At 62.2% G+C, this 227,171-nt stretch carries 212 protein-coding genes, 2 tRNA genes and 9 pseudogenes (2 of these 223 running past the window's edge); 118 read left to right on the forward strand and 105 right to left on the reverse strand.

The window, feature by feature from the left end:
* Both XH85_RS08535 and XH85_RS08540 read left to right on the forward strand, forming a co-directional pair.
* On the forward strand, positions 1–1,448 hold the 3' end of the coding sequence (locus tag XH85_RS08535; RefSeq protein ID WP_128931538.1) for an efflux RND transporter permease subunit. The gene continues 1,702 nt to the left of window position 1, outside the view; the window shows 1,448 of its 3,150 coding nt (coding positions 1,703–3,150); its start codon lies off the left edge, out of view; the stop codon is at positions 1,446–1,448.
* A 13-nt stretch (positions 1,449–1,461) separates the two neighbouring features.
* Positions 1,462–1,944, forward strand: coding sequence for a hypothetical protein (locus XH85_RS08540; RefSeq protein ID WP_128931539.1), 483 nt, complete (start codon positions 1,462–1,464; stop codon positions 1,942–1,944).
* A gap of 319 nt (positions 1,945–2,263) precedes the next feature.
* Here the strand turns inward: XH85_RS08540 and XH85_RS08545 are convergent, their stop codons facing one another.
* From XH85_RS08545 to XH85_RS08595, 11 genes are all read right to left on the reverse strand, one after another.
* Positions 2,264–3,373 (reverse strand): Vgb family protein, encoded by a 1,110-nt coding sequence (locus XH85_RS08545; protein WP_208758090.1) that lies wholly within the window; start codon positions 3,371–3,373, stop codon positions 2,264–2,266.
* Positions 3,374–3,375: 2 nt separating this feature from the next.
* On the reverse strand, positions 3,376–3,924 hold the full coding sequence (locus tag XH85_RS08550) for a peroxiredoxin-like family protein (RefSeq protein ID WP_128931540.1): 549 nt from the start codon (positions 3,922–3,924) through the stop codon (positions 3,376–3,378).
* A 121-nt stretch (positions 3,925–4,045) separates the two neighbouring features.
* The gene (locus tag XH85_RS08555) at positions 4,046–4,717 is read right to left on the reverse strand and encodes an NrsF family protein (protein ID WP_128931541.1); all 672 of its coding nucleotides are present in this window, start codon (positions 4,715–4,717) and stop codon (positions 4,046–4,048) included.
* Positions 4,714–5,343: a sigma-70 family RNA polymerase sigma factor gene (locus tag XH85_RS08560; RefSeq protein WP_128931542.1), complete on the reverse strand. Its 630-nt coding sequence runs from the start codon at positions 5,341–5,343 to the stop codon at positions 4,714–4,716. Before XH85_RS08560 ends, XH85_RS08555 begins: the two co-directional genes overlap by 4 nt.
* 55 nt (positions 5,344–5,398) lie before the next feature.
* Positions 5,399–5,902, reverse strand: coding sequence for a DoxX family protein (locus tag XH85_RS08565; RefSeq protein ID WP_128931543.1), 504 nt, complete (start codon positions 5,900–5,902; stop codon positions 5,399–5,401).
* On the reverse strand, positions 5,899–6,684 hold the full coding sequence (locus XH85_RS08570; protein ID WP_128931544.1) for an HvfC/BufC N-terminal domain-containing protein: 786 nt from the start codon (positions 6,682–6,684) through the stop codon (positions 5,899–5,901). Before XH85_RS08570 ends, XH85_RS08565 begins: the two co-directional genes overlap by 4 nt.
* Entirely contained in the window at positions 6,668–7,555 is an 888-nt protein-coding gene (gene bufB, locus XH85_RS08575) for an MNIO family bufferin maturase (protein WP_128931545.1), read from the reverse strand. The genes XH85_RS08570 and bufB overlap by 17 nt, the downstream gene beginning before the upstream one ends.
* 54 nt (positions 7,556–7,609) lie before the next feature.
* A complete protein-coding gene (locus XH85_RS08580; RefSeq protein ID WP_128931546.1) occupies positions 7,610–7,954 on the reverse strand; it encodes a BufA1 family periplasmic bufferin-type metallophore in 345 nt (114 codons plus the stop codon).
* Positions 7,955–8,812: 858 nt separating this feature from the next.
* Entirely contained in the window at positions 8,813–10,303 is a 1,491-nt protein-coding gene (merA, locus tag XH85_RS08585) for a mercury(II) reductase (RefSeq protein WP_476727232.1), read from the reverse strand.
* Positions 10,281–10,574 (reverse strand): heavy-metal-associated domain-containing protein, encoded by a 294-nt coding sequence (locus tag XH85_RS08590; protein WP_128931547.1) that lies wholly within the window; start codon positions 10,572–10,574, stop codon positions 10,281–10,283. The genes merA and XH85_RS08590 overlap by 23 nt, the downstream gene beginning before the upstream one ends.
* Positions 10,575–10,592: 18 nt before the next feature.
* Positions 10,593–11,009, reverse strand: a complete 417-nt coding sequence (locus XH85_RS08595) for a mercuric transporter MerT family protein (protein WP_128931548.1) — start codon at positions 11,007–11,009, stop codon at positions 10,593–10,595.
* Positions 11,010–11,086: 77 nt separating this feature from the next.
* On the opposite strand from XH85_RS08595, the gene XH85_RS08600 reads away from it, so the two are divergent.
* The 7 genes and pseudogenes from XH85_RS08600 to XH85_RS08625 all read left to right on the forward strand — a co-directional run bounded on the left by XH85_RS08600 (position 11,087) and on the right by XH85_RS08625 (position 17,415).
* Positions 11,087–11,515 (forward strand): MerR family transcriptional regulator, encoded by a 429-nt coding sequence (locus XH85_RS08600; RefSeq protein WP_128931549.1) that lies wholly within the window; start codon positions 11,087–11,089, stop codon positions 11,513–11,515.
* A gap of 232 nt (positions 11,516–11,747) precedes the next feature.
* Complete coding sequence (locus XH85_RS08605; protein WP_208758091.1) at positions 11,748–12,779, forward strand: DUF3179 domain-containing protein; 1,032 nt, start codon at positions 11,748–11,750, stop codon at positions 12,777–12,779.
* A gap of 942 nt (positions 12,780–13,721) precedes the next feature.
* The gene (locus XH85_RS08610) at positions 13,722–14,117 is read left to right on the forward strand and encodes a vitamin K epoxide reductase family protein (protein ID WP_128931550.1); all 396 of its coding nucleotides are present in this window, start codon (positions 13,722–13,724) and stop codon (positions 14,115–14,117) included.
* Between the two features lie 30 nt (positions 14,118–14,147).
* Positions 14,148–14,339 (forward strand): annotated as a pseudogene (locus tag XH85_RS47805) (hypothetical protein); the annotation flags it as partial.
* A 6-nt stretch (positions 14,340–14,345) separates the two neighbouring features.
* Entirely contained in the window at positions 14,346–15,674 is a 1,329-nt protein-coding gene (locus XH85_RS08615) for a radical SAM protein (RefSeq protein ID WP_245473902.1), read from the forward strand.
* A complete protein-coding gene (locus tag XH85_RS08620; protein ID WP_128931552.1) occupies positions 15,671–16,510 on the forward strand; it encodes a class I SAM-dependent methyltransferase in 840 nt (279 codons plus the stop codon). The genes XH85_RS08615 and XH85_RS08620 overlap by 4 nt, the downstream gene beginning before the upstream one ends.
* Before the next feature lie 152 nt (positions 16,511–16,662).
* Complete coding sequence (locus XH85_RS08625; protein WP_128931553.1) at positions 16,663–17,415, forward strand: C40 family peptidase; 753 nt, start codon at positions 16,663–16,665, stop codon at positions 17,413–17,415.
* 65 nt (positions 17,416–17,480) lie between these two features.
* On the opposite strand, the gene XH85_RS45780 is transcribed toward XH85_RS08625, so the two are convergent.
* From XH85_RS45780 to XH85_RS08655, 6 genes are all read right to left on the reverse strand, one after another.
* Positions 17,481–17,693, reverse strand: coding sequence for a DUF302 domain-containing protein (locus tag XH85_RS45780; RefSeq protein ID WP_245473903.1), 213 nt, complete (start codon positions 17,691–17,693; stop codon positions 17,481–17,483).
* A 299-nt stretch (positions 17,694–17,992) separates the two neighbouring features.
* On the reverse strand, positions 17,993–18,526 hold the full coding sequence (locus XH85_RS08635; protein ID WP_208758093.1) for a hypothetical protein: 534 nt from the start codon (positions 18,524–18,526) through the stop codon (positions 17,993–17,995).
* Complete coding sequence (locus XH85_RS08640; protein ID WP_128931554.1) at positions 18,523–19,248, reverse strand: cytochrome c biogenesis CcdA family protein; 726 nt, start codon at positions 19,246–19,248, stop codon at positions 18,523–18,525. The genes XH85_RS08635 and XH85_RS08640 overlap by 4 nt, the downstream gene beginning before the upstream one ends.
* Positions 19,249–19,250: 2 nt before the next feature.
* On the reverse strand, positions 19,251–19,631 hold the full coding sequence (locus XH85_RS08645; protein ID WP_128931555.1) for a thioredoxin family protein: 381 nt from the start codon (positions 19,629–19,631) through the stop codon (positions 19,251–19,253).
* A 161-nt stretch (positions 19,632–19,792) separates the two neighbouring features.
* Complete coding sequence (locus XH85_RS08650) at positions 19,793–20,404, reverse strand: TlpA disulfide reductase family protein (protein ID WP_164940716.1); 612 nt, start codon at positions 20,402–20,404, stop codon at positions 19,793–19,795.
* 58 nt (positions 20,405–20,462) lie between these two features.
* Positions 20,463–20,795, reverse strand: coding sequence for a hypothetical protein (locus tag XH85_RS08655; protein ID WP_128931557.1), 333 nt, complete (start codon positions 20,793–20,795; stop codon positions 20,463–20,465).
* Between the two features lie 385 nt (positions 20,796–21,180).
* On the opposite strand from XH85_RS08655, the gene XH85_RS08660 reads away from it, so the two are divergent.
* The 7 genes from XH85_RS08660 to XH85_RS08690 all read left to right on the forward strand — a co-directional run bounded on the left by XH85_RS08660 (position 21,181) and on the right by XH85_RS08690 (position 28,981).
* Positions 21,181–21,870 carry a haloacid dehalogenase type II gene (locus XH85_RS08660; RefSeq protein ID WP_208758094.1) on the forward strand — a complete coding sequence of 230 codons (690 nt, stop codon included), beginning with the start codon at positions 21,181–21,183 and terminating at the stop codon, positions 21,868–21,870.
* Between the two features lie 22 nt (positions 21,871–21,892).
* On the forward strand, positions 21,893–22,123 hold the full coding sequence (gene nrtS, locus XH85_RS08665) for a nitrate/nitrite transporter NrtS (protein WP_128931558.1): 231 nt from the start codon (positions 21,893–21,895) through the stop codon (positions 22,121–22,123).
* Positions 22,124–22,270: 147 nt separating this feature from the next.
* Positions 22,271–23,518 carry a DNA polymerase IV gene (dinB, locus tag XH85_RS08670; protein WP_128931559.1) on the forward strand — a complete coding sequence of 416 codons (1,248 nt, stop codon included), beginning with the start codon at positions 22,271–22,273 and terminating at the stop codon, positions 23,516–23,518.
* 324 nt (positions 23,519–23,842) lie between these two features.
* The gene (gene istA, locus XH85_RS08675; protein WP_128931560.1) at positions 23,843–25,147 is read left to right on the forward strand and encodes an IS21 family transposase; all 1,305 of its coding nucleotides are present in this window, start codon (positions 23,843–23,845) and stop codon (positions 25,145–25,147) included.
* Complete coding sequence (gene istB, locus XH85_RS08680; protein ID WP_276339393.1) at positions 25,147–26,007, forward strand: IS21-like element helper ATPase IstB; 861 nt, start codon at positions 25,147–25,149, stop codon at positions 26,005–26,007. The genes istA and istB overlap by 1 nt, the downstream gene beginning before the upstream one ends.
* Positions 26,008–26,386: 379 nt before the next feature.
* Positions 26,387–27,577, forward strand: coding sequence for a CaiB/BaiF CoA transferase family protein (locus XH85_RS08685; RefSeq protein WP_128931561.1), 1,191 nt, complete (start codon positions 26,387–26,389; stop codon positions 27,575–27,577).
* Between the two features lie 15 nt (positions 27,578–27,592).
* The gene (locus XH85_RS08690; protein WP_128931562.1) at positions 27,593–28,981 is read left to right on the forward strand and encodes an MmgE/PrpD family protein; all 1,389 of its coding nucleotides are present in this window, start codon (positions 27,593–27,595) and stop codon (positions 28,979–28,981) included.
* Here the strand turns inward: XH85_RS08690 and XH85_RS08695 are convergent.
* The 3 genes from XH85_RS08695 to XH85_RS08705 all read right to left on the reverse strand — a co-directional run bounded on the left by XH85_RS08695 (position 28,968) and on the right by XH85_RS08705 (position 31,998).
* The gene (locus tag XH85_RS08695; RefSeq protein ID WP_164940717.1) at positions 28,968–29,912 is read right to left on the reverse strand and encodes a Bug family tripartite tricarboxylate transporter substrate binding protein; all 945 of its coding nucleotides are present in this window, start codon (positions 29,910–29,912) and stop codon (positions 28,968–28,970) included. The genes XH85_RS08690 and XH85_RS08695 overlap by 14 nt on opposite strands.
* Before the next feature lie 80 nt (positions 29,913–29,992).
* Complete coding sequence (locus tag XH85_RS08700) at positions 29,993–31,495, reverse strand: tripartite tricarboxylate transporter permease (protein WP_128931564.1); 1,503 nt, start codon at positions 31,493–31,495, stop codon at positions 29,993–29,995.
* 17 nt (positions 31,496–31,512) lie between these two features.
* On the reverse strand, positions 31,513–31,998 hold the full coding sequence (locus XH85_RS08705) for a tripartite tricarboxylate transporter TctB family protein (RefSeq protein WP_164940718.1): 486 nt from the start codon (positions 31,996–31,998) through the stop codon (positions 31,513–31,515).
* Between the two features lie 204 nt (positions 31,999–32,202).
* Here XH85_RS08705 and XH85_RS08710 point away from each other — a divergent pair, with 204 nt between their 5' ends.
* From XH85_RS08710 to XH85_RS08750, 9 genes are all read left to right on the forward strand, one after another.
* Positions 32,203–32,961, forward strand: a complete 759-nt coding sequence (locus XH85_RS08710) for an IclR family transcriptional regulator (RefSeq protein WP_245473904.1) — start codon at positions 32,203–32,205, stop codon at positions 32,959–32,961.
* Positions 32,962–33,216: 255 nt separating this feature from the next.
* Positions 33,217–34,092 carry a tripartite tricarboxylate transporter substrate binding protein gene (locus tag XH85_RS08715; RefSeq protein WP_128931567.1) on the forward strand — a complete coding sequence of 292 codons (876 nt, stop codon included), beginning with the start codon at positions 33,217–33,219 and terminating at the stop codon, positions 34,090–34,092.
* Positions 34,093–34,096: 4 nt separating this feature from the next.
* Positions 34,097–34,879, forward strand: a complete 783-nt coding sequence (locus XH85_RS08720; protein ID WP_128931568.1) for an enoyl-CoA hydratase/isomerase family protein — start codon at positions 34,097–34,099, stop codon at positions 34,877–34,879.
* Between the two features lie 11 nt (positions 34,880–34,890).
* A complete protein-coding gene (locus XH85_RS08725; RefSeq protein WP_128931569.1) occupies positions 34,891–36,984 on the forward strand; it encodes an acetate--CoA ligase family protein in 2,094 nt (697 codons plus the stop codon).
* A gap of 1 nt (position 36,985) precedes the next feature.
* Entirely contained in the window at positions 36,986–37,825 is an 840-nt protein-coding gene (locus tag XH85_RS08730) for an amidohydrolase family protein (protein WP_128931570.1), read from the forward strand.
* Positions 37,822–38,622, forward strand: coding sequence for an SDR family NAD(P)-dependent oxidoreductase (locus XH85_RS08735; protein ID WP_128931571.1), 801 nt, complete (start codon positions 37,822–37,824; stop codon positions 38,620–38,622). The genes XH85_RS08730 and XH85_RS08735 overlap by 4 nt, the downstream gene beginning before the upstream one ends.
* Positions 38,623–38,721: 99 nt before the next feature.
* Positions 38,722–39,600 (forward strand): Bug family tripartite tricarboxylate transporter substrate binding protein, encoded by an 879-nt coding sequence (locus XH85_RS08740; RefSeq protein WP_208758095.1) that lies wholly within the window; start codon positions 38,722–38,724, stop codon positions 39,598–39,600.
* A 1-nt stretch (position 39,601) separates the two neighbouring features.
* Entirely contained in the window at positions 39,602–40,126 is a 525-nt protein-coding gene (locus XH85_RS08745; RefSeq protein WP_208758096.1) for a carboxymuconolactone decarboxylase family protein, read from the forward strand.
* Positions 40,127–40,194: 68 nt separating this feature from the next.
* Complete coding sequence (locus XH85_RS08750; protein WP_128931573.1) at positions 40,195–41,025, forward strand: YjbE family putative metal transport protein; 831 nt, start codon at positions 40,195–40,197, stop codon at positions 41,023–41,025.
* Positions 41,026–41,142: 117 nt separating this feature from the next.
* On the opposite strand, the gene XH85_RS08755 is transcribed toward XH85_RS08750, so the two are convergent.
* Positions 41,143–42,300, reverse strand: coding sequence for a Gfo/Idh/MocA family protein (locus tag XH85_RS08755; RefSeq protein WP_128931574.1), 1,158 nt, complete (start codon positions 42,298–42,300; stop codon positions 41,143–41,145).
* On the opposite strand from XH85_RS08755, the pseudogene XH85_RS08760 reads away from it, so the two are divergent.
* Positions 42,197–43,081 (forward strand): annotated as a pseudogene (locus tag XH85_RS08760) (LysR family transcriptional regulator). The gene XH85_RS08755 and the pseudogene XH85_RS08760 overlap by 104 nt on opposite strands.
* A 319-nt stretch (positions 43,082–43,400) precedes the next feature.
* Here XH85_RS08760 and XH85_RS08765 read toward each other — a convergent pair.
* A complete protein-coding gene (locus tag XH85_RS08765) occupies positions 43,401–44,009 on the reverse strand; it encodes a MarR family winged helix-turn-helix transcriptional regulator (protein WP_128931575.1) in 609 nt (202 codons plus the stop codon).
* A 154-nt stretch (positions 44,010–44,163) separates the two neighbouring features.
* Here XH85_RS08765 and XH85_RS08770 point away from each other — a divergent pair, with 154 nt between their 5' ends.
* The 12 genes from XH85_RS08770 (at position 44,164) to XH85_RS47810 (ending at position 54,704) form a co-directional block, all read left to right on the forward strand.
* Positions 44,164–44,682 (forward strand): flavin reductase family protein, encoded by a 519-nt coding sequence (locus tag XH85_RS08770; RefSeq protein WP_128931576.1) that lies wholly within the window; start codon positions 44,164–44,166, stop codon positions 44,680–44,682.
* Positions 44,683–44,702: 20 nt separating this feature from the next.
* Positions 44,703–46,172 carry a 4-hydroxyphenylacetate 3-hydroxylase family protein gene (locus XH85_RS08775; RefSeq protein ID WP_128931577.1) on the forward strand — a complete coding sequence of 490 codons (1,470 nt, stop codon included), beginning with the start codon at positions 44,703–44,705 and terminating at the stop codon, positions 46,170–46,172.
* A 17-nt stretch (positions 46,173–46,189) separates the two neighbouring features.
* Positions 46,190–46,570, forward strand: coding sequence for a cupin (locus tag XH85_RS08780; protein ID WP_128931578.1), 381 nt, complete (start codon positions 46,190–46,192; stop codon positions 46,568–46,570).
* 53 nt (positions 46,571–46,623) lie between these two features.
* Positions 46,624–48,012 carry an ABC transporter substrate-binding protein gene (locus tag XH85_RS08785; protein WP_245473906.1) on the forward strand — a complete coding sequence of 463 codons (1,389 nt, stop codon included), beginning with the start codon at positions 46,624–46,626 and terminating at the stop codon, positions 48,010–48,012.
* 46 nt (positions 48,013–48,058) lie between these two features.
* Positions 48,059–48,958 (forward strand): branched-chain amino acid ABC transporter permease, encoded by a 900-nt coding sequence (locus tag XH85_RS08790; protein ID WP_128931579.1) that lies wholly within the window; start codon positions 48,059–48,061, stop codon positions 48,956–48,958.
* On the forward strand, positions 48,955–49,881 hold the full coding sequence (locus tag XH85_RS08795; RefSeq protein ID WP_245473907.1) for a branched-chain amino acid ABC transporter permease: 927 nt from the start codon (positions 48,955–48,957) through the stop codon (positions 49,879–49,881). The genes XH85_RS08790 and XH85_RS08795 overlap by 4 nt, the downstream gene beginning before the upstream one ends.
* Positions 49,878–50,624 (forward strand): ABC transporter ATP-binding protein, encoded by a 747-nt coding sequence (locus tag XH85_RS08800; RefSeq protein WP_128931580.1) that lies wholly within the window; start codon positions 49,878–49,880, stop codon positions 50,622–50,624. The genes XH85_RS08795 and XH85_RS08800 overlap by 4 nt, the downstream gene beginning before the upstream one ends.
* Entirely contained in the window at positions 50,624–51,316 is a 693-nt protein-coding gene (locus tag XH85_RS08805) for an ABC transporter ATP-binding protein (protein ID WP_128931581.1), read from the forward strand. Before XH85_RS08800 ends, XH85_RS08805 begins: the two co-directional genes overlap by 1 nt.
* A complete protein-coding gene (locus XH85_RS08810; protein ID WP_128931582.1) occupies positions 51,300–51,983 on the forward strand; it encodes a DUF2848 domain-containing protein in 684 nt (227 codons plus the stop codon). The genes XH85_RS08805 and XH85_RS08810 overlap by 17 nt, the downstream gene beginning before the upstream one ends.
* A gap of 23 nt (positions 51,984–52,006) precedes the next feature.
* Positions 52,007–53,323 carry an amidase family protein gene (locus XH85_RS08815; protein WP_128931583.1) on the forward strand — a complete coding sequence of 439 codons (1,317 nt, stop codon included), beginning with the start codon at positions 52,007–52,009 and terminating at the stop codon, positions 53,321–53,323.
* A 540-nt stretch (positions 53,324–53,863) separates the two neighbouring features.
* Positions 53,864–54,037 (forward strand): hypothetical protein, encoded by a 174-nt coding sequence (locus tag XH85_RS44815; protein WP_164940667.1) that lies wholly within the window; start codon positions 53,864–53,866, stop codon positions 54,035–54,037.
* Between the two features lie 427 nt (positions 54,038–54,464).
* Positions 54,465–54,704: an excisionase family DNA-binding protein gene (locus XH85_RS47810; protein ID WP_128937165.1), complete on the forward strand. Its 240-nt coding sequence runs from the start codon at positions 54,465–54,467 to the stop codon at positions 54,702–54,704.
* A gap of 184 nt (positions 54,705–54,888) precedes the next feature.
* Here the strand turns inward: XH85_RS47810 and XH85_RS08825 are convergent.
* A pseudogene (locus tag XH85_RS08825) lies at positions 54,889–56,263 on the reverse strand (tyrosine-type recombinase/integrase).
* 125 nt (positions 56,264–56,388) lie between these two features.
* On the opposite strand from XH85_RS08825, the gene XH85_RS44820 reads away from it, so the two are divergent.
* Positions 56,389–56,460, forward strand: a tRNA-Glu gene (locus XH85_RS44820).
* 132 nt (positions 56,461–56,592) lie between these two features.
* Here XH85_RS44820 and XH85_RS08830 read toward each other — a convergent pair.
* Together XH85_RS08830 and acs are read right to left on the reverse strand one after the other, a co-directional pair.
* Positions 56,593–56,862 (reverse strand): hypothetical protein, encoded by a 270-nt coding sequence (locus tag XH85_RS08830; RefSeq protein WP_128931584.1) that lies wholly within the window; start codon positions 56,860–56,862, stop codon positions 56,593–56,595.
* Positions 56,863–56,918: 56 nt separating this feature from the next.
* Positions 56,919–58,946 (reverse strand): acetate--CoA ligase, encoded by a 2,028-nt coding sequence (gene acs / locus XH85_RS08835; protein WP_128931585.1) that lies wholly within the window; start codon positions 58,944–58,946, stop codon positions 56,919–56,921.
* A gap of 878 nt (positions 58,947–59,824) precedes the next feature.
* Here acs and XH85_RS08840 point away from each other — a divergent pair.
* A complete protein-coding gene (locus XH85_RS08840) occupies positions 59,825–60,121 on the forward strand; it encodes a hypothetical protein (RefSeq protein WP_027575249.1) in 297 nt (98 codons plus the stop codon).
* A 41-nt stretch (positions 60,122–60,162) separates the two neighbouring features.
* Here the strand turns inward: XH85_RS08840 and groL are convergent, their stop codons facing one another.
* From groL to XH85_RS08855, 3 genes are all read right to left on the reverse strand, one after another.
* A complete protein-coding gene (gene groL / locus XH85_RS08845; protein ID WP_128931586.1) occupies positions 60,163–61,788 on the reverse strand; it encodes a chaperonin GroEL in 1,626 nt (541 codons plus the stop codon).
* Between the two features lie 267 nt (positions 61,789–62,055).
* A complete protein-coding gene (locus XH85_RS08850; RefSeq protein ID WP_128931587.1) occupies positions 62,056–63,081 on the reverse strand; it encodes an alpha/beta hydrolase in 1,026 nt (341 codons plus the stop codon).
* Between the two features lie 186 nt (positions 63,082–63,267).
* On the reverse strand, positions 63,268–63,765 hold the full coding sequence (locus XH85_RS08855) for a GNAT family N-acetyltransferase (RefSeq protein ID WP_128931588.1): 498 nt from the start codon (positions 63,763–63,765) through the stop codon (positions 63,268–63,270).
* 98 nt (positions 63,766–63,863) lie between these two features.
* On the opposite strand from XH85_RS08855, the gene XH85_RS08860 reads away from it, so the two are divergent.
* From XH85_RS08860 to XH85_RS08875, 4 genes are all read left to right on the forward strand, one after another.
* Positions 63,864–64,709 carry a hypothetical protein gene (locus XH85_RS08860; RefSeq protein ID WP_128931589.1) on the forward strand — a complete coding sequence of 282 codons (846 nt, stop codon included), beginning with the start codon at positions 63,864–63,866 and terminating at the stop codon, positions 64,707–64,709.
* Between the two features lie 381 nt (positions 64,710–65,090).
* Complete coding sequence (locus XH85_RS08865) at positions 65,091–65,291, forward strand: DUF6494 family protein (protein ID WP_128931590.1); 201 nt, start codon at positions 65,091–65,093, stop codon at positions 65,289–65,291.
* A 515-nt stretch (positions 65,292–65,806) separates the two neighbouring features.
* Complete coding sequence (locus XH85_RS08870) at positions 65,807–66,028, forward strand: hypothetical protein (protein WP_128931591.1); 222 nt, start codon at positions 65,807–65,809, stop codon at positions 66,026–66,028.
* A 294-nt stretch (positions 66,029–66,322) separates the two neighbouring features.
* Entirely contained in the window at positions 66,323–66,622 is a 300-nt protein-coding gene (locus XH85_RS08875; RefSeq protein WP_128931592.1) for a DUF1330 domain-containing protein, read from the forward strand.
* 50 nt (positions 66,623–66,672) lie between these two features.
* On the opposite strand, the gene XH85_RS08880 is transcribed toward XH85_RS08875, so the two are convergent.
* Positions 66,673–66,918 carry a DUF6894 family protein gene (locus tag XH85_RS08880; RefSeq protein ID WP_128931593.1) on the reverse strand — a complete coding sequence of 82 codons (246 nt, stop codon included), beginning with the start codon at positions 66,916–66,918 and terminating at the stop codon, positions 66,673–66,675.
* Between the two features lie 85 nt (positions 66,919–67,003).
* Positions 67,004–67,204 (reverse strand): hypothetical protein, encoded by a 201-nt coding sequence (locus XH85_RS08885; RefSeq protein WP_128931594.1) that lies wholly within the window; start codon positions 67,202–67,204, stop codon positions 67,004–67,006.
* A gap of 817 nt (positions 67,205–68,021) precedes the next feature.
* Here XH85_RS08885 and XH85_RS08890 point away from each other — a divergent pair.
* Complete coding sequence (locus tag XH85_RS08890; protein ID WP_164934995.1) at positions 68,022–68,207, forward strand: hypothetical protein; 186 nt, start codon at positions 68,022–68,024, stop codon at positions 68,205–68,207.
* A 524-nt stretch (positions 68,208–68,731) separates the two neighbouring features.
* Here the strand turns inward: XH85_RS08890 and XH85_RS46155 are convergent.
* Positions 68,732–69,026 (reverse strand): annotated as a pseudogene (locus XH85_RS46155) (SOS response-associated peptidase); the annotation flags it as partial.
* A 69-nt stretch (positions 69,027–69,095) separates the two neighbouring features.
* Entirely contained in the window at positions 69,096–69,830 is a 735-nt protein-coding gene (locus tag XH85_RS08895) for an outer membrane protein (RefSeq protein WP_128931596.1), read from the reverse strand.
* A 238-nt stretch (positions 69,831–70,068) separates the two neighbouring features.
* On the opposite strand from XH85_RS08895, the gene XH85_RS08900 reads away from it, so the two are divergent.
* Together XH85_RS08900 and XH85_RS08905 are read left to right on the forward strand one after the other, a co-directional pair.
* Positions 70,069–71,559 (forward strand): amidohydrolase family protein, encoded by a 1,491-nt coding sequence (locus XH85_RS08900; protein ID WP_245473542.1) that lies wholly within the window; start codon positions 70,069–70,071, stop codon positions 71,557–71,559.
* A 2-nt stretch (positions 71,560–71,561) separates the two neighbouring features.
* Positions 71,562–72,488 (forward strand): CobW family GTP-binding protein, encoded by a 927-nt coding sequence (locus XH85_RS08905; protein ID WP_128931598.1) that lies wholly within the window; start codon positions 71,562–71,564, stop codon positions 72,486–72,488.
* A gap of 13 nt (positions 72,489–72,501) precedes the next feature.
* Here the strand turns inward: XH85_RS08905 and XH85_RS08910 are convergent, their stop codons facing one another.
* Positions 72,502–72,879 carry a tautomerase family protein gene (locus XH85_RS08910; RefSeq protein ID WP_128931599.1) on the reverse strand — a complete coding sequence of 126 codons (378 nt, stop codon included), beginning with the start codon at positions 72,877–72,879 and terminating at the stop codon, positions 72,502–72,504.
* A 172-nt stretch (positions 72,880–73,051) separates the two neighbouring features.
* Here XH85_RS08910 and XH85_RS08915 point away from each other — a divergent pair, with 172 nt between their 5' ends.
* On the forward strand, positions 73,052–73,651 hold the full coding sequence (locus XH85_RS08915; protein WP_128931600.1) for a TetR/AcrR family transcriptional regulator: 600 nt from the start codon (positions 73,052–73,054) through the stop codon (positions 73,649–73,651).
* Between the two features lie 244 nt (positions 73,652–73,895).
* On the opposite strand, the gene XH85_RS08925 is transcribed toward XH85_RS08915, so the two are convergent.
* Positions 73,896–74,369 carry a hypothetical protein gene (locus XH85_RS08925; RefSeq protein ID WP_164940719.1) on the reverse strand — a complete coding sequence of 158 codons (474 nt, stop codon included), beginning with the start codon at positions 74,367–74,369 and terminating at the stop codon, positions 73,896–73,898.
* An 11-nt stretch (positions 74,370–74,380) separates the two neighbouring features.
* Positions 74,381–74,881, reverse strand: coding sequence for a hypothetical protein (locus tag XH85_RS08930; RefSeq protein WP_128931603.1), 501 nt, complete (start codon positions 74,879–74,881; stop codon positions 74,381–74,383).
* A gap of 361 nt (positions 74,882–75,242) precedes the next feature.
* Here XH85_RS08930 and XH85_RS08935 point away from each other — a divergent pair, with 361 nt between their 5' ends.
* From XH85_RS08935 to XH85_RS08945, 3 genes and pseudogenes are all read left to right on the forward strand, one after another.
* Complete coding sequence (locus XH85_RS08935; RefSeq protein ID WP_128931604.1) at positions 75,243–76,925, forward strand: methyl-accepting chemotaxis protein; 1,683 nt, start codon at positions 75,243–75,245, stop codon at positions 76,923–76,925.
* Between the two features lie 193 nt (positions 76,926–77,118).
* Complete coding sequence (locus XH85_RS08940; RefSeq protein ID WP_128931605.1) at positions 77,119–80,424, forward strand: acetyl-CoA carboxylase family protein; 3,306 nt, start codon at positions 77,119–77,121, stop codon at positions 80,422–80,424.
* 108 nt (positions 80,425–80,532) lie between these two features.
* Positions 80,533–82,395, forward strand: a pseudogene (locus XH85_RS08945) (sigma-54-dependent Fis family transcriptional regulator).
* A 200-nt stretch (positions 82,396–82,595) separates the two neighbouring features.
* On the opposite strand, the gene XH85_RS08950 reads toward XH85_RS08945, so the two are convergent.
* Together XH85_RS08950 and XH85_RS08955 are read right to left on the reverse strand one after the other, a co-directional pair.
* A complete protein-coding gene (locus XH85_RS08950) occupies positions 82,596–83,150 on the reverse strand; it encodes a flavin reductase family protein (protein WP_128937166.1) in 555 nt (184 codons plus the stop codon).
* A 56-nt stretch (positions 83,151–83,206) separates the two neighbouring features.
* Positions 83,207–84,304, reverse strand: a complete 1,098-nt coding sequence (locus XH85_RS08955) for an LLM class flavin-dependent oxidoreductase (protein ID WP_128931606.1) — start codon at positions 84,302–84,304, stop codon at positions 83,207–83,209.
* 217 nt (positions 84,305–84,521) lie between these two features.
* Between XH85_RS08955 and XH85_RS08960 the strand changes: the two genes are divergently transcribed.
* The 3 genes from XH85_RS08960 (at position 84,522) to poxB (ending at position 87,929) form a co-directional block, all read left to right on the forward strand.
* Positions 84,522–85,436, forward strand: coding sequence for a 2-dehydro-3-deoxygalactonokinase (locus tag XH85_RS08960; protein ID WP_128931607.1), 915 nt, complete (start codon positions 84,522–84,524; stop codon positions 85,434–85,436).
* Positions 85,437–85,452: 16 nt separating this feature from the next.
* Positions 85,453–86,085 carry a 2-dehydro-3-deoxy-6-phosphogalactonate aldolase gene (locus tag XH85_RS08965; RefSeq protein WP_128931608.1) on the forward strand — a complete coding sequence of 211 codons (633 nt, stop codon included), beginning with the start codon at positions 85,453–85,455 and terminating at the stop codon, positions 86,083–86,085.
* 107 nt (positions 86,086–86,192) lie between these two features.
* Positions 86,193–87,929: a ubiquinone-dependent pyruvate dehydrogenase gene (gene poxB / locus XH85_RS08970; RefSeq protein ID WP_128931609.1), complete on the forward strand. Its 1,737-nt coding sequence runs from the start codon at positions 86,193–86,195 to the stop codon at positions 87,927–87,929.
* A gap of 50 nt (positions 87,930–87,979) precedes the next feature.
* Here poxB and XH85_RS08975 read toward each other — a convergent pair whose 3' ends face one another.
* Both XH85_RS08975 and XH85_RS08980 read right to left on the reverse strand, forming a co-directional pair.
* A complete protein-coding gene (locus XH85_RS08975; protein WP_164934992.1) occupies positions 87,980–88,345 on the reverse strand; it encodes a hypothetical protein in 366 nt (121 codons plus the stop codon).
* A 67-nt stretch (positions 88,346–88,412) separates the two neighbouring features.
* Positions 88,413–89,321, reverse strand: a complete 909-nt coding sequence (locus XH85_RS08980; protein ID WP_128931610.1) for a PaaI family thioesterase — start codon at positions 89,319–89,321, stop codon at positions 88,413–88,415.
* Between the two features lie 145 nt (positions 89,322–89,466).
* Here XH85_RS08980 and XH85_RS44830 point away from each other — a divergent pair, with 145 nt between their 5' ends.
* Complete coding sequence (locus XH85_RS44830; RefSeq protein ID WP_164940374.1) at positions 89,467–89,784, forward strand: hypothetical protein; 318 nt, start codon at positions 89,467–89,469, stop codon at positions 89,782–89,784.
* Between the two features lie 183 nt (positions 89,785–89,967).
* A complete protein-coding gene (locus tag XH85_RS08990; protein ID WP_128931611.1) occupies positions 89,968–91,194 on the forward strand; it encodes an LON peptidase substrate-binding domain-containing protein in 1,227 nt (408 codons plus the stop codon).
* 19 nt (positions 91,195–91,213) lie between these two features.
* Here XH85_RS08990 and XH85_RS08995 read toward each other — a convergent pair whose 3' ends face one another.
* The gene (locus XH85_RS08995; protein ID WP_164940373.1) at positions 91,214–92,689 is read right to left on the reverse strand and encodes an amidase; all 1,476 of its coding nucleotides are present in this window, start codon (positions 92,687–92,689) and stop codon (positions 91,214–91,216) included.
* A 635-nt stretch (positions 92,690–93,324) separates the two neighbouring features.
* Here XH85_RS08995 and XH85_RS09000 point away from each other — a divergent pair.
* The 4 genes from XH85_RS09000 to XH85_RS09015 all read left to right on the forward strand — a co-directional run bounded on the left by XH85_RS09000 (position 93,325) and on the right by XH85_RS09015 (position 98,364).
* Positions 93,325–95,661: a Tex family protein gene (locus XH85_RS09000; RefSeq protein ID WP_128931612.1), complete on the forward strand. Its 2,337-nt coding sequence runs from the start codon at positions 93,325–93,327 to the stop codon at positions 95,659–95,661.
* 322 nt (positions 95,662–95,983) lie between these two features.
* On the forward strand, positions 95,984–96,511 hold the full coding sequence (locus XH85_RS09005; RefSeq protein ID WP_128931613.1) for a hypothetical protein: 528 nt from the start codon (positions 95,984–95,986) through the stop codon (positions 96,509–96,511).
* A 97-nt stretch (positions 96,512–96,608) separates the two neighbouring features.
* Positions 96,609–97,301 (forward strand): response regulator transcription factor, encoded by a 693-nt coding sequence (locus tag XH85_RS09010; protein ID WP_128931614.1) that lies wholly within the window; start codon positions 96,609–96,611, stop codon positions 97,299–97,301.
* Positions 97,288–98,364, forward strand: coding sequence for a sensor histidine kinase (locus tag XH85_RS09015; RefSeq protein WP_128931615.1), 1,077 nt, complete (start codon positions 97,288–97,290; stop codon positions 98,362–98,364). The genes XH85_RS09010 and XH85_RS09015 overlap by 14 nt, the downstream gene beginning before the upstream one ends.
* A gap of 11 nt (positions 98,365–98,375) precedes the next feature.
* On the opposite strand, the gene XH85_RS09020 is transcribed toward XH85_RS09015, so the two are convergent.
* A complete protein-coding gene (locus XH85_RS09020; protein WP_091881117.1) occupies positions 98,376–98,747 on the reverse strand; it encodes a response regulator transcription factor in 372 nt (123 codons plus the stop codon).
* On the reverse strand, positions 98,744–99,610 hold the full coding sequence (locus tag XH85_RS09025) for a S1C family serine protease (RefSeq protein WP_128931616.1): 867 nt from the start codon (positions 99,608–99,610) through the stop codon (positions 98,744–98,746). The genes XH85_RS09020 and XH85_RS09025 overlap by 4 nt, the downstream gene beginning before the upstream one ends.
* Before the next feature lie 198 nt (positions 99,611–99,808).
* Between XH85_RS09025 and XH85_RS09030 the strand changes: the two genes are divergently transcribed.
* The 4 genes from XH85_RS09030 to XH85_RS09045 all read left to right on the forward strand — a co-directional run bounded on the left by XH85_RS09030 (position 99,809) and on the right by XH85_RS09045 (position 105,422).
* A complete protein-coding gene (locus XH85_RS09030; RefSeq protein ID WP_128931617.1) occupies positions 99,809–100,774 on the forward strand; it encodes a VOC family protein in 966 nt (321 codons plus the stop codon).
* A 63-nt stretch (positions 100,775–100,837) separates the two neighbouring features.
* A complete protein-coding gene (locus tag XH85_RS09035) occupies positions 100,838–101,713 on the forward strand; it encodes a dihydrodipicolinate synthase family protein (protein ID WP_128931618.1) in 876 nt (291 codons plus the stop codon).
* 174 nt (positions 101,714–101,887) lie between these two features.
* Positions 101,888–102,973 carry a S1C family serine protease gene (locus XH85_RS09040; protein WP_128931619.1) on the forward strand — a complete coding sequence of 362 codons (1,086 nt, stop codon included), beginning with the start codon at positions 101,888–101,890 and terminating at the stop codon, positions 102,971–102,973.
* A 127-nt stretch (positions 102,974–103,100) separates the two neighbouring features.
* Positions 103,101–105,422: a xanthine dehydrogenase family protein molybdopterin-binding subunit gene (locus XH85_RS09045; RefSeq protein ID WP_128931620.1), complete on the forward strand. Its 2,322-nt coding sequence runs from the start codon at positions 103,101–103,103 to the stop codon at positions 105,420–105,422.
* A gap of 180 nt (positions 105,423–105,602) precedes the next feature.
* Here XH85_RS09045 and XH85_RS09050 read toward each other — a convergent pair whose 3' ends face one another.
* The 3 genes from XH85_RS09050 to XH85_RS09060 are packed head-to-tail and all read right to left on the reverse strand — an operon-like array spanning position 105,603 to position 108,819.
* On the reverse strand, positions 105,603–106,799 hold the full coding sequence (locus XH85_RS09050; protein WP_128931621.1) for an acyl-CoA dehydrogenase family protein: 1,197 nt from the start codon (positions 106,797–106,799) through the stop codon (positions 105,603–105,605).
* Positions 106,800–106,814: 15 nt separating this feature from the next.
* Positions 106,815–107,963 (reverse strand): acyl-CoA dehydrogenase family protein, encoded by a 1,149-nt coding sequence (locus XH85_RS09055; RefSeq protein ID WP_128931622.1) that lies wholly within the window; start codon positions 107,961–107,963, stop codon positions 106,815–106,817.
* A gap of 4 nt (positions 107,964–107,967) precedes the next feature.
* Positions 107,968–108,819: an enoyl-CoA hydratase gene (locus XH85_RS09060; RefSeq protein WP_128931623.1), complete on the reverse strand. Its 852-nt coding sequence runs from the start codon at positions 108,817–108,819 to the stop codon at positions 107,968–107,970.
* Between the two features lie 142 nt (positions 108,820–108,961).
* Here XH85_RS09060 and XH85_RS09065 point away from each other — a divergent pair, with 142 nt between their 5' ends.
* The 6 genes from XH85_RS09065 (at position 108,962) to XH85_RS44835 (ending at position 114,433) form a co-directional block, all read left to right on the forward strand.
* Positions 108,962–109,570 (forward strand): LemA family protein, encoded by a 609-nt coding sequence (locus XH85_RS09065; protein WP_128931624.1) that lies wholly within the window; start codon positions 108,962–108,964, stop codon positions 109,568–109,570.
* 138 nt (positions 109,571–109,708) lie between these two features.
* Complete coding sequence (locus tag XH85_RS09070) at positions 109,709–110,626, forward strand: TPM domain-containing protein (RefSeq protein WP_420837870.1); 918 nt, start codon at positions 109,709–109,711, stop codon at positions 110,624–110,626.
* Positions 110,627–110,629: 3 nt separating this feature from the next.
* Positions 110,630–111,127 carry a TPM domain-containing protein gene (locus XH85_RS09075; RefSeq protein ID WP_128931626.1) on the forward strand — a complete coding sequence of 166 codons (498 nt, stop codon included), beginning with the start codon at positions 110,630–110,632 and terminating at the stop codon, positions 111,125–111,127.
* 406 nt (positions 111,128–111,533) lie between these two features.
* Positions 111,534–112,544, forward strand: coding sequence for a hypothetical protein (locus tag XH85_RS09080; RefSeq protein WP_164940381.1), 1,011 nt, complete (start codon positions 111,534–111,536; stop codon positions 112,542–112,544).
* Between the two features lie 93 nt (positions 112,545–112,637).
* The gene (locus XH85_RS09085) at positions 112,638–114,188 is read left to right on the forward strand and encodes a hypothetical protein (RefSeq protein ID WP_128931628.1); all 1,551 of its coding nucleotides are present in this window, start codon (positions 112,638–112,640) and stop codon (positions 114,186–114,188) included.
* 80 nt (positions 114,189–114,268) lie between these two features.
* Positions 114,269–114,433 carry a hypothetical protein gene (locus XH85_RS44835; RefSeq protein WP_164940372.1) on the forward strand — a complete coding sequence of 55 codons (165 nt, stop codon included), beginning with the start codon at positions 114,269–114,271 and terminating at the stop codon, positions 114,431–114,433.
* 9 nt (positions 114,434–114,442) lie between these two features.
* Here the strand turns inward: XH85_RS44835 and XH85_RS09090 are convergent, their stop codons facing one another.
* The 3 genes from XH85_RS09090 to putA all read right to left on the reverse strand — a co-directional run bounded on the left by XH85_RS09090 (position 114,443) and on the right by putA (position 119,577).
* Positions 114,443–115,090: a glutathione S-transferase family protein gene (locus XH85_RS09090; protein WP_128931629.1), complete on the reverse strand. Its 648-nt coding sequence runs from the start codon at positions 115,088–115,090 to the stop codon at positions 114,443–114,445.
* A 166-nt stretch (positions 115,091–115,256) separates the two neighbouring features.
* A complete protein-coding gene (locus XH85_RS09095; protein WP_128931630.1) occupies positions 115,257–116,462 on the reverse strand; it encodes a CaiB/BaiF CoA transferase family protein in 1,206 nt (401 codons plus the stop codon).
* Between the two features lie 115 nt (positions 116,463–116,577).
* Positions 116,578–119,577, reverse strand: a complete 3,000-nt coding sequence (gene putA / locus XH85_RS09100; RefSeq protein ID WP_128931631.1) for a bifunctional proline dehydrogenase/L-glutamate gamma-semialdehyde dehydrogenase PutA — start codon at positions 119,575–119,577, stop codon at positions 116,578–116,580.
* A 114-nt stretch (positions 119,578–119,691) separates the two neighbouring features.
* Between putA and XH85_RS09105 the strand changes: the two genes are divergently transcribed.
* Positions 119,692–120,153, forward strand: a complete 462-nt coding sequence (locus tag XH85_RS09105; RefSeq protein WP_025032087.1) for an Lrp/AsnC ligand binding domain-containing protein — start codon at positions 119,692–119,694, stop codon at positions 120,151–120,153.
* Between the two features lie 173 nt (positions 120,154–120,326).
* Here XH85_RS09105 and XH85_RS09110 read toward each other — a convergent pair whose 3' ends face one another.
* The 4 genes from XH85_RS09110 to XH85_RS09125 form a co-directional block, all read right to left on the reverse strand.
* Positions 120,327–120,527 (reverse strand): cold-shock protein, encoded by a 201-nt coding sequence (locus XH85_RS09110; protein WP_008563500.1) that lies wholly within the window; start codon positions 120,525–120,527, stop codon positions 120,327–120,329.
* A 208-nt stretch (positions 120,528–120,735) separates the two neighbouring features.
* Positions 120,736–121,044, reverse strand: a complete 309-nt coding sequence (sorB, locus tag XH85_RS09115) for a SorB family sulfite dehydrogenase c-type cytochrome subunit (protein ID WP_164940371.1) — start codon at positions 121,042–121,044, stop codon at positions 120,736–120,738.
* A gap of 12 nt (positions 121,045–121,056) precedes the next feature.
* Entirely contained in the window at positions 121,057–122,256 is a 1,200-nt protein-coding gene (sorA, locus tag XH85_RS09120) for a SorA family sulfite dehydrogenase catalytic subunit (protein ID WP_128931633.1), read from the reverse strand.
* 333 nt (positions 122,257–122,589) lie between these two features.
* On the reverse strand, positions 122,590–124,320 hold the full coding sequence (locus tag XH85_RS09125) for an adenylate/guanylate cyclase domain-containing protein (protein ID WP_128931634.1): 1,731 nt from the start codon (positions 124,318–124,320) through the stop codon (positions 122,590–122,592).
* A 424-nt stretch (positions 124,321–124,744) separates the two neighbouring features.
* Between XH85_RS09125 and XH85_RS09130 the strand changes: the two genes are divergently transcribed.
* Entirely contained in the window at positions 124,745–126,454 is a 1,710-nt protein-coding gene (locus tag XH85_RS09130) for a glycosyltransferase family 39 protein (protein WP_245473544.1), read from the forward strand.
* A gap of 275 nt (positions 126,455–126,729) precedes the next feature.
* Here XH85_RS09130 and XH85_RS09135 read toward each other — a convergent pair whose 3' ends face one another.
* Together XH85_RS09135 and XH85_RS09140 are read right to left on the reverse strand one after the other, a co-directional pair.
* Positions 126,730–127,758 carry a YcjF family protein gene (locus XH85_RS09135; protein ID WP_128931635.1) on the reverse strand — a complete coding sequence of 343 codons (1,029 nt, stop codon included), beginning with the start codon at positions 127,756–127,758 and terminating at the stop codon, positions 126,730–126,732.
* Positions 127,755–129,224, reverse strand: a complete 1,470-nt coding sequence (locus XH85_RS09140) for a YcjX family GTP-binding protein (protein WP_128931636.1) — start codon at positions 129,222–129,224, stop codon at positions 127,755–127,757. Before XH85_RS09140 ends, XH85_RS09135 begins: the two co-directional genes overlap by 4 nt.
* A 178-nt stretch (positions 129,225–129,402) precedes the next feature.
* Between XH85_RS09140 and trhA the strand changes: the two genes are divergently transcribed.
* Complete coding sequence (trhA, locus tag XH85_RS09145; RefSeq protein WP_128931637.1) at positions 129,403–130,098, forward strand: PAQR family membrane homeostasis protein TrhA; 696 nt, start codon at positions 129,403–129,405, stop codon at positions 130,096–130,098.
* Between the two features lie 53 nt (positions 130,099–130,151).
* The gene (locus XH85_RS09150; protein ID WP_128931638.1) at positions 130,152–130,946 is read left to right on the forward strand and encodes an SDR family oxidoreductase; all 795 of its coding nucleotides are present in this window, start codon (positions 130,152–130,154) and stop codon (positions 130,944–130,946) included.
* 171 nt (positions 130,947–131,117) lie between these two features.
* Here the strand turns inward: XH85_RS09150 and XH85_RS09155 are convergent, their stop codons facing one another.
* Entirely contained in the window at positions 131,118–131,573 is a 456-nt protein-coding gene (locus tag XH85_RS09155; RefSeq protein ID WP_164940365.1) for a MarR family winged helix-turn-helix transcriptional regulator, read from the reverse strand.
* A 75-nt stretch (positions 131,574–131,648) separates the two neighbouring features.
* Between XH85_RS09155 and XH85_RS09160 the strand changes: the two genes are divergently transcribed.
* A complete protein-coding gene (locus tag XH85_RS09160) occupies positions 131,649–132,425 on the forward strand; it encodes an SDR family NAD(P)-dependent oxidoreductase (protein ID WP_128931640.1) in 777 nt (258 codons plus the stop codon).
* Between the two features lie 45 nt (positions 132,426–132,470).
* Here the strand turns inward: XH85_RS09160 and mdlC are convergent, their stop codons facing one another.
* The 4 genes from mdlC to XH85_RS09180 form a co-directional block, all read right to left on the reverse strand.
* Complete coding sequence (mdlC, locus tag XH85_RS09165) at positions 132,471–134,093, reverse strand: benzoylformate decarboxylase (RefSeq protein WP_128931641.1); 1,623 nt, start codon at positions 134,091–134,093, stop codon at positions 132,471–132,473.
* A 142-nt stretch (positions 134,094–134,235) separates the two neighbouring features.
* Positions 134,236–135,087, reverse strand: a complete 852-nt coding sequence (locus XH85_RS09170; RefSeq protein WP_128931642.1) for an HTD2 family dehydratase — start codon at positions 135,085–135,087, stop codon at positions 134,236–134,238.
* A gap of 15 nt (positions 135,088–135,102) precedes the next feature.
* Positions 135,103–136,206 (reverse strand): CaiB/BaiF CoA transferase family protein, encoded by a 1,104-nt coding sequence (locus tag XH85_RS09175; RefSeq protein WP_128931643.1) that lies wholly within the window; start codon positions 136,204–136,206, stop codon positions 135,103–135,105.
* 9 nt (positions 136,207–136,215) lie between these two features.
* Entirely contained in the window at positions 136,216–137,385 is a 1,170-nt protein-coding gene (locus XH85_RS09180; protein WP_128931644.1) for an acyl-CoA dehydrogenase family protein, read from the reverse strand.
* A gap of 125 nt (positions 137,386–137,510) precedes the next feature.
* Between XH85_RS09180 and XH85_RS09185 the strand changes: the two genes are divergently transcribed.
* The gene (locus XH85_RS09185; protein WP_128931645.1) at positions 137,511–138,431 is read left to right on the forward strand and encodes a LysR substrate-binding domain-containing protein; all 921 of its coding nucleotides are present in this window, start codon (positions 137,511–137,513) and stop codon (positions 138,429–138,431) included.
* A gap of 256 nt (positions 138,432–138,687) precedes the next feature.
* On the opposite strand, the gene XH85_RS09190 is transcribed toward XH85_RS09185, so the two are convergent.
* Both XH85_RS09190 and XH85_RS09200 read right to left on the reverse strand, forming a co-directional pair.
* Entirely contained in the window at positions 138,688–139,962 is a 1,275-nt protein-coding gene (locus XH85_RS09190; protein WP_128931646.1) for a cytochrome P450, read from the reverse strand.
* A gap of 152 nt (positions 139,963–140,114) precedes the next feature.
* The gene (locus XH85_RS09200) at positions 140,115–141,380 is read right to left on the reverse strand and encodes a cytochrome P450 (RefSeq protein ID WP_128931647.1); all 1,266 of its coding nucleotides are present in this window, start codon (positions 141,378–141,380) and stop codon (positions 140,115–140,117) included.
* A gap of 388 nt (positions 141,381–141,768) precedes the next feature.
* Here XH85_RS09200 and XH85_RS09205 point away from each other — a divergent pair, with 388 nt between their 5' ends.
* The 4 genes from XH85_RS09205 (at position 141,769) to XH85_RS09220 (ending at position 145,521) form a co-directional block, all read left to right on the forward strand.
* Complete coding sequence (locus XH85_RS09205; RefSeq protein ID WP_206734852.1) at positions 141,769–142,914, forward strand: YjgN family protein; 1,146 nt, start codon at positions 141,769–141,771, stop codon at positions 142,912–142,914.
* A 3-nt stretch (positions 142,915–142,917) separates the two neighbouring features.
* A complete protein-coding gene (locus tag XH85_RS09210; RefSeq protein WP_128931649.1) occupies positions 142,918–144,030 on the forward strand; it encodes a M48 family metallopeptidase in 1,113 nt (370 codons plus the stop codon).
* A 73-nt stretch (positions 144,031–144,103) separates the two neighbouring features.
* Positions 144,104–145,210, forward strand: a complete 1,107-nt coding sequence (locus tag XH85_RS09215; protein WP_128937143.1) for an IS5 family transposase — start codon at positions 144,104–144,106, stop codon at positions 145,208–145,210.
* Positions 145,207–145,521: a hypothetical protein gene (locus XH85_RS09220; protein WP_128931407.1), complete on the forward strand. Its 315-nt coding sequence runs from the start codon at positions 145,207–145,209 to the stop codon at positions 145,519–145,521. The genes XH85_RS09215 and XH85_RS09220 overlap by 4 nt, the downstream gene beginning before the upstream one ends.
* A 6-nt stretch (positions 145,522–145,527) precedes the next feature.
* On the opposite strand, the gene upp is transcribed toward XH85_RS09220, so the two are convergent.
* The 3 genes from upp to XH85_RS09240 form a co-directional block, all read right to left on the reverse strand.
* The gene (gene upp, locus XH85_RS09225; RefSeq protein WP_091881044.1) at positions 145,528–146,157 is read right to left on the reverse strand and encodes a uracil phosphoribosyltransferase; all 630 of its coding nucleotides are present in this window, start codon (positions 146,155–146,157) and stop codon (positions 145,528–145,530) included.
* A 209-nt stretch (positions 146,158–146,366) separates the two neighbouring features.
* Entirely contained in the window at positions 146,367–147,605 is a 1,239-nt protein-coding gene (locus XH85_RS09235; protein ID WP_128931650.1) for a URC4/urg3 family protein, read from the reverse strand.
* A 7-nt stretch (positions 147,606–147,612) separates the two neighbouring features.
* On the reverse strand, positions 147,613–148,869 hold the full coding sequence (locus tag XH85_RS09240; protein ID WP_128931651.1) for a GTP cyclohydrolase II: 1,257 nt from the start codon (positions 148,867–148,869) through the stop codon (positions 147,613–147,615).
* Positions 148,870–149,251: 382 nt separating this feature from the next.
* Here XH85_RS09240 and XH85_RS09245 point away from each other — a divergent pair, with 382 nt between their 5' ends.
* On the forward strand, positions 149,252–150,379 hold the full coding sequence (locus XH85_RS09245) for a threonine synthase (RefSeq protein ID WP_128931652.1): 1,128 nt from the start codon (positions 149,252–149,254) through the stop codon (positions 150,377–150,379).
* 151 nt (positions 150,380–150,530) lie between these two features.
* On the opposite strand, the gene XH85_RS09250 is transcribed toward XH85_RS09245, so the two are convergent.
* Together XH85_RS09250 and XH85_RS09255 are read right to left on the reverse strand one after the other, a co-directional pair.
* On the reverse strand, positions 150,531–151,346 hold the full coding sequence (locus XH85_RS09250; protein WP_164934986.1) for a DUF2927 domain-containing protein: 816 nt from the start codon (positions 151,344–151,346) through the stop codon (positions 150,531–150,533).
* 294 nt (positions 151,347–151,640) lie between these two features.
* Positions 151,641–152,219 carry a L,D-transpeptidase gene (locus XH85_RS09255; RefSeq protein WP_128941481.1) on the reverse strand — a complete coding sequence of 193 codons (579 nt, stop codon included), beginning with the start codon at positions 152,217–152,219 and terminating at the stop codon, positions 151,641–151,643.
* 267 nt (positions 152,220–152,486) lie between these two features.
* Between XH85_RS09255 and XH85_RS09260 the strand changes: the two genes are divergently transcribed.
* Positions 152,487–154,034, forward strand: coding sequence for an acetolactate synthase large subunit (locus tag XH85_RS09260; RefSeq protein WP_128931655.1), 1,548 nt, complete (start codon positions 152,487–152,489; stop codon positions 154,032–154,034).
* Between the two features lie 38 nt (positions 154,035–154,072).
* Positions 154,073–154,591 (forward strand): hypothetical protein, encoded by a 519-nt coding sequence (locus XH85_RS09265; RefSeq protein ID WP_128931656.1) that lies wholly within the window; start codon positions 154,073–154,075, stop codon positions 154,589–154,591.
* Positions 154,592–154,630: 39 nt separating this feature from the next.
* Here XH85_RS09265 and XH85_RS09270 read toward each other — a convergent pair whose 3' ends face one another.
* Entirely contained in the window at positions 154,631–154,864 is a 234-nt protein-coding gene (locus XH85_RS09270) for a DUF3551 domain-containing protein (RefSeq protein WP_128931657.1), read from the reverse strand.
* A gap of 252 nt (positions 154,865–155,116) precedes the next feature.
* Here XH85_RS09270 and XH85_RS09275 point away from each other — a divergent pair, with 252 nt between their 5' ends.
* From XH85_RS09275 to greA, 3 genes are all read left to right on the forward strand, one after another.
* Positions 155,117–155,452 carry a hypothetical protein gene (locus tag XH85_RS09275; protein WP_128931658.1) on the forward strand — a complete coding sequence of 112 codons (336 nt, stop codon included), beginning with the start codon at positions 155,117–155,119 and terminating at the stop codon, positions 155,450–155,452.
* A 133-nt stretch (positions 155,453–155,585) separates the two neighbouring features.
* A complete protein-coding gene (locus tag XH85_RS09280; protein WP_128931659.1) occupies positions 155,586–156,071 on the forward strand; it encodes a hypothetical protein in 486 nt (161 codons plus the stop codon).
* Between the two features lie 66 nt (positions 156,072–156,137).
* Positions 156,138–156,620 carry a transcription elongation factor GreA gene (gene greA / locus XH85_RS09285; protein ID WP_128931660.1) on the forward strand — a complete coding sequence of 161 codons (483 nt, stop codon included), beginning with the start codon at positions 156,138–156,140 and terminating at the stop codon, positions 156,618–156,620.
* 26 nt (positions 156,621–156,646) lie between these two features.
* On the opposite strand, the gene XH85_RS09290 is transcribed toward greA, so the two are convergent.
* From XH85_RS09290 to XH85_RS09305, 4 genes are all read right to left on the reverse strand, one after another.
* A complete protein-coding gene (locus tag XH85_RS09290) occupies positions 156,647–157,420 on the reverse strand; it encodes an SDR family NAD(P)-dependent oxidoreductase (RefSeq protein WP_128931661.1) in 774 nt (257 codons plus the stop codon).
* Between the two features lie 45 nt (positions 157,421–157,465).
* On the reverse strand, positions 157,466–157,861 hold the full coding sequence (locus XH85_RS09295; protein WP_206734853.1) for a (R)-mandelonitrile lyase: 396 nt from the start codon (positions 157,859–157,861) through the stop codon (positions 157,466–157,468).
* 121 nt (positions 157,862–157,982) lie between these two features.
* Complete coding sequence (locus XH85_RS09300) at positions 157,983–158,759, reverse strand: carboxymuconolactone decarboxylase family protein (RefSeq protein WP_128931662.1); 777 nt, start codon at positions 158,757–158,759, stop codon at positions 157,983–157,985.
* Entirely contained in the window at positions 158,756–159,964 is a 1,209-nt protein-coding gene (locus XH85_RS09305; RefSeq protein ID WP_128931663.1) for an arabinose transporter, read from the reverse strand. The genes XH85_RS09300 and XH85_RS09305 overlap by 4 nt, the downstream gene beginning before the upstream one ends.
* Positions 159,965–160,163: 199 nt before the next feature.
* Between XH85_RS09305 and XH85_RS09310 the strand changes: the two genes are divergently transcribed.
* The 5 genes from XH85_RS09310 (at position 160,164) to XH85_RS09330 (ending at position 167,756) form a co-directional block, all read left to right on the forward strand.
* Complete coding sequence (locus XH85_RS09310) at positions 160,164–161,063, forward strand: LysR family transcriptional regulator (protein WP_128931664.1); 900 nt, start codon at positions 160,164–160,166, stop codon at positions 161,061–161,063.
* A 384-nt stretch (positions 161,064–161,447) separates the two neighbouring features.
* On the forward strand, positions 161,448–164,489 hold the full coding sequence (locus tag XH85_RS09315; protein WP_128937170.1) for a GAF domain-containing protein: 3,042 nt from the start codon (positions 161,448–161,450) through the stop codon (positions 164,487–164,489).
* Positions 164,486–164,875, forward strand: a complete 390-nt coding sequence (locus tag XH85_RS09320) for a response regulator (RefSeq protein ID WP_128931665.1) — start codon at positions 164,486–164,488, stop codon at positions 164,873–164,875. The genes XH85_RS09315 and XH85_RS09320 overlap by 4 nt, the downstream gene beginning before the upstream one ends.
* Positions 164,876–164,999: 124 nt before the next feature.
* A complete protein-coding gene (locus XH85_RS09325) occupies positions 165,000–165,839 on the forward strand; it encodes a universal stress protein (RefSeq protein ID WP_128931666.1) in 840 nt (279 codons plus the stop codon).
* 585 nt (positions 165,840–166,424) lie between these two features.
* Positions 166,425–167,756: a tyrosine-type recombinase/integrase gene (locus XH85_RS09330; protein WP_128931667.1), complete on the forward strand. Its 1,332-nt coding sequence runs from the start codon at positions 166,425–166,427 to the stop codon at positions 167,754–167,756.
* Positions 167,757–168,435: 679 nt separating this feature from the next.
* Here the strand turns inward: XH85_RS09330 and XH85_RS09340 are convergent.
* The 5 genes from XH85_RS09340 to XH85_RS09365 all read right to left on the reverse strand — a co-directional run bounded on the left by XH85_RS09340 (position 168,436) and on the right by XH85_RS09365 (position 174,889).
* Positions 168,436–169,365 (reverse strand): DUF6602 domain-containing protein, encoded by a 930-nt coding sequence (locus XH85_RS09340; protein ID WP_128931669.1) that lies wholly within the window; start codon positions 169,363–169,365, stop codon positions 168,436–168,438.
* A gap of 103 nt (positions 169,366–169,468) precedes the next feature.
* A complete protein-coding gene (locus XH85_RS09345; RefSeq protein ID WP_128931670.1) occupies positions 169,469–171,214 on the reverse strand; it encodes an ATP-binding protein in 1,746 nt (581 codons plus the stop codon).
* The gene (locus XH85_RS09350) at positions 171,211–172,248 is read right to left on the reverse strand and encodes an SIR2 family protein (protein ID WP_128931671.1); all 1,038 of its coding nucleotides are present in this window, start codon (positions 172,246–172,248) and stop codon (positions 171,211–171,213) included. Before XH85_RS09350 ends, XH85_RS09345 begins: the two co-directional genes overlap by 4 nt.
* Positions 172,249–173,303: 1,055 nt before the next feature.
* Positions 173,304–174,227: a nucleotidyl transferase AbiEii/AbiGii toxin family protein gene (locus XH85_RS09360; RefSeq protein WP_128931672.1), complete on the reverse strand. Its 924-nt coding sequence runs from the start codon at positions 174,225–174,227 to the stop codon at positions 173,304–173,306.
* Complete coding sequence (locus XH85_RS09365; RefSeq protein ID WP_245473909.1) at positions 174,224–174,889, reverse strand: type IV toxin-antitoxin system AbiEi family antitoxin domain-containing protein; 666 nt, start codon at positions 174,887–174,889, stop codon at positions 174,224–174,226. Before XH85_RS09365 ends, XH85_RS09360 begins: the two co-directional genes overlap by 4 nt.
* A gap of 39 nt (positions 174,890–174,928) precedes the next feature.
* Here XH85_RS09365 and XH85_RS09370 point away from each other — a divergent pair, with 39 nt between their 5' ends.
* Complete coding sequence (locus XH85_RS09370) at positions 174,929–178,987, forward strand: helix-turn-helix domain-containing protein (protein WP_208758143.1); 4,059 nt, start codon at positions 174,929–174,931, stop codon at positions 178,985–178,987.
* Between the two features lie 277 nt (positions 178,988–179,264).
* Here XH85_RS09370 and XH85_RS09375 read toward each other — a convergent pair whose 3' ends face one another.
* The 10 genes from XH85_RS09375 to XH85_RS09415 form a co-directional block, all read right to left on the reverse strand.
* A complete protein-coding gene (locus tag XH85_RS09375; RefSeq protein ID WP_128931674.1) occupies positions 179,265–180,452 on the reverse strand; it encodes a restriction endonuclease in 1,188 nt (395 codons plus the stop codon).
* 23 nt (positions 180,453–180,475) lie between these two features.
* Positions 180,476–182,044 (reverse strand): argonaute/piwi family protein, encoded by a 1,569-nt coding sequence (locus tag XH85_RS09380; protein WP_128931675.1) that lies wholly within the window; start codon positions 182,042–182,044, stop codon positions 180,476–180,478.
* Positions 182,037–183,458 carry a toll/interleukin-1 receptor domain-containing protein gene (locus tag XH85_RS09385; RefSeq protein WP_128931676.1) on the reverse strand — a complete coding sequence of 474 codons (1,422 nt, stop codon included), beginning with the start codon at positions 183,456–183,458 and terminating at the stop codon, positions 182,037–182,039. The genes XH85_RS09380 and XH85_RS09385 overlap by 8 nt, the downstream gene beginning before the upstream one ends.
* A 592-nt stretch (positions 183,459–184,050) precedes the next feature.
* Positions 184,051–184,206, reverse strand: a complete 156-nt coding sequence (locus XH85_RS44840; protein ID WP_164940720.1) for a hypothetical protein — start codon at positions 184,204–184,206, stop codon at positions 184,051–184,053.
* Between the two features lie 1,219 nt (positions 184,207–185,425).
* Positions 185,426–186,004, reverse strand: a complete 579-nt coding sequence (locus XH85_RS09390; RefSeq protein WP_128931677.1) for a TIR domain-containing protein — start codon at positions 186,002–186,004, stop codon at positions 185,426–185,428.
* Between the two features lie 340 nt (positions 186,005–186,344).
* Positions 186,345–186,785 (reverse strand): hypothetical protein, encoded by a 441-nt coding sequence (locus XH85_RS09395; RefSeq protein ID WP_128931678.1) that lies wholly within the window; start codon positions 186,783–186,785, stop codon positions 186,345–186,347.
* Between the two features lie 385 nt (positions 186,786–187,170).
* Positions 187,171–187,473 carry a hypothetical protein gene (locus tag XH85_RS09400; protein WP_128931679.1) on the reverse strand — a complete coding sequence of 101 codons (303 nt, stop codon included), beginning with the start codon at positions 187,471–187,473 and terminating at the stop codon, positions 187,171–187,173.
* A 229-nt stretch (positions 187,474–187,702) separates the two neighbouring features.
* Positions 187,703–188,353, reverse strand: a complete 651-nt coding sequence (locus tag XH85_RS09405; RefSeq protein ID WP_128931680.1) for a hypothetical protein — start codon at positions 188,351–188,353, stop codon at positions 187,703–187,705.
* 203 nt (positions 188,354–188,556) lie between these two features.
* Positions 188,557–189,246: an LrgB family protein gene (locus tag XH85_RS46160; RefSeq protein WP_245474220.1), complete on the reverse strand. Its 690-nt coding sequence runs from the start codon at positions 189,244–189,246 to the stop codon at positions 188,557–188,559.
* Positions 189,247–189,254: 8 nt separating this feature from the next.
* Positions 189,255–189,626 (reverse strand): CidA/LrgA family protein, encoded by a 372-nt coding sequence (locus tag XH85_RS09415; RefSeq protein WP_128931681.1) that lies wholly within the window; start codon positions 189,624–189,626, stop codon positions 189,255–189,257.
* A gap of 975 nt (positions 189,627–190,601) precedes the next feature.
* Here XH85_RS09415 and XH85_RS46165 point away from each other — a divergent pair.
* Positions 190,602–190,799, forward strand: a complete 198-nt coding sequence (locus XH85_RS46165; RefSeq protein WP_245473910.1) for a hypothetical protein — start codon at positions 190,602–190,604, stop codon at positions 190,797–190,799.
* 21 nt (positions 190,800–190,820) lie between these two features.
* Positions 190,821–191,270, forward strand: a complete 450-nt coding sequence (locus tag XH85_RS46170; RefSeq protein WP_338025662.1) for an ABC transporter permease — start codon at positions 190,821–190,823, stop codon at positions 191,268–191,270.
* Between the two features lie 127 nt (positions 191,271–191,397).
* Here XH85_RS46170 and XH85_RS09425 read toward each other — a convergent pair.
* Positions 191,398–191,829: pseudogene (locus XH85_RS09425) on the reverse strand (sigma-54-dependent Fis family transcriptional regulator); the annotation flags it as partial.
* A gap of 241 nt (positions 191,830–192,070) precedes the next feature.
* Here XH85_RS09425 and XH85_RS46175 point away from each other — a divergent pair.
* A pseudogene (locus tag XH85_RS46175) lies at positions 192,071–192,629 on the forward strand (IS701 family transposase); the annotation flags it as partial.
* Between the two features lie 279 nt (positions 192,630–192,908).
* On the opposite strand, the gene XH85_RS44845 reads toward XH85_RS46175, so the two are convergent.
* On the reverse strand, positions 192,909–193,085 hold the full coding sequence (locus XH85_RS44845) for a hypothetical protein (RefSeq protein WP_164940722.1): 177 nt from the start codon (positions 193,083–193,085) through the stop codon (positions 192,909–192,911).
* 1,088 nt (positions 193,086–194,173) lie between these two features.
* Here XH85_RS44845 and XH85_RS09440 point away from each other — a divergent pair.
* Together XH85_RS09440 and XH85_RS44850 are read left to right on the forward strand one after the other, a co-directional pair.
* On the forward strand, positions 194,174–194,356 hold the full coding sequence (locus tag XH85_RS09440) for a hypothetical protein (protein ID WP_128931682.1): 183 nt from the start codon (positions 194,174–194,176) through the stop codon (positions 194,354–194,356).
* 415 nt (positions 194,357–194,771) lie between these two features.
* On the forward strand, positions 194,772–194,936 hold the full coding sequence (locus tag XH85_RS44850; protein WP_164940723.1) for a hypothetical protein: 165 nt from the start codon (positions 194,772–194,774) through the stop codon (positions 194,934–194,936).
* A gap of 889 nt (positions 194,937–195,825) precedes the next feature.
* Here the strand turns inward: XH85_RS44850 and XH85_RS09445 are convergent.
* Entirely contained in the window at positions 195,826–196,695 is an 870-nt protein-coding gene (locus XH85_RS09445) for a hypothetical protein (RefSeq protein ID WP_128931683.1), read from the reverse strand.
* 186 nt (positions 196,696–196,881) lie between these two features.
* Between XH85_RS09445 and XH85_RS09450 the strand changes: the two genes are divergently transcribed.
* Positions 196,882–199,518: a bifunctional diguanylate cyclase/phosphodiesterase gene (locus XH85_RS09450; RefSeq protein WP_128931684.1), complete on the forward strand. Its 2,637-nt coding sequence runs from the start codon at positions 196,882–196,884 to the stop codon at positions 199,516–199,518.
* A 17-nt stretch (positions 199,519–199,535) separates the two neighbouring features.
* Here the strand turns inward: XH85_RS09450 and XH85_RS09455 are convergent, their stop codons facing one another.
* From XH85_RS09455 to XH85_RS09465, 3 genes are all read right to left on the reverse strand, one after another.
* Positions 199,536–200,525, reverse strand: a complete 990-nt coding sequence (locus XH85_RS09455; RefSeq protein WP_128931685.1) for a DMT family transporter — start codon at positions 200,523–200,525, stop codon at positions 199,536–199,538.
* 455 nt (positions 200,526–200,980) lie between these two features.
* A complete protein-coding gene (locus XH85_RS09460; protein ID WP_128931686.1) occupies positions 200,981–201,178 on the reverse strand; it encodes a hypothetical protein in 198 nt (65 codons plus the stop codon).
* Positions 201,179–201,964: 786 nt separating this feature from the next.
* The gene (locus tag XH85_RS09465) at positions 201,965–203,926 is read right to left on the reverse strand and encodes a putative bifunctional diguanylate cyclase/phosphodiesterase (RefSeq protein ID WP_128931687.1); all 1,962 of its coding nucleotides are present in this window, start codon (positions 203,924–203,926) and stop codon (positions 201,965–201,967) included.
* Between the two features lie 880 nt (positions 203,927–204,806).
* Here XH85_RS09465 and XH85_RS09470 point away from each other — a divergent pair.
* Positions 204,807–205,571 (forward strand): ferredoxin--NADP reductase, encoded by a 765-nt coding sequence (locus XH85_RS09470; RefSeq protein WP_128931688.1) that lies wholly within the window; start codon positions 204,807–204,809, stop codon positions 205,569–205,571.
* Between the two features lie 503 nt (positions 205,572–206,074).
* Here XH85_RS09470 and XH85_RS09475 read toward each other — a convergent pair.
* The 3 genes from XH85_RS09475 to XH85_RS09485 all read right to left on the reverse strand — a co-directional run bounded on the left by XH85_RS09475 (position 206,075) and on the right by XH85_RS09485 (position 207,992).
* A complete protein-coding gene (locus tag XH85_RS09475; RefSeq protein WP_128931689.1) occupies positions 206,075–206,299 on the reverse strand; it encodes a hypothetical protein in 225 nt (74 codons plus the stop codon).
* A gap of 285 nt (positions 206,300–206,584) precedes the next feature.
* Complete coding sequence (locus tag XH85_RS09480; protein WP_245473913.1) at positions 206,585–206,962, reverse strand: hypothetical protein; 378 nt, start codon at positions 206,960–206,962, stop codon at positions 206,585–206,587.
* A 637-nt stretch (positions 206,963–207,599) separates the two neighbouring features.
* The gene (locus XH85_RS09485; protein ID WP_128931690.1) at positions 207,600–207,992 is read right to left on the reverse strand and encodes an avidin/streptavidin family protein; all 393 of its coding nucleotides are present in this window, start codon (positions 207,990–207,992) and stop codon (positions 207,600–207,602) included.
* Between the two features lie 538 nt (positions 207,993–208,530).
* Here XH85_RS09485 and tenA point away from each other — a divergent pair.
* The 5 genes from tenA to XH85_RS09505 all read left to right on the forward strand — a co-directional run bounded on the left by tenA (position 208,531) and on the right by XH85_RS09505 (position 211,375).
* Positions 208,531–209,205 carry a thiaminase II gene (tenA, locus tag XH85_RS09490; RefSeq protein ID WP_128931691.1) on the forward strand — a complete coding sequence of 225 codons (675 nt, stop codon included), beginning with the start codon at positions 208,531–208,533 and terminating at the stop codon, positions 209,203–209,205.
* A tRNA-Leu gene (locus XH85_RS44855) sits at positions 209,184–209,269 on the forward strand. Before tenA ends, XH85_RS44855 begins: the two co-directional genes overlap by 22 nt.
* A gap of 271 nt (positions 209,270–209,540) precedes the next feature.
* The gene (locus tag XH85_RS09495) at positions 209,541–210,512 is read left to right on the forward strand and encodes a hypothetical protein (protein ID WP_128931692.1); all 972 of its coding nucleotides are present in this window, start codon (positions 209,541–209,543) and stop codon (positions 210,510–210,512) included.
* Between the two features lie 115 nt (positions 210,513–210,627).
* A complete protein-coding gene (locus XH85_RS09500) occupies positions 210,628–211,098 on the forward strand; it encodes a hypothetical protein (RefSeq protein WP_128931693.1) in 471 nt (156 codons plus the stop codon).
* 22 nt (positions 211,099–211,120) lie between these two features.
* Positions 211,121–211,375 (forward strand): hypothetical protein, encoded by a 255-nt coding sequence (locus XH85_RS09505; protein WP_128931694.1) that lies wholly within the window; start codon positions 211,121–211,123, stop codon positions 211,373–211,375.
* 163 nt (positions 211,376–211,538) lie between these two features.
* Here the strand turns inward: XH85_RS09505 and XH85_RS09510 are convergent, their stop codons facing one another.
* Positions 211,539–211,721, reverse strand: a complete 183-nt coding sequence (locus tag XH85_RS09510; RefSeq protein WP_128931695.1) for a DUF2188 domain-containing protein — start codon at positions 211,719–211,721, stop codon at positions 211,539–211,541.
* A 24-nt stretch (positions 211,722–211,745) separates the two neighbouring features.
* Positions 211,746–212,030, reverse strand: coding sequence for a DUF3892 domain-containing protein (locus tag XH85_RS09515; protein WP_128931696.1), 285 nt, complete (start codon positions 212,028–212,030; stop codon positions 211,746–211,748).
* Between the two features lie 148 nt (positions 212,031–212,178).
* Between XH85_RS09515 and XH85_RS09520 the strand changes: the two genes are divergently transcribed.
* From XH85_RS09520 to XH85_RS09535, 4 genes are read left to right on the forward strand one after another with little or no spacing between them, the layout of a single operon-like run.
* Positions 212,179–212,745, forward strand: a complete 567-nt coding sequence (locus XH85_RS09520) for a hypothetical protein (RefSeq protein ID WP_128931697.1) — start codon at positions 212,179–212,181, stop codon at positions 212,743–212,745.
* On the forward strand, positions 212,738–213,142 hold the full coding sequence (locus XH85_RS09525) for a hypothetical protein (RefSeq protein WP_128931698.1): 405 nt from the start codon (positions 212,738–212,740) through the stop codon (positions 213,140–213,142). The genes XH85_RS09520 and XH85_RS09525 overlap by 8 nt, the downstream gene beginning before the upstream one ends.
* A 10-nt stretch (positions 213,143–213,152) precedes the next feature.
* Positions 213,153–213,908, forward strand: coding sequence for an ImmA/IrrE family metallo-endopeptidase (locus XH85_RS09530; protein ID WP_245473914.1), 756 nt, complete (start codon positions 213,153–213,155; stop codon positions 213,906–213,908).
* Between the two features lie 51 nt (positions 213,909–213,959).
* The gene (locus tag XH85_RS09535) at positions 213,960–214,529 is read left to right on the forward strand and encodes a hypothetical protein (RefSeq protein ID WP_128931699.1); all 570 of its coding nucleotides are present in this window, start codon (positions 213,960–213,962) and stop codon (positions 214,527–214,529) included.
* A 13-nt stretch (positions 214,530–214,542) separates the two neighbouring features.
* Here the strand turns inward: XH85_RS09535 and XH85_RS09540 are convergent, their stop codons facing one another.
* Both XH85_RS09540 and XH85_RS09545 read right to left on the reverse strand, forming a co-directional pair.
* Positions 214,543–215,133 (reverse strand): mobile mystery protein B, encoded by a 591-nt coding sequence (locus tag XH85_RS09540; RefSeq protein WP_128931700.1) that lies wholly within the window; start codon positions 215,131–215,133, stop codon positions 214,543–214,545.
* Entirely contained in the window at positions 215,130–215,582 is a 453-nt protein-coding gene (locus XH85_RS09545; protein ID WP_128931701.1) for a mobile mystery protein A, read from the reverse strand. The genes XH85_RS09540 and XH85_RS09545 overlap by 4 nt, the downstream gene beginning before the upstream one ends.
* A gap of 214 nt (positions 215,583–215,796) precedes the next feature.
* Between XH85_RS09545 and XH85_RS09550 the strand changes: the two genes are divergently transcribed.
* The 4 genes and pseudogenes from XH85_RS09550 to XH85_RS09565 all read left to right on the forward strand — a co-directional run bounded on the left by XH85_RS09550 (position 215,797) and on the right by XH85_RS09565 (position 220,296).
* Positions 215,797–217,386, forward strand: a complete 1,590-nt coding sequence (locus XH85_RS09550; protein WP_128931702.1) for an ATP-binding protein — start codon at positions 215,797–215,799, stop codon at positions 217,384–217,386.
* A complete protein-coding gene (locus tag XH85_RS09555; protein ID WP_245473915.1) occupies positions 217,316–218,392 on the forward strand; it encodes a site-specific integrase in 1,077 nt (358 codons plus the stop codon). The genes XH85_RS09550 and XH85_RS09555 overlap by 71 nt, the downstream gene beginning before the upstream one ends.
* Positions 218,389–219,198, forward strand: a complete 810-nt coding sequence (locus tag XH85_RS09560; protein ID WP_245473916.1) for a tyrosine-type recombinase/integrase — start codon at positions 218,389–218,391, stop codon at positions 219,196–219,198. The genes XH85_RS09555 and XH85_RS09560 overlap by 4 nt, the downstream gene beginning before the upstream one ends.
* 110 nt (positions 219,199–219,308) lie before the next feature.
* Positions 219,309–220,296, forward strand: a pseudogene (locus XH85_RS09565) (tyrosine-type recombinase/integrase).
* A 99-nt stretch (positions 220,297–220,395) separates the two neighbouring features.
* Here XH85_RS09565 and XH85_RS09570 read toward each other — a convergent pair.
* Together XH85_RS09570 and XH85_RS09575 are read right to left on the reverse strand one after the other, a co-directional pair.
* A complete protein-coding gene (locus XH85_RS09570; protein ID WP_128931704.1) occupies positions 220,396–220,845 on the reverse strand; it encodes a hypothetical protein in 450 nt (149 codons plus the stop codon).
* Positions 220,846–220,891: 46 nt separating this feature from the next.
* Positions 220,892–221,260: a hypothetical protein gene (locus XH85_RS09575; protein ID WP_128931705.1), complete on the reverse strand. Its 369-nt coding sequence runs from the start codon at positions 221,258–221,260 to the stop codon at positions 220,892–220,894.
* 158 nt (positions 221,261–221,418) lie between these two features.
* Between XH85_RS09575 and XH85_RS09580 the strand changes: the two are divergent.
* The 4 genes and pseudogenes from XH85_RS09580 to XH85_RS09595 all read left to right on the forward strand — a co-directional run.
* Positions 221,419–221,664: pseudogene (locus tag XH85_RS09580) on the forward strand (Ku protein); the annotation flags it as partial.
* A 309-nt stretch (positions 221,665–221,973) separates the two neighbouring features.
* Complete coding sequence (locus tag XH85_RS09585) at positions 221,974–222,174, forward strand: hypothetical protein (protein ID WP_128931706.1); 201 nt, start codon at positions 221,974–221,976, stop codon at positions 222,172–222,174.
* 14 nt (positions 222,175–222,188) lie between these two features.
* A complete protein-coding gene (locus tag XH85_RS09590) occupies positions 222,189–222,605 on the forward strand; it encodes a hypothetical protein (RefSeq protein WP_128937173.1) in 417 nt (138 codons plus the stop codon).
* Between the two features lie 331 nt (positions 222,606–222,936).
* The gene (locus XH85_RS09595; protein ID WP_128931707.1) at positions 222,937–223,761 is read left to right on the forward strand and encodes a ribonuclease HII; all 825 of its coding nucleotides are present in this window, start codon (positions 222,937–222,939) and stop codon (positions 223,759–223,761) included.
* A gap of 27 nt (positions 223,762–223,788) precedes the next feature.
* Here XH85_RS09595 and ligD (XH85_RS09600) read toward each other — a convergent pair whose 3' ends face one another.
* Positions 223,789–224,736 carry a non-homologous end-joining DNA ligase gene (gene ligD, locus XH85_RS09600; protein ID WP_128931708.1) on the reverse strand — a complete coding sequence of 316 codons (948 nt, stop codon included), beginning with the start codon at positions 224,734–224,736 and terminating at the stop codon, positions 223,789–223,791.
* A 142-nt stretch (positions 224,737–224,878) separates the two neighbouring features.
* Between ligD (XH85_RS09600) and XH85_RS09605 the strand changes: the two genes are divergently transcribed.
* Positions 224,879–225,496, forward strand: coding sequence for a cell envelope biogenesis protein TolA (locus XH85_RS09605; protein ID WP_128931709.1), 618 nt, complete (start codon positions 224,879–224,881; stop codon positions 225,494–225,496).
* A 58-nt stretch (positions 225,497–225,554) separates the two neighbouring features.
* On the opposite strand, the gene XH85_RS44860 is transcribed toward XH85_RS09605, so the two are convergent.
* Together XH85_RS44860 and ligD (XH85_RS09610) are read right to left on the reverse strand one after the other, a co-directional pair.
* On the reverse strand, positions 225,555–225,722 hold the full coding sequence (locus tag XH85_RS44860; RefSeq protein WP_164936065.1) for a hypothetical protein: 168 nt from the start codon (positions 225,720–225,722) through the stop codon (positions 225,555–225,557).
* On the reverse strand, positions 225,722–226,624 hold the full coding sequence (gene ligD, locus XH85_RS09610; RefSeq protein ID WP_420837904.1) for a non-homologous end-joining DNA ligase: 903 nt from the start codon (positions 226,622–226,624) through the stop codon (positions 225,722–225,724). Before ligD (XH85_RS09610) ends, XH85_RS44860 begins: the two co-directional genes overlap by 1 nt.
* Before the next feature lie 123 nt (positions 226,625–226,747).
* Here ligD (XH85_RS09610) and XH85_RS09615 point away from each other — a divergent pair, with 123 nt between their 5' ends.
* A complete protein-coding gene (locus XH85_RS09615; protein WP_128931710.1) occupies positions 226,748–226,936 on the forward strand; it encodes a DUF3606 domain-containing protein in 189 nt (62 codons plus the stop codon).
* Between the two features lie 25 nt (positions 226,937–226,961).
* On the opposite strand, the gene XH85_RS09620 is transcribed toward XH85_RS09615, so the two are convergent.
* Positions 226,962–227,171, reverse strand: the 3' portion of a protein-coding gene (locus XH85_RS09620; RefSeq protein ID WP_128931711.1) for a hypothetical protein. It continues 69 nt past the right edge of the window; the window shows 210 of its 279 coding nt (coding positions 70–279); its start codon lies beyond the right edge, outside the window — the gene reads right to left on this strand; its stop codon occupies positions 226,962–226,964.

Consider the following 227,171-nt stretch of genomic DNA (forward strand, 5'->3'; position numbering starts at 1 on the left):
CCGAGACCAACAACCAGATGGCGCGCTTCGAGCGCGAGCAATTGCAGGGCAACGGCTCGGTCGAGCACTGGTCGACTTACGTCGGAACCGGCGCGCCGCGCTTCGTGCTGTCGTTCGACGTGCAGACGGCCAACACCTGGTTCGGCCAGCAGGTGATCGTGACCAAGGGCGCTATCGCCGCGCGCGACAAGCTGAAGTCGCAATTCGAGGACTATTTGCGGAAGACGTTCCCCGGCACCGACACCTACGTCAAGCTGCTCGAGGTCGGTCCTCCCGTCGGCCGTCCGGTGCAATACCGCCTGAGCGGCCCCGACGTCGCTGAAGTCCGCGCTCTCTCGCAGAAGCTTGCCGGCGTCATTCGCAGCAGTCCTGACCTCGGCAACGTGGTGTTCGACTGGATGGAGCCGGCGCGCGTCGTCAAGGTCGACGTGCTCCAGGACAAGGCACGTCAGCTCGGTATCACCTCGGAAGATATCGCCACCACCCTGACCTCGGTGCTCCAGGGCACGCCGATCACGCAGGTGCGCGACAGCATCTATCTCGTCAATGTCACGGGACGAGCGACCGCGCCGGAACGCGCTTCGATCGATACGCTGCGCGACCTGCAACTGACCGGGCTCGGCGGCCAGTCCGTGCCGCTCGGGGCCGTCGCCAATCTGCGCTACGAGCTGGAGCAGCCCACGATCTGGCGGCGCGGCAGGATTCCAACGATTACTCTCAAGGCCGCCGTCGTCAGCAACGTTCAGCCGAAGACGGTCGTCGACCAGCTCGCGCCGAAGGTGGCGGAGTTTGCCAAGCAGCTGCCCGCGGGCTACGCGATCAAGATCGGCGGCTCGGTGGAGGAGAGTGCCAAGAGCCAGGGACCGATCGTCGCGGTGGTGCCGCTGATGCTGTTCGTCATGGCCACCGTGCTGATGGTGCAGCTGCAGAGCTTTTCGCGGCTGTTCCTGGTGTTCGCGGTCGCGCCGCTCGCGCTGATCGGCGTCGTCATCGCCATGCTCCCGAGCGGTGCGCCGCTGGGCTTCGTGGCTATTCTCGGCGTGCTGGCCCTCATCGGCATCCTGATCCGAAACTCCGTGATCCTGATCGTGCAGATCGAGGATCTCAAGAAGGAGGGCCGGCCGGCCTGGGATGCCGTGGTGGAAGCAACCGAGCACCGCATGCGTCCGATCCTGCTCACGGCCGCCGCAGCAAGTCTCGCGCTCATTCCGATCGCGCGGGAAATTTTCTGGGGCCCGATGGCCTACGCCATGATGGGCGGCATCATCGTCGGTACGCTGCTGACGCTGCTGTTTCTGCCGGCGCTGTATGTGGCGTGGTTCCAGATCCGTCCGGATCATGCGGATGAAGCACCTTCACACGAGCCGGAAGCCGTTCCGAACGACGCGCCGGCTGAAGACAGGCCCGCTCACCACGCCGAGCAGCCTGTGCTCGAGCCCCAAATCTAGAATGGAGACGACGATGCTCTCGAAGACGCTATCAACCTTTGCTGTCGCTGTGACGGTCGCGGCGAGTTCGCTCGCCCCATCTGTTGCATTTGCGCAATTTCCGCCGCCGCCGCCGCCGATGGCGCCCGCCGGACCTCCGCCGATGGCGCCGGCAGGGCCCCCAGCCCTCGCAGCTCCCGGTCCCGCCGCCCCTGGTCCCAGCCCTCGCCTCGGTCCAGCGGCCGGGCCGCGCATTAATCTTGCCGCGCGAGGTGCCGGCGGTGGGCCGGCTGTGGTGGGCGCGCGGACGACGGCGGTTAACATCGGTGGCGCCGGCCATCGCTACGGCGGCGAGCATGGCTACGGATATGGGGCGCGCGCCGCGGCTTATGCCGGCGCATACGCAGCCGGGGCCTATGCCGGATACGGCTATGAGGGGACGCGCTCGAGCTACTACTCGAGTAGCGAGTGCCGTTACGTTTACAGCCGCCATCGCAGGTATCTCGTCTGCGATTAGCCCATGAACACGCCGCATCTGAATAGAGCTGTTTCGCTGACGGCCGCCATACCAAGACTGACCACAGCGGGAGACGCACACCACCGGACAGAGCATGTCGCGCCGGCTCTTCGACGCCGTCCGATAGAGCGCCGCCTCGTAACTCTTGCAGCGCCGGCCAACCTCGTTTCGAGCGAACTTTGAACGCCCATCGGCCTCGGAAATAGTGGGTTTCGCGATGTAGCGGACCCCAGCTACCAAAGCTACGATTTTGTACACCAAACTACGATTTCCTACGATTTTGTACTCCTGATGGTAGCGGCTCAGGCCCGCCAGTGCATCACAATGGAAGCAGCAGGCGTCCGACCCTGCTCCCATAGTACTCAGTGAACCACAGCGCGCCGTCCGGCCCAGTCGTGATACTGTGGGGGCCACTGCCGTCCGAGGGAACTGCGAATTCGGTGATCGAACCGGTGGTCGTGATCCGGCCGATTTTGTTGCCAATGATACAGCGCGGACCTGGCTGGCGAATGCAACTGGCTTCGGTAAACCACAAGGCACCGTCTGGTCCCGTCGTGATGCCCCACGGCTGAGCATTGGGATCGGGAAGCGCGAATTCGGTGATCGCGCCGTCGGTGGTCATTCGTGCGATCTTGCCAGTAACCGACTCGGTGAACCACAGCGCACCGTCTGGCCCAGTCGTGATACCCCCCGGGCTACTATTCTCCGGGGGGATCGTGAACTCGGTGACTGCGCCCGTGGTCGTCACCCGCCCGACTTTGCCACGAGCATATGTGAACCACAACGCGCCGTCGGGTCCAGTCGTGATCGCAACACTCTTGGCGGTGGGGATCGTGAATTCGGTGATCACACCGGTCGTCGTGATCCGCCCGATTCTGTCTCCAACCGCTTCGGTGAACCACAAGGCACCATCCGGCCCGGTCGTGATGCCAAGCGGTCCAGCCGGCCCAGGGACTGTGAACTCGGTCAGTTGCAAGTTTTCAGCCGTAGCGGTCGTCGGAATGCGCCCGATCTTCTTCGACGTGAACTCAGTGAACCACAGCGCGCCGTCAGGCCCCAGCGTGATGGAATGCAAAACGCCGCCCCCCTTGATCGTGAATTCGGTGATGTTGCCATCAGTGGTAATTCGCCCGATCCTGCCTGCGGCCTCGGTGAACCACAGCGCACCGTCGGGCCCAGTGGTGATTGCGGACGGATGGCTGCCGGGAGCCGACAGCGTGAATTCGGAGAACCTGGGGGCGGCAGCAGGGATAATTTCCGCGGCCGCGCCCCATCGGAGCGCCATTGCCAGGAGGAATGATGCGATGGCAAATCTATTAGCCGTCTCCAAGATGGCCACGCACCGAAACACGATCCGATGAACTCCAAAGGAAAGCTGGTAGCTTTCTGCAACTACGTCGGGCGTCACGGCCCGGCGCGCAATCAACATTTCTACACGTCCGTTGCTTCACCGCGCGCCGGATAGTTGTTCTTGAGCACATAGTCGATCGCAGCCAGAATGTCGGAGAAGTGCGGCCGCGCGAACGGCATGGTCTGGACGCTGCCGAAGTACAGCGTGCCGTCCGGCCGGATCAGATAGAGCGCGGGCTCGGAGAAGCGCGCGGGCTCTTCGACACCGGCCGACGTCATGCCGCGCCCTGATGAAACGAACAAGCCCCAGCGCCGCGCAACAGCGAGATCGAGTCCATAGCCGATGCGCAGCCGCGTCAATCCCCAGGCTTCCGTGGTCTGCAACGCTCGTTCTCTCGTGTCGGATGATATTGCCACCACGGCAACGCCGCGCTTGTCGAACTCGTCGAGCTTCGATTCCAATTCCTTCAGCTGGGTCTTGCAAATCGGGCAGTGAAGGCCTCGATAGAACACGAGAAGCGTGAACTGCGCCGGCTTCTCGCTTGCGGGATCGAAGGAGCCGCCCGAGGCAAGGTCGACGTGGAGCGGCGGTACGGGCTGCCGTGGAAACAGTGGTGCGGGATTGGTCATTAAACTCATCCTTCATGGTTGAGAAGCGGGGCTTTTGGGCTTGTGATCCAGCCTGATCTCTTTGCCCAATGCTCTGTTCGGCGAAGGGATGCGTCGCGGAGCTGGCGCGATGCGGACGAGCTCAGTCCTTCGCATAAAGCGTTCGCGGCGCCACCCATCGGAACATTTTCCGGCCAAACACGCCCGCGAGCCCAACAAACAGGATCGCCGTGCCGAAGTTCCACATCAGGATCATCACGGTCGCATCGATGACGTGGAATAGCGACAGCGCCGTTGCCGTGATCGCGGCGACGGCCAGGCTGCCCATGAAGGTCGCGGCGGTGGGACGGAGCGGCGCCGCGTAGCGCAGCATCACGAGCATCGCGAGCGACAATGGCAGGCTCGTGAGCACGAGCGTGGCGAAGCAACGCGCGGCCTCGCCAACGCTCATGCCGTCAGGTCCGATTGCGACCCATTGCGTGAGGCACTGATAGCCGACATTCGAAAGCCACAGGATCAGGGCGGGTATCGGCAGCAGAAGCCACAGGCGCGACCGATCGGGGAGGCTGACCAGGAAGGCCGCGATGGCCGCGAGCACGCCCGTCAGAGCTGCGGCCGCCATGCTGACGACAAAGGCTGGCTCCTGCAGCCGCTGCACCAGGTCGGGGCGAATCCCCTGGTTGACGGCCAGCAGCGTCAAGACGACCGCTGCGAGCAGGAGCCAGCACGCCGCCCGCATGACTGGCGGTCGCAACCGCCGCACCGGCGTGGCGTTTGCCGCTAGGGAAGCAATGAGATCGGGTGTTTTGATCACGGTTCGCTCCGGTCGAGCAGCATTCTCCGCAGGCTCTTCAGCGCGCGATGGGCGTTCACCTTAAGAGACGTGACGGACATGCCGCTCAATGCTGCCGCCTCCTTTAATGACAACTCCTTGAGCTTGAGCAACCGGATCGCACTCTGTTGGGCAGGAGGGAGGTTATTGACCATCCCCTCGAGCTCTCGCTGGTCCGGTCTCTCTTCTAGGTTCGCTGCAGGCTCGCAAAAGGTTTCATGCTCGGCGGTCAAAGGTATTTCACGGTCTCTGGTGCGACCCTGGCGGCGCAGCCGATCAATGAATCGCCGGTTGGCGATTGCGACCAGCCACGGCGCAAAGGGCCGGGCCGGATCGTAGGTCTGCCGGATTGAATGGACGGTCAGAAGAACGTCCTGAACCGAATCCTCGACATCGCCGGGGTCACGGTGCCGCCGCGCCGCAAGGGAACGCAAATACGGCGTGATTTCCTGAAGCAGCCGGTGATAGGCGGCTCGATCCCCCTCCTGTGCGCGGGCCATCAGGATAGACCAGTCGACATCCCTGGCGACCGAGGTTGTCGGGTGCGCGCCGCCGCTGTCGTCCTTTCCGACGAGTCTCAGTCCACGGCTGCGAGGGTCGTGCGTCATGGGCGAGCGCTCCACAGGGCCCGACGCACATATAACGCGGAGCGGGACGCCGACATCAGGCGCCTCCCTGTTTCCAGGGCCGCGGCAGCCGTTCAAACCAATGGTCGAGGGAGAGCGCCCCGGGACCAAGGGCGATGAGGGCCAGCGCCAGCCCCGCCCAGGGCAGGTGAAAATTCGCCCACCCCTCCGGCACCACGAGTTGAATGACTCCCGTCATGACCAGGAGGGCCAGCGCCGAAAAGCGGGTCGCGAGACCAAGGACAAGCAGAACGGGAAGCACGATCTCGGCAATGCTATCGAGGTACGCGACGGCGGTCGGAAGGGGGAAGTCGTAAGCCTGGCCAAAAATATGCAGCTTGAACTCGTCCTCGAACAGGAACTCGGCAGCCGGCGACAGCGAGAGAAAGCCATCCCACTTGGTCAACCCGGATTTGAAGAAGGGCACGGCGAGCGCGATCCGCAGCACCGGTGGAGCTACCATCCGAGCGACGCGGGCGAGCCAAGCCGCAAGCTCTCGAACGGCATTCTCGATCGCTGCGATGCTCACATGCGTGGTCATGACCGCGTCGCCTCTCGCCCCAAGCTGAACCCGACGACGGCACCCGCGCGCAAGAGATCGCAAAGGTTGGCCGTGAGGTCGAACCGGGAATTCGCGGTCAACGCCGCTTCAAGCGCGGCGAGCACCGGCTTTCCGTCGCTCAGCGCCTGGATAAATTCCTGGCTGCCCTTGGTGATCAAGCGAACTTCAACGTCGGCCGCGGGGCGAACGATCAGCGCGTCCTCGCCGGCGGCCAGATCGACTGGGGCCGGGACGCCGCCGGCAATATTCATCTGCCAAATCGTCAGGGCCGGAAATTGCGACCGGAGCACGCGAAGCGAAGGGTGAAGCTCCAGCTCCATCGCGGGCAGCTGGTCGGGGGCAACGGCGCTGAATGCGCTTGGATCAATCGGCGAAGCCTCGGGTGCGTGATAGGCCTCGGTCCAGGCGCGCTCGATCCGTGCAACGTCTTCCAAGTAGGGGAGCCCGGCGGCCGGCTCGAAGCTCCGGATGAAATCCGGCAATCCTGCGCCGTAATCCAGCATGATTGGCGAGCGCGGCGGCTGGACCCTGATATAGGCGCGCGCGATGGCGCGAAAGAAGTCGGCGCCGACGATGCGGTGCACCGCTGGGAACGCATCTTCCAGGGCCTCAATGAGGCTGACCACGACATTGTTTCTGTAGACCGCGAATCGCTTCGGATCCGGTTCACCGTCCGGACCGACAAGACCATCGGGCATCGGGAGCCCTGGATCCAGCAAAGCCGCCGCGAAGTCGCGTTGCCCTTCAGCGAGCTGCTGCACGACGCACGGCCTCCGATTGGGTTGCAAGCATGATCGCCTCGGCGCGTTCCGCTTCGTGCTGGAGCATGGGCCAGGCGGGCACGTCGGCGTCCCATTCGATCAACGTGGGAACGGGACCCGTAAGCCGGACCGTATGGGCGTAGAGATCCCAAACGACTTCGTCGACCGGGCGATTATGGGCGTCGATCAGGAGTGGCCGGCCCTTGCCGTCGAGGTCTGTTGTATGGCCGGCCAGATGAATTTCCTGGACGTGAGCGAGCGAGTAGGCATCGATGTAGGCGAACGGATCCCACTGCTGGTTGGTCGAGGCGACGTAGACGTTGTTGACGTCGAGCAGCAGGCCGCAACCTGTGCGGCGGACCACCTCGGCGATGAAGTCGATTTCCGAATATGTGCTTTCGGCGAAGGCGAGATAGGTCGATGGATTCTCCAGCAACATCTGCCGTCGGAGGCAGCTCTGCACCTGATCCACATGTTCAACGACGCGCGCGAGCGTCTCGCCGGTATAGGGCACCGGCAGAAGGTCATTGAGAAACCCGGTGTCGTGGGATGACCACGCCAGATGCTCCGAAAACAAGCCCGGTCGGTAGCGAAGGATCAGCCGATCAAGGCGTTTGAGATGATCCTTATCGAGCGGCCGATCGGCGCCGATCGACAGTCCAACACCGTGAAGCGAGAGCGGATATCGCTCGCGAATGGCCGACAAATAGCGGTGCGGCGGCCCGCCCGCGCCCATGTAGTTTTCCGCATGAACCTCGAAGAAGCCGACGTCCGGCTGCGAGTCGATAATGGTGCGGTAATGCTCGGCCTTCAGACCGACGCCCCCGCGCTCAGGAATGCAGTTTCGCGTGCAAGACGACGGAAGCGGCATGGCAACCTCCAGGCGAGGGTGGGCGGGCAGAGGGGGCCCGCCCACGCCATCTCATCAGGCCTTCTTTTCGGTCAGGCTTCCCGGCCCCTTCGGCGTCTGCATGGTCGTACAGGTGCCCTTGGCCTCGAGCTTGAATGCGTTGCCCTGGTAGTCGACCGTGCTGGTCCCGGCGCAGGTTGTACCCGGCCCCGCATAGCAGTCGTTTTGCCCTTTCAGGGCCACGCCGAAGCACTTCTCCATCTTGCCGGATTTCAGCGCCTTTGCTGTCTCGGCCTGCTTCTCCTTCATCATCTTTTCCATGTCCTTGCTCATCTGCGCCGTGGCCGGTGCAGCGGCGAAGGATCCCACGGCTGCGACAAAGGCGCCGGCGACCAGTGCGGATAGGGTGCGATTGGACATGTCGATTCCTCCGAATGCGGGTTTGCTGCGCGAGTACGCGACTTGCTGTGCGGCGCGCCGAACCGGCCCACCAATAAGTAAATTCGCTCCACGAGAGCGAAAGGTTACATCGGTCGAAGCCCAGAGGCTTCCCAAGTGGGCCCGACCAAACTGCCGAACAGTCTTCGGGCGTTGACTACGATTGTGCAGCGCACTGTTTCGGGAGCGCACGACCCGTTGATCGGACCCTCGACGCCTATCAGCCGTCGGAGCGATGTCGAGTGTGCCCGATCACATCAAAACTGACCTCTGTGTCAGAGACTGACTCATTAGTCATTCGCTCGCTCCTCCGTTCATCGGAACAGGCCTTCACACCTCGCGTTCGCTTCTAAGAGCTGAGGTGCAGGGCTTGGCTGAAATGGAGATGATCTATGTGGAAGAGCTTGTTTGCTGTGACTGCAGCCGTTGGATTTTGCGTTGCGATAGCCGGTCCTGCTGATGCGCAGCGATCTGGGATGGGTATGAGTGGCCCTGGCATGGCCGGTGCGCACACTGGCTTTAGCACTACCAGTCGAATGTCGCCGATGGCCACGCGCGGACCGATGATGTCGAGAGCGCAAATGCGTGGTCCCGCGTTCAGGCCGCCTGGCTGGAGTCATGGAAGAAAGGTCGGGTGGCACTGCCGCGTTGGGACCCGAGGGTGCATCCCGCCCGGTCTGCGTTAATGGAGTGACCATCCGCGGCCCTCACGTCTATCGTGGCCCTCACGTCTATCGTAGTGAGTTGAAGCGGGGAGCGCAGTGTCTTTTCGTGATCGTGCACGAGTCCTCTGCGTGCGTATTCTCTTTCGCTGTCGGCGCGTTCGGGCATCGATGACGATCACCCAGCGCAGCACGACAATTTGGCAATCTCCTTGGCAAACGACAGCGCCGCCAGCTTGAGGCCTTCGACGGTGGTCAGATAGGGAAAGATCGTCTCCGCGAGATCAGTGACGGTCAGGCCCTGCCGAATTGCCAACGTGGCGGTCTGAATGCTGTCCGCGCCTTCCGGTGCGAGGATGTGCGCGCCGAGCAGCCGGTCGCTCCGTGCATCCGACACCAGCTTGATCAGCCCACGGGTATCCCGAGCAGCCAGCGCGCGCGGCACCTGGTCGAGACCGATCGTGGAAACGCGCACGTCGTGCCCCGCGTTGCGTGCCGCGGCTTCCGTAAGGCCGACGCTTGCCACCTGCGGGTCGGTGAACACGACGACCGGCACGGCGCGGTCATCGTAGCGCTGGCTATCGCCATTCAAGGCATTGATCGCGGCGAGCCTGGCGCCATAGGCCGCCATGTAGACGAACTGGTCGCGACCAGTCACGTCACCGGCGGCGTAGATGCCGGTCCGGGTGGTCCGCATGTGCTCATCGACGACGATGCCGCCCTTTGGCGAGACGGCAATCCCGTGTTCGGTTAGCCCCAGGCCTTCGATGTTGGGTGTGCGCCCGGCAGCGATGAGCGTCTGGTCGGCTTCGATGGTCATGGTCCGTTCGCCGCGCGCGACTGTGAGCGCGATGCCTTCCGCCGTCTTCCGAATTCCGCAGTAAGCAACACCCGCGACCACGCTGATGCCCTCGTCCGCGAAATACTGCGTGAGCGCCGCGCTGATCTCGGGCTCGGCCTCGGGGAGCAGGCGGGACCGGCACACCAGCGTCACCTTTACACCGGCGCGTGCGAACATCTGGGCAAGCTCAGCCCCGACATAGCCGCCGCCGATCACGAGCAGCGACCGCGGCAGCGTTTCGAGATCAAGCGCCGTCGTGCTGGTCAGATACGGCACGGTCCCGAAACCGGGAATCGCTGGAACCGCCGGACGCGCGCCGGTCGCGATGATGATCTTCCTGGCTGGAATGTGCGCCCCGTCCACCTCGACCCCACCGTCGGCCAGGCGCACCAGCCCTTCTCGAAACGCGATACCGCCGTAAGTCGGCAGCAGCTCGATGTACTTGGCTTGACGGAGTTCGGCGACGAGCGCGTTCTTCTGGCGGACTGTTGCCCGCCAATCGGTGATCGTGGCCTCTGCCCTGATCCCAGCGAAGCGCGCGGCGACGCGCGCATTGTGAAGCTGCTCCGCGGCGCGGATCAATGTCTTCGATGGGACGCAGCCGACGTTGACGCAAGTGCCGCCCATGGTGCCGCTGCCGACGAGGGCCACGCGCGCACCTTGATCGGCGGCCGTGATTGCAGCCGAAAATCCAGCCGAGCCCGCGCCGACGACAACGAGGTCATAGGGGCCGTTGCTCGATCGGCGCCGACAATCCGATCGCATGGCGACATGCGCCGCACTTCCCGGGCCCCACTCGTCCATCTCAGCCGCCTTTCGGCTTTGCATGCGCAGGATAGCCTGCGTTCAAGCTCGCGGCCGCAATCGCGTCCGGATTCGTCTTTGCGTCATCGAAAGTCACGGTCGCGGTCTTGGCCGCGAATGAGATAGAGACCTTGGTGACGCCGCGCACTGCCGCCATCGAACTCTTCACAATGTAGGGGCAGGAGGCGCAGGTCATGTTATCGACGGCGAACGTGACCGTCCGCTCGCCGGCAACAGCTGCCGTGCCCGACATTGCGAGAACGAGCAGGGCGAAGACGCCAAAGCTCTTGTTCATGGGACGGCTCTCATCTTCTCAGGCCTCGAGCAGCAACGGAGCGACATAGTCGAAGGCAAAGGCGGCCAGCACGAGCAGCGTCGCAAGCCAGAGCGCTAGCTTAACGATACGGTTGGATATCGGACGGGCACAGACCGCGCCGTCGACGCAGGCCTGTCGTGGCTTCCAATAGACGAGGTAAAACCCATAGCCCAGTACCCCGGCCGTTCCGGCGACGAACAGCGGCTGGTAAGGCGCGAGCGCCGTGAGATTGCCGATCCACGCGCCGCCGATGCCAAGACCGAACAGGATGAGTGGCACGATGCAGCAGGAGGAAGCCACAAGCGCGCCCAGGATTCCGCCAACTGCAACCACGCGCTGCCGTTCGACCAGGTCGCGTTCCGGCGTGCCGGCGGGCGGCGCAATTCGTGCTGTTCCAGGTCGCCACTCCGTCATGTCTGGTCCTTGCTGGATTTTCAGCGGTGACGTAGCGTCCGACCTGTAGCGACTACAGGGTCAAGCGAGACTTTCCAATGAGTGATCACGCCGTCGTGAAGAGCATGCGGCGCGCCGAGCTCGCCCAGCGCACGGGCTGCAACCTGGAGACAGTGCGTTATTATGAGAAGGTCGGTCTTCTGTCCGAACCGCCGCGTACGCCGGGCGGCTATCGCAGCTACGACGCGGCGCACGAACAACGCGTTCGCTTCATCTTGCGAGCCCGCGAGCTCGGCTTCTCGCTTCGCGAAATCCGTGAGCTATTGCATCTCGTCGATGAACGCGACCAGCCTTGCGCCGATGTGCGCGCGGTCGCTGCGGCGCACCTCGATGACGTCAGGGCGAAGATCGCAGACCTGAAGCGGATGGAGCGGGTGCTCAAGGACGTGGTTGCCCGATGCGCCGACGGTACCCAGCCAGAGTGCCCGCTGATCAAGACGCTGTTCCGGGGCCGAGCGGTTACCTGATCGAAAATGCGCACGCGGCGCGATTGGCCCGCGGCCGATTCCGACACGTTCTCCGCATGAAATGAGCCTTCCTGTGGCTGCAGCGATCCTGGCTGCGGAATGGTGCGGACAAGTAACCTTGTTGGGTGATCGAGCGAACAGCTTGGAATCGACGCAGATCGCGAATTGGAGGCGCTGGGGCACGATCCTCGGCGGCGAGCCATTGAGATCTGGATCTGGAACTTGCCTCCGAGTGACTGTGCTGGCGGTGGTGGCGCTTGTCGCCCAGGCCATCATGGCTGTGGGCAGAGGCGTGGCTGAGCCCGCCAGCTGGCGCGCAGAATGGCCTCACACCGATTTTTCGCAGCACACTGTCCCGCTGCAGGAGATTAAATCGGGCGGGCCGCGCAGGGACGGTATTCCGTCGATCGACAAGCCTCGGTTCGAGCGGCTCAACGACGGCGCTGCATCCGGATGGGCCACCCGTGTCGGCAACGCGGAGCCGGTCATCTCGCTCGTCATCCGCGACGACGCGCGAGCGTATCCCCTAAGTATTTTGATCTGGCATGAGATCGTGAACGATGTTGTCGGGGGGACTCCAGTAACCGTCACCTATTGTCCGCTCTGCAATGCCTCGCTCGTTTTCGAAAGCACGGTGGAAGATCGTATTCTCGATTTCGGCACGACGGGCAAACTCCGGAACTCGGATCTTGTGATGTACGACCGTCAAACAGAGAGCTGGTGGCAGCAGTTCGGGGGCGACGCCATCGTCGGCGTCATGAGCGGGAAGCATCTTCGCCTGGTTCCGTCACGCCTGGAATCCTTTGGTCGTTTCCGTCAGCGTTTCCCACAAGGGCAGGTGCTGATCCCCAACGATCCGGCCGTGCGAAGGTACGGCACGAATCCCTACGCCGGATATGACGCCGGCGGGCGACAGCCGTTCCTGTATGATGGCTCCTTGCCCCACGGCATCGATCCGATGGAACGGGTGATCGCGGTCGAAACCCGGCCGAGCCATTACGAGGCCTGGTCGCTGCCGCTGCTGAGAGAACGCGGCACGATCGAGGCTGGCGACATCGTCATCAAATGGGAAGCAGGGCAAACCTCGGCGCTCGACAAGGGGACCATCGGAGGTGGCCGCGACATCGGCAACGTGGTGGTGCAGCGTCAGCAAGACGGACGACTGTCCGATATTCCGTATGACCTCCCATTTGCATTTGCATTCCACGCGTTCAGGCCGGGCAGCCCTATTCACAAGAGAACTCCGGCGGGTTCTGAAAATTGAAACGAACCTTCCCCAGGACAAATCCGTCTCTGAGGCTTACGCCGGGCCGATCGAAAGTGTCCTGTTGGCCGCTGCCTCACGTCAACAGCATTCTGATCGAAACGGCGCTCCAACGGCCATGACGCCGACGTATCGCGCTAGCTCGCGGCAGCAGTTGCCCGCCGGACTGGCTGCCAGCGGGACGATTATGTCTCGTACCTCGCGGGCGTGGCAGTCGGCTGCGGCTGTTACATGGTAAGAAATGTCGACGTGAAAGCGTAACCTCCGCAGCGATAGCTCCGAATTAATCACTAGAAGTGCACATCACGCGCTCCAACATCTAGTGATCTCGACTTGCGCGCAGCCAGACTTCTTGAGCGGTGAGATACGCAAAGAGGAGAGCCCTCGCATTTCTAGGATCGAATGAATCTGTGTGCGCATGCTGGTTTTCGAGGAGTTACCAAACCTCACCTTGACATGGAGGAAACCGATGACCAAACTCACAATTCTCAGCGCCGCGACTATTCTGTCGATGATGGCGGCAACGCCAGTGTTCGCGCAGGCGGCCTTTCAGGCGCAGGAGCCGGCTGCGGTCGCATCTTATTGGCGCCCTAATGCAAATATCCCGAACGTAAGCGTGCACAGCTCTGCGCGCGGCATGGGTGCGTTGGCATACTTGTCGCCTGGCAGGAGCCACGCGAAGCGGCACGTTGCGCGCTAGATCGCTTCACCGGCAGCGGTGAAGGTGGCGCGGTGCAAGATGAACCACGCCGAAGTCCGCTGCCGGGTGTCGGCCCGGCAGCGCATTTTTTGCCGCAGACGTTGCTCTGGCCCAGGTAACCTTCCGCGCGCATCAGCGAACCTCTACTTGCGGGTCGAGCGTCCGTGACTAGCAGGCTGACGCACGTCCCCGGCGTCCCGATCCGAGCAGGAGCCCGCCCGAATATCACCTGGTCCCAAGCCATGAACATTTATCGGCTCATTGCGTTTGGTGTGGCGGCTGTCAGTGCGGCAGCCATGATCTACGTTGGGCTTTATCAGAGCCGGCTCGTGGGACGATTGCTATGTCCGATCTTCGGCGACGGATGCGAAGGAGTCGCCGACGCCCCCTTTGCACGGCCGTTCGGCATTCCCGATGGCTATATCGGCGCCGTTCTTTACGCTGTCGTCCTCGGCTTGTTGCTCGCGCCGCCCGTCCGTTGGGTCTGGATCGCGCTGTTCGTGCTTTCGACTGCTGCGACGTTCGCGAATATTCTTGGCGTGCGCGACATGATGAATTTTGGGAGTTACTGCTTCTACTGCCTGACCACGACGGTCCTGTCCCCTGTGCTGCTCTGGTCGGTATGGCAGTTGAGATGACGATTCGGGTGCCCGTAGGCGGGGTTTGGCATGGACACTGATCTGACCATTGGCGCCAATCGTCCAATCGCGGACCATCTCCGCGCGGACGCGGATTACGTGTTCTACGAGTTGACGCGAAGCATCTGCCCCGATTGCCGGCGTGTCATCGACGCCAAGATCCTTCTGCGTGACAACAAGGTCTATATGAGCAAGCGTTGCCCCCAATGCGGGCCATTCGTGTCGCTCGTGTACGGCAATGCCGAGGCCTACGTTTCGTTCGCGCGATACAACAAGCCCGGGACGATTCCGCTGGCACATGGCACGAGCGTCGACCGCGGCTGTCCGCACGATTGCGGCCTTTGTCCGGACCACGAGCAGCATGCGTGTCTCGGCATCATAGAGGTCAACAGCGCCTGCGACATGGATTGTCCGCTTTGCTTTGCCGACGCGGGACCAGGGTTCAGCCTGACGCTCGAAGAAGTGGAGCAGGTGCTCGACGACTATGTGCGAACCGAAGGCCGGCCCGAGGTTGTGCAGTTTTCCGGTGGCGAGCCGACGATACATCCGCAGATCATCGACTTCATTCAGGCCGCCAAGGCTCGCGATATCCGGTTTGTCATGCTCAATACCAACGGCAAGCGCATCGCCCGTGACGATCGCTTCCTTGAAAAGCTCAGCGAGGCGCGGCCCACCCTGTATTTCCAATTCGATGGTTTTGAACGGGAAACCTATCGGATCATACGCGGCGAGCCGGATATTCTGGGGGAGAAGCTCCGGGCGCTGGACCGGCTTGCGCAGATCGGGCTGGACGTCACCATCGTCCCCGCCATTGAGCGGGGAGTCAATGAGCACGAAATCGGCAGGATTGTCGAATTCGCAATCGGGCATCCCGCAATCCGGGGGATCACGTTCCAGCCGGCATTCCACGCCGGCCGATACATGGCGCACGATCCGCTGCGCCGGATGACAATCCCCGACATTGTGCAACTGATCGAGGTGCAGACCGCGGGCAAGTTCGTCGCCAGCGACTTCGTGCCGGTGCCGTGCTGCTTTCCGACGTGCAATTCAGTCACCTATGCCTTTGTCGAAGGTGACGCAGTGACGCCGCTGCCCCGCATTCTCAATGTTAACGACTATCTCGACTATATTACCAACCGCATCGTTCCAGATTTCAGCCACGAAGTCAGGACGGCGCTCGAGGGCCTTTGGTCGTCCTCTTCCGTTGCCGGTTCGGCGAAGTCTCTTCAGCAGGTCGCAACCTCGTGTCAGGCTTGCGAGCTTCCCGACGGTCTGGCGATCCACGCTATCGCGAAAAGCATGATCATGATCATGCTCCAGGACTTCATGGATCCCTGGACCTTCAATCAGAAGAACCTCATGAAGTGCTGCAAGGAGTTTCTGCTTCCCGGCGGCAAGCAGATTCCGTTCTGCGCGTACAATACCATCGGCTATCGCGAGCAGGTGCGGCGGCAGTTGAACGCCATGGAGCCCGAGCGGCGGCGGGCGCGGCGCGAAGGGCGTCCCTATGAGCCGAGGCCGATCGTGTTTGATTTTGCGGGCGGGAGCTCCAAGTGAGCGACGAGTCGACCGGCCACGGCAATTCAAAGACCTCGGCTCGCGACCTCTCGCCTCCGGACATAAAGCAATGCTGTGCGGCTGTTTACGATAGCGATGCTGCGAAGCTGTTGCTTGGCGGCTCGTTTCATCCGGGCGGTGTCAAGCTTACGGAGCGGCTTGGTCAGCTGCTGGACTTGAAGCCTCAGACCCGCGTCCTGGACGTCGCGGCGGGCAGGGGAACAAGCGGGATTTTCCTCGCCAAGCGATTCGGCTGTGAGGTGGTCGGCGTTGACTTTAGCCAGAAGAACGTTGAGGACGCCAATTGCACCGCGCAGGAGATGGGTTTGGCCGAACGAGCGTCGTTTCGGTGGGCCGATGCGGAGCGGCTGTCGTTTGCCGACAGCTCGTTCGACGCAGTCATCTGCGAGTGCTCCTTCTGCCTCTTCCCGGACAAGCAGGTTGCCGCCAGCGAGTTCGCGCGGGTGCTCGCAGCCGGTGGTCAGGTCGGATTGAGCGATCTGACGCGAATGGAAACGTTGTCGCGAGACCTCGATGGCCTGATGTCCTGGATCGCGTGCATCGCCGATGCGCGACCGCTCACGGCTTATGTCGCACATCTCTCCGCCGCCAATCTGGCGGTACGGATCGTCGAAGAACACAACCAGTTACTCGCTGAATTCGTGAATGGGATACGCACGCGGCTTCTCGCCGCCGAGATCGCGGCAGGATTAGGGAAGCTTGTCCTGCCGGGCTTCGATCTCGATGCGGCCAAGAAGCTCGTCAGGTCTGCTCAGGAGGCGATTGCGCAAGGCAAACTTGGCTACGCAATCGTAACGGCAATCAAGCCTGCGTAGTGACAAGGGTGGCGGGAAGGGTGCAGTAGCGCGGAACACCCTTAGGCTCAATACCACCCCGCATCATAACGAAAGGTCCTGTGCAACGACGATTCTGATGAAGCTGGCTGCCAGAATCCGTTTCTGACATCTATAGAGCGACGAAGAATCCGATGCGTAACACACTGGCAAAGATCGGCAGGGGTCTCGCGAGTTTTCTGAGCAGGGAACGGCATGTCCATGGAGCAACTCCGCCCACTCCGCCGGATCGGCTACTCTCCTATCTGGAGCCCGCCGACGTGTTGCTGGTCGACGGCAATTCGCAGATCAGCACGGCAATCAAATATTTGACGCAATCGACCTGGTCGCACGCCGCCCTCTATGTCGGCGCCTTCGGCGAAGGACGCCTTGCTCGATCGACGCACCGCTTCATCGAAGCGGATCTCATGGAGGGCGTTCGCAGCGTCGGCGTCGAGGCGTTCGCGGGCATGCCATCTCGAATCTGCCGGCCGGTGGGACTGACCGAGGCAGAACGCCGCGCCGTCACCGGCTTTGCGATCGCCCACCTCGGACATCGCTATGATCTCAAGAACGTCATTGATCTCGCGCGCTATCTGTTGCCGACCCCGCCGGTCCCCGTGCAAATTCGCCGCCGCATGATCGCGTTCGGAAGCGGCGATCCAACCCGGGCCATTTGCTCCACGCTGATCGCCCAGGCCTTCCAAGCGCTACAATACCCCGTGCTTCCCTTCGTCGAGTATCGCGCCGCGGCAACGGAGGACTGTCCCGAGTGCATTGACGAGATCATGCACATCCGCCACCACTCCCTGTTCGTTCCACGCGATTTCGATGTCTCGCCTTACTTTCGTATCGTCAAACCGACGATAGAAGGCGAATTCGATTTCAGGACATTGAAATGGAGCTGAAGGAGAGTCGGACGGCGGACCGATTTTCCGGTTCACGACAGAGTCTGTGGCAGCTCGCCGTCGAACTATTTTTCTCTCGCTGCCTGCTCGGCGATCTTCGCAAATATTTCGTCAAGCTCGGCCGCAACTCCCTTGAGTGCATCCTTGCCCTCATCGGCGTACGGTGCAAACACGGTCGTTGGCTTCTTGTACGACAGAGTGGCCGTGCCGTCCGGATTTTCGGTCACATAGAAGCGAATTGGCGCCTCGATGCCGGCCGACACACTTGCATCCAGCATGCGCCTCGCGAAATCGTTTCGAAAAACACCCACAACCCGTTGCCCGGAATGTGGATGCTGGTCGCCTTGGCTCCCTCCGACGCGCTCGCCGACGTGACGAGGCCCATGTGTTGACCTTTTACGGTACTCTCAAGTCTCTCACCGAGAGTGGAGAACGGGTAACGCGTATCGATCACGACCCATCCGCTTTGTGGCCTGATCGTGCCTGCAGTCGCCGGGGATATTGCTATCGATAAAGCAGTGACGGTCACGAAGATCCGATACATGACCAGCTCCTTTCGGCATCACCATCGCGAAACCTACTGAACTAGCTCACCCTCAAGAACGAACCGGCGCTCCGTCGGGCCCGTTGCCATTATATGGAAGGTCCCGGCGCCCTTGAGCTTGTCCAGCTTTCCGGTGCCGCTCACGACCTGCCACACGCCATTGTCCAGAAGCTTCGGTTTGCCGTCCGGCCCAGGAACGAAGATCGCCTGGATCGTCCACTTGATGTAGGCCTTGTCTCCATCCGCCTTGGTGAATTCGAGATAGCCGCGGGGCTCGCCGCCCACGCCTGGTACGATGTCGTGGGCGCCGTACTCCTCAACCGTCGCGCCGGCGAGAACGCCCTGACCTTCGGATTTGCCTTCGCGATGAACGAGCAAAAAGAAATGTTTGCTGCCGTCGGCGAAGTCGAGGCGAAGCGCCTCCTTCTGGGCAACAAGTGCTTCGAATTTGACCGTCTCCGCTTTTGCGGTGGACACCGCAACCGCGATCAGTCCGACGATGAGTGCATATTTGATCGCAAGGTGTTTCATGGCTCTGTTCCTCATTGAAACAATCGACCGCTTCATAACCGCGTCGTCACGGTTACCAGCCAGTCTGGCATGGCGCGGGTCAGGGAGGCCTCGATGATCTTGTCGAGGCCTGTGAGGACAAAGGTGCCGATGCCGACCAAGGCCGCACCCATTAAAGGCTTGCCAATATGCGACACTCGCGCCAGCCAATCGCGCCGCGCAAAGACGGCTTGTCTCGAGCCGTAGGCGAGTGCGAGGATCGGCGTTGCCGCACCCAAACCGAAACTGATCATGATTGCCGCAGCCGTAGAGACGCTGTCGCCTTCGGCCGCGAGCCCGACTGCCGCCCCAAGCGTCGGACCTGAGCAAGGAGACCAGATAACCCCAAGGAGGGCGCCAAGAACGAATTGGCCAGCGATTCCCGACGGCTGGAGTCGGTCAAGCACCATCTGGCCCCTAGTCGCGACGGGCGTCGCAATCGTTGTCAATCCTTCTTGAAGCGCGGGAACGAGAAGGACAATGCCCATGCCGGTTATCAGAGCCGCGATCGCGAGGCGCAACATCGACGGATCGAGCCCGATGCTGAATCCGACCGATGCGATGGCAACTCCCATCGCCGCAAAGGAAGTCGATAGGCCCGCGGCCAGCGCCAGCGGTCCCCATGCATTTTGCTCGATCACTCCAAAAAGAACGATCGGCAATATCGGCAACACGCACGGGGACAACGTCGATAGCGCTCCGGCTGCGTAGCCGAGACCCAAACTGCCGAGACCAACCATCGTCAGAACGCCTTCGCGATCATCGCGCGGATGAGCGCGGGGTTGGTTTCGGCCGTCGAGCGCGTGACCTCCTTGTCGCCCCGAAAGATGATAAGCGTGCTCTGGTACTGGACGCGGAACCGCTTCAACACGTCTTTAGCGGTGTCAAAGTCGACCTCGTAGACAACCAGATCCGGCTTTTCCTTTTCGATCTCTTGGACAATCGGACGCTGTTGCCTGCAGGTTGGACACCAGGAGGCGGTAACGTCGACGAGAATGGCTTTGTTCGCAGCTTGGGTGGATCTAAATGCATTGGCGTCGAACGGCTGTCCCGCCTCGGCGATGAGTGACGATGCAAGGAGCGCCGCCGCGATCAGCAAGACTTTATAGGTTTTCAAGAGCATGATCTGTCAGTCTCCGTCGGATAGCGCGAACCTCAGGGTAGTTCGCTCGGAGGACAGAAAAGGTTACTAGGTCGCGTGAAAAAAAGTCGGCTCGTCCGAAAATTGACGCGGCGGACGAAGACGAAGGCCGCGGCGTCACCTCCGATGACCCTTCGCTTGCACTAAGCGTTGCGGAGGTATTCGATGAGGTCGTTCGCAGCAGCCGACGACCAATCCGCTGCGCCCGGCATGTATCCGATGATCAGTCCGGAACTTGCGATGAGATAGGTAATCGGCATCCCGTAAAGCACGAACGGAGCATTCCTCTCATTGCTGCTATCCGGAGATGCGACGTAGCCGTTGGGATCCAAATAGATCGGGAGGGTCCGCAGCTCGAGCGTCGTGACGAAGCGCTCAACCGCCGCTCGACCATCTCTATCCTCCGAAACCGCAGCGACGTACAGGCTCCCGCGCCAGGCGTTTCTGTATTGTCGCTCCAGACGCGGCAGTTCAGTACGGCAGGCGGCGCACCACGATGCCCAGAAATTCAAGAGGACCGGCTTGCCGCGAAGGGACGACAGATCGACCGTGCCGCCTTCAAGCCGAAACAGCCTGGTTGATGGCAGCTCTCGCTGCGGGCGAACGATCGTAAATTGATATCTGCCGGGTTCGAAGTTGGGAATGTTTCGAGCTTGCGGCGCCGCAATCGCAGGGGTTGCGAGGGACGTAACCGCCCCGATCAGTCCAGAGACGACGATATCCCGCCGCGACGGAACATTGACCCCGGTGCGCATCGGAGCTGGGCCGGATCGGCGCGTGACCACTGGAAGGAGCCTCCATTTCGTGCGGGCTTCAACCGGCAATCTCATCGACCTTTAGCACTGGCGACAAGCGAGGAACGGCCGGCCGAAACGCAATGAACGGCAACAGCGGGTTCGGCAGCCAATACATCCATCCGACAAACGGCTCCCTTGTTCCGTCGGGGAGGTGCAGATCGAGCCAAACGTACAGAAATTTATAGATGCAGAGTCCGGGCACCCAATTTGGCCGCAGGTAGTTCGTCTTTAGACACTTTCGGCTGATGTAGAGGTTTTCTTCAAAGGGCAAAATCCCCCAAAATCGGAGCGGGCCCTCGGCGATGACCTCGCCGCTTGATCGATGGGTGACGCGGATAGAGGGAGCCATGGTTCGCATATCGCCCGTTACGTAAAATTGCGCTCCTGTAGAGTTCGTACCCCAGGCAGGAAAGGTTACCCAATGAAGCGGCTGAATCTGGTCAACTTGAAAGGGAGATCGACACCAAAAGCGAATTATTGAGCAACCTTCGGTCGGGTGGGGACGAACGGGGCACGATGGCAGAATCGTTATCGGAAGAGCTGAGTGGGCCGCGCACGTCAAAAGATGACCGCTCGGCACGCAATTCGATGTATGCTGGACTGGCGCTCTTTGCCTTTCGTCGCGTGCAGAGGCTCAAACTTTGCTGTCGGTCGAACCGCTGTTCAGTAAGGCTCGGAGGTCAATTTGCTCTTTTTGTGCGCAGGACACGATAGTCCACTGATGGAGGTAGACCATGGCCGCCAACTTGTCGCTTGCCGCGCGGGCCTATGTCTTCGATGCGTACGGAACGCTATTCGATTTTGTGTCAGCAACGCGGCGTTGCCGCGACGTGCTTGGCGACGGCTTCGATAAGCTAACTGCCCTTTGGCGCGAAAAGCAGCTCCAATATACCTGGCTCCGCGCCGCACAAGGACGGCATGCGGATTTCTGGCAGGTGACGGGTGATGCATTGGACGTTTCTTTGGAGACCTTGATGCTCGATCAACCCGGGCTTCGCGATCGATTGATGGGGCTCTATTTGACGCTCGATACCTTCCCTGAGGTGCCCGAGGTACTCCAGCAGTTGAAGGCCGCCGGATTAAAAACCGCGATCCTGTCGAATGGAACGCCTGAAATGCTCGACTCGGCAGTAAAGCATGCTGGCATCGACGGTTTGCTTGATGCCGTATTTTCGGTCGAGGAGGTTGGGGCCTATAAGCCGGATCCACGCGTTTATCAGCTCGCGGTTGATCGGCTGGGCATTCCGGCCTCGCAAATTTCCTTTCAGTCCTCAAACGCCTGGGACGCTTACGCTGCATCCGCCTTTGGAATGAAGGTCGTCTGGTGCAATCGGTATCGTCAGCGCAAAGAGCGTCTGCCAGGTCACCCCGACCATGAAATCGAAACGCTTGCCGAACTGCCAAGGATCGTCGGAGCAGTTTGATGCATGCAGGGCTGGGAGACGGATGGTGACGTTGAGGCTCGCATGCCGTTATGCATTCTCTGATGGCGTGCCTCGCCGTTCGCTTGTTGTTGCCCTTGTTGTGGGGACGGTGCTGAACCTCATTAATCAGGGCGACGCATTATTTGGCGCAATGCCAATCAATTGGTTCAAGATTACTCTTACCTACTTCGTGCCGTATGCTGTTTGCACCTATGGTGCAGTTTCCTTCCGAATTCGCAAAATGCGTGCCTAGCTGCGACGGAGCGGCCTTGGATCGGCGGACACGCTCAAATTCCGGGTTGACTGGTTGGCAGAATGTTCCTATTTTGTTCCCATGCAGTCGATGTGCTGTCGAGGACAGCATCAAACTCCAATCAGAAGTCGCGGGTGAACGATCGGGATGGCAACGACAGCCACGATCCTTCATGCAGACCTGGACGCTTTTTATGCCTCGGTTGAGCAGATGCTCGACGCTTCGCTACGCGGCAAACCCATCGCCGTTGGTGGCGGGGTTGTGCTTGCCGCTTCTTACGAAGCCAAGGCCTTCGGGGTCCGTAGCGGAATGCCGGGACGCCAGGCACGTGAGCTATGCCCACAACTCACCTTTGTCACCGGCCATTTCAAAGACTACCAACGGCTAGGCGATGCCGCCATCAAGGTGATCGGCGATTTCACACCCCTCGTCGAGCGGATTTCCATCGACGAGGCCTTTGCCGACGTCGCGGGCTGCACCCATCTCTTCGGCACGCCTGCCGAAATTGCAATGGCAATCCGCCAGCGGGTGCGCACCGAGCTTGGCCTTCCGATCTCAGTGGGTGTCGCGCGAACCAAGCATCTGGCGAAAATTGCCTCGCAAGTGGCCAAGCCCGACGGGCTCGTGGTTGTCGATCCCGACACCGAGCTGGAATTCCTTCACCCACTCACCGTCGACCTGATGTGGGGAGTGGGTCCGGTCACGAAGGCGCGGCTGGCCGAGATCGGCGTGCTGACTATCGGACAGCTGGCAAAGACACCGGGATGGTCGCTCGAGCGGTTGCTCGGTCCCGCGGCAGGGGAGAAACTCGCAGCGCTGGCGTGGAATCGCGATCCGCGGGAAATCAAGTCTCACCGCCGGGCCAGATCGGCAGGAGCGCAGTCAGCGATTGGCAGGAAACCGGCCGTGGAGCGGGTTTTTCGACCCACCCTGGTTCACCTTGCGGATCGAGTCGCCACGCGACTCCGCGCCAAGTCCAGGCCTGGCCGAACGGTGACGGTCCGCGTTCGCTTCGCCGACCTGAGCTCGGTCACGCGCTCGATAACGCTCGATGCGCCGATCTTCGCGACCATGATCCTCGCTGAGCTGGCCGAGGATCTGGTGCGCGCGATCCTTGCAAATCACCCGGACGAGAAGATCATCTCGCTATTGGCGATCTCGGTGTCGCATATCGAGGAGCACTGGGATCCTGAGCTGGAACTCCCGTTCGGACTTGAAGAGGAAGGGCGCCGCCCCGGCAGCAGGCTAGGCATGGCGCGTTGGGCGGCAGACTGTGCCATCGACAAGATCCGCGATCGCTTCGGATGGGACGCGATCGGATATGGCTCAGCAGCCTTGGGTATTTCTCGTTTCGTGCCCGACGAGTTTCGCAAACTCGCCGAAAAGGACCTGTAACCACCGCCAGTCATGGGTTGTTGTGCCTCCGTGATTTGAGCCTAGTCCGAGACCATTTAAGGCAGCGACGGATCGCGCACGAACGGCGGTTTTTGGCGGACTATCGAGGCGCCTCTTCTCCAGTTAGGCTGCTCGCCGATAAGAAAATAGCGCTCCTGTAGCGGACCACTGACTCGAGCCCCCGACACGCCGGGGAAAGCGGCAGTGCAGCTGCCGGGCCCTCGATTGGATCACAACTTGAGCCGAATGTCGCGCGCCATGGAAAACTGCCCCCTCAGCGTCACGAGGAATTGCCCCCTCCTCGGATAGCTGAGGAGAGAGTGAATGAAGCAGGAACGAATCACTGAAGGCTCGACGTGGAGTGATCCACGGGGGCAGGTGATGAAGACGCCGGATGACGTGGCGGAGATGTTGCGCCTGAGGGCGTGCGGGTGGGGTGTGAAGCGGATTGCGCGGCAGCTGGGCTGCAGCCATCACACGGTGAAGGACTACGTGGCGGCGGGCGGGGTGAAGCCGTTCAAGTCGCCTGAGCGGCCGAAGCGTCTCGACGGCCTTGAGGGTTGGCTGCGCGAGAGGCTCATTCGGCATCGCGGCAATGCCGACGTGGTGCGCCAGGACCTGTTGGCCGAGAAAGGCGTGATCGTCAGCCGGCGGACGCTGCAACGCGCCGTGCAGCCCTATCGCCAGGCGCTGAAGGCGGAGGCGCTGGCGACGACGCGGTTTGAGACGCCGCCGGGCCGGCAGCTGCAGATCGACTTCGGGGAGCGCCTGGTCGAGATCGGAGGGGCGAAAGTCAAGGCATTCGTGTTCGTGGCAACGCTCGGGCATTCGCGACGGCTCCATGTGCGTGCGTTCCGGGCCGAGAGGCAGGAGCATTGGTTCGCCGGGCTCGAGAGTGCATTCACGACCTTCAGCGGTGTGCCGGAGGAAGTGCTGATGGACAATCCTCGGGCGCTTGTCGTGCGCCACGACGCGGTGAGCCGGTCGGTTCAGTTTAACGACAAGCTGATAGCCTTCGCAAAACATTGGGGCTTCCGTCCTCGCGCTTGCGCGCCATATCGGGCGCGCACGAAGGGCAAGACGGAGAACGGCGTCGGCTACGTGAAGAAGAACGCGATCGCCGGTCATTCCTTCCCAAGCTGGGAAGCATTCGAGGCGCATCTCGACAGGTGGGAGCGTGAGGTTGCGAACGTTCGTATCCACGGCACGACCGGCGAGGCGCCGATCATTCGCTTCGCGCGTGACGAGATACATCGGTTGAAGCCGCTCGGCGGGCAGCCATCGTTCGGATCCTTGCGTGAACTGACCCGCGTCGTCGGCAATGATTGCGCCGTCGAGATCGACACGAACAGCTACTCAGTGCCGTGGCGCCTGATTGGCGAGCGCGTGGCGGTGACGATCGCGGCCGGCGAAGTGCGGATCCGCCATGGATTGCACCAGGTTGCGCTCCACAAGCAATCGGAGGGACGCCGGCTGCGGATCGTCGACTCCGCTCATCTCGATGGTGTTGCTGGTTGCGATGGCGCGGTCCGCCGGGCGGAGATCGCGGCGGTGCTGGCGCCGTCTCCACCACCGTCGTTGTTACGCCCTCTTGCCGAATACGAAGCCGTGGTCGGAGGAAGCTTCTGATGGCGCGGGCAAAGAAGATAATGGAAGCAACGGCCGATCCGCTCGATGCCATGCTGGCGCGATTGCAGCTCTCCGGCATCCGCGATCAGCTCGACAGCCTGCTCGACGAGGCGGCGCGCGCAAACCTGTCGGCGCGTGAGACGCTGATCCTGCTGTGCGAGCGCGAGATCGCTCGCAAGGATCATCGCCGCATCGAGATGGCGCTGAAGCTCGCACACTTCCCTGCCGTGAAGGAACTGGCGGGCTTCGACTTCGAGGCGCAGCAGTCGATCGATCCGAAGCAGATCCGCGACCTGGCCGCGTCACGTTGGATCGCCAACGGCGAGAACGTGCTGCTGCTCGGACCGCCGGGCGTCGGTAAGACGCATCTGTCGATCGCGCTCGGGCGAGAGGCGATCCTGGCCGGGTACACGGTGCAGTTCACCACGGCGACGACGCTGGTCGCGGGCCTTGCCAAGGCGCATGGCGAACGGCGTCTGGACGAGAAACTGCTCGCGCTGTCGAAGCCAAAGCTACTGATCGTCGACGAGCTCGGCTACCTGCCGCTGGAACCTGACGCGGCACATCTGTTCTTCCAACTTGTCAGCCGGCGCTACGAAACTGGCGCCATGCTGATTACCTCGAACCGCAGTGTTGCCGAATGGGGCACCGTGTTCGCCGATCCCGTGGTCGCCACCGCGATCCTCGACCGGCTCTTGCACCACAGCCACGTGCTGACGATCCGCGGCGACAGTTACCGGCTCCGCGCCAAGCGCAAGAGCGGCCTCATCCAGCCGCCGCCCGCCGGTGACGGCCCTCCGGTCGGCTCCGCCTCCCTCCGGCCCGTCACCGTCGGAAACAACCTTCAACCGAGATCATAACCCAGACGGTGGGGGCAGTTCTTCATGACGCAAAGGGGGCAGTTCCGGATGGCGTTTGACACCGAATGCCGGTATCGGTGGTGGCGCCTTCCGATTTGACCTCCGAACGGGATCCTATCACCGGCAAACGAACGGCAGTTGCGGCGGCCGGGGCGAAACGCACTCTTTTTCAACTCCGCGACATACCCTGTGGCGGCGTGATCTCGGGTGAGTGGATGGCGTACTCGCGCCCCTCTACCCGAGCGGGCTAGGCAAACGTTTCACTTGATGGAATTTGGGGGCTGATGGTGCTCGTGGGCGGGATAAACTGGCCGCGATCACGTGCCTGCCGGGAATACTAGGCTGCACCGGCATTCCCAATAGGACATAGGTGGAGCAAATGACCAAAGCTTTCGGAGGCATCCGAATTGTCGATTCGACGCACGTTCTAGCTGGTCCGTTTGCGAGCTATCAGCTCGGCGTCCTCGGTGCAGAAGTCATCAAGCTCGAATCTCCGCACAGTCCCGACCAGGCCCGCCTGCAGGGCAGCGACAGGGGCATGAACGACCGGAGAATGGGAACCTCGTTCATGGCTCAAGCATCCAACAAGAAGGCGATCGCGCTCGACCTGAAATCCGAAGGCGGCCGGAAAGCGCTGCTGCGGCTGCTCGAAACCGCGGATGTCTTCGTGCAGAACTTCCGTCCCGGCGCCTTCGACCGGCTCGGACTGTCCTACGACGAGGTGCGAGCGCTTAATCCGCGCCTGATCTACTGCTCGATCTCGGCCTTTGGCGCGACCGGGCCGAGACGCGAGGAGACCGGCTACGATAACGTGATCCAGGCTTCCTCCGGAATGATGGCGATGACCGGCTATGGCGACGGCCAGCCGTTGAAGAGCGGGGCCCAGCTCGTCGACTACGGCACCGGCTTCGCCGCCGCCTTTGCGATCTCAGCCGCGCTTTTCCAGCGTGAGAGGACGGGCGTCGGACAGCATATCGATGTATCCATGTTCGACGTGGCGCTCATGCTGTGCTCCTCGCACATTGCTGGCCTGACATGGAACGGCTCTCATCCTAAGGCGAAAGCGAATCGGTTTCCTTTTGCCACGATCGGCTGTTACCGCGCATCCGACACCGATATGATGATCGCCGCATCGAACGTGGCGCAGCAGCGCCGGCTGTGGACGGCATTGGGCCGGGAAGATCTGATCAAGTCCAACAACAACCAGCGCCTCGACGCCCACGCCGAAGAGGAGGCGGCACTCAGCGCGATCATCGCCACGCGGCCCGCGGCGGAGTGGGAAGCATTGCTGCGCAAGCATCGCGTTCCGGCCTCGCGCGTTCGTACGCTCGCGGAGGCGATCGCCGATCCCCAGGCCGTTGCGCGAGGCGTCGTTCAGAATGCCGGACTGCGCGGCTCGGGGCAGCAAGAGCTTGGTGTCGCCCTAGCTGGCTTCAAGATGTCGGCAAGTCCGGCTGAACTGACGTCGCCCCCGCAGCCGGTCGGATCTCACACGGTCGAGGTCCTTGAATCCTTGGGCTATGGTGAGGCCGACATCGCCGCGCTGAAGGCGCAAGGTTCGATCGGCTAGAGGGAGGTTTTTGCTTTGCGCAATCCGTTGATCGCGCTTGCGGAGGCTGCGGCAGCTTGGCGTGAAGCGGAGCTTGCTCCGGAGATCGAATGGGCGGCTCGGCGTGCGGTGCTTGACTGGTTTGCAACGATGCTTCCGGGGCGCCGGGAGAAGCCTGCGGCACTGGTCGTCGACGCTTTAGCGGAGGAGAAAACCTCGGGGCGCGCGATCTGCTATGTCGATGGATCACTCCGGTCTCCGCGCCAAGCCGCCATGCTCAACGCAGTTGCCAGCCATATCGTCGAGTTCGACGACATCTTCCGGGACGGGGGCTATCATCCGGGTAGCTCGACTGTTTCAGCCGCTCTCGCAATCGCTCAGCATCAGGGCCTTTCTGCCAGGGCGTTTCACCGGGCCGTCATCGCCGGCTATGAAGTCGGATGCCGGGTGTCTCTCGCTGTCCAGCCCAGCCATTATGCATTCTGGCATACGACCTCGACGGTGGGCACCATCGGCTCCGCCGTCGCGGGCGCCGTTCTGCTGGACTGCGATGCCGAGGCAATCGCCCATGCCATGGCGCTGGCGAGCAGCTTCGCGGGCGGACATCAGCAGAATCTGCAGGATGAGGGGATGGCAAAGGCGATGCATCCCGGTCACGCGGCCGAGGCCGGCCTGCTGGCGGCGGTCTGTGCAAGGCAGGGCATCACCGGATCGATGGCGAGTTTCCACGGATCGAAAGGCTTTGCCGCCGCAACCAGCCATTCCGCGGGGGATTGGGACAAGGCACTGCATGGTCTCGGTGAGTGGACGCCAATCGCGCGCATGACGGTGAAAGCGCACGGCTGCTGTGGCCACATCTTCCCGGCGATCGATGGGTTGAAGGCGATGCAGCGGGCGTCAGGCTTTGCAGCCGAGGACGTTGCTGCGATCCACGTCGAAGGCTACGGGGCGACCTACCAGATGTGCAATCGGCCTGATGCGATCACGGCCCAGGACGCGCGCTTCAGTTTGCAATATTGCCTCGCGGCTCAACTGGTGCTGGCAGCGGTGCGGCTCGAAGCGTTTCGGCCGGCTGCGCTCGCCGATGCTCGCATCCGGCGCCTGATGCCGCGTATCACCGTCAGCGAGGCGGCCGATCTTGCCGCTGCCTATCCAGGCCGGCGCATGGCCCGGCTCGCGGTCACGTTGCGCGACGGCCGACGGATCGACCATTTTCAGAGGACGCGGAAGGGAGATCCAGAGGATCCCCTCAGCGATGACGAGCTCGTCGGCAAATTCACGGAGCTCGCCGGCTCCGTCGTCGAACGCGACGGCGCCGAAAGATTGATGAATTCGGTGTTGTATGGGAGTGACTTGCCCGGAACGGTTCGGCTCAGGCCGCGACCTCTGGCCAGTGGGAATGATCGGAGGCTTACTCCATTCTGATATCTGCAGCCTTGATGACCTCTCCCCATTTCTTCGTTTCCGACGCAAGAAAGCTTCCGAAAGCGGAGGGCGACATGGCAACGGGCGATATTCCCAAGGCGTCGAGTTTGGAGATGGCGTCGGTCTCGCCCAGTGCAGCGTTCAGTTCCTGGCTCAAGCGCGCGACGATGGTTTCAGCCGTACCTTTCGGTGCCACGAGCCCGTAGAAGTTCGTTGCTTCGTATCCGCCGATATGCTCGCCGATCGCTGGAATGTCCGGCAATGTCGGCAGGCGGTGGGCGGACGTCACGCCAAGCGCACGCAGGGTCCCCGATTTGATGCTTGCCGTCGATGAGACCGAAGACGCGAATCCAGCCTGGACGTGCCCGCCGATGAGGTCCTTCAGAACGGGCCCGCCGCCCTGATACTGCACGAATAGACAATCGGTCTTCGACATCTGCGAGAACAGCGCAGCAGCCAGATGCTGCGGGCTACCATTGCCTGGCAGTCCCATGCTTGTTGCACCCGGGTTCTTGCGAGCCAGCTCGATGAATTCGGGGAGAGTCTTTGCGGGAACGTCCGGGTGCACAACCAGGATGTTGGGTACGAGACCAATGCTTCCGACCGGCGTCGAGTCCGCGAGGAAATTGAACCGCAGCTTTGGATAGAGTGTCGCGTTCGCCGCATTGGCGGTGCTCGCGAGCAGCAGCGTATAGCCGTCGGCCGGCGATCTTAACGCGGCCTCCGTGCCGATATTCGCGCCGCCGCCGGCACGGTTCTCCGTGATGAAGGGCGCCTTGAGCTGCTCGGACAGCCGCTGTCCGATCAACCGGGCGATGATGTCCGTCGCCCCGCCCGGAGCATAGGGCGAGATGAGCTTGACAGGCTTGGATGGGTAATCCGACGTCGCGGCGAGGCCCGGCCTGCTGCCGGATGCGGCAGTGGCGATCAAGGATAGCGCGGCCAGCACCTCGCGCCGGTTGAACTGCATCATGACGTATTCCTTCCTTTCTGAAGGGGCAGAGCTTGCGCTTACTCTTCCTGGAAGGCTTCCTCGCGCGTGACCGAGAATGAAGGCAGCAGCACGAGCGCGAGCAAGATGAGGGCGAGCGCCAGCATGCCCGCACTGATTGGACGGGTCAGCAGCACCAGCGGATCACCCTTGGACAGCAGGAGCGCACGGCGCAGAAACTCCTCCATCATCGGGCCAAGGATGAATCCCAGCAGAAGCGGAGCCGGCTCGCAGTCCAGCTTCTTGAAGACGTAGCCGATGACCCCGAACAGTGCCATCAGGTACACGTCGAAATGCGCGTTGTTGAGGCTGAAGACGCCGATCGCGCAGAACACGATGATCATCGGGAAGAGGTATCGATAGGGGATCGTGATCATCTTCACCCACATCCCGATCAGGGGCAGGTTCAAGACCAGCAGCATCAGATTGCCGATCCACATAGATGCAATCAGGCCCCAGAACAGCGCGGGCTGCTCGGTCATCACGGATGGCCCGGGCTGAATGCCCTGGATGATCATTGCTCCGATCATGAGCGCCATCACCGGGTTCGCCGGGATACCAAGTGTCAGCATCGGGATGAACGACATTTGCGCGCCCGCATTGTTCGCGGATTCGGGCGCCGCGACGCCCTCGATAGCGCCCTTGCCGAACTCGTGCCTGTTTCTCGACACCTTCTTCTCGAGCGCGTAGGCGCCGAAAGAGGCGAGCGCGGCGCCGCCGCCGGGCAGGATACCGAGGATCGAGCCGAGCGCAGTCCCACGCAGGGTAGGCGCAACCATCCGCCGGAAATCCTGTTTGGTCGGCCACAATCCTTTCACTTCATTGATTGAGACGTCGCGGCTGGCTTCCTGCTGCAGATTGGCGACGATCTCGCCGATGCCGAACATGCCCATTGCTACGATGACGAAACCGATGCCGTCGGACAATTCAGGCAGGTCGAATGTGTAGCGCTGCAGGCCTGAGTTCACGTCCGTTCCGATCAGGCCGAGCAGCAATCCGAGCACGATCATGCCGAGCGCATGCAGGATAGAGCCGTGCGCGAGGACGATGGAGGCGATCAGGCCGAGCACCATCAGCGAGAAATATTCGGCGGGGCCGAATTTCAGGGCGACCTCGGCAAGCGGCGGAGCGAACAGCGCGATCAGCAGCGTGCAGACGGTGCCGGCAAAAAATGAGGCAAGCGCGGCGGTGGCGAGCGCGCGTCCAGCCTTGCCTTGGCGTGCCATCTGGTGGCCGTCGAGTGCCGTGACCACCGAGGACGTCTCCCCGGGCAAATTGACTAGAATGGCGGTCGTGGAGCCGCCGTATTGCGCGCCGTAGAAAATGCCGGCGAGCATGATCAATGCGGTGACCGGCGGCATGGCAAAGGTCGCCGGCAGCAGCATGGCGATGGTTGCGGCCGGCCCAAGCCCGGGCAGAACGCCGATCGCGGTTCCCAGAAAGCACCCGATCAGGGCGTACAGCAGATTGACGGGCGTCATCGAGGTCTGAAGCCCGAGCAGAAGGTTGGCGAAGATGTCCATGGTAAGGCTCTCCGGACTCAGCGTTGTGGAGCGATGACGGCGGCGTGCTCGAACCACGAACCGAGGATCGGCATCGGCACGCCGAGACCTTTTACGAAAACAAGGATGCAGAAGACGGTCAGGCCCACGAGAACCAAAAGGCTCTTGAAGTCGTAGACGGATTGTTGCGAAGCCAGCGCCGAGATGATGACGAGGGCGGGCAGGGCGAACACCAGCCCGGCGGTATCGATCAGGAAACCGAACGCCATGACGGCAGCGGTGATCAGCCCGAGTTGTTTCCATGCGATCCGGCCGACGGGGGACCCTTGGGCAACGAATGAGCGAACGATGGAAATGACGCCAAAGGCGCCCAGGATCCAGCTTAGGGTCAGCGGAAAGTAACCTGGCCCCATCCGAGAGGCGGCGCCCATCTTCAGGTCGCGCCCAAGCCAAAGGAATGCGGCAGCCAGCAGAACGTAGAGAAGGCCTGCCCAAAAGTCCTTTTCAGCCCTTACCCTGATCAAGGTGGTATCCTCCCATGTTCTCTTGATTGTGCCGGTCGCTCTCCCGCCGGTTGGGGCGGGTACAGCTCCGATTGTCGCCGCGACCAAAGCGCGCCGATTGCACTATTTCGATGAACCTATATCGACAAATCTGACGGATTAGGCTGTGCTAATTCCACTAGGTGAAACGGTGGCTCCATGACGGACCGGCACGACAGGGATGGAATGAACCGCTCGCTGGAGCGCGGCATAGCGATCATGCGCGCGTTCAAGCCAGGCCTCAGCGAGCTCGGCAACGCCGAGATCGCGGAGCGGACCCGTCTGCCGAAGGCGACCGTGAGCCGTCTGACGCGCACCCTGGTGTCCGCGGGCATGCTGGAGAGGGATGCCGCCCAACGGGTCTACCGCCTTGCGCCTGCGGTGCTGAGCTTCGCCCATGCAATGCGCTTGAGTTCGCCGATTTTGTCGGTAATCGCGCCGCTGATGCGGGCGGAAGCAACCCGAAGACACGTGAACGTCGGATTGGCGGCGGCCGACGGCGATATGATGGTCTATCTGGAATCATTCCGCTACAGCCCCCGCGCAAGCTTCCGGACGGTTGTCTCGGGGCAGCGCGTGCCGGTGGAACTAACGTCACTTGGGCGGGCCTATCTCTGGGCGATACCACGCGAGGATCGGGACCGTGAACTGGCAGCAATCGCAAAGCGCCGCCCAAAGGGATCTCGTCAGTTTCGCCACGACATCGAACGATCGTTCGCCGAACTCGACGAACTCGGCTATTGCGCAGTCCGATGGCAGCCGGGCGTGATGGCGGTCGCGACGCCACTCCGGTTCGATGAGTTGGAGCCGCACTCGCTAAACATGAGCCTTGCGAGCGATGAGCCCTTGGCTGACGCCAGGCGGCGGCTGGGACCGTGGTTGCTCGACCTGAAGCGAAGATGTCTCGAAAAGCTCGAGTCGAACGCCGTGCGTGACACCTATTGAGGTGACGGCGCCCTCGGCCGCCGACTGGCTGCGGCAGCGATCCCGATTCCAGCAGGTGGAATTGACCGAGCATCAAGCGGCGCCGGAAGTCCTATAATCTCCCTCAAATCAACAGCCCGTGCACGCACGGATTGGGAGGATGCCGTGTGCATAGAACGCCGGAAGGCCATCAGCTTCTTCCGAATAGCCCTTGTGGCGGCGGCGCTACCGATTTCCCTCTCAGTAGCAGCACACGCTGAATTTCCAGAAAAGCCGATGCGCCTGATCGTGCCTTTTGCGCCCGGCGGCGGCACCGACACAATCGCAAGAAGCCTCGGCTCTCTTCTGGCCAAATCACTGGGGCAGCCCGTCATCATTGAGAACAAGCCGGGCGGCAGCACCATGATCGGCTCGGAAACCGTGGCGAACAGCCCTCCGGATGGCTACACGCTGCTGGTCGCGACATTGGCCCATGCCGTCAATCCCAGCATGCAGCCGAAGATGCCCTACAACACCGAGAAGGCGTTTTCCGCGGTCACCCTGATCGGCAGCTCGCACAACGTGCTGGTGGTCAAACCGGACAGTCCGTTCAAGACGGTCGGCGATATCATCGAGGCGGCGAAGAAGTCGCCCGGCAAATACACGTTCGCGTCCCAGGGTAGCGGCACGTCGGCCCATCTCGCCGGCGAGCTGTTGAAGAACCTGGCGCAGATCGATTTGCTTCACATTCCCTATCGCGGCGCCGGTCCCGCCCTGACGGACCTGCTCGGTGGCCAGGTCGACATGATGTTTGCCACCAACGCCGCCGTAGCCGGCTTCATCGCGAACAAGCGATTGCGGCCAATTGCCGTGACGGCGCCTGCCGGAAAGTCGAAGCTGGCGGGGGTGCCGACGGTTGAGGAGACCGTACCCGGCTATGTGGTCGACAGCTGGTACGCGTTGTATGCGCCTGCGGGGACGCCCCAGCCGATCATCGACAAGATCGGTGCGGCCGTCAAACGAGCCGCGCAGGATCCCGACTTCATCAAGCGGGCGGAAGGGGAAGGTGTCATGCTCCATTCGAGTTCGCCAGCGGAGCTGGACGCGTTCGTACGTGCCGATACGCAGCGCTGGCACAAGATCGTCACCGAGAACAAGATCACCGCGGATTAGGAACATGGCTGAGACACTTCTGAAATCTGTCACCGATGGCGTGGCAACCATCACGCTCAATCGGCCCGACAAGCGAAATGCGATGAGCGACGAGATGCGAACCGCGTTCATCGAGGCTCTCGAGGAGATGACCGCTGACAAATCCGTGCGCGCGCTGGTTCTCACGGGCGCCGGCAGGGGCTTTTGCGCTGGCGGCGACATCGCAGGCATGAAGCGTCGCATGGAGGCTCCAGCAGGCGAGGTGGCCTTCAACGGATGGGCCCGCCAGCAGCGCGTGCACCACTCCATATCGCTGCTTCACACCATGCCAAAGCCGACGATCGCGGCCGTGAATGGCGCCGCCGCCGGTCTCGGTGCCGATATCGCCCTGGCATGCGATTTCATCGTGGCGAGCCCGGTTGCCAGCTTCACCTGGTCGTACGTGTTACGGGGGCTGATCCCCGATGGCGGCGGGATGTACTTTCTTCCGAGGCGCGTTGGTTTGGCGCGGGCGAAGGAGCTCATCTTCACCGGTCGGCGAGTCGATGCCGACGAAGCGCTGACGCTCGGCATCATCGACAGGGTCAGCAGTCCTGAAACACTGGTCCCCGACACTCAGCAATGGGCACGCTCGCTCTCGGCGGGATCTGCCACTGCGATCGCCCTGGGCAAGTCGATCCTCAATCAGTCCTTCGAGAGCAAGGCGGAGTCGGTCTTTGCCTCCGGAAGCCAGGCGCAGGGCATTTGCTACACGAGCACCGAACATCGTGAGTCGGTCCTGGCGTTCCTCGCCAAGGCCGCCAGCTGAGGGGGTGGATAATGTCGCTGGGCGTGCTGTTCAACCCCCGGAGCGTCGCCATTGTCGGCGCTTCGGCCGATCCCTCGAAGACGTCGGGACTGCCCGTCAAATTCTTGCGTCAGCAGAACTTTAACGGTGAGATCTACCCGGTGAACCCGCGCGTCGATGTGATCGACGGCTTGCGCTCCTATGCGACGATTGAGGAACTGCCGGCGGCGCCGGATGTGGCGATGATCGTTCTCGGTGCTGACCGAACCGTAGATGCTGTGCGTGCACTGGCGCGGAAGGGGACCAGGCACGCCATCGTTCTCGCCAGCGGGTTCGGCGAAAGCGGGGAGGAAGGCAAGCGCCGTCAACGTCAGCTGCGCGAAGTTGCCGGCTCGATGCGCATCCTGGGGCCGAATACGATCGGGCTGGTCAACGTCTCTGATGGCGTTCCGCTCTCCGCGAGTGGCGCGTTGGCAGCAGGGTCGTTCATCAAGGGGCCCGTCGGCGTGGTCTCCCAAAGCGGAGGCATTCTCGGTGCACTGCTCTCGCGCGCGTCGGCGCAAGGGATCGGACTGTCGAAACTGGTCGCAACCAGCAACGAGGCCGACCTCGAAATCTCCGATTTCATCGACTATCTGGCGGACGACCCGCATACATCGGTCATTGCGCTCTACATCGAGTCCATCCGTCATTCCGATCGCTTCCGCAACGCTGCACTGAAGGCCAGAGCCGCGGGCAAGTCCATCGTCGCCCTGAAGATCGGGCGCTCCGCCGCCGGCGCCCGCGCAGCGGCGTCGCACACCGGCGCCATGGCGGGAAGCGATCGCGTCTACGACGCTTATTTCCGCGATCTCGGCATCGTTCGCGCTCAGAGCTTTGGCGATTTGATCGACATCCCGGCCGCGCTTGCCACGCAGCCGGTGCTGACCGGCAGGCGGATTGCCATTTTGACGTCGACGGGCGGAGCTGGCACGCTGGTCACCGACAGTCTGGGCCTCTGCGGATTCGATTCTCCCGCCCCCGATAGATCGACCGTCGATCACCTGCTGCAGGCCATGCCGGGTGGAAACGCCGCTCTTGATACCAATCCGATCGACGTGACCTTGGCGGGACTACAGCCGGATATCCTCAAGGGATGCATCAAGGCTCTGCTCAACAGCCCGTCCTACGACGCACTGACGGTGGTCGTCGGCTCGTCGAGCGTCGGAAATCCGGAACTGGTCAGCAACGCGATCCGCGATGCTGGATCGGCAACTGCAGCAAAGCCCGTGCTGGCGTACGTCAGTCCGCACGCGCCGGAAGCGGCCGCCAGACTGACCCGGCAGGGCGTACCGGCCTTCAACACGCCGGAAGCGGTTGCCTCGGCGTTCTCGGCACTCTGGACAGCGGGACAGCCGCTCGTCCGGATGCAGCCGGCAAACCGATCAGCGGTGGATATCCCGGCAGACTGGCAAGGTTCGCTCGATGAGCACAGGGCCAAATCGCTGTTCAGCCGGTTCGGCCTGCCTGTCGTCCGCGAGCGCGTCGTTGTGAACGCTGACGAGGCCCGGCAAGCCGCGAGCGCACTCGGCGGCAAGGTCGTGCTCAAGATGCTGTCGTCCGCCGTCACACACAAGAGCGACGTCGGCGGCGTCGCGGTGGGGCTCGATGCGGACACGATCGGAGAACAGCTCGAAGAGATGCGCGCGACCGTCAAGCTCCGGGCCGGCATCGATCTGGATGGCTTCCTTGTGCAGGAAATGGTCCGCCCCGGAGGGCTCGAGCTCATTCTTGGTTACAGTCGCGATCCCCTCGGCGCGGTGTTGCTGATCGGTATCGGCGGCGTGACGGCCGAACTGATGAAGGATACGGTTCTCCGATTGCTGGCGCCCGGTTGCGCAATGAGCAGGGATGATGCGGTCTCTGCCTTGCAAGAATTGCGATCCTGGCCGCTGCTGGACGGCTATCGCGGCCGTCCGAAGCTTGACGTCGAGGCTCTCGCGGCGGCCATCGTCGATTTCTCGGTCATGGTGGCCCAGTTGGGCGACCGGCTGATCGAGGCCGAGATCAATCCGATCTTCGTTCTGCCGGAGGGATCCGGGGTCAAGGCCGCTGACGCCGTGGCCGTCCTCGCGGCGGGTTTGTGACATGAGCATCAAGCTTCCCGCGCTATCCTGCAATTCCCACTGTCATGTGTTCGGGCCCGCCGAGCTGTTCCCGTTCGATCCGCAAAGCCCGCCGCCGCTGGCGGAGGCGCCGAAGCAGGCTCTGTTCGCGCTGAACGACGCATGTGGCCTGGAGCGTTGCGTGGTCGTGCAGTCGAAGGTTCACGGCTACGACAATCGGGCAGCTGAGGACGCGATTGCGGCTCGGCCTCGAACCTATCGCGGCGTCGCGTTGGTACCTACCGATGTCTCCGACGACGAATTGAAGCGACTGGACAGGGCCGGGTTTCGCGGCGTCCGCTTCAACTACATGCACCATCTCGGGGCTGGAGAGAATGTCGAGGCTGTGCTCAAGCTCGCACGTCGCCTAGCTCCGCTCGGATGGCACGTCCAAGTCCATGGCGATCCTGCGGCGGTGCTCGGCGAAATCGTGCCGCGACTTCTCGGCGGTCCCGTTCCCGTGGTGATCGATCATATCGGCCGCATCGACGCGGCGCTCGGATTGGAGCAGCCGCACTTCACTGCGCTGCGCCGGTTGATGGAGCACTCGGCATGCTGGGTGAAGGTCTCGGGGATCGACCGCATCACGCGAAAGGGACCGCCTTATGACGATGCCGTGCCATTCGCCCGGTTGCTCGCATCCGAATTCACCGATCGTGTCGTCTGGGGCAACGACTGGCCGCATCCGAACCATCACGGACCGATTCCCAGCGATCAAGAGCTGGTGGGCCGCATCGCCGACATTGCGCCGGACTTTATGGTGCGCAGGTCACTCATGGTGACAAACCCGGCGCGACTTTACCATTTTGGAGAGACGGAATGAGCCAGCGCTTCAAGGAGAAGGTCGCGATTGTCACCGGTGCGGGATGTGTGGGTCCTGGTTGGGGCAACGGACGAGCGATCGCGGTACGCCTCGCCGAGGAGGGGGCCATGGTCTTCGCCTGCGACCGCGACCTGTCCCGTGTCGAGGAAACGGTCGAGCGGGCGGGCGCCGTCGGCGCGGCGATCGTCCCACATGCCTGCGACGTGACTTCCAGTGCCGACCTCGCGGCAACCGTAGAGGCGTGTCTCGCGCGCTTCGGCAAGATCGACGTTCTCGTGAACAATGTCGGCGGTTCGGCGGCTGGCGGTCCTGTCGAGCTCACGGAGGACGCCTGGAATACACAGGTGGATGTCAACCTGAAGAGTGTTTTCCTGGCCTGCAAGCACGTCCTGCCGCATATGGTTGCAAGAAAGTCGGGAGCTGTCGTCAATTTAGCGTCGACGTCGGGTCTGCGATGGACCGGATCGGCCCAGGTCGCCTACGCGGCCACCAAGGCCGGCGTGATCCAGATGTCGCGCGTCATAGCCGTGCAGCACGCACCTGACGGCATCCGGGTCAATACCGTGGTGCCCGGACAGCTCCATACACCCATGGTCGAGGCACGCCTCGCCGGACAGCGAACCGGGGGCAACGTCGATGCACTGTTGGCCTCGCGCGTCCGCCGGATTCCCCTTGGTTTCATGGGAGACGGCCGCGACACGGCTGCCGCGGTCGCCTATCTCGCATCGGACGAAGCGCGCTTCGTGACGGGGACCGAGATCGTGGTCGACGGCGGAATGATCGCACGCTGCGACTGAGACGAATTTTCAGGAGAGCATCAGATGTTGAGACGCACATTCCTGGCCGCCATCGGCTGCCTGGCGCTGGCAGGGCCGGCATTCGCCCAGACGAAACCGATGCGCATCATCGTCGGCTTCGCCCCCGGAGGGCCCGTCGACAGCGTCGCGCGGATCCTGGCCGACCAGCTTGGAAAAGAGCTCGGTCGGACCGTGATCGTCGAAAACAAGTCGGGAGCAAATGGGGCGATCGCTGCCCAGGAGGTCATCAGATCGGCTCCGGATGGCGGTACGATCTGGATCACGTCGGTTGGCGCTGCTGCGATCAATCAGTCACTTTACGACAAGCTCGTCTACGATATGGCCCGGGATTTTGCGCCGGTCTCGCTGGTTGTGAACAACGTCGAAGTCCTCGTGATCAATCCGAATGACAGCGCAAAGGATGCTGCCGATTTCGTCGCCAGCGCCAAGCGGGCCAAGGAGACAGCAATGGCCTCGTCGGGTGTGGGATCAATCCCCCATCTCGCGATCGAGCAGCTCGCGGGTTCGACCGGCGCGGCGTTCCTGCACGTGCCCTACAAGGGCGCTGCTCCCGCGATTTCGGATGTCATGGGAGGTCAGGTCGCGGGCTTCTTTGGAGATGTGCCTGGTCTCATCGGTCACGTCAGAGGAGGCAAACTGCGGGCCATCGGTGTGGCGGCACCGAAGCGGCACCCGGCGTTGCCCGACGTTAAGACGTTCGAAGAGCAGGGCTTCAAAGGCATCGATACCAACAACTGGTACGCGATATTCGTATCATCGAAGACTCCTCCCGCCGTGGTGGAAACACTGAACAAGGCCGTGCGGGCAAGCCTGAGCGCACCGGACGTGAACGCCAAGCTGACCGCGCTGGGCGCCGAGCCGGCTCCCTCGACCCCGGAAGAATTGGCCGCTCTGCTCAAGACGGATACTGAGAAGTGGGCGGCCTTGATCAAGGCGAAAAATATCAGAGGTGAATAAGATGGCTGACGGAATCCGGGTCACGCCGGTCGTCCCTGGTACGCGACCCGAGCTTGCCGATATCGAGGGCCGGATCCTGGCTGAACGCGGACGCATCTCGTTGCTCTACCAGGTCTTGCTGAACTCTGGGCCGATCGCCGCCGGCTGGGAACGGATGTTGACGGCGGTGCGCAACGAGACGACCCTCCCTGCGAACCTGCGTGAGCTCGTCATTTTGCGCGTCGCGGTGCTCAATGGGGCCAGTTTCGAATTCGAAGCCCACGCGCCGATCGCCAAGCGCGTCGGTCTTAGCGACGAGAAGATCGAGTCTTTGAAACAGGATGGCATCGCGGCCGCGTTCGATTCCCGCGAAGCGCTGATGCTCGAGCTTACCGACGCCATGACGCGCGACGTCATCGTGTCGGACGGGCTCTTTGGGAGGCTTCGGGAAACGTTCGACGACGGCGGGATCGTGGAAGTCGTAGCGACCATCGCTGCATACAACATGGTCTCACGCTTTCTCGTGGCGCTCAACGTTTCGCATTGATCTTCCGCGGAACAGGGCTTCCAAGCATCGGCTTGCGTCAAGCTCGGTATCGATGACAGGGGCTCGCCCTGCTTTGGCAAACTATTGATCTTGCGAACATCGGCTCATCGCTTGCCGAGTTGAAGGAAACATTGGTGACGACGACTTTTTGGCTCGCCGTCGGCAAGATCATTTGGATCAACGTGCTGCTGTCGGGCGACAATGCGTTGGTGATCGCTCTCGCCTGCCGCGGGCTCGCGCCTAAGCAAAGACTGTGGGGCATGCTCTTCGGCGCCGGTGCCGCAGTGGTGCTGCGGATCATGTTTACCGCAGTGATCGCGACCCTGATGGGACTGCCTTATCTCAAGCTGGCCGGCGGCCTTGCCCTGCTTGTTATTGCAGCCAAGCTGCTGGTTCCAGAGGAAGTGGAAGATGATGTTGAGGCGGCCGCGCATCTTTGGGCAGCGATTCAAATCGTTTTGGTCGCGGATATCGTGATGAGCCTGGACAACGTGATCGCGGTTGCCGCTGCGGCCAGCGGCAGTGTGCCGCTCCTGATCCTCGGCCTCGCCATCAGCATCCCCCTCATTGTGGCCGGTGCTGCGCTGATCATGACGCTGCTCGTCCGCCTGCCAATCCTGGTTTGGGCGGGCGCGGCTCTTCTGGGCTGGATCGCGGGCGAGGTGATCGCGACGGATCCGGCGATTGCGCCGAAGCTGGCCCTGCTCTTTGGTGGTGCATACGGTGCACAATTTGACGCGCTGGTTGCCTCATTTGGACTCCCGCCGAGATTTGCCAGCCACGGCAATGGCCCGGACTTCGTGGTAGCGATGATTGGGGTCATCATCGTGATCGTGGCTGGCACGATCTGGCGGAAGGGCGCGCTTCAAAGAATCGAACATTCTGAAGGAGTGACCTGAGGCAAAGCTGCACGTCTGTTGCGCGGCCCGAGGCACACCGCCAAGCGCGAAAAGGTGGCTGTACTCGCGCCTGATGAAGCGCGCGCGCTGATCGATGTCATGCCTATATCGACAGCATTATCCGAAAGTGCGCTTTGAGGTCTCGAACATCTGGTCGATGAGCTGATGCTGGCGAACGGCGTCGGCGAAGTTGGCCGCCTGTGAGGTGCCATCGCGGCGATCCTGCGCGTAGGCGCGATAGAGAAAGGCAACGTCCTGCTGACTGACAGCCAGCCCCACATTGGCAAGCGACTGGTATTCGGCCGGCACGGGCATCGGGGAAAAGGACTGATCCTTGCCCCTCATGCCTTCGATGGCGTTGTCTTCCTTGTTCAGGAAGGCGAGCACATTGGTGACGCGCAAGACGCCTTCGGTCCCGGTAATGTCGATCTGCAGCCCGGTGCGCTGATGCTGCGCGCCTTCGATCTGCACCGAGAAGAGCGCGCCGTTTTCTAGGGTGCCGATCATCATGGCGGCATCCGGCCTGGTCGTCGGCACTTTCTCTCCCGTTTCGATGACGTCGATCAGGGGAAACTGATTCCGGACTATCGCGGTGAGCTGGTTGGGAAAGCCTACCGCGTTGAACAGCAGGTCCTGAAAGTGGCCCCCATAAATTGAGAGCGTGTGGGCAAAATTGGCGATGTCGAAGCTCCACGAATGGGCCTGGGACATCGGATTTTCAAACGCATCGACACTGACGGTCATGCGCGCCGAGCGCATCTGGCCGACATAGTTCTGCTTGATGAGATCCTGCAGGTATTGCGAGCTGGGACCGAAGCGGCGTTGCAGCCCAACCACGTGCCGCACGCCCTTGGCTTTCGCCAGGGCCAGCAGCTCCTTGGATTCGGCCGTGGTAGTCGATAGCGGCCACTCGCTATAGACATCTTTGCCGGCGGCAATCACGAGGCGCGCAAGGCGAGCATGATCCAGGGCGGGCGTTACAACCGCCACCAGCTCGACCTCGGGGTGATTGATAAGAGCTAGATCGTCCGCAAACGCGTGCGGAATATCAAAGCGCTTGGCCACAGCATCGGCCGTTTCCTGCTTGCGGCTGCCGATCGCGATGATCTTGAACTCATCGAGCGTTTGCAGAGCGGCGATGTGGCCATATTTCGCCCATCCCCCGGTGCCGATGATGCCGACTCCGATTGCCTTTTTGGTGGTTTCTGAGGCTGGCAGTTTCGTTGCCGCCGGCAGGCAGAGCGGGCTTTTGGCATCAGCGATCGGAAAAGACATATCGCGCCTAGAGCACCGCCTTGGCGTGCGTCTATTTCATCGGAACACGCGCAGCATGACACCGACCGAAGAGGGCCCGGCTGTTCCTCGATCGATGCCGGCGAATCTTCGAAGAGATTGAAGCGGCCGAGATGGAATTGACGCAAAACGCGGCGACGCCGAGCGGCCGGCTTCGCGTCAGCCTGCCCCTGATCGGCATGCTCTTAATGCCCGTCATTGCGGACTTCATGCGGGCCCATCCAGCGATCGTACTCGATCTCGACTTTACCGATCGCCTAGTGGACGTGATCGAAGGGGGTTTGACGTTGTAGTTCGCATGGGGCCGGCAACTGACAGCGCTTTAATGCGTCGAAGCCTAGGCCGCTTTCGGGGGCTGATCGTTGCATCCCCTGCCTATCTTAAGCGGCGTGGCAGGCCGTCCACGCCGGCCGATCTAGTTCACCATGACTGCCTTCGCCAGCGGTCACCATCAAGCGGGAAGCTTCTAAACTGGCCATTGGATCGTGACGCCACCACGGAACGGCTAATCCTTCCCGAAAGCATGAGCGCCACCACGATCGAGCCTCTGGTGCACCTTGCCGAACACGGATTTGGAATTGCCGTCTTGCCCCCATTTGCAGTCGCTCGGCAGATCAAAAGCGGCACCTTGATTCCGCTTCTAGACGGCTACGTTCGTCAGACCGGAGAGATCGCCGCTTTGTGGCCGACAAGTCGGCAGCTATCGCCAAAAATCCGCGCTTTCGTGAGCTTCCTTGGAGAGCATCTAAAGATCGAAAGTTGACCTTGCGTTGTCAGATTCGAGAATCTCTGGCTGCTTGATGAGCGAGTGATGATTTACCAGAACGGCCTGTGCGCGATGGATTCCGCTGAATGACGCTTCATGCGCAGCCGCAGCTCATACCGCCGGTCATTCGTGCTCACGCCGCTGCTTCGCCCTTCCGGAGGAAACTTGCTGTTGCCTCTGCGCGCTGTGTTCAAAATCTTCGCGAGCCATCTGCCGATCGATGAGCCGGGCCAGGCGCAGGGCAGATTCATCGATGAGGTTCTTTCCGGCCTACGAATTGAGCCGGGCCGCGCAAAACGGCAAGCTCCGGTTGGCGTCATCGACCGTTCCGGCGCGTGGCGCGCCGCTTCTTGCGGGAATCCGGCGGACTCGCTGCGGAGGCCCGCCGATCCTCCTCCTGAAGCTTGAGCGTAGCCTGCACATGTACGGCCAACTTCAACGCGCTATCAGCGTTTGACGCGAGCCTGGACAGCAGCTGGGCCAGCATTTTGAACTCCTCGCTCGTCAGCATTCCAAACAACGCGTCGTTGACCGGTCGCTGCAAGGCGGCAAGGCGGATCAACAGGCTCATTCCGCGCTGGGTGAGGGCAAGTTGCACCCGCCGTCCGTCTTCGGGATGGGGGCTTTTCTCGAGCAGGCCGTCCGACACCAGTTTGTTGACCTCGTTGGTGACGAAGGCGCCGCTCAGGTACAGCCGTTCGGCGACCTGATTGACGCCCATCGGTTCTTCCGCAGTCGAATTCTTGATGGCGATCAGGATCAGATATTGGGTCGCCGACAGGTCGACGAAGCCCGCGAATATTTCCCGGCAGGCTTCCAGGCTGCGTCCAAACGCGAAATAGTCGTAGAGCAGGCCGCGAAGCGTGCGGTCTCCTTCCTTGTCGAGCAGCTCGGGTTTCGAGGCCGTCAAGAGCGCATCGGTCACGCGGTCAATCTCCTCACCAAATCATAGCATTGCGGCTTGCCTAAGAAGCACGCATGCGCCCGCCCAGCAAGTGGGCTTGACATTCCCAAATAGCTTTGTAAGAAAGCTAGTTGAGAATTATAAATCAGGTGCCAGGCAACAAGGCGGGTGTTCCATGGAGGACCGTGCATTCAGGCGTGCCCTCGGCGAATTCGCCACCGGCGTTGCGGTGGTGACCGCACGCGGGAGGGGGGAAGAGCTCATCGGCATGACCATGAGCTCGTTCAATTCGGTCTCGCTCGATCCGCCACTGGTTCTGTTCAGCGTCGACCGCAAGGCTCGCAGCTTGCCCGCGATGCTCGAGGCCAAGGGATTTGCCGTGAACATTCTGGCGCGCGACCAGCAAGACATTTCCAACCAGTTCGCGCGCGCCCTCTCCAACAAATGGGACCAGGTGAGGACGTCGGTTGGTCATGCCGAGGCGCCGCTGATCTCGGGCGCGATGGCGCATTTCGAATGCGCGCCTTACGCGGTCTACGAGGGCGGCGACCACGTGATCTTCGTCGTCCGTGTCATCAGGCACGCGAGCCGCTCCGAGGCGGCCGCTCCCCTGATCTTCTTTCGCGGTCAATACCGCGATCTGATCGATGAAACCCAGCGCGAGCCGACCTGGCCGCTTCCCATTCACTACTAGTTTCGAACCGGAGACCTGCGATGCGTAGCGCAAAAGAATATCTGTCGGGCCTCAAGGATGGCCGGACCATCTACATCAACGGCGCCTCGGTTGGCGATGTCACGACGCACCATGCCTTCCGCAATCTCGCCACCTCCATGGCCGGCTTGTTCGATTTCGCGAGCGCGCCCGCGAACGCGGAGCTGATGACATTCGACACGGGTGCAGGTCGCGCCAACCGCATCTGGCAGCTTCCGACCTCCTATGCCGAGCTCGTGACGCGGCGAAAGGCGCTGGAGGCGTGGACCTCGCTGCATGCCGGCTTCATGGGCCGGGCGCCGGACCACGTGGCGTCCTGCATTTCCGGGCTCTACATGGGGCTCGACGTCTTCAAGTCGTATGATCCCGCCCGGGCCGGCGTGCTCGAGAGTTACTACCGCTACGCCCGCGATAAGGATCTTTATCTCACCTACGTCATCATCAATCCGCAGGCCGACCGCTCCAAGGGCGCTGCCGAACAGGCCGATCCGTTCCTCACCGCCGGCGTCGTCGACCGTGACGCGGAGGGGATCACGATCCGCGGCGCCAAGATGCTCGCCACCGGCGGCGTGGTGGCCGACGAGGTTTTCGTCACGACCATCCAGCCGATGCGTCCCGGCGAAGAGCGTTATGCGATGTCCTTCGCGATTCCGATGAACACGAAGGGCCTCAAGATGCTGTCGCGGAAGTCCTACGAGGATGCCGCCGGTGCAGTGTTCGACAATCCCTTGTCGAGCCGTTTCGACGAGAACGACTCGGTTCTCTATTTCGACGACGTGAAGGTGCCGTGGGACCGCGTCTTCATCGAAGGCAATGTCGAGATGTGCCAGAAGCAGTTTCACGCAACGCCCTGCCACGTCTACCAGAACTACCAGGCGATGGTCCGCCTGAGTGTGAAGCTCAAGTTTCTGACCGGCCTTGCGCATCGGACCGCCGACATGAACGGCGTTACCCAGTTCCCGCAGGTGCGCGAAATGCTTGGCCAGCTCGCGGCCGAGACCGGCATGGTCGACGCGCTGGTGGCCGCGATGGAAGCCAAAGGCACGCAGGTCGGTCCCTATTTTATCCCGGACCGGCACACGCTCTATTCCGCGCAGGTGCTGACCCAGCAGCTCTATGGGCACGTCATCAACACGCTTCGCGAGCTCGCTGGCGGCGGCATGATCATGCTGCCTTCGTCGGTTGCGGACTTCGACAATCCGGAGATCGCGGCCCTCATCGGCAAGACTCAGCAGTCGCCGAAAGCCAACTCGCATGATCGGGTGAAATTCTACAAGCTCGCCTGGGATGCTGTCGGCTCAGAGTTCGGCTCGCGCCACCAGCAATATGAGATGTTCTACGCCGGCGCGACCTTCGTTACCAAGGGTCACTCCTATCGCACCTACGATTGGGCCGGCGCCGACCGGCTGGTGCAGACCATGCTCGATTCCTACGACCTCAACGGCATCTCGACCGCCAGCAAAGCCGCCTGATCCGAAGGAGACAATCCATGCCCGTCAACAAGAAGCACGACGAATTCTACACGCTCGACATGACCACCGGCTGGGAAGTGCCGGCGGGATATCCAGCCGGCATCCAGCAGAAGATCATCGCGGGTGGACTGGACGAGGAGAACCGGCGCGGGACGCGGACGCGGCTGCTCCGCTTCGCGCCCGGCGTCTACACCACCGCGCCGTTCTCCCACGAATATTGGGAAGAGGTTTATCTGGTCTCGGGCGATTTGATCGTCGGCAACGATGCGAACGGCGAGGGCGGCAAGAGCTTCCCGCCGAACACGTACGCGTGCCGTCCCCCGCATGCGCCACATGGGCCGTTCAAGTCGGTGAACGGCTGCCTCCTTCTGGAGATGCATTATTTCGATCCGGTGTGATCCGGATGGCTGCCGCACAACATCATTCGACCAGCCCAGGGGGAAGAGACATCATGGCGTCCAGAGGTATTTCCATCGTAGTTGCGCGTTGCCTGTCGTCACTTGAATGGCTCTTCAGGCTGGACCGCGGCGTGCCGCAGGGCAAAGCCCGATGGATGGTGGATGGACTTGCCGGCGCGCTCGCGCTCGGTGTCGTAGCCGCGACGCCGGCCGCTGCGCAGGAGAAGCCAGCCGCGTTAGGGCTGGGCATCTTCACGTTCACATCCGGTCCTGCCGCAGCCTACGGCATGCCGGGCAAGAACGCAGCTGACCTCATGATCGACGAGATCAATGCAAAGGGCGGCATCGGAGGCGTGCCGCTCAGCGCGACCTATGTCGACGAGGCGCAGGGCGCACAAGGCGTGATCGCGGAATACCGCCGGCTCGCCGGGAACGCGAAGAACCAGGTGATGGTCGCCGCCTTGTCGAGCGCCAATTGTCTGGCGCTGGCGCCGCTCGCGGAGCAGCTTGAGGTCCCCACCGTGGGCTGGAACTGCGATACCCATCAGCTGCTGATCGACGGCAAGAGCAAATATGTGTTCCGGCCCAACGGAAACACCGTACCCGAATTCGTCGCTTACGCGATCTACCTGCTGGACCGCAAACCCGATGTGAAGACGGTAGCGATCATCAACCCGGACTATGCGTTTGGTCATGACGCGGCGAAGATCTTCATCGCGGCGCTGAAAGTCCTGAAGCCTGATGTCGAGATCGTCGCTGAGCTCTATCCGAAGCTCGGCTCACCAAATTACCAGACCGAGATTTCTCGCCTCGCTACCGCCCGCCCGGACGTCGTCTTCTCAAATCTGTGGGGGGCCGATCTCGAGAACTTCGTTCGCCAGGCTGCGCCGCGTGGAATCTTCACGAGCAGCCAGGTGATCCTCGCGCTGGGCGAGACAGTGCTGCAGCGCGTGCCTTTGCCCGACGGGGTGATCGTCGGAGTTCTCGGCGACGGCTGGTGGATGTCACCGGACGCCAAGGCCAAGCCGGAGACCGTGAAGTTTGCTGAGGCCTATAAGGCGCGCTTCGGCGAGTATCCGGTGTTCCCGTCGATCAAGATGGCCAACGCGCTCATCTATGTGAAAGCAGCCTACGATGCCGCGATGCAGAAGAACGGCAGCAAATGGCCGACTCGTGCCGAGCTCGCCGACGCCATGAAGGGCAGCAAGGTCGAGACCCTGACCGGCACCGCGCAGACGCGGGCCGACAATGACGGCCTAGTCGACCAGATCGTCGGTGTGACCGTAAAGACGTCGGCGCAGCAGTTTCCCGTCATTGGCGACATGGTCCGCTACAAGGGCGAGAGCCTGATGCCGCAGGCAGGTCAAGATCCGCTCGCGTGGATTGCGACGCTGAAGCCCGAGTTCGCCAAAGGCCTGCCGAAGCCTGGAAGCTACAAATAGGCCGGGATGAGGTTCACCTGATTTCAATGACGGAAGGTATAGGCCGATGTTGAATGCAGTCATCCCCTTGCTGCTGGACAGTCTGGCGAGCGCCGCGTTGATCTTCTTCGCGGCGGTCGGCCTGACGCTCGTCTTCAGCGTGCTGCGAGTCCTCAATGTTGCCCATGGCAGCCTCTATTCGATCGGCGGCTATGTCGCGGCCTCGATCTGCCTGTTCATCGCGAGCCGGCAGCTCAACCCGTATTGGTCGTTCCTGGCGCTCCTGTTTAGTGCCGTGTGCGTCGCGGCGATATTCGGTCCGTTGATCGAACGGGGTCTCGTCCGCTGGACCTATGGCAAGTCGGAGGCCGTGCAGATCCTGATCACGTTCGGGCTGTTCCTCATTCTGGAGGATCTCCAGCGCGTGATCTTTGGCGTGCAGTCCTTCTACGAAGACGCGCCGATGCGACTGCTCGGCACCACCGCGATCGGTGGCGTCGTCTATCTCAACTACCAGATCCTCCTGATCGGCATGGCGCTCCTCGTCGTCATTGGCCTGCGGCTCTTGATCAACCACACCCGGCTAGGGCGCCTGATCACGGCCGTCGTCACTGACCGCGAGATGGCGCAGTCGATCGGCATCGACACCAACCGTATCTTCATTCTGGCGTTCTCGCTCGGCGTGTTCCTGGCAGCACTGGGCGGCGCGCTGGCGACGCCGACGTCTGGCATCGCTCCGGGGCTCGGCGCCGACACCATGGTGCTCGCCTTTGCCGTTGCGGCGATCGGCGGTCTCGGACAGATCGAGGGAGCGGCCCTGGCCTCGCTGATCGTCGGCCTGGCGCGCGTGCTCGCGATATATCTGGCGCCGTCGCTGGATGCCGTCGCACCCTATGCAGCGATGCTTGTCGTTCTCCTGATCCGTCCCTACGGGCTGTTCGGGTCGGTGGCGGCGCGGAGGATATGATGCGAACGATCACTGCCGCCGCGGCGGTCCTCGTCCTCGCGCTGTTGCCTGTGGCCGCGCCCTGGCTTCAGTTCGTCCTGACTCTAGCGATCGCCAAGGGGTTTGCGGCCCTCGGCGTCGCCGTGCTGCTCCGCGCCGGGCTGATCTCGATCGGTCATGCGATGTTCTTTGCCGCGAGCGCCTATGCGGTGGCGTTCCTGGCGCGCGCCGGCGTGAACGATCTTGGGCTGCTGCTGATTCTGTCGGTGCTGGGCGGTGCGCTCGTGGGCGCCATCGCCGGATCGTTTCTCGTCCGCTATCGCGCGATCTTCTTCGCGATGTTGAATCTTGCGGTCTCCATGGTGTTTTACGCGCTGTGCGCAAAACTGTATGGCGTCACCGGCGGGACCGACGGTATCCCTGTGCCGGTCCCGGCTGTGTTTGGCGTCGTGCTCGGCGAACCGGCCTTCAAGAGCGTGCTGTTCTATTTCAGCCTCGGGCTGATGATGCTCGTTGGCCTTGCCGTGGAGCGCTACCTGAACAGCCCGCTAGGTCATGCGCTCTCGGCGGTCCATACCAACGAGATCAGGCTCGAATATCTGGGCATTCCGGTCTGGGCGGTTCTGCTGATCGCCTATGTCGTCTCGGCGGCGCTCGCCGGACTTGGCGGCGCCATAGCCGGCCTTGCGATCGGTCGCGTGGTCCCGGATTTCGCGTTCTGGACTGCCTCCGGCCACCTCGTGCTGATCGCCGTGCTCGGCGGGATCGGCGGCGTTCTGGGCGCCTTCATAGGTGCCTTGTTTCTGGAATTGCTGCACAGCGCGGCGGTGACCGTCACCGATTCCTGGAATTTGATCGTGGGCACGACGCTGATCATCGTGATCATCTTCATGCCGCAGGGGATCTATGGATTGTTCGCGCGCAAGGAGGCGACGAGCCTATGACGCGTCCCATCCTGGAAGCAAAAGGCCTCCATGTCTCGTTCAACGGCGTCAAGGCCGCGGACGACGTCAGCATCGCGATTCACGACGGCGAGTTCCTCGCGATCATCGGTCCGAACGGATCTGGCAAGACGACGCTGCTGAATATCTGCACGGGCTATATCCGACCGAAATCGGGCAGCGTGCTGCTCGACGGCCACGACATCACCCGTCTGTCGCCGCGTGCCATCGCGCGCCGTGGCGTCGCCCGCGCATTCCAGATTCCGCAGCTCTTCTCCGCACAGCGCGTCATCGAGAACATGATGTTGGCGCTCGCGGCAACGGATGGTCTCTGGAGCGCGGTCCGCCCGCTCGAAACGGTGAGACGGCGTGAAGAGGCATGCGAATTGCTCGACCTTGTCGGGCTCGCCGGGGATGCCGACCGGATCAGCAGCACGCTGCCCGAAGGGCATCGCAAGCTGCTGGACATTGCGGTTGCCCTGGCGCTGAAGCCGAGGCTGCTGCTGCTCGATGAGCCGACCAGTGGCGTGAGCGCCCTCGAACGCTTCCCGCTCATGGAGGCGCTCATGGGCGCGCTGCGCCAGCGCCGCATCACGGCGCTGTTCGTGGAGCACGACATGGACGTGGTCGCGCGTTATGCGAGCCGCGTCCTGGTGTGGAACGCCGGCAACATCATGGCCGAGGGGCGGCCCGACGAGGTGTTCAGCAACGCGCGAGTTCGCCAACGTGTCGTAGGGGTGGCCTAATGCTCAGCCTCGACAAGGTCAGCGTCTCGATCGAGGGCGTCCGCGTCCTGCGCGGCGTCAGTTGCGAGATCATCGCGCGCAAGACGACGGTGTTGATCGGGCGCAACGGCGCCGGCAAGACCACGACGTTACGCGCGATCATGGGTCTCATCGCGCTCGACGAGGGCTCCGTCCGCCTGGACGCCGACGATCTCGGCAGCAGGCCTGCGCACACCCGCGCTCGCGCCGGGATCGGCTACGCGCCGGAGGACCGGCGTCTCATTCCGGAGTTGAGCGTGGAGGAGAACATCCGTCTTCCGGCGCTGGCGCTGAAGCTCGACCGTGCCGAGATCGCGCGCAGGCTGGACGAGATCTATCAGCTGTTGCCCGAATTGCACGTGATGCGTTCCCGGCCCGCGGGCGGTGTCTCCGGAGGACAGGGGAAGATGGTCGCGCTCGGGCGCGCACTGACGGTGGCACGTAAGGTCCTGCTGCTCGACGAGCCCTTCCAAGGGCTGGCACCGGCCCTCGCGCTCGACTATGCGCGAACGCTCGGCGAACTACGCAAGCATCGGCCGGAGCTGGCCATGCTGATCACCGAATCGTCGCCCGCGCTGCTCGACCGGATCGCCGACAGGACGCTGCAGATCGAGCGCGGCGAAGTCCTGACCACATCGAGCAAGGATAGGGAAATCCATGTTGCTGCAATTTGAACGCCTCGCCAATGACAGGACCGACCGCATTGCCGTCGAGATTGGGTCCCTTGTCATCGCAGGCTGGGCGGGGAGGGATGCCGCGGCGATCGAGCACCATATCGAGGAGCTCGCTGCGCTCGGCATTCCGCGTCCCTCGACGACGCCGCTCTATTACCGCGTCGCGGCCCAAACCTTGACCCAGGACAGCCGCCTCTTCGTGCTCGGGCCGGACAGTTCCGGCGAGATTGAACCGGTCATTGTCGCAATGGCTGACGGGCTGTGGGTCGGGATCGGATCCGACCATACTGACCGCAAGGCGGAAGCCTCGGGCATCGCCCTTTCCAAGCAGCTCTGCGGCAAGCCGGTCGGCCCGCGGCTCTGGTCATACGCTGATGTCGAGGGACATTGGGATGAGCTGGTCCTTCGCTCGTGGGCGACGATCGACGGGAAACGGGTTCTCTACCAGGAGAGCCCGGTGTCCGCGCTCAGGACACCGCGCGACCTCATTCATCGCCACACCGGTACGGACATGCTGCGCGCCGGCACGCTGATGTTTTGCGGCACGCCAGGCGCGATCGGCGGCATTCGGCCGGGCACGCGTTTCGAGATGGAGCTGAAGGATCCGGTCCTCAACCGGTCCCTGACCCATAGCTACGACATCGACGTTCTGCCAGTCGTCTCCTGATCCTTCTCTCCCGGACGCGTGTCATGACAGCGACAGAGGATCCATCGCCCCCTTCAGCCGTGGCACGGCTGGAGGCGGCCCTTGCGCGGATCCATTTGCCGGACGCAAGGAACGTCTTCACGGCGGTCTTTGGAGACAGCGCCCGGTGGGAGGCCGAGGCCGCGGATCGACGCGCCGCCGCCGGAGCGCCCCGCGGTCCGCTCGATGGCCGCATCGTTTCGGTGAAAGCGCTGTTCGACGTTGCCGGCACAGTCACGAGCTCGGGCTCGGCTGTCCTGCGCCGCCTGCCGCCGGCCGTCGAGGACGCCGAGGTCGTGAAGCGGTTGCGGGCCGCGGGTGCCATCGTCATCGGCAAGACGCAGATGACCGAGTTCGCCTTCTCCGCGCTGGGTACGAACCCACACGACGGGATGCCGGCCAATCCTCGAGACCGCGCCCGCGTTCCCGGTGGCTCTTCATCGGGCGCTGTGGTGTCCGTAATTGGCGGCATGGCCGACATCGCGATCGGCAGCGATACCGGCGGTTCTCTCAGAATCCCGGCTGCGTTGTCGGGCGCGGTCGGTTTCAAGCCGACCAGCGGCTTTGTGCCGACCGCCGGCGCGTTCTCGCTGTCATCGAGTCTCGACACGATCGGTCCGATCGCCGCGAACGTCGAGGATTGCTTCGTAGCCGATCAGGTGCTTTCCGGTGAAGTCGCGCCATCGCGGCTGCGGCCAGCATGTCCCGGCACGTTCCGCCTCGTCGTTGCCCGCGGGCGCTTGTTCGATCGTTGCGAACCCGCGGTGCTCGCTGCGTTTGAGAACGCCATGGAGCGGCTGCGATCACGGGGCTTGCAGATCAAGGATGGATCCATCGAGGGTGCGCTCGATGATGTCGCACAGATCGACAAGATCGGCACTTTCCCATCGATCGAGGTCGGCGCAACCTTGCGCAGTTTGGGAATCTCGGAGCTGGACGGGGTCGATCCCCGAACGCGCGCACGCATCGAGGCGGGGGCTGGCATCCTCGGCACGGATTATGTGCGCATGGTGCGGCTCCGGCAGGCGGCGATCCGGTCCTTCGAAAAGTCCTTCGGCAACAACGAGGTGTTCGCCCTGCCGACGACACCAATCCGTGCGCCCTTGACCTCTTCCGTTGCGGAGGATGCGGCATTCCATGAGCTCAATGGCCTCGTGCTGCGCAATCCGCGCGTTGCCAACGTGCTCGATTGTCCAGCCGTCTCCTTGCCGCAGCCCGTCGACGATCTTCCAGTAGGGCTGATGCTTATCGGTCGCAGGAATTCGGACAGGCGCTTGCTGGAGATCGCATCGTGCGTCGAAGCAACACTGCGTCCGGCCTAATCGCTTCCACGCTTCTTAACATGACCGACGTTGACTAGCTGGCAGTCCGCGCCGGGGTACATTTTTCGTCTTGTGCTTACTCGCGCAAACGACGTTGACGCCATTGGCAAGCGTTGGAGCGCGTATGGCCCTTCAAAACCTAGAGAATCTGGCGCACCCGACACGATTCGAACGTGTGACCTTTGCCTTCGGAGGGCAAAAACTGAGGTTGCTGGAAAATAGCTAGCGCGCGCCGTCAAACAGCGGCGGCCAACGAATGTCGGTATCGGTGGTTGCGCCTCCCCGATTTGAACCTAATAGTCAGACTGAGTTGTTCAGTAAGAGCGCATGGGCGGCGTGGCACCAAGAAGCTTCCGACTGACGTCGGTTGGTACGACGTTCACGGCAGAACCCCAGCTCAACACCCTGCCCGCGCCTTCGTTATTTCGAGCCCACAAGGCAATGTTTCTGTGCTACAATCTGGCTCGGGCACAGGGGATTGAGCGATGCCGATCAGACGCTTGCTCCAAGACAGGAAGCTGCGGGCTGACGAAATAGATTTTGACCCTCGCGTTCCATGACGCGCTGCGATCGCTAAGCTTGATTGATCGCCGGGATGATCCCCTTGCTGACTTGGTCGCAAGAAAGGTGATTGAAATCGGGGCCATTGGTGTCCGCGATCCGGCAGAGATATCCAAAATGGCCATCAAACAGCTTGGATTATTTCCAGAATAAGCTCCGCATTCCACACCGCGGATTTCGCTTTCGTCCAGCAGTCTTCGCCACCTTGACATCCCTTCAATGCGGCCGGTGACGTCGTCGAACTCGTAACCTTCGGCTTCGCAGGGCTGCGGAGCTGAGCCGCTAAGCGCTAAATGGGTTGCTCAACCAATGGCAAGAACTGGGCAATGCGAGCCGTCGCAGCCACTGATTCCTGCAATATTAATTACGAAAAAAGTCTGCATTGTCTTTCGTAGCCGAGTCTTTTCTGACACTTCCTGACGTTCGCTAAGGCCCTCCGTTCTGCTCCTTTGCTTCCGTTGACGTGGAATGCGGCGCGCCTCAGGTTAGCTCGTTCTATTATGGAGGAGACGCAATCTTGATACACCGTGGTCAGGACCTCGAAAGCAGTGCCCAAGTTGAACGTAGTGCAGCCGCAGATATGCCGGTGCCCAGCAATCTGCGTCCCCTCCCGTTTGCGCAGCGGTTGACCTGCACCGTCGCGGAGGCCTGTGAAGCGACAGGTCTCGGGCGGACCAAGATCTATGAACTAATCGGGGATGGTCGAGTCACCACGACGACGATCGGTCGCCGTCGTCTAGTCATTGTGCAATCCCTGTTGGCTCTGGTGGGTGTCAATGCGATACCAGCCGACCCTGGACAGGTTCGCGCCTCCTCATGACGGTCACGCGAGCAGGTGCGGATGCTGATCCTATGGCACGGCTACCGTATCGATCGCGAATAGGCTCCTACCTTGGTTATCGTCTCAGTCCGGAAAAGCCTCGAGTCTTGAAGCCTGATAATATCAGTCGCGTGGTGGAAGCGACTAAGGAGTGTGCATTCGCCTGGCGAGCGCGTCCCATTGATCATCCGCGGCCAACCCTATTTTCGGCGTGCCGCGGGACCAGGGGGACAACGGCCGCCCGAGCGAGATCTTCCAATGCCGTTGAGATATATTTCGCGTAATGCCGCTCGATCATTTTCACGGAAGTGTTGTGCAGCTTAGCAACGTGTTGAATAGGGAGTCGGTTTCGTAAGCCGCGAACGATGCTGGAATGTCGCAACGCATAAGGAATGGCTTCTGGTAGTGCTGCGCGATCGCGGATGGCGTGCCACGGACGAGTAAGTTCTGCCGTCTTCCAAGGACCGCGTTCTGACTTTCTCCAAACGATGCTGCCGGCCTCCTGCTCGTAGCTCCATCTCTCGAACAACGGCGCCTGGTTTAGGCGATCTAAAATGGCTGGCAAGAGGACTTCGATGACATCTTCGCCACCGGAACTGGAACGGAGCCACCGTTGCCACACGTCCCTTGTAGGAACCTGGTACCATCAAGCGCTGCTCTTCCCGTTGTGCATCACTGACGCGCATCCGTCTTGCCTGCGCAAATCGGGCGCCCGTGGCTGCAAGGCACACGACAATGCGATGTAGGTCGCCTTCAAATCCCTGCTCATCGTCGATCTCGCGCGCGGCTTGAAGTAGGGTGCTTATTTGCGCATCCGAAAGGACTTGGTTGTCTCGGGCGACTGATGTCTCATCATCATCATCGATGCGCTCAGCATTAAACCCGTCTTTCACAATCGAAGGGAATGCTGGGTTCAGCTTCTTTTGCTCTGCCGACAGGCGAGGCCATGCTGCATTCAGCCCAGCCTTCAGGTCATTTATTAGCCGCTGTTTTGTCGTGGCCTTCAATTCTACAGGAAGGTCCTCGCGCCACGTCAAAAGATCATCTTCCCGTAGCGCGTGCAGATGCACTGCGGCGAGCGGGGCGGCCTCAATGGCTTCCTGGCTACCACGTTCCTCTTGACCAAGAACGTAACGCCGCAAGCGGTGACCAGCATCGGATCGAACCTCGCGACCGGCCCTTCGGCTGTCACGGGCATTACGTTCCCTGATATATGTCTCTACAGCCATCCGCACGGTGGGGGCCGGTCCGGCGGCTTGTGCCGCCGCTTCTATTCTGGACCGGGTGACGTGTTCCCGCGCTTGTGTCACCGCCTGCTCGAAAGTCAGCGTGCCTTCGGCAAGTTTGTCGTTAACGTCGTTGGCAATGCCGACCGGCGCCTGCTTGTAGTTGGCCCCATCATGGTGATTGCGCCAGCGCACGAACCAAACGCCGCTCCGCTTGCCCTTGCGATAGCCAAGGTGCGCCTCGGCATCGAGGCGACGCCAATGTACGCCAAGCTCGAGTTTCGAGCGTGCCTTGGCAGTCGTGATCTGAGCCTCAGCGAGCGTCTTTGTCATGGCATGCGAACCCGGAGTCGTCGAATATCCGTCGAATAAGCATCGGCGTACAAAGCCGAACGACGAAGAACGACTTCTACCTAAGTTATTGACAAGGCTATATTATGAATTATGACGAACGACTGCGAACCATGGCGGAAAGTGTTTCCAGCCCTCTCAAGGCTGAAACAGGGGTTCGATTCCCCTAGGGAGCGCCAAAGCCAACCGCAATCAGGTCCTGTCGCGCCGCAATTGGCTTGTGCTGAAGCGCGCCAGCGGCCCGGTCGTCCGCCGGACACTCAGCTCTCGGTCCGCAACTGCTACGCCCCCCACGCCTCGCAGGATCGGCGCTACTGCGGCTGATATCCCTCAATGCGCGTCAGCAGTTCTTCTTCCAGACCAGCCCGGCGCCTCTTGAGCCACTCAATTTCCGCCTCTTGATCAGCTTTCGCCTCGTAAGCTTTAAGGAGATCAATGACGCGGCGATATTGGTGGCAAAGCGCGTCGAAGGTTCCGTTCGTCGCCACCAGCCGACGCACGACCTTTTCATCCTCGGAGAACCTCGCCAGCAATGGCCGGATGCATTCCACTATTTCGTCCTCTACTTCGTTGGTTCCCATGGCTCCTCCGTGTTTTGTAAGACGCGTTTCGCGGGACAAGCCGCGAAAACCGCGGACTAGGATTCCATCTTTCGAATTTCATCGACGATCTCGGGATTAGCCAGCGTCGAGATGTCGCCGGCATCCTCGTTGTTCGAAATCGCCGCAAGCACACGGCGCATGATCTTTCCGGAACGGGTCTTTGGCATATCGGGCACCATCACGACGCGGCGCGGACGAGCGATTGCCCCTATCTCACGAACCACGGAGTCTTCCACTCGCTTGCGGATGTCTTCGCTGGGGGCAAGCCCAGGCTTCAGTGACACGTAGAGATCAGGGACTTTGCCTTTGATTTCGTCCCTGGCAGGAACCACGGCCGCCTCGGCGATCTCGTCAACAAGCAGGCTGGCGGACTCGATCTCCTTGGTCCCAAGCCTATGCCCGGCTACGTTGATGACATCGTCGATTCGACCCAGGATGCGATAGTAGCCATCGGCCGCCTGCAGAGCGCCATCGCCGGCCATGTACGGCCAATCGCGCCAGTCGCGGCTCGATCGGTCCTTGCAGTAGCGCGCGTAGTATTGTTGGACGAAGCGATCGGGGTCTTTCCAGATCGTCTGAAATGAGCCCGGCCAGGGGTTCTGGATGCAGATGTTTCCGGCACGGCCAGAGCGCGGTGGAATCTCGGCGCCTCCCTCGTCATAGATGATCGGGTGAATGCCGGGCACGCCCGGCCCCGCGCTTCCCGGCTTCATCGGGTAGAGAGCCGGTACCGTACTGCACAGGAAGCCGCCGTTCTCCGTTTGCCACCAGGTGTCAACAATAGCCGCCTCGCCCTTGCCGACCACCTCATAGTACCATTTCCATACTGCAGGTTCGATGGGCTCGCCCACAGTGGTCATATGTTTGAAGTGGTGATTGTACTTCAGCGGCTCGTCTGGCCCGGCGCGCCGAAGCGCGCGTATCGCTGTCGGCGAGGTGTGGAAGATATTGACGTCGAGCTCTTCGGCGATGCGCCACGGGCGCCCCGCGTCGGGATAGGTAGGAAGCCCCTCGTACACCACCGACGATGCGGCAAGCGCCAGCGGCCCATAGACGATGTAGGAATGACCCGTGATCCAGCCAATGTCGGCCATGCACCAATAGACATCCTCCGGATGAATGTCTTGAATGTATCTCGATGTTCCTGCGACGTAGGATAGGTATCCACCGGTGGAGTGCTGACATCCCTTCGGCCTCCCGGTGGTGCCGCTCGTGTACATCAGGAACAGAGGATCTTCCGCAGGTATTTCCACAGGGTCGACCCGACGCCGCCGATAGGCCGACAACATCTCGTTCATGACGAAATCGCGGCCCTTGACCAATGGCGTCGCGCTTGAATATCGGCCCGGGTATCTCTGCCACACGAGCACCTTCTCGACCTTGACGCCTTCCTTTTCCGCCTCGCTGACAGCGACGTCGGCTTTCTCCTTGTGATCGAGGAGCTGGCCGCCACGGCAATAGGCGTCCATTGTGATCAGCACACGGCTTTCGGAATCGACGATGCGATCTGCCGTGGCTTTCCCGCTGAAGCCACTAAAGACCTGAGAGTGAATGACCCCGAGCCTCGCGCATGCGAGCATCGTAATCGGAAGCTCCGGCACCATGGGCATGTGCAGCGTGACTCGGTCACCCTTCTTGAGACCGCAGCCATCTCGCAACAATGCGGCGACCTCGTTCACGCGCACATAGAGCTCCTGATAGGTCACGTGCTGGATGGCTTCGTGCTCCGGCTCGGGAACGAAGTGGATCGCGGTCTTGTTCTTGTGTTTGGGGAGATGGCGATCGATGCAGTTGTAACTGGCGTTGATCGTGCCCCCGACGAACCATCGCCAGAACGGCGGATTGCTCGTGTCAAGCGTGATGTCCCAGGGGCGGTACCAGTGAAGGAGATCGGCGTACTCCTTGAAGCAGTCCGGGACGTTGTCGAGACTGAACCGATCAAAGACCGTTTTGTCTGTCAGGTTGGCCTGCGCGACGAATCTCTCTGGCGGGTTGACATAGTTTTCTTCCTGCCAGTGGACCGCTATCTCGGCTTCCGACACTTCCGCTGTACTTTGTGACATACGCTGCCTCCGAAGTTATCACGTAGCCTCCAAATTACAGGGGCGCGTGGTTCTCTCGCGCCGACGAGCGCTGGCGGCGCTCGTAGCGCGAGGCCGTCTCAACAATGCATGTTGAAGAAATTCAATCATCCCGCACTCCCCCATACCGTGGCGGAAGCGCAATTCAGGCTAAACGCCACGCCGGGGCGTTATGAACTGATTGCAAGTTTAAATCCTTTCAGTCGACTTGGCGAGGCTTGCTTCTTCTCTCCTCGCACAGTGAGGTGACGCTTATTGCAATGCAGCGGTCCTCAAAGCCGCAGTTGGCGCGGCGCAGAAGGCAGGAGTGAAACGTATTACCGCGCGGCAAATCCTGGCACGGATATTAACTGCGCCATCGACGGCCCTTCCCCGAGGAGAATTCGCGCGGCAGGATTACGTCGGTATTTCAATCACATAGGAGTTCGCAGTTTTATTCTGAGTGGCGCGCCATTGCCTTTGTTCTGCTGGCAAGACCAGGTTGCGGTACCGCAGCCAGCCTGATGCCCCCCGCAATAACTTCGACTGGCTGATAGCGCGAAAGGCCCGGTAAAGGCCTGGTGGTCATCGCCGACGTGCCTTCGAAAACAAGGCGCCCTCTTGGGATGAGGACACGCGGCGTACAGCTCTCGACGACACTGTCGATAGGCTGCTGCCGTCCGGTTCGCCGAAGCGCAGGTGCGGTCGGGTCGCAGATTGAGTGTGCCGAAGACGATGCCGCCCCCTTCTCTGAACAATCGCAACCGTGCAGTCGAGCCAGCTCGCTCTTATGTATCCATCGATACGCACCAGCACGACGGTTGCCGCGGCCTTGTTCGCGGCATAGGTGCTGATGAAACCAACGACCAAGGAGTTGATCGATGAGGTCCTTTCTGCTGCTGACGGCCAGTGGTCCGTTGCTGGTCCTCACGTCCCACGGAACGCTGCACGATCCGAAGTTCCTGGGCAGGCTCAAAGCCAAGGGAATCGGCAAGTTTGTCGCCTTCGATGTGCCGCTTGATCTCGCGAAGGAGCGCTATGGCGGACATTTCCACGCGGTCGAGAGCGATTTGCACGAAACAGACGACTTGAGGGTCCTCGATTTCAATGGCCAGCGGATCTTTCAGTTGTTTCGTTTCGACGAACTCGGTGCCGCAGTATTGCAAGAGCAAGCCTGATGCACGCTTGATCGCGCCCGGAAGGGAGCGGCTGGTTGCCGTCAGAAATCCATTGGCGGCATGCCCGGCGCATGCGTCTCGGCCTTCTTCGGCTTTTCGGCGACCAGCGCTTCCGTCGTGATCAGGAGCGCGGCGATGGAGGAGGCATCCTGCAACGCGGTACGCACGACCTTGGCGGGGTCGATCACGCCGGCCTTCACCATGTCCTGATATTCGCCGGTCGCAGCATTGAACCCCCAATTGTAGTTGTCGTTCTCAAGCACCTTGTTGACGACCAGCGAGCCCTCTTCACCCGCGTTCTCCGCGATCTGGCATGCTGGCATCCGCAGCGCGCGACGCACGATCTCGACGCCTGCCTTCTGATCCGCATTGGCCGTCCTCATGCCCTTGAGCGCCTTCTGCGCTCGCAGCAGGGCGACGCCGCCGCCGGGAAGGATGCCTTCCTCGACCGCTGCGCGCGTTGCATGATGCGCGTCGTCGACGCGGTCCTTGCGCTCCTTGACCTCGACCTCAGTTGCGCCGCCGACGCGGATCACCGCGACCCCGCCGGCAAGCTTCGCCAAACGCTCCTGGAGTTTCTCGCGGTCGTAGTCAGAGGTGGTCTCCTCGATCTGCACCTTGATTTGCGTCGTGCGCGCTTCAATGTCCTTTTTCGCACCGGCGCCGTCGACGATGGTCGTGCTCTCCTTATCGACCACGACCTTCTTGGCGCGTCCGAGCATGTCGAGCGTGACATTCTCGAGCTTGATGCCGATATCTTCGGAGATCGCGGTGCCGCCGGTCAGGATCGCAATGTCTTCCAGCATCGCCTTGCGGCGATCGCCAAAACCCGGCGCCTTCACCGCGGCGACCTTCAAGCCGCCACGCAGCTTGTTGACCAGGAGCGTTGCGAGTGCTTCGCCTTCGACATCCTCCGCGACGATCAGAAGCGGCTTGCCCGATTGCGCCACCGCCTCCAGGAGCGGAAGCAGGGTCTGCAGTACAGACAGCTTCTTCTCGTGGATCAGCAGATAGACGTCCTCAAGCTCGACGCGCATCTTTTCGGCATTGGTGGCGAAATAGGGCGAGATGTAGCCGCGGTCGAACTGCATGCCTTCGACGATTTCGAGCTCGGTGCTGAGGCTCTTTGCCTCTTCCACCGTAATGACGCCCTCATTGCCGACCTTCTTCATGGCGTCGGCGAGGAACTTGCCTATCTCGGCGTCGCCATTCGCCGAGATGGTGGCGACCTGAGCGATCTCCTCGTTAGCCGTCACCTTCCTCGCATGAGACTTCAGGTCATGCACGATCGCGTCCACCGCAAGATCGATGCCGCGCTTGAGGTCCATCGGATTCATGCCTGCGGCGACCGACTTGGCGCCTTCCTTGACAATGGCTTCTGCGAGCACGGTTGCGGTCGTGGTGCCGTCGCCCGCGACATCGCTGGTCCTGGACGCCACCTCGCGCACCATCTGGGCGCCCATGTTCTCGAACCTGTCCTCAAGCTCGATCTCCTTGGCGACGGTGATACCGTCCTTGGTGATACGCGGCGCGCCGAACGATCTTTCGATCACCACATTGCGCCCCTTGGGACCGAGCGTGACCTTGACGGCATTCGCCAGCGTATCAATGCCCCGCAGCATCCGTTCACGCGCTTCGGTCGCGAATTTCAAATCCTTGGCAACCATGATGCGAACCTCCCTTCACTCCTCCCCTTAAGCTGAGCAAGCGGTCTCAGGTCGTCTTCGATCAGGAGCCGGCGCCCTTGACCGTCCGTCGGTTACGTCTGGATTATACAGCAATTTCAATTATGTAGGAGTTCGCATTTTGTTCTGAGTGGCGCGCCATTTCTCGAAGCCAACCTTCCGCTGATTCCCGATTGATTGTTCCGCCCGCCGAGCCGCAACGGGCATGCGCAGGAGCAAGCTTTCGCTTCGCTCGGCGCAGGCGCTCTCTTACGCGGTCGTGCCGTCGATCGAGCGGCGGATCACCCGCTGCACTTCCGCATTCGACAGAAACAGATCGTGATTGATGATGCCCCAGCCTTCCTGGGAAGCATCGACCACGCGCACGCCCAGTTGCGCGATGGCAGCCTTCTCGGCGGCGCCGACCCTGGTCATTCCGCCTGCGATCTGTCCCGACAGCGCCAGCGCGCGATCGTTGGTCGAGGCAATCACGGTGATCTTGCCGGTCAGCGGACCGATGCGCTGGATCGACGACGAGAACACGTCCATGTCGATATCAGGCGAGGCAAACACTACCGCGCCGATCTTGCTCGTGACGGTGTCGCCATAACGGGCATAGAGCTGACGCAGGCTTTCGAGCGTCAGCATGGTTCCCATGCTGTGCGCAACGATGTGCACGCGGCCGCCGGTTGGATTCGATACGAGCGCGGAAAGCACGCGTTCGAAAGCGTCGCGGGACCACATCGCGCTGTCGCGGTCATAGGCATAGTCGAACAGTCCGGCCTTGGAGGGCCAGGAGAACACCATGGTCCGGCCGCGGAACTTGATCCCATCGGAGAGATGGGCGGCATCCAGCACCGCCGTCTCGAATGTCTGCTTGAAGCCGTGCACATAGATCAACACGTCCCCTGCGCCGGCCTGCGCAGCGAGATCGCCGGCGTCGGCCGACACCGGCTCGATCCGATCAAGACGCCAATCGTCAAGTCCAACCGAGGCGAGAGAAAGTCGGCTCTCGTCCGGGGCCACCAGCTTCGCCCGCGCGACCGTCATGCTCGTCGCACGCTCCGGCCCGAACCAAGGTTTCGCGCGACCGCCGTTCACGGGCTTGCGCGTGGTGGTGACAAGCAATGTGGGGTCAACGGAAAGAGACGACGCGTCGAAGCGCGCGCCGGTCGCACCCAAGCCGGCGCATCCGCCGAGCGCGAGGGCACCCCCTGCCGATACAAGTCCGCCGAGGAGAGCGCGGCGCGAAACAGAACGACCGGAGTCGCGTTGCAGAAGACGTCGGACGATCACACGGAACCTTTGGGAACTTTGCCCACCGTAACGCCGCCCCGCCTAGCTCCCTGAATGACAATGGGGGCAAGAAGACGGCGGAGTAGCGTCGCGGTTGCGTAGACATGGTGTCCGAACGAGTTCTGCCTCTGCGCTGCTGACTGACCCGCACTTCCCCGTTCTCGGCGCGATGGCCTCTTGGCTCTTCTAGCGAAGCGATGCCGCAATGTCGGCGATGGATCTGAAGAGAACGAGCGCATCGTCCTTTGAGGCAACGAATCCTCGCCGTGTCCAGAACGCGGCAGCGTCGGCATCGACCGCGTTGACGATCAGCGCGCGTCCTCCAATCAGGCCTGCGGCCGTGATGCATCGCTGGAGCGCATGCTTGACCAGGCCGGTGCCAATTCCCTTGCCGATCCAATTCTCATCGGTCGCAAGCTGTCCCAGCAGCAGGCAGGGCACGGGGTCGGGCGGCTGCCCCGTCCGTATCGACCGCGGCAGAGACGAGGGGATGATTGCCGTCGGCGCTAGGCCGTAGTAGCCGACCACCCGATTCATCTCGTGGACCACCATGACGGCGGTAAAGCCTTTCTCCTGGTTCGATAGCGCCCGCGTTTTGAGCCATCGGTCAAGGGACGGCTTGCCGCAGGAGAACTGGTCGAGATGATGAGCCGGCGTCAGCGGTTGGGGGGCGGAGATCGCCAAGCCTCAGCGCCTCTTGCCCGAGTTTTTTTCATAGGCTGCGGCAAGAACAGGACGAGGCGGCTATCCTCGCGCGCACCGCTTTCGAGCGGTGGCAAGAAATGCATACGGAGGTCCAGCACCGCCGCAATCGCATCTCCCAACTGCGCGCGGCGCGCGGCGTGGGCAAGGGCCTCACCGAGCCCGGCCACAACTTGGGTGACGACGATCCGCTCGTCATCGTCGAACGGGCGGCGCTGACGAAGCAGGACGCCGAGCTTGCGCGGCTCAAGCGGTTGGAGGAGCAGCACGGCGCGCGGCCGCGTGTCCTCGCGGCTCTAGTCAACGCGGCGGAGACTTGGATCAAGACCGCGTCCGCCAGCATGAAGATCGCGATGTATCCGGTCGAGCCGTCGCAACTGAAAAAGGGCGAGAGCATCGCCGATGCCGTCGAGCGCCTTCGGCGTCGTGGGCGGGAACTGCAAGCCGATCTCGATCGGGTCCGTGCCGCGCCGTGGCCGAGCGCGCTCGCGCGAGAGCGCATGCGGGCACAGATTGCGTCGATGGCGGAAGCCGGTCGGCCGCTCGCGCATCACCTTGTCGATCACGGCGAGCCGGTCGCGTTCGCGACGCGAAGCATCCCGGCTCGGGTTCTCAACGTTGCGCCTGAGGCGATCGCGTTTTCCGAAATTCCGGACACGCTCGCGTTGCTCGCGTGGCTGCATCAGGACGAGTTGATCCGCAGGCTGGACGCCGAGATCGACACGACGGCCGACGACGCCAATGCCTTGGACGCCGATCAGCGCCGCCATGCGGAGGCGGAAATCCTCGCCGATCGTCTGAGCATCGAGCGCGAGGAAGCCGAGCTATGTTGGCAGCAAGCCACCGACGGCGGGCCGATCTCACTCCGCCTGGATCTCGCTCCCGAGGCGCTGCTCGGGGTGACACTGATCCCCGAGCAAGGATGAGGGCTAGGTTTCCGCGATGCGCCGCCGGTCGCGTCGAGCACGGCAGGCGGCGCGTTCGGCGCGGTGGATAGGCTCCTGTCCGCCGCGCATCTGTCGAGTGCAGCGCCTCGCAAGAGCGTGCTGTGTCCGCTTAAGGTCCAACAGCGGCGCAAGAGCAAACATTCCGCAACTTCCGCTTCGGGCAACAGGCGACATTCTGACGAGCGACGCCGCGAAGCGAGGCGGCTTACTCGTGTCGTCAAACCTTGAACTCGGCACGATGCCCAGAAGCAAGCCGCCGATGAACGTCGCGATCATTGATCCCTAGTCCGGGACTTGGGGGCTGTAAACACGGGATCGCCAATGTGTTAGACTTTGTCCAGCCGATCAGGGAGAAAAGCCATGACCGCCGAGTTAGATGAAGACCGCTTCAATATGGCTATCCGTAAGTTTCTGAAGCATGTCGGAGTTACATCGCAGCGTGAAATCGAGAACCTAGTGCGTAGCGGGGCGGTGAAAGGTGGCGAGCTCAAACTTCGAATGACCCTGTCCGCTGAGGGGACGCCGCTGAAACATGTTGTCGAGGAAACAGTCGCACTCTGACGAGGGCACACGCTGCGACCCAACGTCCGTTCAGGGTCAAAATACGAAGAACTCAGGCTGAGCACATCAAGTCCGCTACGGTCCACTGACCCGACCTCATGAGTGTGCAGTCACCTCGCGAGCTGATCGGCGAGGTCGTCGAGATTTCTCGTACCGAAGCGACCGCCAATTGTTGTTTGCCCCGGTAAATGGAGGTAGGAGCCGTTTACCGGGCTTTACGCAAGCCTGCGCGTCCCTCGATAGGCCCCCGCCGACAGCGCACAGGCGGCGCTCCCACGTAATCAAACTGCAAAATCGCCCGGGCGAAATATCCGCGAGGGGGCGGTCGCGCGTCCCCGCGCCTCTTTTTTGACGCTCACAGGACCCGCGCAAGTAGGGTGCTGGATTTGTTCTATTATCAGTAGAATTACTGAGAACGTGCTTTGATCGCGCCGCTCGGCTCGACGTCCGGCGGGCGTCGATAAGCTCCGGTTCCATGGTATTATGCGACGTCGGAGGCGTGCTGGAGGGCAGACATGGCTATCTACCTACATTTGCAAACCCACGGTATGGCACCGAAAGAGATTGCCTGTATTACAAAGGCTTACGAACAAACGTTACGTGCCCTCTGCGTTAAGGATCGCGACGATCCGCTCACGGAATTGGTGGCGAAGACAATCATCAAGTTCGCCCAAACCGGGATCAAAGATCCTGCACTGATTTCAGCGCAGGCGATCAGCGAACTCGAAATGCGCTAGGCGCATCTCGGCCTAAGACCGCTTGGAACCGAAACATTCCCGACATCGGGGGGTTGGCTATTGGGCTTCGGGGCTTCGCAACGTGCGAGGCGCGCCATGACCCCTCTCCCGGTAGGTGATGTGTTTCTCACGGTCGCAATCATGGCCGTTACCTTCATGGTCGAGATCGGCCTTTTTATTTTGATCGGGATGTTCTGAATGGTCCGCATCCGCCGGAGCTCGCGGCTCTCCACTTTGGGATAGAACCCCGATCCGTGATACGCTTCTGGCCGGAGACGATGCCGGAGAGCGGCCATGCCGAAGGCTTACGTGATCGCTGAGCACCTCATCACCGAGCCCGCCGTATTCGAGGAGTACCGGGTCAAGGTCGGGCCGATGATCGAAAAATATGGCGGGCATTATCTGACCAAGGGCGGCGCGCATCAATTCCCCGAAGGCGGTCACTGGGAGCCAGACCGCGTGGTGATCATCGAGTTCCCCGACAAGCAATCGCTCGACGCGTGGTACAACTCGCCAGAGTATCAGCCACTCATAAAATTACGCAAAGAGAGCACGAGTGATCTCGATATGCTGATCACGCTTGAGGGCGCGTAGCCTACACATCCTTGAATTCTCCGATAAAGCCCGTTTGCGCGGCCTCACTGCTATAGCGGCTCGACCTCAAGGGTGAACTTCACCTGCAACACCGGACTGGAGCCATCCCGAACCTCGATCGCCATGTGGCGCTTGCCGGGGGCCGGAAGGCGGGAGGTGGGCACCGCATCTCTCGCCATATCGGCAAGTGACTTCGCCGCCTCCGCTTGTACGGCGGGGAAGCCAGAAAGTTCCAATCCCTCCTCATCGCGGATCAGTTCGTTTTCGTCGCGCAAATCGAAAAAGTAACGTGGCATGGCTCGGCATTCCGTATTTCTTCCAAGCCCAAAGCAGTGCACCGGAGGTGTTCCTTATCGAATTGTTTGGAACCTCGCAGACGGTTCAACGGCGAGATTTGTTCCCATGCTCGGTACCGGGGACGATCGACGGTGAGCGCTCCTCCAATTTCCGCAGCCGTTCGATCTGCGTTTTTAGGCTCTCCGGTTGGTCCGGCTCAGGCTTTAGCGTCGCGCGCAATTTCTCGCCGATTTCTTTAGCAATTGCTCGGCTGTGTTTATGGTCTATGTCGATGCGGCGGGGCACAACGGACCTCCGTGCCTACCCCTTTTTCGCAGCTTCTCCGCCTGCGAGCACGGCTGCCCTCTACTGGTGGAACCGGAGACCGCCGCTTTTGGCTATCTACGCGAGCGCCTGCATTGAGCATAGCGGGTCGGTGGCCGCGACCTTTGGCTATCCCGCGATCTGCGCCGTGTTAGGACCGGCGAGCGACGGCCTCGTGTTCTGCCAAAGCCTTGACAGGCGCTTTCGTTCCCTTGGGATCGCGGCGCAGGGTTCATCGAACCAGGAAACGAACAGCACCCGGAACCATTTCTAAGAGCGCCCGGTTAATTCCTGGCTATGAAGGGAGGGGACAAGATGAGAACCGAATATCTCGCTGCGGTAGCAATAGCCGTTCTTGTCGCTTGTACCGGGCTGGCCGCCAGTTCTCTCCGCTCGCTGCCTACCGAAAAGCAGTCGACGCCGAACATGCAAGTGGCAGACCGACTAGCTGCGTCGGTCGATCCATTCTTGCTTCGGTCCGGTGGCTAAAGGGCGGCGTTGCAGCCAACGGTGCTTGCATCCAGTGGTAAATCATTTCGCGCTGTAGTTGGATTTTTATTCGCGCAGCAGCGATCTTGAGTTGTTTGACGAAGTTTTGCTGAAACAGAAGCCTGCTATACTCGATTTTAGGTAACTAGCCCTGTTCCGTTTTGCACCGACAAGCACGTCAGCCGATCATTTTCTTTGAGATTGGCGCAGCCTGTGGATGGGCTCACATCGGACAGCATCGCTGGGGCTTAGATTATCCGAAAATCCGTGTGGAATATCTCATAGCGATACTCAAACGGTGGGGGCCTCCATGCCCGCCATATTCGACTTGCTCTACCGCGAATACTGCCGCGCCCGCCTCGCTGAAATGCGGAAACAGCTTCTGATTGCGGGACAAAATCCTGAAAGCCTAGAAGCCGATTATGATCGTGCTGATCAGGGCAGTCTCGGCAGGACAGACACGCAGCACGAAATCAGTTTCTCGATGCCGCAATAAGTATCGAGCGGCGATGGCTCGGGAGGCAACAATGAACACGCCCGAATGTTATACTGTCATAGTCGCTTGCGGCTCGTCCCTCACCATTATCTTTTTGATGGCTCTCGGGGCTTGGTAGGCGGCGCAAGGGCGCGGCGCTTGCGTGCGGCAATCATGACCCCCGGCTACGCTGGCTGCTCTCTAGCGCGTCGATGCCCCAAAGGCGGATGCGGGTGCCGTAGAGTTCTATCGCGTCGCCATCGATGATGCTGGCTTGGCCGATCAGGTCAGCAGAGGCGGCCACCTCGATCAGCCCGCAAGGAGCAGCGACACGATTTTGACCATTCGCCGTAACATCGGGAGGCCAGTGCTCGGCTTCCTCCACTCCATGGCGGAGGAGTGAGTGGTATAGGTCCTCGACGTAGCGGCGGGCCTCTATGCTGCCAACGCAGCGCAAGCTCGGGATTGGTCATCCATCGATAATGCAATCGGCGAAAGCTTCCGAGCTATCTTTGCCAGTTCTTCCAGTGTCAGGGCTAACCCATCTACGCCGTCGTGCGATCTTCCTTGTCCGGCCCCCGCAATACGATCCCGAGCGCATCGTCCGGCAATGGGCGCTGCAATGCCTTCGCCTCGTCCCATGGCGCGCGCATCCAAACATCGCGCTCCTCGTCGGTGGTCAGTATGACCGGCATGGCTTTGCGCGACCACGGCGTTGGCATTTGTGGTCAAGAACCCGTAGACCAAGTGTGGTCCGGGGATTGGCTTGGACTTGGTACCCCGATCGCCCTTGAACTCGGTCCGCATGCCGGGCAACAGCGGCCGGTCATCGTTCTCAGCGAGAACCGGGCCGCATGTCTCCGGCTAGCGTCGGCATGGGCGACCGATGGCTTGTGTTTGTAACGCAAGTCAGTATTTCGCGACGACCGGGCCGCCCCAGCGGTAGTTCACACGGACCAAACCGATGTCGACGTCCTGACCAATACGGGCGGTTGCAGCAACAGCGCCCGCAGCGTCCACGAAGTTCACGTCTCTATCGCCCATAAACAGGTGGTCGTATTCAACGCCGACGGACCAGTTCGGGGCGAAGCTAAATTCGAGGCCGGCCCCCACCGCACCACCCCAGCGGGTTTCGCTTCCGCTGACGATAGTCAGCCCGGTCGGAATATCGAAAGCTCTGTATTTGTCGCTGACGACCGCTGCACCGCCTTTCACATAGAGCAGCACGTTATTCCAGGCATAGCCAACTTGACCTGTGAACAGGCCGAACGCATCGATCTTGGTTTCACTCTGGATGTCCGGGGCGGCGAGGTTGGCGTTGGACCCCTTGAAATCAGCCCAGTTGCCCTGCGCCTCCACCCCGAACACCCAGCCCGCCGTCTGCCAGCGGTAGCCGATCTGACCGCCGACCGTGCCCCCGGTTGCATCGTGGCACCCCAAGGAAACGGGCGGAGCAATGGGCACGCCACCGACATTGATCAGATCCCAGCACTTATGGGCGGAGCCGCCACCACCATTGATGCAGGTGAGGGAGGCCAGAAGGAACTCGGCTCCCGGGAGAGCGCGGCATAGGCCGTCAAACCATCGCGCAGGGAAGGCCTGGTTTCGGCTGCCCTGTGTCTCCCCTGTGCATTGCGTGTGCATTCGTTCAGCGCAGGGGTCTTATGGGTGCCAGCCGGCGCCCGGCCTTCCCTGCGCCCTTTCTTAGGGTGCGAAGAGAAGAGCACAGCTCGGGCAAAACATGCCGCGAGGCTGCGAACGCGCGTCTGCGGTCTGCCTGCCAAATGATCTTCCGTGTGAGCATGATGCATCGGCCGCAGTGGAGGTGGTCGTTGCCCCCGGAATCTGCCTTGATGCGATATCAGCGCGGAGGAGTTTTGATATGAGCGGCTTGGTGATCTCTGGCGGCCGGGTGGTGGATCCCGCCAGCGGAATGGACGCCATCGGCGATGTGGCGGTGGTGGACGGCAAGATCGCCGCAGTCGGCTCCTCGCTCGGCGGCGCCGAGCGGGCGATCGACGCCACCGGCCTTGTGGTCGCGCCCGGCTTCATCGATCTGCACGCGCATGGCCAGTCGCTCCCGGCCGACCGCATGCAGGCGTTCGACGGCGTGACGACGACGCTCGATCTCGAGGCCGGGGTGCTGCCGGTCGCATCCTGGTATGAGCGCCAGGCCAGGAAGGGACGCGTGCTGAACTATGGCGCCGCCGCCAACTGGGCGTTTGCGCGCATCGGCGCGATGACGGGCTCCAATGCGGAGAGTTCGCTGGAAGCGTTCGGCAATGCCATGCGCGACCGCCGCTGGATCGAGAACGTCGCGACCGATGCGGAGGTCGCCGGCATCCTCGAGCGCCTTTCGCGTGGCCTCAACGAAGGCGGCATCGGCATCGGCATTTTGAACGCCTACGCTCCGGGCGCCGGCGTGCAGGAGCTGACCGCGGTCTGCCAGCTCGCCGCCGCAAAGGACGTGCCGACCTTCACCCACGTCGCCTTCATGTCGCGCATCGACCCTGAGAGCGCGGCGGAAGCCTATATCCGCCTGATCGGCTATGCCGGCGCCACCGGCGCGCATATGCACATCTGCCATTTCAATTCGTCGAGCAAGACCGACATCGAGCGCTGCCGCGTGCTGGTCGAGAAGGCGCAGGCGCAGGGCCTGCCGATCACGGTCGAGGCTTATCCTTACGGCACCGGCTCGACCGTGCTGGCCGCCGCCTTCTTCAGCGATCCCGAATTCATCGAGCGCAACGGCACCGGCTACGATTCGGTGCAGCGGGTGACCGACGGCCATCGCTTCCGCGACCGCGAGGAGCTGCTCAAGGCGCAGGCCGAAGAGCCGTCCTCGCTGGTGCTCTGGCACATCCTCGACACCGAGAACAATGCGCATCACCGCGACCTGCTCGACATGTCGGTGCTCTATCCCGGCGGTGCGATCGCGTCCGACGCGATGCCGTGGACGCTGCCCGACGGCTCGACCTACACCGGCGATGCCTGGCCGTTGCCGAATGACGCCACCTCGCACCCGCGCTCGGCGGGCTGCTTCACAAAGTTCATCCGCGAATGGGTGCGCGAGCGCAAGGCCGTGTCACTGCTCGAAGGCGTGCGCAAATGCGCGCTGATTCCCGCGGAGATCTTGTCGCAGAGCACGCCCGCGATGCGCGCCAAAGGCAGGCTCGCGAAGGACGCGGACGCCGACATCGTCGTGTTCGACTACGAGAAGCTGTCGGATCGCGCGACCTTCACAGCGATGAACCGTCCCTCCGAGGGCGTGCGGCATCTAATCGTCAGCGGCCAGGTGCTGATCAGTGACGGCGTGCTTGATGTGGCGGCGCGGCCGGGCCGCCCCGTGCGCCGGCCCGTCGTCGGGAGCTGATCATGCCGGTCCCCATCCTCCTGGTGACGGGCTTTCTGGGGGCGGGCAAGACCACGGTCGTGAATCATCTGCTGGCGCACGCAGACGGGCGACGCATCGCCGCCGTGGTCAACGATTTCGGCGCGATCAATATCGATGCGGAGCTGATCGCCGGTGCTAGCGACGGCGTGGTCAGCCTCGCCAATGGCTGCATCTGCTGCTCGCTCGAAGGCGATCTCTTGCGCACGCTCTCGACGCTGCTGCGGCGTGATCCGAAGCCGGACTACATCGTCATCGAAACCAGCGGCGTCGCCGATCCCGCCGACATCGTGCGCAATCTCATGGACCCGGTGATCCTGCGCGAAGCGCCGCTCGAAACCGTGCTCTGCGTGCTGGATGCGACGGCGCCGCCGGCGGCCCTGGAGGATGCGCTCCAGCGGTCGCAGCTGCGGGTCGCCGATATCGTGGCGCTGAGCAAGCTGGATCTGGCGAATGAGGGCGCGGGGCTACGGATGCGCGAGGCGATCCGCGCCCAGCGCGTCCCTGCCGTGGTGGTCGATGCATACCACGGCGAGATTCCTGCCGCGTTGCTGTTTCCCGCGAATGTCGACCGCGCGCCCGCCCCGCGCGAGGTGGCGCCGCGACGGCCGGCGGAAGAGCGCTTCGAGACGCTGAGCTGGACATCGGACCAGCCCATCTCGTTGCCGCGTTTGCAGCAGGCCATCGGCCAGCTCGCACCAAAACTGGCGCGCGCCAAAGGCCTGTTCGAGAGCGTCGAGCAGCCCGGCCGCCAGGTGGTGTTTCAGTTTGCCGCCGGCCGCGCCACTCTGGCGCCGGCCGATGCGCCGGCGCCGGGCTCGGCGCGGACGCGGATCGTCTTCATCGCCGAGCTCGGCGTGCTCTCCAAGGCGGAGCTCGATGAAATCATGGAGGCGTGCGTTGGGAGCTGAAGCTGTAGCCGCCTCACGCAAACTGCGCGATTCCGTTTCCGACGGACCAGTTCTCCTTGGGCGCATCGAGCACGTTCACGAAGACGTCCTCGGGGCGGATGCCGGGATTTTCGCCGAGCACGTCCGCGATCCGGCGATACAGTGCCGCCTTCTGCTCGGCGGTGCGCGAGGCGAACACCGTGATCTGGATCAGCACGGCATCGTCGCTGCGCTCGACGCCGTAGGCGTTGCCGCAGCGGAAGTTCGCGGGCTCGAGCTCACTGATGGTCATGAATTGGTCGCCCTCGGGCACGTTCAGCGCCTCGCGCATGGCGCGGTAGAGGCCGTCGAGGATCGCCTGCCGGTAGGCTTCCGGCTTGCCGGCGCGCATCGAGATGTGGAGCAGAGGCATCGGGATTCCCTTTTTGCTTTCCGGCGCGACCACCTGCTTGCGGGCCGGTCCAGGGACGAAGCTGGCAATCGACCTCGATCTGTTTTTGACGTAGTGTCAAAAAACACATTGTTGACGACGTGTCAAATATTGCCGGTTCATTCAGGACCGGGCAGTCCAGGAGGATCGCCATTTGAGACCGCGCGAGTTCAACCACGACGATGTCCTGCGCATCGCGTTCGACCAGTTCTGGCGCAAGGGTGTGCGCGGCACGTCGCTGTCGGACATCGCGCGTGACGCCGGCGTCCAGCGCGGCAGCCTCTACAATGCGTTCGGCAGCAAGGAGGCGCTGTTCCTCCAGGCCTATGAGCACTATTCGGGCGATTATCTCGTCGCCCTGCAAAAGGCGCTCGGCGCGGGCTCATTGCGCAAAAGCCTCACCGCGTTCTTCGACCTGACCATCAGCAATTTCCGCTCGGGCTCTCCGCCGCGGGGATGTCCGACCACGCGTGGCTTGATGGAGCTCGGCGCGGCCGAAGGCGAAGGGCTGGATGAAGAGGCGCGTCAGGCTTTTGCAAGCCTTGTCTCGCGCATCACTGCTCTGGTCCAGGACACGTTGTTGGCCGGCGCCGAACGTGGCGAGTTCAGTGGCAACCCCGCCGCCGCAGCCCTACACATCGTCACGATGACGCGTGGACTCGCCGTGCTCGAACGCGCGTTCGGCGACGAGCCGCAATTGCGCAAGATCGCCGCCCACACGATCGACCTCGTGCTGGGCAAGAAGGGCGGCTAAAGCATGATCCGGAAAAGTGCGCAGCGGTTTTCCGAAAAGATCATGCTCAAACAACAACCTAAAGCGCGATGACGATTCATCCTAATCTCATCGCGCTTTGGGTGGACATGCGAGAAACGACGATCCCAGCGGTGATGGTGCTGGGATCGTCTGGAGGTTTCATGGAAGGCGTCGAGCTTCGCCCCTCCACGGCGATGTTGATACCGCAAGGCTACTGCGGATGCGACTAGAACCCGTCAAAGTGTCAGCACAGCGCAAGCGCGTTGACCGCGCGTGTTGCGGCATCCTCCTTGCCGGAGCCGACGAACTGGCAAACGATGGACTCGAGCTCGCCCGGCTGCTTGCGGCGGGCGACGGCGAGCAACCGCATCAGCTCCGTCTCGTCCTTCGACAGCCGCCGGCAGGACGGCGGCATGAAGCACAGCTCGCATGGCCGGCCGCTGCGCAGGATCCTGACCAGCGCGGCGGCCCGCGCCACCAGCAACGCGCTGTCGGCAATATCAGGAGTCTCGTCGGCGAAGCGGTAGGCCGCTTCCCAGCAATCGGATGCGCCGGTCGCATACGCCGCCCCGATGAAGCGGAACAACGACAGCGTGACGCGGGAAAACTGATCGTAGCTCTCGACGCTTGGTGGCGTCGAAAGTACGGCCTGGAGCGGACAGAGCCGCGATTGGCCCGCCTCCGGGACTGGCACGGAACCGCTCGCGTCCTGCATCATCGACGATCCCATCAGTGCAGCGTGGGACTGCCCACAAACCAGCTTTTCATGGCCATCGTCCGATCACGCTCGAATGAGCGGACGTGCCGGTCGGGCAGAATGAGACCCGCCATGCGGAAGATCGTTGCAAGCCCGCACACCGGCGCCAGCGCCCAATCGGCCCCGACCGGCGGCAGCCAGCACTCGAACTGTTCGCGTGCGACGTCGATGCGTTCCTGCTGGGCCGCGGCAATCGCCCGCAGGATTCCGTGCTCGCTGTCGGACATGCGCGGACAGGTGGGGCAGTGCACTTCGATCGCCGTATGTGCCGTGCACGCGAAGATCTCGATGATGGATTCCAGCGAGGGTACGGCATCGCCCACGCGAAAATGGTCGTACACCTGCTTGATATCGGTCGCGGTCGGGACGGCGCCTCCGCTACGTGCCTTGGCCCGAAATCCCCAGATGAAGAGCCGCTCCGCCGCGCTCAGCGCGGGAAGGTCGAGGGACCCGGTGTATGTCGATTGATGCATTGAGGCTCCGGCTTTCGGCTGCGCTCACGCCACGGTTGGCGTTGATGATCTGCGCCGATCGTTCTGCCAGAGCCCTCTGCAAGTCAACGCTCGGAGGGGCGATATCGAGGTCTTCTAGATCTAAAGAGCCTGTCTCCGGCCTTGTCTCGAACTATTCCAATGCAGGGAAGCGTCGACGAATTCCAACCCTCTCCAGCGACGTCCACGACGGCGGGGGATCGATGCCGCAGGTGGCCGCCGGATGAATGGCGCCCCATCCTCACGCAGTTCTAGGGGGCTCTGGGGAATCCAATGCTTAAAGCTTTGCTAAGGGGAACGGGATAAACAGACATATCAGCCCTTCCAATTCTTGCGAGCACCGATGATTTTCTCCCGCATCAGTTTCAAGCTGGTCCTGATTGTCGGCATCAGCCTCCTCGGCATGGTCGTGCTGGCGCCGATCGCGCTGTCGACCCTGCGCGCGCAGATGATCGCCGACCGCCAGGCCAAGACGCAGCACATGGTCGACGTCGGCTACGGCATCCTGGCGCACTACCAGAAGCTCGAGAGCGAAGGAAAACTCTCGCGCGCGCAGGCTCAGGCCGGTGCAATGGCTGAAATCAAGAGCCTGCGCTACGACAAGGTCGAGTATTTCTGGATCAACGACATGGCCCCCAAAATGGTCATGCACCCGATCAAGCCCGAACTCGACGGCAAGGACCTCTCCGGGATGAAGGACCCCGCCGGCAATGCGCTGTTCATGGGCTTCGTTGACGTCGTCAACAAGCAGGGCGCGGGCTTCTACGGCTACCTCTGGCCGAAGCCCGGTTTCGATCAGCCGGTCGGGAAAATCTCGTATGTGAAGGGCTTTGCGCCCTGGGGCTGGATCATCGGCACCGGCATCTATCTCGACGACGTCGACGCTGCCTTCCGCCAGAATGCGATGACGTTCGGCTATATAAGCCTTGCTGTGCTGATCCTGGTTCTCGGCGCCTCCTTCCTGATCGGGCGAAGCGTCACCCGGCCGCTGGCCAGGATCACCGCGCTGACCGAGCGCCTCGCCGCCGGCGATAGCGCGTTCGACGTGCCCCACACCGATCGCCGCGACGAGGTTGGCGGGCTCGCCAAGGCGCTCGCGGTGTTCAAGGACAATGCGTCGGCGGTCAGCCGGATGCATGCCGAGCAGCAGGAGCTGAAGCAGAAGGCCGACGACGAGAAGCGCAGGGCGATGGCCGATCTCGCCGGCAAGTTCGAGGCAAGCGTTCAGGCCGTCGTCCGCGACGTCTTCAACGAGGCGCGCGCGATGCAGCAGGCCGCGCAGGGCATGTCGGAGACCGCGAACAAGGCGACCAACCGCGCGAGCTTCGTCGCCACCGCCTGCCAGCAGGCATCGAGCAACGTGCAGACGGTCGCCTCAGCCGCCGGCGAGCTGTCGTCCTCGATCACCGAAATCAGCCAGCGCGTGGCGCAGGCGGCCAGCGTGGCGGACAAGGCCGCCGCCGACGGTCAGCGCACCAACGACACCGTGCAGGGGCTGGCCGCGGCCGCGCACAAGATCGGCGAGGTCATCGATCTCATCAACCAGATCGCCTCGCAGACCAATTTGCTCGCGCTCAACGCCACCATCGAGGCGGCGCGGGCCGGCGAAGCCGGCAAGGGCTTTGCGGTGGTCGCGAGCGAAGTGAAATCGCTGGCGAGCCAGACCGCGAAGGCGACCGACGAGATCGGTGCGCAGATCACCGCGATCCAGGCCGAGACCAACGAGGTCGTCGGCAACATCGAGAGCATCCGTGCCACCATCATGGAGGTCAACGAGATCTCCTCGTCGATCGCCGCCGCGGTCGAGGAGCAGGGCGCCGCGACCCAGGCGATCGCGCGCAACGTGCAGGAGGCGGCCTCCGGCACGGATCAGGTCTCGCAGAACATCTCCGGCGTCACCGATGCCACGGCCGAAACCGGCCAGGCCGCCGGCCTCGTGCTGCAATCGAGCGGCCGGCTGACGCAGAAGCTGCAATCGCTCGAATACGAGGTCGGCGCCTTCGTTGCGGGCGTGCGGGCGGCCTGATCGTCGCCGATCTGTCTGCCGTGATGTGGATTATTCGCCTCGTCACGGCGCGCGTTGCGGATCGAAATTCCGGCCTGCGGGAGCGGTCATCGCGACCGGTCTTCTCGCTCTTGACGGCTGCGGTTAAAGTGAAGAAGCAGGATCATCGAACCTGCCGACCCGCGCCTGGCCTCGCGGGCATGGAGACCGTTGCATGTCGTTCAAGAAGCTCCTGATCGCCAATCGCGGCGAGATCGCCATCCGCATCGCGCGCGCGGCGGCCGACGCCGGCATCGCGACGGTTGCGATCCATCCCGCCGACGATGCGCTGGCGCTGCATGTGCGTGTTGCCGACGAGGCGGTCGAAATTCCCGGCCGCGGTGCGCGGGCCTATCTCGACATCGACGCGGTGGTGAAGGCGGCGGAATCCGCCGGTTGCGATGCCGTGCATCCCGGCTACGGCTTCCTCAGCGAGAACGCCGCGTTCGCCAAGGCTTGCAGTGATGCCGGTATCGTTTTCGTCGGGCCGAAACCTGCGGCGCTGGAATTGTTCGGCGACAAGGTCGCTGCGCGGCAACTGGCAAAGCGCTGCGGCGTCCCCATCATCGCCGGCACCAGCGGGCCGTCCTCGCTGGAGGAGATCGCCGCGTTCTTCACCTCGCTCGGCGGCAAGGCGGCGATCGTGATCAAGGCGATGGCTGGCGGTGGCGGCCGCGGCATGCGCGTGGTGGAGAACGCGTCCGATCTTGCGGAAGCCTATGCGCGCTGCCAGTCCGAGGCCAAGGCGGCGTTCGGCTTCGACGGCGTCTATGCCGAGCGGCTGATCCGGCAGGCGCGCCATATCGAGGTGCAGATCATCGGCGACCGCCACGGCGCGATCTCCCATCTCTGGGAACGCGAATGTACCATCCAGCGTCGGCACCAGAAGCTGGTCGAGGTGGCGCCGAGCCCGTCGCTGAGCGATGGCTTGCGCGGCCGCATCATCGAGGCGGCGAAGCAGCTCGCCGCGGCCGCCTCTTACGACAATCTCGGCACGTTCGAGTTCCTGGTCGATGGCAGCGCCGACGACAGTTTTGCCTTCATCGAGGCCAATCCGCGGCTTCAGGTCGAGCACACCGTCACCGAAGCGGTGCTCGGCCTCGACCTTGTTCGCGCCCAGCTCGCGGTCGCCGCAGGTGCGACACTCGCCTCGATCGGCTTTGCGCAGGGCGATATTCCGAAGCCGCGCGGCCATGCTATGCAGCTTCGTGTCAACATGGAGACGCTGGACGAAACGGGGGCGACGCATCCGACCGGTGGTGTGCTCGCCGTGTTCGAGCCGCCGTCAGGACCCGGCGTTCGCGTCGATAGCTTTGGCTATGCCGGCTATAAGACCAGCGCGGCGTTCGACTCGCTGCTGGCCAAGGTCATTGTGCACACGCCGAGCGCGGCCTGGCACGACGTGGTCGCAAAAGCTTCGCGCGTCCTGCGCGAGTTCCGGATCGACGGAGTCGTCACCAACATCGCCTTCCTCCAGGCCGTGCTGGCGCATCCCGATTTCAGGACCAACCACATCGCGACCGATTTCATCGATCGCAACATCGAAAAGCTCGTCGAAGCCGCCGATGGCGCCGCCAAGCCGCTCTATTTTGCTGCAACCGAGCGAAGCAGTGCTCACGGCAGCGAGGCGCATGTCGCGCAAGTCGTGCCTGAAGGTGCGGTGATGATCGCGGCGCCCTTGCAGGGAACCATCGTCACCATCCAGGTGAAGGAGGGCGAGATCGTCCGCCCCGGCCAGCAGCTTGCCGTGATCGAGTCCATGAAGATGGAGCATCTGGTCATGGCCGAACAGGGCGGCCGCGTCATGAAGCTCGTTGCCGGCGACGGCGTCACGCTGCTGCATGGCGAGCCGATCCTGTACCTGGAGCCGCTCGACGTCGCAGCTGACAGCGCGGCGGCGGAAGCCGATATCGATCTCGATCACATTCGCCCCGATCTCGCCGAGCTGATCGCGCGCCAGGCCAATACGCTCGACGAGAACCGCCCGGCCTCGGTCGAGCGCCGCCGCAACACCAACCAGCGCACCGCGCGAGAGAACGTCGCGCAGCTCGTCGACGAAGGCTCGTTCATGGAGTACGGCAGCCTTGCGATCGCGGCGCAGCGCCGCCGGCGCAAGCTGGACGACCTCATCAAGAACACGCCGGCCGACGGCCTCGTCATGGGCGTTGCGACCGTCAACGCCGAAAAGTTCGGCGCCGAAGGCGGGCGCTGCATCGTCGTGGCCTACGACTACACCGTGCTCGCGGGCACGCAAGGCCACATGAACCACAAGAAGATCGACCGCATGCTGACGCTGGCGGAAGACTGGCGTGTGCCCTTGGTGTTTTACGCCGAGGGCGGCGGGGGCCGGCCCGGCGATACGGACCGGCTCGGCATGACCGGCCTCGACGGCCCGTCCTTCGTGCAGTTCGCAAGGCTGTCCGGCCTCGTGCCTGTCGTCGGCGTCGTTTCCGGCTATTGCTTCGCCGGCAATGCCGCGATGCTCGGCTGCTGCGACGTCATCATCGCCACCAAGAACGCCTCGATCGGCATGGGCGGCCCCGCCATGATCGAGGGCGGCGGGCTCGGCGTCTATCATCCGGCCGAGGTCGGTCCGGTCTCGTTCCAGTCGCCGAACGGCGTCATCGACATCCTGGTCGAGGACGAGGAAGAGGCGACGCGCGTCGCGCAAAAATATCTGTCTTATTTCCAGGGCGCGGTGTCGGAGTGGAAGGCTGCCGACCAGCGCCTGCTCCGCCGCGCGATCCCTGAGAACCGTCTTCGCGTCTACGACATCCGCAGCGTGATCGATCTCGTCGCCGACAAGGACTCCGTGCTGGAGCTGCGCCGCGACTACGGCGTCGGCATGATCACCGCGCTGATCCGCATCGAGGGCAAGCCGTTCGGCCTGATCGCCAACAATCCGCGCCATCTCGGTGGCGCGATCGATGCCGACGCCGGCGACAAGGCCGCGCGCTTTCTCCAGCTCTGCGACGCCTTCGACTTACCCGTCGTCTCGCTCTGCGACACGCCTGGCTTCATGGTCGGGCCGGAAGCGGAGAAGACCGCGATCGTGCGTCACATCTCACGCATGTTCGTGACGGGCGCGAGCCTCACCGTGCCGCTGTTCGGCATCGTGCTGCGCAAAGGCTACGGGCTCGGGGCGCAGTCGATGATCGGCGGCGGCTTCCACGCCTCGTTCTTCACCGCGGCCTGGCCGACCGGCGAGTTCGGTGGCATGGGGCTGGAGGGCTATGTCCGCCTCGGCTTCCGCAAGGAGATGGAGGCGATCGCCGATCCGGAGGAGCGTGAGACCTACTACCGCAACAAGGTCGCCGAGCTCTATGCCAACGGCAAGGCGGTCTCGATCGCCTCGGTGTTCGAGATCGACAACGTCATCGACCCCGCCGAGACGCGGCGCTGGATCATGGCGGGCCTGCGCTCGGTGCCGCAGCCGCCGGCGCGAACGGGCAAGAAGCGGCCGTGCATCGATACGTGGTGAGGGCGGTGCAGCAATTTTGACTGCGCTGCGTGCGTTCCCGGTTCCCGATTGACTTCCCCGCCTGCGGTGCCAGACTTTGCACAATAATACAGGGTGGAGACGTCCGCGATGGCCAGCCTTTCGGCCTCGAACCATGTCGCCCGTGTCTTGTCCGTCGCCAATCACGTGGCCGACGTCGATGCCTCTTCGCGGATTGCCAATTCCTGGCGGCGCTGCCTGGTCAATCACAAGCTCGATCCCGCCCGCCGCGGACCGCCCCAGACGCTGACCGAAGCCGAAATCCGGCATGCCGCCGAACCGATGGAGCAGCTGATCCGGCTCGCGACGCCGGAGCTCGAAGACCTCGCGCGGGTCCTGCGCGAGGCCGGCTATTGCGTCAATCTGGCGGACCCCAGCGCAACAGCCCTGCTCAGCTGGCTGCCCGGCGCCGCCGATGCCGACATCTTCCTGCACTGGGGGGTCTATACCGGCTCGAATTTCTCGGAAAGCTTCGAGGGGACCAATGGGCTCGGCACCGCGCTCGCGGAAGAGAAACCGATCCTGGTGCATCGCGACGAACATTTTCGCGAGCAATAGGGCATCTTCTCCTGTGCGGTGGCGCCGCTGTTCGATTCCACCGGCCGCATCGCGGGTGCAGTGAACATCACCTCGTGCCGCAGCGATCTCAGCCGCACCGCGCATCAGCTTGCACTCGCCGTCACGATGGAGGCGACGCGCCGCATCGAGGATGCGATCTTCCGCGATCATTTCCGCCAGGCCTGGGTCGCGCGCGTGCCGGGCGATGGCGGTCGCGGGCTGATCGCCTATGACGACGATCGGCGCATCGTCGGCGCCTGCCGTACGGCGCGCGCACTGCTCGGTCTGACCGACGGTCTGATCGCATCCGGCATCGATCTGTCGCGCTACATCGAGGTCGACCGTCAGGGCGCGCGTGGCGCGGATGATGTAGTCGAGCTGCGCCGTGCCGACGGCCGTGCCTTGGGTCGGGCCCGTGTCGCGCCGCCGCTGCGCGCAAGGTCTTCCACGCGCCCGCTTGCGCCGCCCCGCGATGGGCCCGTCGATCGCTTCGACGCGTTGCATCGGCTCGCCGGCCGCGATCCCGGCCTGATCAGAAGCGTGAAACGGCTGAGGCGCATCGGCGACCACAATCTGCCGGTGCTGCTGCATGGCGAGACCGGCGTCGGCAAGGACGTGTTCGCGCGCGCCATTCACGCCGCGAGCAACCGCGCGCGCAACAACTATGTCGCGCTGAACTGCGCGGCGATGCCGGAGAGCCTGATCGACGCCGAGCTGTTCGGTTACGAGGCCGGCGCCTTCACCGGCGCGCGACGCGAGGGCTCGAAGGGCCTGATCGTGCAGGCCGATGGCGGCACGCTGTTCCTGGACGAGATCGGCGACATGCCGGTCGCGCTCCAGACCCGCCTGCTGCGCGTGCTGGAAAACCGCGAGGTCTGGCCGCTCGGCGCGCTCAAGCCTGTCGCCGTCGACATCCGCCTGATCAGCGCCACGCATCGCGATCTCGCTCGCATGGCCGAGGAGGGAGGCTTCCGTGCCGATCTCTATTTCCGCTTGCGCGGCATGGAGGTGCGATTGCCCGCCTTGCGCGAGCGCGCCGACCGCGACGACGTCATCCGCCAGATCGCGCGCGAGGAGGCGCCGAACTGCCGCCTCGCGGAGGAAGCCTGGTCACATCTCGTGGCCTATCCGTTCCCCGGCAACATGCGCCAGCTCCGCCACGTGCTGCGGCTCGCCGGCTGCACGGCGGAAGACGGTGTCATCACCGATGCCGATCTCGATTTGCCGCCGTTCGGAAGGACGGAGCCGAATCTCGAAGCTGCCGAGCGCGCCACGATCGTCGAGGCGTTACGCAAGCACGGCGGCCGCGTGACCGAGACAGCACGCGCGCTGAAGCTCAGCCGCGCCACGCTGTATCGCAAGATCAAGCAGCTGAAGATCGAGACTGCGCAGTAGGCAGCTAACAGTTTGCGAAGCGGCGCTCTTTCTTCCCCTCTCCCCTTGTGGGAGAGGGTGGCTCGCCGCGCCAGCGGCGAGACGTGTGAGGGGTCTCTCGCCGCGAGTCCAATTCTCGTTTCAATACGCGGATAGATACCCCTCATCCGGCGCTTCGCGCCACCTTCTCCCACAAGGGGAAAAGGGAAGAGGGCAGCGCCTTACGAAAAATCCGTCCAGCTCAGATGCCGCGAATCGAGGTCGCCGACTGTAACTGTCTCGCGGATTTCGTGGAGTGTATGAAAGCTGCTTCGCAAATAGACCAGCGGCGTAGCCGTCGCTGCGTGCGACACGCCGCGCACCTCGCCGACGAAGATCGAATGCGTCTTGGTTTCGAACTCGTGGGCCAGCACGCAATCGAATGCCGCGACCGCGTCTGTCAGCACCGGCGCGCCGGTCTCGCCGCGCGTCCATTGTCCGAAAGCGAAGCGGTCGTCGCCGTTGACGCCTTTCTGGCCGCTGAAGATCAGCGCCAGCAGGGAGTGATCCTCGTGCAGGAAGTTGATCGCAAAAGCGCCTTCCTCGCGGATGCGCCCATGCGCGCTGGCGTTGTGGTTGACGCAGACAATCAGCGAGGGCGGATTGTCGGAGAGCGAGCAGGCCGAGGTCACGGTCAGTCCGGTGCGCTTGCCGTGCTCGGCGCCGACAGTCACCAGCGCGACCGCGCCGGCGCATTGGCGCATCGCCTGCTTGAAATCCTTGGCGTCGACCGTCACGCGGAAATCTCCGAAATGATGCGGGTGCGGCACGATCGCGCCGCACCCGCTGCAGGTCAAGCTGCCTTCTTCGCGGAGCCGAGATGCGCCAGGCGCGGCATCACCTCGTTCTTCAGCAGTGACAGCGAGTGGTGCCAGGCTTCCGCCTTGTGCTTGTAGTCGAAGCCGAACACCAGCAGCACGCCGAAGCCGCCGACCTCGTCGTAGATCTTCTCGATTTTTTCGGCGACAGTCGCGGGCGAGCCGACGATCCAGTTCCGCTTGGCGCAATATTCGACCGTGACGTCGCTATCGGGCACGTCGGGCGCGTGCTTGAGATAGTCCTTGAAGCCGAAATGGCCGAGCAGCGGCAGGAAGTACTCGTGCATCATCCGGCCCATCATGTCGCCGGTCGAGAGCTTCCAGGCCTCCTCATCGGTGTCGGCGACGAACACCTCGCGCACCAGCCGCCAGTCCTGCCGGTTCGGTTTGCGTCCGGTCTTGGCGGCGCCGATCTCGACCGAATCCCAATGGCTCGAGACATAGGCCGGGTTGAGGTTGAGGCTCATCGGGATGAAGCCGCGCTCGCCGGCGAGCTTCAAGGTGTCCGAATTCTTGGAGAGCCCGGCGACGCCGATCGGCGGATGCGGCGCCTGCAGCGGCTTGATGTGGGGCTTGAGGAAGTCGAACATCGTGTCCGGCTTGGTCACCGTCCAGAACTTGCCCTTATGGGTGAAGGGCGCAGGTTCAGTCCACAGCTTCAGGATGATCTCCAGCGCTTCGCGAGTCATGTCGCGGTTCTGCCCGCTCATGCCGTCGACGTTGAACATCGCCCAGTCGCTCGGCAGGCCGCTCGCCGCGACGCCGAAATTGAGCCGGCCCTCGGAGAGATGGTCCAGCATCGCCACGCGGTTGGCGAGCTCGGCCGGGTGGTGATAGGGCAAGAGGAAACCGCCGGGTCCAATGCGAAGCTTCTTGGTCTGCATCAGCGCCTGCGCGATCAGGAGGTCCGGCGTGGGGTTGGGTTCCCAGGGCGCGGTGTGGTGCTCGCCGACCCAGGCTTCCTGATAGCCGAGCTCGTCGAGCCAGCGCACGACCTGCAAGTCCCAGTCGTTCCCTTCCTTCAGGCCGCACTCCGGCGGATGCGAAGGCATCGTGAAATAACCGATCTCCATGGTTTCCTCATCTGATGTTGACGCGTCTTGTCGCGCGGTTCACGGACGTGAGTGGGGACGCTTCAGCAAGCGGTGTGCCAGCGCGGGCGGCGCCGCAGACCTGCGAGAAAAGGCTGGTTTACGGCGGCAATAGCCGATATCCCGGGACGAATTTACAAGGCGCTGTCTCATTGTCGCAAGACGGCGTCTTGGCCGTGAGACGAGGATACGCGTTGAGATGACCGAACCCGCCTATGTCGCAGTGGACTGGGGCACCAGCAGCTTCCGGCTCTGGCTGATCGACCGTGCCGGCCAGGTGCTGGCGGAGCGCCGCAGCGGCGAGGGCATGCTGGCTGCGGCCAAGACCGGTTTTCCCGCCGTGCTGCATTCGCATCTTGCGGCGGTCGAAGCTCCGGATCATCTGCCGGTTCTCGTCTGCGGCATGGCCGGCGCCAAAACGGGTTGGGTCGAGGCCGGCTATGTCGACACGCCGGCGCCACTTGCTGCCATCCTGAAACAAGCCGCGCTTGTGCCGGGCGAGGCGCGCGATATCCGCATCCTGCCGGGCATCGCGCAGCGCGATGCAAACGCGCCGGACGTCATGCGCGGCGAGGAGACGCAATTGCTCGGTGCGCTCGGCCTCGATGCCGCCGGCGAGGCCCTGGTCTGCATGCCCGGCACGCATTCGAAATGGGTCCGCGTGAAGGATGGCATTGTCGAGCACTTTTCGACGTTCATGACCGGCGAGCTCTTCAGCGCGGTGTCGCGCGAGACCATCCTGTCGCTCGCGGTCGCCGGCGCCGATGACGCCGAGGATGTCGCAAGCTTCAGGGCGGCAGTAATTGCAGCGTTCAAGACGCCGGCCTTCGCCGCCAATCTTCTGTTCACCGCGCGGTCGCGGCAGCTCTTGTTCGGCGGCACGCCGGCCGCAGCGCGCGAAGCGCTGTCGGGCACGTTGATTGGCGTCGAGCTGGCGGCAGGGCTCTCCGGTACCGTGCCGAAAGCAGGCGTCATGTTGCTCGCATCGGGTCGCCTTGCAACGCTATACCGGCTGGCTTTCGACGCACTGTCGGTCACCGTGCAGCCGATCGATGCCGATGAAGCCGTCCGCAGCGGCCTGTCGATGGCGGCTGCGGCGATCTGGACGAAATAGAAGAAGGACTCTTGAGATGAGCGTTCCCTTTCCGCCGATGAAGCGTCCGCTGGTCGCGATCCTGCGCGGCGTCAAGCCTGAGGAAGCCGAGGCGATCGTCGGCGTGCTGATCGAGGCCGGCATGACCGCGATCGAGATCCCGCTGAACTCGCCCGATCCGTTCCGCTCGATCGGCACCGCCGTGAAGCTCGCGCCGGCCGGCGTGCTGATCGGCGCCGGCACGGTGCTGACGGCTCAGGATGTCGATCGTCTCAACGACGTTGGCGGCAAGCTCATGGTTTCGCCGAATGTCGACACCGAGGTGCTGGCGCGCGCGCACCAGCACGGCATGGTGACGATGCCGGGCGTGTTCTCGCCGACCGAGGCACTGCTGGCGGCGCGCTCCGGCGCCTCGAGCCTGAAGTTCTTTCCGGCGAGCGTGCTCGGCGCGTCCGGCATTGCGGCGATCCGCGCCGTGCTGCCGGCCGGCGTGATGATCGCCGCCGTCGGCGGTGTCTCCGATCAGAATTTTGCCGAGTATATCAAGGGCGGCGTGACGGCGTTCGGGCTCGGCTCCAGCCTGTACAAGCCCGGCATGTCAGCCGCCGATGTCGCCGCGCGCGCGAACGCGACGATCACAGCCTACGATCGGGCGATTGTGAAAGATTGAGCCGGAACAGATACGCCGCAATCGTGTCATAGCTTATTGTGCCTCACGGCATCGCAATCGATGCCTGCACATCGTGTGCATGTGATTGGCTGAAGCAGGAGACCGACATGGCGATCAACAATGTGGCCGATCTGTTCGTGGCAACGCTCGAACAGGCCGGCGTCAAGCGCATCTACGGCATCGTCGGCGACAGCCTGAACGCATTTACCGAGGCGCTGCGCCGTCGCGGCACGATCGAATGGATCCATGTCCGGCACGAAGAGGTTGCGGCTTTCGCCGCCGCCGGCGAAGCCGAGATGACGGGCAGCCTTGCGGTGTGTGCCGGCTCCTGCGGCCCCGGCAATCTGCATCTGATCAACGGCCTGTTTGACGCGCATCGCAGCCGCGTTCCTGTGCTGGCAATCGCGGCGCAGATCCCCTCAGCCGAGATCGGCGGCGGCTATTTCCAGGAAACGCATCCGCAAAACCTGTTCCGCGAGTGCAGCCATTATTGCGAGTTGGTCTCCGACCCGAGCCAGCTTCCTTACGTGCTGGAGAATGCGATCCGTGCGGCGGTAGGCCTTCGCGGTGTCGCCGTCGTCGCCATGCCCGGCGATGTCGCTTTCCGCAGCCCGCCGAAGCGCGCGCTGTCGACGACGCGCGGGCTTGCGCTGGCAGCGCCGAAGGTCGTGCCGCAGGCCGATGAGCTGAAGGCGCTTGCGGATCGCCTGAATGGCGCCGAACGCATCACGCTGTTCTGCGGCCGTGGCTGCGCCGGCGCGCATGCGCCGCTGATGCAGCTTGCGGAGACCCTGAAGAGCCCAATCGTGCATGCCCTCGGCGGCAAGGAGCATGTCGAACACGACAACCCCTACGACGTCGGCATGACCGGCTTCATCGGCTTCTCCTCTGGTTACGCGGCCATGCACGCCTGCGACGCGTTGGTGATGCTCGGCACAGATTTCCCATACAAGCAGTTCTTCCCGACCGACTGCCAGATCGTACAGATCGACATCAGGCCGGAAAATCTGGGACGGCGCTGCAAGATCGATCTCGGGCTCGTCGGCGACGTCAAGCTCACCATCGAGGAGCTGCTGCCGCTGCTCAAGACAAAGACGCAGCGCAAGCATCTCGACGATGCCATCGCGCACTATAAGAAGGCGCGCGAGGGGCTCGACCAGCTCGCCAGGGGCACGCCGGGAGCCAAGCCGATCCATCCGCAATATCTGGCAAAAGTCATCAGCGACCATGCGACCGACGATGCCGTGTTCACCGCCGACGTCGGCACGCCTACGGTGTGGGCCGCGCGCTATCTCGACATGAACGGCCGCCGCCGTCTGATCGGCTCCTTCGTGCACGGCTCGATGGCCAACGCCATGCCGCAGGCGATCGGCGCGCAGGCTGCACAGCCCGGCCGCCAGGTGATCTCGCTGTCGGGCGACGGCGGCTTCACCATGCTGATGGGCGACCTGATCACGCTGACGCAGATGAAGCTGCCGGTGAAGGTGATCGTGTTCAACAACGGCGTGCTCGGCTTCGTCGCGCTGGAGATGAAGGCCGCGGGCTTCGTCGACACCAATGTCGATCTGGAGAACCCTGATTTCGCCGCGATGGCGCGCGCGATGGGCGTCTTTGCGAAGCGCGTCGAGGACCCCGGCGAACTCTCGGGCGCGATGAAGGAGGTGCTGGCCCATAACGGGCCGGCGCTGCTCGACGTCGTCACCGCCAAGCAGGAGCTGTCGATGCCGCCGACCATCACGCCCGAGCAGATCAAGGGCTTTAGTCTGTGGGTGCTGCGCGCCGTGATGAACGGCCGCGGCGACGAGGTGCTCGACCTCGCGAAGACGAATCTGTTGCCGCGCTGAATATGCCTGAGATGGCTCTTCACCTCTCCCGAAGGGAGAGTGGAATCGCGCTAGCCCCGCTTCATCGAGGGCGCGGGCATCCGCTCGTGGCGGCGCTGGAAGCGCTGCCAGTGCAGCACGATGCCGATCAGCAGCGCCGGCACGAAGCCGAGCATGATCAGGAAATGCGGCAACTCCTTCGGCGAGATGAAGGCGATCGCGATGTCCGAGATCAGCCAGAGCGCCGCGAACATCACCGCAAAATCCGTGCGCGGGCAGCGCAGGTAGTAGAACACAGCGGTGACGACGATGGCGGGCCCGATCGCAATGGCGATCATCACCGCCGTCAGTTCCTTCGGCGTCAACGCGTCGAGCACCATCGATGCCAGCAGCCAGAGTGCGGCGAACATGGCGATGATGTCGAGCGGGTGCCGCAAATCAATACCTCTCGCCGGGAACGCGCTATCGTTGTGTCCTGCGCCCCGCCCGTCAAGTAAAATACGCCTATTCCTCGTCACTTCCAGGCGTCGGCCGCAACATGAAATGACCGAAGGCCGTGGCGATCGGCTTGTTCGCATCGTCCTGCCACGCCCGCGCCTCAAAGGCCACGATGCGGCGGCCCTGCTTCACGATCGAGACGTTGGCAAAGGTGTCGAGCGCACGGCCGGAGCGCAGATAGTTGACGGTGAGGCCGATCGGTTTGGGCGGCGCGGCGGTGCCGAGCTCGCGCGCCACCCCGATGATCGCGGTGGTCTCCAGGAAGGCGCCGGTCATGCCGCCATGGATCGCGGGCAGGATCGGATTGCCGATGATCTTCGGCGAGAACGGCATCGTCAGCGTGCCGTCGTCGTTGACGCGAATGCCGAGGCAGCGCGCGAACGGGCTATTTGCAAACGGGCCGTCTGGATCCTCCGGCGCCTCCAGCGTTGGTATGCTGCGCGCATCCATCCTGCGGTCGGCGAGCATGTTGGTGCGGTTGGCGCCGATCATGAAGCAGGCCGTCGCGGTCGCGACCGGATCGTCCTCGGACTCCTGATAGGCGGTAGAGCGAACGAAGGCGATCGAGCGCGTGGTGCGATAGCAGACCGAATGCGCCTTGATGTCGAGGCCCGGCGTCGCCGGCTTCTGATAGTCGATGCGCAGGTCCAGGGTCGCGATCGCGCGGGTGCCGTCGAGCGCGAGCTGCACCGCCATGCCGCAGCTCTCGTCCAGCATCGCGGTGACGACACCGCCATGCAGAACGCCGGTCTCGGTGTCGCCGACGAAGACGGGACGGTAGGGCAGGCTGGACCAGGCCTCGCCGGGTGCGAAGCGGTCAAGCTGGAGCCCGCTGATATGGCCGTAGTCGGAGCGGCGGCCCTTGATGGCCTCGGCGAGTTCCTCGAAGGGGAGCGTGGTAGGTATAGCGGACATGACGACGTTCTAGACCAGTGCCGGGCGCCGCGCAAAACCCCGAATAGGCGCCGCCGGTCTGCCTCGGGCGGTTTGGCCTCGACAGGGCGGGCCGAAGCGACGATGGTGGGTGCTTCGTTCGTTCGACTAGCCGCAAGGAGCGCCCATGACCGACCCCGAAACACCCTCGACCGCCCAGGGGCCCGTCACCATTTCGACCTCCAGCTCGGAACGGGCGCCGATCATCTATTTCGACGGTGCCTCCTGCTTCGGCCACCACAACGGCGCGATCCAGATCGAGCTCGCCGCAAACCTGCTGATGCCGGTCGGTGCCGCCGTCAGGGTCGACGTGGTCCAGACCGCGCACTTACGTTGCAGCGTCGCGGCCGCGCTGGCGCTGCGCGAAGCACTCGACAAGGCGCTGGCGATGTACAAGCAGGGCCAGCAGCAGCCGGCGGAGGACATCCCGGCGGTGAAGAATTGAGATCGCAATTGACAGCGATTTATCTTTGCGCCACCTTCAGCGTAGGTTGATACGACCTGCCGGTTGCACCCTCCGTGGAATGGTGAACGTATCGAGCCTTCTCGGCCTCCCCTTTGCCCGAGCGTCCGGGTCAGCAACGCAACCGCCTGATATATCTGGATCGCTCATGCAGAGGACGAACCGATGCGCGATTTTCGCGATGCCAAGGCTATGGCGCAGACCCTGCGCGAAACCCTGACTACCAAGGCCGTCACCATCAGTCACAGCGAAAGCCTCGAACTGGTATCGAGGATGCTGGGCGTTGCAGACTGGAATACGTTGTCGGCAATGCTCCAGACCGGGCGTCGCGACACGCTCGTGCCGATCGCAAGGCCCATCAGCTCGACTGCGGTCTATCCGGCGGTCCCGTTGCGCGATTTCGTGCCGTTTCCGGGCGCAACCTTTCCGTTGTTCGTCGGCCGCGAGAACACCGTGCTCGCGCTCAACCATGCGTTCGAGGGCGAGCGCGAGATGGTCTGCGCGATCCAGCGCGATGCGACCGTCGATGAGCCGCAATTTGCCGACCTCTGTGAGATCGGCGTGCTGGTTCAATTGGTCGAACTCGAACGGCTCCAGGACGGATCGATCAGGGTCCTGACGCGTGTCCTCCGCCGCGTCGCGCTGCGCAGCTTCGCTGCGCAATCGAGCGGTTATCGGTCCGAGGCATCCGAATTGCCCGAAGGGGCGCCCGTCGATTCGCCCGAACTGATCCGCCGGGCCATCCAGCGTTTCGAGGATTACGCAGCCACCCACGGCTTGCTGGTGCCTGATATCTGGTTGTTCTTCGATCAGACGCACGACGTCGGCCGCATAGCGGACACGATGGCGATGCGCATGAAGCTGCCGATCAAGGACAAGTACGAGCTGCTGGCCCTGCTCGATCCCGTGAAGCGCCTGGAGAAGATCGACGGGTTGCTGGACGTGTCGTCTCGCCCATTTGGCGCGGCCTATGCTGCGACGCGACGCCGAGCGCTGGCCCTCGCCGATCAGCGCCGCCATCAGTTCGCAACGCTGGAGCACCTGTTGCTGGCGTTGACCGAAGACGGTGATGCCGCACCTATCTTGCAGGCCTGCAACGCCGATCTCGGCGTGCTCAGGCAAAACCTCACAGACTATCTCGACAAGGAGCTCGCACACACTGTGATCGAGACGGGAACAGCGGCGCCAACCGTTGCGTTCCGGCGCGTCGACCGCCGCGCCGCACTGCATGCGCAGGAGGTCGGCAATCCTGCCGTGACGGGCACCAATGCGCTCGTCGCCCTCTTTCCGGAGACACGAAGCCCAGCGGCGCGCTTGCTCGCCGAGCAGGGCGTATCGCGTTGGCGCGTGGACAAGGCCATTGTGCGAAACGCTGGCGAGGACAAGCGCTAGAGCAACGTGCGGCGGCAGCTCACGCCTTGGTCACATGCACCTTCGCGGTCTTGCCGCCGTTCCACTTGCCGTCGAGCGCGCGCTCGATCTGGGCGGCGAGTTGCAGCAAGAGGCCGTCATTGGCCTGCTTCGCGATCGCCTGGATGCCGAGCGGCAGGCCGTGCTCGTGGGTCGCCATCGGCAGCGAGATCGCCGGCATGCCGCAGAGATTGGCGAGCGGCGTGAAGGCGAAATTGCGCCAGAGATTGCCGAACCAGTCGAGCACATCGGGATTATCGGAGATCGTGAGATATTCCTTGGTGCCGACCTTCGGCGTCGGCAGCGCGGTGACCGGCGTCAGGATCACGTCCCACTGCTCGAAGAAGGCGCCGAAGCCGCGGGAGGTCGTGTTGAACACGCCTTGCATCTTCGCGCGCTCGGCGAAGCTCGTGTGCCGCCCGGCTTCCCAGATGCGGATGTTCATGGGCTCGATCAGATCTTCCGGCGGCGTCGTTAGCCCGCGCGCGGCCAGCATGTTGGAGATCACTACCGCAAAGTTGGAGATGTAGCAGGTGGTCTGCGCCGCGAACGCGGCGCGGAAGTCGAGTTCGGGCAGGGCGTAGTCGACGTGATGGCCGAGGCCTTCGAGGAAGCGGCCCGCCTTCTCCAGTTCAGCTGCGATGTGCGGCGTCGCGGTGTAGTCGCCCCAGGTGTGCGACAGCGCGATCCGGAGCTTGGTCGGATCGCGCTTGATCATCTCGCAATAGGGCTGCGCCGTGGTCCAGAACGGCATAAACTCGCCGGGCGCAGGCCCCCTTGCGTGATCGACGAAGGCCGCGGTGTCGCGCACGCTGCGCGACTGGCAGCCCTGGATCGAGACGAGGCCAGTGAGATCGGACATGTGCGGGGCGAGCGAGAACACCCCGCGCGATACTTTCAATCCGATATTGCCGTTGACGCCGGCGGGAATGCGGATCGAACCGCCGCCGTCGGTCGCATGCGCGATCGGCACCACGCCGGCCGCGACCATCGCGGCGCTCCCGGCCGACGAGCCGCAGGTGGTGTAGTCGGTATTCCAGGGATTGCGCGTGACATAGACGGCGGGATTATCGGCCGAGCTGCACACGCCGAATTCCGGCGTCGTGGTGCGTCCGATCAGGTTGAGGCCAGCCTGGCGGAATTTGCCGGTCAGGAAGGTGTCGGCGGCCGCGCGATTGCCGCGCATCAGGAGCGAGCCCATCTCCTGGAGCCGGCCCTTCATGGTCGGTCCCAGATCCTTCATCAGGAAGGGCAGGCCGGCGAACGGGCCGGAGAGGTTGGCGCCGTCCTTGGCGGGATCGGCGATCACGTCATCGAACAGCTCGACCACGCCCGACAGCGCCGGATTGACCTTGGCGACGCCCGCCGCGGTCTGCCGCGCCAGTTCCTTCGCCGTCAGCTCGCCATTGCGGACGCGGGCGGCCAGCGCCACGCCGTCGTGCTGCGCCCATTCACTCCAGCTCATCGGCAAAGTCATGTAGTCAAATCCCCTTGATGCGGCGTCACCTTCCTTTCGCAAGGAACCGCGTGAATCAACCGAGCTGGCGCGAGGGGCAGGGTTGCGTGGGGCGGAGAGGTCGGGGACGCAGAGCTGCCGGCTGTATCAATCCGACAGTCGCGCGATCGCTGCAACCGGCCCGCCGCCGGACACCGTAGCCCGCGGGCTCAACGGAGCATGTCCCTCGCTCCGTCATTGCGAGCCACTGGGTCCGCGCGAAGCGCGGCGCGATGACAGGCTCCGCGAAGCAATCCAGAGTCTCCCCGCGGTGGGATTCTGGATTGCTTCGTCGCATCAGCGCAAAATTGCTCTGCAATTTTGTCGCGAGCACCTCGCAATGACGGCGTGGAGAGAGCGGGCGCCGCACTCCGCTCTCGTGCCCCGGACGCAGCGCCGCATCGCTTGCGCGCTGCAGCGCGTCCGGGACACGAGAGCACAGCACGAACACGTCGTCCTCCCAACGATTGTGGCGAGATCGCATCGGTTCAACAAAAAATCCTCTGTCGACGGCCATCCGCCACACCTTGATGAATCAACCCCGGTTGGTTCATAAGCGGCGTCCCGTGGCCGGTGGTTCGCCCCTGCGTCGCGTGCTTGGATAGAGGGATTCTCGCGTGGCAAATATCAACCAGAAAATTGCGCAGGAGCTTGGGGTTCGCGCCGAGCAGGTCGAGGCGGCGGTGACGCTGCTCGACGGCGGCGCCACGGTTCCCTTCATCGCCCGCTACCGCAAGGAAGCGACCGGTGCGCTCGACGACGCGCAATTGCGCACCCTGGAGGAGCGCCTGGTTTACCTGCGTGAGCTCGAAGACCGCCGCAAGGCCATCCTCGAATCGGTCCGCGAACAGGGCAAGCTCGACGCGGCTCTCGAAGCCAGCATTCTCGCCGCCGACAGCAAGGCACGCCTCGAAGACATCTATCTGCCGTTCAAGCCGAAGCGCCGCACCAAGGCCGAGATCGCCAAGGAAGCCGGCCTCGAGCCGCTCGCCAATCAGCTGATGGCGGAGCCTGGCAATGATCCCAAGGTCGTAGCCGAAGCCTTCATCAACGCCGAGAAGGGCGTTGCCGATGCCGCTGCCGCTCTCGACGGCGCCCGCGCCATCCTGGTCGAGCGCTTCGACGAGGACGCCGACCTGATCGGCGCGCTGCGCGAGGAGATGTGGACCAATGCGCGCATGGCCTCCAAGGTGCGCGACGGCAAGAAGACCGAGGGCGAGAAGTTCGCCGACTATTTCGATTTCTCCGAGCCGCTGACGAAGCTGCCCTCGCACCGCATCCTCGCGATGTTCCGCGGCGAGAAGGAAGAGATCCTCGACCTGCAAATTCAGGCCGAGGCCGAGGCGCCGCCGCCCGGTGTGCCCAGTGCCTACGAACTGAAGATCATGAAGCGGTTCGGCATTGCCGATCTCAAGCGCCCCGGCGACCGCTGGCTGATCGACACCGTGCGCTGGGCCTGGCGCACAAAAATCCAGGTCCATCTCAACATCGACCTGCGCATGCGGCTGTGGAACTCGGCCGAGACCGAGGCCGTGCGCGTGTTCGCCTCCAATCTGCGCGATCTCTTGCTGGCGGCGCCCGCCGGCACCCGCGTCACCATGGGGCTCGATCCCGGCTACCGCACCGGCGTTAAGGTCGCTGTCGTCGATGCCACCGGCAAGGTGGTCGACACCACCGCGATCTACCCGCACGAGCCGCAGCGGCAGTGGAACGAGTCGCTGGCGACCCTCGGCAGGCTTGCGCTGAAGCATCGCGTCGAGCTGATCGCGATCGGCAACGGCACCGCCTCGCGCGAGACCGACAAGCTCGCGGCCGATCTCGTCAAGGGCCTTCCCGAACTGAAGATGACCAAGATCGTGGTGTCGGAAGCCGGCGCCTCGGTCTATTCGGCCTCGGCTTTCGCCTCGGAGGAATTGCCGGGCCTCGACGTCACCCTGCGCGGCGCGGTCTCGATCGCGCGGCGGCTCCAGGATCCGCTCGCCGAGCTGGTCAAGATCGAGCCCAAGGCGATCGGCGTCGGCCAGTATCAGCACGACCTCGGCCAGGCCAAGCTCGCCAAATCGCTCGATGCCGTGGTTGAAGACTGCGTGAACGCGGTCGGGGTCGACGTCAACACCGCCTCCGCGCCGCTGCTGGCGCGCGTGTCGGGCGTCGGCGCAGGCCTTGCGCAGAGCATCGTGGCGCACCGCGACGCCAACGGCCCGTTCAAATCGCGCAAGGCGCTCAAGGACGTGCCGCGGCTCGGGCCGAAGGCATTCGAGCAGTGCGCGGGCTTCCTGCGCATCCTCGGCGGCGAGGATCCGCTCGACGCCTCCGGCGTGCATCCGGAAGCCTATCCGGTGGTGCGCCGGATTCTCGCGGCAACCAAGAGCGACATCAAGGCGCTGATCGGCAGCAGCGAGATCGTGCGCACGCTCAAGCCGAAGGATTTCGTCGACGAGACCTTCGGCCTGCCGACCGTCACCGACATCCTGCGCGAGCTCGAAAAGCCCGGCCGCGACCCGCGCCCGGCGTTCAAGGCCGCGGTGTTCAAGGAAGGCGTCGAGGAGATCAAGGATCTCAAGAAGGGCATGATCCTCGAGGGCACCGTGACCAACGTCGCCGCCTTCGGCGCCTTCGTCGACATCGGCGTGCACCAGGACGGCCTCGTGCACATCTCGGCGATGTCGAAGAATTACATCAAGGATCCGCGCGAGGTGGTGAAGCCCGGCGACATCGTCAAGGTGAAGGTGCTGGACTTCGAGGTCGCCCGCAAGCGCATCTCGCTGACGCTGCGGCTGGATGACGAGGTCGGCGCCAAGAAGGACGCGCCCGGCATGCAGCGCGACAACAATTCGCGCAACAGCGCACGCATGACCTCGTCGGCGCCGCGCAAGCAGGAATCCTCCGGCGGGGGCGCGCTTGCGGAGGCGTTGCGGCGTGCAGCCGAGAAGAGCGGCGGCAAGCGGGTGTGACCCCTTAACCTCTCCCCGCCCTTTGCGGGGAGGGGTCGGATCGCGTCAGCGATCCGGGTGAGGGGCAGGGCACTATGGTGCCGAGACGGGAATCCATCCGACTCGTCGGATATCCGGCTCATAACTCAAATCGAATTTGCCGAAGCACCCCTCACCCCTCCCTCTCCCCGTAAGAACGGGGAGAGGGAGTGACAGAGCGCCGCCTCCCTGACACCCGCGTCAGAATCTGGCGCATTTGTAAGTTGATGGGGACAGCGCATTCGCTTCTCCTGATCCTCCTCATGCAGCGGGACTAGCGCTGCACTGCAAGGAGGATCTTCCGATGAAGAACAGGCTTCTCACAGGGCTCGTCGCAGCGGCAGTGGCTGCGACGCTGGCGGCCGCGGCGCCCGCGCTCGCGCGCGGCGGTTTTGGCGGTGGCGGCCATGGCGGCTTTGGCGGCGGGCATTTCGGTGGTGGCGGCATGCACGCCGGCGGCATGGGCGGTGGCATGCATGTCGGCGGTATGGGCGGGGGCATGCGAGTGGGCGGCATGGGCGGAGCTCATTTCGGTGGCGCCCGCTTCGCCGGTTCCCCGATGGCCGCTCACGCGGCGATCGGGCCGCGCTTTGCCGGTGCGCCGCTCGCGACCCGCGCCGCCTTCGGCCCGCGGTTTGCCGGCACGGCATTCCACGGCAGGCCCTTCATTGGCCGGCATGCCTTCTTCTTCCGGCATCATCGCTTCCACCGCTTCGCCTTCATCGGCGCGCCGTTCGTCTATGCCAACTATTACGACGACGGCTGCTGGCGCAGGAGATGGACGCCCTATGGCTGGCACTGGGTCAATGTGTGCGGGTACGATTGGTACTAGCATCGCCGTACCGCACCATTGTCGCGGTCGCCACCGGGCGGTTCCGCTCAGCCCCGGGACGGGATAGTCTGGTGGCGATCGTCGCGCGGAGTTTTGCATGACCGGAGGTCACCGCCGCATCCTGGTCGTCGAGGACGATCCGGAAACCGCAGGCCAACTCCTCGAGGAACTGACGACCTCCGGTTACGAGGTCGATCTCGCAGCTAACGGGCGCGAGGCCCTGAGCCATGGCGCCGCGCGCGATTATGCCGTGATCACGATCGACCGCATGCTGCCCGACATCGACGGCATCACCGTGATGCGGCAGCTGCGCGACGACGGCATTGCCGCGCCGTTCCTGATCATCTCAGCGCTCGGCGAGGTGGATGATCGCGTGCGTGGCCTGCGCGCCGGCGGCGACGATTATCTCGTCAAGCCGTTCTCGTTCGTCGAGCTGCTCGCACGGCTGGAGGCGCTCGGCCGCCGCAGCGAGACCATTGCCAAGGAAACGCTGATTCGGGTCGGCGATCTCGCCATCGATCTGATCGCGCGCAGTGCCAGCCGCCGCGGCCGCAAGATCCCGCTGCTGCCGCGCGAGTTTCAACTGCTCGAATATCTCGTCCGTAACGAAGGCCGCGTCGTCTCCCGCGCAATGCTGCTTCAGCACGTCTGGGACCTGCATTTCGATCCCTCCACCAACATCATCGACGTCTATGTCGGACGGGTCCGCCGCAAGGTCGACGATGCCCAGGACTATCCGCTTATCCACACCATCCGCGGCATCGGATATTGCCTCCGTGCTCCTGGCTAAGACGCTCCGCTCCTCGACCTTCCGTCTGGCGCTGATCGCGATCGCGGCGTTCGGGCTGATCGTCGCGGCCATCATGGCGTATGTCTATTTCGGCACGCTCGCCTATGTGCAGAGCCGGCTCGGCACCGTCGGCGATCATGACGGCTTCACCGCCATGATCGAGCTCGCGATGGCCGCGGTCGCCGTGCTGCTTCTGGTGCTCGCCGGGCTCGCGGCGGTGCTGGTGACACGGCGCACGGTCGGGCGGATCGAGCAGATCAACGCCACCAGCCGCGCCATCATGCTCGCCGGCCTCGACCAGCGCATTCCCTTGCGTGGCAGCAACGACGAATGGGACCGCGTCGCCGAAAACCTCAACCAGATGCTCGACCGCATCGAGACGCTGATGGGCGAGGTCAAGCAGGTCAGCGACAACGTCGCCCACGATCTGCGCACGCCGCTGACGCGCATGCGCGGCCGGCTGGAGAAGGCCTATCACACTCCGCGCAACAGCGAGGCCGACGCGGCGCTGATCGGCGACACCATCGCCGATCTCGACGCCGTGCTCGGCATGTTCGCCTCCATTACGCGGATCTCGGAGATCGAGACCCGCGCCCGCACCGGCGCTTTCCGCGCGCTCGACCTCGCCGAGATCGCTGGTGAGGTCGTCGAGCTCTACGATGCCGCGGCGGAGCAGGTTGCTACAAAGCTAAGCCTCGCCAGCGACCGCGAGGTGCCGGTGACCGGCGACCGCGACCTCTTGTTCGATGCCATCGCCAATCTCGTCGACAACGCGATCAAGCACGGCCGCAAGGGCGGGCAGGTGACCGTCACCTGCCGCAGCGCCGATGGCTGCGCGGTAATCGCGGTTGCGGACGACGGTCCGGGCATTCCCACCGAGGAGCGCGATCACGTGTTCAAGCGCTTTTATCGGCTCGAACAGAGCCGCTATACGCCGGGCAATGGCCTCGGCCTCAGTCTCGTCGCTGCGGTCGCGCGCCTCCATGGCGCCGAGATCGCGCTGCACGACAATGTGCCGGGCCTCACCGTCCGGCTCAGCTTCAAGGCGGCATCAGCGACGTGAATCGGACGGCATCAGAGCTCGATCACGCCGCGGCGAGCCGCATGCGCGACCGCGTCGGTGCGGCCGGTGGCATCCAGCTTGTCGAGCAGCGAGCCGACATGAAATTTCACGGTATGCACGGAAATACCGAGCTGGCGCGCGATCATCTTGTTGGAGGATCCCTCAGCCATCAGCGCCAGCACGTCGAGCTCGCGCTGAGTCAGCGCGATGTCGCCGGGCATGATGCGCGGATCGCGGGCGACAACCGTTGCCGCGGCGGCTTCGCCAGGCGCGGCGAGGCGAAGTCCGGCGACGTTGCCGAGCAGCTTGGCGAGGCGATCGGCGAGGGCGGGGTCGTCGATCTCCAGGGCGAGCACGATCTCCGGCGCGTTGTCCTCGCTCACGCCTCCGCCCTCTCGCCGATTGTGACCTTGAAGCTGACCGGTTCGCCACCGCGGCGCGCCGCGATATCGACCACCGTGCCGACGCTCGAAGGTCCCAGCGTCCGCGACAGCGCGCGCACGCCGGACAGTTTCTGGTCGTTGACCGCCACGATCACGTCGCCCTGGCGGATGCCGGCCGCGGCCGAAGGCCCGGCTTTGTCGACATTCATCACCATCGCGCCGATCCCGTCGTCGAGCCGCACCGGCTGGAGCCCGAGACCGAGATAGCCGCGCGCGATGCGGCCGCGCGCCTCGAGCTGGGGCGCGACGCGCTCGATCGTCGCACTCGGGATCACCAGCACCCGCCGCGGTCCGAGCACGGCCATGCCGAAGGCTTCACCCGATGCATCGAGGGCAAGGCCACCCTGCTGGCTACCGCGCAGGCGGACGTCGAGCTCGATCCGCGCATCGATGTCGCCGCCGCGCAGGCTGCGCCAACTCTTGCCCGACGCCGATACCATCCCGAGCGCCGCACTCGGCGTATCGCGGTTGGTTGCGACGACGATCGACAGCGTTCCTAGCGCAGGGACCGCTGTGGTCAGCTTGACCGGGGCAATGGCGGCATCGATGCGCAGCAGCGCTATATCGGTCGTATGGTCGCGGCCGGCGACCGTGGCGGCCACTCGGCTGCCGTCGGGAAGGCTGATCTCGACCGAGCCCTCGTCGGCCAGGGCCTCGTCGGCGGTGACGATCAGACCAGGCTTCCAGACGAAGCCGGTCGCGCGGGAGCGATGCGAATGCACGGAGAGGACGGACGGCGCAGTGCGCGCCACCACGTCCGCGAGCGCGGACGACAGGGAAGACAGAGGAGTGGGGTCGGTCATGGCAGGCTCCTATAGCTGTCCTCAATCTGGGACGTCACAGGCATTTGCGAAACTGGCCGGGTGGCCAGGACATATGGGAGGCCGGGCCTCCGCAGCGCCGGCCGACGAACATGTGATTGGGAGCCGCTCACGGGAACGTGTAGCAATCGGCCTGACATTGCGCCGTACGGCCTCAACCATTTCCGCGAGCCCTGACTGATGACCCTCGATCTCACCCGCCGCACCCTGCTTCAACTTGCCGGCGCGACCTCGCTCGCAATGGCGGCTGCAGCCGCGGCGCGCGCCGAGGGGAATGCACAGGGCGGCGGGCCGACCTATGCCAGCCGCACGCCGATGCGGGTCGGCATGATGACGCTCCGAGTCAAGGACCTCGACAAGGTCGCTGACTATTACCGCGATGTGATCGGGCTCACCGTGATGGAGCGCTCGGCGGCTGGCGCGAAGCTCGGCACGGCCGGCATCACACTGCTGGTCCTGGAAGCCCGTCCCGAAGCAGCCATCGAGCCGCGCAACGCCGCCGGCCTCTACCACACCGCCTTCCTGATGCCGACGCGGAAGGATCTGGCGCGCTGGCTGGTGCATGCGGCCGCGCATCGCGTGCCGCTGACGGGCTTTGCCGATCACCTCGTCAGCGAATCCGTCTATCTCGACGACCCCGAAGGCAACGGCATCGAGGTCTATGCCGACCGCGATCCCTCGCAATGGCAATGGAGCGAGGGCAGCGTGAAGATGGCGACCGACGAGCTCAACATCCCCGATCTCTTGTCGCTGACCAACACGCGCGTGGCCGATTATGCCAGAGCGCCGGACGGAATGCGTATCGGTCACATGCATCTGCGCGTCGGCGATCTCGCGCGGGCCGAGAGCTTCTATCACGGCACCGTCGGCCTCGACCCGACCCGCCGCCGCAATGGCGCTGCGTTCCTGTCGTCGGGCCGCTACCACCACCACCTCGGGATGAACGTCTGGCAGAGCCAGGGCGCCGGCCAACGCGACGATCAGGCCACGGGGCTCGCCTGGTTTTCGCTGGTCATGGAAAAGCAGGAGCTGCTTGCCGCGCAGGAAGAGCGCCTGCGCAAGGGCGGCGTGAAGGTCACCACGCTCGCCGACGGCCTGGAGGCGATCGATCCCTGGGGCACGCGCGTGCGCTTGCTCAAGGTTTGATCGCCGGGGCGGGCATTGGTAATACCCGTCGGGTGCCAGCCAGCCTTCCGGAGCTTCCCCGACATGTCCGAATTCCACGGCGTCTTCCCTTATCTGGTCTCACCCGTTGATGTCGACGGCGCGGTGCGGACGAACGTGCTCGCAAAGCTCTGCGACGATCTGATCGGCGCCGGCGTGCACGGGTTGACGCCGCTCGGTTCGACCGGCGAGTTCGCCTATCTCAACGCCGCTCAGCGCATGGCGATCGTGCAGACCACGATCGAGGCGGCCAACGGCCGCGTGCCTGTTGTCGCGGGTGTCGCCTCCACCTCGACGGCGGATGCGGTGGCGCAGGCGAAAGCGTACCAGAAGCTCGGTGCAGACGGCATCCTGGCAATTTTGGAGGCCTACTTCCCGCTCGCCGATGCGCAGGTCGAATCCTATTTCCGCGCCATCGCCGATGCCGTGGACATCCCCGTCGTCATCTACACCAATCCGCAATTTCAGCGCTCCGATCTCACCCTCGATGTTATCGCGCGTCTCGCGGCGCATCCGCGCATCGGCTACATCAAGGACGCCTCGACCAACACCGGGCGGCTGCTCTCGATCATGAACCGCTGCGGCGATGGCTTGCGCGTGTTCTCGGCCTCCGCCCACATTCCGGCCGCGGTGATGCTGATCGGCGGGCTCGGCTGGATGGCGGGACCTGCCTGCATCATCCCGCGCCAGAGCGTCGCGCTTTACGACCTCTGCAAGGCTGACCGCTGGGACGAGGCGATGGTGCTGCAGCGCCGGCTGTGGCGGATCAACGAGGCCTTCGCCCGCTTCAACCTCGCCGCCTGCATCAAGGCCGGTCTTTCGATCCAGGGCTACGAGGTCGGCGATCCCATCCCGCCGCAGGCCGCGCTGACGGCCGAGCAGCGCAGGATCGTGGAAGCGGCGTTGCGGGAGTTGGCATAGCCGATTGTCACGCGGCAATATGTCCTCGGACGCCCTGCCGAAAGCAAAGCCGTTCCCTATCTGCCTTGATCAGGAAACTTCCAGCCGCTTGCGACGTTGCTGCGTGAGCGAGGTCCGCCATCTCATGCATGTGCATTCCGAACACTGCTTTCAGCACACACCGCGGTGATCGCCATGAATCGTCGATACGGAATTGCCGCGGCAGCTCTTGCCGCTCTGCTGCTCGTAATTACTGCTGCGAAAATCCAGCATGCGCCATGGACCACTCCCACTGCGCGAGCCGTCGAGCAGCGCGGGCCGCTGTCCGATGCCGAAACGGCCACGATCGACATCTTCGAGCGCGTGTCTCCTTCGGTTGTCCAGGTGGCGGCGAGATCGGCGGCCAATCCTCTCATGGGTGAGGAAGGCCAGGGCGGCGCTTCCGGCACGGGATTCGTCTGGGACCGCGAGGGTCACCTCGTGACGAACAATCATGTCGTGGCCAATGGCGGCGAGATCGCCGTGCGCTTTGCGTCGGGAGAGGTGGCCCAGGTGGACCTTATCGGCACGGCCCCCAATTACGATCTTGCGGTCCTGCGAATCCGAAGCGTGCGCGAACTCCCTCCGCCGGTGGCGCTCGGCAGTTCGAGCGACCTGAAGGTCGGGCAATCCGCCTTCGCGATCGGCAATCCCTTCGGGCTCGATCAATCGATGACCAGCGGCATCATCAGTGCCCTCAAGCGCAGGCTTCCGACCCATGGCGGCCGGGAGATTGCCAATGTGATCCAGACTGATGCCGCGATCAATCCAGGCAATTCAGGCGGGCCGCTGCTGGATTCCGCAGGCCGCCTGATTGGTGTCACGACGGCGATCATCTCACCGTCGGGCTCGAACGCCGGCATCGGGTTCGCGGTGCCGGTCGATGTCGTGAACCGGATTGTCCCTGAGCTCATTCGCAACGGCCGGGTGCCAACGCCCGGCATCGGCATCGTCGCCGCCAGCGAGGATGTTTCGACGCGGCTTGGCATCGAAGGGGTGATCGTGGTGCGAACGGCCCCCGGCAGCCCTGCCGAACGGGCAGGGATTCGCGGTGTCAACTTATCGACTGGAGCGGTCGGAGACATCATCACCGCGGTCGAAGGCAAGCCAGTGCGGCGCCTCGCCGACTTGTCGGATGCGCTGGAGCAGGCCGGGGCCGGGAAGACCGTCCGCCTCACTGTCAAGCGCGGCTCGGACACCCGCGACGTGAATGTGGGCATCATCGACATCGAGCGTTCCTGACCTCGCAATCTGCGCGGCCAAAAGGGGGCGTGCCACGCAATGCTGATGTGCTGCGGCTCGGTTGTATCGACTGCAAAATCGGCTAAAACCGCCGCGGTCGTTTTCCGGATTTCAAGGACATAACGGAATGAACATTCTTCCCGGCAATTTGCGTTTCGGAGCGGGCCAGCCCGTCAAGCGTTTGGAAGACCAGCGGCTGCTCACCGGGAAGGGGCAATTCATCGACGACAAGCCGGAGGACGGCGCGCTGTGGTTGCATGTGTTGCGCTCGCCGCATGCGCACGCGAAGATCGTCTCGATCGACACCAGCGCCGCGGCTGAGATGCCGGGCGTCACTGCGGTCTATACCGGCGCGGACCTCGTCAAGGACGACATCGGGGGCATTCCGACGCTCAACATCTTCAAGCGTCCCGACGGCAAGCCGATGACGGTGCCGCCGCGCCGGCTGCTCGCCTATGAAGTCGTGCGCTATGCCGGCGAAGCGGTCGCTGCAGTGGTGGCCGCCTCGCGCACTGAGGCGCAGAGCGCGGCCGAAGCGATCGTGGTCGAATATGACGTGCAGCCGGCGGTGGTCGATCCGGTCGAGGCGGTAAAGCCCGGCGCGCCCGTGGTGTGGCCGGAGGCGCCCGACAACATCGTCGGCGCGATGGCTTACGGCGATCCGGCCAAGGTGGACGAGGCGTTTGCCAAGGCCGCGCATACCGTCGAGCTCGATCTCGTCAGCCAGCGCCTCGTTCCTTCCGCGATGGAGCCGCGCTCGACCATTGCCGAGATCGACAAGAAGACCGGCCGCCTGCTGCTGCATGTGCAGTCGCAAACGCCGGCCTCGACCCGCGACGTGCTGGCGGAAGCCGTGCTGAAGCGTCCCAAGGACAGCGTGCGCGTGCTGGTCGGCGACATCGGTGGCGGCTTTGGCCAGAAGACCAACCTCTATCCCGAAGATGGCCTCGTCGCCTATGCCGCGACTAAGCTGAACCGGAAGATCCGCTGGCGCGGCGATCGCACCGACGAGTTCGTCGGCGGCACCCACGGCCGCGACCTCACCTCCACCGCCTCCTTCGCGCTGGACGAGAAGGGCAAGGTGCTGGCCTATCGCGTCAAGTCGATCGGCTGCACCGGCGCCTATTCCTCGGGTGCGGCCAACATCATCCCGCTGGTGCTCGGGCCGTTCGTGCAGACCGGCGTCTACGATCTACCGTTGGTGCATTTCGAGGTGCAGTCGGTGATGACCCACACCGCGCCGGTCGGAGCCTATCGCGGCGCGGGCCGACCCGAAGCCGTTTTCATCGTCGAGCGCCTGTTCGACGCGGCTGCGCGCAAGATCGGCATGGATCCGCGCGCGATCCGCAAAGCCAACTACATCAAGCCGGCGCAGCTGCCCTACACGAACGCGGCAGGGCAGGTTTATGATTCCGGCGCTTTCGCGCATATGCTCGATCGCGCCGTGAAGCTGGCCGACTGGGATGGCTTTGCCGCGCGCAAGAAGGCGGCGAAGAAGAAGGGCCTGCTCTACGGCCGCGGTCTGACCTCCTATATCGAATGGACGGGCGGGCGTGCGCACACCGAGAAGGTCAGCCTGCACGCGACCTCGCAGGGCCGCGTCGTCCTGCATTCCGGCACCATGGCGATGGGGCAGGGATTGCAGACCACCTACACCCAGATGATCTCCGACACGCTCGGTGTCTCCATGGACAAGATCGACGTGGTTCAGGGCGACACTGATCTGGCGATGGGCTTTGGCAGCGTCGGCTCGCGCTCGCTGTTCGTCGGCGGCACGGCCGTTGCGGTCTCCTCCAACGATCTGATCCAGAAGGCGCGCGAGAAGGCGGCGAACGTGCTGGAGACCTCGGTCGAGGACATCGAGTATCAGGGCGGCATGCTCACCGTGGTCGGTACCGACCGCCGCATCAGCCTGTTCGATCTCGCCGAGAAGGAGAGCGGCGCCAAGCTCAGCGTCGATTCCGAGGGTGAGGTGGATGGTCCGAGCTGGCCGAACGGCACGCATATCTGCGAGGTCGAGATCGATCCCGAGACCGGCGTCTCCCGCGTCGTGCGCTACACCACCGTCGACGACGTCGGCATCGCCGTCAACCCGATGCTGGTGACGGGCCAGATCCACGGCGGCGTTGCGCAAGGTATCGGTCAGGCGCTGTATGAGGGCGTGTCCTATGACGCCGACGGCCAGCTCCTCACCGCGAGCTACCAGGACTACTGCATTCCGCGCGCCGACGATGTGCCGCCGATCGTGGTGACGCTGGATGATTCCGCGCCCTGCCGCACCAATCCGCTCGGCGCCAAGGGCTGCGGCGAATCCGGCGCCATCGGCGGCCCGCCCTGCGTCACCAATGGCGTGATGGACGCGCTGGCCGAGCTCGGCATCACCCAGCTGAACACGCCGTTGACGCCGCAGAAGATCTGGCAGGCGATCCGCGATGCAAGGGCGGGGTAGGAGTTCTCCGTCGCTGCCCCAAACTCAGCTCGTCGTCCCGGCGAAGGCCGGGACCCATAACCACCGAGTCAAATTTGGCGAATGCTGGTGGTCATCAGCTTCGCACCACAGCTTCTCCCCGGAGTATGGGTCCCGGCCTGCGCCGGGACGACAGCGGAGAATGCAGCGCCAGCTCGAGCCTCAAATCCCCAGCATCATCTTCGCGATGATGTCGCGCTGGATCTCGGAGGTGCCGCCGAAGATCGTATAGGCGCGGCCGTTGAGATATTCCGGCATCACCGTCAGCATCTCCTCCGGGATCGCCGGCTCGTGGTTGAGCTTATAGAGCGGGCGCATCGGCTCGACGGCGAGCGCGTCGTGGCCGATCACGTCGGCCCCGAGCCGCGTCACGGCTTGCCGGATTTCGCTGTTGCGCAGCTTCAGGATCGACGACACCGCGCCGGGATTTTGCCCGGTCTGCAGCGCCGAGAGCACGCGCAGCTCGGTCATCTCCAGCGCATCGATGTCGATCTCGACCTCCGAGATGCGCGCTGCGATATCGGGGCTGTCGATCGCGCGGCCCGTCAGGTCGGACTCGGCAAGATCCGCGATCGCCTTCAGGCCCTCGCGCAGCTTTGCCGAGGCGATCCCCGAGCCGCGCTCGAACTCGAGCAGATATTTGCCATAGGTCCAGCCCTTGCCTTCCCCGCCGACGCGGTTGGCGACAGGCACGCGCACGTCATCGAAGAACACCTGGTTGACCTCGTGGTCGCCGCCGATGGTGAGGATCGGGCGCGTGGTGATGCCCGGCGTCTTCATGTCGATCAGGATGAAGCTGATACCGTCCTGCTGCCGCGGCCCGTCGCTGGTGCGCACCAGCGCGAACATGCGGTTGGCGTGGTGAGCATGTGTGGTCCAGATCTTGGTGCCGTTGATGACGTAGTCGTCGCCGTCGCGCACCGCGCGCGTCTTCAACGACGATAGATCGGAGCCGGAGCCCGGCTCGGAATAGCCCTGACACCAATAGTCCTCGCCGGAGAGAATCCGCGGCAGATAAAAATTCTTCTGCTCGGTGCTGCCGAAACCGATGATGACGGGCCCGACCATCTTCACGCCCATCACGTTGACGTTGGGCACGCCGGCGCGCGCGCATTCGGTCTCGAAAATCCAGCGCTGCGCCGGCGTCCAGTCCGGTCCGCCATATTCGACTGGCCAGCCCGGCGCGCCCCAACCCTGCTTGTGCAGCGCACGCTGCCAGGCCATGCCGATGTCGGGATCGGAGAACACCGACGGTGTCAGCGCCGTTGCGCGCTTCATCTCCTCGGTGAGGTTTTTCGCAATGAAGCCGCGCACCTCGTCCTGGAAGGCGCGCTCCTCGGCATTGAACGACAGGTCCATGAGGCTCTCCCAGTGTCAGGCCGGCGCTTTGGTGCGGCCCAGCTCGGCGTGGCGGGCATAGTGGTGCGCGCTGCCGCCGAACAGCGTGTCGAAGGCGACGAGCCGCTTGAAGTAGGCGCCGACCTCGAGCTCCTCGGTGACGCCCATGCCGCCGTGGAGCTGGATCGACTGCTCGCCGACGAAGCGCGCACACCTCCCGATCTTCGCCTTCGCACCCGAGGCGGCCCGCGCGCGTTCAACGGGATCGGCGTCGGCTTTCAGCGCAGCGCGCAGCGCCATCGAGCGGGATTCGTTGACCTGCATCGCCATGTCGGCGAGGCGGTGGCGGATCACCTGGTTGGCCGAGAGCGGACGGCCGAACTGTTTTCGGATCTTCGTGTATTCCAGCGTGGTGTCGAGCAGCGTCTGCATGATGCCGACGGCTTCCGCACCGAGCGCGGCCATGGCGCGATCGACGGCCCATTCGATGGCGGGCAGAGCATCGCTGCCGTCGCCGAGCAGAGCGTCTTCGGGTAGATGCACGTCGCACAGCTCGATGTTGCAGGCGCGTCCGCCGCCAAGGCGCTGATAGTCGCTGATCGCAATGCTCGGCGTCGTCGCCGGCACCAGGAACAGGCCGATCCGTCCCGAAGGTCCCCGATGATCGTGAACATGCGCGGAGACGATGATCTCGTCCGCAGCATGGCCGTCGAGGACGGCGATCTTGCTGCCGGAAAGGCGCCAGCCCTGCGCCATTTTGTCCGCGACCATCGCGACCTTGGCGAGATCGAACCGTGCCGCGCGTTCGGAATGCGCCAATGCGAGCTTCAGTGATCCGTCCGCTACCTTGGGCAGGCTCGCTTGCTTCTGCTCCGTAGTGCCGCATCTAGCGATCAGCGCGGCTCCCAGCACCACGGTTGCGACATAGGGCTCCGACACCAGCCCGCGGCCAAAAGCTTCCATCAGGATGCCGACATCGACCGCGCCGCCGCCGAGCCCACCAAATTCCTCCGCGATCGGCAGCGCCAGCCAGCCGAGCTCGGCGAACTGTTTCCATACCAAAGGGCTGAAGCCGAGCGGATCGTTCGCCATCTTGCGGCGATGGTCGGCATCGTAGCTTTCGGCCACGAACCGTTCCGCGCTCTCGCGCAGCAGGCGCTGCTCGTCACTGAGATTGAGGTCCATGGGGCTACTCCGTCGCCGGCGGCTTGCGCACGGAGGGATGCAGGCCGGAGGGATCGACGATCATGCCGAACTCCTGGAGATTATGGGCGTGGCAGAGCTGATGCAGCGCAAAGGCCTGATCGATCGCGGCGGGCTGGCCCATCACGTCCACCGAGCGGTTCACCGCCTCCTTGGTCAGCTTCAGCGCAAAGGACGGTTTTGTCGCGATCCGCCGCGCTAGCGCCAGCACGCGCGACGACAGCTCCGCGCGCGGCACGACCTGGTTGACCATGCCGAGCTGATGCGCCTCCTGGGCGCTCCAGCTGTCGGCGGTGAACAGGAATTCCTTGGCCTTGCGTGGGCCGAGCTCCCAGGGATGCACGAACCATTCGACGCCGCAGACGCCCATGGTGACGACGGGGTCGCAGAACTGCGCATCGTCGCTGGCGATGATGAGGTCGCAGGCCCAGGCCAGCATCAGCCCGCCGGCGATGCATTTGCCATGCACCTCGGCGATAACAGGCTTGGCGAGGTTGCGCCAGCGCCGGGTGATCTGGAGATAAATTTCCTGCTCGCGCGCGAAGCGGCCATGGGCATTGGGCTCGGCAAAACCGCCCCAATTTCCAATCGGCGGAAAATCGACTCCCGCGGCATTCTTAGCCCCGGGGCGCAGGTCATGCCCGGACGAAAAGTGCGGACCGTTGCCGGCGAGGATGATGACCTTGACCGCATCGTCCTGCACCGCCGCATCGAAGGCGGCGTTGAGGTCGTAGGTCATTTGCAGGTTTTGCGCGTTGCGCGCCTCGGGCCGGTTCATCACGATCCGGGCAATCGCCGGCTCCGGCCGCTCCACGAGGATGGTCTCGAACGAGCTCATCGCTTTCCCCTGGCGTTTCCGTTCTTGTTTTGCCCGAGTTGACTATGTGGGCGAGCGATAGGCAAGAGGCTTGCGGCAGTCGGCTGCTTTTCTCAGGCGCTTAATCTGGTAGTTTGCACCAGATTCCACCGGGAGAAATTTGATGCGCAAGATCCTCACCGTGCTGGCGGCGCTGGCCTCGCTGAGCCTGACCAATTGCGGCTACAACGCGATCCAGAGCGAGGATCAGCAGATCAAGGCCAATTGGTCCGAGGTCGTGAACCAGTATCAGCGCCGCGCCGATCTCGTGCCCAATCTGGTCAACTCGGTGAAGGGCTTTGCCCAGCAGGAGAAGGACGTGCTGCTCGGCGTCACCAATGCCCGCGCCAAGGTCGGCAGCATCCAGGCAACGCCGGAGGTGCTGAACGATCCCGCTGCCTTCCAGAAATTCCAAGCCGCCCAAAGCGAGCTCTCCAGCGCGCTGTCGCGGCTCCTCGTCGTCACTGAGAACTATCCGCAGCTCAAATCGGATGCCCTGTTCAAGGACCTGATGTCGCAGCTCGAGGGCACCGAGAACCGCATCACGGTGGCGCGAAACCGCTACATCAAGGCGGTACAGGAGTACAACGTCACCGTCCGATCGTTCCCGACGAACCTGACCGCGATGGCGTTCGGCTACAAGGAGAAGCCGAACTTCTCGGTCGAGAACGAGAAAGAAATCTCGACTGCGCCGAAGGTGGACTTCAACCCGGCGCCGGCGCCGTCGAAGTAAGCACGCATCGTTTCGCGAATGCCCTTAGCCCCACCCACCGCCGTCATTCCCCGCGAAGGCGGGGAATCCAGTACGCCGCGGCTTCACCGTAGTCCTCTGGCGTCTCTGGAATACTGGATCGCCCGGTCAAGCCGGGCGATGACAGCGAGGTTTTGGCGCGCCCGTTCTGCCTTCTTACAGCGCGGCGTTCTCCTGCTCATGCTGTGTCTCGCCTTTGCGCTCGCAGCCTCAGCCGACGTCGCCGTGCCGGAGCTCACCGGCCGCGTGGTCGACCAGACCGGCACGCTGTCCAGCAGCGACATCGCTGCGCTGTCGCAAAAGCTGCGCGACTTCGAGAACCGCAAGGGCAGCCAGGTCGCCGTCCTGATCGTGCCAACGACACAGCCGGAGACGATCGAGCAGTTCTCGATCCGCGTTGCCGAGGCCTGGAAGATCGGGCGCAGGAAGGTCGATGACGGCGCGATCCTCATCGTCGCCAAGAACGACCGGCATTTGCGCATCGAGGTCGGCTACGGGCTCGAAGGCGCGCTCACCGACGTCACGTCGCGGCGGATCATCGATGAAGTCATCACACCGAAATTCAGGACGGGCGATTTCAGCGGCGGCATCGGCGATGGTGTCGATCGCATGATCCGGGTCGTCGACGGCGAGCCGCTGCCGATTCCCTCGCCGACCGTCAACTTCGGCCATCTGGACGACCTCGCGCCGCTTTTCATCGTGACGCTGTTTGCTTCGATCGGGGTCGGCGGGTTCTTCCGGGCCATGCTGGGGCGGCTGCTCGGATCCTTGGCGACCGGTGGCATCATCGCAGCGCTGACCTGGCTCATTCTCGGCTCTCTTGCGCTCGCGATTGGTCTCGGCATTCTCGGCTTCATCATCGGATTCATCACCGATCTGTTTTCGGCGATGGGACCAGGCACGCGATCCTCGCGCGGCGGCTCGTGGTCGAGCGGATCATCGGGAGGCGGCTGGAGCAGCGGCTCATCGAGCGACAGCGGCAGCTTCAGCGGCGGGGGGGGCAGTTTTGGCGGCGGCGGCGCCTCGGGGAGCTGGTAAGTTATGAGCATGAAGCGCATTGCCAGGCACCTCGTGCAGCATCATTGGCGGACGAAGCAGATTTTCCCGCAAGCCGTGCTCGACCGCATCGAGCAGGCGATCAAGCGGGGCGAAGCCACCCATTCCGGCCAGGTCCGCTTCGTGGTCGAAGGCGCGCTCGACGGCCGCCCGCTGTTCCGCAACCAGCCGGCGCGCGCGCGAGCGCTCGACGTGTTCTCGCATCTGCGCATCTGGGACACCGCGCACAACAACGGCGTCCTCATCTACCTCCTGCTTGCCGACCGCGACGTCGAGATCGTGGCCGACCGCGGCATCGACGCGAAGGTTGGCGCGGAAGGCTGGGAACAGATCTGCCGGGCGATGGAGGCCGAGTTCAGGTCGGGCCAATTCGAACGCGGCGTGGTCGCCGGCATCGAGGCCGTGTCGCGCGAGCTGGCGCGGCATTTCCCGCCGCAAGGACCGCATTCGAACGAGTTGCCGGATGCGCCGGTGCTGATGTAAGCGCGGGCCGATAACCCGCACTCCGTCATTGCGAGCGCAGCGAAGCAATCCAGGCTGTCCCCGCGGAGGGATTCTGGATTGCTTCGCTGCGCTCGCAATGACGATGCTGGAGCAGCTTGCTCAACTCTCTCACCGTCACCCTCGCGCAACGGCGAAGCCATTGTCGCTGGAGGCGCGAGCGCAGCGAGCTTCGAAGGGCGACGGCCCGGCCGTTGCGCGGCCGTTCATCTTGCCCCGATTACATTTTGTTGCACGCCGCCACGCCGGTTCCACTTTCCCGGCCAAATTCGGCCTCGGACGAGTTCCTAAAATTTCGGTAAGCGGGTCCCGAGGTAAGGATTTCGCAAGCAATGAAAGTTACCAAAAGGTCAACCTAGACTGGAGTATTTGAGCCGTGAGCGAACCAATGCCCGAGCAGGCCGCCCTGGATCATGGCGCCGTCGAAGCCGCAGCGACCGTGCCGCAGGCCGTCGAGGCTGCCGGGATCGAGGCCCCCTCGATCGCACCTGATCACGAGGCACCGCCCAAGCCTGACCCGGTCAAGGTCGAGCCGCCAAAAATCGAGGCACCAAGGATCGAGGTGCCGAAGTTCGAAGCCAAAGCTGAACACAAGGCTGAACCCAAAGCCGAGTCCAAGGCTGAACCCAAGGTCAAGCCGAGTCCCGGCAAGCTGATCGTGATGGCGCCCTCGGAGCGCTCCTGGGACCGCGAGGATTTTGCTCCCCACATCAAGGCGGAGGAACCGCGCGAGACCGCCGGCAAGCGTCGCCTGTCGGCGATGGCCGCGGTGGTGGCGATTTCCGCTTGCGTCGGCGCGATCAGCGGCGCGCTCGCGACCGCCGGCATGATGCACTTTGGTGCCCCGGCCCCGGCGCCGGTTCAGGTCGCCGATACCAGCGCGCTGGATGCTTCCGTCGCGCGGATCGATGCCGATCTCGTCGCGCTCAAGGCCAATGTCGAGCACAGCGCGAAAACCGGCGTCAGCCAGCTCAACCGGGCCAACGACCGTCTCGACAAGCTCGAGAAGGCGCAGGCCGAGCCGATGGCCAAGATCGCCAAGCTCTCGGAGACGGTCGACAAGCTCCGCGCCGCGCCGCCGGCCCTTGCGCCGGCCGCAACCGCCGCGCCCGCCAAGGAGACCACCGGCTCGATCGCGCCGACCCAGGTCGCGACTGCCGCAGCCGCACCGGCTCCGACGCCCGCCGCGCCCAAGACCGAGGTCGGCCGCCTGCCGACGATCGAAGGCTGGAGGCTGCGCAACGCCGCCAATGGCGGTGCGCTGATCGAGGGCCGCGATGGCCTCTACGAAGTATATCCCGGCGATCCCATCCCCGGCGTCGGCCGCGTCGATGCGATCCGCCGCCAGGACGGCCGCTGGGTGGTCGTCACCAGCAAGGGCCTGATCGTCGCGCGCTGAGCGTCCGATATTCGACTTTCGAAGAGGCGCTTCACCACCATGTGAAGCGCCTTTTTGCTTGAATAGGCATCCCCGCGCGGTGTTACTGGAGGCATGAGCCGCGCGTTGCGAATTCTCGTTGCTGTCGCTGCATTGTTGGGCGGCGTCGTTTCGCTTTCGGCGGCGGAGAACGCGCAACTGGCGCGCGGCACGGCGATCACCGATCCCGATCTGTTGCGACGGCTCGATCAGAGCGACGCGCTCACGATCGCGCGCCTGCTATGGCCGGAGCAGAACGCCGACGTTCCGCTCACGACCGACCTGCTGTTCTCGTCGCTACCGCAGCTCAAAGCGATTCCGCCGGCGATCGAGGCGGAATTCGACCGCTACATCTCCAGGTACAAGGCGACATATCCGGCCGAGACGATTGGCGTTGGCGAGGGTCTTGACGCGCAGTTGTTCGACCTCGCCAATCTGAGATCGCGCGACACGCGTTTCGTCCTCGTCGGCATCGTCAACCGCATGGACCGCGCCTATGTCTCGGAGGAGTCCTGTGGGGAGATCCGGCTGATCTACCGTCTCGCGCGTTTCGAGAGCAGGCCGGACGGCGGCAAGACCGCGACGCGCCTGCCGATGACGCTCAATCTGGTGATGAAGGCGCGCGATGCGCGCCAGACGGACGGGAGCGGCAAGCCGGTCAGCTGCGCCGAGATCGCGCGGCGCTGGCTCGACAATGGCGACTGGCAAGATCTGATCGGAAGTCGCTTCTCCCCTAATGACGCCATGCTCGATCGTATCGAGACCAACGTCCAGGTCTCCGTCGCGCCGAAATCGGCGCTGCACGATTTCCGCTCCGACTATCTGCTCAAGGTGTTCAAGTACGACACTGCCACCAAGCAGTTCGAGGAATCGACGCTGGAGAACCAGATCGACCGCGATCGGATCCTTGCCGACGATGCGCTTCGGCGCGGCTTCAGGGATTGGCTGCTCGCGCCCGAAAATCTGCGCGAGTTCGATCGCGGCACGGTGCTGATCCCCGAAAAATTCCTGGCGATGGCTGCGGTGGTGCCGACACCCGCCGGGCTCGATGCCTCCGCTTTGCAGCCGGAGTTCGGCATGATGCAGGGAGAAGGAAAAGCGGAGGGCAGGGACGATCCCGTTTTCAGCGATGACGACGTGGTCGGTGCTTTGAAGCAGGCTGCCGCGCGCGGCATCGATCTGCAGAACGTCCGCTCGGTCGCGGGCTTTCAGCGCCGCCTCAACGACGTCACCTGCGCTGGCTGCCACCAGACCCGCGGCATCGGCGGCTTCCATTTCCCGGGCGTGGATTGGCTTGCAGGCCAGCCGTCCAATTCCGCCATCGTGCCGGCCTCGCCGCATTTCTTCGGCGATCAGGTCCGCCGCCGTGACATCCTGACCGCATTCGCCGCGGGCAAGCGCCCTGATTTCTCACGCGGATTTGCCAGCCGGCCGCAGACCCGTGGCAGCCGCGAACTCGCTGGCACCGAATATCAGGACGGCTGGGGCGCGCATTGTTCCCTGCAAACTGCGGGATCGGGAACGGCGGACAAGAGTTTTACGTCATGGAGCTGTGCTAAAGGTCTCACCTGTCAGGCTGCCGCGGCCTCGCGCCGCATCGGCATGTGCTTCATCAAGACGCGTTAGCGCGTGATCCGAAAAAGTGTCTAGCGGTTTTTCCAAAGGATCACGCGCAAGATAAAGCAACCAAGCGATTTGGATGACCCATGACGGATACGAGCGAGGCCAACAAGGAGCGCAATCGCGAGATCGCGCGCAATGAGGAAGTCAAGCAGGTCACCGGCAGCATCCGCGTCAGTATCTGGGCGGTCGCGATGGCGGTTATCATCGGTGGGATTCTGTTCACGCTCGGCTGGCTGGCGCTGCAGTAGCCGGCGTCCTCACTTCGCGTAATTCGTCATCCGTTTTCCCGGCAGCAGCTCATACGCCGGCTTCCAGCCGGGCAGGGCGGCCATGCGGCCGAGCCAGGCGTGGATGGCGGGATGGCTCGCGGCAAAATCGAAGCCGTGCTCGTCGCTCGGATAGTGCAGATAGGCCATCATCGAGATGTCGGCGACCGTCGGCCTTGCGCCGATCGCGAATTCATTGTGCTGGAGGTGTCCGTCGAGGATGCCGAGAAAATCCTCGAGCCGCCGGCGAAAATGCTTCAGCACCTGCGGGTCGTTTTTCTCGGTGAAGGCGCGCATGAAGCGATAGGTCGCCATGTAGCCGGTGAGCTTGTGGTTGTCCCAGAACAGCCAGCGCAACAGCTCGAACTTTTCCTCGTCCGTCTTGGCGTCGAAACGCCCGTACTGATCGGCAAGCTTGAGCAGGAGGGGCGCGGTCTGCGTCATCTTCACGCCGTCGATTTCGAGCACGGGGATCTCGCCCATCTCGTTGACGGCCTTGCGCCATTCCGCCGTGCGCGTGACGCCGCCGCCGAAATCGGTCCAGACCGGCTCGAACGTTTCGCCGCAAAGCGTGAGCATCAGCGCCAGCTTGTAGCTGTTGCCGGATTCGGGGAAGTAGTGCAGGCGGTAGCTGGGCATGGGACCTCACGGTGACGAATGTGGTCGTGAAATTATATCGGGATAGTACGGCATCGTCATTGCGAGCGTAGCGAAGCAATCCAGCAATGCATCCGCGGATACAGTCTGGATTGCTTCGTCGCAAGGGCTCCTCGCAATGACGGTGTTCGGAGCGAGCGACTCGGTCTTACCCCACCGCCCCCTTCGCCCGCAGCTGCTTGATCGCCGCCTCGTCGTATCCCGCGCCGCGCAAAATCTCGTCACTGTGCTCGCCGACGGCAGGCGGCTTGCGCGGCTGGACCTTTCTGGCGCCATCGATCCAGATCGGGCTGTTGATGGTGAGCATGGTGTCGTTCTCGAACGGCACCAGCACCTCGTTGTCGAGCATCTGCTTGTCGTTCGGGATGTCGTCGAGAATGGCGACCACGCCGAACACGAGGCCATTGCCGTCGAGGATCTTGCGCCATTCGGCGAGATCCTTGGTCGCGAAAGTGGCGTCCAGAATCTTGATCAGCTCGACGGAGCGGGCGTGGCGGTCGGCCTTGGTGATGAAGCGGGGATCGTCGATCAGATCCTCGCGCCCGAGGCAGCGCGCCAGCGTCGGCCACTGCCGCTCCTCGTTGAGCAGGGACAGGATCAGCCAGCGGCCGTCCTTGCACTGGTAGTGGTTGGCGACCGCGTTCAACGCGCGCTCGCGCGGGCGCCGCTCGCCGAACTTGGAGCCGCAGAGTTTTGCCTGCGCCAGCACGCTCGCGGCCCACACCCCGTTCGCCATCAGGTTGGAGGCGACATGCGAGCCCTTGCCGGTTTTCTCGCGCTGATAGAGCGCGGTGACGATGGCGCCGTAGAACGCCATCGCGCAGGGATGGTCGCCCATGCCGGCGACCGAACGGGCGGGTGTCGTATCGGTATCGGCGCGGACGAGGTCCATCAGGCCGGAGCGCGCCCAATAGGCGTTGCTGTCGAAGCCGGGCTTGTTGGCCTCTTCGCCCTTCTCGCCATAGCCGGTGAAGGAGGCGTAGATCAGCCGGTCATTGAGATGGGCGAGATGGTCATAGGTGATGCCGAGCTTGGCGCGCACCGGCGGCGGCATGTTGGTGATGAAGACGTCGGCCTCCGCCACCAGCTTGTAGAGCACGGCCTGCGCTTCCGGCTTGGAGAGGTCGAGCGCGATGCTCTTCTTGTTGCGGGCCTCCAGCAGCCAGGCGAAATTGTGCTCGCCGGTCGGATAGCCCGGAAGGTTCGGCAGATTGCGGTAGGGATCCCCGGTGCCGGGCGGCTCGATCTTGACGACGTCGGCGCCGAAGTCCGACAGCACGGTCGCGGCCGCGGGCGCTGCGATGAAGCTCGCGCAGTCCAGAACCTTCAGCCCCGCAAAAATGCCCTTTTCCATCGCGGCGTTGCTCCCTCGCTCTTGTGGTTTCCCGCACGCTGGAATTGGCGCGAGCCCATCGTGGGAGCATTAGACCGATGTTTCCGCGGGATGCAACGGCGCCGGGCGCAGGGCCTCACTCCTCCCCCGCAAGCAACGCAGCATTGCCGCCGGCTGCCGCGGTGTTGATGGTCACGGTCTGCTCGGTCGCAAAGCGCGCGAGGTAGTGCGGGCCGCCGGCCTTGGGGCCAGTCCCGGACAGGCCGTTGCCGCCGAACGGCTGCACGCCGACCACGGCGCCGATCATGTTGCGGTTGACGTAGATGTTGCCGACCTGGACGCGATCGATGATCGCCTCGATGGTGTCGTCGATGCGGGAGTGGACGCCGAGCGTGAGCCCGTAGCCGGTGCGCTCGATCGCTTGCAAGACACGTTCGAGGGTCTCGGGCCGATAACGGACGACGTGGAGGATCGGGCCAAACACCTCCTCGGTGAGCTGGCCGGCGTCCTTGAGCTCGAAGATGTGCGGCGCGACGAAGCAGCCCTCCGGTGCGTGGCCTGCAAAGTGCAGCCGCGCCTCCGTCCTCATCCGCGCGATGTGGGCATCGAGACGCTGCTTGGCCTCGCGATCGATCACCGGCCCGACATGGGTTGCGACGTCGCTGGGATCGCCGATCTTCAACTCGCGCGCCGCGCCCGCGATCATCTCGATCATGCGGTCGGCAACGTCCTCCTGCACGAACAGCAGCCGCAGCGCCGAGCAGCGCTGGCCGGCGGAACGGAACGCCGAGGTCACGACGTCGTCGGCGACCTGCTCGGGCAGCGCGGTCGCATCCGCAATCATGGCATTGATGCCGCCGGTCTCCGCGATCAGCGGCACGATCGGCCCGTCCTTGGCGGCGAGCGTCCGGTTGATGGCGCGCGCCACCTCGGTCGAGCCGGTGAAGACGATTCCGGCGATGTCCGCATGCGCGGTCAGCACGGCGCCGATACGGCCGTCGCCGGTGACGAGATGCAGCGCGCTGTTGGGGATGCCGGCTTCGTGCAGAAGGGCCACGGCCTCGCGCGCGATGCGCGGCGTCTGCTCGGCGGGTTTGGCCACAACGCTGTTGCCGGCCATCAGCGCCGCCGTGACCTGGCCGAGGAAAATCGCGAGCGGAAAATTCCACGGCGAGATCGCGACGAAGACGCCGCGACCGCGCATAGCGAGCGCATTGCTCTCGCCGGTCGGGCCCGGCATGGCGGCATCAACGCCGAACAGCTTGCGGCCCTGCGCGGCGTAGTAGCGGCAGAAGTCGGCGGCCTCGCGCAGCTCGGACAGCGCGTCGTCCAGCGTCTTGCCGCCCTCGGCTTGCAGCAGTGCGATGAAATGGGCGCTGCGGCTCTCCAGCAGATGCGCGGCCTGCTCCAGCGCCGCCGCGCGCGCAGCTGCCGGCGTCCGGCTCCAGGCGGCAAAGCCAGCTCGCGCCGCAGTCACTGCTGCGTTGGCCCGATCCGGCGTCGCGTCAGTGATGGGCTTGAGATCGGCCGCTGCGGCCTTGACGTCGGCCAGCAGCCGGTCGAGCGCGGTACGCTCACCGAATTCGACGCCGCGCGAATTGCGGCGCTCCGGCGCAAAGAGATCGCGGGGCAGCGGAATCTTGGAATGAGCCGCCTGTTGCGGACGTTCGATGGCATCGGCCGGGCGCTGCAACAGCGCCGGGACCGGCACGCGATAATCGGCCGCCTGCGCCACGAAGGAGGAGTTGGCGCCGTTCTCCAGCAGCCGCCGCACCAGGTAAGCGAGCAGATCGCGGTGGCTGCCGACCGGTGCATAGGTGCGGTAGGCGATGTCGGGGTGATCCTTGGCAAGCCGCTCGTAGAGCGCTTCGCCCATGCCGTGCAGGCGCTGGAATTCGAAGCCGCCGCTCTTCCCGGCAAGCTCGAGCACGGTCGCGACGGTCAGCGCGTTGTGGGTGGCGAATTGCGGAAAGATGCGCGGCCGCAAGGCGAGAAGCTGCGAGGCGCAGGCGACGTAGTTCAGGTCCGTCATCGCCTTGCGCGTGAACACGGGATAGCCGTCGAGCCCGCGCTCCTGCGCGCGCTTGATCTCGGTGTCCCAATAGGCGCCCTTGACCAGCCGCACCATCAGCTTGCGGTCATGCGCGCGGGCCAGCGCATCGACATAGTCGATCACCGCGCTCGCGCGCTTCTGGTAGGCTTGGATCGCCAGGCCAAATCCGTCCCAGCCGGCAAGCGAGGGATCGGCGAGCGTTGCCGCGATCACGTCGAGCGACAGCTCCAGCCGGTCGGCTTCCTCGGCATCGACGGTGAAGTTGAGGTCATGGGCCTTCGCGCGCTGCGCGAGGTCCAGCAGCAGTGGCACAAGTTCGCGCATCACCCGCTCGCGGCTGATCGCCTCGAAGCGCGGATGCAGTGCCGACAGTTTGACCGAGATGCCGGGCCGGTCGGGCAGGGGATGGTTGCCGGCAGTCTTGCCGATCGTCTCAATGGCGCTCGCATAGGCGTCGAAATAGCGCTTGGCGTCCGCCGCCGTGCGCGCGGCTTCGCCGAGCATGTCGAAGGAATAGCGCGGCTTCTGGCCGGAGCGCGGCCGGCCGCGCTCCAGCGCCTGCTCGATGGTCTCACCCAGCACGAAATGATTGCCCATCAGCCGCATCGCCTGGCGCGTGGCGGTGCGCACGGCCGGCGCACCGAGCCGCTTCACCAGCCGGCCGATGGTGCCGTCAGGCGTCTCGCCGGGTTGGATCACCCGCGCCGAGATGCCGAGCGCCCAGGCCGAGGCATTGACCAGGAAGGCGGTGGATTTGGTCTCGTGATGGATGAAATCGCCCTCGCCGAGCTTGTCCTCGATGAATTGGTCGGCGGTGCGTGCGTCAGGCACGCGCAGCAGCGCCTCGGCCAGCACCATCAGCGCGAGCCCCTCCTTGGTCGAGAGCGCAAACTCCCGCAGCATGTCCTCGACCCCGCCGAGCCGATCGTCGCGCTTGCGGATTGCCTCGATCAGCCGCGTCGCGGTGCGGTCGATCCGCGCCTCCTGCGGCGGGGATAGATGCGACGCCGGCAACAGGCGCGCGGCGATGTCGCTATCATCTGGCGCGTAAGGGGCGGAGAAAGGCGGCGGAATGTTCGGCATAGCGTGTCCTGTGGCTGAAATCCAGGATAAGGCCCGCGTGACCGTAGCTCGATAGACAATTTAACCGAATTGCCTTAGAAAATGAAGGTCATTACCCGTTTAGCCGCGCAAAATATGGAACTTGATCGAACAGACCGGAAAATCCTCTCGATCTTGCAGGAGGATGGGCGCATCGCCAATGTCGAGCTCGCCGAGCGCATCGGGCTGTCGCCGACGTCGATCGGCGAGCGGCTGAAGCGCTTGCAGCGCGAGGGCTTTGTCGAGGGCTACGGCGCCCGGCTCAATCCGCACCGGCTTGGCCTCGGTCTGTTGGTGTTCGTCGAGGTGCTGCTCGACAAGACAACGCCCGACAATTTCGAGCGTTTCGCGCGTGCCGTGAAGCTCGCGCCCGAGGTGCTGGAGTGTCACATGGTTGCCGGCGGCTTCGACTATCTTGTCAAGGCACGGCTGGCAGACATGACCGCCTATCGACGCTTCCTCGGCGAGACCCTGCTGTCGATGCCGGGCGTGCGCGAGACGCGAACCTATGCGGTGATGGAGGAGATCAAGCGCGACGCACCGTTGCCGGTGGGTTAGCGAAGTGCTGTCGCGATTGTCATTGCTGTGGCGTTGAATGAGCGGTCTTCACGGAAAAAATAGCTATCCTTGTGCAATCGCAACGCCTGTCGTCGAATGCACTGGCCGTCTTCTGAAAATTTTTTGGCCCCGCTCCCGGACAGATCCGGGAGGCAGCAATGGCTGGCGCGGGCTTATACTTTGAGGTTCTCTGCGGAGGTCTTGCCCCGGTTTGCGATCTCTTCGTATTCCACCGTCTGTCCCTCATTGAGGGTGGACAGACCGGCCTTCTGCACTGCCGAGATATGCACGAACACATCCTTGCCACCCGACGCAGGCTGGATAAATCCATAACCCTTCGTCGGGTTGAACCACTTGACCGTACCTTTAGCCATCACGACTTCTCCGCGGGTCTTCCTCCGAGATCTCGAACCGCCAGTCCCCGCCAACCGGCCGGTTCGGTCCTAACAAGATACGCGGAATGTGGCAGGCTTGGTAGCTCAAACCACACCGGCGTTTCGCCGAATTCCGCTCAACTTCGCAGCGTTTTTGCCGGTTTTGCCCGTTTCGCGGTCAAATGGCCGGCACGCCGCGCGCCATCCGTCAATAAGTCGCGGCCAGATAATCGACGATTTTGGCGACATCGGCATCGTCGATAGGTGCGCCATAGACCTTGATCATCTTGGTCACCTCGGCCTGCCAGAAGGCCTTCTTGTCCTTCATCGGCGGCTGCGTGGCGATGTAGTCGGACGAGTGGCAGGCGCCGCAATTGCCCTGCACGACCTCGAGATTGGGCCCGGGCTTGAACGCCGCGACCTCGTCCGGGGTTTTGTAATTGACCGGCGCCGCAAGTGCCGAACCGATCGCGGCGACGAGGGCGAGCGAGATGGCGAGGAGAACGGTGCGCTGCATGATCATTCTCCTTCAGGCCACGGTCACGCGGACGGTTTCGACGACGTTGCGCAAATAACCCGCCGGGTTCCAGCGCGGCGTGTCCGGCTGGGTCTCGCCGCCATTGCCGGTGGCGCGGACCTTGAGCTCGTGGCTGCCAGCGGCGAGCTTCACCGGCAGCTTCCATTCGCGGAACGAGTACTTGCCCAGATCCTTGCCGAGCTTGGCGCTGGTCCAGGTCTTGCCGCCGTCGGTGGAGACCTGGACCTCCTTGATGCCCTTGCCACCGTCGAAGGCGATGCCGCGCAGGGTCGTGGCTCCCGCCTTCAGTTTGGCGCCGTCCGGGACGCTGGTGATGAAGGAGCGGATGGTGAAGCGGTTGATCGGGATCGTCGCCTTCGGCGCCGTGCCCGGTTCGACTGCATTGTTGGGCGTATCGGGGATGCGATAGGCCGACTTCATCCAGAAGCCGTCATAGACGTTGTCGATGACCGTGATCTCGTTGAGGTGCTTGACCCAGTAGGTGCCGTAATAGCCGGGCACGATCAGGCGCAGCGGGAAGCCGTTGAGGAACGGCAGGTCCTCGCCGTTCATGCCATAGGCCAGCATCACCTCGCCGTCGGTGGCGTGATCGATATCAAGCGCCTTGATGAAATCGGGCGTCTTGTCGTTGACCGGGCCGTCCATGCCGTTGAAGGTGACCTGCTTGGCGCCGGCCTGCACGCCCGCCATCTCCAGCACCGCCTTCAGCGGCACGCCGCGCCAGCGCGCATTGCCCATGGCGCCGTTGGCGAGCTGGCCGCCGGCGACACGTGGCTCGAAGAAGCCGCGGCTGTTGCCCGAGCACTGGTTGACGGCGACGATCTCTGTCGCCTTCATCTTCTTGATGTCCTTCAGCGACAGCTTCAGCGGCTTGTCGACCTTGCCCTTGACCTCGAGCGTGAACTTGTCGGGATCGAGATTGTAGGGCAGGTCGGAGAGATGATAGCGCACGAAGAACGCGTTGTTCGGCGTGATCGGGCCGTCGTTGAAGATCGCAAAAGGCGTCTCGAGCTGCGGCGGCCGGCTGGTCAGGCTGATCATCGGCCTCTTCTGCGGATACTTCACCAGCGGCCGTTCGCCGTTGGCAAAGGGCAGGGTGACGGTGTCGAGGGCCAGCGCCTTGGTTGAGCTCAGTGTGGCCGCAAGTGCGGAAAGACCCGCTCCCTTGAGTAGGTCGCGTCGATCAAACATTCTGGTCCCCTCCCGGAGCTTTTCGTTGGATCACGGTCATCACCGCGATCCTGCGCTCATCTGTTGCAACGATTTGGACGAAGTCAATTCGTGCTTTCGCAGCAAGCCCATGCCGCTGCGTTGCAGCAGGCCGGTGTTACGTGGTGATGAGAGGGACTAGAGTTGTAACGGCAGCGACGGTGCGCTCCACCTCTCCCGCTTGCGGGAGAGGTCGGCGCGGAGCGCCGGGTGAGGGCTCTCTCCTCTGGGGGATTGTCCCGTTGTCGAGGCACCCTCTCCCCAACCCTCCCCCCCAAGCGGGGGAGGGAGCGCACCTTCCGTGTGGCTTGCGCGCTACGCCGCGACGCGCACGCTCCCGTCGACCAGCGCCATCAGCTCCCTCGCATCCGCGATGACGCGCACCGCCATCGGCTCGTCGCGGCCGCGGATCGCGACCTCCTGCTGCGGCAGGGCGTGCTCGACAAGGCCGGCGGTGCGGCGGACTTCCTCCGAGACGATCGCCTCGCAGGCCAGCGTCTTGGTCATGTCCTGGAGGCGGGCGGCGACGTTAACGGCATCGCCGAGCGCGGTGAAGACGATGTGATCGCGATAGCCGATGTCGCCAATGATGACCTCGCCGCCGTGGATGCCGATGCCGAAACGGATCGGTTGGCGCAGATCGTGGCTCAGGAGCCCATTGAGCTCGTCGATATGCGTGGCGATCCCCGCGGCTGCCTTCAGGGCCTGCCGGCAGGCCTCTTGCGGATCGGCCGACAGCCCGAACAGCGCCAGCATGCCGTCGCCGACGAACTGGTTCGGCTGGCCTCCGTTCTCGATCACCGCCTGCGACACCGCGCCGAGGAAGCGGTTGACGATGAAGACGGTGTCGAACGGCAGCCGCTTCTCGGCAAGCTGCGTCGAGCCGCGCATGTCCACGAACAGGCTGACGAGATAGCGCTCCTGGCCAATTCTGGCGGGCGTCGAAGCCTGCGCATTCGCGGAGAGTGTGTGCGGGGTGAAGAGCTGAAAGAAGGAGAGATCCGACGTCGGCCGCAGCTGGCAGGCGAGCCTGATCGAGGGATCGCTGGTGCCGACGCGGGTCAGCACGAAGGCCTCGCGCTGCGACGGCTCGGGCAGGGCGCCGTGATCGCCGATGATGCGGATGCGGCAGGTCGAGCAGCGGGCGCGGCCGCCGCAGACGCTGGCATGAGGTACATTGTGGCGCAGGCTCGCTTCCAGCACCGACAGCCCTTTGGGGACCCGCACCGTCTTGCCGTTGCCGTAGGACAACGCGATCATGCCGCCGCGCCGTTCGCGCAACGCGCGCACGCCGCGCGCCGCCAGCGCCAGTCCGAGCAGGCCGAAATAACCGACGGTGAGGCCGCCGGTGATGTGGTCGAGCGTATTGCCTTCCGCGACCGTGCCGACCTGGCGGCGGGTGAGATTGTGCGTACGCCATTCTCCATCGTCGCTCTCGACGGCGATGCTACGGCCGCCCTGATAGATGCCGAGCAGCGACAGCGTCGGGATCAGCACGGCCGCCGCGAGCAGATAGGGTGCCGCGCGCGTGAAGAACGGCTTGAGGCGAAGCCAGAAGAAGATGCCGATGCAGCCGTGCACCCAGGCAACCAGAAGCAGGATCGTCATCTGCCAGAGCCGGCCGGGCGATGCGACGAAGAACAGATAGAGTTCCTGCGGATACAGCTTTTGGTGTCCGTACAGCGTCTGGCCGAGCCGCACCCCGATCACATGCGCCATGACCAAAGCGGGGATGCTCAAGCCCAGCACCAGCTGGAGCGGCTCGATCGTCCGCCAGCGGAACTGCCGGCGCTGGTACAGCGCGTAAAGGCCGAGCCCCATATGGGTGAGTGCGGCCGTGTAGAACACGATCGCGACGGGGAGGAACTGCCAGAATAGGGTGTGGTAGTAGACCCCGGCCTCCATGGCATCGACCGAGATGTTGCCGAGCGCATGGTTGAGGAAATGGCTGACCACGTAGGAGAACAGGATGATTCCACAGATAAGCCGCACCTGCCGCACGCTGGTGGCACGGACGACGGACATCTGTATGGGAGCGGTGGCCATGATTCGGTTGTATCAGTTCATGAAAGAGAACAGCCAGCGTAGCGTTTAATTCCAGGGCTGGACAGGTTGTGTGGTCACATGCGCGGCAAGGTTACGGAATCGTAGGGTGGGCAAAGGCGCCTTGGCGCCGTGCCCACCATTCCGCGTCCTTCCGCTCCGCCGTCGTCCCGGACAAGCGCGCCCCAAGCGCGCGCCGATCCGGGACCCATAATCACAGGAAGATGTTGTGCGACGGGCTGGTAACTCCGAGTCTTCGCCAAACTCCACCCTGTGGTTATGGGTCCTGGGTCTGCGCTTCGCTTGCCCGGGACGACGGTGGCGGCCCGCATTGACTCCCCCTCCCAGGTTGGCGAAAAGCGCGGCCGTGACGACAGCCCCTGACATCACCGTGCCCCTCCGCGACGCCGCGCGCCGGCCCTTCGTGATGGCCGCAGCGATCATCGCCGCGATGACCGTGCTGCGCATCGTCTACGCCTCCGCGATCGAGTTGCGCACCGACGAGGCCTATTACTGGACCTGGTCGAAGGAGGCAGCGCTCAGCTTCCTCGATCATCCGCCTGGCGTCGCCTGGCTCATTCGCTTCGGCACTGCGATCTTCGGCGACACCGCGCTTGGCGTCCGCTTCGGCGGCATCGTCGCGATGCTGGTGACGCAGCTGCTGCTCGCCGACATCGTTCGCCGTCTCACCCATGACGCACGAGCGATCATGATCGCGGTGCTGATGCCGGAGGCCGCGCTCTATTACGGCCTGCTGATGGCCAAGGTCGCGCCCGATGTCGCCATGATCCCGTTTGCGGTGGCGATGATGTGGTCGCTAGTGCGGCTCGCGCAAAGCGGCGATGGACGCTGGTGGCTCGCGGCCGGCCTGTTCGCGGGTCTGTCGATGCTGTCGAAATTCACCGCGATCATGTTCGCGCCCGCCGTGGCAGCTTTTCTACTCGTGCCAGATTGGCGCTGGCGTTGGCTACGCAGCCCCTATCCCTATCTCGCGGTGCTGGTCGCGACCCTCGTGTTCTCGCCGGTGCTGATCTGGAATGCGCAGCACGACTGGGCCTCGTTTCGCTTCCAGGGCGTGCGCGCCACTGCCAGTTACGGCATCTCGCTGCGCACCATCGGCGATTACATCGGCCTGCAATTCGGCCTGGTCGGCTTCGTGATGCTGCCGGTGGTGCTGACGGGCCTGGTGCTGACGGCATGGCGCGGCTATCGCAGGCGCGAGCCGGTCGCGATCCTGTTGTCGACCGCGGTGCTGGTGCCGTTTCTCTATTTCTTGGTCAAGTCGATGACGCTTCGGGTCGGCGACACCTGGCCGATGTTCATGTGGCCGGTCGGCTTCGCCGCCGCGGCTGTGAACCTCGCAACGATGAGGAAGGAGGGATGGTCGGCGCGCACGCTCAGATCGTCGGCGTTCTGGGCCAGGACATCCATCACCACGGGCATCGCCTTCGTCGTCATCGTGTTCCTCTACTACGTCGCCGCGCCCTGGAATCTGCTCGGCAAGATCGACCCGATCGGCGCGGAAGCCGGCTACGAGCAGGTCGCCGCGCGCGCGCAGGCCGCGCTGGACGAGACCGGCGCGACCTGGATCGCCACCACGGACTATCGCACCTACGCCATGATGCGCTGGCTGTTCAGGGGCCGCGTGCCCGTCGTCGAGATCAACGAGCGCGGCCGCTTCCAGGATTTCCGCGATCCCGGCATGGATCGGATCCAGGGCAACGCCGGCATCTATGTCGGGCGGGAGCCGGACAATCGATCATCGCTATGGGAGAGCATCCCGGCGAAACGCGAGCCGCTTGGCCAGGTCGAGCGCCGCTGGCGTGGGCGCGTGATGGACACCTATGTGCTGGAAAAGCTCACCGGCTGGACGCCGGAGCTATCGCCTCCGAAGGATTCGCCGCTGTTTCAGTGGCGCGTGCTGGCGGGAGAATTCAGCGCGAGGCTCGCGCGGTTTCTCTTACCTCCCCTGGAGGGGCAGGGTCGATCGCGCGCAGCGCGAGCGGGGTGGGGTGATCTCTCCACTCGGGCACTGTTGGATGTGGCGAGACCGTCACCCCACCCCGTCTCACATTTCGCTCCGCTCAATGTGAGCCGACCCTCCCCCTCCAGGGTAGGGCTATCGCATATGGCGTGAATAATGCTTCGGCATCGGCAGTGGGCTCCCTCTCCCGCTTGCGGGGGAGGGCTGGGGTGGGGGGTGCCTCCGCGTCGGGATTGTCGAGAATTGCGGAGGCGATCCCAGTGCGGTGAGAGCCCTCACCCGCCGCGCTCGGGACGATGCTTCGCATCGCCCGGGACGCGTCGGCCTCTCCCGCAAGCGGGAGAGGCGGAGCAACCTCGCGGGTGGTCCCCGCGAAATGCATATGCGATAGCCCTACCCTCCAGGGGAGGGTAAGGACGAGCAGAGCCCTACTCCTCCTCGTCTTTCTTCCGCAACAGATCCGTCGCGAGGTCCGACAGCTTCGGCGGCGGCAGGGCCGCGAACGGCAGCGGCCGCGTGACTTCGATCGCGGCAAGGCCGAGCCGTGCCGTCAGCAGACCGTTGAGCACACCTTCGCCGAGCCGCTGCGACAGCTTCGCGGCGATGCCGTGGCCGAGCATCTGCTGCACCAGGCTGTCGCTCGCGGCCATGCCGCCGGTGATGGCAAGATGGGCGATGACGTGGCGGAGCAGGCGGATCATGCCGAGCGCGCCGGGGCGGCCGCCATAGAGGTAGGCGAGCTGGCGGATCAGGCGCAGCGCGGCGACGAACACGAACAGCACGTCGATCGCCGCGCGCGGCGAGACTGCCGTGACGATCGAGACCTTTTGCGCGGCCGACGACACCAGCCGCCGCGCCTCCGCATCCAGCGGCGACATCAACTCGCGCTCGGCGAGCCGGATCATGTCGGCGCCGTCGATGATCTCGCCGGCATGGCTCTCCAGCGCCGCGCGGGCGCGCGCGAGCTGTGGATTCTGGTGCGCGATGTTCAGGAGGTCCTGCACGATGACGCGGCTCTCCTTGCGATCGTCACTGGCAAGCACCGCCGCGGCGCGCTGATGCAGTTTCTCGATGGTCGCGAGCCGTGCCAGCCCGAACGCCTCGCGCCCGATCACGACGGCAAGCGCAAGCGCGGTGACGAACGCGAAAGCGAGGCCGACCATGCCGAGGCTTTCGCTGCGCGCAAACAGATCCTCGATCAGACGGACGACACCGAGCCCGGTACCGAGCAGCGTCAACCCGGCGAGCCCGGACCAGAACATCGTGCCCCAGGGAAAGCCGCGCCGCGCCGGAAGCGTGGTTTGAACCGGCACCGGCAGCGCCAGTGGATCGGGCTCCGGCGTGATCTGGATGGTGCCGCGACTGATCCGTCCCGTCTCGTCGGCTTCGGTGACGACGACACTGGGATCGTCCAGCCGGAACGTCGCGGGCCGCCGCTGCTGGGATCGCTCGTTCATGAGAGCTTGTCTCCGATCAGGAACTGCAAGGCACGGTCGAGGCGGATGTGTGGCAGGGCCGGCTCTTCCGTGCCCTCGTGCTCGAGCTTCGGCGGGCGGAAGCGCAGGAAGCGGAAATCACTCTTCTCGGCGGCCTGCGTCGAGAGCCCGCGGAACGCGTCCCTACCGTTGAACAGCGGTTCGGGATCCAGCGGCAAATCGCCTGGAAAGGTCGCAACCTCAGTGTTGCCGTCGAAGAATTCGCCGCCGGCACTTTCGCCCGCGGCGGGCGTTCCCAGGATCGACGGCAATTTGTCGCGGCCACGCGCCACCTGCGCCTCGCGCGTGGCGCGTATGGCGGCGAGCGCCACCACGTCGATCTCCGCGCCGGTATTTTCCGCGCGCGTAACCGCGCCGGTGACCGCACGGCGTAGCACGGCCTCGAGCCGGTCGTGGCTGGAATGATGCAGATGGTCCGCCTTGGTCGCCGCGAACAGGATGCGGTCGATGCGTGGCCGGAACAGGCTGGAGAGCAACGTGCTGCGACCGATGTTAAAGCAATCCAGAATGCCGGCAAGCGCGGCTTCGAGATCGTGCAGCGCTTCGGGTCCGGAGTTGAACGCGGTGAGCGCATCGGCCAGCACGATCTGGCGGTCGAGCCGCGCAAAATGATCGCGGAAGAACGGCCGCACCACCATGTCCTTGTAGGCGTCATAGCGGCGCACCATCATCGCCCATAGCGATCCCTCCGGCGCCCGCCCGCCGGCGGGCACGTCGAGCGGCGCAAAGGTCAGCGCCGGCGTGTCGGCGAGACTGCCGGGCATCAGGAAGCGGCCGGGGGGCAAGAGGCTCATCGCGAAGCGCTCGTCGCGGCAAGCGCGCAGATAATCGGTGAAGAGCTTCGCGGCCGTCAGTGTTGCCTGCTCATCCTCGCGTGCGTCGGGCTTGAGCGTTGCGAGATGCGCGTGCCAGTCCGTTGCCAGATGCGCACGCGGCGCCTCACGCGACAGCGCCAGGCTTTCCGCCGACCATTGCTCAAAACTCTTCTGCAGCAGCGGCAGATCCAGCAGCCATTCGCCGGGATAGTCGACGATGTCGAGCGTGAGCGTGCGGTCGGCGCCATTCGGGCGCTGGTAGTCGATGACGAGACGGAGCTCGCTGATATCGACGGTCGAGCTCGGCCAGCGCCGCTCCTCGATCAGTGCGCGCAGATGGTTCTCATAGGCAAAGCGCGGCACGGCATCATCGGGCTGCGGCGCCAGATGCGCCCGCGCGATCCGGCCCGAGGCATAGGCCTCGAACACCGGAAACCGGCCGCCGCGGGTGAGGCCGTGAATCAGCGCCGTGATGAATACCGTCTTACCGGCCCGCGACAGGCCGGTGACGCCAAGCCGCACCGTCGGATTGAAGAAATGCTCGCCATAGTCGATCAGCGCCCTCGCCGACAGCCGCGCCTCCTCGACCATATCCTGGAAACTGAATACCATATGAACGTTAGGGGATCTCGGGCGGGAGGAATGTGCGACCGTTCACAAAAGTGGCAACTGCCTGAGGAAAATCAAGCTTCATACTTCCACCGCCTTTGTCGGCAAATCAGCCGTTTGAACGATGCGCCGATCTCGAAAGACCCATACAAGAGGGCATTGCCACGCTTTGCGGATTGCCATGACCGTCTTCCAACTGAAACAGCTTGCGTCCAGCTCCGTCCACGCCGCAGCCGACGCGATGGGCTGGAACTACGATCGCGCCGAGCTGATCGCCGACGGCGTCGTGCATGCGATCGGCGTCCTCTTCGGCATCATCGCAGCGACCGTGCTGGTGGTGCTGGCCGCGGTCTATTCCGACGCCACCGACATCGTCGGCGTCTCGATCTACGTCGCCGGCTTGATCTCGATGCTGGTGCTGTCGGCGACCTATAATCTCTGGCCGGTGTCGCCGGCAAAATGGCTGCTGCGGCGGTTCGACCATTCCGCGATCTATCTGTTGATCGCGGCGACCTACACGCCGTTCATCCTGGAAGTGAAGGACAGCGTGTTCGCGCTGGTGCTGCTTGCCGGCGTCTGGTGCGTGGCAATCCTCGGCATCGTGCTGAAGCTTCTCTATCCCGGCCGGTTCGACCGGGTCTCGGTCGGCATCTATCTCGCGATGGGCTGGAGTGGCCTCATGATCTACGACGCCGTCGTCAGGGCGTTGCCCTCGCTGGTGCTGGGCTTCATCCTTGCAGGCGGCCTGCTCTACAGCTTTGGCGTGATCTTCCACGCCTGGCGGCGGCTGCGCTTCCAGAATGCGATCTGGCACGGCTTTGTCTTGGCCGGCGCGGCGTGTCATTATACCGCGGTGCTCGACCTCGTGTTGAGCTGAGCAAGCCGCGAAGCGGTATAAGAGACGCGGTCCAAGACAAGAGGAGACGTCGCATGCAGGTGACCGGCAAGGTCGTGGTCGTCACGGGCGGCGCCAATGGCATCGGTAAGGCGCTGTGCGAGGCTTTTCACGAGGCGGGTGCAGCCAAGGTCGTCGTCGCGGACATGGATGCCGCCAATGCGAGGGCGGTCGCGGCCATGGTGGATGGGGCCGCCTTCAAATGCGACGTCGCGCAGGAAAAGGACATTGCGCACGTCATCGAGGAGACCGAGCGGCAGTTCGGCCCGATCGAATTGTTCTGCTCCAATGCCGGCATCGGCGGCGGCTTCGATCCGATGTCGGAAAATGCCGGCGGCGCCTCCGACGAGCCGTGGCAGCGCAGCTGGGCGATCCACGTCATGGCCCACGTCTATGCCGCGCGGCATCTGATCCCGCGCATGAAGGCGCGCGGCGGCGGCTATTTCCTTAACACCATCTCGGCCGCGGGCCTGTTGTCGCAGGTCGGCAGCCCGGCTTATTCGACGACAAAGCACGCCGCGGTCGGCTTTGCCGAAAATCTCGCGATCTCGCACAAGGCCCACAACATCAAGGTCTCGATCCTCTGCCCGCAGGGCGTCGACACCAACATGCTGCGCTCGATCCCGAAAGGCCCGCAATCCGGTGACGGCGACCTGACGCCGGAGCAGGTGGCGAAAGACGTGCTCGCCGGCCTCGAACAGGAGACGTTCCTGATCCTGCCGCACCCCCAGGTGCTCGGCTACATGCGCAAGAAGACCGAGAATTACGACCGCTGGATCGGCGGCATGGCCAAGATCCAGGCGAAGATGCGGGAGGAGTTCGGGAAGTAGGGAGGGAGTGCCGCAATTTCGGTGTCGTCCTGGCGAAGGCCAGGACCCATACCGCGAGGTCTACCGATCTAGCCGCGATAGGAGTACCGAACGGCAAGTCTTCGCCAAAACTAGTCCTTGGGGTAATGGGTCCTGGCTTTCGCCAGGACGACGATGGGGCGAGCTACACGGCTACGCCGCCATCTCCTCCTCCATCCGGCTCTGCCTGAGCGCTCGCGCATAGAGCATCATCCCCTCGCGCACGGTGCGCTGATCCGCCTCCGTCAGCGCCGCCAGCGCTCCGCTCACCTGCTGCCGCCCAAACGCGTGCAGCGCCTCCAGCGTGCGCCGTCCCTTCGCTGTCAGCGACAGCAGCTTGCTGCGTGCATCAAGCTCATCCGGCGTCTCCCTGAGCTCGCCGCAGTCGATCAGCTTGCGCACCAGGCGGCTGACGCTGGATTTCTCCAACCGCAGGAAATCGCCGAGCTCTCCCGAGGTCATGGGTCCGCGGATGCCGATCTCGAGGATGGTGTGGACCGCCGACGGCGGATAGTCCGATGCCGCCACCGTCGCGTCCATGAAGCCGAGCTCGCGCACCATCAGGCGCGAGGCGGCGCGGATGTCGTCGATCAGCGAAAGCTCGGCCATCTTGACTCCTGGCATATAGTTGTATCATACAACTATATGCGTGCAACGGCGCGCGCAAGCGTTTTGGAGTGAGCCATGAGCGGAACTTTGCCGGCGGGGATGCGGATGAGGGGCAAGGTCTGCCTGGTGACGGGCGGCGGCAGCGGCATCGGCCGTGCCACCGCGCTACGGATGGCGTCCGAAGGCGCGGAAGCGATTTTTGTCGCGGGCCGGCGCGAGGCAGAGATCGAAGCAACCGCCGCGGCATGCGGCGAGCTCGGTGCCTTGGCCATTCCGGTCAAGACCGACATCACGCGAGAGGACGACGTCGCGCGCCTCGTCAGCACGGCCATGAAGCGCTGCGGCCGGCTCGACGTGGCCTTCAACAATGCCGGATTCCAGGAGCGCCGCGCGCCGCTGGAGGAGCAGGGCACTGATATCTACGACAGCGTGTTCGACACCAATGTCCGCGCGCTGTTCCTGTGCCTGCGCCACCAATTGCCGGCAATGCTCGCGAAGGGCCGCGGCAGCATCGTCGTCAACGCCTCCGTCAGCGGCGTGCGCAATCCCAATCCCGGCTTCTCGCTCTACTCGGCCTCCAAGGCCGCTGCGATTTCGCTAACGCGTTCGGCCGCGATGGAGAATGCCCCCCGCGGCATCCGCATCAACGCCATCGCCCCCGGCCGCGTCGTCACCGACATGATGCTGCGCGCCGGCGTCGGCGATGTCGCAACGGTGAGCGCCGGCCTGCCGCTGCGGCGGATGGGGAGCCCGGAGGAAGTGGCGGAGGCGGTGGTGTGGCTGGCGTCGGACGCGTCGTCGTATGTCGTGGGACACGTGCTCGCGGCGGATGGAGGATTTTTGGCGTCCTAGTGGTGCATGCGAGCCAGGACGACGGTGAAGATATGGCCTGCGCTCCTAATGCTTCTGCCCGTACAACACCGGCACCGCCGCATCCACGATCACCTCCACGAGGCTCGTGCCTTCGTGTGCCATCCCGCGTTTCAGCGCCTCGCCCAGCTCCGCCGCCTTGCTCACCCGCACCGCATGGCAGCCCATGCCTTCGGCGAGCCGCACGAAATCGATCCCCGGCAGCTCCAGCCCCGGCACGTTGCGCACCTGCATCACCTGGCTGAACGAGCGCATGGCGCCGTAGCCGGAATTGTTGATGACGACGACGGTGAGCGGCAGCTTGCGCTGCGCAGCGGTCCATAGCGCCTGGATCGAATACATCGCCGAGCCGTCGCCGATCAGGCAGACCGTGCGCTGCTTTGGCTTGCCGAGCGCCATGCCGACCGCGGCGGGCAGGGAGTAGCCGAGACCGCCGCTCGCCATCGTGTAAAAACTGTCCTGGCCGCGCATCGGCATGAATTTCTGCATCGCCGGCCGGTGCGAGGGCACTTCCTCGACGAGCGACGCGCCCTCAGGCATCGCCTGCGACAGCGAGTGCAGCAGGAAGTCGACGGGTAGCGGATCGGCGGGTTGCGGCGGCGGCGGCAGCGTGCGGCCTTTCGGCGTCGACCGCTTGCTCTCCGGCAAAAGGTCGAGCAGCAGGCTCAGCGCCAGCTTGATGGTGGCGATGATACTGGTGCCGACCGGCGTCACCGCCGCCGCATCCGGATCATCCGTGATCTGGAAGATCGTCGCGCCGCCGTCGAAGATCGCGGCATGGCCCTCGACATGGAAGGTAAACACCGGTGCGCCGATCACGATCACCAGATCGTGCTCGCGTAGCGCATCGGACAGCTGCGCGGGCGACGCATGCAGGAAGCCCGCGAATTGCGGATGCCGCTCGGGAAACGAGCAGCGCGCCGAGAACGGGCTGACCCAGACGCTGGCCTTGGCCTTCTCGGCGACGCGCACCATCAGATCGACCGCGCCGGCGCGGTCGACGCCGGGACCGACCACGAGGGCGGGGTGCTTGGCCGAACCGAGCGCAGCAACCAGCGCCTGCATCGCATCAGGTTCGGGTCCGATCTCGCGGCTGACCTTGCGCGCCTCGATGGGAGCTGCCGCATGCGCCCAGTCGTCGATCGGAATCGACACGAAGGTCGGCCCGCAGGGCGGCTGCATCGCGGTGTAATAGGCGCGCGCGATCGCGGCCGGCACGTCCTCGGGCCGCGCCGGCTCGACGCTGTATTTGACGTAAGGCCGCGGAAATTCGGAGGCGCGCTCGGCGTAGAGGAACGCCTGCAGCGGCAGGATCGAACGCGCCTGCTGGCCCGCGGTGATCACGAGCGGTGTTTGGTTGCGATGTGCGGTATAGATATTGCCGAGCGCGTTGCCGACGCCGGCTGCCGAATGCAAATTGACGAAGCCGGCATTGCGCGTCGCCTGCGCGTAGCCGTCGGCCATGCCGACCGCGCTGGCCTCCTGCAGCGCCAGCACGTAGTCGATGTCGTCGGGCCAGTCGCTCAGGAACGGCAGCTCGGTCGAACCGGGGTTGCCGAACACCCTGTCGATGCCGAAGGATCGCAGCAGGCCGAGCGTCGCCTGCTTCACTGTGACGGATTTGCTGCCGGTCTTGCCGTTCTTGGACATGGTTCCGTCCCTTGTTGGCTCTCGCGCAACCAGCCCCAACGTCATTGTGAGGAGCCCTTGCGACGAAGCAATCCAGACTATCTCCGCGGAGAGAGTCTGGATTGCTTCGCTCCGCTCGCAATGACGAGGAGGCCGCGGTGGCTTACCACACCGCTGTGCCCTTCATCGTCGGCTGCCCCTCGGCATTCGCAGTCCACAGCTCCATGCCTGCCTCGGTCTCGTTGGCATTGACGGAGAACTCTGTGCCCTCGAACAGCGGCTGCACGCCACGATAGGTGAACCTCTTCGGCGCCTTGCCGCCGTGCAGTTTCGCCGCCATTTCGATGATCAGAGCCGCCTGCAACGGCCCGTGGAAGATCAAGCCCGGATAACCCTCGACCTTGGTGACGTAGTCGCGGTCGTAATGGATGCGGTGGCCGTTGAAGGTCAGCGCGGAGTAGCGGAACAGCAGCACGGGATCGGAGACATGGGTCTCGCGGTGCTGTGCCTTCGGAGGCGGGGGCGGAGCCTTTGCGGGCGCCGGCGCGCTGCTCGTCATCTCGCGATAGACGATGTCCTGCCGCTCGCGGATGGCGAGCCCGCGCGGCGAAGAGATGCTGTGCTCGACCGAGACGAAGCACAGCGTGCCGGTCGAGCCTGACTTCACCTGTACGTCGGCAATACGCGACGTCCGCGTCGACTCGTCGCCGACGCGCAGCGGCTGCAGGAATTCGATCTCGCCGCCGGCCCACATCCGGCGCGGCAGCGGTACCGGCGGCAGGAAGCCGCCGCGGGTCGGGTGACCGTCGGGGCCGAGCATCGACATCGGAAACACCGGCTGCGCCAGGCACCAATGCACCGTGAACGGTGCGGCATCGCCCGCCCTGGGCTCGCCGACGTCCTGGAACAGCGTCGCGCGCAGGCCCTTCACGAGCTGCGCGGTGACGATGTCGGTGGCCTCCGTGCTGCGGCCGATCCATTGCCGCAAGTGGTCGATGTCGAGCCTCTCGGTCATGACGCCTCGCTCTTGTTATTTCCTGGATTGGGGACGCTCGCCGATGGCGGGCACCGGGCCATACGAGCGCGTCTCGCCGACGATGATCGGCGCCGGCGCGGGATAGCTGACGCGGCCGTTCGGCGTGTCGACCTCGATGCGGCGCAGATGCGGATGGTTGGTGAGATCGGCCATGGTGTTGACCTCGGCGAACGCGATGTCGGCGTCCGAAAGCCGCTTCAGCAGCTCATCGCGCGTCATCTTGCCGAAGATATCTGCGACCGTCTTGTCGGTGAAGTCGCGGTTGCGCACGCGCTCGACCATGTTGGCGACGCGCGGATCGCTCGGCAGATCCGGCTGGTCCAGCACCTTCGCGCAAAGCGTCTTCCACTCGCGCTCGCTCTGGATCGAGATCAGGATATCCTTGCCGTCCTTCGAGGTGAACACGCCGTAGGGCGCGATCGAGGGATGGCGCAGGCCCATGCGCTTGGGCGGATTGCCGGCTTCCGAGTTGAGCAGCGGCACGGTGCACCAATCGGCCATCACGTCGAACATGGAGATGCGGATGTCGGCGCCCTTGCCGGTGCGCCCGCGTGCGATCAGCGCTTCCAGGATCGCCGCATGTGCGGTGGCGCCGGTTGCGACGTCAACGATCGACATGCCGACGCGCGAGGCGCCGTCGGGGTTGCCGGTGATGGAGGCGAGGCCGCTCTCGGCCTGGATCAGAAGGTCATAGGCCTTGCGATGCGCGTAGGGGCCCTCATCGCCGTAGCCGGTGATGGTGCACGAGATCAGCTTGGGATAGTCCTTCAGCAGTCGCTCGCGCGAAAAGCCAAGCTTGTCCATCGAGCCCGGCTTGAGGTTCTGGATCAGCACGTCGGCACTGGCGATCAGCTTCTCCAGCTCGGCGCAGCCTTCTTTCGTTGCGAGATCGACCACCGCCGATTTCTTGCCGCGATTGAGCCAGACGAAATAGCTGCTCTGGCCCTTGGCCGCCGCGTCATAGCCGCGGGCAAAATCGCCCTCGGGCCGCTCAATCTTGATCACTTCCGCGCCGGCATCCGCCAGGCGCGAGGAGCAGAACGGCGCCGCCACCGCCTGCTCGACCGCAATCACCCTGATCCCGTCCAGTGCTCCCATGGCGCGACCTCAGTACGAGCGAGGCATGCCGAGCACGTGCTCGGCGACATAGGACAGCACGAGATTGGTCGAGATCGGCGCCACTTGGTAGAGCCGCGTCTCGCGGAACTTACGCTCGACGTCGTATTCCTCGGCAAATCCGAAACCGCCATGGGTCTGGATGCAGGCATTGGCCGCTTCCCAGGACGCATCCGCCGCGAGCATTTTCGCCATGTTGGCCTCGGCGCCGCAGTCGAGGCCGGCCTCGTATTTGCGCGTCGCTTCCTTCACCATCAACTCGGCCGCACGCATCGAGGCATAGGCCTTGGCGATCGGGAACTGGATGCCTTGATTTTGGCCGATCGGCCGGCCGAAGACTGCGCGCTCCTTGGCGTAATTGGTGGCCTTGGCGATGAACCATTTGGCGTCGCCGACGCATTCGGCCGCAATCAAAATGCGCTCGGCATTCATGCCGGAGAGGATGTAGCGAAAGCCCTTGCCTTCCTCGCCGATCAGATTCTCGGCCGGCACCTTCATGTCGGTGAAGAACACTTCCGTGGTGGCGTGGTTCATCATGGTGCGGATCGGGCGGATCTCCAGACCATTGTTCTTGGCCTCGCGCATGTCGACGATGAACACCGAAAGACCATCGGTGCGCCTCTTGACCTGCTCCTTCGGCGTGGTGCGCGCCAGCAGGATCATCAGGTCGGAATGCTCGGCGCGGCTGGTCCAGATCTTCTGGCCGTTGACGATGTAACTGTCGTTGCCTTCTTTGCGCGCGAAGGTTTTCAGCGAGGTGGTGTCGGTGCCGCTGGTCGGCTCGGTGACGCCGAAGGCCTGCAGGCGCAATTCGCCGCTCGCGATTTTCGGCAGATACTTCGCCTTCTGCTCGGCATTGCCGTGCCGCAGCACCGTGCCCATCGTGTACATTTGGGCATGGCAGCCGCCGCCATTGCACCCCGCGCGCTGGATCTCTTCGAGGATCGCAGCCGCGGCGGAGAGCTTCAAGCCAGCGCCGCCATATTCCTCGGGGATCAGCACCGAGAGATAGCCGGCCTCGGTCAGCGCATCCACGAAGGCCTTGGGGTAAGCCATCTCGCGATCGAGCTTGCGCCAATATTCGCCGGGAAACTGCGCGCAGAGTTTTGCGACGGCTTCGCGGATGTCGGCGTAATCTTCGCTGTGGTGTTCTTGACTCATGGCGTTTCCAATCAGTAGCGGCAGTTAAGATAACGCCGGCCAATCCTCTGGCGTTGTGAAAACAACGCCAGCCCCCTATGCTCATTTGTTATAGCGTATGGAGTAGCCTTCCAGGATTGGCAAGCATGGATTTCCGTCAGCTCAGGACCTTCAGTTGCGTGGCGGAGCTCGGCAGCCTGTCCAAGGCCTCCGACACGTTGCGTGTGGCGCAGCCGGCGCTGAGCCGCCAGATCAAGCTCCTGGAACACGAGCTGCGCACCGAGCTGTTCACGCGCAACGGCCGCGGCATGGTGCTGACCGACGCTGGCCGCCTGCTGCTGGCGCGCACCTCCGGCATCGTGCGGCAGATCGACCAGATCCGCGACGACATCCAGTCGGCCAAGGGCCCGCCGTCCGGCCAAGTCGTGCTCGGCCTGGTTCCGACCGTGAGCTGCGTGCTGTCGGCGCGTTTTGCGCGGCGCTGCGTCGAGAAATTTCCCGGCATCTCGCTGCGCATCGTCGAGAGCTACAGCGGCCATCTCGTCGAATGGCTGCACCGCGGCGAGATGGATCTTGCCATCCTCTATGGACGCTCGGCCGATCTGCATCTCAATGTGCAGAGCTTGGGGCGCGACAACATCGTCGCGGTCGGCCCGCGCGGCTGTGGTCTCGCGCGCAGGAAGAGCGTCGATATCGGCTGGCTGCTGCGACAACGCCTGGTGCTGCCCAGTCATTCCCACGGCCTCCGCGCCCTGATCGAGCACGCGGCCGCCCAGCGCAAGATCAAGCTCGACGTCCAGTTAGAAGCGGATTCGTTCCGCGTGCTGACGAGCCTGGTCGAGGAGGGCCTTGGTTTCGCGCTGCTGCCGCCCTCATCCGTCCACGGCGAGGTCGCGGACGGGCGGCTGGAGACCGCGCCCGTATCCAAGCCGATGACGCGCGAGCTCATTTTTGCTTCTCCGATCGATCGTCCGGCCTCGACGGCCTCGCTCGCCATTACCGCGCTTCTGCGCGAGGAAGTCGCCGCCTGCCGCAAGGAAGGGGTGTGGGACATCAGGCTCGCTTGATCTTCGCCTCGGGGCGAGGGAGCGCACCGAACGCTGCCGCGCCAGCGGTTTAGGGCACAAGCCCGCAGCCGGCCCTTCGCATCTTGAGCGAGCTGTCATGCCGGAATTTTATAGCTGGCGGGCGTCAACGCGCCGCGGCTACGAGTGTGCAAAACCTCGTTATTGCGAGCGCAGCGAAGCAATCCAGAATCCCTCCGCGGAAAGACTCTGGATTGCTTCGTCGCAAGAGCTCCTCGCAATGACGGAGATGGGGCCATCACCCCGGAATCCGCACCGGAAGCGACTCATACCCCTTGATGAAGCTCGAATAGATCCGCTTGGGCTCGCCGACCACCTCGATACGGTCGAAGCGCTTCAGCATCTCCTCCCAGACGATGCGGAGCTGAAGCTCGGCAAGGCGCATGCCGACGCAGCGGTGGATGCCGAAGCCGAAGGAGAGGTGGGTGCGCGGCCGCGGACGGTCGATGATGAAGTCGTTCGGCCGCTCGAACATCTCCTCGTCGCGGTTGCCCGAGACGTACCACATCACGACGCGGTCACCCTTGCGGATCGGCTTGCCGCCGATCTCGGTGTCGGCAAGCGCGGTGCGCCGCATATGCGCCAGCGGAGTCTGCCAGCGGATCACCTCCGGCACCATGGAATCGATCAGCGCCGGATTGGCCCGCAACTTGTCGTACTGCTCGGGGTTCTCATTCAGCGCCAGCACCGAGCCGGTCATGGTGTTGCGCGTGGTGTCGTTGCCGCCGACGATGAGCAGGATGATGTTGCCCATGAGATTGTCGGGATCCATGAACCGCGTGGCATCGTTGTGCGCCATCAGCGACAACAGGTCATTGCGCGGCGCGGAATTGACGCGCTCGTTCCACAGCTTCGACATGTAGGCATAGCACTCGTCCATCTCGCGGCGGCGCTCCTCGGCGGAGGCGACGATGCCGCTCTTGGGCAGCGCGGTGGAGACGTCGGACCAGCGCGTGAGCTTGCGCCGCTCCTCCCAGGGGAAGTCGAACAGGGTCGCCAGCATCTGCGTCGTCAGCTCGATCGAGACGCGCTCGACGAAGTTGAAGGTCTCGTTGCGCGGCAGATTGTCCAGCACCGTCTGCGAGCGCTGCCGGATCAGTTTTGCCAGCTCGTCCAGGTGTTGAGGGGTGAACATCGGCGACACCGTCTTGCGCTGCGCCGAATGCCGGGGCTGGTCCATGGCGATGAAGCTCGGCCAGTCATAGCCTTCCGGCACGTCGCGGATCGAGATGCCGCCGAGCGTCGAGTCCGAGGAGAAGATGCCGTGATTAGTGTCGACATGCATGATGTCGTTGTACTTCACCACCGACCAGTACGGCTCGATCGGCGCGTTGGTGCAGTAATGCACCGGCTCTTCCTTGCGCAGCCGTTCGAACCACGGCCACAGCGTGTCGTCCTGGAACAGCCGGGGCGCGCCGGGGTGGAATTGTGCCAGCGGCGTCGCATAGGCCTCCTCGCGCGCCCTGCGCATGCGTTCGGCCTTGTCCACCTTAACCGGCGCTTGGATGTTCATCGTCGTGGCTCCATTGTTTCTGCTCAACCTCTCCCGCTTGCGGGAGAGGTCGGCGCGCAGCGCCGGGTGAGGGTTCTATCCTCCTGGGGATTGTCCCGTTGCGGAGACACCCTCTCCCCAACCCTCTCCCGCAAGCGGGAGAGAAAGCTAACTCACGCCGCAATCTTCACCGGCAGCGTCTCAAGTCCTTTCACGAAACTCGAATAGACCCGCTTGGGTTCGCCGACCACATCAATATGGTCGAAGCGCTTGAGAATTTCTTCCCAGATAATCTTGAGCTGGAGTTCGGCTAGCCGCAGGCCCACGCAGCGGTGGATGCCGAAGCCGAAGGAGAGGTGCGTGCGCGGGCGGGCGCGATCGATGATGAAATCGTAGGGCTTTTCGATCGCCTCCTCGTCGCGGTTGCCCGAGACGTACCACATCACGACCTTGTCACCCTTCTTGATCTGCTTGCCGCGGAACTCGAAATCGGAGAGCGCCGTGCGCCGCATATGCGCGAGCGGCGTCTGCCAGCGGATCACCTCCGGCACGAAGCTGTCGAGCAGATCGGGGTTTTGGCGCAGCTTGCGGTACTGCTCCGGATGCTGGCTCAGCGCGAGAAGCGAGCCCGACATGGTGTTGCGGGTGGTGTCGTTGCCGCCGACGATCAAAAGGATGAGATTGCCGAGGAAGTTCTTCGCGTCCATGTCGCGCGTAGCAGTGCCATGCGCCATCATCGACAAGAGGTCGCTCTTCGGCGGCTGCGCGATGCGCTCTTTCCAGAGGCGAGAGAAATAGGCCGCGCATTCGGTCAGCTCGGCCTGCCGTTCGTCCTCGGTCGCGACGAGGCCGTCAGGGCCGGGAATGGTGGTGGCGATGTCGGACCAGCGCGTCAGCTTGCGGCGGTCCTCCCAGGGGAAGTCGAACAGCACCGCTAGCATCTGCGTGGTGAGCTCGATCGAGACCCGGTCGACCCAGTCGAACACCTCGCCACGCGGCAGGTTGTCCAGGCACTCGGCCGAGCGCTTGCGGATGTTCAGCGCGAGATTGTCCAGATGCGTCGGCGTGAACATCGGCGCCACGGTCTTGCGCTGCGCCGCATGCCGCGGCGGGTCCATCGAGATGAAGCTCTCGCGACGCAAGTCCGGATCGATGTCGCGGATGGTGATGCCGCCGAGCGAGGAGGCCGAGGAGAACACCGAATGATTGGTCTCGATCTCCATGATGTCGTTGTAGCGCGTCACCGACCAATACGGCCCGAACATCGAGTTCTTGCAGTAGTGCACCGGATCTTCCCGGCGCAGGCGGTCGAAATAGGGCCAGAAGGTATCGGTCCTGAACAATTCAGGATCGCCCGGATCGAACTGCTCCAGCGGCAGCGACGTGGCGCGTGCGCGAAGTGCGTCGAGCGTGGCGGCGCTCTCGATGGTCCCATGCATGACCGCTCTCCCTGTGGTGAACCGCGCGTTCTCGTTGAATTCTGCGCTGCGGTATTTGATTTGCAATTACAGCCGGTTGTCTGCGCCGGAGCAAGGGAGAGTTTGCCACATCCAACCTTTGCGGGAGGTGCGTAGCCTGGATGGAGCGCAAGCGTAATCCGGGGTTCGGGCCGCCACGACCGCTGAACCGGATTGCGCTGCGCTCCATCCAGGCTACGGGACGACAGACTTGCAACGTGATCCCCCTCACGCCTCTAACGGCGGAATCGTGCAAGAAACCAACTGGAATCGGGGTAAATCGAACCCGGTCATCTTGGGGATCGACTAACCTCTGATCTATAGTTTGGCCGTAACAGATCCGCACCCCGAGGTTGCCGCCGTGAACGACATGCAATGGGCCCCCATCGGCTCCGAACCCGTCCCGCCGCCGCTGCCGCCCACGCGGGTCGATTTCACCGGCAACCGCTCCGAGTTCCGCAAATTGGCCACCAAGGGTGCCATGCTCGAACTCGTCACCTTCGGCTTCTACCGGTTCTGGCTCGTCACCGACATTCGCCGTCATTTGTGGACGAACACTGCGGTGGACGGCGATGCCGCCGAATACACCGGACGGGCGAAGGAGCTCTTGGTCGGCTTCCTGTTCGCGCTTGCGATCTTGATGCCGATCTATCTCGCGTATTTTCTTGTCGGCATCGAGTTCGAGCGCTGGCAGGGCTTCGCCTCGACACCACTCTTCATCGCCTTCTACGCCTTCGGCCAATTCGCGATTTTTCGCGCGCGGCGCTATCGCCTGACGCGTACGGTCTGGCGCGGCGTGCGGTTCTGGATGGACGGCTCGGGCTGGGCCTATTCGCTCCGCGCCATGCTGTGGGGTGTGCTGGTGTTCCTGACGCTCGGCCTGGCGCTGCCCTGGCGCGAGGCTGCACTCGAACGCTACAAGATGCAGCACACCCATTACGGCGATCTCACCGGCGATTTCGAAGGCGACGGCTGGACGTTCTTCAAGCGCGGCTGGTGGCTGTGGCTGCTCAGCCCGATCGCGCTGCTGATCTTCCCGCTCGCGCCGTTCTTCTATGCCGAGTTCAAGGCGCGCGAATGGCGCTGGTGGCTCGACGGCATCCGCATCGGCGGCGTCAGCCTGTCCTCGCGCCTGCCTCATGACGCCTTCTACGGCCTGTACTGGAAGGTGATCGGCTGGTGGATGCTGCTCACGACCGCCTTCGCGGCCTACATGGGCGGCGGCGCCTTTCTCGTCGTCACGCTGACCGGCGTTTCGGCCGAGGAGGTGTTCGGGGCTGGCAATGCTGCCAAGAGCATCCCGATGGTTGTGATGATGGTGATCGGCTATTTCGCGCTCGCCCTTGCCGCCAACATCGTCATGCGGGTCTATCTTCAGCGCGATCTCTGGGCCAAGGTGCTGGAGACCGTCGAGGTGCACAACATCGCGGCCGCGGCGGATGTGCGCGGCAGCGGAAAGCTCGCCAGCGCGCTCGGTGAAGGCTTTGCCGATGGACTGGATGTTGCAGGATTTTGAGCTGTGAGTGAGTTGTCTGCCGAGGCCCCGGCGCAGTCCGTCAAGCCGACAATCTTCTTCGACGGCGTCTCGAGCCGCAGGCGTCAGGTGATGCTGTCGCTCGGTGACGTGCTCGAGATCGCCGAGGACGGCGAAGCGCCGGTTCGCTGGGTCTATGCCGATATCCGCCGTGCCGACAGCCCGGACGGAGTTTTGCGCCTGGCATCGACGTCAGCGCCGCCGCTCGCGCGGCTCGAGATCCGTGATGCCGCGCTTGCAGCGGATCTCACCGCGCGATGCTTGCGCCTCGACGAGCACCAGACTTCGCGCCGCGGCGTCGCAAAGATCGTGGGCTGGTCGGTGGCGGCCGCCGTCTCCATCGTCTGCGTCGTCCTGTTCGGCGTGCCGCTCGCCGCCGACCGGCTCGCGCCGCTGGTGCCGAAACCGATCGAGCGACGCATTGGCGATGCGTCCGAAGTCCAGGTCAAGACCATCTTCGGCCGCAGAGTGTGCGAGGACCCCGCGGGCAAGGTCGCATTCACAAAGCTCGTCAACCGCCTGCGCGATGCCGCCGGCCTCGATGACGATTCCACGACGGCGGGCGTGCTGCCGAGCCCGGTGCCGAACGCGTTCGCGCTGCCGGGCGGCAAGGTGTTCGTGCTGAAGGGCCTGCTCGACAAGGCTGAAAACCCCGACGAGCTCGCAGGCATCCTCGCGCACGAGCTCGGTCATCTCAAGCATCACGACAACATGCGCGGCCTGATCTACAACGGCGGCACCTCGTTCCTGATCGGCCTGCTGTTCGGCGACGTCACCGGCTCCTCGGCGGTGATCTTCGCCTCGCGCAGTGTGGTCGAAGCGTCCTATTCGCGAGAGGCCGAGACCGGCGCCGACACTTTCGCCATCGAGATCATGCATGCGCTCGGCCGCTCGCCAAAACCCGCGGCCGAACTGATGTTCCGCATCACCGGCAAGGAAGGCGGCTCTGGTCTGACAAATATCCTCGCCAGCCACCCGCTCACCGAAGACCGCCTCGCGCGCATGACCAGGGAAGATCGTCCCGCCAGCGGCCCGCCGCTGCTGACGAACAAGGAGTGGCAGTCGCTGAAGGGCATTTGCGGCGGCGGGAAGATCTAGCAGGCTGTTGAAGAAGTCTCTGGCGGGATGGCAGTGGACGTGATTCTCTCGATAGTTGAATCGGGAGGCCATGATGCGGGGATCGGACGAGCGGTCTGGATCGCTCTTCAGTTACGTGGATCTTGAAGCGCGGGTTCGCCCGGATCACGCCTTACGGAAGATCCGGGAGATTGTGAACGCTGCGCTGGACGATCTATCGAAGGCATTTGCGGGGCTTTACACGGACTTTGGCCGACCCTCGATTGCACCGGAGAGGCTGCTTCGGGCGATGTTGTTGCAGGCGTTCTATGGCATCCGCTCGGAACGACAATTGATGGAGCGGCTGGAGTTCGACCTGTTGTTCCGCTGGTTTGTCGGTCTTGGCGTGGACGATCCGGTGTGGGACCACTCGACCTTTTCCAAGAACCGCGACCGGCTGCTAGAGGGTGAGATCGCCGCTAAGTTCCTCTCCGCGGTAATGGCTCAGCCGAAAGTGAAGCGGCTATTGTCGAGCGACCACTTCTCGGTGGACGGCACGCTGATTGAGGCGTGGGCTTCGATCAAGAGCTTCCGCAGAAGGGATGGAGGCGACAACGACAGTGGGGGGCCGGGACGTAACGCTGAGCGCAGCTTCCACAAGGAGAAGCGTTCAAACAAGACGCACCAAAGCACCACCGATCCGGAGGCTCGGCTGTACAAGAAGGGCGATGGGCAGCCGGCCAAGCTCTGCTACATGGGGCATGCTCTGATGGAAAATCGCCATGGTTTGGCGGTCGGCGGCATTGTCAGCCAGGCCACCGGTACGGCCGAACGAGAGACAGCGCTGGCGTTGATTGATAATTGCCATCCCAGAGGCCGGCGGGTCACGCTCGGCGCGGACAAGGCTTATGACGTTACGCAGTTCGTGCACGACTTGAGAGAACGATCGGTGACGCCGCACATCGCAATCGACGGACACCTCAGCAAGACAGGCGTCCCGCGCAAGACGGCGGTCGATGCCCGCTCCACCCGCCATGCCGGCTACGAGATCAGCCAACGCTGCCGCAAGCGGATTGAGGAAGTGTTCGGATGGATCAAGAGTTCCGCCGGTCTGGCCAAGGTAAAGCTGCGAGGGCGCGAGCGTGTGGACGCCGTCTTTACGTTGGCGCTTGCCGCCTACAATCTGATCCGCCTGCCCAAGCTGCTGGCGGTGCAGCTATGAGCGTGCGGGGCAAATGGCGCGTCGTGGAAACGCCCGATCACGACATGGCCGGGTCGGGCTCTTACATCCTGTTCACAAACGATGGTGGCGAGTTCGCCCTGGATTGTCTCACCGGGGCAATATACGGCCGTTGCGAAGGCGATGCCGTCGAGTTCACATGGGATGGCAACGACGAGATGGAGCCCGCAAAAGGCCGTGGTTGGGCAGAAGAGCTCGCCGATGGCTCGCTCGAAGGTAAGATATGCCTCGAAGGCGGCGACGACATTCCTTTTATCGCCCGCCGATTGGCTACTTCTTCAACAGCCTGCTAGCTCCGCTTATCGCGTTCCGTAAGCGCGGTCGCCGGCGTCGCCGAGGCCTGGCAGAATGAAGCCGTTCTCGTCGAGGCCTTCGTCGACCGCGGCGGTCCAGATCGGTACGTCCGGATGCAGACCTCGCAGCCGCTCAAGTCCTTCCGGCGCGGCGATCAGGCAGGCGAGGCGGATATCCTTGGCGCCGCGCTCCTTCAGCCGGTCGATGGCGGCCACGGCCGTATTGGCGGTGGCGACCACCGACGTCACGACGATCGCCAGGCGCTCGCCGAGATCGGACGGCGATTTGAAGAAGTACTCGACCGCGGCAAAGCTATGCGGCTCGCGGTAGAGCCCGATATGGGCGACGCGCGCGGTCGGCACCAGGTCCATCATGCCGTCGACGAAGGTGGTGCCGGCGCGCAGCATCGGCACGAACACCAGCTTCTTGCCGGCGATCTTGGCCGAGTGCATCCGTGCCAGCGGCGTGTCGACCACGACGTCGGTGAGCGGCAAATCGCGCGTCACCTCGTAGCAGAGCAGCATGCCGATTTCCTTGATCAGCTCGCGAAACGACTTGGTCGAAATGGACTTGTCCCGCACCAGCGTCAGCTTGTGCTGCACCAGTGGGTGATCGACGATCGTGACGCCTTGCATGATGGGATGCTCCTGAGTTCACAAAGGCTGTGCGCGAGGCTCGTCAACCTCTCCCGCGTGTGGGAGAGGTCGGCGCAAAGCGCCGGGTGAGGGCTCTGTCCTCTTGGGGATTCTCGACTGCAGAGACACCCTCTCCCCAGCCCTCCCCCGCAAGCGGGGGAGAAAGCGCACCTGCTTTGTGGCATGCATCCCGCCCGACTGCACCATGCTCAAAAAACCGTGCCGTCGCTGATCACCTTGAGCGGCGGCGAGCCGTCGGGGCGGCGTGCGAAGGCAATAGCGCGGCCCTCAGCCCAGGTGCCGCCTTCCAGGATGCTGGCGAGCGGCAGCGTCTCTGGCGTACGGCCGAGCTTGGCGCGGATGCGCTCCGCCAGCCGATCGAGCAAGGCGACAGTGAGAGCGCGCCACTCCACGACGAGCAGCGAATCCACCGCATGCGCGCGCGCAGCGTCCGCTGAATCGCGCAGGCGCAGCACCTCATGATCGATGAACAGGCCGCCATTGCGGTATTCGGCCAGCCCCGTCAGGCCGTCGATGTCTGTCACATCGAAGCCTGCACGCTGGAGCGGCTCGATCAGCGAGTAGCTCAGCCATTGCGAGAGCTTGTGCAGCGGCACGAGACCGGCGGTCGCGTCGTCCGCCTTGATGGCCGGGTGACGCCAGCAATCGCCGAGCGGAATGCCTGCGAGTTCCAGCCGCGACGGCCAAATCGCTCCGAGCTGGTTCAGCACGGCGGACAAGATGGCAGGTGCGGCAATGGCGCCGCCATTCGCTTGCGCCGCGATGTGATCGAACAGGCCGCCAGGCCGCGGCGTATCGCGCAGGCCGAAAACCTCAGCCCGTTCCGCCACCAGCTTGCCGAGACGCCGCAGCAAATCGGTGCGTCCGTCGAGGCCGAGCAGCGGATTGGCGTCGGTTACCTGAAAAGCGGATGTGAGAGAGGTGAGGGGTAGTTGCGCAAGCACTTCCGCATCGGCCCTGAACGGCGTGCCGGCATCGCGCGAGAAGAGGCCGCCAGCGAACATGTCGAGGCTTGCGATCGCGAGCCCTTCGGACCGGCCGATGCTTTCTCCTGTCACCGCGTCGCGATATCGCCACATCGCACCCGCGCCGGCATCGAGCAGCACGCTGACGATGGCAAGATCGAACTCCGCGCGCGCCCGCGCCGCGCGATCGGGCCAGGACGTAGCGTCCGCAACCTCCGCCCAGCGGTCGACGCCGCCGAGCACGAAATGCCGCCAGCGCGCATGGAAGGGAACGTCCAGCGTCGGATAGGCCTTGCGCGTCACCGCCAGCACCGCCTCCGCAACGCCGTCCATGCGGTCGAGATCGATCGTGAAATGGCTCAGCCCGCCGGCCAGGCCGAGCTCGAGCATCTGCGCGGCCCGCGCGCGAACCGCCGCTGCGGTGAGCAGCGCGCGCGCCTCTCGTTCCAAAGCGTCCGCCATCGCGCGATCAGTATTTTTCCAGCGAACGCCCGACCACGTCGTTGACGTCCTTTTCCGGCGCGATGTCGGTCGAGTAATAGCCGGCGGCCTTCTTCGCGGCGATCTCGACATAGGCGTCGGCGGGAATCAGCTCCGGCGGGATCGGCACACGCTCGACGATGTCGATGCCCTGCGAGGTCAGCGCGTCGTATTTCATGTCGCTCATCGACAGGAAGCGGTCGATGCGGGTCAAGCCGAGCCAGTGGATGGTATCCGGCATCAATTGCTGGAAGCGCGCGTCCTGGACGCCGGCGACGCATTCGGTGCGCTCGAAATAGGCTGCGGCCGCGTCGCCATCCTCCTGGCGCTTGCGCGCATTGTAGACCAGGAATTTTGTGACCTCGCCGAGCGCGCGGCCTTCCTTGCGGTTGTAGACGACCAGCCCGAGCCCGCCCTCCTGCGCGCCGCGCGCGGATTCCTCGATGCCGTGGATCAGATAGGGCCGGCAGGTGCAGATGTCGGAGCCGAACACGTCGGAGCCGTTGCACTCGTCATGGACGCGGCAGGTGATCTTGGTGCGATGGTCCGGCAGCTTGCTGACGTCGCCGAACATATAGACTGTGGTGCCGCCGATCGGCGGCAGGAACACCTTCATGTCCGGTCGCGTCACCAGCTCGGGGAACATGCCGGCGGTCTGCTCGAACAGCGTGCGGCGCAGCTCGGTCTCGCTGGTGCCGAAGCGCTGCGCAAGGCCGGGCAGGTGCCAGACCGGATCGATCGCGATCTTGACGACCGACACGCTGCCATTGGCGTGCACGACCTCGCCGTCGGCGCGCAGCCGCTTTGCGGCCAGCGCCTCGCGGATTTCCGGCAGGTCCAGCCGCGCTCGCGTCACCGCGATGCTCGGCCTGATGTCGGCGCCTTCGGCGATCTCCTGGCGAAAATTCTCGGCGACGAGATGCCCCCAGGGATCGAGCGCGACGATTTTCGTGGGATCACTCCATTGCGGGAACGGGCCGATGGTCGCGGCCGGAAACGTGTTGGTGAAGTCAGGACGCCTGATCGGGTCGAGCGCGCCAGCGGACACCGCGAGCGCCCGGTACATCGCGTAGGATCCGCCATGGCTGCCGATCACGTTGCGATCCCCAGCGCGCGACACTGTGCCGATGATCGGCCCTCGTGCGCGCGCGTCGGCGGCGCCCCAATGGATCGGAAAGGCGGCCTTCCGGCCTGGCTCCGGATGGGAGGTCAGGCGGATGTGGTCGGTACGGTTCGCGCGGCTCATGTCCAGGCTCCCAAAAAGCCAACGGCCCGCCGTTCGGACGGGCCTGGCTCGGTCGCGTTGCCAGTCGAGGACACCGGCGACGCGAGCTCAATCCAACATATTGTAGCGGCCGGCGACGACAGACAAGTTAATCGTGCCGGGCGGGCAGGGCCCTTTGTTGCCAAATTCCCGTCGGTGACCGCGCCGGCAGGATCTCCCTTTAACACCGAGCGCGCGTTGGCCGACCTCGCCGCTCTGCCTCGGCGGCCAGTTTAAGAGATTGAAATATTTTCATTTTTCATGTTTTCAAGGGGGCTGCGTCGTTTCGTGCGACAGGCGTCAGGTTCTCGACAAAACGTGACATCAACCCGATCGTACGAATCGCCTTGTCCAGGAGACTGCCATGCCCGCTGCCAGCTATATCGACCCCCGCAACGGACAGCTTTATCCGTTGGATCAGCCGCGCTGGTGCTCGGACGAGCGCACGCCGCTGCTGGTGACGCCGGGCGCCGGTATCTCGCGCGAGGACATCGATGGCCGCACACGATCGCTCTGGCGCTACCGGGCGGCGCTGCCGGTCGAGATCGCAAAGCCGATCACGCTCGGCGAGGGCTGCACGCCATTGGTCCAGCAGGAGTGGGGCGAGCTGCGGCCGTTGTTCAAGCTGGAATGGTTCAACCCGACTGGCAGCTTCAAGGACCGGGGCTCTTCCGTGATGCTGTCCTTCCTGCGCCAGATCGGCGTCAATGCGGTGCTGGAGGACTCCTCCGGCAATGGTGGCTCGTCCATGGCCGGGCTCGGTGCCGCCGGCGGCATGCGGGTGAAGATCCTCGCGCCAGCCTCGACCTCGCCGGCCAAGATCGCGCAGGTCCGCGCCTATGGCGCCGCGGTGCAACTCGTCGAGGGTCCGCGCGAGGAGTCGGAAGCCGAGGCCATTCGCCAGTCGCATCAGACTTTTTACGCCAGCCACAATTGGCAGCCGTTCTTCCTCGAAGGCACCAAGTCACTCGCCTATGAGATCTGGGAAGACCTCGGCTTCCGCGCGCCCGACAACGTCATCGTCCCGGTCGGCGCCGGCAGCAGCCTGCTCGGTTGCGCCTTCGGCTTCCGCGAGCTGCTGGGGGCCGGCCAGATCGCAAGACTGCCGCGCCTGTTCGCGGCGCAGCCGCTCAATTGCTCGCCGATCGATGCAAGCTTCCAGGCCGGTGTCGATACGCCTGTCGCGCGCGAGGTGCACAAAACCATCGCCGAAGGCACCGCCATCAAGAATCCGTTGCGGCTGCGCGAAATCATCGGCGCCTTGCGCGAGAGCGGCGGCGGCACCGTCGCGCTCAGCGAGGATGAGATCGTCGCCGCCCTGCGGCGTCTCGCGCGGCAAGGCCTGTTCGCCGAGCCGACCAGCGCCAGTGCAGCCGCCGCGCTGGACAAACTCGCAGCCGCTGGTGCGGTCAAGGCAAACGAAACCACGGTCGCCGTCCTCACCGGCACCGGCCTCAAGGCCGCAACCACCGTTGCCGATCTCGTGCAGTAGGGCCCGCTTGTTGCCCCGTCATTGCGAGCGCAGCGAAGCAATCCAGACTATCACCGCGGAACGATTCTGGATTGCTTCGCTGCGCTCGCAATGACGAAGGCGGAAGCAACGAGCGCAATCATATGACCGTCATCACAGGATGACGGATCACCTACTCCTTCAGATCATTCACCCGCTTCACCCAGGCGCGCACATCTTTGAGCACGGCGGGCAGCACCGCCTTGACCTCCGCCACCGTCATGCCCGCCTTGATGCGGGGATCGTAGAGCAGATTGAGGATGTACTGGTCGTAGACGTCGAAATAGCCCATCGAGACGTTGTCGTTGAACATGGTCCAGGGCACGCTGGTGGTGTCGTTGATCGGCCCGAGCGATTGCAATAGCTCCTCATAGGCGCAGTCGAGGAAGACGAAATCGCCGTTGTCGACGGTGAGGATGACGTCGGAATGCTCGATCTCGAAATTGTCGTTCTTGCGGAAGCCGGACAGGCATTGCGGATCGAGCGAGGTGCGGATCTCGCGCGCCTTCTCGGCGCCGTAAAAGCTGGTGAGGGTGCGGTAGAGATCGCGGTCGCGCACGAGCTTGACCCGCACATTCGCCGCCTCGCTGGTCGTGGTCATGGCGATGTCGAGATGCTGCACGCGCGTGGCGATGTCGTTCACGACCTTCGCAAGCTGCGTCTTGCGATCGGCGCGGTCGCTCTCGGCGTAGACGCGCACCGGCCCATCGAACTTGCGGATGCGGTCGACGCGGCCGGCGAGGTGGTACTCGGCGCCGAACGCCGTCTTGAGAAAGCCCTCGACGATCTCGCCGTCGGTGAAGCTCTTCTTCTCGGAGCGCTGGCGCGAGACGATGGCAGGCAGTTCACCCGCTCGGGCCGTGGTAGCGGTGTCAGGCACCAATGTGAGCGTGGCGAGCGCCAAGAGGGCGATGCGGAAGGCGGGCGCGGTCAGGTTCAATGCGCTCATTGTCGTGCGACGCTGCCGCATTCGCGTCGCGCGCACAAGCCCGCAAATTCACGCGCGTCGCGGGTTCCCGCCGCTCGTCTGCAGCCAAAGAGTACGAACTTCGCAATGCCGAGCTCGGGCCGCGGGCTCGACCTCTCCCGCTTGCGGGAGAGGTCGGCGCGCCCGGGCGATGCGAAGCATCGTCCCGCGCGCCGGGTGAGGGCTCTCTCTCCTCATTGGGTGTCTCACTGCGGAGACACCCTCTCCCCAACCCTCTCCCGCGGGCGGGAGAGGGAGCGCAGCACCGGTCTGGCTCTAATTGTTCAGCACCACTACGGTGGTGCCGACCGCGACGCGGCTGTAGAGGTCGGTGACGTCCTCATTGGTCATGCGGAAGCAGCCCGAGGACACCGCCTGGCCGATCGTCTCCGGCTCGTTGGAGCCGTGGATGCGATAGAGGGTCGAGCCCAGATACATCGCGCGGGCGCCGAGCGGATTGTCGAGGCCGCCCTTCATGTGACGCGGCAGGTCGGGCCGGCGGGCCAGCATCTGCGACGGCGGCGTCCAGGCCGGCCATTCCTTCTTGGCGGTGATCTTGTGCACCCCGCCCCAGCGGAAGCCATCGCGGCCGACGCCGATTCCGTAGCGCAGCGCCTGGCCGTTCTGGAGCACCAGGTACAGCCGCCGCTCGCCGGTGTTCACCACGATCGTGCCGGGCGCGTAATTGCCGTTATAGATGACGGTGGTGCGGGGGACGGGATTTGCGCCGGAACGGAAGAAGTTCGGGCCGCCACCCATGATGTCGCGCGTGTCGAACTCTTCGGCGAGCACGCCGCCCGCCATGGCCGACAGCAGTGCGATGGCGGCGATCGGCGCGGCAAAAAACCGGATCATTGTCTCCCCCAGCAAAAAAATCGATTCAATGACAGCCACAGGCCATATTTGCGGGCTTTCCGCAAGCCACGGCCCCGTGAGGAACACCATGCTTAACGATTGGCGTTACCAAATCGGCAACCACGCCAATTTGCCGAAAAGAATTAGCCAAGCCGGCGCATCGTCACGCGGGGCAGGGCAGCGATGGCGGCTATTGCTTTGACGGAACGCGCGAACAATGATTGATCGAACCGATATCTGGACAATGCCGGTCGTGGGAGCCTTGGAATGAACGGTGCGGAAAGCCTGGTGCGGACAATGGTCAAGGGCGGGGTGGACGTCTGCTTCACCAACCCCGGCACCTCCGAGATGCATTTTGTCGCAGCGCTCGACCGCGTGCCGGGCATGCGTTGCGTGCTCGGCCTGTTCGAAGGCGTGGTGACGGGCGCCGCCGACGGCTATTTCCGCATGAAGGGCACGCCGGCCTCGACGCTGCTGCATCTCGGCCCCGGTCTCGCCAACGGCCTCGCCAATCTGCACAACGCCAAGAAGGCGAATTCCGGCATCGTCAACATCGTCGGCCAGCACGCGGTCTACCACATCGGCTACAACGCGCCGCTGACCTCCGACATCGAGGGCCTGGCCCGGCCGATGTCGTCCTGGGTCCGCACCTCGCCGGATTCCAAATCGGTCGCTGCCGACGGCGCCGCGGCGATTGCCGCCGCCAAAAGCGCACCGCCGCAGATCGCGACCCTGATCCTGCCCGCCGACACCGCCTGGAATGAGGCCGACGGCGTCGCCGAGGTTCCGGCTGAGCAGCAGCGGGCGAGCTATTCGCCGCAGGCGGTCGAGCAGGCCGCAAAAATCCTGCATCGCGACGGCGAGGGCACGCTGCTGCTGATGACCGGCAGCGCGCTGAGCGAGCACGGCCTGGCGCTGGCCGAGCGCATCGCCGGCAAGACCGGCTGCACGGTGATGGGCCCGACCTTCCGCCCGAAGATGGCGCGGGGCCGCGGCCGTTTCTCGATCGACCGCATCCATTACGTCATCGAGAACGCGCTGCCGATGCTGGCAAAATTCCGTCACATCGTGCTGGTCGAGTCCGACGATCCCGTGGCGTTCTTCGCCTATCCGAACAAGCCGAGCATGCTCAAGCCCCAGGGCTGCGAGGTCCATCGCATGACCTCCTGGGGCGAGAACTCGGTCGCGGCGCTGGAAGCGCTTGCCGGCGCCGTGAAGGCCAGCGCTAGGGACGTCAAGCCGCAGGCGTTGCAGGAACTGGTCAAGCCGACCGGCGCACTCGCCTTCGCCTCGATCGCGCAGGCGATCGCCTGTGCGATCCCCGAGAATGCGATCATGGTCGACGAATCCCTCACCACCGGCCGCGGCTTCTTCCCACCGACGGCGGCGGCGGCCCCGCACGACTGGCTCCAGAACATGGGCGGCTCGATCGGCTTCTCGACGCCGCTGTCGATCGGCGCGGCGATCGCCTGTCCGGATCGCAAGGTGATCACCATGGTCGGCGACGGCAGCGCGATGTACACGATCCAGTCGCTGTGGACGCAGGCGCGCGAGAACCTCAACATCGTCACCATCGTGTTCGCCAACCGCATCTACCAGATCCTGCGCGGCGAGTTCGACAATGTCGGCGCCGGCGAGCCCGGCCAGCGCGCCAACGACATGCTGCGGCTTGATCGCCCGACGCTGGATTTCGTCGCGCTGGCGAAGGGCATGGGCGTGCCCGGCCGCGCCGTCACCAATGCCGACGAGTTCAACAAGGCGCTGGCGGAAGCTGTCGCCGAGCCCGGCCCGCGGCTGATCGAAGTTCAGATGTAAGGCATCAACAGACGGAGCGCCGTGAGCCCGGAGGCACGATGCAGACCGAGCTGAACAAGGTGATCGCGGCGCTCCGGGACTTCTACGCGCAGGAAGCATTCCTGTTCGAGAAGGACGTCGGCGAGCGCGCGATCACGCATCGCTTCGCCGTGCACCTGGAGAAGCAGTTCTCCGGCTGGTCGGTGGACTGCAATTACGATCGGCTCGGCGAGCGCACGCTGCATCTGCCGCACGGCACCATCATCTCGACCGACGACCATCTCGGCAAGTCGATCTATCCTGATGTCGCTGTGCACCAGCGCGAGATCCCGAACAATCTGCTCACTGTCGAGATCCGCAAGGCCAGCAATCACACGCCGCTCGAGCACGACCAGCACAAGCTTAGGGCGCTGACCGACGTGCATGTCTGGTTTCCCTATTGGATCGGTTTGCTGCTGGTGCTGGACAGGCAGCACGTGACGATGTCGGAGGTCTATGTCAGCGGCCTCGTCGACGAGGCGCTGTCGCGCTGGTTCGCGACGCGGCTTCAGGAGACCGGCCTCGGAATTCGCGCATAGAGCAGCGCGACGTGCGCGGTGACGCACGCCGCCAGCTCATCAGTAATGGTACGGCTGCGAATACGCGTAGCGCGGGTTGATGCCGCAATAGGCCGACGTGCCGGAGGCGGTGGCGGCACATTGCTGATAGCTCGCGAACTGGCAATTGCCGGGATAGCCCCACTGGCGGCCTTGCAGGCAGTATCTGTCGTTTGCGGCCTGGGCCGGCGCCGCCGACAATGACGCTGCGATCAGGGTTGCGAACGATGCAAGCGTGAGGATGGTGCGACGCATTTCAAATCTCCTTCGAGGTGGTGGAACGGCCTTGCCTTGGCGTTCCCGTGGCCTGTCTGACGGACGGTCATGCTGTGTTGGTGTCCGCGACGCGGGATGCGTTCGAGGTGAGATACATCGTGACGCAGCCCGCGCCTGTGATCTCCACCACAGTTCGCGCGTGGGTTCCCGACCTATTCTCAACGACCTTGCACGCCTCGATCCCGTGGGACTAGGCTTGCCTCATTCGGATCAGGCATTTTGGAGGTTCTGATGCAGAAGTCATATTTGCTGGCAGCGACGGCAGCGCTGGTGCTCACGATGCAAGCGCCGCTCGCGCTGGCGCAGAGCGCGCCGGCCGCCGGTGGAACCGCTGCACCGGCCGCGACAACCGCTGCGCCGGCCGCGACGACGGCACCGGCTGCGACCACCGACACCTCCAGCCAGCCGACCGATTCCAAGAAGAGCGCATCGAAGAAGCCGGCGAAGAAGAAGATGACGCGGCAGCAGGAGATCGATCATTCGATCGACACCGGCACCGTTCCCGCGCGCTACCGCAGTTCGGTGCCCAAGCAGTACCAGCAATACATTCCGTTCGATAAGCGGTAGCGGATCGCATGGCGGCGCGACCGGATCAGCGGCTGCGTCGCCGTTGCCCATTGCAGGATGGCCTTGGCCATGGGATCCAACCACATACATTGTGGCGCGCCGTGCTAGATTAGGCTTAAGTCCGGGGGAAGGAATGAGTGACGACGGGAAGGATGCTGGCCTTGTGGCCATGATCACCAGCATCCTTGGAGGCAACAAGCGCGCGGACGTCGTGACGCCGCCGCCGCTCACCGAGGCTCCTCCGACAGCGCCGACGAATGGGTTCGAGGCGGTCGAGCCGTCCAGCACCGATGCGGAGCCGGCGGAGTCTGAGCCGGCCCCCGAAGCCGTACCAGCCGAGACCAAGCCGGTCACGCCACCTCCGAAAATCGCCACCACACGAGACGGCAAGAAATTGCTGCCTGCGGAAGCGATTGCCGATCTCGTGCTTGGTGAATTGCGCAAGCTGGAGAATTTTCCGGCGACCGGCGTCTCGGTCACGGTCTATGGCTACCGGCACTGGAACGCCATGATCACCTTCGCGCCGTTCTCGACCACGTTCCGGAACGCGACCCGGTTCCGGCAGGCCCTGCCGGACCTCGTCTTCAAGCTGCGCCGCTTCGTCGAACTTGAGATATAGTCCGAGTCAATCACCGGCGGCGGAACGCGCTGCCGACAGCCGTGACAGTTCGACAGGATTTTGAAATTGAGCGTCGCCTTCACCAAGGAAGAGAGCGCCGAAACCGCGTCCGAGACGCTGTTGCCGGATCGCCCGATCTCGCCGCATCCCAACCTCGTGACGGAAAAAGGCTTGCAGGCGTTGCAGACGCAGCTTGCCGAGGCGCGCGCGGCCTATGAAGCCGCGCAAGCGATCGAGGATGTCAACGAGAAGCGCCGACAATCGGCGGTGCCCCTGCGCGATGCCCGCTATCTGACGGAACGGCTGCGCACGGCGCAGGTCGCTCCAGATCCGGCCTCGACCGATACAGTCGCCTTCGGCAGCACGGTGACCTTCAGCCGCGCCGATGGCCGCGTGCAGACCTATCGCATTGTCGGCGAGGACGAAGCCGATCCGAAGGCCGGCTCGATCTCCTTCGTCTCGCCGGTCGCGCGATCGTTGATGGGGAAAGCGGTGGGCGACGTCGTCGGTTCGGGCAACCAGGAGATCGAGATTCTATCGATCGCGTAGCGAGCGCATCGTCTATCGGCTCCCGCCTAGACCCGCGGGAGTTCAACGCCCGTCAGCTTGCCCAGTTTTGCGATGAGATCCTCCTGGAATCCCGGGTCCGTCGCCTCATCGGCTGGCTCCTCCTGCCGCAGGTGATGCCAGTAGCGCCCGCTGACCAGGGCCGCGGAATCCTCGCTCACCGCCAGCCAGGTCTGAGTCCGTTGTCCGGTGTCGAGATCGACCGGGGCGCTCGCGCCACCCATCTTCGTGCGCACCCATCCGGGATCGACGGCGTTGCTGAGGACGTTCGGCCAGCGCCGGGCCAGCGCGAACGCCAGGGCGACCACGTGCAGCTTGCTCTCGGCGTAGGCCTTTGCCGAATCCCAGGCACGGCTGTTCCAGTCGAGGTCATACAGCGAGCCCTCTCCACCGCGGTGCAGCCCGCTGCTGAGATAGATCAAGCGGCTGGGCCGCTCGATCAGTGCCGTCAGCATGTACGGCGCAAGAATGTTGATCGCCAGCGTGCTGGCATGGCCTTCCGGAGTCGAGCCGCGGCTCCGCTGGGTGTAGACACCGGCATTGTGGATGATCGCATCCATGCGGCCGATCGCATTGACCTGGTCCGCGATGTTCCTCGTCTCAGCGGCACTTCTGAGATCACCGACCACCATTCCGGCGCCACGCGGCGTGAGCTCGCCAAGCGCCGCGGCACGATCGACCGATCGCGCATGCAGCACCACGCGGTGACCTTGATCAAGCAGGGATTGTGCCGCCGCCCGGCCGAGACCGTCCGTGCTGCCCGTGATGAATACGATCGCCATGCGCTGTCCTCCGGATTTCTGGATGCACTCTACAGCGCCTGCGCATCACTTCCGATATTGCTCGTCGCTCACCTTCTCCAGCCAATCCACGTTCTTGCCGCCGGAGGACTCCTGGATTGCGATGTGGGTCATCGCCGTCGTCGGAGAAGCGCCATGCCAGTGCTTCAGTCCGGGCGGGAACCAGACGACGTCGCCGGGGCGGACTTCCTCGATCGGGCCGCCCTCGCGCTGAACCCAGCCGAGCCCGGCCGTGATGATCAGCGTCTGCCCGAGTGGATGCGTGTGCCAGGCGGTGCGGGCACTGGGCTCGAACGTGACTTGGCCGGCCCCAGTGCGAGCCGGATCCTGCGCCTGAAACAGCGGATCGATGCGGACGCTCCCACTGAACCAGTCTTGGGAGCCCTTCTGCGAGGGCCGAGACCCGTTTCTCTTGATGTCGATTTCCATTTGAGCCTCCTTCTGTGCTTCGGACGCGCGCGCCTGCACCCGCTGAATTCCGAGAGTGGCGGCGGCGCTGCCGGCGATGAGTACGTCCCGTCGTGTGATCACGGCATCTCTCCGGTCAGCGCGGACGCTTTTCGATGACGTCCTTGATCACTGGCGCTGCGGAGAATGCGTTGGGCCAGCCGGCGTAGAAGGCGAGATGGCCGAGCACTTCGCCGGCTTCCTCCTGCGTCAACCCATTGTCCATCGCGCGGTTCAGGTGATAGGTGATCTGCGCGACCTGGCCGGTTGCGATGAGAGCGCTCACGGTGACCAGGCTGCGGTCGCGCGGCGCCAGCGCCGGCCTGAGCCAGAGATCCCGGAACAGCACGTCCGTCGTGTATTGGACCAGGCTTGGCGTGATTTGTCCGAACTGCTCTGCAACCCGCGTCGCCCGCTGCTTCTCTGCGGCCTCATCGAGCGGCAGCTGCGGCCCCGAGGCCGCTGGCAGCTGATCGGCCCCGATGTTGCGGCTCCTGAGCACCTGCCTCGCCGCGGGGATCGCATCCATCGCGTTCGCCCAGCCCGTGTAGAAGGCCAGATGCGTGATGATCTCCGATATCTCCGACGGCTTCACGCCAGTGTCGAGCGCGAGTGCCAAATAGGAGGGCAGCTCGACGGTTTGATCGCGCGCGATCAGCGCGGCGACGGTGACGATGCTGCGATCCCGCCGCGACAGCCCCGGTCGCTTCCAGAGATCGCCGAGAACGAATTTTTGCGCATAGCCTTCGAGGGCGGGAGCGACGGCGCGGACGTCTTCCGGCTTTGGCATTGGATTTACTCCTGCAATGGGCGTCTGTCCGGCGGCAGCGCCGGCGAACAGACACAATGAAAGCAAGGTCGCGAGCATCCTCATGACGGGGTTCCTCCCAAGCTTGTCGGGTGTGCCATCAGCCACAGCGCCACCAGCGCGGCAGAGAGCACGGTCACGGCGCTGACGAGAAAGACGCTGTTCAGTCGTGCGCCGGTCGCGATCAATCCGAGTGCCGGGCTCGCGAGCCCTTGCGCGAGATCCAGGAACGCGGTGTAGGCGCCCATGGCGAGGCCGCGGCTCTGCATGGGCACGCTGCGCACGGCTTCGACGCCGAAGCCCGGATAGACCAGCGAGAAGCCGAAGCCGGTGAGCGCGGCGCCGGCGAGCGCCATCTCGGGCCGGACCGCAAGCCAGATCAGCGCCTGGCCGGCAGCTTCGATTCCCGCACAGACCAGCGCGACCTTTGCCCCGCCGAGCACGTCGGCTACATGACTGAAGAACACCCGGGCCAGGATGAAGGCGATGGCGTAAGCGGAATAGGCCAGCCATCCGTTGGCCCATCCGCGGTTCGCAAACAACAACGCGGCTAATGTGGTGACAGCGCCGAAGCCGACGCTGCCGAGTGCCGAGCCCAAGCCCGGGAGCCAGACGGCACCGAACATCTCGGCGAAGGAGGTGCGGGTCTGCTGCTGGAGGGGAGGGACCGCGGGGAGCCGGACGACGAGCAGGAGCGTCAGTAATGGCGCGACGACGGTGGCGGTCGCGATCGCAGCGAAACCGTAGGCAGCGTAGAGCACAGATCCCGCGGGCGCGCCGATCGCGAAAGCCGCGAACATTGCCGAGCCGACCCAAGCGATGACCTTGCCGGTGGCGCCGGCGTCGGCGAGCACAAGTCCCCAGCTCACCGCAGCGGTGATGATGAAACTCTCGGCCGCGCCGAGCAGTCCACGGCCGAGCAGCAGTATAGAGACTGACGCCAGCGGGGTGTTGGCGAAGCCGAGAGAGAGCAGATAAAGCAGTCCGGAGGCCGCGGCAGCGAGCAGGCCGACGATCACGCCGCGCTTCGCTCCGCTTCGATCCGAGAAGTGGCCAGCCCACGGCCGCGAGATCAGCGAAGCGGCGAACTGGCTGCCGGCGACCAGGCCGACCACGAAGGTACCCAGGCCCAGCCCATCGTGGACGTGAAGGGGAAGAATTGGCATCGCGACGCCGATGACCAGGAAGGCAACGAACACCACCGCCATGATCGGCATCAGGTTGGCGACGCCGCGCGGCGCAGCGGCCTCTCGAATGGTTGTTACCGACATGCGAGCTCAGAGCTCGTGCTGCGTCGGCGCAGGCGATCGGCGGCTTGCGACGCGCTGACGCCGTTCGGGAGCTCGATTGCTTCTGTCATAGGTCCCTGCCTTCGTTCTGGAGCGTCCGATCGCTAGTCCGAACCTAAGACTTCCGCGCTCGTCCGATTAGGTGATAGATTTCGAATGCGGTCATTAGCTGGGCTTATGAATGAACAGAGAGGATGCCAGCGATCTCCTCGCCTTCCTCGCAGTCGCGAGGGAGCGCAGCTTCACGCGCGCTGCGGCAAAGCTCGGCATGACGCAATCCGCGCTCAGTCAGATCATCCGGAATCTGGAGGAGCGGCTCGGCGTGCGATTGTTGAACCGGACGACGCGGAGCGTCACGCCGACCCAGGCCGGAGAACGGCTGTTCCTCAGCGTCGGCCCGAAGTTCACCGAGATGGATGCCGATCTTGCTGCGCTCAGCGAATTGCGCGAGAAGCCTGCCGGAACCATCCGGCTGACGGCGACGGAGTTTGCCGCCGCCGAGATCCTGCTGCCGGCGCTCCGGAAGATCCTGCCCAAGTACCCGGACATCCATGTCGAGGTGATCATCGACTACGGGCTCACCAACATCGTGGCGCAGCAGGTTGATGCGGGCATCCGTCCCGGCGAGCTCGTCGCCAAGGACATGATCGCCGTGCGCGTCAGCCCCGACCTGCGGATGGCGGTCGTCGGGTCGCCCTCATACTTCGCCGAACGCAAGCGACCGAAGACGCCGCAGGATCTGACTCACCACAATTGCCTCAACCTCCGCCTGCCGACGCACGGCGGCAGCCTCTACGCCTGGGAATTCGAAAAGAACGGGCGAGAGCTCAATGTGCGGGTGGAGGGCCAGCTCGTGTTCAACAGCGCGGGCCTTCTGCTGGACGGAGCGTTGAAAGGCTTGGGCCTTGCCTACCTCACCGAGGGACATGTGCAGCCGTACCTGTCCCAGGGCCGCCTGGTCCGCGTGCTCTCGGATTGGTGCCCGCCGTTCTCGGGATACCATCTCTACTATCCCAGTCGGCGCCAGCCTTCGCCGGCCTTCTCGCTGCTCGTGGAAGCGCTCCGATATCGGGGTAAGTAAAAGGGCATGACCACGGGACTTTATGTCCGAAGGATGCCGCTTTGCGCCAGAGCTTCCCTCCAGCTCGGTGGTTGCACCGGTGACGGTGCGGTCATCGTTGCACGCTGGTTGCTGGGATCTTGCGGGCGCCGCACTTAGCGCAGCACTTGGGTCCAGCGGCTCGTCAAGGCCTGCCACCGTGCCGCACGAGGGAAGTCGACGGCAGCGGCAGTTGGTGGAACTCGCCGGTTCGGTCGATCGCGGGGGCGAATTGACGCGTAGTCGATTGAAAATTAACTAGCGATAAGTCTGGTCCGAAGCACCTGACAGTGGAATAATTCCCAACGGTTTCTTGATCAGATTTTGACGTCGGCCCCGAACCGGCTGGCGACGTGGATTTTCATGATGGCCGCGCTTCCTCAGGACGTGGTGGCGGATTTGCAGCAAGAGAACGCGCGGCTGCTGGCCGAACTGCGCGCCGCACAAGATCGCGAGAGCGCCACCGCGGACATTCTCAAGATCATTGCCAGTTCGCCGTCGGAGGTGAAGCCGGTATTCGATGCAATCGCAAGGCGGGCCAATGCCTTGCTCGGCGGCTTTTCGACGACCGTATTCCGTTTCATCGATGGCATGGCCCACCTGGCGGCATTCACGCCGACGAATCCTGCCGCCGATGCGGCTTTGCAGAACATGTTTCCGAGGCCGATTGCCGATTTTGAGAGCTTCGCAAGAACCCAGGCGGGTAAGGTGGTACCGACCCCCGACACTGAAGCGCTGACGACCGAAATCAAATTTATCGCGCGCGCCCGCGGCTTTCGCAGCATGCTGTTCGTTCCGCTCACGACCGGCGGCGTGGTGATCGGCATGATCAGTGTCACGCGAGTCGACCCTGGCACCTTCGCTCCACATCATGTGCAGCTTCTGCAGACCTTCGCCGATCAGGCCGTGATCGCGATTGAGAATGTCCGGCTATTCGATGAGGTCCAGGCGAAGACGCGCGATCTCGCCGAATCGCTTCAGCAGCAAACCGCGACTGCCGATGTGCTGAAGGTGATCAGCCGCTCGACCTTCGACCTGCAAACCGTGCTCAACACGCTGGTCGATTCGGCGGCACGGCTGTGCGAAGCGGAGATGGCGTTCATCATGCGCCGCGAAGGTGATGAATATCACGCCGGAGCAGCGGTCGGGTTTTCCGAGGAATACAGCGAGTTTCTGCAAGCTCACCCCATTATCCCCGGACGGAGCACGGTCACAGGTCGGGCCGTACTCGAGCGCCGTCCGGTGCAGGTCATCGACGTCGCTGCCGATCCCGAATACGGCCTGCGCGAGTCGACTACCATGGCTGGTCAGCGCACGGCGCTCGGTGTTCCCCTCATGCGCGAGAATGAGCCGATCGGCGCGATCGTGATCGCTCGCAAGCGCGTGCAGCCTTTCACGGAAAAGCAGATCGAGCTGGTTGCCACGTTTGCCGACCAAGCCGTGATCGCCATCGAGAACGTACGGCTCTTCGAACAATTGCAGAGCAGGACGCGAGATCTGTCCGAGGCGCTGACGTACCAGACCGGCAGCGCCAATATCCTGAGGGTTATCGCTTCCTCGCCGACTGAAGTCGGTCCGGCGCTCGAAGCGATTGTGGAAAGCGCATGCGGGCTTTGCGAGGCATATGATGCGCTAGTCGTTCTGAGGGACGGCGACGACATCGTTGTCCAGGCGCATCATGGACAAGTTCCCGTGGTGTGGAGCCGACGATCGATCAGTGTGCAATCGCCCAGCGGCCGGGCCATTAGCGACCGCCGCACCGTTCACGTGCACGACCTGCTTGGGCCCGAAGGGGACGAATTCCCGACAGGACGGGAATATGCGCTTCGCTCCAACGTTCGGACTGTTCTAAGCGTGCCGCTGTTGCGCGAAGGCGAGAGCATGGGTGCGATCGTGCTTCGTCGCACGGAGGTTCGTCCATTCGGCGAGAAGCAGATCGCTCTGCTTCAAACTTTTGCAGATCAGGCTGTTATCGCCATTGGCAACGCGCGTCTGTTCGAGCAATTGAACGAATCGCTGGAGCGGCAGACCGCAACGTCGGAGGTGCTGGAAATCATAAGCGCTTCATCAGGCGCATTGACTCCGGTCTTCCACAAGATCCTGGAGAATGCGACACGGATCTGCGGCGCCGGCTTCGGCACTATGAATCTCTACGAGGAAGGCGGCTTTCGTACGGTCGCATTGCACAACGCGCCGCCAGCTTATGTTGAGACCCGGCTGCACCAGAGCATTCGCCCACATCCCGCAAGCGGGCTCGGCACCGTCGAGAAAACTCATCAGATGGTTCATATCGACGACATCAGGACTCAGCCGCCCTACGTCGAAGGCAACCCGAACGTTCGCGCGCTTGCCGACCTTGCTGGCGCAAGGACCCTCGTCATCGTACCCATGCTTAGGGAAGACGAGCTGATCGGCACCATCACGATCTTCCGCCAGGAAGTTAAGCCCTTCACGGACAAACAGATCGAGCTCGTGTCCAATTTCGCGCATCAGGGTGTGATCGCGATCGAGAATGCACGCCTGCTGAATGAACTGCGCGAGCGAACTATGGAATTGTCGCAATCGCTCGAGGAATTGCGAAACGCGCAGGATCGGTTGATCCAGACCGAGAAGCTTGCTTCGCTCGGGCAACTCACTGCCGGCATCGCACACGAAATCAAGAACCCGCTCAATTTCGTCAATAATTTTGCTGCGCTTTCCTCCGAACTGATTGACGAGCTCGGCGACGGGCTGCGCTCAGCCGCCCTCGGCGAGGCAGCAAGGCAGGACATCGACGCGCTGATACGCATGCTACAAGGCAACCTGGAAAAGATCGTGCAGCACGGAAAGCGCGCTGATTCCATCGTCAAGAACATGCTTCTGCACTCGCGCGAGGGTTCTGGCGAGCGCCGTTCGGCCGATATCAACGCCATCGTTGAGGAAAGTCTCAACCTTGCCTATCACGGCGCGCGCGCTGAAAAGGCAGGTTTCAACATCAAGCTTGAAAGGAATCTCGATCCCAGTGCGGGGGCGCTCGACCTGTATCCGCAGGAAATCACGCGGGTGTTCCTCAATCTCATTTCAAATGGATTCTACGCGGCTAGCAAGCAAAAGGACGCCGCCGGTGGCGGCTTCGAGCCAAGGCTGCGCGCGACGACCACAAATCTCGGCGGCGCCGTCGAAATCCGGATTCGCGACAATGGCGCGGGCATCCCGGCCGACGTGAGAGAGAAAATATTCAATCCATTCTTCACCACCAAGCCCGCAGGCGAAGGTACCGGGCTTGGCCTTTCAATCTGCCACGACATCATTGTGAAGCAACACGGCGGCAGCATCGAGGTCGAGACCGAGGCTGGCGATTATACAGAGTTCATCATTACGCTGCCGCGCACGCTGGCGGCACCATTGCAGACCGGAGGCAGAAGTTGAGCGTTTATATCATGGTCGTCGACGACGAGCCCGACGTCGAGGCGCTATTCCGCCAGCAGTTCCGCCGCGATCTGCGCGCCGGTCGTTTTCTCATGGAGTTTGCCCCGTCGGCGGCGGCGGCCCTGCAGCGCGCAGCCGAGATTGAGGATGCCACCCTGATCCTGATCCTGTCTGACATCAACATGCCCGGAATGAGCGGGCTGGAGATGCTATCTATCGTGCGCACCGCCCGCCCCGATGTTCCGGTCATCATGATCACAGCCTACGGTGACGCCGAGACCAAGCGCAAAGCGCTGGAGAACGGCGCCGCCGACTTGTTGACCAAACCTATCGACTTCGCGGCGCTGCGCCAGGAGATCGATACAAGGCTCGAGCAGGCCGCATGACCGCAATCAGTCTCGTGGTCGATGACAAACCGGAACGGCTCGCAAGGTGTAATCTCCTATGTACCGTCCCAAGTGAAATTAGGCATGCTGCGTCAATGTTCACCGAAAACACCGGGGGTTCAAAATGAAGACGCTCTTGGTCCCGCTTCGAAATATTTCGATGATGACATCCACGCTCGATGTCGTCGTAGGCCTCGCGCAACGTTCCGGCGCCTATATCGAAGGCTTTCCACTCCGCTTCGGCATGCCTCAATATGTAGCCGCGGAATTGGCCACCGGCGTCCTTTTAGATTCGTATCAAGTTAAGACCGAAGCCGAATTGAACGACATGCGCAACTTTTTCGAAGCGTTCATGTTGAAGCACGATATTCCTCGAGCCAATGCGGGATCGCGTGGACCATGCTTCGGCTGGCTGGAGACCGCGCCGGAGGGCGAAGACGTTGTCGGAAGTTATGGGCGCGCTTTCGATCTGATCGTGATGGCACGGTCTGACATTGATGCTCCGAGCCCTCACCGTCGCGCGATTGAATCCGCGCTGTTTGAGAGCGGCAGGCCCGTCCTACTGACGCCATCGAATGCACCAAGAAGTATCGCGACAAATATCATGATCCACTGGAATGGTAGTACCGAGCAAGCTCGGGCAAACGCATTTGCCATGCCGTTGCTCCGTGTGGCCGAAAGGGTATCGGTCCTAACCGTCATTGGCGGCCAGGGGGTACCAGGACCATCTGCCGATCGGATCGTCCAGCAACTGCGGTACAATGACATTGCAGCCCATGTGACTAGGGTTGGACTGGAGAATCGCGAGACCGGAGAGGCGGTCCTCGATGCCGCCAGGGCTCAAGGTTGCGATCTCTTGATCAAGGGAGCCTTCACCCGCACCAGGTTGCGGCAAATGATATTCGGCGGGGCGACCAGCTATATCATGGAGCATGCGGATCTGCCTGTCCTGATGGCTCATTAGAGCCGCACGCAGGCCTCTCTCCGGATCATGCCATCCTGCCCGTGTTTTGCCCGACGTGTCAACCGAAATTCGGAAAATGCGTAACCCATTGTTTCCGCTCGCGTCCGCTACTGTGCATGGGGTTGTTTTTCCATTTTTTTTATGAGACGGGTGCGGACAGCCGCGAGTGGGCCGTCAGGCGGCCGCGATCGCTCGAAACTGGATGGTTCAGGAAGAAAAATGGTGGGCGCACAAGGGATCGAACCTTGGACCTCTCCCGTGTGAACCACAATCGGTAGACCCGAGCCAACCAAATCCGGCCATAGTTGAAATGTAAAAATCTCTTTGATTGATTTGGGTTATGGCCTTGTTCGGCCATAGGAGCCCATAGGTGACCTTGCTACATTTTGTATGCCCCCGTTGTGCCCGCCGTGGATTTTCCCTTGGGGCACAAAAACGGGGGAGGTCTGAGAGCCGGTTCTGTTCGGGTTTGTGGATCCTCCCTGCGCGGGCACACGGCAAGGGGAGGGTCTGAGGCCCGGTTCTGTTCGAGGGCTGACGCCCTTCTTGCGGGGCACACCGGGGCACAGAGAGAGGGAAGGAATCATGACGGGGCCGGCCAACCAGCTGACGCTCACCGATGCGGTGATCCGCAACGCAACGCTGCCGCCGGGTAAGGCGCAGCATTATCTCCACGACGACAAGCTGCCCGGCCTCGCCCTGCGCATGCGCGCCACCGGCGGCCGGACCTGGGTCTACCTCTTCACCAAGCCGGGGGTAAGGGGGACCCAGCGCAAGACCCTCGGCGCGTGGCCCAAATATAATGAGAAGGCCGCGCGCAAGGCTGCCACCATCGCCGCAGGCGAGGTCGTCAAGGGCTTGGACCCGAACGACGCCAAGCGCGAGGCGAGGCGGCAACAGGCAGCCGAGAAGCAGCGCACCACGCTCGCGACCCTCATTGTTGAAGATGGTCCCTACCAGACGTCCTTGACCGAACGTCAAGTCGTCAACTGGAAGCCAGCAATGTCGGCGCTGAGGCGCGGGCTCAAGGATCACGCCGAGAGCGGCGTGGGGGACCTGACGCGACGACAGATCATGGCTGCGGTCGACAAGATTGCCAAGACCGGCAAGCGCGGTGCAGCCAAGGACCTGCGCAAGCACGTGCATACCTTACTCGAATGGTGCGTCGGCGAGGGCTATGTCGAGCACAACGTGCTCGCCGGCTATCGCGCGCCCAAAGAAACTCGCGCGCAAAGGGTCGGACGCCGAACGAAGGGCCGCGCGCTGACCGATGAGGAAATCATCAAGGTCTGGGATGCATCCGGCAAGCTCGGGGCTTTCGGTCTCCTGGCACGCATGTGCCTGCTCGGTGGCCCGCGCCGCAGCGAGCCTACCATGATCGAGTGGCGAAAGCACATCATGGATGACCGCATCACCTTTGATGCGGCGTGGACCAAGATGGGGCTGCACCACGATGTGCCGCGCACTCACCTGGTTGACGAGGTGCTCACGGCCGCGAAACATTTCCAGCGGGCAACCTCCGACTATGTCTTCCCGTCACCAAAGACCGGCGGCCAGATGTCCGGCTTCACCAAAATGGTCAACCGCCTGGTCAAGGAAGCGAGCGTCGCCAAGTTCACCATGCATGACTTAAGGCGCAGCTTGCGCACCATCATGTCGCGTTGTGGCTACGACAACGAAATCCAGCGGCTGTGTGTTGGGCAAAAGCCAAGCGGAATTGATCAGGTGTACAATCACGACGAACAGTGGATCATCCGCAAGATGGCGTTCGAAGCGGCCCACGACTACATCGCGGAATTGGTCGGCGCGAAAAGGGTCGGCAAAATCGTGCGCCTGCAGCGGACGAATCCGCTTGACCCGATCAAGGCCGAGCTCCTCGGCCGTCTCCGTGAGCATTATGCGGCTGAGGCGTCCTAGTGGTTCTATCGCACTTGGCCAGATAGTCGCGCACCGCATCGACACGATAGAGGGGCCGGCCATCGACGTAGCGCCATTTCAGCGGGTGGTTCGGATCGCGCCGCCACTGCTCCAGCGCTCCGGGCGTGCGCCGGATAACCGCGGCGGCCTCTAATGCGGTCAAATTAGAGCTACCCGGTAGCGCATCGATATCGAAGGTCGCGGGCGGCGGCATGCCACGGTTCTTGCGATGGCGCTTCGTGGCTTGCGGCATTTTCTGACTACTTGCCGACCCTAACGTCTCGATTGGGGTCTTTTCGTCTTCGCCGCTCATGCCTCGGTCCCGAACCGCATCGGTCTGAGGCGATAAGATCGTAGGCTGCTCTAATAAGAAAGAAATCAAGTGCGCAGGTATGGCTGCTGGGTTGTTGTGGCGTACAAAAAGGAAGAACCGCTTCGATTGATCTGGGACACGCCGGGTGGCCCTTTTCGCTTCATTCCGGCCTCGGCCTCATAGGCAATCGCAGCCCTGCTCCTGGCACTGTATTTCATTTCCTAGTATCCCGTCATGCGAACAGGCGCGATGGCTCACTGAGCACGTCCGTCGCCGTTCACCCTCACGGAAAGCTCCTGTCTCTGATTGAGTGGGTTTGAGCGGCGTGCTGCTGGGTTGCAGCGGTCGTTCCAGGGAGAAGGGCATTTATTGATCTTCGTAGCCTTCGGAGTTCAGATCGAAATGATGACTCCAGATGGCTACCTTGGCCCCGATAGCCGAAAATAGACCGCCTTTGTCGGGTTTCTTACTCTCCAGCTTATGATTGATCTGATTGGTATAGAAGGTTGAGAAGAACTGGAGCGGATATGAGGGATGCGTCGCAGTTGCTTGGATCACATTAAAGAAAGAACTCGAATCGTCATGGTGCGGGCCAGTCTCGAACATGTCGTAGGGCGATAGATGGATGATCAATGAGCCCGGTACACAAATGGCGACAGGCAACTCGTCTACGTGCGTAATGCCGAGCTGGGTCTGAATCTCATTGTTGTCGAAGGCGTGATAAAGAAGATTCCAGTCAAATTCCATGCTGTAGGCAAAGACGCCTTGGAACGTTCCCTGAGTCCTTTCTTTGATGGTGCGTGTGAGCGACGCAATGTTGGCGAGTGCTTCAATCATTGTACCGGACCATCGATATGATTCCTGATCGTCGCCCCCGAGGGGATACTTCGGTGACCGTGTCTTCGTTCCTGAATATTCGCGATGAAAGGTCAGCGAACTTTTTACCTCGATCGCCGCATAAAACGCTTCTGGGGTAATGATCGAATAATCGTCCGTATGGAGCAGGGGTGGGAATGTTTGAGAGTCAAATACCAGGCAGTCTATCTGCTTGCTCTGGTCGTCGCTGATCTTCCCGGAGCCGTGATTCCAAGTACTCACAAAGCCCGTACCAACCGTCAGCCGGGACGGCGTAAAATCTCTCAGAAACTGCCTTAGGCGACTTTCGCGGAATTGCCCCAATGAGGTTGGGTGCTTCGTAAATAGGGAAACCTTCTCGAAATCGAGGAGGAGCTTCGCCTGTTCGATTTCATAAAACCGGATGATTTCTCCTTCAGGACCTTGCGATGACTTCTTCAACTGCCGCGTTCCCCTCTAAATATCGCGATCTTGTTCTTGGCGCGGATGGAGGCCTTTGGAAGCTTTTGGTGGCCACCGTCAGGCATCGAGGCTGAGAACAGATTCACTTACGAGATTGACTTCGTAAGCACTCGACAGCCGATCGAATCGCGGCGTCGTCCGGCTGAATGGCGCCCCATTCCTTCCAGAAGTCACGCGTTGCGCTATCAGGCGTAACCTTGGGCATATCTAGCTTGATGCGTGTAGGAAGAAGAACGGCGTCCCCGAGAAGCAAGGCCTCGCCCGTATCGAGAAGTGGAAGTATGCTTGTAAGCCCTGCCAAGGAATCAGGCATCAGTCGCTTGATGACCCCTTGATCCGTTTCATTTGTGAGTCGCAGAGCCAGGAAGTTGTTGCATTGGCTCAGAATGGTTCTGCTGACATCCGAGGGACGCTGGCTAACGACGAGAAGAGAAAAGCCATATTTCCGTCCTTCCTTCGCGATGCGTTCAAAGGAGCCAAGTGCCTGGCGTTGTACAGCATCTGCGTCGTCCCGAACCGGGAGGTAGAGATGGGCCTCGTCGCACAGCAGCGTGACGGGGGTGCGTGTTTCCGCATTCATCCAGAACTGAACGTCATACAGCAGGCGAGCCAGCGTTCCGGCCACTACGGGAAGAACGTCAGCCGGTACTTCTGAGAAATCAATGACCTTGATCCCTGAGCCACCACTTGACGCAAGAAGGTTCAGTACTTGGCCAGCCAGCCAGTCGTAATTCATGGCTTGCGGTGGCGGAGCGAACATGAAGCCATAGCGGCGGTCGTCGAGCTTCGCTTCCAATCGGGAAATGAACCGCGTGAGTTTATCTTCCCATTCACCCTTGACCGGTCCTGTCTTTCCAACTCCCTTCGTCGTGTTGTCAGCATTCAGAAGTCGCAACAGGTCGGCGATGTCGTACGGGATCGGGGAGTCTACGGTGAACGTCTTCTTGACGGTTTCTCGCTTCTCACTATCGAGCGTCTGTCCTTTAAGAGTACGCACATGAAGGGTGAAACGTGATGCCTGGTTGGGCGCATTCTGATCGCTGCGGTCAAGGATCATGGAGAGCATCTCGTCGCGGTTCAGAAGCCAATACGGGAGGAACAGGACATCGTCTCCAGGCTTTTCCAAGTCGCCCGGGCCAGCGATTCTAAAGCGCCTGGCGAATCCTTCCTTGTCCTTGTTGGCCAGTGGCGCGTATTCGCCATGCATGTCAAAGACGATGATATTTGGAAATTTCAGTTTTGCTGCCCGTTCCAGGATCAGGGCGACGGCCCAGCTCTTGCCTGAGCCGGTGCTACCCAGTATCGCGGCATGTCGCTGAAAGAACTTGTCGCCGCTGGCGATCGCGTCCGCGGAACGGTCAGCGATAAAGGTGCCGAGTTTCAGGCGCTCCTCGGGAGTAAAGCCGGAGCCCAGAATTCCCATGAAGCGCTGAAGGTTGGCTCCTTCAACGATGAAGCACGCTCGCTCTATCTGCGGAAAACTGTCCGCTCCTCGCTTGAAGGTGTTCGTTTTTGCGCCTTCGACGGTCCGGAATGTGCCGATAAGCACTGCGTGGATGAGATCAGTAGGAACAGCGGTCAGGGCTGTTTCGTCTCCGCCAGCCTCCTCCAATTCTGGAAGTTCGTCACGCACGTTGCGGGTGACCCTTTCCGTCGTCGCTATTAGATATTCCCGCTCTGTTGCTCCCCTGATCGCGATGATCTGACCTATGCCCAAGCGGGTGAGGAGGACCGAGTTGGTCACGTCGATCGCGACCCGGCTCGTATCGACGGAGGCGACACGCCCGATCTTGTCGGTTTCTGCAAATTGCAGGGCGGCTTCGGTCATGGTTCGAGTACCTCCGATACGAATGCATCGACATCCCACAACGCAAGGTCCGGAATGAAGAGTTCATTTTTGTTGATGAAGATCGAAGAGCCAGATTTGCCGGAGGCGTTACCACTTTGAACAGCTATGACGTTGTCATGTCCCTGCGCCAGCTTCAGCGCATTTTCAGATAGCGTATGGGTCAGCAGGAGTGTCGGAATCCCGCCTCTAATCCGGGGCGTGAGATGCGTCTCAAGATGGTCATCGTTGAATCCGTAGCCCAGCACCAGGAAACGGCTGGCCCTGTCGATGGAGCCGTTCGCCCGCTCGCGATGACGGTCAAACGGGCTTTCATAGCCATTGCGAAACTTGTTCAGTCCTGGCGTTATGATCAAGCGGGGGAGCGGCAGATCGCCCGCATAACTGACGGGCTTTCCCTCGCGGTGGTACCAATCCAGGCTGCCATGAGGCTTGTAGACATTTACCCTGGGCCGATATCGGTATTGAACGCTTTTACCCCGAAGCGTTACTTCGCGGCAGAAGCTGAGCCTGCTCTCCTGTTCGTTCAAGTGGCCTGCAAACTGACCGACGAAGAGCGTGTCAACGCCAAGGCCAGCTTCTTCAGCAGCAATCTCTATCAACCGGTCGTAGTTCGTTGTGACCACCGGTATGCCCGTGGCCTGCTTAAGAAGGTGGTTCAGAAGCTTTGTGAATCTCAGCGCGCGAGTCTTTTTGAACACCTCGGTGACGATTTCACGCTCGCGCCGGGCAATCAGTTCGGCAGTCTTTGCGACGATCGCGGCTTCAAGCGTGGAGGTTGGCGGTCTTGCCAAAAGTGCTGCTTCAAGGCCTTTGGCGGAGATCTGTGGCGATAATTCCGACCAGACCAGCTTGTCATCCGCCGACAAGTCGGTCTCAATCGTCGATTGGAGATAGGTGGCGAGGGCACCCATTCCAGGTAACCCCTCAGCACAGGACAACCCCGAGCCTACAACTGTCACCAATCCGTCGGAGAAGTGGCGTTGCAGCAGCAGTTTCAGTTCGTGCAGATCCAAGTCAGCCCCTCTTTTGCTCAAGCCTGGTTACTGAGAGAGCGGATTGAGCGATTCTATCCTAGCATTACAGTTGCAGAATGCCGAGATGCTACTTTAATGGATTCGACGCCTGCTTTCGTTGACCAGGAAGAGAGCAATCCGCTAAATCGAGCGAGATCGGAGTTCATGTTCGGAGGAAGTCGCTCAAACATGGCTCACACCGAGCTGCTGCGCTTGTGGACTACAAACCACTAGCGTCAGATTTCACCACCCTTGACCATGAAACTGATTGCGTCCGCACAGTGGTTTTGTCGCACGCGGCCAGATAGTCGCGCACCGCATCGACCCGATAGAGCGGGCGGCCATTGACGTAGCGCCATTTCAGCGGGTGGTTCGGATCCCGCCGCCACTGCTCCAGTGCGCCGGGCGTGCGCCGGATAACCGCGGCGGCCTCTAATGCCGTCAAATTAGAACTGGCCCGGCAGCGTGTCGATATCGAACGTCGCGGGCGGCGGCATGCCGCGGTTCTTGCGGCGGCGCTTCGTGGCACGCGGCATTTTCCGATTACTTAGCGATCCTAATCCCTCGGTCATGGTCGGTGTTCGTAGGCTTCTCCGACAAGAAAGAAATATAAAGCGTAGGTATAGCTGCTGGATAGCTGTGGCGTACAAATAGGACGGATCACGCCCCTTTCTGACGCCCTCCGGCATCATGCGACGCAAGTGATCGGTGCACATCACGAGATGGAAGCATCGCGCGGCGACATTCGAGTCAATAGTGTCGCCCGGCACCCTCCGCATAGCGTTAACGACTTTGATCTTGTTCGATGTCCGTTATCAACTCATCCAGCGTCAATGAGCCGTCGAGCGATTTACGCCAAGCAAACCAGTCCTCCACGCCAATATCCGCGACGCCTACAACCTCGGAGCCGCGACGATGTAGTTGGGTCCGCTCCGCCTCTTCCGTAGGGTCATGCAGAAAGCCGCGCTGGAGCAAGCGCGGGACATAATGTTGGCGCTTACCAGCCCCATGCCTAGGTTTTCCGATTGCGCCCTGCGTGCATGGTGACGTGGGTTTTAGCGCCAGGCTCCGCCATCCGGGTCCCATCTGCCCTTGGCGCCTTCCGGCAAGGCGAGGCCGGCGATCACGGGACCGAAGAAGCGCTGCAGCTCCACTTGAAGGTCTGCGAAAGCCGGCGGCTGGATGGACGGCGGATTTCGGCGAAGGAAGCCACTCCATAGACCGCGTTCTTCGGCGATGGTCGCGAACGCCTCGGTCAAGCCCACAGGCATCTCGGTCGGAATCGCGGTCTCTCGGCGCCGGAGCGTTCCGCCGACGGCTTCCACCAGTTCTGGCAAGTCGAATGCAAAGGTCCGGAGCGTGACCCATACATCGTAAAAATCCTTGATCCTTCCATTCGTCACCCCGAAGCGGATCATCGCCTCGAACTTCTCGGCGACCACGGTCTCCGGCGGGTACATCAGGATGCTCGCTGCCGGCAGGTCCGGCAACAGGTTCGGGAAGGTCCGGCGCGTCGGCGGCGGGTAGACGTGATCGCCGAAGCCAATGTCGATCTGAACATGGATCATCGCCTTGGCCAGCTCGCCCTTTAGGCTCAACTGGACGCCCTGATACTTGTCAGTTTCACGCACCGGCTCGACCTTCAGAGTGGCCGGATCGAACACGATTCCGTCGTCTGGGGCTTCGACCTGGCAGATGCGAGTGAACAGCTCGATGATAATGGCGGGCTCGGGGTCGCCCTGGCCGAGCAAGTCGAGGTCGCCGGTCGGCCTAAAGACATGTTCGGGCCACGTTACGAACAACATGGCGCCCTTGAGCATATAGCGCTCGGCGGCTTCCGTCTGGCTGAGGCGGAAGAGCAGGCGCTCGATCGCGTAGCGCGTCAGGATGCGCTGATAGTCGTCGCCATGCTGTTTAGTGTGTTGAAGCAGTCGCTGCCTGATTGAGGCCGCAGGATTCTTGAGAGCCTTGGCCATCATTGCATTGCCTTGATGTAGGGCTCGATCCGCTCAACGACCCGGTTGATTGTCGCGTATTTCATGAGCTCGCTCGCTGTGGTCTTCCGTTGCCGTAGGGCGTCTCGGAGCGCCTCTATGGCAACGTCCTCGCCAACGTGGCGGCGATGTTTGAAGCAATCGGCGATCGTCTTCGCGACCCCGTAGATCGGCACGTCGACTCCTTCTACCCGGACGTGCTCGACGCCCGACGTCAGGACCTCGCCCGTCGCCCGGACGATCTCGAGCCGTAGGCCTTGCACGTTCGGCGTCCGGGCCTTGTGGGGTATGGTCATCCAAACAGCGTGCGGCAGCTGGGTAGTCAACTCATGGTGGCGAAGCGCGCTGACGAGGCTGACGACTCCATTTGGCACGAGCCGCGCGGCTTCGGCCAGATTGTGAGCGGCGTCTTCGCCGACTCGCTCAGCATCTTGATAGAGGCCGCGGCCGAGGCGGACGATGTCGCCGGCGTCGGCAAGGCGCTTCAGATAGACCAGCGGGATGCCCGCGGCCTTGAAATCGCGCGCGCGCGCAATTCCTCGGTCTCGGATGAGACGAAGGGCGCTCTCGCGATAATTCGTATGACGTTCTACCATGTTGTTATCTATTGTCGGCAAAAATACGAACTTGTCCACATAAAAGAACATTTTGGAAATCTCAACTGATGTCATATATTTCTTATGACCATGGCGCAATCAAGTTCCCCTTCCGATCTTACCCCCAAGCATGTGCGGGCCGCCCGCGCTCTCTTGGCTTGGTCCCAGCAGGATCTGGCCAAGGAGGCCGGCGTAGCGACGTCAACTGTAGCCGACTTCGAGAGGGGCCAACGGACCCCCGTCGCTAACAACGCCCAAGCGATTCGCGGGGCTCTTGAGGGTGCCGGTATCTCCTTCCTGCCAACGGGAGCCGTGATTGGGCCTACCGTTCCGCTTATCGCCGCATCCGAGCGCCCTGGTGCTCCCATCCGATGGGTGAGTGCGGAAGACCTTTCGGACTGGGCGAACCGAATTGATGGTGCCGTCAGCCTACCGACCCTTCTCGCTCATTTGATCCGCGCCACATATGGCACGGCAGTTCATCTCCGTTTTCCCGTCGACGAGGGTGTTCGGCATCCGGGTTGGGACGGACAAACAACCACCGAGATCGGAAGCACCTATGTGCCGCAGGGGGACGCCGGCTGGGAGATCGGTAGCCAGCGTCGCGACATCGAAAAGAAGGCGACGGAGGACTACCGCAAGAGGACGATTGCGCCTGCGCCGCTCGATCCTGCCAACGCCACCTTTGTGTTCGTCACCCCCCGTCGCTGGCCGGGTAAGGATAAATGGGCTAAGGCCCGACAGGAAGAAGGCCCCTGGGGCAAAGTTCGTGCATACGACGCCGACGACCTCGTCCACTGGATCGAACAGACACCGGCCGTCGGACTTTGGCTGGCGGCTCGTCTGGGGAAGCGACCGGCTGGAATGCGCGAACTCGAAGAAATTTGGGAAGAGTGGTCGCTCGCCACCCAATGGCCTCTGACGGATGACCTGGTCCTGAGCGACCGGGACCAGGACGCCGCTGAAGTTCTACGCTGGCTTCGTGGCGAGCCGTCCGTTCTCTCCCTCCAAGCGACCACAACGGATGAGGTGGCGGCATTTTTCCACGCCACGCTTGCTATGCTGCCGGACGACATGGCGGCTGCTTATAGATCCCACTGTCTCGTGGTGACAACTACCTCCAGCGCCCGTGCACTGGCGAACGCGCCAGGGTCCCTGATTATGCTGCTGACCGAGCCCGACGCCGGTTTGGCACGGTCGCTTGCGGACCGCGGTCACTATGTCCTGCAAGCCTATGACGAGCGACCGATCTCTCGCGGCGATGTTCGTACCCTAGCACGACCGTCGCGCCAAGGGATCGCCAGCGCCCTCGTCGCGGCGGGCATCGCCGAGCCTCGCGCCGAGGCGCTCGCGCGCGACAGCGCTCGCAATTTGGCTGTCCTGCGCCGCCTCATACCAGGCGCGCCAGGACGCCTCCCACAATGGGCGCAAGATACTCCGCCTCACGCCTTGCTAGCGGCGCTACTTGCAGGCGGCTGGGATGAGGACGCAAAGTCGGATCGAGCCCGGCTCGCCGAGCTTGCCGACCAGCCATATGAGGCTGTCGTTACCGCCCTTGCGCCTTACGTAGGCAATTTTGACAGTGCACTGCAGAAGATCGGCTCGACCTGGCGCATCGCATCGCCGCCGGACGCATGGTTTCTGCTCGCGCCATACCTGACCAGCGTCGACATCAAACGTTTCGAGGCCGCGGCGCACGCCGTCCTCGGCTCTGCCGATCCACGCTTCGAAATGGAGCCCAACGAGCGCTGGATGGCGGAGGTCCGCGGCATCCACCGCGACTACTCGGGAATATTGCGCCATGGAATCGGACAGGTGCTCATCCTGCTTGCCCTGTGGGGAAATAGAGCCCGCACCGTCCCGGACGCCGCGCGGCGCGCGGACCATATCGTCGGCAAGCTGCTAAGCAATGCCGATCAGCAACGGTGGTGGTCGCTCTCACGGGACTTCCGGCTGCTGGCGGAGGCCTCGCCAGGGGCTTTCCTGACCGCCGTTGAAGATAGTCTCGACCAGAACGATCCGCCTATCCGATCCCTGTTCGGCACGGACGAGGGAGGTGTGTTCGGAACCGAACATCTGTCCGACTTGCTTTGGGCATTGGAGTCCCTGGCCTGGTCGCCAGAGCTGATGCCGCGGGTGACCCATGTCCTGGCTCGCCTGGACACCATCGACAGTTCGCCCGGGCGCAACCAGAACCGGCCGTCGAACAGTCTCCGTGAAATCCACCTTCTTTGGATGCCCCAAACCTACGCGAGTCTCGACCAGCGGCTTCGCGCGCTCGATCTGATTCGAAAGCAAGAGAGCAACGCCGCCTGGAAGCTGATGTTAGGCGTCCTGCCGCAGGGGCACGACACGTCTACGCCATCACCCACGCCGCGATGGCGTGATTTCACGGTCGACGAGGTCGAGGTCGTCACCCGGGGCCTCATGGGTCGCGGGGCAGCGGCGATTACCGAACGCCTGCTCGCTGACGTGGGCCTCGATGCAGCCAGATGGTCGGCGCTGCTTGATCGGTTCGCCGATCTAACACCGGACGCTGAAGGTGGGTTGGCAACGCTGGAGGCAGCCGAACCAAAGATCACCGAGAAGGTCGATCGTACGATGCTTTGGACGAGCCTGCGACGCGTGCTCCATCACCACCGACAATTCCCGGACGCGGAGTGGTCCATGCCCGCCGAGGTGCTTGACCGACTCGAAGCGATCTACGAGCGCTTCGCACCTGCGGATCCGCTTGAGCACACGGCTTGGCTTTTCGAGCAATCTGTCTCGCTCCCAAAGCCTTCGACCGAAGGCTGGAAGGCAGAGCAACGCGACATCGACACAGCACGTCAGCGGGCAGCGGCAGCCGTGTTCTCAAAAGGGGGAATATCAGCCGTCCTGGCGCTCGCGCGACTCTCCAACGCAGCGGGCTACATCGGCAAAGCGCTCTATGACGGTGGTCTTTTCGAATCCGAACTCGAACCGCTGTTGGAGGCGGCCATTCGAAGCGACAACACCCATGAGCGGGATGTCGCCCACGGACTGATTGTCTCTGTCTTTCGCGATCGAAAAGAGCCTTGGGCGATGGCCTTGATCGCCAGGGCAAAGGACGAAGCATGGGGCGACACGGCCTTGCTGACAATCCTACGCGCACTCCCGGCTCAACGTTGGACTTGGGACCAGGCCGCCCAGGCTGGCGTAGCAATCGAAGAGACCTACTGGCGCCAAACCCCGGTGTTCTGGATTGACGAGGACAGCAAGGACGTCGCGTTCGCTATCCGTAAACTCATCTCCGTCGGGCGCGCCCGTCATGCCCTGCCCCTGGCCGAACGTGGCAGCAAGGTTGATCTGCCGTCGGATCTCATCGTCGAAGTGTTGCAGGCGGCGGTCCGTCAGCCGTTCGACGGCGATGGCAACACGAACGAAGTGACTATGTTTCAGCACCACGTCGCCGAACTTCTCCAGCAGCTCGATAAACGCAGCGACGTGGACAAGCAAACCCTGGTCGGCCTCGAGTGGGCTTATCTGCCGCTGCTCGTGCATTCGCGCCGACCGGCCAAGGTGCTGCTGAGAGCGCTTTCGGAGCAGCCGTCGCTCTTCATCCAAATGCTCAGCTTGGTGTACAAGGCGAGTGAAGAGAGCGGCATCGTCGATGCCGAACCAGAAAATCCCGAGCGAGCGCGCGCCGTCGCAAATCAGGCCTATCGGCTGCTTGACCTTTGGAATCGTCTTCCTGGAACTCAGGACGACGGCACGATCGACGGCACAACTTTGGAGGCCTGGATCAAAGAGGCCCGTTCGCTCGCCAAGGCGGTCGGGCGAGAAGACATCGCTGACAGTCGGATCGGCAATATGCTCTCTGCTTCCCCGGCCGGATTGGACGGCAACTGGCCTGCCGAAGCGGTGCGCGACGTGATCGATCTTTTCCGCAGCAAGTCAATGATGGAGGGCTTCTGGATCGGCAAGAGGAACCGACGTGGCGTTACGATGCGAAAGCCGGGCGATGGCGGCAACTTGGAACGCCAGGAGGCGACGAAGTACCGCAATTGGGCGAAGGCGATCTCCTTCGACCATCCGCATACCGCCAAAGCGCTCGACACCCTTGCGGACAGCTATGAAGATCAAGCGCGCCGTAAGGACGACGACGCTGAGCGGCTGGACTGGGAATGACGCCTGAAACCAGACGCGATCTTGTTGCGTTGTGCTGGCGGGCAGCCAAACGGGCAAGCGCAGCCAGCCGAACCTTAGAGCAACTACCAAGTGACAAAGTGCGTGACACCAGATTATTAAACATTATCAAAAGGAGGCCGCCGAGTTCTTTCGATCCCTCGGATTGTTGGCGTCAACGGGCGTCAAGGCACGCACCCACCCCGCCGAGCGCTTGTCGAATTGCCGACGCCGCAAAGCGCGGCCGGTGGATAATCTACGTCGTCGCATGTCCAGCAAATCAATCGGCGAGGCTGAAAAATGCCGGTCGTCCGTTCCACGGACGATAGAATTTGGATCCATCCCAGTAAGACACCATCCCGTCCGCAAGAGTGCGTCTCGTGCGCCAAACGGTATCTTCCTTCTGCATGACCATCGCAGTGTCATCCAACACGGGCCCTTCATAGCCTGTCTGCTCATATCCATCGTGCGAAACGATCATCTTCGGTAGGGCCATCAACAACGCCGCGTGTTTGGTTTCCTTAATTACTAATGCGAAGCTGTTGAGCGACATGTCGTAGCCGAATGTTGCGTGAACAACGCGAGAGTCCAGCACTCCGGAAACTTCGGTGATTACACGACCGACGTGAGCCCTTGATACCAGACCCGATTTATCCGCGATGATGCCGGCTGACGCGGCCTCGCACCATTGAGCCACGTCGCGCGATGTCGCCAACTCCATCGCGCCTGACGTCCTGGCCGCAAACCGCTTCGCAACCGGTTCATACGCTGATGTCGTCACGAACAGGCTCTTTTGCGCGCCTTCTACTGTCGCGATGCCATGCAGTGCGGCGACCGCATCAAGGCGAATATTGCTGTGTGGCGCGTATCTCTTGGCCTGCACTAATGTCATCACATCGCCGATGGGATCGCGCTGCAGGAGCCGAATGTCGACCCCGCCGTCTCCTCTGCCCGGTCCCAGCTCAGATTGAAATCCCCGATTTTGGAAGATGCGATGGAGCAGAATCTCGAACTCTCGCCAGCCGAGACGGTGAAGATCTTCGGGTCGTTTCGCAAAGTGCGCGTACATTTCCTCGTAGACGTCGTCGCAATCAGGTCGAATTAATTGACAGATCCATTGCCAACGAAAATACGTATCGAATGCGGCCGCTAGCTCCGGGTCAGTCGCAAAAAACGCAATCGTAGTTCCATTCAGGAGCTCGCACTCGAAACCCAACCCATTCACGAGAGCGTGAAATGCGTCGTATGATCCGTCGTCGTCAGAAAACCCGTTAAATATCGCATGCAGCGGGCCCTCAAACCACATGATAGCTGCAGCCACTGGAGGCATTGGTTCCCAATCGTTGCGCTCCTCCTGACTCTTAAAGCCGCAATCAATCCATAGGTCTTTTGCCCGCGCCCAATTCTCGATTGTGGTCTGCAACGTTACGATCTTCGTAATGACGTCCTGATCGGCATAGGTCGGCATGATTTGTCGGGATAATTGTGTGGCTACACGTAGTGCCAGAAAGGTAAGGGGGTATAAGCGTCGGAGTCATCTGTCGCTTCGTCGGCTTCTGGCGGCAGAGTCGTAAGAATGTCGCCGATTCTGCCGGCGAATTTTAGTGTGATCGGATACCCATCTGAGAACTTGCAGCTATTGTAGTTAAGCTTGCTGAGCCTCAGGATATCTTGAAGCACCGTCATGATATCGGCGTCGCCGTTGCAAATCTCGACCTCAAGCGGGTTGGGGACATTCCAGCCGGGATAGGTATTCAACCGGGGGACAAAACCGGTTGCGAACAGATATGCCTTGGTGTCCGAAGCAAGCAGTGCGGCGCCTCGCATCACCGGGCTCTTTCCGCGAGTAAAGAGCTTGAGGCCGCCGTAAACGCGCCGGATGCGCACACCAACAACCTTCGTACCGAATGGTTTGGCGGCCTCCGAAAATCCAGCCCATTCCTCGTCGTCGAAACGCACGCTGCCGTGGACGAAAATCTCGCGGGGCGGCTTCTTGTCATGTTCATCGGCGTAGGAGTGGATTGCACGTTCCAGGAATTTTCGGCTCTCTTCGCGGTCGAGATGGCACTCGCGCTTGTCTTCGGAGTACCAGGGGCCGAGAGCGCCCTTGAAGACCATGCCGTTGCCATCCTCGAGAAACATCTGCGCGCCGCAGCAAGCGTTCTTGTCTCCTTGCGGTTTCGTCAGTCTTTTGAAGACGACGCCCATATAGCAGACGCCATCCCTTGCGTCGGCGAGTATCCATGGACGGCGGCGTGTCTTGTAAAAGATCGAAGTCGCCAGATTCCAGGAAATGGTCGCCGGATCTTCCTTGTCTCGCACCGGATTGTCCGGTGTGCGCAGGCAGGCGTCCATCGTTTCGTATTGCAGCACTTGCGTTATGATCTGGTGCTTGAGCAATCTTGCCTTAAGTTGATTGTGAAAATCCGGCTTGAACTTCAATGCTTCGTGGTATTCCTCCGCGAAGCTGTCTGCCTCCTGTGCATCGGTAAACAGGCTGCGCTGGGCAGCATCCTCGGCCTTGGTGCCTTCGGCGTAGTCGCGCGGCGGCTCGGACTGCGGACGGCAGAGGCTCTCAAGGGCCTTGTCGACGATTACGAACCATATGTCGGGCTTATGCTCGCTTTCGTAGTTCGCCTTGGTCAAACGCTTGGTATAAGCCTTCACGACCCGAGAGATGCGCGTGTGCAGCTCGTGCGTCTGCAGCGCCTGGTTAAGCGAATCATCCGGTACGACGCATACGCACTCCGGCTTTGGATTCCATGTGATACCGAAGGCGGTCTCAAAGCCCGGAAAGAATTGGTGGGCGAGCTTGCCGAACTCAGCATTGCGCTTCCGCCGAAACATCGAGCCTGCATACGCTGGCAAGAACCTATTCACGCTTGTTGACCACTGCCGGAACATGGCGAGGTCCTTTTCCGTGCCGATAATGCCGTAGCGGACGCTACCGGCCGTGCGTTGATAGGGCCCGAACAGCGTCAGCCCATCCTTCGGATGAGCAAGCGACTGGCTATGACCAAACAGCAGTTGTGGTTCATCGAGTTGGACCAACTTAGGCATCAGTCCAGCTCATGATTTCGCGAATAACGTCGTCGTCGTCCTTCTCCAAATACGACATCGGCGAGGTTTCGGTCTTTGGAAGGGCACTTAGTAGGACTTCCTGATAGCCAATGGGAATGCGCACCACGTGGTGGCCATCGGACAGCCAGTGCATGAAAGCCAGCAGCTTCTTGCGCCACTCGTCGTTCCACCAGCTAAGCTTCTTGCCTATGCGGTTATCGTCGAGGGGCACAGGCTTCTCGCCGCTCGCGCTATCATACACTTTAGAGACAATGATCTTCGGGCTCAGCAAGACGCCAAAATGCGTACGCAGATCGACGGCAGGCTGTACCGCGAAATGCCACGCGTACTTCTTGCGAAACGAGGTGACCGTACCACCGAACCAAACGGGTGCTGGTCGCTTGCCGGCATCGGCATATCGATAGCTGTTTCTGCCAATCAGGCCGTGGGCGGGGAACCAGATCTTACGGCGCGAATACCGCAGAGCCTTGTTGCTGAGGCCCTTTGAGGCGAGCTGCCCTTCGAGCGAGGCCGCAATCAGGTATGTCACTGTATTGCGGGCTGTGTCGGCGGCAATGTTGAGTGCCGGATGGCCTTCTTCGAGGAATTCCGCCGTGGGCAGCACGTGCTCATCGGCAATATCGAACCCTTGCGTGAGTTCGAGATAGTCATTGGCCCGTGCGAAGCTGATCGCATGTGGGCCGTTGACGGAAAAGGGTAGGGTGGCCGACAACACCCCCTTAATCTGGTCGAGGCCGCTTAGCCTGTTGCCTTCCGACGTCACCTTGAGAAAATGGATGTACGGCGGCAACGCCTGAAACGGGAAAACGTTGGAGTCGATTTCGCACGGATCAGGCTTCACTAGGACCTCGCGCGCGCTGACGGCGGGCCACCAGGACTTAATGCGTTCGTAGTCAGGAGTGCGGGCCTTTGGTACGCCGTCCTTGATCAGACGTTCTTGCAACTCCTTTAGACCGTGCGCCCAATTCTCGCTGTCGACGTGTAGATCGGGACTGATGATGATTGGCACGCTGCCTTTGAGCTTTTCGATCCGCAAAGGAATGATGAAGTTGTCCCGCTTGGTATTCGAAGCAGCCTGGACCTCCTTATATACGCCCTGCTTCTTTTCAAAATCACGTGACGCGTTCGAGAGAATGAAGATGAATTTGGCGGCGTCGTTCTCAATCTTCTTTTGAACCTTCAGCCACAGGCCGCTTTCGCCCGCGTGCGCATTCTTTACCTCACACCACACGTCATAGCCGAGCAAGCTTAGCTGCGTTGCGAACCACGATGCAGCGGCGTTGTCTTCGGGATTTGCATGGCTGATAAAGAGAAGCGAGCGTGAAGTCGCGTCTGTCGTCGCACGGGGCGCGGCAGCCTCCAGGACGGAGTTTTCCTCGGTCGTCTTCAGCATTCGTGTTTCCGGCAGTACTGAATTGGGACCTGTGGAGGCAACGAAGCGTAATGCGAGCTTGGCAAAGTACCTGATTCGGGCTCGGTGCAAGCTACGTAATCGATTTGCCTGGTCCGCAACGGCCAGTTGTCCCGGTAATGCACAGCAAAAAGGTCCAATGAGCGCCGATAGCCGCGGGAGTTCGTTCTTGCGTTGGGCGTGCCGTTGGCCGGGCTCTAGGCGTTTTCCAGAGCCGCGCGAATCTCGGTGGAGATTCTGCTTCGTCTCCGCCCGTGCGGGTCACGATCCCTTACGCGCAGAATGATGACCTCCTCGCCGGAGGCACTCGGTCAAGCGTCTGCCTGCGACACCGCTGTCACTAATGCGTGCGCCGGATGCCGTTCTTAACCGGTCTCATCGTCGCAGTCGGTCCCGCATCCCGCTATGCGCCACTATGCTGCCGCTCTTGCGGCTGCACTCTTGTCGGCCTCCGCTTGTGCGGCGGCCTCTTGCGTCCCGGCCGCCTCAAGCCCAAAACCTACAGGCGCTTAGCGGGCTGACCCGACCGGCTCGATGCGGCGCGAGGCTTTCCATTGTGGCCGGCCTCACTCGGTCACTTGGCTGCTGCCTTCTTCTTTCGCTCCCCCGGTCCAAGCACGACGAACGGCGTCCAACTGTATTCCGCCTTCACCAGTCGAAACTCACGGTCCGCATCCGCTTGGCTGAAAAAGGCCTCCGTCATGTAGATTACGGCGTAAAACGAGCGCATCCGCAAACAGCCCTATGGCTTGGGCTGGGAAACTCAGCCGCGCTACTGTGATTTGGGCGGGTGGAAAAGCCGGCGCCGAATCGGCGTCGCGGGTTTGCTGGTTGGTTTGTCATGACCTCACCTTGGGAGCCGTATGCATGCACAGTGCCTGACAGGCACCTGTACCGTCATGGATGTAATCCATCACGTTACGCACACGGATTCAGCACTGCGTATTGTGGAAGATGGCAAGGTTAGTCGCAGGCTGATCTACGACGAATGCTCACTTAATGATTCGAGAACAACGGTGGTTTGGCTCTCGCCGAACCGATGGTACTGGGGCTCACGCTACGGAAGCGTAGAGTTCACATTCGATTTCAAAGATTTGGTCAAAGGCCGAAAAATATATTGGGTAGAGGTTCAGACCGGTTATAGGCCCCACGCTTGCCGGTTCCTGATCACAGATCAGGACGTCAAAGACCTTCCCGTGCAACGATGCTTCCCGAGAGGAAGGGCCACTGCGCTGCGTCGATGGGCTCTGGTACTGGAATCACAACCACACAGGTGAGTTTCTGCTGGAGTCCACCCTTTGGCTTGGGGATTGTCGCAAAGTCGATTTCATCAGGCATCATGCAGAATTTTGCTCAATTGGCGGCTGCAGTGAACAAGGAAGGAAGGCGTCAGCGCCGCAGGACCCCTGAAGAGTGAGACTCTGGCGATTTAATTAGCTCCTCGCGTGGCGATTTGTGGTTCACTCTATCGAGATATCCAATGTACCATCTATCGATTGAGTGATTGAGTCGTTTGCTCCCTGGAAGTTCTGTGTCGATCTTGCATCGGCCGGATGCGCATTCGCAGCTGTCGCCTTCTGGTTGGGGACATCATTTGTCGCAATGAGATGGCTGTGCTGGAAGCCACAGGCAGCAGGGCAGGCTGAACGCCATCGCGGTTCGGTGTGCCGCCGCTGCTGCACTTCTAACAGCCCTGAGCGTATTGATTGGGGCGCGGTGAGACTAAGTTATGAGCGAAGGAATGAAGGCCCAACTGCCAATCATGACGCCATTCGAGCTAACGCTCGAAAGCGAGATGAGCGTTGAAGTTCAGCGGTTCACGGTTGGCTCTTCCAGTGATACGGAATGACGTACGAGCGGGGACCGACGTGGACGACTTCCGTGGTGGTCGAATGGACCCGGAAGCTAAAGCGCGGATACCGCTAAGCCTTCAAACGCGGCAGCTCAGCCTATCGGCTGACGCGCAAAGCAGCGGTATCGATCCATTTGCCGATGTTCTTATGGCCCTCATGACCGACATAGTCGTAGATCGGGGTCACGCCTGAGAGCGGCTGCACCCAGCCCTCGCTCAGAGCCTGCATGTATTTCGGAAGCGGGACAGGTAGGGTAAATTTATTGTATTTTTCCACTGCCTCTCCCAGGTCATCTGACCATACTGCTCCACCTTCCGCAGCACCTTTTCGTAAAGGTAGTAGAGACCGCGCTTCGGGCAGCCAATGCCCACGTAGTCCAGCGTGGGCATCAGCCAACCGGCGCGTGTGGTGGGCCAACCCATTGATGTGGAAGGCGAGCAGCCCCTTCTTATCGATGATCGGACGGGCGATTTCATATCTAACCCAAGGCCGGCTCCAGGTGTAGGTGCCGACCAGAACGCAGACTACGGAGGCGTGCGCCCTGCGGTCGTAGAACTGCCGCTTGTCCTCGCGCCCGGGGCAATTGATCTTCCAGGCGTTGCGCACATTGTTGACGCGCATGATGTCGGCGTAGTCGAAGGAGAAGGAGCCCTTCCGCTTGACCGGCGTCGGCACATAGGCGCATCCCGGCTTCGCCGGTGCCGCGGGCGAAGCGATCAAATCCGCAAACCGAGGATTAAACGCGGAACGCACCAGACAACGCGCTTGGCGGAGGCGAGGAGGGCTGTCCAATCATGCCGAGTAACCCCGTCAGAGCGTTTTGCGGAGGTGGAGCTGGGGCAGGTGGAGGACTGAAAAGAGATCCAATATAGCGCGACAATCTGGTTGGGAAGCACTTTCATCATGATTGCCGCGCGGCAATCCAAATTCGGCGCCACGCAGCAGAGAGCCAAGCTGCGGCTCCGGGGTCGGCAGCGTCGAATTGCCGAGGAGTGCGTTCACCAGGGCATTCTTGTCATAAGAGCTTGTCATAAAGTTGCCTTGCGATCACCACAGCCAACACCAGGACCACGCCGAGCGGTCCGTAGAATCCCAAGACCGACCAGCTATAGAACGCAGACCAATATGGCGAAACCGGGTTAGCCTTGTTGCCCATGTCGAAAGCGGGCTGGGCGTCCCAGCCTTCCGCGCGGACCTCATCAAACCGGCGCCGAAATCGGCGCTCCAGCTGTAGGTAACGTCCGTCCAGGAACGCGAACGCGAAGATCGGCACCAGCGACAGCAGCGCGACGATCGGCCGCTGCAGGGAGATGGCGAAGCCCGCGATAGCGACAGAGATGGACACGCAGTAATTCTTCAGGGTCGCGCACTGTGCAGCCATGCGCGTCACGACAGACTGCAACATCTCCAAATGCTTGAGCCGCAGATCCGCTATCTTGTCGGCCGAAAGGGGCATGGCCGGATACTAGAATGAAAACGGGACCGCAAACAACGAACGGAACCCGGTTTTCCCAGGTTATCCCCGCGCGGGAATGTTGCCTTGTCTCCAGCAGATTGGAATGAGAGGGGGCCCAGGAGCGTTCGCGATCTTCGCCAAGCTGTCGGCGCCGGTGTAAATCTAACCATGGAAGTCACCAAGGACATCGCAGCCAAGAGTGGCTGCTCGTTTGTAACGTCAACTGCTTTGAAACCCATTGTTTCGTGGCTGGCCAAATCAGCAAGATTAAGGGCTGGACCGCAGGGTGATTCACATCAAAGTACCGGCGCCGCGCCGGGTTAAATGCGCGGCGTTTATTGTCTCAGCTGCAATCCCCTACCTGGATCAAATTCGCCGATTTGCCCTAAGTAGGGTTAACGCCCTTCTGTTTCACCCAGTTCAGAAACCCATCGATATCGTCGGTCAGCTCCGGGGAATGAGCGTACGCGTCAAGCTCAACCGCGGCCCTTCGGACGACTGAGATCACGAACCCTTCCATACCTGCCCGGTCAAGGCTGCGTGCGTTGAGGGTTGACGATGTCCCGTGCAGGATGCGCGACCGATCACGGACAATGCGGCGTGCAAATTGCCGTGCGTTGATCAGGGAGCCCGGGTTTATGGGGTCCTCCGCTCCCAGTCCAAAGAACGCACTCAGAATCTCCAGCATGCGCTGCTCGCTGCCTCTGGTGCTTTCCGAGCCTAGAAGGACCTCCAAGGCCGTTCGAGCTTCGCTATTGCAATAGTGTCGATAGATTCGGCGCGAGCCTGATGCAACCAGTACGCGGCGTCGCACCGAGCACGTTCAAGCGTCGGCAGGCGGAATGAGCCAGACGCAAACGAACGCACGATATTTCCGACAGCCGCAATGACACGAGCGGCTTTCCGCAGAATGTCCTCTAGCGTTCCGCGGCCGATCGCCAGCCCGAGCTCTTTGCGCGTCCATCCGCACTATGATAGCCGCCAGCTTCCGACACAGTTCGCTTTTCGAATGTTCCCCGTCGCGCATCAAGTCGCGCCATGCTGCTCGTATCAAAAAGCGGGGCGGAGAGTTGAGGCACCACGATGGCCAGATCGACTGCAAGCTCGGCGATTTCTTCGGCGCGTCTCTGCTCGCATCCATCCACGGAGACGACGCGTGCCAACCAATCGGCATCGCCGTCGCGCATCCATTGCAAGAGATCATCAAATCCTCGGCGGTCTAAGACAATTTCGCCGTCGCCGTGGGGCCAGAAGTCGCTCGTCTTCACGATCAATGTACTCGAACGTAATCGGCGCCCGATCTCGAAGCGAGGCGCCGCCGTTCGTATAATCAGGCACGGCACGAAGACACGCCGGGACGAGGCCTTGCCGGCAAACCAGCGTGCGAAGTGCGCGACTAGCTCCTCAGCGTCGATGCCTGCAATCCTCGACGGTTCGCGCTCGACGTAACGTTCAATGAAGCTAAACAACTCGGTCTGGACATCCGCATAGGTCGACCCTCGCTCCATTGCGGGGAGCCGGTCCAAAAGGCAGTCGGTGAGATCGGCAAATGCCTGATGACCTGGCATCCGGATTGAAGTGATGCCGCCTGCCGCTTCTCTTACGTGCCGAGACCTTCCTTGCGTAAGAACTCTTGGGTCATGCTCTCAAACGGCAATGGGCGCTGCTCAAGGTGGCTCGCAATCGTTCGCAGCAGACCGACTTCCCGCGGCAGCGTTTCCGGCATACGACGGTTCTCTCCTCAGAGGACAACATCTTGAGATGACATGCGCTAAGTCGCGGGCGGCGAACTAAATTCGATTTCAGTCACCAGGGCAAAGTTGCCAATCGGAAGAGGGGCCAATAACTGCGCCAACTCAACCCCCGATCGGGCACTCCCTGCCTCGCATTGTTCCGTGATCATTTTGGTGACGCCATCCGCCATCCGACCTAACACGCTCTCCAGTGTTCCAAGCACGGTGTCGATATCCAACGACCAGTCGAATGCCGTAAAGATAAACTGGCTGACCGGCGGACGGATCGGGTGCAAGAACGGGTTGCCAAGCTCAAACAGGGCTTTGCCCTCAGGAACGCTACCCGATGATATGGTTACGAAGCTGCCGCCTAAAAGGTTCGGCGGATCGCTCCCCAGGCCTGAAATCAGAGCGAGGAGCATCGGAACGATTGCCGCTGTGACAAGCTTCCGGTTCTGGTAAAGTGGCACGGCAAGCGCAACCGTTGCCGGCCCGAGCAGGAAGTGCACGAACTGCGCACCGGCAAAGTAGGTGGAATACGAAGTGCCGGTCAGGACGAGAAACAAGGCGATGATCCACATCGCATGCAGGACAGGGTTGGCTAGCGGATGACGGCGCGTCGCAGCCGATACAGCATCTGTGGTCGTGTACACCAGCAGTGTGACCGTCAGCCAAAGAAGCGGTGACTGTGAGAGAAAGACCCACAGTGAGAACGGGTTCTCCATCAGCTGGTGCCTTATTGCCTCATCAGGCGACTGGTCAGCCTGAATGTTAGAACAGTCACGAGCAAGGTCACGATAACAGATAGCGCGAGAATCAATATGATGGCGATACCGTGCGCAGCGAGCAAATCGAGCTTCTGCACAACGCCAACGCCAGCCGGCACGAATAGCAGTGACAAATGCTTAAGCATTCCATGGCTGGCATACTCGACACCATTGCCCCCAAGCGGGCCGCGGGCGACCACTCCAAAGCGGTCGCGAGCAAGCAGCAGAATCAGCAGGAACACGAGCCCGAGCACGGGGCCCGGCAGCGGCAGCCCGAGAAGCCGTACGACGACTTCGCCGGTCAATTGGCAGAGAAGAATGATGCTTAGAGACGCGATCATGGAAGTCTTTGCTACTGACTGCATCAAGCTGCCGAATTCATGCTTGTCAACCGCCGATCGGCTGGGCAGTTACGCGACTATCGCTCGGCCGCAATGGCGTCAACCAAACAGTCTCGGCTTTTGGGGGCGTGCCGGGTCCGCTTCTTTATGGCCGCTCGCGTCAGGGCCAGCCCGTCCGGATCTGCAACCCTCGGCAGGCTCTGCGTGTTTTGTCGATTCGGCGGGACTTCCGAAGTTGCTTCCCTCAAGCAGCTCGCGCAGGCGGTCGATGCGAGCGATCAGAAAGGCATGAGGCGGTTTTAACATCGGGAGTGGGTTCCTCGTATCGATGCGTGCAGTCCGGCGATGAAGACGATTACCAGCGTGGTAACGCGGAGTGTTGTTAACAGGATCGACCGCTCATTGTCCTCATGACGCCACTTCGAAGTCATAGCGGCAAAACATCTCGCAATAGGCGCCGACAATGACGCGTTCGTTCCACGGAAGCAATGGGGGGCGATGTTTACGTGGCAGTCGCCACTCTGGGCGAAATTCAACGAAACGACAACTTCCTCTGCTGAAATCCTGCAGGATGAGATTGCTGATCGAAAGATCTTAGCGCGCGAATCGCGCTAGTAGGTTCAACTGATCGCCTGTGCCCGGCGCATGACAATGATCTCAGGACGCGGACGCAGTATGATGCGCGAGCAACGAATCCCATTCCGGATTTCTTACAACGGCCGGAGCTTCATCTGCTCTCGCACCGTGACTGGAACCAGGAAGTTGCGTCAGACGGTAGCTGTTCCCGGCTTTGGGGTCGAGTTGGATTTGGCGATTTACAGTGAGCACAACGCTCATCCCATCTCGAGCATGGAAACAGCAGCCATCCTCATCGCTACCGAGATGGTCGTGCGCGCCAGCCACACCCGTATTGCGCGGCGGCGCGGCGCCCCACGCTCTTAGTTGTATGTTGTTTCCTCAGGAAGCTTGTTTTCGGTGGTCAGCGCTTTCTCGGAGGTGATCGCGGTCGGCTGGCAGCTTGCACAGACCGACGAACTCTATGACGACGTCTCCGCGAGCTTGCTGCGTGCCTTGAGCGGAGTTGTCGTATCGGTCGCGTTGATCGTTCCGCTGGGCCTGGCCTCCGTTGGCTGGTATGTGCGGCTCGGCAATCTCCTGAACCAGTTCATCTAGATTTGCCGCAACACTGCGCCGCTGGCGCTGCTGCCGGTGTTCATCTTGCTGCTCTGGATCGGCGAAATCTCGAAGATCACTATGATGATCTATAGTTGTGCCTGGCCGCTCCCGCTCAACACGATCGCCGCGGTGAAACAGGTCGATCCGCTCCTGATCAAGTCAGCACGGACCATGGGCGCGACGCCGCAGCAACTGTTCCGCAAGGTGATCCTTCCTGCGGCGCTTCCGACCATATTCGTCGGTATTCGTCTTGCTAGTGCCCCCGCCATACTCGTGCTGCTCGCCTCCGAGATGGTAGATCCCAAGGTCGGTCTCGGCTATCTCATCATCAACAGCCAGTACAGCTTCCTGATCCCACAGATGTATTTCGGCATTTTGGGCGTCGCGGTCATCAAGCTTGTGTTCAATGCTGTTCTCGAGACGCTGGAGGGCCACTTCATGCGATGGAAGGCACCGGTGACGCCATGAGTTTGCAGAGTTGCGGATATTTCTTTTTGCTCAGCGCGCCGGGGCGGCAGAGCCGTTGCTACGAGTCTAGCTTTAAGGTCACATGGCGAATGCCGCCGCTACTGCATAATTAGGATAGGATGGTTTCAATCGCATCACTGGAGGCGGCGATCTGCTGGGCGAGCATGATCCCCCGCGCCATCTCCTCGTCTCGGTCGACAAAGTCGCGGGTCTCGTCGGCCGCCGTTACGAAAATTGTTGCAATCAGTTCCGGTTCCGGCGGCAGCGGGATATATTCCTTGGCGCCGGCATGGATCGCCGCGTCCGCGGCGCGGGCGTCGTTGGTGATGCCGCAGGCGACGATCGGCACGTAAATGTGCTCGGCCTCCAGCCGCATTACGAGGTCGCGGATGTCGAGCCCGGCGTCGACCAAGAGCAGGTCGGCGCCCTTGCCGCCGCGCAACACCCGCATCGCCAGTTCATGATCCTCGGCCTGGGTAACAGTCGCGCCATTGTCGATGGCGATCTTGGTGGCTGTCGTGAGCTGGTCCTTCAAGGTGCCGACAATAAGAAGCCGCATGCTATTATCCTATACGTCTGTTCGATCGTCCACGACGCGAGTCTATGAGATTTCACAATATGCTTTGCATCGTCATGATGACGCCGAGCTTGTCTTTCAACAGCACCATCCCGACGCCACTAGGCAGTGATTCCTCAGTCAATCTACGTATGGTTGCTGAATGCCGGCCGCCGGTCAAGCTCAAATCTGCACTGTGCGGCGCGCCCGGAGCACCACTTCTATTGGAGTATCAATCATCTTGATCTGGGCCCCTGGAAGCAGTCCACGACGGCTGGACAAGCCGATGAACAACACCGGCCGCCGCGACGAGCCCGATCTGGTGTCGGCCAAGAAAGTGGCGCCCAGTTTGCCGAAGCAGGCCTGGCGCACGGTGACCTGGCGCGAAGGCTCGGCCGAAAAGCTGTCCTCGCGCTTTGCACGTGTCCGTGTCCGCGTCGTACAACAAAGGTATCCCTGAGCAGCTGTCGCCGGAGTGGTTGCTGATCGAGTGGCCCAAGGCGAAAAAGAGCCGACCAAATACTGGCTCTCCACGCTGCCGGACACCATCGACTTCGAAAGGCTCGTCGATCTGGCCAAGCTACGCTGGCGCATCGAGCGCGACTATCAGGAGCTCAACCAAGAGGTCGGGCTCCGGTCACTACGAGGGACCCGGCTGGCGCGGCTTCCATCATCACGCGACCCTCTGCATCGCGGCTTACGGCTTCCTTATCGCCGAGCAGGCAACGATTCCCCCTCAGGACCACGTTCCACCGCGGTTCCAAGCACCTCGCTTACCCGACGGTTACAGACCTAGAGGCTCCCCCTTGCGGCCTGAGCGCCACGTTCCGAACTCCATCGCGACCATCCGCTCGCGCCTAATCCAAAACCGTCAAAAGCCTTACCACGATGCCCTTGCTGCGGCGTCATTGCAGCTTCAAATGGACGCCGACGATCATAACGCAGTAAGACCATCCTACGCTTCCAGCTAGAAATTAAGAGCCTCGCGTCATGGAGCACAAGGGCAGGGCCGCTCCCCGTGCTCCCCAAGGCGGGAAGCCACGCTGCTGGGAAACAGCGCACTACTTCGGCGTCGCTCAGACTCAGCGGGCGTTCCGATTGTCGCCCTCGTCGCTCTTTACGACGTTGCGCAAGACAATTTCGGAAAGCTCCACAACCAGCTGTTTGAGACGTGCAATCTCTTGCTTGCAGCGCCTCAATTCGCGCTGGTCATCTGTCATCTCCGATGTTTCAGGCTGGCTGATATTGCTGTCTGTCATGCTTGATGTAGGACCATCGGACCGACGTCACCTTCCGAACGACAAAGGATGACTTCACCATACGACACTAGGGTCGACTCCAGCGACAAATACCTTGGTCCCGCGGACCGTGCTACGACAGATACGACGTAACGAGCGAACAATTTCGTTTCTCGCCTGAGTCCGTCATCTCGGCGGTGCGTTTCGTACAAAAGGCATCATAAACATCACGACCGCGCCGTCGTCACCGTCAGGTGAAGCCTTTGCCCGTCCTCCATCAAGAGAGATAGTAGCTGGCAGTCGCTCGCGGGCTTGCTGATGGCAATCGCGACCTTGCGCCGCCCGGAATAGTATCTCAGGAGGGCTTCTTTGACGTCCTCTGCAAGGATTTCTCGAGGGTCTGAAAGCGCGGTAGCTATCATGCTCTTTTTTGACCCTCTCAATTCCTGAACGGAAAGCGGATCATGCGCATGAGTAGACGAGCCTCGACGTGGATGCCAACCGGAGAGACCATGAGCAGCTTGGAATGAACGCGACACTGACGGCACACTAGAGGAGCGCGGGGACTTTTTTTGCGTTTTATGACGGATAAGCGACGAAAAAAGGCGGCAACGCGCCGATCCGCGCTGCAGACACCGTACCAGCGTTTGGTCAGTCTTCGCATGGAGTCTCAACGGGCGCACCTTTACGCGATCCAATACGACCATCGTCTTGAAGCCCTTAATGTCCGGGTTCACACAGGATTATCGCCGAGTGAACTCCTCGTATTCTTCCATGCTAGTGGCGTATAACGTATAGGAGGAAGTCCGCGTCTCCGTGACGTCGAATCCGTTGACGACCTCGGCTGATGATTTGATGGCCCTTTTGAATCTATCAGATGATATCTGACCGCTCCCGCTCCATAGTCCCTAGCACAAGCATTTGAACAGGCCGTCCTATCGCCTTCGTCGAAAGGCTGCGGTAAGAGTCCCATCAGTTCAGAGTTGTAAGTCAGGGATGTTGGCGTGCACGGTGGAAGGCTGTGAGTGGCTTGGACCGCAAATCGGAATGCCCGTGAGTCTCTGAGCGACCCGCCGAATTGGATTCAGCGCAGGCAGGCGAGGAGACGAATGACCGTCGGCAAATATCAGTTCAGGCACGAGCTGCGAAAGCTGATCGAGAAGCTCATCACCGCATCGAGCACGTTCCAAGACTACGTCCTTATCACCGGGCAGCTAGAAGAGGCGCGGTACCTGTTGGACCTGGAGGCCGAGAAGTTTCCGGATGAGGAGGTCGACGCCTTCGAATTGTAGCCCTTCGCGCTAGCTTAGAGGACAGTACCCGCAGCGGACCTCGACATGGCCCGGATTGCCGTCATCGCTTCGGATGGAGGTGCTGAAATACACTGGATAAGACGGCCAAATGCAGGATTTTGGCGCGAACCTGCGTCTCGTTGCATTATCGATTAGGTAATGCTGCAATGTGAAGCCGAGACGACACACTCAGGTGAAGGAGATTGCCCGTTCGTTGCGTACAGTGTTGGTCGGAGCAAAAGGCGCCCAAAGCGCTGGCAAAGTCAGTGCGCCGGCCCAGCCAGAACCAGGGGGCAACGCGGATGGGAGATATAATGTTCGAACGCGATGGTGACTTGATCTCTCAACTTCTGCTTTACGCGATCCTGTTGCTTATTCTTGCGTCTCTGCTGATTGCTGCATGGCAGATTGCAGGATGACCGAAACCGATCGCCGTATGACTAAACCGATCCGCGAGTTGCTGGAGGCTTTGATCGATCGCGATCGTGGCAGGGAAATCGGGTTCGCGGCAACAACTCTCTGCTGCGTAACAATCATTCCGTTGCCGCGCAGATCCAATTTCAGGTTCGTGCCCGAATGACAGCCCGAACAAGGTCGCGCTCTTCATCGACGGCGCCAATCTCCATGCAACCGCCAACCAGAGCTGCGAAAGCTGGCATGGCCCCATGGGTGCGTCCTTGGGCCAACTGTCCAGGCGGCCTCGTTCACAGACTCCAAGAAAGGTGCATTTTAGAGGCGTCCAAAGGCACAGCCCAGCCAGGGGGTTAACCCAGGTCAACGAACTGTGGTGACGGGTACTGGTGCCGGCCGGCTAGGCGTTGCGTCCCTAGAAAGGCGGATGGGAGCGATGGATGCGAAGTCATCCGGTAACCTTTCGAAGAGAAGGTGGATTCGCGCAATTATGGCGCAGCGCAGGAGGGAGCTTTCGATCAAACTCAGGTTGTGATGATTGTCTGTGTCGTTCGCTTCGGAGCCCGCCTACGCGGCGCGTCGCAACACCAGCTTTGCGCAAACCCGCAAAGTACCAAGGGCAAACAGTGCGCACGCGAGGTGGCAAGGGCGATCGCGATTCGATGGGCGCACCCGCGACCAGATCTGGGCCGCGTGTCTTGGTCGATGATGGTCGCTTGACTTCCTGCACGAGCCTCGAAATGCCTACGAGTTGTCGGGGTTCGCGGAGCGAGGCTAGATCAGGGGCCAGCTGTTGTTGCGCTTCGGGGCTCATTCGGCGTGAAGGCCGCGTAACATTCTCGGCATTTCCGAGCACTTACGGCGACCACCGCGCCGGCGCGGGTTGGTGAGCACCGCCGACGACGCCGACCGTTATCAAAAACTTCAAGCCGAGTGACAAGAGGACCGTCAGTAAGGATATCCATAAGGACAGTCAGGACCCGGGGCAATATCTGCAAGGCGGCCGCCCTCGGAAGAATACATTTGGACCACTAGCGCGGCATTTCCAATACGCGAGGCTAACTTGCTCGCTGTTCGCAGGCGGCCGTATCTGGGAAGAGAAACCAGGGTTTGATGCTGATCCCTTTGCGAAGCGAATACATGTAGAAGATTGGAAGGCTTTGGGGAAAAAGCCCTCGAAATTCGCTTCCATTGAAGGTGATGAAAATTGAGTCAGGAAATGCGCGTTCGACCGCACGTTTTTCGACCATGTTCATCCGGTAATATTCTAATGCGCCCTCTTCACAACTTCCATTTCCGCGATACCATTTCATCGCGCTCGCAAGCAGCCGCTGGAACGTCGGCTCCGGTACGATCTCATCGATTAAAGGACTTGTGTTATCCGCTTCCGCGGCCTTTGTGAGGTCGCCCAACCAACAGCTCTCGAAACCGCGTTCGCGGGCGCCATCCGCAACCTCATCAAAATATTGGCGTATGTTCTGTGATGAATGTCCGTTCAATTCCGCATGGGTATCGGTGAAAATCAATCTCAGTGCTGCCCCGGGCGCGTATGTTTTATTGATTCGGCGGGTGAAGGCAGCCAAATAGTTCAGGCATTCGAAGTCCGGCTTGTCGATGTTGGACCGCGGACCTTTGCCCCAATAGAGCACAAACGGAACGGGATTTCTTAGCGCCATTGATTTGGAAATGCTCTGCAACATTGCAACAGCATTATCAGGCTGCTCACGCTTAAAAGCCCAGGTATTAAAGGCTTGCAGGACCTTTTCTGGCACGATCTCCTTGGCTCGAGGAGGGGCAGGCACCGCAATTTCGATTGGTCCTCCAAATCCTCCGTCAACTGCTTTGTTGCCAAACGGTTTCGGACAAGCCGTTATTTCAGTGTTGGTTAATGGGTCTTCTTTCGAACCAACCGTATCGCAACCCGACATATGAACTCCGAAAGAAGATCTTTTTATCGCGGGGTTAATAATCGGTTATTTTTCTCAACGTCAACTCGGAAGAGTGGTGGCCCATCTATTAAGGTTAACCTTCCACGATCGGTTGCCGCTCAATGAAGTTAAGTCGCCCGAAATATCCGACGAGTAAGCCCTGCCGATAGGGGGCCTGTTTTCGGCATGAATTTACAAATCCTAGAGCTGCCAAAGCTGATTGCTGAGCGTCGAAGCTCGGCAATTTTCGGCCTGGTGATCATCACCATGATGTGGGCAGGAGTTGCTGTAAAATACTTCGGCGATGTTCGGGGGGACCAAAGAGAGGCGTATCGGGACGCTCATAATTTTGCGCTGGTATTCGAAGAGAATGTTCTTCGATCAATCGGAGAAATTGATAAGGCGCTCCTATACTTGCGACGGAGCATTGAGACTCGGAAAAATTCGGTTAGTTTTAGCGCTATTGCCAACACGACCGACGTGCTGAGCGACATCATCGTCCAAGTCGCCATTATTGATGACAAGGGAATTATGCGCGCGTCGAACAGTGGTCCTCAACCCGCGCCTGCCCTGGATCTAAGCGATCGGGAGCACTTTAAGTTTCATTTGAACAACATCGCGGATCAGCTTTTTATCAGCAAGCCGGTGGTTGGCCGCGTCAGCGGAAAATGGTCCGTGCAATTCACACGCCGCTTCGTGAACAGTGACCAGACGTTCGGCGGCGTCGTCGTGGCCTCGCTCAATCCGGACCATTTGACGAAATTCTACAACAATATCAATTTTGGATCGGCGGCGGCGATCGCCCTGATCGGAAGTGATGGCGTGGTTCGTTCGAGTGGCGGGAGCGCGGTCGGTTACGCACTTGGAGACGATCTTAGCGGAACAGAATTGCTCGACCAAATGCGAGCCGGGGTCGAAACCACATTTGAGAGCGTTGATCCTGCCAACAACGAGGCGCGTTTCATTACTATCCGCAAGGTCAAGGGCTATCCGTTGTGGGTCAGCGTTAGCTTGAATAAAAGCCAGATCTTGGAAAGCTCTCGGAACGCCCTCAAGTTGAATTCGTTGGTGGGCACCGTACTTACTTTGCTGGTTCTCATTGCTCTTGAGCAGCTTCTACGGATAGACGCGAAGGCAAGACAAAAAGCGAATCAGCTTGACCTCACGCTCGAGTATATGAACCAAGGAATTATGCTGGTTACCCATGATCAGCAGATTCCGATTATCAATCGTCGCTGCGGCGAGTTGCTCGATTTGCCCGTAGAGTTCATCCAGAACCCACCAAGAGTCGATCAGCTTGCCGAATACGAGACACCTACGGGTAGATTGACCGAGGCTTCTGTTCGGATCTTGGCAGATCTTGTCGCAGGAGAACTTGGCGTTAGCGAACGAACGATGCCGGATGGATCAATCATCGAGATTCGCAGGGAAAGTCTCCCCGATGGTGGATTCGTCCAAACCTTCACCGACGTCACGAAAAGATCGCGTGCTGAAGCAGATGCAGTCCGCCTTAGTTCTGAGGATTCACTCACCGGTCTCCCAAATCGGCGGATGTTCCGCTCCATGCTCGACCAGATGAGCCGCCGGCAACCACCGGCGGTAGACAACGGGCAGGCAGGGGCGGAATTCGCCGTCCTGTTTCTTGATCTTGATCGTTTTAAAGCTATCAACGATACGCTTGGGCATCAGACCGGTGACTTGCTCCTGCAGGAGATGACCCGGCGCTTAAAGAGTACGCTCGGTGCAAATGAAGTGCTGGCACGCCTCGGCGGGGATGAATTCGCAGTTGTTGTGCCGACGGTTGAGTCTCGACCAGCGATCGAGGCCCTGGCGAATAGCATGATCGAGGCAGCACAGAAGCCCTTTGAGATTGGCGGCCACCGAATCCGTTCTGGAATCAGTATCGGTATCGCCATTGGACCGTGCGATGGAGCAAATTGCGACGACCTTCTGATTGCCGCCGATCTGGCACTATACGCAGTCAAAGCCCAAGGTCGCGGCAGCTATAGATTCTATCATGCTGCAATGAACAGGGAGCTTCGGGAACGACGGCGGCTTGAGATGGATCTGCGCGAGGCGATCGAGCAAAATGAGATGGAATTATATTATCAGCCCATCCTCAATATGCGGAGCAACACCATAACCGGATTCGAAGCCCTGGCGCGATGGCGCCATCCGGTCAATGGCATGGTACCGCCGGCAACATTCATCGCGGTAGCGGAGGATACTGGACTCATCCAACCTCTTGGCGAGTGGGCGCTGAGAGAGGCGTGCCGCTGCGCCGCGCACTGGCCGAACGACCTTACGATAGCGGTCAATCTTTCTCCGATTCAATTTGCAGCTTCCAATCTCTCCGAGGTCGTGAGACGCGCCCTGGCGGAAACCGGACTTCAGCCGCATCGCCTTGAGCTTGAAATTACCGAGGGAGTATTCATGACCAATAATGAATCCACCCTATCTACCCTGCGTCAGTTGAAGCAACTCGGCGTCCGTATTTCGTTGGACGATTTCGGTACCGGGTATTCCTCTCTCAGTTATCTCCGCAGCTTCCCATTCGACAAAATCAAGATAGATAGGTCGTTTGTTTCTGACCTTGCTGAAGGCACCGAGCATGTTGTGATTGTGCAAGCCGTGGTGAGTATTGCTCGCGCTCTGGGAATGACCACGTTGGCAGAAGGCATCGAAACCGTCGGACAGTACGAATTTCTCGCGGCGCTCGATTGCGACGAAGGGCAAGGCTATCTGTTCAGTCCGCCTGTTCCAATAGCGAAAGTTCCTGAAATGATTGCCAAATGGTCACCCGGGCGCAAATTTGTCGCCTAGAGTTTGGGACCGCTCGTCTAGCCAGCGACTTTCTGAAGGCTGTATTCTCCAGTTTGTTCACCGGAGATCAACTTCTTGGTTGGTCGCCGAGCCTCGTGCACGAGCAGGAACAGGCCCGATGCAACAACAATGGCGGACCCGATCAGAAGCCAAAGCGTCGGTACATCGTCCCAAACGAAAAATCCGATCGCAAGTGCCCAGACGAGCGTCAGGTAATAGAATGGCGAGACGGCGGCGGCCGGGGCTAGGTGGAGTGCTTGCGTCCAAAAATATTGTGCCGCGGCGTTTGTAAGACCGCTCAGGGTCAACATGATTGCGTCAGCCGGCGCGGGCATCCGGAATCCAAACAGCAGCAAGAAGGAGTGAAAGAAGGTTACTGTAAGCATCTGCCACATCAACAGCGTCTTTGCAGATTCTGTTGCGGTCATTCCGCGAACGGCAACCGTGACGCTGCCATACATAACCGCGTTTGCCAGCGCAAACAATGCGCCAATCTGCAACGAATCTGCACCTGGATTTACCACAACGAGAACCCCGACGAATCCCGTTACCAGCGCGCTCCAACGCGCGATTCCGGCACGCTCCTTAAGCCAGATAAAAGACAGCAAGGCCGCCCACAACGATGCAGAAAAATTGATTGCGATCGCTCCTGCAAGCGGCATCAGACTAACGGCGATGACAGTGAACGTCTGCGAGATCGACTGCGACAGCCCGCGCGCAAGGTGGGCGCGGGGCCGCCGAGTGTTAAAGACTGACATGCCCGTTGCCGGCAGGATCAATGCGGCACAGAGGACAAACGCAGAAGCGGAGCGAAAGAACATAACCTCGCCAACGGGATAGAGAGCGGCTTGCCATTTCGATAGTGCGCTCGATAGTGCGAACATCACGCTCGCGGCGATCATGCAGTATATTCCGCGAACAACGTCATCCTTCCGCAAGCCGGGAATGGCCATCGGGTTCTGTGGATGGCCAGCGGTGTCCGTAAGATCGCTCATCATGCGTTCCATGAAATTGGAAAGATAGCGTCAGCGTTTGCCGCGGCACTATCGCTCGCGAGCCACCAACAAAAGTTGGTCTCACTTAGCTTAAGTCTTAAGGAAGTGTTATGGGTAACAGAAACAATTCTTGGTTAATTTTCGCGAAACATGGCGGCGTCTGATTGCCGAACAGCCGAGCCGAATACCCGTGCCCCAGGCAATTGCCGAGGAAATGTCTAAATGTGTTCATTTTCTTCCAACTAAATCTGGAGCCATTCGGGATAGGTTGCCGACACTGAAATCTGAATTGGGTGGGAGCGGCAATCGTGAAAGTTGAGCTTAACGACGTGCGTTCTGGCAAGGAAAGTAAAACTCTCGTCTCTTCCCACTTGATATGCTTGGACGGAACGTGGTGGGCAATTGATGTCAACGATCCAGATCTAGAAGCTCATTTGAAGCAGTCGGCTCGCTGCGGCGTTGTGCTGTCAGCTGTGCGTGAACGGAAAACCATTAATGGACCCGAACTGCCGCGCAAGGGGCGCCAGCGTCGATCGGCTCAAGACCGCGGTGGTCGAGGAGCAGAAGCTCGATGCGGTCGAGATCGTATAATAGGCGTTGATGGTGACCGTCGCCGCGCGCCAGGCGAGCTCGGCGAACAGTCGCGATAGGCGCTTATAGAGCACGAAACGATTGTCGCGGCAGGGCTTATTTGCCGAATCTGAAGGTCAGCCAGTAGGACGCCGCCGGCCCTTCTGGCCTCTGGTTCAGATGGCCATTTTGACAGTCGCACGCATCGTGCTCCTAAATGTTAGGTCCTCGTTGAGCGGGCTCCGTTCATTATCCGCGGAGCTTGTTGGGTCTCGCCGGAGACCAGCCAGCTGTCGTCAGTGCATGGATGTCGCTGCGGTTGTGACGCTGGATCGACGTGGAACAGCTCTAAGGTCGAGATAGGTTTCCAAGATGGCAGAGTTCCTATCATCTTCATAATCATGGTCTGATCCCCACTGCGATGAGATTGCCTGTCCCGATCTCGGCCTCCAGGAGCTTCATGGGGGCGCAGCGATCTCGGTGCGCTGCGGCTCGGGCAGCGAGTCCACGTGCGGCTTAGTCTATTCGATGAGGTTGAGAAGTCACGGAACGCCAGCGGTTGAAGCTGGTCGAAGACGTTGATACGGCTATTCGTACGCAAAGTGACGCGCAAATTATCATCGTGGAGTGGTTCGTTATTTGCGGGATGCCCTGCTGCTGCGGAACGGCGGCTTCGCGCCTCCGATGTACCTACCGATAGCGACCTAGTTGATCGATATCGGCCTTACGCTTGACGCTGAACAACAAGACGATGTGACGAACTTGGTGCAGTAGGGTGATATTGCAAGTCACATTCTTATCCTGGGATTATTCGGCTAGCAATGCCAGCGCCGCACACGGCGTCGCGCGGCATGATGGTCTATCGGTTTGCCCAAGGCGCTTCAAGCGGCAGGCGTCGACCATTGCTTATTTTGGTCGAGCAGGGCGAAGATGCGGTCGGCTGATACCGGCCGACCGATGAGATATCCTTGGACTTCATCACAGCTGGTTTGGCGCAAACACTCTAGCTGCTCGGCAGTCTCGACGCCTTCCGCGACCACGCCAATGTGCAGATCCTGCGCCAGCGTGATTATTGATTTTACGATCGCCGCGCTATCCGGCCGTGTTAGCATGTCGCGTATAAAGGACTGATCGATTTTGATGCGGGTGTAAGGCAATTTCAGCAAATAGGTCAGCGACGAAAATCCTGTTCCGAAATCGTCGAGCGCCACCGTAACCCCCAGTTGCAGGAGTGAATTCAGGATCGATGATGCCGGCCCGTACTTTGAAATCAGCATCGACTCCGTTATTTCGATTTCAAGGCGGCTAGGGGCAACTCTGGCCTCCGCCAGGACCTGCACGATTGTTTGCAGGATGCTGGTGTTATGGAATTGAGCTGCAGAGAAATTCACGGCGACCCTGAGATCAGAGGGCCAGTTCGACAGCGTTGAGCAGGCGCGTCGGACCACCCACTCACCGATCGGGTGGATCAAGCCGGTTTCCTCGGCAATTGGAATGAATTCAGCCGGCGAAATGACTCCCCGGACAGGGTGCTGCCAGCGCAGCAAGGCCTCAAAGCCGGTTACTCGGTTTTCGCGAATATCAAAGAACGGTTGGTAGACGAGAAAAAGCTCGTCTCTCCCGATCGCCTGCTCCAGATCTCGTTGCAGCGCCCTGCGATCGCGCGCTGATTTGTCGTCGCTGACCTCAAAGAAGCGTACCGTTCCGGGCCCCGCTTTTTTTGCGCGATAGAGCGCAAGGTCGGCATTTTTCAGGAGCTCATGAGGCGTATTGCCGTCGCGCGGGGCCACCACGATTCCGACGCTCGTCGTGCCCGCGACCTCGCATCTTTCGATCAGGAATGGCTCGCCGAAAGCGCCGACGAAGCGCTCGGCGATTTCCAACGCGTCTTCTACTTTGGCCAGATTGGTCATAATCAGCGCAAATTCGTCCCCGCCGATCCGCGCGACATTATCGGTCTCACGCGCGCATCGCTGCAGTCTCGCCGCGGCCTGAATGAGAAACTCATCTCCTGCGGGGTGGCCGAATTTGTCGTTCACCTCCTTAAAGCGATCGAGATCAAGGAGAAAAACCGCGAATCCCTCGCCAGATCGAGCCAACCGGTTGAGGGCAGCTTCGAGGCTTTCGTTGAAGGCGAAACGGTTCGGCAACTGGGTCAGGGCATCCCGCCGGACCCTCCGTTCGGCTTCCAATTGAGCAATGGTGCGTTTCGTGAATTCGAAAGAATGGGCGAAAACGCCGCGCAGAAGCACGAAGCCATAGGCCACAACGAGGATAGCGACGAGCAGATAGACGAAATCGCCGTTTCTGCCGAGGCAGATTGCCGTACCCACGAAAATCGGAGCCGTGAATGCAACGGCCGCCACCGGAATCGTAGCGAAGGCGAATGCTCCGCCCGCGAGCATCCCGGAGCAAAGACACGTGATCACGAGTTGGCCGCCATTCGAGGCGTCGGCGAAGAAAGCTACCGGAACGACCGCCCAGGCGGTTCCAAGAACGAGCGCATTTCGCACCAGCCGATGCATGGCCTGTCGGGAGACGAACTGCGGCTTCGTAATCCGTCGGGATAAACGCGCCTTCAAGCCTATCGATAACGCGCCGCAAACCACGGCAGCTGCCCAGATCAGGGCATAGTTTCTGTTGGGCGAGTGCCAGAGGGCAATTGCAAGCACCGTCGCATTGCAAGCGTTGGCCAGCATTATGGCCAGGGAATAACCGAGCACAAGGGAGATCTGCTCCGCGCGAATGTGCCCTGCGACCGCTTCATCTGTCGCAGGGCCGCCGAAAGCCGCCAGGTCCCCCGCGAATAGCTTCGAGAGATACGAGCTCAGATATGTCCTCATCTGGGACCCCCGCAGGACTGGCTCTAACGTTGCCGCCAGTACTGGAAGGTCGCGGCAAACATTTGAGAAAAGATAAATTCTTGGAGTTCGCCACGTCCGGCGCGGCATGGGGTGGCCGAACTCATTATTTAGCGTGGCTAAGGCCGGGCCGAGAGCTGGGCGACCCCCTTGTCCTCCGTCACCCGCAAATGCGGGGGCACAGTTCTGTACGTTGCGTACTGACCTATACCTTTAATCGATCGCCGAATTCAGCTCAGCGGCCATGATGGCATCTTGTGCGCTAACCTGCGGTTGGCCGGTATGAGATCGACGGTGCTCTAACGCATCGCAAGTTACGGCCGCCTGCGCCGAGGACTTTCTCTATCGATGAGATCGGTAACGCAGCCGATCGTGGTCGCCCGACATTTCGCCGCCTTCCCGCGCCATATCCGATAGAACGAAGCAATGCTGCGGGTTCACCCCAAAAAATGCACTATACGAACGCAAGGGCAGCTCTAACGTCGCCGGCCAATAGAGGTGATGTGTGGGGCACGACGATCTCCGCATCCCTCTAACGGGTGTCCCATTCCCGAGACCTAAGTACGAGCGCTGGCGGCAGAAGGCGCTCGAGGCGGTGGCCGGCTGTTTTCTCGTCGAGCCAAGGCGGGACTACTGCCCTCGCTCCTACTGAGCAATCGTGGGTGTTTCATGCGCAATCGTGACCTCGTCTCCGACAGCTTCCTGACAGTGACCGCGGTCGGTCTGGTGGTGCTCTGCTCGAGCCTGCTTGCCTTTGCGTTCACTTAAAAGCGAACGCGCTCGTTGCGTTTCGCGCCTTGACCATGATCTTTTCGGAAAACAGGTGCCCGGATCACACTCTAACCTTCGCGGGAGCGGTGAGATGAGCAATTTCAGCCAGGAAAGCGTGCTGAGCGTCCATCACTGGACCGACAATCTCTTCAGCTTCACCACCACGCGGAATCCATCGTTCAGCTTCCGCAGCGGCGAGTTCACTACGATCGGGCTCAAGGTCGACGAAAAGCCGCTGCTGCGTGCCTACGGCCTCGCCAGCGCCCGTTACGAGGATCGGCTGGAATTCGTCTCGACCAGGGAGCCGAACGATCCCTTAACCTCCCGTCTGCAGCATTTGAAGGAGGGCGATAAGATCACGGTGAGCCGCAAGGCGACCGGGACGCTGGTCATCGATAATCTCGAGGATGGGCGCAATCTCTATCTGATTGGCACCGGCGCTGGACTTGCTCCGTTTCTGAGCGTGATCAAGGATCCTGAAACCTATCTGCGATTCGGAAATGTCGTGCTGCTGCACAGCTGCCGCCGCGTCGCCGAGCTTGCCTATGGCGAAATGATCACCGAGAAGCTACCGAGCGACGAGCTGCTCGGGGATTTCGTGCGCTATCAGCTGATCTATTATCCGACCGTCACCCGCGATCCGTTCCGCAACCGCGGCAGGATCACCGACCTGATCGCGTCAGGCAAGTTGTTTTCGGACCTCGAACTGCCGGAACTCGAGCCGCAGCATGACCGTGTCATGATTTGCGGCAGCCCTGCGCTGGTGCGCGATACCCGCGAGCTGTTGGTGGGGAGGGACTTTGTTGAAGGCAGTCACGGCAAGCCGGCGCAATTTGTGGTCGAAAACGGCGTTTGAACGGTAGCCCATCGCGTGAAATCGAGCCAGGGCCTGAACTGTCACCGTCGTGACCCTGAAAGGGTGCTTGCTCTTTACCCACGCTTGCAGGCTCGGAAGTCCGGCACCTTTGGCGATCTGGCCGCGCACTTTGCTCACGCTGCACTCGCAGAAGAGTCCGCTGTCATGTGGCCATGCCGCCGTCGCTATCACTGCCCCTCCTGTCGGGTACTCGTTTAACTGGTCTAGTCGACCCAAGGGGCACGATCAGCAGAAGTCGAGGCCCTGCAAAAGAAGTCTAATCAGACTTGGTCACCGGGCAATGCCACGATAGTTTTCCTCGCCGTGCGACAACTTGCTCAACATGATCGCGATATTTGCCGTGTCAGGCACCGTGCTTCTGGGCTTGCTAGCCGCCAAGCACTTTTAGCTTGGCATCGCATCCGGCGCACCGGCGCACCCGACTCGTCTAACCGAACATAGCATCTCGCAGCCGGCTTGCCGTTCTGGTAGCGCCGCGCGATTTACGCCAGCAACTCCCGCTGACGCGCGTCACGTTGCGCTTTGAAAGCAGCGACGAAGACCTCAAGGCTGGCCGAGGTTAAACCGGTCTCAGTGACGAGACCCAGCCGCATGAGGTTGACCGTCTCGATCAGGCTGTCGCCATGCGTGGAACCTCCGCCGAACAGCTTAATGACAATTCTCTGCTCTCTGCGAGTCAGGTTGTTCCAGAGCGTCAAGTCGGGCATCCCGATGCCTCACGCGAATCGCTGCATGACACTGATGAATTAGCGATCGCCCAGAGGCGAAATCGTGGCAGCGGCCTCAACGCTGTGAGTAGAGGCCAGGTTTTTTGTAGTTGCCCTGATGGTGCCGAGATCGCAAGGCGACGATGATGGTCGTGCACGGAGCCGATTGGGCAGGAGCTTTTTCAGTCTTTTCTCGGCCCGAAGTCGTTCGCCAGGGACTGATCTTGTGTCCACTGCCTCAGCGCATGATCGTTGAGTGTCGAGTTGACTAGGGCATTCCAGTTGTTACCTGCCTCTTTCCATTTCGTTTTGGTCCCGCAGTAGCCGGAATGCGCTCGTTGCAATCTTGCTTGCCTCTTTACCTTCAGCAGCCTCGCGGATCACGTCCTTGAACATTTGCTCGGGAAAGATCCACCCGGCGCCCGTGAAGCGGTCGGCAAATAGGTATTCGAATGAGGCCCGAAACGTGACGGCAGCTAAAGCATCCTCGTGTTCCGTGCCTGCACTACGCACGTCAAACCATTGCAGCAGCCTCCGAACAGCGGCAGCGGGAGCAAACTGGCGATCACCGAGAGTCAGAGATACGAACATGTACGCGATGTCCGATTGAAGTTCGTTGTCCAGGGACACATACCAATCTTTGATAGCCTGAATAGGTGACATGAAATGATCCCAAGAAGGCCTAGGGAGATAGGGGCGCGCGATCTAGCACTCTTGTTCACGTACTACCACGGCTCTCAATGCAGCTTGATGGTCTCGTGAGATCCGCGGCTCACGCACCGCTTCGTCTTTGCTGTGCTGCATCGACGGTGATGCCTCGGCAGCCCGATGCGCCTCGTTTGTCGCTGCAAAGCCACAGGCTCTGAAGAGAAAAGGTGTGAAGACGGGGAAGAGGTGGTAAGTCCGACCGATGAAAACATTTCGGGCGGTTGTCCTCACATCCGAGGGCGAAATCATTCTGACGATCGGTCTAATCTGCGCCACCGAGGACGACGCCAAGGCACGCGCTGAGGATCTCCTCGAGGACGACCCTGTAGAGCTCTGGGATGGCCCGCGCAGAGTAGCGCGCTTCGAACCGAAGCAACAACCAAGTGTCTGCAAACTGTCGCCACGGAAGCGCTGAAAGTTATTGCTCGGGACTGGATCGGTAAGGCGCTGGTCGGCCTGCCGCACCAGCTCTTCTATCAGGGCGGAGAATAGGCCGATGTTCGGGCGCCCGTGCGGCTCAGCAAGACGCACCATTTGGAATGCAACCTCGCGAGAGCGATTTTCAGTCGCCGCATTGCGAGAAGATTGAAAACTACCATACGCGCGTGAATATATCGGCGCCCTTCAGTTTGCTAGGTTTACCTTTATTATCAACGTAGAACAGCGTCCAAGAGGTTGGCATCTGAGACCCCTTAATTTTTCCAACCCAGCGGGTAAAGGAATTGCACTGGGAAAAAGTAACAACAAAATACAAGCCGGTTACACTAACGGATCCGGATGCAGGATACGGGATGCCCTGGCATGCAAATCCTTGAGCATGGTTTGTGAAAATCCCCTGTATTGCTCCGCGATTGGCGGACCAAATATACAGTTCTGAACCTCGCTCATTTTTCCAGTATGAAGGAGCGGGAAGCCCCTGCGCCATGGCCTCGGCGGAAAACAACAAGGATTGGACGATGAGCAGAAGTCCCAGAAGTCTCTTCATATTGAAGCCCTAAAAGATTCGCTTAAAGATCATGTAATTTGGTGCAACTTGAGGTAACGTTCGCTCTTATCTCACATTCGCACACGGAATGCGGCGCATATCCGCCAAGTCGCGCTGGATCGCGGCACAGTCCGAATCGTCGAGCCCCGCCCTCCCTGTGAAATTATTACTGGTGGGCCCGGCAGGATTCGAACCTGCAACAGACCGTTATGAGCGGCGGGACATCGACCCGCTTCGTTGATTTTCCTGCGCCTTTCGTGGAGTTCGACCACGTTCGCTGCGGTTCGCGCGGGTTGTTTCTGGTGCGAAACTGGTGCGGTTCGTCTGCAATCGAAACCCGGACCTAGGGCATGTGCCTTGTGTTCGTGATAACGTGAGAAGGCAAGTCAGTAGCGGCGAACGAGGGCAAGCGAATTCCCTACGCCGTCGTACCGGCTGATCGCGGCGGCCTGTTAAGGTCAGCGTCCACGCGGTTCGCGATGCACTATCGGTAGCGAGCCGAGGAGTTCATGAAAAAGCAAGCCAGGCGAAAAAGATCGTGAGTTTCTTCGAGCGTCTAAAGACAGAAGCATCCGCTGAGTGGCGAGCCTACACCGAGCATCCCTTCACGAACGGATTGGCAGACGGCTCGCTCCCCGAAGCGGCGTTTCGTCACTACCTCGCTCAGGACTACCTGTTCCTCATCGAGTTTGCTCGCGCCTACGCACTCTCGGTCTACAAGTCGCCGACACTTGCCGACATGCATGAAGCAGCGACCGGCCTCTCGGCCATCCTTGATGTCGAGATGAACCTGCATGTGAAGCTCTGTGCCGGTTGGGGTCTGTCCCCGAGCGACCTTGAACAAACCACTCCGGCGGTCGAGATGCTGGCCTATACACGCTACGTGCTCGATGCAGGAATGCGCGGCGATTTGCTGGCACTCAAGGTGGCGCTTGCCCCTTGCGTAATCGGATACGCCGAGATCGCAATGCGGCTCGCCTCGCGACTCAATACGGACGCTGCGACGAACTCCTATCGCGCTTGGATCGCCGAGTACGCCGGCGTGCCGTACCAGGAGGTCGCGGCGAAAGCGCGGGCGCACCTGGAGCATCTTGCCGATCTTTACGCCACGCCTGCCCGCGAGGCAGAGCTGATTGCGATCTTCAAGGAAGCTACCCGGCTCGAGGCAGACTTCTGGGAGATGGGCTGGCGCGCGGGCCAGCGTGTTGAATAACCCTTTCGGCAATCGTCAGGATCATAACCTGAAGGTGATAGGTTCAAATCCTATCCCGCAACCAAGATTTCAAAGTGAAATCAAATAATTAGCCCGCCTCTGGCGGGCTTTTTCATGCCTTACAAATCACTCGCACTCTGTTCGAACGAAAACCATTGTTTCGCAATGGGGTAGAGAAATTCCGGTTCGGATTCCCAACCGCTCGCAAGAATTCCACGGCACAAAACTGGCACAAAACGGCACAAAATCCTTGTGCAAATTTAAGCGTGCCAACCGTCCAAATAGGCGCGCTTCCGTTGCGTTCGTTGCTAGACTCTGTTGCCGCAAAGGGGGCCATGATCGTGTCGGAACCGCGAAGCAGCCAGACGAGAGCGATGCGTCTCCTGAAAGCGCTCTACGATCATAACAAAGCGACATCGGAGCCCACGCTTGTCGAGCACCTAGCGAGCGTCGCTGGATTGACTGAGCAAGAGGCTCAGCGCGCGTGGAGCTATTTGAAGGACAAAGGCCTGATTGAGACCTTTAGCATTCCGCACACGGCTCGCATCAACGCGCATGGGATTGATGCCATCGAAGACGCCGAGCAGCATCCCGATCAACCGGCACGATCATTTCCAGCGGTCACGTATAACGTCGTAAACAACACCACCAATATCGGAACGGCCGTCAATTCGCCTGTGCAACAAACAGCGGGAAGCTCCCAGCCAGAACATTCCGAAAGTATTTCGAAGAAGAAAACATTTATCGAGCGACTGACAAGCCGTACAACGGCGTTGACCGCGCTGCTTGTTGCGATCGCCGCCTTGTTCGGTGCAATTCCGCCAATTCGCAAAGCGGCGACTGATGCCTATTGCAGCATAATCTCCTGTCCAGCGCCTTCGCTAAAGCCGCCGATGCCTACGCCGTCGCCAACTGCTGCGCCCCCAACGAGCGATGCACCAGTGACAAAACAGTTTCTTTTCGACACGTTCGACACGCTTGATGGTAGCCGCTCAAAATCCGGCACCATCAGCCAGATAAAGGTTTCGGTCGTCGACAATAAGGGAAAAAAAGCTGACACCTACGTGGCTGAATGGTCGTGGTCAGGCAGCGGGGGAACGCAGAATGGCTCACAGACAGTTGTTATCGATCTGAAATCAGCAACCGGTGCGACTGTTGAATCCCTGACGTTTCCGCTTGACCGCAGTCATTGCTACTACCCCGGCAATCCGCAGCGTTTTGCAGGCGATTTGAAGAATGCCGCAAGTCTAGTGTCAGGCATCCAGGTCTCGGTGACTGCAGTGGAGGGCCGGCAGGGCCGCTGTTGAGCTGGCCAAGATCGGTTCGTGTCTCAGTTTGGGATTTAGGCGGTCTTTTTATTGGGGCCGTGAACAGCCGGGACCGGGTTAGCTCGATCAGGGCTCGCGCGTTGAGGAATTATCAATGGGAGACGGGTTCAATTTTGAAAATTTGAAGACCGCAATCTTGGCCCTGAGTAGGGCAACAGACTGGGCCACCGCCCGACGCGAATGGGTTCTTACCGGCGTTTACGAGGCGGATCAGCCTGAAACGTGCCTTTGCGAACATTTTCCCATCATAGAAATATGCGTCATCAAAAATACTATTACTCAGGCTGTCGCTGAGGTGGGCAATGTATGCGTGAAGCGGTTTCTCGGAATTAGGTCTGACCTAATCTTCGCCGCGCTGAAGCGGATCAGGAAAGATATCACCAAAAGCCTGAACGAGGACGCAATCGTTCTCTGTCTTAAAAACCATCTGATCAATCAGTGGGGATACGAGTTCCTTCAAGATACCAAACGCAAGCGCTCATTGAGCGAGAGGCAAATGTCCAAGCGCATGGACATCAATAGAAAGGTCCTAACGGCGATGGCTCATCGGGGGTTAAGAACCTGAATTTCAAACTAAGAGACCGAGTATGCCAAAAAACGATTATGACGATCCTGAACTTCCGTTTCCAAGGCTGGAAGCCCGAATCCGGCTCTTGGACAGTGAAACATACTGGCTACAGGTCTGGTTTCATAAGGAGCCTGGCGCGCCTCGTGAGGTGCTGGCCAATGGCAAGCGTGCAGGCAACGCGTGGGATGCCCACGAGCATTTGAGGAAATTGAAGGCCTTAACTAGCGCCCGTTGCGATCCTGACGATATTACAAACGCAGAAATTTCAAACTGAGACCCCCTTTGATTCCGATGACCCATCAAGTCGTGACAGCGGCTCCACGCAGCATGGAGCGGTAAAGCCGGCGCCATGACGACCGGGCATGCGAACACACCGCCCGGAGGCATTTGGACGAGTCGGAACGAAATCCTGGTTCGCAGCTCGCCGGTCGCGGCGGCTACGGCTTGCGCCAACGGTCCGGCCGCCCGGCCAGAGGCTCACGACCAGGCTCGAGCTCGCGAGCCCGATCGATGGCTTCCCGTTGCGTCTCCAGGACATCGCTGGCGCGTTCCGAGCCGCCGCGCCGCACGGCGTAGTCGCCCTGCGGGCGCCGCTCCACAAACAGCTGCTTTTTGCTCATAGGTCTTCTTACTCCTTAGCCCCCTCAGAGGGGGCACTGATCCATTGCCAGCAGGTTATCGTTCCAGACGCCATCGGCGTAGGTGCGCACGTAGGCGGGCCGACCATGCGGCCGCACGACGCCGATGTCCGCGCGTTTGCCAGTGCGCGGATCGCGCGTGAAGAAGGTGTTGGTCTTGGCCTCGATGCTGGCGATGACCCGCTCCCGGGACCACTTCCAGTTCTCGCGCGGATTTCCGAGCTCCGTGATGTGCTCATGGGGGCTGTCCGGATGCGGTTTGGTGATACAAGTAACAAGAACGTCGGCCATTTCATTTCCCTTTTGGGTTGCGGCACAGAATTGTGCTCTAATGACCTATGCTGGGCGGAGGGCCCCGCCGACATTGGGCGAAAAATAATTTTCGAGCGTGTCCGCGACCGCGTCCGGACACCGCATAAGCGTTTGAGGGGGCGAACGCGTGCCTGCTGAGACTGAGAAGACATTTCGACCGCGCGCCGAGATTGAGGCCACCATCAAGGGCTTCTTCACGGCCGACTGGGCACGTCTTCACAAAGTCGGCAGGATCTTTGCCTCAGGCACCGATTGGGACTTTGAGGACTTGATCCAGGAGGCACAGTTGCGGACCCTCCGGGGAACGCGCAATTGCCCGGTAGATGTGGACGTCATGAAGCATTTGATCGACACGATGAGCAGCATCGCCGACAGCGAGCGAAAGAAGGCTCGCAATCAGATGCCGCATGTGGCGATCCTGCAAGGCGCCGCTGAAGCCGGCGACGAGGACCCCGTATCCCCTGATTGGTCGGCCGAGGACAATGCGGTATTCGAAGGGGCGTATAAGGAGCTGCTCGCCTTATTCGATGACGACGAAAAGGGTCGAGAGCTAGTCGAGGGAATTGTGGCCGGCTTCGGCACCGATGACCTCAAGGCGCTGACAGGTCTGCAGGGTACAGCCTACGATAGCAAACGCACGCTGGTCCGGCGACGCTTCCTGAAATTCGCTGCGGGACGGAGGGAAGATGTCTGATCCTGAAGATACAAAGGCGGGCCTTCGCCGTTTGAAGCAGGCCATGGTCGACGACGTGCTGAAGGCGTCCGACCAGGAAGTTCTGGCGCAGTTTGCGGAGGACCTTGGCTCGGCCGAAGCGAACGCGAAACATATGCGCGAAGCCTTCGAGAAAACGATCCTGCTCGCCAACAAGGACCGTCTTCATGCCGCGCGCGCCGGTGTGGCGGCGGGTAGGGTTCCGAGCTCGGCTCCTGCCATTCCCATCGCCGAGGCCCGCGCTCGGCTGCGGCAGGTCTTGGCGGCACATGCCGATGACGAGACATTTACCCTGGCGGCGCGAAAAGAAAGCGAACTCACGGACGCCGATGTGCTCGACATGCTTGAAGCCATGCGCGACCTGGGCCTGATCGAATGAGGACGACACCGTGACGCCGGCGGAAATGCTTCTCCAGGAGCTTGGCGTCACTGACCCGGGCGAGATCGACCTCGAAGCCATTGCCCACCACGTAGGCGCGCGCGTCCGATATCGCGCACTGTGTGGCTGTGAAGCCCATATTCTTGGATGCAATGGCGCCGCCGTTATTACGATCAAGAACGACAGTTCTCCGCGTCGCAAGCGATTTTCCATCGCGCATGAGCTGGGGCATTGGCGCTTTCATCGCGGTAAGACGCTCGTCTGTCGCGTCGATGACTACAAGCCGCGTGATGCGCTATCGCCGGAGAAGGTGGCAGATAGCTACGCGGCAGATCTCTTAATGCCCAGATATCTCTTTCAACCTCAGGCACGCGGCCTTGGAAAACTGACTTTTGATATGGTCGACAAGTTGGGCGGAATTTTCAAGACGAGCCTGACCGCGACATCGATTCGTCTCATCGACCTCGATCACGTGCCGGCCTTCGTTATTTGTCACGGCCCGCGTGGTCGTAAGTGGTTCGCCAGGGCGGCCTGCGTGCCGCGTCACTGGTTTCCACGTGAAGACCTCGATCCGGATAGCTTTGCCTTTGGCGTCCAGTTCGGCCGCGGTCCCGATGACCCGGCGCCTCGCAAGATTGACGCTGACGCTTGGTTTGACCGTTCCGATGCTTCCCGGTTTGTGGTGCGGGAACAAACGGTGCGTATCAGTGAGGATGAAACCCTTAGCCTGGTCATTGTCGAGGACGAGCGCATGCTCGAAGGTTAGGCCTCTACACTTTGTGACGCGAATATACCGCCAGTCGTCAGCCGAGTTTTCATGCGCTTTACGAAATCGGAAATTCTCGACGAGTTTGCGCGGCAAGACCGATGTTATCGGCTGGCCATCATCTCGAGCCACTGGCTCCAAGGCGGTGCTCGGTATAAGCCAAGTGCTGTCGAAGAAGCGCAAGGCCTAAAGATGAAGGTGCTCGACACGTGGGTGTCTTACTCCGATCTTGCAATGCTACTTGAGCAAGACGCGTCGAGGTTTTCGATCACTACTGACTTTGTGCTTAACCAGCTTCATGCACTCATTCGTGTCCCGTTCGAGCTGCTAAGCGACTATTGCGAGGATTTTGATCGCGCGGGCCCCGGAAGTGCGATGGTCGAAAAGCTTCGCGACGCGGATTGGTACCAATATGCGCGAGCCATCCGAAACACGGTATCGCACAATTTCCGTTTCGATTTTTCGCGATACAAGCCGGAGAAATTCCCCATCACGTGGCGCTGCATCTCTCTGACTCCGGACCTCGATGGGAAAACCATCACGTTCGAATCGTTCTGGCACAAGTCCGGCTATGAGCTCTTTGTTGCGATGCGGGACTTTGCCGAGGCTTTGCCAGAGTGATGATTTGACCAGTTCATGATCGTGCGAAGGCGATGAGTGGCCCGAGATCATGGTTGTCGGCGGCCTGAAGCGCTGCAATGTAGGCCGTGCGCGTGGTACCGGCTGTCTGCAAGTCGGCGCCGCCCCATGTAAAGCGCCGGCCGCCAAGCTGCACGACCAACACATCAGCAGCCAATCGTGACCAGCGGCCGTTGCCGTTTGGAAACGGGTGTACGGATACGAGGCGGTGATGGAAGCGAACGGCAAGTTCGTCCGGTGGATACGTGTTGTTCTCGACCCAATACCTTGCGTCGTCGAGTACCTGATGCAGTGAAACTTCGATCAAATGCGGCGCGACGCCGAGATTGCGCTCCGTCGTTCGGAATTTTCCAGCCCAGCGCCAGACACGTTCGAACATGCGCCGGTGCAGGCTCTTGAGAAAACTTTCTCGCGTTGCAACTTTCCGGCGGCTGAATGCCCAACGGTTTGCCGTCGCGATGTTCTGCTGCTCGAGTTCGTTTAACTCGCTGCGCAAAGTAATGTGCGTTGGGATAAGATCTTCGCGCTCCTGGGGCGTCAGCGGTGTCGCGTGATCGTCGGCGGCGTGCAGATCAGTATCAGTCATTCATCATCCCAGAGACGCGCGGGGCGTTTCAATAAATCCTCGATCGCTTGCTCCCGAAGCGCGCGGGCAGCCTGATTGTCCTCCACGGCCTGGTCCTCAAGCCGCATCGTCTGCTCGATAGCTCGTGATTGCCGCTCAGCGACCTCGGCAGCTCGCTTGGTTACAACTTCTTCGAGGGGGCGCTCGGGTACAAGCACATAGACCAACCGGCAGCCGAGGGCCTCAGCTGCGCGTTGAAGCGTATTGAGGGTTACACTGCCGCCTTGCTCGGATTTTTCAAGTTCCACAATGCGTGGCTGCGAAACGCCTAGCCTCTTGGCATATTGGGCGGTGGTCATGCCGAGTGCGTCGCGGATCGCGCGAATCCAGCCCTTGGGAGGGCGCTGGGCGTGCGAGAGCGCTCGGAGCGTGGCAAAGCGGTTGTCGAGATGGCGGATGGCGTCTTTCATACGATAAGATATAGCATATAGTTGGTTGCTAAATCTATAAGATATACGTTATTATAATTCTGTATGTCGATAAGGTATGCCTTATAGAATATGACTCGTGAAATAGCGCGACCTTTATACCCTTCAACCGATCAGCCGGGAGCTTAGCCCTATCACAGCCCATTGCAGATGTTCTTGGAACGTTCTAGAAGGCTATTCCCTCACTGACCACGCAATGAAGAAGGCCACCCCGAAGAAGAAAGCCCCTGTTCAGCTCACTGCCGGAACCGGCTTCCGCAATGAGAACTGCATCGCTGCGCGCCTTCTTCTCGATCTTTTGGCGAGGACCAACACGCTCGGCGCCGATTTCGGCAAGATTGATCGCTTGCAATGGCAGGGAAGAGACCTGGGCTGGCTTGCAGACGATCTTGTCGTGGAATGCACTGTTCCTACAGGCAAGCGCTCCGCCGGAATTTCGATCAAAAGCGACCGGCAAGTCACGAGCTCGGGCTTCCCTCCTGATTTTGTTGGCACCGCATGGGCGCAGTGGTTCGGCGTCAAGACCGAGCGTGTCCTTCGCGGCAGCAACGACGCTGTTGTCCTGATGGTTGGCAGTCTCGCCCATGATGTCGAAGACGCCTGGTCGAATCTGCTCAGCGACGCCCTGCGCACAACGCCCGACCGCATGCTCGCCCGACTTGCCGAGCCCGTAGCCGCCGATGGTTCACAATCCTCTGCGCTTCAGCGGGCACTCTTCGCAAGTCTGCGTTGCCCGGAAGAGCTTCGAAACGAAGGTGACGCCAGTGACAACGCCACGATGCAGCTGCTTCGCTGCATACGGTTGATGCGCTTCGACTTCGAGACCACGCCATCGCGCGATCATGATCTCGCGATGCGCGACTGCCAGACCGTTCTGCGGTCCGGCGACGCTGACGAGGCAAGGAGTCTTTGGTCTCGCCTTGTTGTCGTGGCGGACGCCAACCGGGCGGGCGGGTCGATTGATCTGGCAAGCTTGCTTGTTGAGCTGCGTGACGAATTCGATCTGCATGACCATCCCGACTATCGCCACGATTGGGAAGTTTTGGATCGCTCAAGCCGCGAGCTTATGGCCGATGTTCGCAGCCAGGTTTCCGGCTTGCCACCGCTGCCTCGCGATGAGGCCCGCGCCAAGGTGCGCGATTGCCTCAACCGGGACCGCGCGTGCTTTCTCGTCGGCGAATCCGGAAGCGGTAAGTCCGCCTTGGCGAGGCAAATCGGCGAGACGGATTACGGCCGGTGCATATGGTTTGCCGAGACCACGATCGACTGCGACACGGAAGCTGCGTTTGAGCGCGATATCGGCATCGCCCATCCGCTTTGCGAGATTCTGTCCATCGCATCCGAGCCGTGCTTGATCGTTTTCGACAGCTTTGAACGCTATTCGCCGCGTGCGCAACGCCTCGCGCACCGCTGGATGCAGGTGTTGCTCGCCGAAAATGGTCCGAAGCACATCCACGTTCTGATCACGAGCCAGATCGAGCCTGCGCCCAAACTCATCCGGAGCTTTATCGAGGTCGGCCTGCCACGGGCTCGGCACCACACGACGGAACTCGATCTGCCATCGGCCGACGACATCCAAAGCCTTGTCGCGCCGATCTCAGAGTTGCAGTGGGCCTCGTTGCGGCCCGAGCTTCGCCCCTTATTGACGAACCTGAAGATCCTGGACTGGCTGGTCGCGGCTGCGCGCAGCGGGAAACCACCTGAGCAATTGGCTTGTGAGCGAGGGGCTCGATGTAGGGGAACTATGCGCAAAGGAAATAGAGCGGTTTCAGCGCAGCCGTCATGAAGCGGGTTACAGTTTTCTTCGCTCTATCAGAGCGATGCAGCCGATCCTCAGTTACCTGCGCGGTCTTGGGATCGCACCTGCGGCTTTGTTGCCGCCGGCCAGCGGAGTGCTTGAAGCGGCCCTGGCGCGATACCGAGGTTACTTGATACTTGAACGTGGCATCAAGGATGCGTCAGCGTCCAGGTATATCGAACTGATGCGTCCCTTCCTTCAAACCAGGGTCTTGCCGGACGGCCTTGCTCTGGACCTTCGAAGCCTGACAGCGGCTGTTGTCATTTCCTTTGTGGTGACAAAGTGCTCCCGCCTCAGCCCTGGGACGGCCGGGCTGACGGTGACGGCCCTTCGATCACTACTCGGTTTTCTTTACGTCGACGGCGCTATCGATCGGTCGCTGGTGTCTGCGGTACCGACCGTTCCCGGTCGGCGATTAACCGGATTGCCGAAGGGATTGGCCTCAGACGAAGTGCAGCGCCTTCTGGCGTCCTGCGACACCAGCACCCGAAGTGGCTGTCGTGACTTCGCGGTCCTGACCATGCTTGTTCGCCTGGGCCTGCGGGCAGGCGAAGTCGCCAAACTGCAACTTGAGCACATCGATTGGCGAGCCGGCGAGATCGTGATTGCCCACAGCAAGGGCAATCGCACCGAACGATTGCCCTTGCCCGCGGATGTCGGCGAAGCAATCGCGGCTTACTTGCGTCACGGCCGTCCCGCAAGCACGCAAGGCCGCACAGTGTTTGCACGGATCACGGCTCCGCATCATGCTCTCACCACTGGCGCGGTAACGCAGATTGTTCGCCACGCTGGCGAACGGTGCGGCTTTGAACCGATCCATGCTCACCGGCTGCGTCACACCGCGGCGACTCTGATGCTACGCGGCGGTGCATCGCTGCCCGAGATCGGACAACTCCTGCGCCACCGCAACGCTATTACGACATCGATTTACGCCAAGGTCGGTCGCGATGCTCTGCGGTCGATCGCCCGCCCTTGGCCGGGAGACGTCGCATGAACGCTCTCCGCAAGGCTCTCGCAGACTACTTTGTGGTTCGCCGCGCCCTCGGCTTTAAGCTCTATCGAGCCGAGAAGCTCCTCGGTCAGTTTCTCACCTTCGTCGAGGATCGCGGCGAAGATCATCTGACAACCGAGGCGGCGCTCGCTTGGGCGACACTCCCTAAGCGCGGTCGAACCTGGGCGTTTGCCCGGCTTTCCGTTGTTCGCCGCTTCGCTAAGCACCTGCGCGGGATCGACCCCGCGACCGAGGTGCCCTCGACACACTTGCTGGTGCAGCAAAAAGGCCGAGCCACCCCCTACCTATATTCGGAGTCGGATATCGCGGCCCTCATCGCCGCAGCCGGGACGCTGCGGACACCGCACCGAGTCGCGACATTTCGGACATTGATCGCTTTGCTTGCAGTGACCGGAATGCGGGTTGGGGAAGCGATCGGCCTCGACCGCGACGATTTTGACCCCGTCATTGGACTACTCATCATTCGGAACGCAAAGTTCGGCAAGTCTCGCCAATTGCCGCTGCATCCGAGCACCGTAGCTGCACTGGTTGATTATCTGCGTCGAGACGACCGTCCGAAAAACTCGTCGAATACGCCGGCACTGCTGGTCACTACGGTTGGCACCAGGCTCCACTACATGAGTGTCCAGCCCGTCTTTCGTCAAATTGTCGACCGCGCCGGCCTCAAGCCGCGCTCGGCGTCATGCCGTCCGAGGCTGCATGACCTACGGCATGGATTTGCCGTCAATACCATCCTTGACGGATATCGAGATGGCAGGGAGCCGGGGAACCGGATCGCGTTGCTGTAGACCTACCTCGGCCACGTCGATCCTGTCAGCACATACTGGTATCTCTCGGCTGCGCCAGAGTTGCTGACGCTGGTTGGTAATCATTTGGAGCGGCACCTCGGAGGTGCCGCATGACCGCACTTGCCCCAACCCTGCAAGCGTTCTTCACGGAACGCCTGATACGTCAGCGCCAGGCTAGTCCCCATACACTTGCGGCTTACCGGGACACGCTGCGGCTGCTGCTCGTCTTCGCGTCCGCGAGGAAGGACGTCGAGCCGTCGAAGCTGGACATCGACGATCTTGATGCGCCGCTCATCGGCGCCTTCCTCGACCATCTTGAGAAGCAGCGGGAAAATAGTGCGCGCACCCGCAACGCTCGACTTGCGGCCGTCCGTTCGCTGTTCCGGTACGCAGCGCTTCGACATCCCGAGCATGCCGCGGTAATCGAGCGCGTGCTCGCCATTCCACGCAAGCGATTCGACCGAAGGCTGGTCACCTTCCTGATCGAACCTGAACTCGATGCGCTGTTCCGCGCGCCCGACCGCTCGACCTGGACCGGGCGGCGCAACCATACCTTGCTTACGCTCGCGGCTCAAACGGGTCTGCGTGCGTCAGAATTGATCGGCCTTCGCATCAGCGATGTTCATCTCGGCACTGGCGCGCATGTCAGTTGCATGGGGAAAGGACGGAAGTTGCGGATCACACCGATTACCTCGGGCATGGTCGCCCTCCTGCGTGTTTGGCTCGTCGAGCGCGCTGGTCAACCGGGGGAGCCACTCTTTGTCACCCAGTCGGGGACGTCACTCAGCCGTGACGCCGTTGAACATCGGCTTGCCAAATACATTCAGATAGCCACCCGCGCCTGTCCATCTGGGACAGAAAACCATCAGCATGCATGTGTTGCGTCATAGCGCCGCGATGCGACTGCTGCGGGCGGGAGTTGAGACTTCGGTGATAGCACTTTGGCTCGGCCATGAGCAGGTCGAAACCACCCACATCTACCTACAAGCTGATATGGGAATCAAGGAACGCGCACTGGCGGCGACAGCTCCAGCGGTAGCCACTCCCGGTCGTTTTCGACCGAACGACAAGCTTCTCGCATTTCTGGAGGCACTGTGATTATGCCGACTCCATCGCAGCGATCGCCGCCGCCTGAGCCCGTTCTGAGCCAATGGTCGGCATAATCCAGAGGTCGGCATAGTAAAGATTGCACATCGGTCAGGATTCGGTTCGAGGGTGGCGCGGCTGCCACGTCAACTGTAGCAGAGTCGCGGATGGACGCCGGCCCGCCATGGCGCATTTGCGGCAGCGCAGCCGGCTGGCGAGATCGTACACGAAGGTGGTCGGCGGGTGCTTCATCGCCGCGAGGTCCACGTCGCTCGGCGTCTTGCAGCGCACGCACCTGATCTCCAGCCAGGGGAAGCCTCCGTTCACGGCTTGATCGATGGTCGGCGACGGATCGATCGGTTCGCCGTCACTCCACATCCGTTCATTCCAGCTTTCGCAAAGCAGCCTATCGGCTTGCTGGATCATCGCCTCGCCTTTGGCCCGCATCTCCGCCGATTGGGTCGCCAGGATGTTAGCCATTGCGCGTGCCTTGCCGAGCTCTTTCGCCAGAGCCTTGCGATCGCCGCCCGACAGCGGCGTGGGGTGATACTTCGAGGCCATCCGGACATCCAGGCGCAAAGAGAACGGATCGGCAAATCCAGAGCGGCTACAGCGACTCGAACGCGGGCCAGCACCCGTCTTCTTCATGCCTGCCGGTGCGCTGCTGGCAGGTGTTGTCCAGCAACCGCTGCGCGACGTCCTTCCAGAGCGCGTTGGCGCCATACAAGCGGACGGCATCGGCGGTCTGGATTTCCACGGTCCGCTCGCAGCGGCGGCAGGAGACACGCAGCACGTGACGCTGAATCTCGGAAAGACGTCGCAGCCGCATCTGGCCCTCGATCGTGCCGGCGCGAGGGTCTTTGAGGACCGATTCCCAGTATTCGGCCGGGAGGGAGGCGTCGGGATCCGCAGCGGAAGGGCTCGGCCTACGGGCGGCTTCAGCGGCCAGCTTTTCCATCTGCTTTGGGGTCGGCATGCGCCAGCTCGCGAGTCGGTCATGCCCGAATTAGAACATAACAGGAACAAATGTCGAGTCCGTCCGAGGGCCTGGATCAGAAAAATCGGCCTGTCGGACGGATCGGGATGTCGGAACCAAGGCAAGCCGTCCGGCATCAGTAATGGAGTTCCCCCGCGATGGCCCCCCGCGCCAACTGGAAAGGCTTTCTTCGTCTCTCCCTCGTCACCTGTCCGGTCGCGCTCTATCCGGCCATCTCAGAATCCGAAAAGGTCTCCTTCAACCAGCTGAACAGAAAGACCGGCCATCGGATCAAGTACGCCAAGGTCGACGCCGACACCGGCGAGGAGGTCGACAACGAGGACATTGTCAAAGGCTACAAGGTCGACACCGATACCTTCATCGAGGTGACCAAGGAGGAGCTTGCATAGAGCCGTCGACCTCGCGATTTGCAATGAGAGGGGACACTTTGCGCGCTGCAGGCCGCGCCACTGCGGAAGTTTATCAAGTTGCGTGATTTGCGCTGGGGAGAGGGTTTGGGCAGCGTAGTCTTTCAGCCACAGGTGTCCACTCATTCGGAGGAGGTTCATTGGGGGGCTTCGGCCAGAGAGGCGATCCATTGGGGGCGAGACGCAGCTATGGGTGCAGTGCACCGTCCGCAAAGTTTAACATGCTTGAATCCCCAAGCGGGCGAAACCGCGCTAGGATTAGATTTTCCCTTAGGGGGGCAGCTTATGTTCGACACGGCAACCACCGCGCTTTTGCGCGCGGTTCTCGATGAAGTCTGTGAAAGCGTCTCGCACCGCGAGATCGGAGCACGTACCCACGTCGCGTCGAAAATCCTAGAGGCTGCGACGAGAGGCGAGATCTCTCCCGAAGGTCTAAAACAAGTTGGTCGCGACGCCCTCTCGCATGCGCCGACGATGTGGCGCTGATCGCGGGGGCGGGCGTGAACTTCCAAGTCACCGTCCTGAAGATTTTGGTAGCTTATCCGGACGGCTTTGCGGTGATGGAGGACCTCAAGAGCGATATGGCCATCCTGGCAACGAGTGGCCGCGACTGGGCGGACCGGACCAGGCGCCTCGCGGCCAGAGTGCCCGACCTCGACATCTTCTCACAAGGATTGGTCGAACGGATAAGCGGAGGATGGAAGATCACGTCGAAAGGACGGGCGTTGCTCGAATTGATGGAAATGCGGCCAACGGCCTTGGAAAGGGCCGAGGCGCCTCCAGTTCTGGAGACGAGTGCGACCTCGCCGGAGCCTGTTCCTCCGCTCCGGCAGCCCGCCGATCGTGCCAAGCGACGGCGCGAAAGACGTGAACGTCGGCGCGAGGCGCGCGAACGGGCAAGAGCAAACGCGTCTTGAGGTAGCGACTGAGGGAAGAAAAATCCGCCAAATGGGAGCAGCGTTGATAGTCCCGGACTGTCGATTTGCCTCCCCAGCCCCAAGCGTACCGCCGTTACCTTGTTTGCGGCCATGCCGGCCCCGATCTACTCGGGACGGTGACTGAGCACAGGTCCTTCTGCCGAGCCGGCGAGCGACAATATAGCGAGGAAATGGAGGCCGAACCCGCGCGGAAGAGCTGGCCGGGTTCCTTTTGAGAGGGCGCGGTCGGTGAGGCTGTATAGCTACTTCAGACAATCGCCATAAAGTTCACTGACATGCTCCCCAACAGTCAATCTTCACGAAGGCCGTAATGTCCCAGTACTCACTCGATGTATTGCGTCAGCGCTATGTCGTCGAGAAAAGACCGCTCGAGGCCAGCGTCGAGCAGATCCTGCGGGCCGACAGCCGCGCCGGAGCGCGAGCCATCCTGGCTGCAATCGATAAACGCCGCTTCGAAAATAGGTCCGAAGGGCAGCGCCTCCGCAAAATGCTCCGCTTCGAGACCTCTCTCTGGGAAAGCGGCCGTCATGCCGTGGCAGGCGTGGACGAGGCCGGAATGAGCCCTCTTGCGGGGCCAGTCTCCGCTGGCGCGGTGATCTTGAAACCTGGCACGCGGATAGTCGGGATCGACGACTCGAAAAAACTCGACGCCGCGGCTCGCGAAGAACTCGCGAAGGAGATCAAGGAAAAGGCTGAGAGTTGGTGTGTGGCGTTCGTCGAGGTCGAGGAGATCGACGCGATCAATATCTATTGGGCGGGCATTCAGGCTATGCAGCGTGCGGTCCGGGGACTGGGGTTGACGCCGCAGCACTTGCTCATCGATGCGAAGCGGTTGAAGGACATCGACATCCCTCAGCAGGCCATCATCAAAGGCGACGCCAAATCCGCCAGCATCGCGGCCGCCTCCATCCTCGCGAAAGTCGAGCGCGACGCCGTCATGCGGACGCTCGACGTGCGACACCCCGGCTATGGCTTCGCGGATCACAAGGGCTACCCGGTGCGGGCTCATTATGAGGCGCTTGCCAGGCTCGGTGCATGCGTAGCTCACCGGCGGTCGTTCGGGCCCGTACGCAAGGCTCTCGGGTTACCGCCCTTGCCGCCCTGGCCTTCGGCATCAGAGCGGGCCGCCGGCTGAACAGGTCTACGCTTCGTCTCGGCGGCGCTATTTTCGCGACCACTTCTTTTCGCGTACGACGTCCTTCGCGTTCTTGTCGGACCGCAGGCCGAGATAGACCGGCTGGCGCAGCTCGCCCTTGCTGGTCCACTCCGCGAACTTCACTTCTGCGACCAACGCAGGACGCACCCAGGTCGTGACCTGCTCATCCTTCACCTTGGCAGGGAACGGTGACTTGGCGGTTTTGAGCTTCATGAGCTTGCCGTGAAGCTCTTCGAGAACTTGGTGGCTGAAGCCGGTGCCAACGTGGCCTATGTACCGCCATGCATCGCCTTCGCGTACCGCGAGGACGAGAGCGCCGAAGAAAGGCCGGGTTCGCCTCGGCGCCGTGAAGCCGGCGATCACGACCTCTTGCCGCTGCGCGGTCTTCACCTTCAGCCAGTCGGCGGTCCGGCGTCCGGACGCGTACGGGCTATCGGCGCGCTTGGCCATGATGCCTTCGAGATGTCTCCGCTCGGCATCTGCGAAGAACTTCGTTCCCTCGCCTTTGCGGTGGTTGCTGAACGCGACGAGCTTGTGGCGCAGAAGGATGGCCTTGAGCCGCTTCTTGCGCTCGAGGAGCGGCAGCGCACGCAGGTCCTCACCGTCTGCGAACATGAGGTCGAAGGCGCAATACAGGAGCTTCGCCTCATGGCGCAGCGCGTTTTGAAGCAACTGGAAATGCGAGACGCCGTCCTGTCCGATCGCGACGAGCTCCCCGTCGATCACGGCATCGCCCTTCACGCCCTCCAGCGCTTTGGCGACCTCGATATAGCTGCGGCTGATGATCTTGCCACTACGGCTGTAGAGCGCAACCTTGCCCCGCCGGATTTCCGCGATCATCCGGAAGCCGTCATACTTGTCCTCGAAAACCCAGCCGGGATCGTCGAACGGCGCGTCGGTGAGCGTAGCGAGCATCGGCTGCAGGCGCTTGGGCAGGATCGACGTCCGGCTCATTCGAGGCCAATCCTTAAGAGCACGTTGCGAAATGCATGGACGTCCTTCAAGGATTAGGCAACGCTTCGGGGCCGCGTCGCGTTCCACGGGCTCCGTGGCGTGCGTGACGTTGACGCTCGATTGAGGAGGGCGGACCAGACCGATGGCGAGAAAACTGAAAACCTTTCAGACTTCGCTGGGCTTCTTCGATCTGGCGATCGCCGCTCCTTCCATGAAAGCGGCCCTCGAAGCCTGGGGCGCCAACAGCAATCTCTTCCACCAGGGCGCGGCGAAGGAAAGCGACGATCCGGACGTCATCGCTGCGGCCATGAAGAAGCCGGGCGTCGTTCTGAGGCGCCCGGTCGGATCCAACCGACCCTTCAGCGAGCAAGCCGAACTGCCCTCCGATCTCGGCGGGGACAGAAGATCGACGAACGCGCCGCGCAAATCGAAGGGCCAAATTGCGAAGAAGCCTTCCTCACGTCCCGTCGACAAGACGGCCGAGCGGAAGGCTGCGCTTGCCTACGAACGGGAGGAGAGGCGCCGGAAGAGTGAACGGGCGAGGGAGGATGCCGCCAGGCAGAGACAACGCGAGCGCCGTCAGCAGGCGGTCGACAAGGCGCAGGCTGCGCTGGACAAGGCGGAGCAGGAGCACGCGAAGCGGGCTGCCGCCATCCAGGCCGAGGTTGAGGCTCTCGCGAAGAGATCGCAAACCGAAGACGCTTGCTGGAATAAGGAGAAGGAGCGATTGGAAGCTGCACTGCAGCGTGCGCGGAGTTAGTTCTTGGCAGTTCTTGCTCGGCGGCACCGAGGGAAGGCAAAGGGTTGCCGTCAAGCGATCATCGTTCGGGGTCTGGTGCGCGCGCTGCGGCTCGGTTCACCGTGGTGCGGTCCCCTCGGTCCTCGGGAGCGAGCTCCATGACCGCTTGATGCAGCTCGGCCGGAATCGTCAGCGGACTTTCGGGGGGCTTGTTCGCCCACTGCCAGAAGCGATCGAACGCATCCATCACAGGTCCTCCCGCAGGCCCCGGAAGAAGGGGTGGCGAACCTTTCCCTCGGCCGACTTCGCGCGATACTCGATCTCGGCCAGAAGCTTGGGTTCGACCCAGATGCCCTTGTGACCGATGCGCTTGGCATATGGTTGGGTCTTTCGGATGAGGGGTTTAAGCCGTTTCTGCAGATCGGCGGCCGAGACCTTGTCGAAGCCGTGGTCGACTTTGCCGGCGTAGACCAGATCGTCGCCCTTGCGCCGGCCGACATAGATGCCGTCCCACTTCGTCCCATCGAGTGCGAAACCAGCAATGGTCAACGTCTCACGCTGTACGCAGGTCTTTTTGACCCAATCATTCGTGCGTCCCGTTGGATAGGCGCTGCCCCGGACCTTCGAGACGACGCCTTCGAGGCCGAGCTTGCAGGCGTGCGCGAACATCTCGCGGCCGTCTATCTCGAAGCTTTCGCTGAACTGGATGTCGGTGCCGCTTAGAATCTTCTTGAGTTCGGCTTTGCGCTGAAAGAGCGGTAGCTTCCGGATATCTCGGCCGTTCAGATAGAGCAGATCGAACGCGACGAGCACGATGCTCTTCGACTTGCCCTTGAGCTCGTTCTGCAGAACCGAGAAGTCGGTCGTGCCGTCGGCGGCAGGTACCACGATCTCGCCGTCCACCACCGCCGAGTTCGCCTTGATCCGCCAGGCATCATGAGCGACCTTCTTGAAGCGATGCGTCCAATCGTGGCCGCGCCGGGTGAAGATCTTCGCCGTCTCGTTGGCCAGATGGACCTGAACACGGTAGCCGTCGAACTTGATTTCGTGAATCCAGCGCTCTCCGGATGGCACCTTCTCGATCGAGGTGGCCAGGGCCGGTTCGATAAAGCCGGGGAAGGGCGCCTTGACGCCGATAGCCGCCGGCATTTTACGCTGAGACGCCACTGAAGAACTCCACGCTACAGCCGATTCAAATTGGCACAGTTCGAATCGTTCCGGAACCGGCGAATCCTTGTTGCGTTGCCTCGACGCCACGAACAGGAGGTATCCATGGCGGCAGCGAAGAAGTCGAAGACGTCCCGCGGACGCAAGCAGGACCGGGCACGGGTGGCCGGCGGGCAGGACTACGAGGTGCAGTACGAGGCGAAGAAGACCGGAAGGTCGGCACCGGCGGTGAAAAAGGCTGTCAAAAAGGTCGGCAACGCGCGCAAGCGTGTGGAGAAACGGCTAGGCCGCTGAGTAGGAGACGGGCTGGCGTCGAAGCTTAGCGTCGGTCCTCCTCGTCAGGGGCGCATTCTGGGCAGCTATCACCAATCGAATCCAGCACGTCGCGAATTGCGGCCGCCGCTGCTTGAGGGGAGACGTCTGCTGGCGGGTCCTGACGGGCGATATCGAAGGCGCGCTCTCGTGCATGCGGATCGGCGCGGTCTTGCATCCAACCGTGCTCCTCACACTCGCGGATGGCACCGGCTTC

Source organism: Bradyrhizobium zhanjiangense, assembly GCF_004114935.1.
Taxonomy (GTDB): domain Bacteria; phylum Pseudomonadota; class Alphaproteobacteria; order Rhizobiales; family Xanthobacteraceae; genus Bradyrhizobium; species Bradyrhizobium zhanjiangense.

What these genes read in the sequence shown, in the direction of transcription:
- XH85_RS08840 (WP_027575249.1), top strand. Translation starts at nt 59,825, where the DNA reads ATGAGGTCCTTTCTGCTGCTGACGGCCAGTGGTCCGTTGCTGGTCCTC.
- XH85_RS08780 (WP_128931578.1), top strand. Translation starts at nt 46,190, where the DNA reads ATGCCCGTCAACAAGAAGCACGACGAATTCTACACGCTCGACATGACC.
- XH85_RS09080 (WP_164940381.1), top strand. Translation starts at nt 111,534, where the DNA reads ATGCCCGAGCAGGCCGCCCTGGATCATGGCGCCGTCGAAGCCGCAGCG.
- XH85_RS09135 (WP_128931635.1), bottom strand. Translation starts at nt 127,758, where the DNA reads ATGAACGAGCGATCCCAGCAGCGGCGGCCCGCGACGTTCCGGCTGGAC.
- putA (WP_128931631.1), bottom strand. Translation starts at nt 119,577, where the DNA reads ATGCCGAACATTCCGCCGCCTTTCTCCGCCCCTTACGCGCCAGATGAT.
- XH85_RS08640 (WP_128931554.1), bottom strand. Translation starts at nt 19,248, where the DNA reads ATGGTTGGTCTCGGCAGTTTGGGTCTCGGCTACGCAGCCGGAGCGCTA.
- XH85_RS08590 (WP_128931547.1), bottom strand. Translation starts at nt 10,574, where the DNA reads ATGAACAAGAGCTTTGGCGTCTTCGCCCTGCTCGTTCTCGCAATGTCG.
- XH85_RS09160 (WP_128931640.1), top strand. Translation starts at nt 131,649, where the DNA reads ATGAGCGGAACTTTGCCGGCGGGGATGCGGATGAGGGGCAAGGTCTGC.
- XH85_RS08930 (WP_128931603.1), bottom strand. Translation starts at nt 74,881, where the DNA reads ATGCATCAATCGACATACACCGGGTCCCTCGACCTTCCCGCGCTGAGC.
- XH85_RS09175 (WP_128931643.1), bottom strand. Translation starts at nt 136,206, where the DNA reads ATGGGAGCACTGGACGGGATCAGGGTGATTGCGGTCGAGCAGGCGGTG.
- XH85_RS08890 (WP_164934995.1), top strand. Translation starts at nt 68,022, where the DNA reads ATGCCCGCCATATTCGACTTGCTCTACCGCGAATACTGCCGCGCCCGC.
- XH85_RS09385 (WP_128931676.1), bottom strand. Translation starts at nt 183,458, where the DNA reads ATGCTGAAGACGACCGAGGAAAACTCCGTCCTGGAGGCTGCCGCGCCC.
- XH85_RS09125 (WP_128931634.1), bottom strand. Translation starts at nt 124,320, where the DNA reads ATGGCCACCGCTCCCATACAGATGTCCGTCGTCCGTGCCACCAGCGTG.
- XH85_RS09150 (WP_128931638.1), top strand. Translation starts at nt 130,152, where the DNA reads ATGCAGGTGACCGGCAAGGTCGTGGTCGTCACGGGCGGCGCCAATGGC.
- XH85_RS09305 (WP_128931663.1), bottom strand. Translation starts at nt 159,964, where the DNA reads ATGTCGGTAACAACCATTCGAGAGGCCGCTGCGCCGCGCGGCGTCGCC.
- XH85_RS08905 (WP_128931598.1), top strand. Translation starts at nt 71,562, where the DNA reads ATGCCGGTCCCCATCCTCCTGGTGACGGGCTTTCTGGGGGCGGGCAAG.
- XH85_RS09570 (WP_128931704.1), bottom strand. Translation starts at nt 220,845, where the DNA reads ATGGCCTCGAAGTATCACCCCACGCCGCTGTCGGGCGGCGATCGCAAG.
- XH85_RS08830 (WP_128931584.1), bottom strand. Translation starts at nt 56,862, where the DNA reads ATGGGAACCAACGAAGTAGAGGACGAAATAGTGGAATGCATCCGGCCA.
- XH85_RS09190 (WP_128931646.1), bottom strand. Translation starts at nt 139,962, where the DNA reads ATGAACATCCAAGCGCCGGTTAAGGTGGACAAGGCCGAACGCATGCGC.
- XH85_RS47810 (WP_128937165.1), top strand. Translation starts at nt 54,465, where the DNA reads ATGCCGGTGCCCAGCAATCTGCGTCCCCTCCCGTTTGCGCAGCGGTTG.
- trhA (WP_128931637.1), top strand. Translation starts at nt 129,403, where the DNA reads ATGACCGTCTTCCAACTGAAACAGCTTGCGTCCAGCTCCGTCCACGCC.
- XH85_RS44835 (WP_164940372.1), top strand. Translation starts at nt 114,269, where the DNA reads ATGACGGATACGAGCGAGGCCAACAAGGAGCGCAATCGCGAGATCGCG.
- XH85_RS09325 (WP_128931666.1), top strand. Translation starts at nt 165,000, where the DNA reads ATGAAGACGCTCTTGGTCCCGCTTCGAAATATTTCGATGATGACATCC.
- XH85_RS08875 (WP_128931592.1), top strand. Translation starts at nt 66,323, where the DNA reads ATGCCGAAGGCTTACGTGATCGCTGAGCACCTCATCACCGAGCCCGCC.
- XH85_RS08720 (WP_128931568.1), top strand. Translation starts at nt 34,097, where the DNA reads ATGGCTGAGACACTTCTGAAATCTGTCACCGATGGCGTGGCAACCATC.
- XH85_RS09205 (WP_206734852.1), top strand. Translation starts at nt 141,769, where the DNA reads ATGCAATGGGCCCCCATCGGCTCCGAACCCGTCCCGCCGCCGCTGCCG.
- XH85_RS08600 (WP_128931549.1), top strand. Translation starts at nt 11,087, where the DNA reads ATGAGTGATCACGCCGTCGTGAAGAGCATGCGGCGCGCCGAGCTCGCC.
- XH85_RS08550 (WP_128931540.1), bottom strand. Translation starts at nt 3,924, where the DNA reads ATGACCAATCCCGCACCACTGTTTCCACGGCAGCCCGTACCGCCGCTC.
- XH85_RS09370 (WP_208758143.1), top strand. Translation starts at nt 174,929, where the DNA reads ATGGCGCAATCAAGTTCCCCTTCCGATCTTACCCCCAAGCATGTGCGG.
- XH85_RS08715 (WP_128931567.1), top strand. Translation starts at nt 33,217, where the DNA reads ATGCGCCTGATCGTGCCTTTTGCGCCCGGCGGCGGCACCGACACAATC.
- XH85_RS44850 (WP_164940723.1), top strand. Translation starts at nt 194,772, where the DNA reads ATGACCGAAACCGATCGCCGTATGACTAAACCGATCCGCGAGTTGCTG.
- XH85_RS09090 (WP_128931629.1), bottom strand. Translation starts at nt 115,090, where the DNA reads ATGCCCAGCTACCGCCTGCACTACTTCCCCGAATCCGGCAACAGCTAC.
- XH85_RS08960 (WP_128931607.1), top strand. Translation starts at nt 84,522, where the DNA reads ATGACCGAACCCGCCTATGTCGCAGTGGACTGGGGCACCAGCAGCTTC.
- groL (WP_128931586.1), bottom strand. Translation starts at nt 61,788, where the DNA reads ATGGTTGCCAAGGATTTGAAATTCGCGACCGAAGCGCGTGAACGGATG.
- XH85_RS09220 (WP_128931407.1), top strand. Translation starts at nt 145,207, where the DNA reads ATGAGCGTGCGGGGCAAATGGCGCGTCGTGGAAACGCCCGATCACGAC.
- XH85_RS08935 (WP_128931604.1), top strand. Translation starts at nt 75,243, where the DNA reads ATGATTTTCTCCCGCATCAGTTTCAAGCTGGTCCTGATTGTCGGCATC.
- XH85_RS09275 (WP_128931658.1), top strand. Translation starts at nt 155,117, where the DNA reads ATGCAGAAGTCATATTTGCTGGCAGCGACGGCAGCGCTGGTGCTCACG.
- XH85_RS09585 (WP_128931706.1), top strand. Translation starts at nt 221,974, where the DNA reads ATGTTCGACACGGCAACCACCGCGCTTTTGCGCGCGGTTCTCGATGAA.
- sorA (WP_128931633.1), bottom strand. Translation starts at nt 122,256, where the DNA reads ATGTTTGATCGACGCGACCTACTCAAGGGAGCGGGTCTTTCCGCACTT.
- XH85_RS08955 (WP_128931606.1), bottom strand. Translation starts at nt 84,304, where the DNA reads ATGGAGATCGGTTATTTCACGATGCCTTCGCATCCGCCGGAGTGCGGC.
- XH85_RS09245 (WP_128931652.1), top strand. Translation starts at nt 149,252, where the DNA reads ATGCCCGCTGCCAGCTATATCGACCCCCGCAACGGACAGCTTTATCCG.
- XH85_RS09215 (WP_128937143.1), top strand. Translation starts at nt 144,104, where the DNA reads ATGCGGGGATCGGACGAGCGGTCTGGATCGCTCTTCAGTTACGTGGAT.
- XH85_RS08965 (WP_128931608.1), top strand. Translation starts at nt 85,453, where the DNA reads ATGAGCGTTCCCTTTCCGCCGATGAAGCGTCCGCTGGTCGCGATCCTG.
- XH85_RS09445 (WP_128931683.1), bottom strand. Translation starts at nt 196,695, where the DNA reads ATGTCGGGTTGCGATACGGTTGGTTCGAAAGAAGACCCATTAACCAAC.
- XH85_RS08735 (WP_128931571.1), top strand. Translation starts at nt 37,822, where the DNA reads ATGAGCCAGCGCTTCAAGGAGAAGGTCGCGATTGTCACCGGTGCGGGA.
- sorB (WP_164940371.1), bottom strand. Translation starts at nt 121,044, where the DNA reads ATGCAGCGCACCGTTCTCCTCGCCATCTCGCTCGCCCTCGTCGCCGCG.
- dinB (WP_128931559.1), top strand. Translation starts at nt 22,271, where the DNA reads ATGGCAACGACAGCCACGATCCTTCATGCAGACCTGGACGCTTTTTAT.
- XH85_RS08635 (WP_208758093.1), bottom strand. Translation starts at nt 18,526, where the DNA reads ATGAAGCGGTCGATTGTTTCAATGAGGAACAGAGCCATGAAACACCTT.
- XH85_RS09055 (WP_128931622.1), bottom strand. Translation starts at nt 107,963, where the DNA reads ATGGACCTCAATCTCAGTGACGAGCAGCGCCTGCTGCGCGAGAGCGCG.
- XH85_RS08540 (WP_128931539.1), top strand. Translation starts at nt 1,462, where the DNA reads ATGCTCTCGAAGACGCTATCAACCTTTGCTGTCGCTGTGACGGTCGCG.
- XH85_RS09200 (WP_128931647.1), bottom strand. Translation starts at nt 141,380, where the DNA reads ATGCATGGGACCATCGAGAGCGCCGCCACGCTCGACGCACTTCGCGCA.
- XH85_RS09515 (WP_128931696.1), bottom strand. Translation starts at nt 212,030, where the DNA reads ATGGCCGACGTTCTTGTTACTTGTATCACCAAACCGCATCCGGACAGC.
- XH85_RS08865 (WP_128931590.1), top strand. Translation starts at nt 65,091, where the DNA reads ATGACCGCCGAGTTAGATGAAGACCGCTTCAATATGGCTATCCGTAAG.
- XH85_RS08645 (WP_128931555.1), bottom strand. Translation starts at nt 19,631, where the DNA reads ATGCTCTTGAAAACCTATAAAGTCTTGCTGATCGCGGCGGCGCTCCTT.
- bufB (WP_128931545.1), bottom strand. Translation starts at nt 7,555, where the DNA reads ATGCCGCTTCCGTCGTCTTGCACGCGAAACTGCATTCCTGAGCGCGGG.
- XH85_RS44830 (WP_164940374.1), top strand. Translation starts at nt 89,467, where the DNA reads ATGACCGACCCCGAAACACCCTCGACCGCCCAGGGGCCCGTCACCATT.
- XH85_RS09005 (WP_128931613.1), top strand. Translation starts at nt 95,984, where the DNA reads ATGAAGAACAGGCTTCTCACAGGGCTCGTCGCAGCGGCAGTGGCTGCG.
- XH85_RS09455 (WP_128931685.1), bottom strand. Translation starts at nt 200,525, where the DNA reads ATGGAACGCATGATGAGCGATCTTACGGACACCGCTGGCCATCCACAG.
- XH85_RS08795 (WP_245473907.1), top strand. Translation starts at nt 48,955, where the DNA reads ATGATGCGAACGATCACTGCCGCCGCGGCGGTCCTCGTCCTCGCGCTG.
- XH85_RS09480 (WP_245473913.1), bottom strand. Translation starts at nt 206,962, where the DNA reads ATGTCACCTATTCAGGCTATCAAAGATTGGTATGTGTCCCTGGACAAC.
- XH85_RS09495 (WP_128931692.1), top strand. Translation starts at nt 209,541, where the DNA reads ATGATCGTGTCGGAACCGCGAAGCAGCCAGACGAGAGCGATGCGTCTC.
- XH85_RS08595 (WP_128931548.1), bottom strand. Translation starts at nt 11,009, where the DNA reads ATGACGGAGTGGCGACCTGGAACAGCACGAATTGCGCCGCCCGCCGGC.
- XH85_RS08710 (WP_245473904.1), top strand. Translation starts at nt 32,203, where the DNA reads ATGAACCGCTCGCTGGAGCGCGGCATAGCGATCATGCGCGCGTTCAAG.
- XH85_RS09360 (WP_128931672.1), bottom strand. Translation starts at nt 174,227, where the DNA reads ATGATGGCCAAGGCTCTCAAGAATCCTGCGGCCTCAATCAGGCAGCGA.
- XH85_RS08725 (WP_128931569.1), top strand. Translation starts at nt 34,891, where the DNA reads ATGTCGCTGGGCGTGCTGTTCAACCCCCGGAGCGTCGCCATTGTCGGC.
- XH85_RS44845 (WP_164940722.1), bottom strand. Translation starts at nt 193,085, where the DNA reads ATGACAGACAGCAATATCAGCCAGCCTGAAACATCGGAGATGACAGAT.
- XH85_RS09240 (WP_128931651.1), bottom strand. Translation starts at nt 148,869, where the DNA reads ATGAGCCGCGCGAACCGTACCGACCACATCCGCCTGACCTCCCATCCG.
- XH85_RS09065 (WP_128931624.1), top strand. Translation starts at nt 108,962, where the DNA reads ATGCGCAAGATCCTCACCGTGCTGGCGGCGCTGGCCTCGCTGAGCCTG.
- XH85_RS08770 (WP_128931576.1), top strand. Translation starts at nt 44,164, where the DNA reads ATGGAGGACCGTGCATTCAGGCGTGCCCTCGGCGAATTCGCCACCGGC.
- XH85_RS08700 (WP_128931564.1), bottom strand. Translation starts at nt 31,495, where the DNA reads ATGGACATCTTCGCCAACCTTCTGCTCGGGCTTCAGACCTCGATGACG.
- XH85_RS08775 (WP_128931577.1), top strand. Translation starts at nt 44,703, where the DNA reads ATGCGTAGCGCAAAAGAATATCTGTCGGGCCTCAAGGATGGCCGGACC.
- XH85_RS09560 (WP_245473916.1), top strand. Translation starts at nt 218,389, where the DNA reads ATGAACGCTCTCCGCAAGGCTCTCGCAGACTACTTTGTGGTTCGCCGC.
- XH85_RS09040 (WP_128931619.1), top strand. Translation starts at nt 101,888, where the DNA reads ATGAATCGTCGATACGGAATTGCCGCGGCAGCTCTTGCCGCTCTGCTG.
- XH85_RS44860 (WP_164936065.1), bottom strand. Translation starts at nt 225,722, where the DNA reads ATGGATGCGTTCGATCGCTTCTGGCAGTGGGCGAACAAGCCCCCCGAA.
- XH85_RS08610 (WP_128931550.1), top strand. Translation starts at nt 13,722, where the DNA reads ATGAACATTTATCGGCTCATTGCGTTTGGTGTGGCGGCTGTCAGTGCG.
- XH85_RS09535 (WP_128931699.1), top strand. Translation starts at nt 213,960, where the DNA reads ATGCGCTTTACGAAATCGGAAATTCTCGACGAGTTTGCGCGGCAAGAC.
- XH85_RS09505 (WP_128931694.1), top strand. Translation starts at nt 211,121, where the DNA reads ATGCCAAAAAACGATTATGACGATCCTGAACTTCCGTTTCCAAGGCTG.
- XH85_RS08625 (WP_128931553.1), top strand. Translation starts at nt 16,663, where the DNA reads ATGCGTAACACACTGGCAAAGATCGGCAGGGGTCTCGCGAGTTTTCTG.
- XH85_RS09440 (WP_128931682.1), top strand. Translation starts at nt 194,174, where the DNA reads ATGACCGTCGGCAAATATCAGTTCAGGCACGAGCTGCGAAAGCTGATC.
- XH85_RS09330 (WP_128931667.1), top strand. Translation starts at nt 166,425, where the DNA reads ATGACGGGGCCGGCCAACCAGCTGACGCTCACCGATGCGGTGATCCGC.
- istA (WP_128931560.1), top strand. Translation starts at nt 23,843, where the DNA reads ATGAAGCAGGAACGAATCACTGAAGGCTCGACGTGGAGTGATCCACGG.
- XH85_RS08685 (WP_128931561.1), top strand. Translation starts at nt 26,387, where the DNA reads ATGACCAAAGCTTTCGGAGGCATCCGAATTGTCGATTCGACGCACGTT.
- XH85_RS09510 (WP_128931695.1), bottom strand. Translation starts at nt 211,721, where the DNA reads ATGAGCAAAAAGCAGCTGTTTGTGGAGCGGCGCCCGCAGGGCGACTAC.
- XH85_RS09235 (WP_128931650.1), bottom strand. Translation starts at nt 147,605, where the DNA reads ATGGCGGACGCTTTGGAACGAGAGGCGCGCGCGCTGCTCACCGCAGCG.
- XH85_RS08910 (WP_128931599.1), bottom strand. Translation starts at nt 72,879, where the DNA reads ATGCCTCTGCTCCACATCTCGATGCGCGCCGGCAAGCCGGAAGCCTAC.
- XH85_RS08980 (WP_128931610.1), bottom strand. Translation starts at nt 89,321, where the DNA reads ATGTCCGCTATACCTACCACGCTCCCCTTCGAGGAACTCGCCGAGGCC.
- XH85_RS08900 (WP_245473542.1), top strand. Translation starts at nt 70,069, where the DNA reads ATGAGCGGCTTGGTGATCTCTGGCGGCCGGGTGGTGGATCCCGCCAGC.
- XH85_RS08940 (WP_128931605.1), top strand. Translation starts at nt 77,119, where the DNA reads ATGTCGTTCAAGAAGCTCCTGATCGCCAATCGCGGCGAGATCGCCATC.
- XH85_RS09110 (WP_008563500.1), bottom strand. Translation starts at nt 120,527, where the DNA reads ATGGCTAAAGGTACGGTCAAGTGGTTCAACCCGACGAAGGGTTATGGA.
- XH85_RS09465 (WP_128931687.1), bottom strand. Translation starts at nt 203,926, where the DNA reads ATGAGGACATATCTGAGCTCGTATCTCTCGAAGCTATTCGCGGGGGAC.
- XH85_RS09605 (WP_128931709.1), top strand. Translation starts at nt 224,879, where the DNA reads ATGGCGAGAAAACTGAAAACCTTTCAGACTTCGCTGGGCTTCTTCGAT.
- XH85_RS09045 (WP_128931620.1), top strand. Translation starts at nt 103,101, where the DNA reads ATGAACATTCTTCCCGGCAATTTGCGTTTCGGAGCGGGCCAGCCCGTC.
- XH85_RS08895 (WP_128931596.1), bottom strand. Translation starts at nt 69,830, where the DNA reads ATGCACACGCAATGCACAGGGGAGACACAGGGCAGCCGAAACCAGGCC.
- XH85_RS08790 (WP_128931579.1), top strand. Translation starts at nt 48,059, where the DNA reads ATGTTGAATGCAGTCATCCCCTTGCTGCTGGACAGTCTGGCGAGCGCC.
- XH85_RS08755 (WP_128931574.1), bottom strand. Translation starts at nt 42,300, where the DNA reads ATGTCTTTTCCGATCGCTGATGCCAAAAGCCCGCTCTGCCTGCCGGCG.
- XH85_RS08880 (WP_128931593.1), bottom strand. Translation starts at nt 66,918, where the DNA reads ATGCCACGTTACTTTTTCGATTTGCGCGACGAAAACGAACTGATCCGC.
- XH85_RS09270 (WP_128931657.1), bottom strand. Translation starts at nt 154,864, where the DNA reads ATGCGTCGCACCATCCTCACGCTTGCATCGTTCGCAACCCTGATCGCA.
- XH85_RS09470 (WP_128931688.1), top strand. Translation starts at nt 204,807, where the DNA reads ATGAGCAATTTCAGCCAGGAAAGCGTGCTGAGCGTCCATCACTGGACC.
- XH85_RS09050 (WP_128931621.1), bottom strand. Translation starts at nt 106,799, where the DNA reads ATGGACCTGTCGTTCAATGCCGAGGAGCGCGCCTTCCAGGACGAGGTG.
- XH85_RS09395 (WP_128931678.1), bottom strand. Translation starts at nt 186,785, where the DNA reads ATGCCCCTTTCGGCCGACAAGATAGCGGATCTGCGGCTCAAGCATTTG.
- XH85_RS09140 (WP_128931636.1), bottom strand. Translation starts at nt 129,224, where the DNA reads ATGGTATTCAGTTTCCAGGATATGGTCGAGGAGGCGCGGCTGTCGGCG.
- XH85_RS09180 (WP_128931644.1), bottom strand. Translation starts at nt 137,385, where the DNA reads ATGAGTCAAGAACACCACAGCGAAGATTACGCCGACATCCGCGAAGCC.
- XH85_RS09255 (WP_128941481.1), bottom strand. Translation starts at nt 152,219, where the DNA reads ATGATCCGGTTTTTTGCCGCGCCGATCGCCGCCATCGCACTGCTGTCG.
- XH85_RS09185 (WP_128931645.1), top strand. Translation starts at nt 137,511, where the DNA reads ATGGATTTCCGTCAGCTCAGGACCTTCAGTTGCGTGGCGGAGCTCGGC.
- XH85_RS09615 (WP_128931710.1), top strand. Translation starts at nt 226,748, where the DNA reads ATGGCGGCAGCGAAGAAGTCGAAGACGTCCCGCGGACGCAAGCAGGAC.
- XH85_RS09575 (WP_128931705.1), bottom strand. Translation starts at nt 221,260, where the DNA reads ATGCCGACCCCAAAGCAGATGGAAAAGCTGGCCGCTGAAGCCGCCCGT.
- XH85_RS09380 (WP_128931675.1), bottom strand. Translation starts at nt 182,044, where the DNA reads ATGCCTAAGTTGGTCCAACTCGATGAACCACAACTGCTGTTTGGTCAT.
- XH85_RS09345 (WP_128931670.1), bottom strand. Translation starts at nt 171,214, where the DNA reads ATGACCGAAGCCGCCCTGCAATTTGCAGAAACCGACAAGATCGGGCGT.
- XH85_RS09500 (WP_128931693.1), top strand. Translation starts at nt 210,628, where the DNA reads ATGGGAGACGGGTTCAATTTTGAAAATTTGAAGACCGCAATCTTGGCC.
- XH85_RS09155 (WP_164940365.1), bottom strand. Translation starts at nt 131,573, where the DNA reads ATGGCCGAGCTTTCGCTGATCGACGACATCCGCGCCGCCTCGCGCCTG.
- XH85_RS08565 (WP_128931543.1), bottom strand. Translation starts at nt 5,902, where the DNA reads ATGACCACGCATGTGAGCATCGCAGCGATCGAGAATGCCGTTCGAGAG.
- XH85_RS08650 (WP_164940716.1), bottom strand. Translation starts at nt 20,404, where the DNA reads ATGCGCACCGGGGTCAATGTTCCGTCGCGGCGGGATATCGTCGTCTCT.
- XH85_RS08815 (WP_128931583.1), top strand. Translation starts at nt 52,007, where the DNA reads ATGACAGCGACAGAGGATCCATCGCCCCCTTCAGCCGTGGCACGGCTG.
- XH85_RS09310 (WP_128931664.1), top strand. Translation starts at nt 160,164, where the DNA reads ATGAACAGAGAGGATGCCAGCGATCTCCTCGCCTTCCTCGCAGTCGCG.
- XH85_RS09095 (WP_128931630.1), bottom strand. Translation starts at nt 116,462, where the DNA reads ATGGAAAAGGGCATTTTTGCGGGGCTGAAGGTTCTGGACTGCGCGAGC.
- XH85_RS08655 (WP_128931557.1), bottom strand. Translation starts at nt 20,795, where the DNA reads ATGGCTCCCTCTATCCGCGTCACCCATCGATCAAGCGGCGAGGTCATC.
- XH85_RS08995 (WP_164940373.1), bottom strand. Translation starts at nt 92,689, where the DNA reads ATGACTTTGCCGATGAGCTGGAGTGAATGGGCGCAGCACGACGGCGTG.
- XH85_RS09475 (WP_128931689.1), bottom strand. Translation starts at nt 206,299, where the DNA reads ATGCCCGACTTGACGCTCTGGAACAACCTGACTCGCAGAGAGCAGAGA.
- XH85_RS45780 (WP_245473903.1), bottom strand. Translation starts at nt 17,693, where the DNA reads ATGCTGGATGCAAGTGTGTCGGCCGGCATCGAGGCGCCAATTCGCTTC.
- XH85_RS09070 (WP_420837870.1), top strand. Translation starts at nt 109,709, where the DNA reads ATGACAGCGAGGTTTTGGCGCGCCCGTTCTGCCTTCTTACAGCGCGGC.
- XH85_RS09540 (WP_128931700.1), bottom strand. Translation starts at nt 215,133, where the DNA reads ATGACTGATACTGATCTGCACGCCGCCGACGATCACGCGACACCGCTG.
- XH85_RS09060 (WP_128931623.1), bottom strand. Translation starts at nt 108,819, where the DNA reads ATGAGCTCGTTCGAGACCATCCTCGTGGAGCGGCCGGAGCCGGCGATT.
- ligD (WP_420837904.1), bottom strand. Translation starts at nt 226,624, where the DNA reads ATGCCGGCGGCTATCGGCGTCAAGGCGCCCTTCCCCGGCTTTATCGAA.
- XH85_RS08740 (WP_208758095.1), top strand. Translation starts at nt 38,722, where the DNA reads ATGCGCATCATCGTCGGCTTCGCCCCCGGAGGGCCCGTCGACAGCGTC.
- merA (WP_476727232.1), bottom strand. Translation starts at nt 10,303, where the DNA reads ATGCAAAGCCGAAAGGCGGCTGAGATGGACGAGTGGGGCCCGGGAAGT.
- XH85_RS09010 (WP_128931614.1), top strand. Translation starts at nt 96,609, where the DNA reads ATGACCGGAGGTCACCGCCGCATCCTGGTCGTCGAGGACGATCCGGAA.
- istB (WP_276339393.1), top strand. Translation starts at nt 25,147, where the DNA reads ATGGCGCGGGCAAAGAAGATAATGGAAGCAACGGCCGATCCGCTCGAT.
- XH85_RS09485 (WP_128931690.1), bottom strand. Translation starts at nt 207,992, where the DNA reads ATGAAGAGACTTCTGGGACTTCTGCTCATCGTCCAATCCTTGTTGTTT.
- XH85_RS09300 (WP_128931662.1), bottom strand. Translation starts at nt 158,759, where the DNA reads ATGAGGATGCTCGCGACCTTGCTTTCATTGTGTCTGTTCGCCGGCGCT.
- ligD (WP_128931708.1), bottom strand. Translation starts at nt 224,736, where the DNA reads ATGAGCCGGACGTCGATCCTGCCCAAGCGCCTGCAGCCGATGCTCGCT.
- XH85_RS09035 (WP_128931618.1), top strand. Translation starts at nt 100,838, where the DNA reads ATGTCCGAATTCCACGGCGTCTTCCCTTATCTGGTCTCACCCGTTGAT.
- XH85_RS09260 (WP_128931655.1), top strand. Translation starts at nt 152,487, where the DNA reads ATGAACGGTGCGGAAAGCCTGGTGCGGACAATGGTCAAGGGCGGGGTG.
- XH85_RS09085 (WP_128931628.1), top strand. Translation starts at nt 112,638, where the DNA reads ATGAGCCGCGCGTTGCGAATTCTCGTTGCTGTCGCTGCATTGTTGGGC.
- poxB (WP_128931609.1), top strand. Translation starts at nt 86,193, where the DNA reads ATGGCGATCAACAATGTGGCCGATCTGTTCGTGGCAACGCTCGAACAG.
- XH85_RS09030 (WP_128931617.1), top strand. Translation starts at nt 99,809, where the DNA reads ATGACCCTCGATCTCACCCGCCGCACCCTGCTTCAACTTGCCGGCGCG.
- upp (WP_091881044.1), bottom strand. Translation starts at nt 146,157, where the DNA reads ATGCAAGGCGTCACGATCGTCGATCACCCACTGGTGCAGCACAAGCTG.
- mdlC (WP_128931641.1), bottom strand. Translation starts at nt 134,093, where the DNA reads ATGTCCAAGAACGGCAAGACCGGCAGCAAATCCGTCACAGTGAAGCAG.
- XH85_RS08660 (WP_208758094.1), top strand. Translation starts at nt 21,181, where the DNA reads ATGGCCGCCAACTTGTCGCTTGCCGCGCGGGCCTATGTCTTCGATGCG.
- XH85_RS09405 (WP_128931680.1), bottom strand. Translation starts at nt 188,353, where the DNA reads ATGCCAGGTCATCAGGCATTTGCCGATCTCACCGACTGCCTTTTGGAC.
- XH85_RS08730 (WP_128931570.1), top strand. Translation starts at nt 36,986, where the DNA reads ATGAGCATCAAGCTTCCCGCGCTATCCTGCAATTCCCACTGTCATGTG.
- acs (WP_128931585.1), bottom strand. Translation starts at nt 58,946, where the DNA reads ATGTCACAAAGTACAGCGGAAGTGTCGGAAGCCGAGATAGCGGTCCAC.
- XH85_RS09315 (WP_128937170.1), top strand. Translation starts at nt 161,448, where the DNA reads ATGGCCGCGCTTCCTCAGGACGTGGTGGCGGATTTGCAGCAAGAGAAC.
- XH85_RS09290 (WP_128931661.1), bottom strand. Translation starts at nt 157,420, where the DNA reads ATGGCGATCGTATTCATCACGGGCAGCACGGACGGTCTCGGCCGGGCG.
- XH85_RS09365 (WP_245473909.1), bottom strand. Translation starts at nt 174,889, where the DNA reads ATGTTCTTTTATGTGGACAAGTTCGTATTTTTGCCGACAATAGATAAC.
- XH85_RS09265 (WP_128931656.1), top strand. Translation starts at nt 154,073, where the DNA reads ATGCAGACCGAGCTGAACAAGGTGATCGCGGCGCTCCGGGACTTCTAC.
- XH85_RS08860 (WP_128931589.1), top strand. Translation starts at nt 63,864, where the DNA reads ATGCATACGGAGGTCCAGCACCGCCGCAATCGCATCTCCCAACTGCGC.
- XH85_RS08870 (WP_128931591.1), top strand. Translation starts at nt 65,807, where the DNA reads ATGGCTATCTACCTACATTTGCAAACCCACGGTATGGCACCGAAAGAG.
- nrtS (WP_128931558.1), top strand. Translation starts at nt 21,893, where the DNA reads ATGGTGACGTTGAGGCTCGCATGCCGTTATGCATTCTCTGATGGCGTG.
- XH85_RS09525 (WP_128931698.1), top strand. Translation starts at nt 212,738, where the DNA reads ATGTCTGATCCTGAAGATACAAAGGCGGGCCTTCGCCGTTTGAAGCAG.
- XH85_RS09450 (WP_128931684.1), top strand. Translation starts at nt 196,882, where the DNA reads ATGAATTTACAAATCCTAGAGCTGCCAAAGCTGATTGCTGAGCGTCGA.
- XH85_RS09595 (WP_128931707.1), top strand. Translation starts at nt 222,937, where the DNA reads ATGTCCCAGTACTCACTCGATGTATTGCGTCAGCGCTATGTCGTCGAG.
- XH85_RS09280 (WP_128931659.1), top strand. Translation starts at nt 155,586, where the DNA reads ATGAGTGACGACGGGAAGGATGCTGGCCTTGTGGCCATGATCACCAGC.
- XH85_RS09105 (WP_025032087.1), top strand. Translation starts at nt 119,692, where the DNA reads ATGGAACTTGATCGAACAGACCGGAAAATCCTCTCGATCTTGCAGGAG.
- XH85_RS09545 (WP_128931701.1), bottom strand. Translation starts at nt 215,582, where the DNA reads ATGAAAGACGCCATCCGCCATCTCGACAACCGCTTTGCCACGCTCCGA.
- XH85_RS09375 (WP_128931674.1), bottom strand. Translation starts at nt 180,452, where the DNA reads ATGCCGACCTATGCCGATCAGGACGTCATTACGAAGATCGTAACGTTG.
- XH85_RS09075 (WP_128931626.1), top strand. Translation starts at nt 110,630, where the DNA reads ATGAGCATGAAGCGCATTGCCAGGCACCTCGTGCAGCATCATTGGCGG.
- XH85_RS08545 (WP_208758090.1), bottom strand. Translation starts at nt 3,373, where the DNA reads ATGTTGATTGCGCGCCGGGCCGTGACGCCCGACGTAGTTGCAGAAAGC.
- XH85_RS09025 (WP_128931616.1), bottom strand. Translation starts at nt 99,610, where the DNA reads ATGACCGACCCCACTCCTCTGTCTTCCCTGTCGTCCGCGCTCGCGGAC.
- XH85_RS08925 (WP_164940719.1), bottom strand. Translation starts at nt 74,369, where the DNA reads ATGATGCAGGACGCGAGCGGTTCCGTGCCAGTCCCGGAGGCGGGCCAA.
- XH85_RS09130 (WP_245473544.1), top strand. Translation starts at nt 124,745, where the DNA reads ATGGCCGCAGCGATCATCGCCGCGATGACCGTGCTGCGCATCGTCTAC.
- XH85_RS08990 (WP_128931611.1), top strand. Translation starts at nt 89,968, where the DNA reads ATGCGCGATTTTCGCGATGCCAAGGCTATGGCGCAGACCCTGCGCGAA.
- XH85_RS08810 (WP_128931582.1), top strand. Translation starts at nt 51,300, where the DNA reads ATGTTGCTGCAATTTGAACGCCTCGCCAATGACAGGACCGACCGCATT.
- XH85_RS44840 (WP_164940720.1), bottom strand. Translation starts at nt 184,206, where the DNA reads ATGCGCTCGTTTTACGCCGTAATCTACATGACGGAGGCCTTTTTCAGC.
- XH85_RS08560 (WP_128931542.1), bottom strand. Translation starts at nt 5,343, where the DNA reads ATGACGCACGACCCTCGCAGCCGTGGACTGAGACTCGTCGGAAAGGAC.
- XH85_RS09170 (WP_128931642.1), bottom strand. Translation starts at nt 135,087, where the DNA reads ATGACCGAGAGGCTCGACATCGACCACTTGCGGCAATGGATCGGCCGC.
- XH85_RS08800 (WP_128931580.1), top strand. Translation starts at nt 49,878, where the DNA reads ATGACGCGTCCCATCCTGGAAGCAAAAGGCCTCCATGTCTCGTTCAAC.
- XH85_RS08785 (WP_245473906.1), top strand. Translation starts at nt 46,624, where the DNA reads ATGGCGTCCAGAGGTATTTCCATCGTAGTTGCGCGTTGCCTGTCGTCA.
- XH85_RS09550 (WP_128931702.1), top strand. Translation starts at nt 215,797, where the DNA reads ATGAAGAAGGCCACCCCGAAGAAGAAAGCCCCTGTTCAGCTCACTGCC.
- XH85_RS08580 (WP_128931546.1), bottom strand. Translation starts at nt 7,954, where the DNA reads ATGTCCAATCGCACCCTATCCGCACTGGTCGCCGGCGCCTTTGTCGCA.
- XH85_RS09250 (WP_164934986.1), bottom strand. Translation starts at nt 151,346, where the DNA reads ATGAGCGCATTGAACCTGACCGCGCCCGCCTTCCGCATCGCCCTCTTG.
- XH85_RS08745 (WP_208758096.1), top strand. Translation starts at nt 39,602, where the DNA reads ATGGCTGACGGAATCCGGGTCACGCCGGTCGTCCCTGGTACGCGACCC.
- XH85_RS08805 (WP_128931581.1), top strand. Translation starts at nt 50,624, where the DNA reads ATGCTCAGCCTCGACAAGGTCAGCGTCTCGATCGAGGGCGTCCGCGTC.
- XH85_RS09415 (WP_128931681.1), bottom strand. Translation starts at nt 189,626, where the DNA reads ATGATCGCGTCTCTAAGCATCATTCTTCTCTGCCAATTGACCGGCGAA.
- XH85_RS09400 (WP_128931679.1), bottom strand. Translation starts at nt 187,473, where the DNA reads ATGCTGGAGATTCTGAGTGCGTTCTTTGGACTGGGAGCGGAGGACCCC.